General features: G+C 58.9%; 182 protein-coding genes, 3 tRNA genes, 4 rRNA genes and 2 pseudogenes (2 of these 191 cut by a window edge). 114 read left to right on the forward strand and 77 right to left on the reverse strand.

What is annotated here, in order from left to right:
• A protein-coding gene (gene katE / locus HU759_RS01285) for a catalase HPII (RefSeq protein WP_017139102.1) crosses the window boundary here: on the forward strand, positions 1-1,851 show its 3' portion. The gene continues 291 nt to the left of window position 1, outside the view; only the last 1,851 of its 2,142 coding nucleotides appear in the window; the start codon falls outside the window, past its left edge; it ends in the stop codon at positions 1,849-1,851.
• 101 nt (positions 1,852-1,952) lie between these two features.
• Here the strand turns inward: katE and HU759_RS01290 are convergent, their stop codons facing one another.
• Genes HU759_RS01290 through HU759_RS01305 form a run of 4 tightly spaced genes read right to left on the reverse strand, consistent with a single transcriptional unit; the run spans position 1,953 to position 4,770 of the window.
• Positions 1,953-2,672, reverse strand: coding sequence for a PA5502 family lipoprotein (locus HU759_RS01290; RefSeq protein ID WP_017139101.1), 720 nt, complete (start codon positions 2,670-2,672; stop codon positions 1,953-1,955).
• 37 nt (positions 2,673-2,709) lie between these two features.
• Entirely contained in the window at positions 2,710-3,498 is a 789-nt protein-coding gene (znuB, locus tag HU759_RS01295; RefSeq protein ID WP_176992436.1) for a zinc ABC transporter permease subunit ZnuB, read from the reverse strand.
• The gene (gene znuC, locus HU759_RS01300; RefSeq protein WP_017139099.1) at positions 3,491-4,276 is read right to left on the reverse strand and encodes a zinc ABC transporter ATP-binding protein ZnuC; all 786 of its coding nucleotides are present in this window, start codon (positions 4,274-4,276) and stop codon (positions 3,491-3,493) included. The genes znuB and znuC overlap by 8 nt, the downstream gene beginning before the upstream one ends.
• Entirely contained in the window at positions 4,276-4,770 is a 495-nt protein-coding gene (locus tag HU759_RS01305) for a Fur family transcriptional regulator (protein WP_169987986.1), read from the reverse strand. The genes znuC and HU759_RS01305 overlap by 1 nt, the downstream gene beginning before the upstream one ends.
• Before the next feature lie 46 nt (positions 4,771-4,816).
• On the opposite strand from HU759_RS01305, the gene HU759_RS01310 reads away from it, so the two are divergent.
• Entirely contained in the window at positions 4,817-5,746 is a 930-nt protein-coding gene (locus tag HU759_RS01310) for a zinc ABC transporter substrate-binding protein (protein ID WP_186618277.1), read from the forward strand.
• A gap of 109 nt (positions 5,747-5,855) precedes the next feature.
• Here the strand turns inward: HU759_RS01310 and HU759_RS01315 are convergent, their stop codons facing one another.
• A complete protein-coding gene (locus tag HU759_RS01315; protein WP_017139094.1) occupies positions 5,856-6,809 on the reverse strand; it encodes a homoserine kinase in 954 nt (317 codons plus the stop codon).
• A gap of 55 nt (positions 6,810-6,864) precedes the next feature.
• On the reverse strand, positions 6,865-7,155 hold the full coding sequence (locus HU759_RS01320) for a DUF2782 domain-containing protein (RefSeq protein ID WP_017139093.1): 291 nt from the start codon (positions 7,153-7,155) through the stop codon (positions 6,865-6,867).
• Positions 7,156-7,229: 74 nt separating this feature from the next.
• Here HU759_RS01320 and polA point away from each other — a divergent pair, with 74 nt between their 5' ends.
• Positions 7,230-10,007 (forward strand): DNA polymerase I, encoded by a 2,778-nt coding sequence (gene polA, locus HU759_RS01325; RefSeq protein WP_099550161.1) that lies wholly within the window; start codon positions 7,230-7,232, stop codon positions 10,005-10,007.
• 269 nt (positions 10,008-10,276) lie between these two features.
• Here polA and yihA read toward each other — a convergent pair whose 3' ends face one another.
• A complete protein-coding gene (gene yihA / locus HU759_RS01330; RefSeq protein ID WP_042943980.1) occupies positions 10,277-10,918 on the reverse strand; it encodes a ribosome biogenesis GTP-binding protein YihA/YsxC in 642 nt (213 codons plus the stop codon).
• 192 nt (positions 10,919-11,110) lie between these two features.
• Here yihA and HU759_RS29770 point away from each other — a divergent pair, with 192 nt between their 5' ends.
• The 6 genes from HU759_RS29770 to HU759_RS01355 all read left to right on the forward strand — a co-directional run bounded on the left by HU759_RS29770 (position 11,111) and on the right by HU759_RS01355 (position 16,633).
• Positions 11,111-11,332, forward strand: coding sequence for a cytochrome (locus HU759_RS29770; RefSeq protein WP_017139090.1), 222 nt, complete (start codon positions 11,111-11,113; stop codon positions 11,330-11,332).
• A 33-nt stretch (positions 11,333-11,365) separates the two neighbouring features.
• On the forward strand, positions 11,366-12,007 hold the full coding sequence (locus tag HU759_RS01335) for a c-type cytochrome (protein WP_017139089.1): 642 nt from the start codon (positions 11,366-11,368) through the stop codon (positions 12,005-12,007).
• A 170-nt stretch (positions 12,008-12,177) separates the two neighbouring features.
• Positions 12,178-12,813 (forward strand): thiol:disulfide interchange protein DsbA, encoded by a 636-nt coding sequence (gene dsbA / locus HU759_RS01340; RefSeq protein WP_017139088.1) that lies wholly within the window; start codon positions 12,178-12,180, stop codon positions 12,811-12,813.
• Positions 12,814-12,823: 10 nt separating this feature from the next.
• Complete coding sequence (locus HU759_RS01345) at positions 12,824-13,702, forward strand: endonuclease/exonuclease/phosphatase family protein (protein WP_177034748.1); 879 nt, start codon at positions 12,824-12,826, stop codon at positions 13,700-13,702.
• Positions 13,699-15,768, forward strand: a complete 2,070-nt coding sequence (locus HU759_RS01350; protein ID WP_177034749.1) for a diguanylate cyclase — start codon at positions 13,699-13,701, stop codon at positions 15,766-15,768. The genes HU759_RS01345 and HU759_RS01350 overlap by 4 nt, the downstream gene beginning before the upstream one ends.
• Before the next feature lie 88 nt (positions 15,769-15,856).
• Complete coding sequence (locus HU759_RS01355) at positions 15,857-16,633, forward strand: N-acetylmuramoyl-L-alanine amidase (protein ID WP_017139085.1); 777 nt, start codon at positions 15,857-15,859, stop codon at positions 16,631-16,633.
• Positions 16,634-16,755: 122 nt separating this feature from the next.
• Here the strand turns inward: HU759_RS01355 and HU759_RS01360 are convergent, their stop codons facing one another.
• Entirely contained in the window at positions 16,756-18,543 is a 1,788-nt protein-coding gene (locus tag HU759_RS01360; RefSeq protein ID WP_017139084.1) for an ATP-binding protein, read from the reverse strand.
• A 10-nt stretch (positions 18,544-18,553) separates the two neighbouring features.
• Positions 18,554-19,900 carry a sigma-54-dependent response regulator transcription factor AlgB gene (gene algB, locus HU759_RS01365; RefSeq protein WP_017139083.1) on the reverse strand — a complete coding sequence of 449 codons (1,347 nt, stop codon included), beginning with the start codon at positions 19,898-19,900 and terminating at the stop codon, positions 18,554-18,556.
• 378 nt (positions 19,901-20,278) lie between these two features.
• On the opposite strand from algB, the gene HU759_RS01370 reads away from it, so the two are divergent.
• From HU759_RS01370 to HU759_RS01390, 5 genes are all read left to right on the forward strand, one after another.
• Complete coding sequence (locus HU759_RS01370; protein ID WP_017139082.1) at positions 20,279-20,569, forward strand: hypothetical protein; 291 nt, start codon at positions 20,279-20,281, stop codon at positions 20,567-20,569.
• A 78-nt stretch (positions 20,570-20,647) separates the two neighbouring features.
• Entirely contained in the window at positions 20,648-20,812 is a 165-nt protein-coding gene (locus HU759_RS01375; RefSeq protein WP_003170804.1) for a DUF1328 domain-containing protein, read from the forward strand.
• A gap of 2 nt (positions 20,813-20,814) precedes the next feature.
• Positions 20,815-21,282, forward strand: a complete 468-nt coding sequence (locus HU759_RS01380; protein WP_017139081.1) for an inhibitor of vertebrate lysozyme family protein — start codon at positions 20,815-20,817, stop codon at positions 21,280-21,282.
• 729 nt (positions 21,283-22,011) lie between these two features.
• A complete protein-coding gene (gene gltP / locus HU759_RS01385; protein WP_058421927.1) occupies positions 22,012-23,343 on the forward strand; it encodes a glutamate/aspartate:proton symporter GltP in 1,332 nt (443 codons plus the stop codon).
• Positions 23,344-23,441: 98 nt separating this feature from the next.
• On the forward strand, positions 23,442-24,671 hold the full coding sequence (locus tag HU759_RS01390; RefSeq protein ID WP_017139079.1) for a spore maturation protein: 1,230 nt from the start codon (positions 23,442-23,444) through the stop codon (positions 24,669-24,671).
• A gap of 86 nt (positions 24,672-24,757) precedes the next feature.
• Here HU759_RS01390 and HU759_RS01395 read toward each other — a convergent pair whose 3' ends face one another.
• From HU759_RS01395 to HU759_RS01490, 20 genes are all read right to left on the reverse strand, one after another.
• Positions 24,758-25,417, reverse strand: coding sequence for an ABC-type transport auxiliary lipoprotein family protein (locus HU759_RS01395; RefSeq protein ID WP_186618278.1), 660 nt, complete (start codon positions 25,415-25,417; stop codon positions 24,758-24,760).
• Complete coding sequence (locus tag HU759_RS01400; RefSeq protein WP_017139077.1) at positions 25,414-26,352, reverse strand: MlaD family protein; 939 nt, start codon at positions 26,350-26,352, stop codon at positions 25,414-25,416. The genes HU759_RS01395 and HU759_RS01400 overlap by 4 nt, the downstream gene beginning before the upstream one ends.
• A 1-nt stretch (position 26,353) precedes the next feature.
• Positions 26,354-27,157 (reverse strand): ABC transporter ATP-binding protein, encoded by an 804-nt coding sequence (locus tag HU759_RS01405; protein ID WP_017139076.1) that lies wholly within the window; start codon positions 27,155-27,157, stop codon positions 26,354-26,356.
• On the reverse strand, positions 27,154-28,302 hold the full coding sequence (locus tag HU759_RS01410; RefSeq protein WP_017139075.1) for an ABC transporter permease: 1,149 nt from the start codon (positions 28,300-28,302) through the stop codon (positions 27,154-27,156). Before HU759_RS01410 ends, HU759_RS01405 begins: the two co-directional genes overlap by 4 nt.
• Before the next feature lie 54 nt (positions 28,303-28,356).
• Positions 28,357-29,388: a DUF5924 family protein gene (locus HU759_RS01415; protein WP_017139074.1), complete on the reverse strand. Its 1,032-nt coding sequence runs from the start codon at positions 29,386-29,388 to the stop codon at positions 28,357-28,359.
• A gap of 70 nt (positions 29,389-29,458) precedes the next feature.
• Positions 29,459-30,841: a pitrilysin family protein gene (locus tag HU759_RS01420; protein ID WP_169987974.1), complete on the reverse strand. Its 1,383-nt coding sequence runs from the start codon at positions 30,839-30,841 to the stop codon at positions 29,459-29,461.
• Between the two features lie 58 nt (positions 30,842-30,899).
• Positions 30,900-32,558: a Na/Pi cotransporter family protein gene (locus HU759_RS01425; RefSeq protein WP_017139072.1), complete on the reverse strand. Its 1,659-nt coding sequence runs from the start codon at positions 32,556-32,558 to the stop codon at positions 30,900-30,902.
• Between the two features lie 289 nt (positions 32,559-32,847).
• Positions 32,848-33,615, reverse strand: coding sequence for a TerC family protein (locus tag HU759_RS01430; protein WP_017139071.1), 768 nt, complete (start codon positions 33,613-33,615; stop codon positions 32,848-32,850).
• 65 nt (positions 33,616-33,680) lie between these two features.
• A complete protein-coding gene (locus HU759_RS01435; RefSeq protein ID WP_017139070.1) occupies positions 33,681-34,988 on the reverse strand; it encodes a CitMHS family transporter in 1,308 nt (435 codons plus the stop codon).
• Positions 34,989-35,244: 256 nt separating this feature from the next.
• Positions 35,245-37,206 carry a DUF4105 domain-containing protein gene (locus HU759_RS01440; protein WP_170040723.1) on the reverse strand — a complete coding sequence of 654 codons (1,962 nt, stop codon included), beginning with the start codon at positions 37,204-37,206 and terminating at the stop codon, positions 35,245-35,247.
• A complete protein-coding gene (locus HU759_RS01445; RefSeq protein ID WP_060756468.1) occupies positions 37,203-37,523 on the reverse strand; it encodes a DUF2388 domain-containing protein in 321 nt (106 codons plus the stop codon). The genes HU759_RS01440 and HU759_RS01445 overlap by 4 nt, the downstream gene beginning before the upstream one ends.
• A 39-nt stretch (positions 37,524-37,562) precedes the next feature.
• A complete protein-coding gene (locus HU759_RS01450; protein WP_017139067.1) occupies positions 37,563-37,871 on the reverse strand; it encodes a DUF2388 domain-containing protein in 309 nt (102 codons plus the stop codon).
• A gap of 106 nt (positions 37,872-37,977) precedes the next feature.
• Positions 37,978-38,298, reverse strand: a complete 321-nt coding sequence (locus HU759_RS01455; RefSeq protein ID WP_017139066.1) for a DUF2388 domain-containing protein — start codon at positions 38,296-38,298, stop codon at positions 37,978-37,980.
• A gap of 160 nt (positions 38,299-38,458) precedes the next feature.
• Positions 38,459-38,644 carry a DUF1127 domain-containing protein gene (locus HU759_RS01460; RefSeq protein ID WP_017139065.1) on the reverse strand — a complete coding sequence of 62 codons (186 nt, stop codon included), beginning with the start codon at positions 38,642-38,644 and terminating at the stop codon, positions 38,459-38,461.
• Positions 38,645-38,907: 263 nt separating this feature from the next.
• The gene (locus tag HU759_RS01465; RefSeq protein WP_003214752.1) at positions 38,908-39,123 is read right to left on the reverse strand and encodes a DUF1127 domain-containing protein; all 216 of its coding nucleotides are present in this window, start codon (positions 39,121-39,123) and stop codon (positions 38,908-38,910) included.
• 318 nt (positions 39,124-39,441) lie between these two features.
• A complete protein-coding gene (locus HU759_RS01470; RefSeq protein ID WP_017139063.1) occupies positions 39,442-40,935 on the reverse strand; it encodes an acetyl-CoA hydrolase/transferase family protein in 1,494 nt (497 codons plus the stop codon).
• A gap of 235 nt (positions 40,936-41,170) precedes the next feature.
• Positions 41,171-42,607: an NAD(P)(+) transhydrogenase (Re/Si-specific) subunit beta gene (locus tag HU759_RS01475; protein WP_017139062.1), complete on the reverse strand. Its 1,437-nt coding sequence runs from the start codon at positions 42,605-42,607 to the stop codon at positions 41,171-41,173.
• Positions 42,607-42,927: an NAD(P) transhydrogenase subunit alpha gene (locus HU759_RS01480; protein WP_003220416.1), complete on the reverse strand. Its 321-nt coding sequence runs from the start codon at positions 42,925-42,927 to the stop codon at positions 42,607-42,609. The genes HU759_RS01475 and HU759_RS01480 overlap by 1 nt, the downstream gene beginning before the upstream one ends.
• Before the next feature lie 15 nt (positions 42,928-42,942).
• Positions 42,943-44,064, reverse strand: coding sequence for a Re/Si-specific NAD(P)(+) transhydrogenase subunit alpha (locus tag HU759_RS01485; RefSeq protein ID WP_186618279.1), 1,122 nt, complete (start codon positions 44,062-44,064; stop codon positions 42,943-42,945).
• Between the two features lie 462 nt (positions 44,065-44,526).
• Positions 44,527-45,426, reverse strand: a complete 900-nt coding sequence (locus HU759_RS01490; RefSeq protein WP_017139060.1) for a LysR family transcriptional regulator — start codon at positions 45,424-45,426, stop codon at positions 44,527-44,529.
• A 157-nt stretch (positions 45,427-45,583) separates the two neighbouring features.
• On the opposite strand from HU759_RS01490, the gene HU759_RS01495 reads away from it, so the two are divergent.
• The 8 genes from HU759_RS01495 to rrf (HU759_RS01530) all read left to right on the forward strand — a co-directional run bounded on the left by HU759_RS01495 (position 45,584) and on the right by rrf (HU759_RS01530) (position 54,023).
• Positions 45,584-46,765 carry an acyl-CoA dehydrogenase gene (locus tag HU759_RS01495; RefSeq protein ID WP_003187423.1) on the forward strand — a complete coding sequence of 394 codons (1,182 nt, stop codon included), beginning with the start codon at positions 45,584-45,586 and terminating at the stop codon, positions 46,763-46,765.
• Between the two features lie 12 nt (positions 46,766-46,777).
• The gene (locus HU759_RS01500) at positions 46,778-47,998 is read left to right on the forward strand and encodes a CaiB/BaiF CoA-transferase family protein (protein ID WP_186618281.1); all 1,221 of its coding nucleotides are present in this window, start codon (positions 46,778-46,780) and stop codon (positions 47,996-47,998) included.
• 576 nt (positions 47,999-48,574) lie between these two features.
• Positions 48,575-50,111: ribosomal RNA gene (locus HU759_RS01505) — 16S ribosomal RNA — on the forward strand.
• A gap of 122 nt (positions 50,112-50,233) precedes the next feature.
• Positions 50,234-50,310 (forward strand) — tRNA-Ile (locus HU759_RS01510).
• Positions 50,311-50,320: 10 nt separating this feature from the next.
• A tRNA-Ala gene (locus tag HU759_RS01515) sits at positions 50,321-50,396 on the forward strand.
• 237 nt (positions 50,397-50,633) lie between these two features.
• Positions 50,634-53,525 (forward strand): 23S ribosomal RNA (locus tag HU759_RS01520).
• A 157-nt stretch (positions 53,526-53,682) separates the two neighbouring features.
• A 5S ribosomal RNA gene (gene rrf, locus HU759_RS01525) occupies positions 53,683-53,798 on the forward strand.
• Between the two features lie 109 nt (positions 53,799-53,907).
• A 5S ribosomal RNA gene (gene rrf / locus HU759_RS01530) occupies positions 53,908-54,023 on the forward strand.
• Together the 16S, 23S and 5S rRNA genes with 2 tRNA genes alongside form the textbook arrangement of a ribosomal RNA operon.
• A 181-nt stretch (positions 54,024-54,204) precedes the next feature.
• Here the strand turns inward: rrf (HU759_RS01530) and HU759_RS01535 are convergent.
• Both HU759_RS01535 and HU759_RS01540 read right to left on the reverse strand, forming a co-directional pair.
• Positions 54,205-54,387, reverse strand: a pseudogene (locus tag HU759_RS01535) (hypothetical protein); the annotation flags it as partial.
• Positions 54,388-54,523: 136 nt separating this feature from the next.
• A pseudogene (locus HU759_RS01540) lies at positions 54,524-55,198 on the reverse strand (FecR domain-containing protein); the annotation flags it as partial.
• Positions 55,199-55,583: 385 nt separating this feature from the next.
• Here HU759_RS01540 and HU759_RS01545 point away from each other — a divergent pair.
• Positions 55,584-57,464, forward strand: a complete 1,881-nt coding sequence (locus HU759_RS01545; RefSeq protein ID WP_186618459.1) for a methyl-accepting chemotaxis protein — start codon at positions 55,584-55,586, stop codon at positions 57,462-57,464.
• A 38-nt stretch (positions 57,465-57,502) separates the two neighbouring features.
• Here the strand turns inward: HU759_RS01545 and HU759_RS01550 are convergent, their stop codons facing one another.
• The 5 genes from HU759_RS01550 to HU759_RS01570 all read right to left on the reverse strand — a co-directional run bounded on the left by HU759_RS01550 (position 57,503) and on the right by HU759_RS01570 (position 64,135).
• Positions 57,503-57,961 (reverse strand): SRPBCC family protein, encoded by a 459-nt coding sequence (locus HU759_RS01550; protein ID WP_017134437.1) that lies wholly within the window; start codon positions 57,959-57,961, stop codon positions 57,503-57,505.
• A gap of 11 nt (positions 57,962-57,972) precedes the next feature.
• Complete coding sequence (locus tag HU759_RS01555; RefSeq protein ID WP_186618457.1) at positions 57,973-61,347, reverse strand: amino acid adenylation domain-containing protein; 3,375 nt, start codon at positions 61,345-61,347, stop codon at positions 57,973-57,975.
• Positions 61,335-62,291, reverse strand: a complete 957-nt coding sequence (locus tag HU759_RS01560; protein ID WP_186618455.1) for a diiron oxygenase — start codon at positions 62,289-62,291, stop codon at positions 61,335-61,337. The genes HU759_RS01555 and HU759_RS01560 overlap by 13 nt, the downstream gene beginning before the upstream one ends.
• On the reverse strand, positions 62,288-63,046 hold the full coding sequence (locus tag HU759_RS01565; RefSeq protein WP_017134434.1) for a DUF3050 domain-containing protein: 759 nt from the start codon (positions 63,044-63,046) through the stop codon (positions 62,288-62,290). Before HU759_RS01565 ends, HU759_RS01560 begins: the two co-directional genes overlap by 4 nt.
• A 378-nt stretch (positions 63,047-63,424) precedes the next feature.
• The gene (locus HU759_RS01570; protein WP_017134433.1) at positions 63,425-64,135 is read right to left on the reverse strand and encodes a GntR family transcriptional regulator; all 711 of its coding nucleotides are present in this window, start codon (positions 64,133-64,135) and stop codon (positions 63,425-63,427) included.
• A gap of 249 nt (positions 64,136-64,384) precedes the next feature.
• Between HU759_RS01570 and lapG the strand changes: the two genes are divergently transcribed.
• Positions 64,385-65,077, forward strand: coding sequence for a cysteine protease LapG (gene lapG, locus HU759_RS01575; RefSeq protein WP_017134432.1), 693 nt, complete (start codon positions 64,385-64,387; stop codon positions 65,075-65,077).
• Positions 65,078-65,091: 14 nt separating this feature from the next.
• Positions 65,092-67,038 carry a cyclic di-GMP receptor LapD gene (gene lapD, locus HU759_RS01580; protein WP_017134431.1) on the forward strand — a complete coding sequence of 649 codons (1,947 nt, stop codon included), beginning with the start codon at positions 65,092-65,094 and terminating at the stop codon, positions 67,036-67,038.
• Positions 67,039-67,119: 81 nt separating this feature from the next.
• On the opposite strand, the gene HU759_RS01585 is transcribed toward lapD, so the two are convergent.
• A complete protein-coding gene (locus HU759_RS01585) occupies positions 67,120-67,458 on the reverse strand; it encodes a hypothetical protein (protein WP_017134430.1) in 339 nt (112 codons plus the stop codon).
• A 152-nt stretch (positions 67,459-67,610) separates the two neighbouring features.
• Positions 67,611-82,157 carry a retention module-containing protein gene (locus HU759_RS01590; RefSeq protein WP_217858135.1) on the reverse strand — a complete coding sequence of 4,849 codons (14,547 nt, stop codon included), beginning with the start codon at positions 82,155-82,157 and terminating at the stop codon, positions 67,611-67,613.
• A gap of 341 nt (positions 82,158-82,498) precedes the next feature.
• Here HU759_RS01590 and HU759_RS01595 point away from each other — a divergent pair, with 341 nt between their 5' ends.
• From HU759_RS01595 to HU759_RS01640, 10 genes are all read left to right on the forward strand, one after another.
• On the forward strand, positions 82,499-83,857 hold the full coding sequence (locus HU759_RS01595) for a TolC family outer membrane protein (RefSeq protein ID WP_017136621.1): 1,359 nt from the start codon (positions 82,499-82,501) through the stop codon (positions 83,855-83,857).
• Positions 83,858-83,898: 41 nt separating this feature from the next.
• Positions 83,899-86,055 (forward strand): type I secretion system permease/ATPase, encoded by a 2,157-nt coding sequence (locus tag HU759_RS01600; RefSeq protein WP_026013663.1) that lies wholly within the window; start codon positions 83,899-83,901, stop codon positions 86,053-86,055.
• Complete coding sequence (locus HU759_RS01605) at positions 86,045-87,409, forward strand: HlyD family type I secretion periplasmic adaptor subunit (protein ID WP_017136619.1); 1,365 nt, start codon at positions 86,045-86,047, stop codon at positions 87,407-87,409. The genes HU759_RS01600 and HU759_RS01605 overlap by 11 nt, the downstream gene beginning before the upstream one ends.
• Before the next feature lie 214 nt (positions 87,410-87,623).
• Positions 87,624-88,517, forward strand: coding sequence for a TauD/TfdA family dioxygenase (locus HU759_RS01610; protein ID WP_186617814.1), 894 nt, complete (start codon positions 87,624-87,626; stop codon positions 88,515-88,517).
• A 20-nt stretch (positions 88,518-88,537) separates the two neighbouring features.
• A complete protein-coding gene (locus tag HU759_RS01615) occupies positions 88,538-89,389 on the forward strand; it encodes an ABC transporter ATP-binding protein (protein ID WP_017136617.1) in 852 nt (283 codons plus the stop codon).
• Between the two features lie 11 nt (positions 89,390-89,400).
• Positions 89,401-90,249: an ABC transporter permease gene (locus HU759_RS01620; RefSeq protein WP_017136616.1), complete on the forward strand. Its 849-nt coding sequence runs from the start codon at positions 89,401-89,403 to the stop codon at positions 90,247-90,249.
• A 60-nt stretch (positions 90,250-90,309) separates the two neighbouring features.
• Complete coding sequence (locus tag HU759_RS01625; RefSeq protein WP_017136615.1) at positions 90,310-91,230, forward strand: LysR family transcriptional regulator; 921 nt, start codon at positions 90,310-90,312, stop codon at positions 91,228-91,230.
• Between the two features lie 392 nt (positions 91,231-91,622).
• Complete coding sequence (locus HU759_RS01630) at positions 91,623-93,158, forward strand: MFS transporter (protein ID WP_186617816.1); 1,536 nt, start codon at positions 91,623-91,625, stop codon at positions 93,156-93,158.
• Between the two features lie 15 nt (positions 93,159-93,173).
• Positions 93,174-94,232 carry an HlyD family secretion protein gene (locus HU759_RS01635; RefSeq protein ID WP_186617818.1) on the forward strand — a complete coding sequence of 353 codons (1,059 nt, stop codon included), beginning with the start codon at positions 93,174-93,176 and terminating at the stop codon, positions 94,230-94,232.
• Positions 94,229-95,680, forward strand: coding sequence for an efflux transporter outer membrane subunit (locus tag HU759_RS01640; RefSeq protein WP_186617819.1), 1,452 nt, complete (start codon positions 94,229-94,231; stop codon positions 95,678-95,680). The genes HU759_RS01635 and HU759_RS01640 overlap by 4 nt, the downstream gene beginning before the upstream one ends.
• Before the next feature lie 116 nt (positions 95,681-95,796).
• Here HU759_RS01640 and HU759_RS01645 read toward each other — a convergent pair whose 3' ends face one another.
• Positions 95,797-96,501, reverse strand: a complete 705-nt coding sequence (locus HU759_RS01645) for a DUF3142 domain-containing protein (protein ID WP_017136611.1) — start codon at positions 96,499-96,501, stop codon at positions 95,797-95,799.
• Positions 96,498-98,654 (reverse strand): outer membrane assembly lipoprotein YfiO, encoded by a 2,157-nt coding sequence (locus HU759_RS01650; protein ID WP_186617820.1) that lies wholly within the window; start codon positions 98,652-98,654, stop codon positions 96,498-96,500. The genes HU759_RS01645 and HU759_RS01650 overlap by 4 nt, the downstream gene beginning before the upstream one ends.
• 194 nt (positions 98,655-98,848) lie before the next feature.
• Here HU759_RS01650 and HU759_RS01655 point away from each other — a divergent pair, with 194 nt between their 5' ends.
• From HU759_RS01655 to HU759_RS01815, 31 genes are all read left to right on the forward strand, one after another.
• Positions 98,849-100,459 carry a glycosyltransferase family 39 protein gene (locus tag HU759_RS01655; protein WP_099549582.1) on the forward strand — a complete coding sequence of 537 codons (1,611 nt, stop codon included), beginning with the start codon at positions 98,849-98,851 and terminating at the stop codon, positions 100,457-100,459.
• 33 nt (positions 100,460-100,492) lie between these two features.
• Positions 100,493-100,738: a DUF2789 domain-containing protein gene (locus HU759_RS01660; RefSeq protein WP_170039356.1), complete on the forward strand. Its 246-nt coding sequence runs from the start codon at positions 100,493-100,495 to the stop codon at positions 100,736-100,738.
• 239 nt (positions 100,739-100,977) lie between these two features.
• Positions 100,978-101,631: a hypothetical protein gene (locus tag HU759_RS01665; protein WP_099549580.1), complete on the forward strand. Its 654-nt coding sequence runs from the start codon at positions 100,978-100,980 to the stop codon at positions 101,629-101,631.
• Positions 101,628-102,065, forward strand: a complete 438-nt coding sequence (locus HU759_RS01670) for a hypothetical protein (protein WP_099549579.1) — start codon at positions 101,628-101,630, stop codon at positions 102,063-102,065. The genes HU759_RS01665 and HU759_RS01670 overlap by 4 nt, the downstream gene beginning before the upstream one ends.
• A gap of 138 nt (positions 102,066-102,203) precedes the next feature.
• A complete protein-coding gene (locus tag HU759_RS01675) occupies positions 102,204-102,617 on the forward strand; it encodes a hypothetical protein (protein WP_143521893.1) in 414 nt (137 codons plus the stop codon).
• A gap of 292 nt (positions 102,618-102,909) precedes the next feature.
• Positions 102,910-103,326, forward strand: a complete 417-nt coding sequence (locus HU759_RS01680; RefSeq protein ID WP_017136599.1) for a MarR family transcriptional regulator — start codon at positions 102,910-102,912, stop codon at positions 103,324-103,326.
• Positions 103,323-105,401, forward strand: coding sequence for an FUSC family protein (locus HU759_RS01685; RefSeq protein WP_186617821.1), 2,079 nt, complete (start codon positions 103,323-103,325; stop codon positions 105,399-105,401). Before HU759_RS01680 ends, HU759_RS01685 begins: the two co-directional genes overlap by 4 nt.
• Positions 105,398-105,607 (forward strand): DUF1656 domain-containing protein, encoded by a 210-nt coding sequence (locus tag HU759_RS01690; RefSeq protein ID WP_016969155.1) that lies wholly within the window; start codon positions 105,398-105,400, stop codon positions 105,605-105,607. Before HU759_RS01685 ends, HU759_RS01690 begins: the two co-directional genes overlap by 4 nt.
• The gene (locus HU759_RS01695; protein ID WP_017136597.1) at positions 105,604-106,494 is read left to right on the forward strand and encodes an efflux RND transporter periplasmic adaptor subunit; all 891 of its coding nucleotides are present in this window, start codon (positions 105,604-105,606) and stop codon (positions 106,492-106,494) included. Before HU759_RS01690 ends, HU759_RS01695 begins: the two co-directional genes overlap by 4 nt.
• Positions 106,491-107,933 (forward strand): efflux transporter outer membrane subunit, encoded by a 1,443-nt coding sequence (locus HU759_RS01700; RefSeq protein WP_138449628.1) that lies wholly within the window; start codon positions 106,491-106,493, stop codon positions 107,931-107,933. The genes HU759_RS01695 and HU759_RS01700 overlap by 4 nt, the downstream gene beginning before the upstream one ends.
• Positions 107,934-108,013: 80 nt before the next feature.
• Complete coding sequence (locus HU759_RS01705) at positions 108,014-108,646, forward strand: hypothetical protein (protein ID WP_026013660.1); 633 nt, start codon at positions 108,014-108,016, stop codon at positions 108,644-108,646.
• Positions 108,647-108,793: 147 nt separating this feature from the next.
• On the forward strand, positions 108,794-110,290 hold the full coding sequence (locus HU759_RS01710) for a YdgA family protein (RefSeq protein ID WP_017136594.1): 1,497 nt from the start codon (positions 108,794-108,796) through the stop codon (positions 110,288-110,290).
• Positions 110,291-110,587: 297 nt separating this feature from the next.
• Entirely contained in the window at positions 110,588-113,068 is a 2,481-nt protein-coding gene (gene pgaA, locus HU759_RS01715; protein ID WP_186617822.1) for a poly-beta-1,6 N-acetyl-D-glucosamine export porin PgaA, read from the forward strand.
• Positions 113,069-113,080: 12 nt separating this feature from the next.
• Entirely contained in the window at positions 113,081-115,078 is a 1,998-nt protein-coding gene (gene pgaB / locus HU759_RS01720) for a poly-beta-1,6-N-acetyl-D-glucosamine N-deacetylase PgaB (RefSeq protein WP_138449396.1), read from the forward strand.
• A 2-nt stretch (positions 115,079-115,080) separates the two neighbouring features.
• Positions 115,081-116,421, forward strand: a complete 1,341-nt coding sequence (pgaC, locus tag HU759_RS01725; RefSeq protein WP_170039362.1) for a poly-beta-1,6-N-acetyl-D-glucosamine synthase — start codon at positions 115,081-115,083, stop codon at positions 116,419-116,421.
• 2 nt (positions 116,422-116,423) lie between these two features.
• Positions 116,424-116,906 carry a poly-beta-1,6-N-acetyl-D-glucosamine biosynthesis protein PgaD gene (gene pgaD / locus HU759_RS01730; RefSeq protein WP_099549572.1) on the forward strand — a complete coding sequence of 161 codons (483 nt, stop codon included), beginning with the start codon at positions 116,424-116,426 and terminating at the stop codon, positions 116,904-116,906.
• Between the two features lie 450 nt (positions 116,907-117,356).
• A complete protein-coding gene (locus tag HU759_RS01735; RefSeq protein ID WP_186617823.1) occupies positions 117,357-119,081 on the forward strand; it encodes a ShlB/FhaC/HecB family hemolysin secretion/activation protein in 1,725 nt (574 codons plus the stop codon).
• Positions 119,082-119,112: 31 nt separating this feature from the next.
• On the forward strand, positions 119,113-129,525 hold the full coding sequence (locus HU759_RS29775; protein ID WP_186617825.1) for a hemagglutinin repeat-containing protein: 10,413 nt from the start codon (positions 119,113-119,115) through the stop codon (positions 129,523-129,525).
• Position 129,526: 1 nt separating this feature from the next.
• Positions 129,527-130,123, forward strand: coding sequence for a DUF1629 domain-containing protein (locus HU759_RS01755; protein ID WP_186617827.1), 597 nt, complete (start codon positions 129,527-129,529; stop codon positions 130,121-130,123).
• 189 nt (positions 130,124-130,312) lie between these two features.
• The gene (locus HU759_RS01760; RefSeq protein ID WP_264082972.1) at positions 130,313-130,972 is read left to right on the forward strand and encodes a transposase; all 660 of its coding nucleotides are present in this window, start codon (positions 130,313-130,315) and stop codon (positions 130,970-130,972) included.
• Between the two features lie 138 nt (positions 130,973-131,110).
• Positions 131,111-131,662 carry a hypothetical protein gene (locus HU759_RS01765; protein WP_186617831.1) on the forward strand — a complete coding sequence of 184 codons (552 nt, stop codon included), beginning with the start codon at positions 131,111-131,113 and terminating at the stop codon, positions 131,660-131,662.
• A 151-nt stretch (positions 131,663-131,813) separates the two neighbouring features.
• Entirely contained in the window at positions 131,814-132,143 is a 330-nt protein-coding gene (locus HU759_RS01770; RefSeq protein WP_017135223.1) for a hypothetical protein, read from the forward strand.
• A 349-nt stretch (positions 132,144-132,492) separates the two neighbouring features.
• On the forward strand, positions 132,493-133,191 hold the full coding sequence (locus tag HU759_RS01775; RefSeq protein ID WP_186617833.1) for a transposase: 699 nt from the start codon (positions 132,493-132,495) through the stop codon (positions 133,189-133,191).
• A 133-nt stretch (positions 133,192-133,324) separates the two neighbouring features.
• Entirely contained in the window at positions 133,325-133,783 is a 459-nt protein-coding gene (locus tag HU759_RS01780) for an SMI1/KNR4 family protein (protein ID WP_186617835.1), read from the forward strand.
• 219 nt (positions 133,784-134,002) lie between these two features.
• The gene (locus HU759_RS01785) at positions 134,003-134,167 is read left to right on the forward strand and encodes a hypothetical protein (protein ID WP_186617837.1); all 165 of its coding nucleotides are present in this window, start codon (positions 134,003-134,005) and stop codon (positions 134,165-134,167) included.
• 73 nt (positions 134,168-134,240) lie between these two features.
• On the forward strand, positions 134,241-134,645 hold the full coding sequence (locus HU759_RS01790; RefSeq protein WP_186617839.1) for a hypothetical protein: 405 nt from the start codon (positions 134,241-134,243) through the stop codon (positions 134,643-134,645).
• 117 nt (positions 134,646-134,762) lie between these two features.
• Positions 134,763-135,182, forward strand: coding sequence for a hypothetical protein (locus HU759_RS01795; protein WP_186617841.1), 420 nt, complete (start codon positions 134,763-134,765; stop codon positions 135,180-135,182).
• 43 nt (positions 135,183-135,225) lie between these two features.
• A complete protein-coding gene (locus tag HU759_RS01800; protein WP_186617843.1) occupies positions 135,226-135,495 on the forward strand; it encodes a hypothetical protein in 270 nt (89 codons plus the stop codon).
• A gap of 177 nt (positions 135,496-135,672) precedes the next feature.
• Positions 135,673-135,957: a hypothetical protein gene (locus HU759_RS01805; RefSeq protein WP_099549568.1), complete on the forward strand. Its 285-nt coding sequence runs from the start codon at positions 135,673-135,675 to the stop codon at positions 135,955-135,957.
• 413 nt (positions 135,958-136,370) lie between these two features.
• The gene (locus HU759_RS01810; protein ID WP_186617845.1) at positions 136,371-136,820 is read left to right on the forward strand and encodes an SMI1/KNR4 family protein; all 450 of its coding nucleotides are present in this window, start codon (positions 136,371-136,373) and stop codon (positions 136,818-136,820) included.
• A gap of 427 nt (positions 136,821-137,247) precedes the next feature.
• A complete protein-coding gene (locus tag HU759_RS01815) occupies positions 137,248-137,784 on the forward strand; it encodes a hypothetical protein (RefSeq protein ID WP_186617847.1) in 537 nt (178 codons plus the stop codon).
• Between the two features lie 153 nt (positions 137,785-137,937).
• Here the strand turns inward: HU759_RS01815 and HU759_RS01820 are convergent, their stop codons facing one another.
• Positions 137,938-138,192 carry a hypothetical protein gene (locus HU759_RS01820; RefSeq protein WP_017136667.1) on the reverse strand — a complete coding sequence of 85 codons (255 nt, stop codon included), beginning with the start codon at positions 138,190-138,192 and terminating at the stop codon, positions 137,938-137,940.
• A 682-nt stretch (positions 138,193-138,874) separates the two neighbouring features.
• Between HU759_RS01820 and HU759_RS01825 the strand changes: the two genes are divergently transcribed.
• Entirely contained in the window at positions 138,875-141,439 is a 2,565-nt protein-coding gene (locus HU759_RS01825) for an autotransporter outer membrane beta-barrel domain-containing protein (RefSeq protein ID WP_186617849.1), read from the forward strand.
• A 249-nt stretch (positions 141,440-141,688) separates the two neighbouring features.
• On the opposite strand, the gene HU759_RS01830 is transcribed toward HU759_RS01825, so the two are convergent.
• Entirely contained in the window at positions 141,689-142,276 is a 588-nt protein-coding gene (locus HU759_RS01830) for a hypothetical protein (RefSeq protein WP_099549566.1), read from the reverse strand.
• A 16-nt stretch (positions 142,277-142,292) separates the two neighbouring features.
• A complete protein-coding gene (locus HU759_RS01835; RefSeq protein WP_169986733.1) occupies positions 142,293-142,904 on the reverse strand; it encodes a hypothetical protein in 612 nt (203 codons plus the stop codon).
• 429 nt (positions 142,905-143,333) lie between these two features.
• On the opposite strand from HU759_RS01835, the gene HU759_RS01840 reads away from it, so the two are divergent.
• Genes HU759_RS01840 through HU759_RS01850 form a run of 3 tightly spaced genes read left to right on the forward strand, consistent with a single transcriptional unit; the run spans position 143,334 to position 145,053 of the window.
• Positions 143,334-144,014: a CsgG/HfaB family protein gene (locus HU759_RS01840; RefSeq protein ID WP_017136672.1), complete on the forward strand. Its 681-nt coding sequence runs from the start codon at positions 143,334-143,336 to the stop codon at positions 144,012-144,014.
• A 29-nt stretch (positions 144,015-144,043) separates the two neighbouring features.
• Positions 144,044-144,406 (forward strand): DUF4810 domain-containing protein, encoded by a 363-nt coding sequence (locus tag HU759_RS01845; RefSeq protein ID WP_017136673.1) that lies wholly within the window; start codon positions 144,044-144,046, stop codon positions 144,404-144,406.
• Positions 144,403-145,053, forward strand: a complete 651-nt coding sequence (locus tag HU759_RS01850) for a DUF799 domain-containing protein (protein ID WP_017136674.1) — start codon at positions 144,403-144,405, stop codon at positions 145,051-145,053. Before HU759_RS01845 ends, HU759_RS01850 begins: the two co-directional genes overlap by 4 nt.
• 80 nt (positions 145,054-145,133) lie before the next feature.
• Here the strand turns inward: HU759_RS01850 and HU759_RS29955 are convergent, their stop codons facing one another.
• From HU759_RS29955 to HU759_RS01865, 3 genes are all read right to left on the reverse strand, one after another.
• Entirely contained in the window at positions 145,134-146,414 is a 1,281-nt protein-coding gene (locus HU759_RS29955; RefSeq protein ID WP_264082973.1) for a M10 family metallopeptidase C-terminal domain-containing protein, read from the reverse strand.
• 374 nt (positions 146,415-146,788) lie between these two features.
• Positions 146,789-148,174: a M10 family metallopeptidase C-terminal domain-containing protein gene (locus HU759_RS01860; protein WP_225933018.1), complete on the reverse strand. Its 1,386-nt coding sequence runs from the start codon at positions 148,172-148,174 to the stop codon at positions 146,789-146,791.
• 101 nt (positions 148,175-148,275) lie between these two features.
• Entirely contained in the window at positions 148,276-150,192 is a 1,917-nt protein-coding gene (locus HU759_RS01865; protein WP_225933019.1) for a M10 family metallopeptidase C-terminal domain-containing protein, read from the reverse strand.
• A 516-nt stretch (positions 150,193-150,708) separates the two neighbouring features.
• Between HU759_RS01865 and HU759_RS01870 the strand changes: the two genes are divergently transcribed.
• The 3 genes from HU759_RS01870 to HU759_RS01880 all read left to right on the forward strand — a co-directional run bounded on the left by HU759_RS01870 (position 150,709) and on the right by HU759_RS01880 (position 153,580).
• Positions 150,709-152,331 (forward strand): VWA domain-containing protein, encoded by a 1,623-nt coding sequence (locus tag HU759_RS01870; protein ID WP_186617851.1) that lies wholly within the window; start codon positions 150,709-150,711, stop codon positions 152,329-152,331.
• A gap of 92 nt (positions 152,332-152,423) precedes the next feature.
• On the forward strand, positions 152,424-152,996 hold the full coding sequence (locus HU759_RS01875; protein WP_170039386.1) for an RNA polymerase sigma factor: 573 nt from the start codon (positions 152,424-152,426) through the stop codon (positions 152,994-152,996).
• Positions 152,993-153,580 (forward strand): hypothetical protein, encoded by a 588-nt coding sequence (locus HU759_RS01880; RefSeq protein ID WP_186617853.1) that lies wholly within the window; start codon positions 152,993-152,995, stop codon positions 153,578-153,580. The genes HU759_RS01875 and HU759_RS01880 overlap by 4 nt, the downstream gene beginning before the upstream one ends.
• Positions 153,581-155,207: 1,627 nt before the next feature.
• Here the strand turns inward: HU759_RS01880 and HU759_RS01885 are convergent.
• The 4 genes from HU759_RS01885 to HU759_RS01900 form a co-directional block, all read right to left on the reverse strand.
• Positions 155,208-157,013: an HNH endonuclease gene (locus HU759_RS01885; RefSeq protein WP_186617855.1), complete on the reverse strand. Its 1,806-nt coding sequence runs from the start codon at positions 157,011-157,013 to the stop codon at positions 155,208-155,210.
• 702 nt (positions 157,014-157,715) lie between these two features.
• Complete coding sequence (locus tag HU759_RS01890; RefSeq protein WP_177034789.1) at positions 157,716-158,264, reverse strand: hypothetical protein; 549 nt, start codon at positions 158,262-158,264, stop codon at positions 157,716-157,718.
• 148 nt (positions 158,265-158,412) lie between these two features.
• On the reverse strand, positions 158,413-158,874 hold the full coding sequence (locus HU759_RS01895; RefSeq protein ID WP_177034790.1) for a hypothetical protein: 462 nt from the start codon (positions 158,872-158,874) through the stop codon (positions 158,413-158,415).
• 405 nt (positions 158,875-159,279) lie between these two features.
• Complete coding sequence (locus HU759_RS01900; protein ID WP_186617860.1) at positions 159,280-160,155, reverse strand: HNH endonuclease; 876 nt, start codon at positions 160,153-160,155, stop codon at positions 159,280-159,282.
• A gap of 1,245 nt (positions 160,156-161,400) precedes the next feature.
• Between HU759_RS01900 and HU759_RS01905 the strand changes: the two genes are divergently transcribed.
• Positions 161,401-161,832 carry a hypothetical protein gene (locus tag HU759_RS01905; RefSeq protein ID WP_186617862.1) on the forward strand — a complete coding sequence of 144 codons (432 nt, stop codon included), beginning with the start codon at positions 161,401-161,403 and terminating at the stop codon, positions 161,830-161,832.
• Positions 161,833-162,045: 213 nt separating this feature from the next.
• Positions 162,046-163,002 carry a DUF4917 family protein gene (locus tag HU759_RS01910; RefSeq protein ID WP_186617864.1) on the forward strand — a complete coding sequence of 319 codons (957 nt, stop codon included), beginning with the start codon at positions 162,046-162,048 and terminating at the stop codon, positions 163,000-163,002.
• 406 nt (positions 163,003-163,408) lie between these two features.
• On the opposite strand, the gene HU759_RS01915 is transcribed toward HU759_RS01910, so the two are convergent.
• Positions 163,409-163,485 (reverse strand) — tRNA-Arg (locus HU759_RS01915).
• Between the two features lie 195 nt (positions 163,486-163,680).
• Here HU759_RS01915 and HU759_RS01920 point away from each other — a divergent pair.
• The 11 genes from HU759_RS01920 to HU759_RS01970 all read left to right on the forward strand — a co-directional run bounded on the left by HU759_RS01920 (position 163,681) and on the right by HU759_RS01970 (position 172,324).
• Positions 163,681-164,397 (forward strand): Crp/Fnr family transcriptional regulator, encoded by a 717-nt coding sequence (locus tag HU759_RS01920; protein WP_099549558.1) that lies wholly within the window; start codon positions 163,681-163,683, stop codon positions 164,395-164,397.
• Positions 164,398-164,484: 87 nt separating this feature from the next.
• Positions 164,485-165,027, forward strand: a complete 543-nt coding sequence (locus HU759_RS01925) for an RNA polymerase sigma factor (RefSeq protein WP_017136685.1) — start codon at positions 164,485-164,487, stop codon at positions 165,025-165,027.
• A gap of 103 nt (positions 165,028-165,130) precedes the next feature.
• Positions 165,131-165,358 (forward strand): RebB family R body protein, encoded by a 228-nt coding sequence (locus HU759_RS01930; protein WP_003187543.1) that lies wholly within the window; start codon positions 165,131-165,133, stop codon positions 165,356-165,358.
• A gap of 18 nt (positions 165,359-165,376) precedes the next feature.
• Positions 165,377-165,949, forward strand: coding sequence for a hypothetical protein (locus HU759_RS01935; protein ID WP_099549556.1), 573 nt, complete (start codon positions 165,377-165,379; stop codon positions 165,947-165,949).
• An 82-nt stretch (positions 165,950-166,031) separates the two neighbouring features.
• A complete protein-coding gene (locus tag HU759_RS01940) occupies positions 166,032-166,658 on the forward strand; it encodes a hypothetical protein (RefSeq protein WP_186617866.1) in 627 nt (208 codons plus the stop codon).
• Positions 166,659-166,698: 40 nt separating this feature from the next.
• Positions 166,699-167,022, forward strand: coding sequence for a hypothetical protein (locus tag HU759_RS01945; RefSeq protein WP_138451229.1), 324 nt, complete (start codon positions 166,699-166,701; stop codon positions 167,020-167,022).
• An 83-nt stretch (positions 167,023-167,105) separates the two neighbouring features.
• On the forward strand, positions 167,106-167,420 hold the full coding sequence (locus HU759_RS01950; protein ID WP_005783676.1) for a RebB family R body protein: 315 nt from the start codon (positions 167,106-167,108) through the stop codon (positions 167,418-167,420).
• Between the two features lie 50 nt (positions 167,421-167,470).
• Entirely contained in the window at positions 167,471-167,785 is a 315-nt protein-coding gene (locus HU759_RS01955) for a RebB family R body protein (RefSeq protein WP_003187551.1), read from the forward strand.
• Positions 167,786-168,079: 294 nt separating this feature from the next.
• Positions 168,080-169,522: an NADP-dependent succinate-semialdehyde dehydrogenase gene (gene gabD, locus HU759_RS01960; RefSeq protein WP_056858131.1), complete on the forward strand. Its 1,443-nt coding sequence runs from the start codon at positions 168,080-168,082 to the stop codon at positions 169,520-169,522.
• 182 nt (positions 169,523-169,704) lie between these two features.
• Positions 169,705-170,982, forward strand: a complete 1,278-nt coding sequence (gabT, locus tag HU759_RS01965) for a 4-aminobutyrate--2-oxoglutarate transaminase (protein WP_012721619.1) — start codon at positions 169,705-169,707, stop codon at positions 170,980-170,982.
• Positions 170,983-171,121: 139 nt separating this feature from the next.
• Positions 171,122-172,324, forward strand: coding sequence for an HDOD domain-containing protein (locus HU759_RS01970; RefSeq protein WP_099549553.1), 1,203 nt, complete (start codon positions 171,122-171,124; stop codon positions 172,322-172,324).
• A 167-nt stretch (positions 172,325-172,491) separates the two neighbouring features.
• Here HU759_RS01970 and HU759_RS01975 read toward each other — a convergent pair whose 3' ends face one another.
• Both HU759_RS01975 and desA read right to left on the reverse strand, forming a co-directional pair.
• Positions 172,492-173,493 (reverse strand): sensor domain-containing diguanylate cyclase, encoded by a 1,002-nt coding sequence (locus HU759_RS01975; protein WP_186617868.1) that lies wholly within the window; start codon positions 173,491-173,493, stop codon positions 172,492-172,494.
• A gap of 323 nt (positions 173,494-173,816) precedes the next feature.
• Positions 173,817-175,001 (reverse strand): delta-9 fatty acid desaturase DesA, encoded by a 1,185-nt coding sequence (desA, locus tag HU759_RS01980; RefSeq protein WP_017136693.1) that lies wholly within the window; start codon positions 174,999-175,001, stop codon positions 173,817-173,819.
• 166 nt (positions 175,002-175,167) lie between these two features.
• Between desA and dibA the strand changes: the two genes are divergently transcribed.
• From dibA to HU759_RS02010, 6 genes are all read left to right on the forward strand, one after another.
• Positions 175,168-177,081 carry a phosphodiesterase DibA gene (dibA, locus tag HU759_RS01985; RefSeq protein WP_186617869.1) on the forward strand — a complete coding sequence of 638 codons (1,914 nt, stop codon included), beginning with the start codon at positions 175,168-175,170 and terminating at the stop codon, positions 177,079-177,081.
• Between the two features lie 299 nt (positions 177,082-177,380).
• Positions 177,381-177,563, forward strand: a complete 183-nt coding sequence (gene oscA / locus HU759_RS01990) for a sulfur starvation response protein OscA (RefSeq protein WP_186617870.1) — start codon at positions 177,381-177,383, stop codon at positions 177,561-177,563.
• 75 nt (positions 177,564-177,638) lie between these two features.
• Positions 177,639-178,649 carry a sulfate ABC transporter substrate-binding protein gene (locus HU759_RS01995; protein ID WP_003170959.1) on the forward strand — a complete coding sequence of 337 codons (1,011 nt, stop codon included), beginning with the start codon at positions 177,639-177,641 and terminating at the stop codon, positions 178,647-178,649.
• A gap of 170 nt (positions 178,650-178,819) precedes the next feature.
• Positions 178,820-179,638, forward strand: a complete 819-nt coding sequence (gene cysT / locus HU759_RS02000; RefSeq protein ID WP_138451204.1) for a sulfate ABC transporter permease subunit CysT — start codon at positions 178,820-178,822, stop codon at positions 179,636-179,638.
• A 13-nt stretch (positions 179,639-179,651) separates the two neighbouring features.
• Entirely contained in the window at positions 179,652-180,524 is an 873-nt protein-coding gene (cysW, locus tag HU759_RS02005) for a sulfate ABC transporter permease subunit CysW (RefSeq protein WP_138451201.1), read from the forward strand.
• A 3-nt stretch (positions 180,525-180,527) separates the two neighbouring features.
• Positions 180,528-181,508: a sulfate ABC transporter ATP-binding protein gene (locus HU759_RS02010; protein ID WP_017136697.1), complete on the forward strand. Its 981-nt coding sequence runs from the start codon at positions 180,528-180,530 to the stop codon at positions 181,506-181,508.
• A 122-nt stretch (positions 181,509-181,630) separates the two neighbouring features.
• Here HU759_RS02010 and HU759_RS02015 read toward each other — a convergent pair whose 3' ends face one another.
• On the reverse strand, positions 181,631-182,158 hold the full coding sequence (locus HU759_RS02015; protein WP_099549548.1) for an Mpo1-like protein: 528 nt from the start codon (positions 182,156-182,158) through the stop codon (positions 181,631-181,633).
• A gap of 83 nt (positions 182,159-182,241) precedes the next feature.
• Between HU759_RS02015 and HU759_RS02020 the strand changes: the two genes are divergently transcribed.
• The gene (locus HU759_RS02020) at positions 182,242-182,928 is read left to right on the forward strand and encodes a Crp/Fnr family transcriptional regulator (RefSeq protein ID WP_017136699.1); all 687 of its coding nucleotides are present in this window, start codon (positions 182,242-182,244) and stop codon (positions 182,926-182,928) included.
• 38 nt (positions 182,929-182,966) lie between these two features.
• The gene (locus HU759_RS02025; RefSeq protein ID WP_017136700.1) at positions 182,967-183,326 is read left to right on the forward strand and encodes a response regulator; all 360 of its coding nucleotides are present in this window, start codon (positions 182,967-182,969) and stop codon (positions 183,324-183,326) included.
• Between the two features lie 84 nt (positions 183,327-183,410).
• Here HU759_RS02025 and HU759_RS02030 read toward each other — a convergent pair whose 3' ends face one another.
• Positions 183,411-184,415, reverse strand: a complete 1,005-nt coding sequence (locus tag HU759_RS02030; RefSeq protein ID WP_099549546.1) for an AraC family transcriptional regulator — start codon at positions 184,413-184,415, stop codon at positions 183,411-183,413.
• Positions 184,416-184,516: 101 nt separating this feature from the next.
• On the opposite strand from HU759_RS02030, the gene HU759_RS02035 reads away from it, so the two are divergent.
• Positions 184,517-185,596 (forward strand): fatty acid desaturase, encoded by a 1,080-nt coding sequence (locus HU759_RS02035; RefSeq protein WP_186617871.1) that lies wholly within the window; start codon positions 184,517-184,519, stop codon positions 185,594-185,596.
• 38 nt (positions 185,597-185,634) lie between these two features.
• On the opposite strand, the gene HU759_RS02040 is transcribed toward HU759_RS02035, so the two are convergent.
• From HU759_RS02040 to HU759_RS02065, 6 genes are all read right to left on the reverse strand, one after another.
• Positions 185,635-185,946, reverse strand: a complete 312-nt coding sequence (locus tag HU759_RS02040) for an antibiotic biosynthesis monooxygenase family protein (protein ID WP_003218128.1) — start codon at positions 185,944-185,946, stop codon at positions 185,635-185,637.
• A gap of 121 nt (positions 185,947-186,067) precedes the next feature.
• Positions 186,068-186,925, reverse strand: coding sequence for a glycine betaine ABC transporter substrate-binding protein (locus HU759_RS02045; RefSeq protein WP_170039451.1), 858 nt, complete (start codon positions 186,923-186,925; stop codon positions 186,068-186,070).
• Positions 186,926-186,939: 14 nt separating this feature from the next.
• Positions 186,940-187,821 (reverse strand): LysR family transcriptional regulator, encoded by an 882-nt coding sequence (locus HU759_RS02050; RefSeq protein ID WP_170039453.1) that lies wholly within the window; start codon positions 187,819-187,821, stop codon positions 186,940-186,942.
• A 12-nt stretch (positions 187,822-187,833) separates the two neighbouring features.
• Positions 187,834-189,006 carry an L-dopachrome tautomerase-related protein gene (locus HU759_RS02055; RefSeq protein WP_186617872.1) on the reverse strand — a complete coding sequence of 391 codons (1,173 nt, stop codon included), beginning with the start codon at positions 189,004-189,006 and terminating at the stop codon, positions 187,834-187,836.
• 128 nt (positions 189,007-189,134) lie between these two features.
• Positions 189,135-190,067, reverse strand: a complete 933-nt coding sequence (locus HU759_RS02060; RefSeq protein ID WP_186617873.1) for a LysR family transcriptional regulator — start codon at positions 190,065-190,067, stop codon at positions 189,135-189,137.
• Positions 190,068-190,141: 74 nt separating this feature from the next.
• Positions 190,142-191,341 carry a CynX/NimT family MFS transporter gene (locus tag HU759_RS02065; protein WP_170039460.1) on the reverse strand — a complete coding sequence of 400 codons (1,200 nt, stop codon included), beginning with the start codon at positions 191,339-191,341 and terminating at the stop codon, positions 190,142-190,144.
• Positions 191,342-191,450: 109 nt separating this feature from the next.
• Here HU759_RS02065 and HU759_RS02070 point away from each other — a divergent pair, with 109 nt between their 5' ends.
• The 11 genes from HU759_RS02070 to HU759_RS02120 all read left to right on the forward strand — a co-directional run bounded on the left by HU759_RS02070 (position 191,451) and on the right by HU759_RS02120 (position 200,917).
• Positions 191,451-192,302, forward strand: coding sequence for a LysR family transcriptional regulator (locus HU759_RS02070; RefSeq protein ID WP_186617874.1), 852 nt, complete (start codon positions 191,451-191,453; stop codon positions 192,300-192,302).
• Positions 192,303-192,699: 397 nt separating this feature from the next.
• Positions 192,700-193,512 (forward strand): energy transducer TonB, encoded by an 813-nt coding sequence (locus HU759_RS02075; RefSeq protein ID WP_186617876.1) that lies wholly within the window; start codon positions 192,700-192,702, stop codon positions 193,510-193,512.
• 51 nt (positions 193,513-193,563) lie between these two features.
• Positions 193,564-194,286 carry a MotA/TolQ/ExbB proton channel family protein gene (locus tag HU759_RS02080; protein WP_085985974.1) on the forward strand — a complete coding sequence of 241 codons (723 nt, stop codon included), beginning with the start codon at positions 193,564-193,566 and terminating at the stop codon, positions 194,284-194,286.
• A 1-nt stretch (position 194,287) separates the two neighbouring features.
• Entirely contained in the window at positions 194,288-194,689 is a 402-nt protein-coding gene (locus HU759_RS02085) for a biopolymer transporter ExbD (RefSeq protein ID WP_017136714.1), read from the forward strand.
• 305 nt (positions 194,690-194,994) lie between these two features.
• Positions 194,995-195,576 carry an alpha/beta hydrolase gene (locus HU759_RS02090; RefSeq protein WP_058422586.1) on the forward strand — a complete coding sequence of 194 codons (582 nt, stop codon included), beginning with the start codon at positions 194,995-194,997 and terminating at the stop codon, positions 195,574-195,576.
• A gap of 49 nt (positions 195,577-195,625) precedes the next feature.
• Positions 195,626-196,564: a sigma 54-interacting transcriptional regulator gene (locus tag HU759_RS02095; protein ID WP_017135751.1), complete on the forward strand. Its 939-nt coding sequence runs from the start codon at positions 195,626-195,628 to the stop codon at positions 196,562-196,564.
• A gap of 125 nt (positions 196,565-196,689) precedes the next feature.
• Positions 196,690-197,472: a MetQ/NlpA family ABC transporter substrate-binding protein gene (locus tag HU759_RS02100; RefSeq protein WP_017135750.1), complete on the forward strand. Its 783-nt coding sequence runs from the start codon at positions 196,690-196,692 to the stop codon at positions 197,470-197,472.
• A 518-nt stretch (positions 197,473-197,990) separates the two neighbouring features.
• Positions 197,991-198,656, forward strand: coding sequence for an amino acid ABC transporter permease (locus tag HU759_RS02105; RefSeq protein WP_003187615.1), 666 nt, complete (start codon positions 197,991-197,993; stop codon positions 198,654-198,656).
• Entirely contained in the window at positions 198,637-199,296 is a 660-nt protein-coding gene (locus tag HU759_RS02110) for an amino acid ABC transporter permease (RefSeq protein ID WP_065930871.1), read from the forward strand. The genes HU759_RS02105 and HU759_RS02110 overlap by 20 nt, the downstream gene beginning before the upstream one ends.
• Positions 199,293-200,069 carry an amino acid ABC transporter ATP-binding protein gene (locus tag HU759_RS02115; protein ID WP_017135747.1) on the forward strand — a complete coding sequence of 259 codons (777 nt, stop codon included), beginning with the start codon at positions 199,293-199,295 and terminating at the stop codon, positions 200,067-200,069. The genes HU759_RS02110 and HU759_RS02115 overlap by 4 nt, the downstream gene beginning before the upstream one ends.
• Positions 200,066-200,917, forward strand: a complete 852-nt coding sequence (locus tag HU759_RS02120) for a transporter substrate-binding domain-containing protein (RefSeq protein ID WP_186617878.1) — start codon at positions 200,066-200,068, stop codon at positions 200,915-200,917. The genes HU759_RS02115 and HU759_RS02120 overlap by 4 nt, the downstream gene beginning before the upstream one ends.
• A 116-nt stretch (positions 200,918-201,033) precedes the next feature.
• Here HU759_RS02120 and HU759_RS02125 read toward each other — a convergent pair whose 3' ends face one another.
• Complete coding sequence (locus HU759_RS02125) at positions 201,034-202,194, reverse strand: AAA family ATPase (protein ID WP_186617880.1); 1,161 nt, start codon at positions 202,192-202,194, stop codon at positions 201,034-201,036.
• A gap of 120 nt (positions 202,195-202,314) precedes the next feature.
• Here HU759_RS02125 and HU759_RS02130 point away from each other — a divergent pair, with 120 nt between their 5' ends.
• The 4 genes from HU759_RS02130 to HU759_RS02145 all read left to right on the forward strand — a co-directional run bounded on the left by HU759_RS02130 (position 202,315) and on the right by HU759_RS02145 (position 209,813).
• The gene (locus HU759_RS02130; protein ID WP_186617882.1) at positions 202,315-203,397 is read left to right on the forward strand and encodes an efflux RND transporter periplasmic adaptor subunit; all 1,083 of its coding nucleotides are present in this window, start codon (positions 202,315-202,317) and stop codon (positions 203,395-203,397) included.
• Complete coding sequence (locus HU759_RS02135) at positions 203,394-204,464, forward strand: efflux RND transporter periplasmic adaptor subunit (RefSeq protein ID WP_186617883.1); 1,071 nt, start codon at positions 203,394-203,396, stop codon at positions 204,462-204,464. Before HU759_RS02130 ends, HU759_RS02135 begins: the two co-directional genes overlap by 4 nt.
• Positions 204,461-207,514, forward strand: coding sequence for an efflux RND transporter permease subunit (locus HU759_RS02140; RefSeq protein ID WP_176991681.1), 3,054 nt, complete (start codon positions 204,461-204,463; stop codon positions 207,512-207,514). The genes HU759_RS02135 and HU759_RS02140 overlap by 4 nt, the downstream gene beginning before the upstream one ends.
• Positions 207,515-207,629: 115 nt before the next feature.
• Positions 207,630-209,813, forward strand: coding sequence for a glycoside hydrolase (locus tag HU759_RS02145; protein ID WP_186617884.1), 2,184 nt, complete (start codon positions 207,630-207,632; stop codon positions 209,811-209,813).
• A 112-nt stretch (positions 209,814-209,925) separates the two neighbouring features.
• Here the strand turns inward: HU759_RS02145 and HU759_RS02150 are convergent, their stop codons facing one another.
• From HU759_RS02150 to HU759_RS02205, 12 genes are all read right to left on the reverse strand, one after another.
• Positions 209,926-210,552 (reverse strand): class I SAM-dependent methyltransferase, encoded by a 627-nt coding sequence (locus HU759_RS02150; RefSeq protein ID WP_017135740.1) that lies wholly within the window; start codon positions 210,550-210,552, stop codon positions 209,926-209,928.
• Between the two features lie 50 nt (positions 210,553-210,602).
• On the reverse strand, positions 210,603-211,247 hold the full coding sequence (locus tag HU759_RS02155; protein WP_170039483.1) for a methionine ABC transporter permease: 645 nt from the start codon (positions 211,245-211,247) through the stop codon (positions 210,603-210,605).
• Positions 211,237-212,349, reverse strand: a complete 1,113-nt coding sequence (locus HU759_RS02160) for an ATP-binding cassette domain-containing protein (protein WP_177032355.1) — start codon at positions 212,347-212,349, stop codon at positions 211,237-211,239. Before HU759_RS02160 ends, HU759_RS02155 begins: the two co-directional genes overlap by 11 nt.
• Positions 212,346-213,161 carry a MetQ/NlpA family ABC transporter substrate-binding protein gene (locus HU759_RS02165; protein WP_017135737.1) on the reverse strand — a complete coding sequence of 272 codons (816 nt, stop codon included), beginning with the start codon at positions 213,159-213,161 and terminating at the stop codon, positions 212,346-212,348. The genes HU759_RS02160 and HU759_RS02165 overlap by 4 nt, the downstream gene beginning before the upstream one ends.
• Before the next feature lie 143 nt (positions 213,162-213,304).
• Entirely contained in the window at positions 213,305-214,657 is a 1,353-nt protein-coding gene (locus HU759_RS02170) for an LLM class flavin-dependent oxidoreductase (protein ID WP_186617885.1), read from the reverse strand.
• Positions 214,658-215,851, reverse strand: a complete 1,194-nt coding sequence (locus HU759_RS02175; RefSeq protein WP_186617886.1) for an SfnB family sulfur acquisition oxidoreductase — start codon at positions 215,849-215,851, stop codon at positions 214,658-214,660.
• Between the two features lie 24 nt (positions 215,852-215,875).
• Positions 215,876-217,117, reverse strand: a complete 1,242-nt coding sequence (locus HU759_RS02180; protein ID WP_186617887.1) for an SfnB family sulfur acquisition oxidoreductase — start codon at positions 217,115-217,117, stop codon at positions 215,876-215,878.
• A gap of 187 nt (positions 217,118-217,304) precedes the next feature.
• Complete coding sequence (locus HU759_RS02185) at positions 217,305-218,090, reverse strand: hypothetical protein (RefSeq protein WP_026013583.1); 786 nt, start codon at positions 218,088-218,090, stop codon at positions 217,305-217,307.
• Positions 218,091-218,465: 375 nt separating this feature from the next.
• Positions 218,466-219,212, reverse strand: coding sequence for an L-cystine ABC transporter ATP-binding protein TcyN (gene tcyN / locus HU759_RS02190; RefSeq protein WP_170039521.1), 747 nt, complete (start codon positions 219,210-219,212; stop codon positions 218,466-218,468).
• A gap of 2 nt (positions 219,213-219,214) precedes the next feature.
• Positions 219,215-219,880 (reverse strand): cystine ABC transporter permease, encoded by a 666-nt coding sequence (gene tcyL / locus HU759_RS02195; protein WP_017135731.1) that lies wholly within the window; start codon positions 219,878-219,880, stop codon positions 219,215-219,217.
• Positions 219,880-220,674 (reverse strand): cystine ABC transporter substrate-binding protein, encoded by a 795-nt coding sequence (gene tcyJ / locus HU759_RS02200; protein WP_186617888.1) that lies wholly within the window; start codon positions 220,672-220,674, stop codon positions 219,880-219,882. The genes tcyL and tcyJ overlap by 1 nt, the downstream gene beginning before the upstream one ends.
• A gap of 280 nt (positions 220,675-220,954) precedes the next feature.
• Positions 220,955-221,950, reverse strand: coding sequence for a D-cysteine desulfhydrase (locus tag HU759_RS02205; RefSeq protein ID WP_186617889.1), 996 nt, complete (start codon positions 221,948-221,950; stop codon positions 220,955-220,957).
• Positions 221,951-222,116: 166 nt separating this feature from the next.
• On the opposite strand from HU759_RS02205, the gene epsC reads away from it, so the two are divergent.
• The 4 genes from epsC (at position 222,117) to mgrA (ending at position 228,093) form a co-directional block, all read left to right on the forward strand.
• Complete coding sequence (gene epsC / locus HU759_RS02210) at positions 222,117-223,043, forward strand: serine O-acetyltransferase EpsC (protein WP_138449702.1); 927 nt, start codon at positions 222,117-222,119, stop codon at positions 223,041-223,043.
• 402 nt (positions 223,044-223,445) lie between these two features.
• Positions 223,446-225,407 (forward strand): choline transporter BetT, encoded by a 1,962-nt coding sequence (gene betT, locus HU759_RS02215; protein ID WP_169986756.1) that lies wholly within the window; start codon positions 223,446-223,448, stop codon positions 225,405-225,407.
• 211 nt (positions 225,408-225,618) lie between these two features.
• Complete coding sequence (locus HU759_RS02220) at positions 225,619-226,947, forward strand: OprD family outer membrane porin (protein ID WP_017135726.1); 1,329 nt, start codon at positions 225,619-225,621, stop codon at positions 226,945-226,947.
• A gap of 108 nt (positions 226,948-227,055) precedes the next feature.
• The gene (gene mgrA, locus HU759_RS02225; RefSeq protein WP_017135725.1) at positions 227,056-228,093 is read left to right on the forward strand and encodes an L-glyceraldehyde 3-phosphate reductase; all 1,038 of its coding nucleotides are present in this window, start codon (positions 227,056-227,058) and stop codon (positions 228,091-228,093) included.
• Positions 228,094-228,918: 825 nt separating this feature from the next.
• Here mgrA and tauD read toward each other — a convergent pair.
• The 3 genes in view from tauD to tauB are tightly spaced (at most 11 nt apart) and all read right to left on the reverse strand, a layout consistent with a single transcriptional unit that may run on beyond the window.
• Entirely contained in the window at positions 228,919-229,755 is an 837-nt protein-coding gene (gene tauD, locus HU759_RS02230; protein WP_186617891.1) for a taurine dioxygenase, read from the reverse strand.
• Positions 229,756-229,766: 11 nt separating this feature from the next.
• Entirely contained in the window at positions 229,767-230,603 is an 837-nt protein-coding gene (tauC, locus tag HU759_RS02235) for a taurine ABC transporter permease TauC (protein ID WP_099549521.1), read from the reverse strand.
• Positions 230,600-230,686 carry the final stretch of a taurine ABC transporter ATP-binding subunit gene (gene tauB / locus HU759_RS02240; RefSeq protein ID WP_017135361.1) on the reverse strand. It continues 693 nt past the right edge of the window, so the window shows 87 of its 780 coding nt (coding positions 694-780); its start codon lies beyond the right edge, outside the window — the gene reads right to left on this strand; the stop codon is at positions 230,600-230,602. Before tauB ends, tauC begins: the two co-directional genes overlap by 4 nt.

Genomic DNA, 230,686 nt, shown 5'->3' on the forward strand with positions numbered 1-230,686 from the left:
GCCCATGGTTATTTCCAGACCTATAAGAACCATTCTGCGCTGAGCAAGGCCGGGTTCCTGCGTAACCCAGAGCATAAAACCCCGGTGTTCGTGCGCTTCTCCACCGTGCAAGGCCCGCGTGGTTCGGGCGATACCGTGCGTGACGTACGCGGCTTTGCCGTGAAGTTCTTCACCGACGAAGGCAACTTCGACCTGGTGGGCAACAACATGCCGATCTTCTTCATCCAGGATGCGATCAAGTTTCCGGACTTTGTGCATGCGGTAAAACCTGAGCCCCATAACGAAATTCCTACCGGCGGCTCGGCCCACGATACGTTCTGGGATTTCGTCTCGCTGCAGCCGGAATCGGCGCATATGGTGCTGTGGGCCATGTCTGACCGTGCCATTCCAAAAAGCCTGCGTTCCATGCAGGGTTTTGGTATTCACACCTTCCGGTTGATCAATACCGAAGGCAAGTCCAGCTTTGTGAAATTCCATTGGCACCCGAAAGTCGGCACCTGCTCGCTGGTGTGGGACGAAGCGCAAAAGCTTGCCGGTAAAGACACCGACCACCACCGTCGCGACCTGTGGGAAGCGATCGAGGGCGGCGACTACCCTGAGTGGGAGTTGGGCGTGCAAATCGTTGCCGAAGAGGACGAACACAAGTTCGACTTCGACCTGCTTGACCCGACCAAGATCATTCCCGAAGAGCTGGTGCCGATTACGCCGCTAGGCAAAATGGTGCTTAACCGCAACCCGGACAACTTCTTTGCCGAGGTCGAGCAGGTCGCCTTTTGCCCGGGCCATATCGTGCCGGGTATCGACTTCACCAACGACCCGCTGCTGCAAGGCCGTCTGTTTTCCTACACCGATACGCAGATCAGCCGACTCGGTGGCCCGAATTTTCATGAGCTGCCGATCAACCGGCCGGTCACGCCTTTCCATAACGGCCAGCGTGATGCCCAGCACCGCACCGTGATCGATAAGGGCCGTGCGTCCTACGAGCCGAACTCGATTGATGGCGGTTGGCCCAAAGAAACGCCAGCGGCGGCTCAGGATGGCGGGTTCGAGACTTATTACGAGCGCGTCGACGCCAACAAGGTACGTGAGCGCAGTGAGTCGTTTGGTGACCACTTCTCGCAAGCCACGCTGTTTTTCCACAGCATGAGCCACCACGAGAAAGAGCACATCATCGCGGCCTACAGCTTCGAGTTGGGCAAGGTGGAGCGTGAGTTTATCCGCGCGCGTCAGGTCAACGAGATTCTGGCCAATATCGACCTGGAGTTGGCCAAGCGCGTTGCGCAGAACCTCGGCCTGCCGGCGCCGACCAAAGGCACGGTACCGCCGCGCAAGACGTCGCTGAAAGAGTCGCCGGCGTTGAGCCAGGTGAACCTGCTGTCGGGCGACATCAAAACACGCAAAGTCGCAATTCTTGCGGCTAACGGTGTGGATGGCGCAGCGATTGCGGCGTTGAAGAAAGCGCTGGCCGCCGAAGGTGCGCACGCCAAGGTGCTGGGGCCGACGTCGGCACCGGTGAAGACTGCGGATGGCAAGAGCCTGCCGGTGGATGCGTCGATGGAAGGCATGCCGTCGGTGGCGTTTGATGCGGTGTTCGTGCCGGGCGGTAAAGAGTCGATCAAGGCCTTGAGTGGCGACGGCGTGGCGTTGCACTTCCTGTTGGAGGCGTACAAGCATCTGAAGGCGATTGCGCTTGCCAGTGATGCCAAGCCGTTGCTGGAGCAGCTTAAGCTGGAGGCGGATGCGGGGTTGATCGTGGGAGCGGATGCCAAGGCGTTCAAGGCATTCTTTGCGGCGATTGCGCAGCATCGGGTGTGGGCGCGGGAGCCTAAGGCCAAGGCGATTCCGGCTTAAGAAGTGGGTTGTTTGTTAGACCGCTATCGCAGGCAAGCCAGATCCCACATTTGACTGTATTCACAGTTCAAAAGGTGGGAGCTGGCTTGCCTGCGATGGCTTTACTCGGTTTTGCGCGGAATCAACACAACCTGCGCCGGGATGTGTTTCACAATCTGCCGGTGAATCTTCAGGTCATACGCCGAATCAATGCGCTTCACCCGTTTGGTCAGCAGTGTGGCCAGCCATGGGTAATCCTGGGTGCGCGGCGCCTGAATGGTCACGTCGCACTGGTAATTCACCACATCGGTGGCGATCGCATCCAACTGATGGCGAAGTTCTTCAATATCGGTGAGGTTCAACGCAACCGTGGTGCTTTGAGCCGCCGGGTCGATGACCTTGGCGGGTGGCTTGGCCTCGGCAGCTTTCAAGGCGGCTTCGGCTTTATCCAGCTCGGCTTTGCGGGCGTGGCTGATGGCGCTGTTGACGCCGCCAGTAAGCGCCGGAGCCTTGGGCATCAAGGCGCGTGCGCGGCTTAACGCCGTAGCGGCGGCATTTACATCACCTTTTTGCAATACGATCTGGCTGCGTTGCAAGTAGGCTTCGGCCAATTGGCGCTGGTAGGTTTCCAGGGCTGGGTCGTTGGGCGACTGGGCCTGTAATGCGGCCAGCTCGTCTTCGGCGGTGGCCAGTTCACTGCTGGCCAGGTTTTGCTCCAGCTGCGCGATGGCCGCAGCACGCGGGTCCTGCGCCTCGGGGGCGGCGGGCGGTGTGCTTTGGCAGGCGCCCAGCAGCAGGGAAAATGCGGCAAGGAGCAGATAACGGGAGTTGAACGGCTTCATTCCTGCGACTCTCTATTTGCGCAAAAAGCGAGCAAGTCTACACCCCTCGACGGGGCAGGACAAAACTCAGCAGAAACAGGGCGGCGGCCGTGACCACAATCGACGGCCCGGCCGGCGTGTCCTTGAACCAGGACAGCGCCAGGCCCCCGCACACGGCGAGCATGCCCAGCAGGCTGGCGCCGACCGCCATCTGCTCCGGTGAGCGGGCATGGCGCTGGGCGGCGGCTGCGGGAATGATCAGCAGCGACGTGATCAACAATACGCCGACAATCTTCATTGCGACAGCAATCACCACGGCGATCAACAGCATCAGGGTCATGCGCAGCGCCGGTACGGGCAAACCTTCGACGGTGGCCAGCTCTTCGTGCACGGTAATTGCCAGCAACGGGCGCCACAAGGCCACCAGCAGCACCAGCACAGCGGCGCTGCCACCGAGGATCCAGGCAAGGTCAGTGGGGCTGATCGCCAGCAAATCGCCGAACAGGTAGGCCATCAGGTCGATGCGTACTTCATGCATGAAGCTCAGCACCACCAGGCCCAGCGACAGCGTGCTTGGCGCCAGAATGCCCAGCAGCGTGTCCGAGGCCAGCGGCTGGCGCTGTTGCAGGGTTACCAGCAGCACCGCCAGTAATAGGCAGCCCACAGTGACGGCGATGGTCGGGCTCACATCCAGCAGAAAGCCCATGGCCACGCCCAGCAGCGCGGCATGCGACAACGTGTCGCCAAAGTAGGCCATGCGCCGCCAGACCACGAACGAGCCCAATGGGCCCGCCACCAGTGCCAAAGCCAAGCCTGCCAGCAGGGCGTAGAGCAGAAAATCAGCCATGCTTGCAGCTATCTCCATGAACGTGGGGTTGAGGCGTAGCGGGATCGTCGACCACAGCGCCATGCAAATCATGGGCGTGATCGTGATGGTGGTGATAGATCGCCAGGCTCTGCGCGTTTTTGCCGAACAGCTCGACGAATGCCGGGTCGCCGCTCACCTGTTCCGGGTGGCCGGAGCAGCATACGTGGCGGTTGAGGCACACCACTTGATCCGTGGTGCTCATCACCAGGTGCAAGTCGTGGGAGACCATCAGCACGCCGCAGCCATGGCGGTCACGCAGGCGGGTGATCAGGCTGTACAGCTCGGCCTGGCCGGCAACATCCACGCCTTGCACGGGTTCATCAAGTACCAGTAGCTCGGGTTCGCGCAACAAGGCGCGCGCCAGCAGTACGCGCTGCATCTCGCCGCCGGAGATGCTCTGCACCGGGCTGTCGATAACCTGTTCGGCACCGACTTCCTTAAGCGCCGCTTGTGCGCGTGCGCGGTCGACGCCAGGCACCAGGCGCAGGAAGCGCAGTACCGACAGCGGCAGCGTTGGATCGACGTGTAATTTTTGCGGCATGTAACCGACGCGCAGCTTGGGCTTGCGCCACACGCTGCCGCTGTCGGGCTTGAGCAGGCCAAGCACGGCGCGCACCAGCGTGGTCTTGCCGGCGCCATTGGGGCCGATCAGCGTCACGATCTGCCCTGGCTCCACGCTCAATGCGATGTTATCCAGTACGTTTTGCCCGGCGAACGTGACCCCAACCTGCTCCAGGCGGATTAACGCGTTGCTCATCAAGCCCCCTGGCAACCGGAGCAGAGCCCGACCACTTCGACCGTTTGCCCTTCGACCTTGAAGCCCACGTCGGCGGAGCTTTTGATGATGGCGTCGCTGATGCTTTTTTGTTCAAGCTCGATGGCGGCGTGGCATTCGCGGCAGATCAGGAATTGGCCCTGGTGCGCGTGTTCCGGGTGGCTGCAGCCGACAAAGGCGTTGAGCGATGCGATGCGATGCACCAGGCCGTTTTCCAGCAGGAAGTCCAGCGCGCGGTACACCGTCGGCGGCGCGGCGCGGCGGCCGTCCTGCTCGCTGAGCACGCCAAGAATGTCGTAGGCGCCCAGGGGCTTGTGACTTTGCCACACCAGCTCCAGCACCCGACGACGCAGGGCGGTCAGGCGCAAGCCTTTCTGCGCGCACAGGGTATCGGCCTCCGACAGCGCGGTGTGTACGCAGTGAGAGTGGTCGTGGGGACGGCTGGCAAGCGGTGTTTTAGGCATGAGCGGCGACAGACATTTGATAGAGACGTTATTATGTTACCTGTTCCTACGCCATTGAGTGGTCATCGTGTCCCGACTTTTTCCCGTTTTTGTCGTATTTGTCACCAGTTTGTTCATCACCGGGGCCGCTCAGGCTGAGGTCAAGGTGCTGACCAGCATCAAACCGTTGCAGTTGATCGCCGCCGCTGTGCAGGACGGCGTGGCGATTCCAGAGGTGCTGTTGCCGCCTGGCGCATCGCCGCATAACTATGCCTTGCGCCCATCCGACGTACGGCGCGTGCAGTCGGTAGACCTGCTGTATTGGATCGGCGCGGACATGGAAAGCTTCCTGCCACGCGTGCTCAAGGGGCGTAGCCTGCCGACCGTGGCAGTTCAAGACTTGCCTGGGATGAAGTTGCGTCGGTTCGCCGAAGATAGCCACTCGCATGCCGATGATGCCGACGAACACGACCACGATCACCGCCCTGGCAGCCTGGATGCGCACTTGTGGTTGTCGACGGTCAATGCCCGCGTGATCGCAGCGCGCATGGCGTCTGACCTCAGCACTGCCGACCCGGCCAACGCTGCGCGTTATCAGAGCAATGTGAAGGCGTTCGATGAGCGTCTGGATGCGTTGGATGCGCGATTGAAGGCGCGCCTGTCCAGCGTTGGCGACAAGCCGTACTTCGTATTCCACGAGGCATTTGACTACTTCGAAGACGCTTACGGGCTCAAGCACACTGGCGTGTTCAGCGTGGCCGCCGAAGTGCAGCCGGGCGCCCAGCATGTGGCGGCAATGCGTACGCGTTTGCAGGAAGTGGGTAAAACCTGTGTATTCAGCGAGCCGCCGTTGCGTCCGCGTTTGGCCGAAACACTGGTGGCGGGTTTGCCGGTGAAGTTGGCGGAGCTGGATGCGTTGGGCGGTTATACCCCGGCGACGGCGCAGGGTTACGAGCAGGTGCTGGAGAAGCTGGGGAATGACTTGGCCGGGTGCCTGGAGTCACTCTAACTGCAAATACATAACCCATGTGGGAGCGGGCTTGCTCGCGAATGCGGTGGATCAGTAATAGATGTATTTACTGACACTGCGCATTCGCGAGCAAGCCCGCTCCCACATTTTAAAGTGCGAACGGCAGGTGGACGGTAACCTGCTGGCGCTGCGCCAGCCGATGCTCGAACTCCGCCGGGTCATGGATCAACACATCCTGCCCGGCAAACGATTCCGCGGCGATCAGGCGTGACAGCCAGAAACGCACGCACGCAACGCGCAGCAGGGTCGGCCACAGCTCGGCCTCCTTGGCGGTAAACGGCCGCAGCCCCGCGTAGGCGCCCAGCAACGCGCGGGCGCGTTGCCCATCAATCACGCCATCGGCGTCGGAGCACCAGTCATTCAAGGCGATTGCCACGTCGTAGAGCATCGGGCCTGAGCAGGCGTTGTAGAAGTCGATCAAACCGGTGAGGTGGGTGCCTTCGAACATCGCGTTGTCGCGGAACAGGTCGGCGTGTACGTTGGCGCGCGGCAGGGCGAGGATGTCGGCCTTGTGGGCTTCGATTTCGCTCAAGGACGCTTGCAGCAGACGCTGCTGGGCTTCGTTCAGGTGTGAAATAAGCTGCGCGCCTTCAGTGAGCATCCACTCCAGGCCGCGATCGGTCTTGCGCTCCAGCACTTTGTCGCCTTGCGTCGCCAGGTGCAGGTGGCCGAGCAGGTCGCCGACCTGGGCGCAATGCTGCGCGTTGGCGTCCTTTATGTGCTTGCCGGCCAGGCGCGGCTGCAACAGCGCCGGTTTGCCTTTGAGTTCGCGAAGCGCCATGCCATCGGTGGTACGCAGTGCGTAAGGCACCGGCAGGTCGGCGTCGTGGAGCACGTCTAGCAGTTCGATGAAGAACGGCATTTCCGCCACTGGGCCGCGCTCAACCAGAGTCAGGACGAATTCGCCCTGTTCCAGGCTGATGAAAAAGTTGGTGTTTTCGCTACCGGCGGCAATCCCCTGGAAATCAAGCAGGCGGCCGAGCCCGTAAGGGGCGAGAAAGGTTTCCAGCTCGGGCCGAGCCAGGGGGGTGAACACAGACATGTTTAAGCTGCCAGTACGGGCGCCGCAGTGCGCGGCGCCAATTTAAGTTAAGAAATCATTTCCATTCGAAGATCTTCCATGACGGGATCAGCATATCCGGCTGGTCAGAGCGGATGAAGTTCGCATCGGTTCCGTCCGCGCGCACCAGGAAATACGGTGGAAAGCCTTTTTGCGTCACCTTAATTGCGTACAGGAAGCCATTCTGGCGGTATTCCTGAATGGTCTTGTCGCCTTCCGTGCGAATGGTAACTTCCGGGTCGCCCGACGGCGCAGTATCCGCCGCCATGGCCACTATCGGGGTGAGTGCAATCAAGCCGGTCAACAACAGGCGATTTACTGTACGCATGATAACCTTGTCCCTTTGTCGTCATTGGTCCGGCTATTCTAGCGCCTGACCCGCCGAAAAGGTTGATCCTGCTCATGAGCCAAGCCCCCCTCGTCCTGGTGGACGGTTCTTCTTATCTGTACCGCGCCTTCCACGCGCTGCCACCGCTGACCACCTCCAAAGGCCTGCCGACCGGTGCGGTCAAGGGCGTGTTGAACATGCTCAAAAGCCTGCGCAAGCAGTACCCAAACAGCCCGTTCGCGGTGGTGTTCGACGCCAAGGGTGGGACCTTTCGCGATGAGATGTACGCCGAATACAAGGCTAACCGCCCCAGCATGCCCGATGACATGCGCCTGCAAATCGAGCCACTGCACCAGAGTGTGATCGCCCTGGGCTTCCCTTTGCTGTGCGTTGAAGGCGTCGAGGCCGATGATGTGATCGGTACGCTGGCCCGCAGCAGCGCGGCGGCTGACCGTCCGGTAGTGATTTCTACCGGCGACAAGGACATGGCGCAGCTGGTGGACGGGCACATTACCTTGGTCAACACCATGACCGGTAGCTCGATGGACATCGAGGGCGTGAAGGAGAAATTCGGTGTCGCTCCGGAGCAGATCATCGATTATCTGGCGCTGATGGGCGATTCGTCCGACAACATCCCAGGCGTGCCGGGGATTGGTCCGAAGACGGCTTCCGGCTTGCTGGTGGGCGTGAATGGCGGCATCAAAGAGCTGTATGAGCAGTTGGATATCGTGCCGACCTTGCCGATCCGCGGGGCCAAGACCCTGCCGGCCAAGTTGGAAGAGCATAAGGAGATGGCATTCCTGTCCTATCAACTGGCGACGATCAAGGTCGACGTGCCGCTGGATGTGGGCCTGGATGATTTGCACCTGATCGAACCGGACCGCGAAAAGCTGCTGGAGCTGTACACGCTGCTGGAGTTCAAGAGCTGGTTTGATGAAATTCAGCGCGATGCCAAGCGCGTTGAGCTCAAGGCTGCCCCTGTTGTTGAGGAGGCCATCGAAGTGGTGGCACCCGCAGAAGCGTCTTACACCACCATCCTCGACCAGGCGACATTCGACGCCTGGCTGAAAAAACTCAACGCGGCAAAATTGTTCGCGTTCGACACCGAAACCACCGGGATCGATGCGCAACAGGCGCAATTGGTCGGGGTTTCCTTTGCCGTGCAGCCCCATGAAGCAGCTTACATCCCGCTGACCCATTCCTACATCGGCGCGCCGCAGCAACTGGACCGTGACACGGTACTGCTGGCCTTGAAGCCATTGCTGGAGGACGCGACCAAGCTCAAGGTCGGCCAGCACGCCAAGTTTGATATGAACATCCTGGCCAACTGTGCCATCGGCGGCGACCAGGCCAACGGTATTACCGTGCGCGGCATCGCTTTCGACACCATGCTCGAATCCTATGTGCTGAACTCCACCGCGACCCGGCACGACATGGACAGCCTGGCCAAGAAGTACCTGGACTACGACACTGTCAGCTTCCAGGACATCGCCGGCAAGGGCGCCAAGCAGCTGACGTTCGACCAGATCCCGCTTGAGCAAGCCGGCCCTTATGCGGCCGAAGATGCCGACGTGACGCTGCGCCTGCACCAGGCTTTGCATGCGCAGCTTGAAGCCATTCCAAGCCTTGCCAGTGTGCTGACGGACATTGAAATACCCTTGGTGCCGGTGCTGGCGCGTATCGAGCGTCAAGGCGCACTGGTGGATAAGGCGCTGCTGGGCATCCAGAGTATCGAGCTGGGCAACAAGATGGTTGAGCTGGAGCGCCAGGCGTTTGAGATCGCCGGTGAAGAGTTCAACCTGGGCTCGCCCAAGCAACTCGGGGCGATTCTTTACGAGAAGCTCGGTTTGCCGGTATTGAAAAAGACCGGCAAAGGCCAGGCGTCCACGGCTGAAGAAGTATTGGCCAAGCTGGCCGAAGATGACTTCCTGTTGCCCAAGGTACTGATGCAGTACCGCAGCATGAGCAAGCTCAAAAGCACCTACACCGACCGCCTGCCGGAGCAGATCAACCCGCGTACCGGGCGTATTCACACGTCTTATCATCAGGCGGTGGCGGCGACCGGGCGTTTGTCGTCCAGTGATCCGAACCTGCAGAACATCCCGGTGCGCACCGCCGAAGGGCGGCGCATTCGCCAGGCGTTTGTCGCGCCTAAAGGCTACAAGTTGCTGGCGGCGGACTATTCGCAGATCGAACTGCGGATCATGGCGCATTTGTCCAAGGACGAGGGGCTGATGAATGCCTTCCGTAATGACCTGGACGTGCACACCGCCACCGCCGCCGAAGTGTTCAAGGTTGAGCTGACAGAGGTCACGTCCAACCAGCGCCGCAGTGCCAAGGCGATCAACTTTGGCCTGATCTACGGCATGGGCGCGCAGAAGCTCGGCAAGGACATTGGCGTGGATACCAAGACCGCCAAGGCCTACATTGATGTGTACTTTGCGCGCTACCCAGGCGTGCGTGAATACATGGAGCGCACCCGCGCCCAGGCGGCCGACCAGGGTTATGTCGAAACCTTCTTTGGGCGTCGGCTGTATCTGCCGGACATCAACTCCAACAAGCCTCAGGAGCGCGCGGCCGCAGAGCGCACAGCGATTAACGCGCCGATGCAGGGTACGGCGGCGGACATCATCAAGAAAGCCATGGTGCTGGTGGACAACTGGCTGACCGAGTCGGGCCTGGATGCCAAGGTGATCCTGCAGGTGCACGATGAATTGGTGCTTGAGGTGCGAGAGGATCTGGTGGCGCAAGTCAGCGAGAAGATCCGCGAGCATATGAGCGCGGCGGCCAAGCTTGACGTGCCTTTGGTGGTAGACGTGGGCGTGGGCGATAACTGGGACGAAGCACACTGACAGCGCGGCTCTGCCATTGCCGAGGGTGATGGCAGAGCGCTTTAGATCAAAAGGCGTCGCAGGTTATTTCCAATAGTTTTTTTGACCTGCCGGAACTTAACCCGTGAACTGCTACTCAGAGTTACTGAATGGGTGGTGAAGCCCTTCAATGCTCCTATGTTGTGTTAAGTGTTGGCAGATATCTGGACCCCGCCCTAGCGGTCCGGAACTTGGACCCCGAACTTCCCCTCCCCATACGAAGTCCGGGGTTTTTTTTGCCTGCGCAAAAGTTATTCGGCGATTTCCGCGCCCTTGTCTGCTAATTCCATCCAGCCGGCCAGCACGGTGTAAGCGTCTTCCAGGCCCATGCGCTTGGGCGCCGAGAACAACTGGATGGTGATCGCGTCGCCCCAACCTTTACGGATTTCGGACTGCACTTTGAGCAAGGTGTTCTTGGCTGCGCCGTAGGTCAGCTTGTCGGCCTTGGTCAGCAGGATATGCATCGGCATGCCGCTGGCGACGGCCCAATCGAGCATCAGCAGGTCGAAATCGGTCATTGGATGACGGATGTCCATCATCAGAATCAAGCCCTTCAAACTCTCGCGGCCACCCAGGTAAGCCTCAAGGTGACGCTGCCAGTGCAGCTTCAACGGGATGGGTACTTTTGCATAACCGTAGCCCGGCAGGTCGACCAGACGCCGATCATCGTCTAGCTTGAAGAAATTGAGCAGCTGCGTGCGGCCCGGGGTTTTCGAGGTGCGCGCCAGGCTGGCGTGGGTCAGGGTGTTCAGCGCGCTGGACTTACCGGCGTTGGAACGGCCGGCAAAGGCGACTTCAAAGCCCTCGTCATCGGGGCATTGGTCCACTTTGGCGGCGCTGAGCATGAACGTGGACTGTTGGCACAGGCCGAGGATGGGATTCTTGAGTTGCATGAGATTTCCGATGTGGGCGGTGCCGAGAAAGGGTGCGGCAAGCGGTGTCGTTTCCGTTTCAGTAGCGCCAGTATATAATGCCGCAGATTTTGTGTGTGCTTTGTCCCAGCGAAGGATGAAGTTCACGGGAGCGAAAGACCTTCATTGCGCATTAGAACGCAAAACGCTCTCAAACCCTGAAAAGGTCGATGTATGACCCGATGGTTATGCGCTTTTGGTGTCCTGATCGCGCTTTTAGGCGCTCAGGCTACACAGGATCCAGAGGCGCTGTACAACCGAGTTTGCATGGCTACGCTGATGCAACACGTGACTCAGGGTTTCAAGGCAATGCCGCCGCGTGGTTTGTGCATGGACTGCAGTACTGAGGATTACCAGGCCATCAACGCGTTGATGGTGAGTAAACCCGGTAGATAACTCTTAAACCCTTAGCCGTAGTTGGATTAGCTGATGAACAAACTGATCGTGAGTCTGCTGTTGACCTTGGGCATCACTGGCGCTGCCGTCGCTGCAGAGGGCCCCCTTAAAGGTGATGCCACTGCCGGTCAAGCGAAAGCCGCCGTATGTGGTGCTTGCCATGGACCGGATGGCAACAGCCCGGCGCCGAACTTCCCCAAACTGGCAGGCCAGGGTGAGCGTTACCTGACCAAGCAGATGCACGACATCAAGGACGGCAAGCGCACGGTGCTGGAAATGACCGGCTTGCTGACTAATCTCAGCGATCAGGACCTGGCGGACATCGCGGCGTATTTTGCCAGCCAGAAAGGCAGTGTGGGAGCTGCTGATCCGAAGCTCGTTGATAAAGGCCAGGCGTTGTTTCAAGGCGGCAAACTCGCTGAAGACCAACCTATCGGTGGCATGCCTGCCTGTAAGGCTTGTCACATCGCAGGTGGCAGTGGGCTGGCCGAGGCGGGTTTTCCCCACCTGAGTGGTCAGCACGCCCAATACACAGCCAAGCAGTTGAAGGACTTCCGCGAGAAGGTTCGCTCCATCGATGGCGATGCCAGCAACAAAATGATGACTGACATTGCGGCGAAACTTTCGGATAAAGATATCGAAGCGCTGTCCAGCTATATTCAGGGCCTGCACTGATTGGACCTGCGACGTTAACGCTCGATTAATCCATCGATGCAAGCATAAAAAGGGTGGCTTAGGCCGCCCTTTTTTGTGGCCGGTGCCGTTACACTAACGAACTCATGCCCGCGTAGACCTGTCACAACTAAAGGTCGCGTGAGGCGACTTTATTTGTCCAGGAGTAAAGCATGCGTAATCTGATCCTCAGCGCCGCTCTCGTCACTGTCAGCCTTTTCGGCATGACCGCGCAAGCTGCCGACGTGCCGCTTGAAGCCGGTAAAACCTACGTTGAATTGGCCAACCCGGTTCCGGTCTCGGAGCCAGGCAAGATCGAAGTGGTGGAGCTGTTCTGGTATGGCTGCCCGCATTGCTACGCCTTTGAGCCGACTATCAATCCTTGGGCCGAAAAACTTCCGTCCGACGTTAACTTCCGACGCATCCCGGCCATGTTCGGCGGCCCATGGGATGCCCACGGCCAACTGTTCCTGACCCTGGAAGCCATGGGTGTCGAGCACAAGGTTCACAACGCTGTATTTAATGCGATTCAAAAAGAAGGCAAGCGCCTGACCAAGCCTGACGAAATGGCTGACTTTGTTGCCACCCAAGGCGTCGACAAGGACAAGTTCCTGGCCACCTTCAACTCCTTCGCTATCCAGGGCCAAATCAAACAGGCCAAGGAACTCGCCCAGAAGTACGGCGTACAAGGCGTACCGACCATGATCGTCAACGGCAAATACCGTTTCGACCTGGGCACTACCGGTGGTCCTGAGCAAACCCTCAATGTTGCCGACCAACTGATCGCTAAAGAGCGCGCAGCCAAGTAAGGGGGCCATCATGCGCGGCTGGGGTACTGAACGTAGCGTTGGCCTGCATGAACCGCGGGTCAACGAACACCACCTGGAGTCCACGGGCTTGCCGGCAGACAGTCGTCTGCGGCTGCTCAGCTTCAATATTCAGGTGGGCAACAGTACCGAGAAGTATCGGCACTACCTCACCCGTGGCTGGCAGCATCTGCTGCCGCACAAAGGGCGTACCGGTAATCTGCAGAAAATCGGCGACCTGCTCAACGACTTCGATCTGGTCGCCTTGCAGGAAGCCGACGGCGGCAGCATTCGCTCCGGTTATGTCAATCAGGTGGAGCATCTCGCCCATCTCGGTGCTTTCCCTTATTGGTATCAGCAACTCAACCGCAACCTCGGGCGCCTGGCACAGCACAGCAATGGCGTGCTCAGCCGCTTGAAGCCGACAGCCATCGAAGATCACCCGTTGCCCGGCCCAAAAGGGCGCGGCGCGATTCTTGTGCGTTTCGGCGAAGGCCCGGAAGCCTTGGTGGTGGTGATGATGCACCTGGCGCTTGGAGCGCGTACACGCAACCTCCAGTTGGCCTACGTGCGTGATCTGATCGGCAACTACAAACACCAGGTGCTGATGGGTGACATGAACACCCATGCCACCGACCTGTTGCAGAATTCCCCGTTGCGCGACCTCGGGTTACTGGCGCCGCAAGTCGAAGCCACGTTTCCCAGCTGGCGCCCGCAACGCTGTCTCGACCATATCCTGCTCAGCCCCAGCCTTACACTGGAAAGTGTGCAGGTGCTGGCGCAGCCCATTTCCGATCACCTGCCCGTCGCGGTAGAGATTCGTCTGCCGGGTTCGCTCACGGCTGATGCATTACCCGCGTTGAGCCCAGGCCCTCGCGGACCCCTTGCATGAGCGACGACGCCCAGCGCTGGAAAGAGAAATACCTTAAAAGCGTTGAGCAGCAAGATAAGCTCGAACGCCGCTGGGCTGCCCGCCTCGACCTGTTGCGCCGAGGCCTGGTGCGCAGCACGCTGGCGGCGGAAGGCACCGACCGTGCGGTTGATCAATGCATGAAAGAAATGCGCGATGTGGTGCGTACCGACGACATGGACGCTGCCCTCGCCGCCTTGCTGCCACGCCTGGAAAAAGCCGTGCTCGACTCGGAGCAGCGCCGCGAAACCCGGGTCGACCAGATCAGCACTGCGCTGACTGCCTTGGTTGCGCAGTTGCAGAAACTGCCTCTGCCGCGTGAAGTCGCCCGCCCGCTGAAAACCTTCGCCAAACAGCTTGATGGCCGAGTCGGCCAGGCGCGTGAGATCCCGCTGCTGCTCAGCGAATTGAGCAGCCTGCAAGGGCAGGCGCTAAATAACCTGGAGCCTGAAGGCGAAGCTGCGCGCCCTGGACCAGGCCTGCTGCAACGCCTGTTTGGTGCCAAGGATGTGTCGAATGAGGCGTCGGTGGTTGAATCTGCCCCGCTCTATGCACCGCAACCGCCGGCGTCGAAACCTGCTGCTGCCAAAGCCGCGCCCGAGCCACTGGAGCCCGTGCAATCCGAAGAGCTGACCCAAGCCTTGCGCGCTTTTGCGCCATTGCCGGTAACGCCGGCCGCCGCGCAGCCTGAACCCGCTGAGCCGGTCAAAGTGGCTGAAGTCGCCCGCGAAGCCTTTGCCTTTGAGGCGCCGGCGCCGGAGCAAGCCCCCGTCGGGCCTGACGAAGTCTCTGAGCCAGAGATACCCGAGCCAGCACTAGAGGAAGCCGCGCCCGAAAGCGCCCTTGCTGCATTTATCGAAGAGCCGCAGGTTGAGGTCGACACGCCAGATCAAACGCTCATAGGCAGCCTGTCGCTTCCGCCCGTGCTGGAACCCTGCGAGCCCGATCCCGATGCGCTGCAACCGGACGGCACTTACGCCCTGCCCGACTCCCCCGAGCCGTCCTACAGCTCGGTCGCCAAGCATATCGAAGACACCTTGCTTGGCTTGCTGGAGGATCTGTCCTTACCCGAGCGCCACCGGCCCCAGGCCGAAGCCATGCGCGAGCGCTTGGCCCACGGCTTGAACTGGTACGAATTGCTGCCGATCCTCGATGACCTGGCGGTGCTGATGCTGGCGATTACCGACAGTGGCCAGCATGAGTTCGAGGCCTACCTCAAGCAGCTTAATGAACGCCTCGAAGCCTTCCAGGGCCATCTGCAGGTGGCCAGTGAGGGGCACGCCGACAGCCGCTCGGCCGCACGGGAGCTGGATACGCAGATCCGTGAACAGGTCGACGGCCTGCAAAGCAGCGTGCAGGAAGCTGCTGACCTGGACAGCCTCAAGCATGTGCTGGAAAGCCACCTTGAAGGCTTGCTCGGCACCATGGACGAACACCGGCAGCAGCGTGACCAGCGCGAGCAGGAAGTCGCGGCGCGGCTCAAAAGCCTGGCCGAGCGGGTGGCGAACATGGAGCAGGAAGCCCAAGGTTATCGCGAGCATTTGGAAGTGCAGCGCCAGAAGGCCTTGATCGACCCGCTCACCGGCCTGCCCAACCGTGCGGCCTGGAGCGAGCGCCTGGATCATGAAGTGAATAGCTGGCATCAGCGCGGCAACAGCCTGTCACTGGCCATGCTCGACCTGGACCACTTTAAGCGCATCAACGATGGCTACGGCCACTTGGCCGGCGACAAGGTGCTGAAGATCATCGCCAATGTGTTGCGCAAGCGCCTGCGCTCCGGCGATTTTATCGCGCGATTTGGGGGTGAAGAGTTTGTATTGTTGATGCCTGACTCAGGTTTGGCAGATGCTTTGGACGTGGGTGAGGTGCTGCGTTCGGCCATCGAGGCATGCCCGTTCCACTTCAAAGGCGAGCCGGTGACCATCACGGTGTCCATGGGCGTGGCACAGTTCCTGCCGGGAGAACGCAGTGACCTGGCGCTAAAGCGTGCCGATGAGGCGTTGTATCGGGCCAAGGCCGCTGGACGAAACCGGGTGCAGGCGGCGTAAAAGATGTTCCATTTTGTGATTTGACCGTCGAGCCCCGAACCATCCGTTACACTGTTGCATTATCGTCTTCTGCGTACTGTCTTCCGCCATGAAATCCTTTTGCATTGCCTTTGTGCTTCTTTTGCTCGCCGGCTGCGCCAGCGGCCCGCGGCTGAACACCAGCCACCCTTCTTTGAACCACGACAACCGCGTGCAGTTCGTCATTGTCCATTACACCTCCGCCAGCCTTGAACGCTCCCTGGCGCTGCTCACGCACGGCCAGGTCAGCAGCCATTACCTCATTGGCGATGATGCTTCAGGCACCATCTACAAGCTGGTAGACGAGAGCCAGCGCGCCTGGCACGCCGGTGAAAGCGAATGGGCGGGCCGCACCTGGCTCAATTCCAGCTCCATTGGCATCGAGATCGTGAACCCAGGTTATACAGACGCGCCGACCGGCCGCCTGTGGTACCCGTACTCCGAGGCCCAGGTGCAGTCGTTGGTGGTGTTGCTCAAGGACATCAGCAAGCGCAACGGCATCGACCCCAAAAACATTATCGGCCATAGCGACATTGCGCCATTGCGCAAGCTCGACCCAGGCCCGTTGTTCCCGTGGAAGCGCCTGGCGGCTGAAGGTTTGGGCGTGTGGCCGGATGCACAGGCGGTGGCTCGGTTCCAGCAACAGTATGCCGTTAGCCTGCCGAGTATTACGTGGTTCCAGGAAGAACTGGCGCGCCTGGGCTACCAGACGCCGCAGACGGGTGAGCTGGATGTGGCCACGCGCCATGTGATCGCGGCGTTCCAGATGCACTTCCGGCCATCACGGTTCGACGGCACGCCGGATGCGGAAAGTGCAGCGATCCTGAGCGCATTGAACCGCCGCTAAAGGTGTAACCCCATTCAAATGTGGGAGCGGGTTTGCCCGCGATGACGGAGTGTCAGTCAATAAGGTTTTGGCTGAACCACCATCATCGCGGGCAAGCCCGCTCCCACATTTTTTTATCCAGGCTACAACGGCAGTGCCATATAGAACTGCGTACCCTGCCCCGGCCGCGAATACACGCCCATGCGACCGCCGTGCAACTGTACGATCTCCTTGCACAACGCCAGCCCCAGGCCAGCGCCGCCTTTCTTGCGGCCTACTTGTACGAAAGGTTCAAAGATGCGCCCCTGTTGGCCATAGGCAATACCCTCGCCGTTATCTTCAACGCTGATAATCACCCGTTCGCCGTGGCGACGCGCCTGCAAGCGAATCTGGCCACCGTTGGCGGTATGTCGCAAGGCGTTGCCTAGAAGGTTATCGAGTACACGTTCGAGCTGAACCTGGTCGGCGTACAGCCTGGGCAGTTCCGATTGGGCTTCCACCAGCAGTTCGATATGTTGTGCGTTCGCGGGCTCCGTGAACCGGGCTCGTGCGTGCTCGAGCAAATCAGTGACATCGCATGGCCCGAGCGTGAGTTTTTGCAGGCCGTTCTGGTAGCGCGAGAAGTTGAGCAGGTCGTTGATCAACTGCATCAGGCGCTGCATTTCTTCATTGACCGTATCCAGCAGGTCGGCCTCACGGGACTCGGCGGGAAACTTCGCCCGTTCGCGAAACAGCCCGAAGGCCATGTGCATGCCCGTCACCGGCGTGCGTAATTCGTGGGAGGCGCGCAATACGAACTCGCTGCGCACACGTTCGAACGCGCGTTGTTCGGTGACGTCATGCAGCACCATCACCGCACCTAGAATATGCCCTTGGGTATGGCTGACCGGCGTCAGGCTGTAGGTCAGCAGACGCAGTTCGCCCTCGACTTCCACTTCCAGATCGTCCGGCGCGCGCTCCAGGTTGCCGCCGCGCAGCACCAGTTGCAGCTGCTCATCCATTTCAGGGCGACCCAAGGCTTCACCCAAGCCCTGGCCGAGGCGCTCTTCGTCCCAGCCCAACTGGCGCTGTGCCACTGGGTTAAGGTGTTCCAGACGGCCTTGGCGGTCAATCATCAGCAAGCCGTCGTCGATGCTGTCGAGCACTGCTTGCAGGCGTTGCTGGCCGGCCAGCAATTCATCGATATTGGTCGCCTGATGCTGACGCAGTGCTTCGGCCATGATGCCGAAACGACGGGTCAGCTGATTCATTTCTGCCGCCGATGAGATCGGCAGCGTCACTTCGAAATCGCCTTGCCCGATCTTGTCGGCGGCCTTGGCCAAGGCTTCAATTGGCCCGCCAAAGCGCCGGGCGATGCCATGGGCGGTGACGAAGCCGATGATCAACACCGCCAGGCCGACCAGCCCCAGCAAGCCGGCGATTAACAAGGCGCGATTGCGCGACTTGTGCTCGCTGTCGTTGATATTTTCCAGGGCGCCTTTGTGTTCAGCGATCAGTCCGTTACGCAGTGCATTGAAGGTTTCGGTGAGTTTTTCGTTTTTATTGTTGGCCAGTGAGCTCTGCTGAGCCTCGTCAAACGCCTTGAGGAAATTCAGGTAGTCGATGCGTGCCTGGCTGAAGCCACTGGTTCTGCCGTCCTGCTGCTCATGGGCGATGCCTTGGTCCAGCAGGGCAAAATAGTTCTGCTTGGACGTCTGCAGGGCAGCGGGGTCGGGCTGCTCCTCCAGCATCAGGATCAACTGGTCGCCCAAGGTCTGGCGCAGCTTGAGGCCCAGGTCCAGGGTGATAAAGTTGCTGCGGATCAGCGACTCCTGGCTCTTGGCCATTTGCATGACGCTGACCAGTCCCAGGACCAGTCCCAACAGGGCGACGGTGATCAGCGCTGAGATACTCAGAAACAACCGAGTGCGCAGTTTCATCGCAAGCTTCATAAGGTACAGCTCACAGGTTGTACTGTTTACGTTTGCGGTACAGGGTCGACGCGTCGATGCCCAGCGTGCGGGCCGCTTGATCCAAGGTGTCGCTGGTAGCGAGAACGGCGCCGATATGGGCTTTCTCCAGTTCGTCCAGGCTCAGTGCTGCGCCAATACGCGGGGCATTGTTGGTCGGCTGTTCGGCCATCCCGAGGTGGCTGATTTCAACCTTTTCCTGCGGGCAAATGATGCTGGCCCGCTCCACCACGTTACGCAGTTCGCGGATATTGCCCGGCCAGCGGTAGTTAAGCAGCGCTTCACGGGCGGCATCGCTGAAACCGCGTGCAGGTCGGGCATACTCCTTGACGAAGCGCGCCAGGAAACGGTCGGCCAGGGTCAGGATGTCTTCACTGCGCTCGCGCAGGGGCGGCAGGTGCAGGGTGATGACGTTGAGGCGGTAGAGCAAGTCTTCCCGGAAACGGCCGTCGCGCACCATGTCTTCCAGGTTCAGGTTGGTGGCCGCGAGGATGCGCACATCAGCACGTCGAGTGACCGGGTCGCCTACGCGCTCATATTCCTTGTCTTGAATGAATCGCAGCAGTTTTGGCTGCAACGTCAGGGGAAAGTCGCCGATCTCGTCGAGAAACAGCGTGCCGCCGTCGGCTTGGTTAACGCGGCCCAGCGTGCTCTCACTGGCGCCGGTAAACGCGCCACGGCTATGGCCGAACAACTCGCTTTCCATTAGCTCGGCTGTCAGTGACGGACAGTTAATGGTCACGCAGGATTTTTTCGAGCGTTTGCTCCACCCGTGAATGGCCCGGGCCAGCTCGCCTTTACCGGTGCCGGACTCACCGAGGATCAAAATATTGGCATCGGTGCCAGCCACCTGACGCGCAGTTTCCAGTACCACCATCATCGCCGGGCTGTGGGAATCGAGGCCGTCCTTGGGTTGGCGCACTGCGCCTTCCAGTGCTTCCAGGCGTGCGGAGAGCTGGCGCACTTCCAACTGCTTGGCGGTGGCCAGGCGCAGTTGATCGGGGCTGCACGGCTTGACCAGGTAGTCGGCGGCGCCGGCCTGGATCGCGTCAACGGCGGTGTCTACAGCCGAATGCGCGGTCACAATCACCACGCGCATCCATGGCGCCTGGATGCGCATCTGGGCCAACACATCCAGGCCATTGTCTTCACCCAGGCGCAGGTCCAGGAAGCACAGGTCGAATACCTGACGCTGCATCAAGGCATCGGCTTGGGCGGCGCTGTTGGCAGTGGCTACGCTGTAGCCTTCATCTTCCAGGCAGTAACGGAAGGTGCGGAGGATCGCGGATTCGTCATCCACTAAAAGAATGCGGCCTTGAAGTTCCTTGGCTGATTCCATCTGTCCCGCGCTCCTTAACTATAAATGATGGTGTTTAGTCCCGGATTAATCGGGCAAGTTGCATGGTTTATTCTGATTCATAAAAGGCATCTTCGCGCAGGTATCTTCACGTTCCCCTACAAAGGCGCCGATTGATGGCGTTTTCTTGCCTTCTTGCCAATTCGGCAACGCCCGCGGTTGTTTCGATCCATTGACCCGACCACTGACCATCGTGCATTTCGCACGGCCTGCAAAGGGGCATCGTGCAGGATGCTGTTCGCTACTGTATTGGTGTATCTATAACTAATTGATTTTATTGAGTTTTATTTTGTAAAAAAACTGGCATGCACTCTGCAATAGCTCTCCCAACGAATAATCAAAATGCGGGAGAAATGCAGCATGACTCGCCAAAGCCTCAGCCAACTACGTGTATCGCCACTGCGCTTGCAGCAAGGTCTGTTCGCCAGCCTGGCTTTGATGGTCACGTTGATTGCCGGCCAGCAGATGCAGCATTGGCAGCAAAGTCAGCAGCAAACCGCGCAATTCGAACGTCCGTCGATGACCCAAACCCATTTCCGTTCCGTTGGCAGCGCCAGCGCTACTACTGAAGTAACCGCCCCGCAATTGAGAGTGGCAGGCCAGGATTCAACCCTGGGTGAATTGCCAACCCAAGAGCGCTGGGTGTTCTAAGCAAGAAAAGGTCGCTTGTGTTGAGCGGCTGCACGGCACTACCGCTGTTACCCCTATAAAAGCGTAAGGAGAATCACCATGTTGAGTTGGGCAATCACATTTCTGATCATCGCCATTGTGGCTGCAGTCCTGGGCTTCGGTGGTATCGCGGGCACCGCCACGGGTATCGCAAAAATTCTGTTTGTGGTCTTCCTGGTGATGTTCATCGCTTCGTTCTTCTTTGGTCGTCGCGGCCGAGGCTGAATATGACCATTTTGTCCTTTAAAACCATGGCTGCCGCCCTGCTCTTGGGCGGCAGCGGGCTGGTGATGGCCGCCAATGACGGCCAATCCCGAGCCAACGAATTGCTTAGTGCGGATAAGCAGTACCGCGAAACCTGGCAAAGCGTGGTGAAGAAAGAACAGCGCTTGCCGGAATGGGTGATGAACCTGTCCGGTACGGCCGAGCAAATGAATGCCGTTGAAGAAGATGGCGACAAGTATTTGGTGGGGCCGCTCTGTGAGACTGCAGATACGTGCCTGAACAAGCGCCTGATCGTTGCCTTTAGCCTCGACAAGGAAGATGCCTACGCCATGTTGGTGGAAGTCCCGGCCGGTTTGCCGGCAGACAAATCCCCGACACGGCACGCCGATTACCGTTTTATCGGTAAGCCGAACGAAGGCATGCAAAAGCTGCTGATGGAGCAGCTTAAGAAAGATCCGAATTGGTACTAGGTTCCGTCTGATGCGTCTGTCGTCTGCGGAGCCGGCGTCCATAGAAAGAAGCCCCTCGCTTCTTTCTGTCTGCATCGCCCGCCAAGGGTGATGCATGACCAGGGGGCCGGGTTGCTCTGATCAATCGAGATCGGCGTGACCTACGGGTACAGGGAGTGCCTGCGCAAGGGCCGGGTCAGGTGAAAAGCTGCGACGCAAGTTCACAAGCCCTCACGCTTGCTGAACTTGCGACGGGCTTGTCACTCTCATGCTCCGCTTCTTATACGGCTCATAGCCGACAATTTCTCTTTTGCGCGCGCCTAACCATTACTTGGTGTTTCGTGGCGACCATCTATCGAGAAAATTTTGGCTGCGCCATAGGACATTTCTGGCGCCAGGTCAGTGAATTACCAGGCATTTTCGCCAACCTGTATAAGTCGTCCAACATCTCTGAGCGAGCCGGTATTGGCCGGTTAACGGCATATTCACGGGCTTTAATGGCGGATTTGAACTGACCGTTCGGACAGCTAATTTCAAAAAAAGTCATGCCGATTCGGCATAGGGTAGGCGTTTACGGCATTAGACGTCGAACCCTTGCATGGGAATAGTTGCGCCTTTTTTCGCCTGCCAGTAAGCCATTTCGGCCATGCTGCGGTGACCTTCCATGGAGGCAAATGCGCACACTTTTTCGCTTCCGAGCGTTGCGAGTGGCGCATTTGCCTTAAGTCCACTTGAAGTAAGGGTAATGACATGAAGAAGGCAAAGCTAAGCCTCGCCTGGCAGATCCTCATCGGTTTGGTACTGGGGATCGCAATCGGTGCAGTGCTCAACCATTTCAGTGCTGAAAAAGCCTGGTGGATCAGCAATGTGTTGCAGCCAGCGGGCGATATCTTTATCCGCCTGATCAAGATGATCGTGATCCCGATTGTGATTTCCTCGCTGATTGTTGGCATCGCCGGCGTAGGGGATGCGAAGAAGCTGGGGCGGATCGGCGTCAAAACCATTCTTTACTTCGAAGTGGTCACCACCATCGCCATTGTGGTCGGCCTGTTGCTTGCCAACCTGTTCCACCCGGGCGCCGGCATCGACATGAGTACCCTGGGTACCGTCGACATTTCCAAATACACCGCCACCGCCGCCGAAGTGCAGCATGAGCATGCGTTCATCGAAACCATCCTCAACCTGATCCCATCGAATATTTTCGCTGCCGTTGCCCGTGGTGACATGCTGCCGATCATCTTCTTCTCGGTGCTGTTCGGCCTGGGCTTGTCGAGCCTCAAGCCTGAGCTGCGCGAACCGCTGGTGACCATGTTCCAGGGCGTGTCCGAGAGCATGTTCAAAGTGACCCACATGATCATGAAGTACGCCCCAATCGGTGTATTTGCCTTGATCGCGGTAACCGTCGCCAACTTCGGTTTCGCCTCCTTGCTGCCGCTGGCCAAGCTGGTGATCCTGGTTTACGTCGCCATCCTGTTCTTCGCCTTTGCGGTACTGGGCCTGATCGCCCGCCTGTTCGGCTTCTCGATTCTCAAGCTGATGCGCATCTTCAAGGATGAGTTGGTACTGGCCTACTCCACCGCCAGCTCCGAAACCGTGTTGCCGCGTGTGATCGAGAAGATGGAAGCCTACGGTGCGCCGAAGGCCATCTGCAGCTTCGTAGTGCCAACCGGCTACTCGTTCAACCTTGACGGTTCGACCCTGTACCAGAGTATCGCGGCCATCTTTATCGCCCAGCTGTATGGCATCGACCTGTCGATCGGCCAGCAACTGATGCTGGTGCTGACCCTGATGGTCACCTCCAAAGGTATCGCCGGCGTGCCGGGTGTGTCCTTCGTGGTGCTGCTGGCGACTCTGGGCAGCGTGGGCATTCCGCTGGAAGGCCTGGCCTTCATCGCCGGCGTCGACCGAGTGATGGACATGGCGCGTACCGCACTTAATGTGATCGGCAACGCCCTGGCTGTTCTGGTCATCTCCCGCTGGGAAGGCATGTACGACGATGCCAAGGGCGAGCGCTACTGGAACTCGCTGCCGCACTGGCGCAGCAAAGAAGCCGTGCCGACCGCACAAGCTACCCGCGGCTGATCGCACCGCTGCTTTGAAACAAACCCCGGAAAATTCCGGGGTTTGTCGTTTCTGCCAGCCCCGCTATCATTCGCCCCATCTTTCGGGGGATTCAACTGATGCTCAATGGCCTGTGGCTTGGCTTCTTTGTCGTGGCAATGGTGTCAGCACTGGCGCAATGGCTGGTTGGCGGTAATGCCGGGATTTTTGCGGCGATGGTCGAAAGCATTTTCGCCATGGCCAAACTGTCGGTGGACGTGATGGTGCTGCTGTTCGGCACCCTGACCTTATGGCTGGGCTTTTTGCGCATCGCCGAAAAAGCGGGCATCGTCGATTGGCTGGCCAAGGCGCTCGGCCCGCTGTTTCGCCGTTTGATGCCGGAAGTGCCCGCTGGCCACCCGGCCATCGGCTTGATCACCCTCAACTTCGCCGCCAATGGCCTGGGCCTGGACAACGCCGCCACACCGATTGGCCTGAAAGCCATGAAGGCGTTGCAGGAACTCAACCCCATCCCCAACACCGCGAGCAACGCGCAGATTTTGTTCCTGGTGCTTAACGCGTCCTCGCTGACGCTGTTGCCGGTGACGATCTTCATGTACCGCGCCCAGCAAGGCGCCGCCGACCCGACGCTGGTGTTCCTGCCGATCCTGCTGGCCACCAGCGCCTCAACGCTGGTGGGCCTGTTGTCGGTGGCTGTCATGCAGCGCCTGCGCTTGTGGGACCCGGTGGTGCTGGCGTATCTGATTCCCGGCGCGCTGATGCTGGGCGGCTTTATGGCGTTGCTGGCGACACTGTCCGCCACGGCGCTGGCGGGCCTGTCGTCGATCCTCGGCAACCTGACGCTGTTTGGCTTGATCATGCTGTTTCTGGTGATCGGTGCGTTGCGCAAGGTGAAGGTGTATGAGGCATTTGTCGAAGGTGCCAAAGAGGGCTTCGATGTTGCCAAGAACCTGCTGCCGTATCTGGTGGCGATGCTCTGCGCCGTGGGCGTATTGCGCGCCTCCGGGGCGTTGGACTTTGGCCTGGAGGGGATTCGCCATGTGGTGGCCTGGACGGGCATGGACACGCGCTTTGTCGATGCATTGCCGACGGCGATGGTCAAGCCGTTCTCCGGCAGCGCGGCGCGGGCGCTGTTGATCGAGACCATGCAGGCCAAGGGCGTGGACAGCTTCCCGGCGTTGGTCGCGGCGACGATTCAGGGCAGTACCGAGACCACCTTTTATGTGTTGGCGGTGTACTTTGGTTCGGTGGGCATCCAGCGCGCGCGGCATGCGGTTGGATGTGCGCTGCTGGCGGAGTTCGCCGGTGTGGTGGCGGCAATTTCGGTGTGCTACTGGTTTTTTGGTTAAGGCTTAGTTACCTGTGGCGAGGGAGCTTGCTCCCGCTGGGCCGCGAAGCGGCCCCAACAGGGTTTGGCAGGTGTGTCAGTTAAAATTCATGGGCGGGTTTTGGGGCTGCTGCGCAGCCCAGCGGGAGCAAGCTCCCTCGCCACAAGTGCAGCATTGCCCTGCTGCACCACCCAATCCACCACCTGCTTATTCAACTGATCCCCCGCCTGCCCAAACGCCGCCACTACCGCGGGCACTTTTGTATCGCCGACCGGCTGCTTCACCTCAAACCGCCGACTGGCAATAATCCGCTGATCACTGCCACGCACCAGACGCGCATCCAGGCGGATCACCACCTCCACCGCACTGCCATGGTACTCACTCTGAAACGCCTGCAACTGCCCGCCCAGCTCGTAATCGGCCTGCAGGTTGGTCTCGTCGGTACTCAGCAGCGTCACCCGCCCATCGCGCTGGAAACCGTCCATAAACCGATTTCGCAGCAACACCGGCGTCGGGTCGCTCCAGCGTGAGTTCGCGTAGCTGCTGATCAGGTCGCCGTTTGGCACTACGGCGATGCGCGGGCTGTCGAGAAACTCGCTGCTCTGCGGCTTGGACACCCGCAGCGACCAGCTCACCGGCGCGCCTTGGGTGCTGGTTGGCGCCGACGCCAGGCGGTAAACGTCAGACGGATCCGGCTTGGGCAGGATCGAGCAGGCGCTGATCAGCACCAAGGCCAGCGGGGCGATTATTTGGTAAGCACGCTTCATGGCGTGAACTCCTTGTTCTTGTCGCTGCCCAGCAGGTAACCGCTGGGGTTGGCTTCGAGGCGGCGGGAGATGGCGCGCAGCGAACCGAGGGTTTCGCGCAGTTCGCGCACGGCCGGTGCCAGTTCGTTGAGGCCCTGCATGCCGCTGTTCACCGAGTCTTTGTTGTTGGTCAGCAAGGTGTTGATGGTCGTGGTGCTTTGTTCCAGCGACTTCATGGCCTGCTCGGCACTGCCGAAGGCTTGCTTGCCTTGGTCATTGAGCAAGCCGTTGGCATTGCGCATCAGCGTAGTGGTCTGTTCCAGCGCGGCGCTCGCCTGCTTGCTCACCTGCATCAACTGTTGCATCACCACCTTGATATCACCGCGTTGGTCGGCAATGGCGCCGGTGGTTTGTTGCAGGTTATCCAGGGTGTTGCTCAGGCGTTCGACGTTCTCCCGCGAGAACATGTGGTTGGCGTTGTGCAGCAGCAGGTTGATGCTGGTCATCAGGTCGTTGCTGTTATTGAGCAGGCGCGCAATGGGGGACGGCGAGGCGATAATTTCCGGCAGGTTGCCGTCCTTGCCCTTGAGTTCCGGGCTTTGCGGCGTACCACCGCTGAGCTGGATGATCGAGGTGCCAGTGATGCCGGTCAGTGCCAGCTTGGCCTGGGTGTCTTCCTTGATCGGTGTCTGCCCGGCCAAACGGATGCGCGCCAGTACCCGGCGCGGGTCTTTCGGGTCCAGGCGCAGGCTGGTGACATCGCCCACCTTGATCCCGCTGTATTGCACCGAACTGCCCTGGGACAGGCCGCTGACGGCCTCGTTGAACACCACCTCGTATTCCTGGAAGGCGCTATCGACGCTGGACTTGGCCAGCCACAGGCCGAACAGCATGGCGCCGACCACCACGATCACGCTGAACAGACCGATCATCACATGATGGGCTCGGGTTTCCATGTCATACCTCGTTAAGCGATTGAGCGGCATCCAATGCCGCGCGGCCACGGGGGCCGTGGAAATATTCGTGAATCCAGGCGTCGTCCGTTTCCGAGACGACATCGATGGCATCGGCCACCAGCACTTTCTTCTGCGCCAGCACCGCCACACGGTCGGTGATGGTGTAGAGCGTGTCGAGGTCGTGGGTGACCAGGAACACGCTCAAGCCCAGCGCATCGCGCAGGGTGAGGATCAGTTGGTCGAATTGCGCCGCGCCAATCGGGTCGAGGCCGGCGGTGGGTTCGTCCAGGAACAGAATGTCCGGGTCCAGGGCCAGGGCGCGTGCCAGGGCCGCGCGCTTGATCATGCCGCCGGACAGTGACGCCGGGTATTTATCCGCCGCCGACAAAGGCAGCCCCGCCAGGGCTAGCTTGACTGCCGCCAAGTGTTCGGCGTCGCGACGGCTGAGGCCGGCGTGTTCGATCAACGGCAGGGCGACGTTTTCGGTGACCGTCAGCGAGGAAAACAGCGCACCCTTCTGGAACAGCACGCCAAAGCGCCGTTCCACCAGCGAGCGTTCATGTTCCGACAAATTGGGCAGGTTCTTGCCGAATACCCGCACCTCACCTTCGCTGGGCCGCCGCAGGCCGACGATGCTGCGAAGCAGTACCGACTTGCCGCTGCCGGAGCCGCCGACCACCGCGAGGATCTCGCCTTTGTACAAATCCAGATCGAGGTTCTCGTGCACGCTCTGGCTGCCAAAGCGATTGCACAGGCCGCGCACTTCGATCACCGCCTCAGTGGGCGCACGGTGTAGACGACTCACCAGCCCATCTCCATAAAGAACATCGCGGCGACTGCATCCAGCACAATCACCACGAAAATAGACTGCACCACGCTGGAGGTGGTGTGCGCGCCGACCGATTCGGCGCTGCCGCTGACCTTGAAGCCTTCGAGGCAGCCAATCGCCGCGATCAGGAAGGCGAAAATCGGCGCTTTCACCATCCCCACCAAAAAGTGCTGCACGCCAATGTCCGATTGCAGCAGCGAGAGAAACATCGCCGGTGAAATATCCAGGGCGACGGCACACACCACGCCGCCGCCGACAATCCCCGAGAGCATCGCCAAAAATGTCAGCATCGGCAGCGACACCAGCAGCGCCATTACCCGTGGCAGCACCAACAGTTCCATCGGGTCCAGGCCCAGGGTGCGGATCGCGTCGATTTCTTCGTTAGCCTTCATCGAGCCGATTTGCGCGGTAAAGGCGCTGGCCGTTCGGCCTGCGATCAGGATGGCGGTAAGCAATACGCCGAATTCTCGCAGGAAAGAAAACGCCACCAGGTCCACGGTAAAAATCGTCGCACCGAAGCTTTTGAGCACGGTGGCGCCGAGGAACGCCACCACGGCGCCCACCAGAAAGGTCAGCAACGCGACGATGGGCGCAGCGTCGAGGCCGGTTTGTTCGATATGCGCGACCATCGGTGTGATGCGCCAGCGCTTGGGGCGTAAAACGCCACGGGCGAAGGTTTCGAGGATCAGGCCGATAAAGCCCAGCAGTTTCATGCCGTCCTGCCATACCGTGTCGACAGCTCGACCGATACGCGCCAGCACTTGGATACCGGCGGCTTCTTCCGGCTCTTTGTCGGGTACGCAGAAATCGTTCAGGGAGCGGTAGACGGTTTTGAGCAGTGCCCGGTCGGCGGTAGACAAGCTGCAATCGGTCTGCTCGGCGGAATGCTCGATGCGCTCCGGGCCCAGCAACTCGACCAGCAGCGAGGCACCCGCGGTATCCAGGGCGCCGAGGCCATTGAGGTCGATGCGTGCACCGGCGTCGTATTGGCCGTCGAGCTTGTCGCTCAGCTTTTTAAGATTGGCGTAGTGGGCAAGCGTCCAGTCCCCCGTAATCCTGAGCAACGGGGGAACGCTGGAGGTGTCGAGGTGGGCTGCGCCGGCCGTGGTACGAGTGGTCATAAGCTCCGAGCTTGTTTGGCTATCCACAATTGCTACGTAATAGCACGATACGGCCTACTTTGGGTTGTCCGTTTGTGCTGGGTCAGTGACTTTAAAACGCAGCACGCCGATGACTTGCCCATCCTCCGTCAACACCTGCACCTGCCAGCGCCCGACCGCGTCGGCCGGGAAGTTCTGCTTGTGGGTCCAGGCGCGATAGCCTTCCTTGCGTCCGCCATGGATATCCAGGGCGATGCGGTCGACCTCTTGGCCGTTGAATTTCCACACATGGTAAATCCGCTCATCCAGCCCGCGTGGCGCGTTGATCGCGGTGTAAGCGTACAGCCCGCCGCTGCGCAGTTGCGCGGCGGTGACTTCCTTGAGGTCATCGCCCGGTGTGCGGTCTTGCAGCTGGGTGCTGATCGCCACTTCGGTCATCCACAATGTGGCCGGCGGCACCCAGCTGCGCAGGAACCAACCGGCGCAGCCGATGGCGGCCGTCACCCCGAGCAGCATCGCCCAGCCTTTGACGCTGCGCAGCGGCAGACTCGCGGCCAGGCTCGGGATCGACAGCGCCATGGCCACGCCGAGCGCCAATTTGTAACTCTCGGCGGTAGTCAGGTGCATGATGATGGGCAGTGCGGTGAGCAGTGCCGCGAACAAGGTCAGGGTGTGCAGCGCCAGGAACAGCGAGCGCTTGGGTGCCAGCCACTTGTAGTACAGCGGGTCGGTGATCGACACCAGCGCCGCCGCGCCGAGCAGGCCAGTGAATACGGATTGGCCGCTGTTCCAGGCGGTGGTGACGAAAAAGAACGGCAATACGAAGAACAGGCTTTCCTGGTGGATCATCTGGGTCGCGTAGCGCAGCAGCGGCTCGGGGATTTCGCGCTTGAAGACTTTGGCGAACAGCTGGGTAAAGCTGTTTTCCAGCATCAGCCACAGCCAGCTCACCAGCATGATCACCGCGATCCAGCTGGCCATGCCCTGCTGGCGGTCCACCAGGATGAAGCTGCACACACCGGATATGAAACCGCCGAGTGCGATCACCCCTGGATAGCGCTTGATCAGTTCGATAATGCGCTGGATAAGGGGCGGTAGATTTGGCATTGGCGATTCACAATTGGTGTAGGAAAAATCCCAGACAGAATAACGTCTTAGCCCTGTGTTCGGTGCCTCATTACGTGATCCGTTTGCGATAAAGGCGCACGCCGATCAACACACTGGCGATCAGCACGAGTACACCGGCACCGATCCAGCTCAGGGCGTCATAGCTCAGCAAGGGTTTTTCGATGCGCCAGTAGCCCTTCTGGTTAAACACCTCGCGCATGGCCTGGTTGGTTTGCGCCAGGTTGACGGCCTTGATGCGCTTGGCCGGGTCGCTGATATGGCCATCGGCATAGTCGCCGGCAGCGCTCCAGTAATAGTCGGCCAGCGCGCTGTTACCCTGCACCGCCCAGGCTTGGCGCGCGATGGCAGCTTGCTGCAGGCGGGCGAATACCGCTGGGTCGAGGCCGTCCTTGAGCAGTTGTGCCGTGAGGTTCTGCAACACCTGTTCAGCCTCAGGGAGTTTGTCGCGCTCAAGGTCGGCATTCAGGCTGAGGAAGCCGACGCCGCCGAGCACTTCGCGCTCACTCCATGGGCCGTAGGACAAACCGTGCTTGAGGCGCAGCTGACGGTACAGCGCCCAGTCGAGGTAGTCCTTGAGCAAATCGTAGGTTTCATCGTGTTGGTCGTCCAAAACCGGTTCGGGGAACAGCCAGTGCAGTTTGGCGCTGTCACCAACCCAGCCGTGGATAAGGTCGCGATGGCTGGCGGCGGTGTGCTGGATTTCCGGCAGCGGCCGGTGCTCGGTGGGTTCGACCGGATCAAGTTGACCGTAAGTGCGCTCCAGGTACGCCGGAAGCAGTTTGTCGAGGTCGCCGACGATAATCAGGGTCATGTTGTTGGGCGCGTACCAATGTGTGCGCAGGGTTTGCAATTGATCACGGGTCAGTTGGCTGACTTCGGCACGTTCGGCGCATTTGAGCCCCAGTTCGACGGCCAATTGGTTGCTGGCGGTGTGACCCAGGTCCTGGCGGTCGAGCAAGCGTTGCAGGTGCGAGTAATGGCCGCCGTCTTCGCGCTCGACCACTTTTTTGGCGGCATTGATGTTCGCGTCGGTCAGTTCGGTGCGGGTGAGGATCGCCAGTAACAGGTCCAGCACCTTGCGCTGGTTTTGCGCGGGTGCCTCGATCACAAAGGTGGTATCGGCATTGCTGGTGTAGGCGTTCCATTCGCCGCCGAGGGCTTGCATGCGGTCCTCAAGGTCGCCTTCACCACCGCCGTCGATGCCGCTGAACAGCAAGTGTTCGAGCAGGTGCGGCAGTTCTTTTTCGTCGCAGGGAAAGTCATCCAGGCCTACGCCGACCACCAGGCGGATCGCCACGTGCCCACGCTCGGTGCCTGGCTTGAGCAGCAATTGCAGGCCGTTGGGCAAGCTGTAGCCTTCGACTTGCAGGCGGTCGAAGGCAAAGGTGTGTGCCGAGCCCATGAGCAGGCAGGCAAGTAACAGGCGACGCATAACAAGCTTCCTGGCGGGTGAGGTCCATTGTTAACTGACTTCACGGGCCATCGTATGTTCAGGGCGAATGAGTGATGTCGGCAATATCTTCGGCAGAGAGTGCGCCGGTGTCTGAGGTTTCCAACACTACATAAGCACTGCTGCAAAACAACGAGTTCAGGCGTTTCATGTCGGCAATCAGCTCCAGGTGCAGGGAACTGGTCTCCATGCTCTGTACGATTTTACGCTGCAGACGGCTGACGTGGGCGTGGGCCAGGCGGCGCTCCTGGGCGCGGAAACGGCGCTTTTCACGCAGCAGTTGGCGGGCGCTTTCGGGGTCGGCGCTGAGAAACACCGACAGGCCCAAGCGCAGGTTGGCAATCAACTGGCTGTGCAGGCCGGTGAGTTCTTCCAGGCCGACTTCGGAGAACTGTCGGCGCTGTGAGGTTTTCTGCTGCTGGACTTTGCGCAGCATACGTTCGATCAGGTCGCCGGCCAGCTTGAGGTTGATCGACAGCTCGATGATCTCCGCCCAGCGGCGGCTGTCCTGTTCACTGAGGTCTTCGCGGGGCATTTGCGCCAGGTAAAGCTTGATCGCGCTGTAGAGGGCCTCGACGTCATCGCTGAGGCTGCGCATTTCCTGGGTAATGGCGGTTTGCTTGCCACGCAGTACTTCGAGCATGGCGGTGAGCATGTTGTCGATCAGGTCGCCCAGGCGCAGGGTCTCGCGGGCGGCGTTGGCCAGCGCCAGGCTTGGGGTGGCGAGCGAGGCCAGGTCCAGGTGACGTGGCCTGGCTTTGCCGTTGGTCTCCTGTTGTTCCGGCAGCAACCAGGCGCACAGGCGCGCCATTGGCCCGATGGTGGGCAGCAGGATCAGGCAGCGCGTGGTGTTGTAGAGCACATGGAAGGTGATGACCATGCCTTGGGCGCTGTAGTCCAAACCATCCATCCAGCGTACGAGCGGGTCGAGCACCGGAATAATCAGCAACAGGCCGATCAGTTTGTACAACAAGCTGCCCAGCGCGACCTGGCGGCCGGCAGCGTTCTGCATGTTGGTGCTGAGGAAGGCCAGCACGCCGCTGCCGATGTTGGCGCCGATCACCAGGCCGATGGCCACGTGCAAGCCGATCACACCGGCACCGGCGAGGGTGGCGGTCAGCAGTACGGCGGCCAGGCTGGAGTAGGAAATCATCGCAAACAGCGCGCCGACCAAGGCATCCAGCAGAATATCGCCGGTCAGCGAGGCAAAGATAACTTTGACGCCTTGGGCATGGGTAATCGGCCCGGCGGCTTCGACGATCAGTTGCAGGGCCAGAATGATCAGGCCCAGGCCGATACCGACGCGGCCCATCTGCCCCGCCCGCGTCTGTTTACGCGAGAGGAAGAAAATCACCCCAAGAAAAATCAGCAGTGGCGACAGCCAGGACAGGTCGAAAGTCAGTACCCGCGCCATCAACGCCGTGCCGACGTCGGCACCGAGCATGGTCGCCAGCGCCGGCATAAGGCCCATCAAGCCCTGGCCGACAAACGACGTCACCAGCATCGCCGTGGCGTTGCTGCTCTGCACCATGGCCGTCACCAGGATACCGGCGATAAACGCCAGCCAGCGCTTGGACATGTTCTGCCCGATGACTTGGCGCAAGTTGGAACCGTAGACCCGCAAGATGCCGGTACGGACGATGTGCGTGCCCCAGATAAGCAGGGTCACGGCGGAAAGCAGATTGAGCAAGGTCAGCATGCTCGGCCCCCCGTGTGGGTGTGCTCCAGAAAGAGCAAATGAGAATTGCCGCGTGCCGTTCTACGTCTTGTACTTAAGCTGTAGTTGGCGAATGGGCTCTGCGCCAGCATCGCATAGCTAAAGTGGGGATTGAAACAAAACTGTCATGAAGATCGTTCCCACGCTCTGCGTGGGAATGCATCCCGTGACGCTCTGCGTCGCTTTGAGGGCGGACGCGGAGCGTCCTGAGGCGGCATTCCCACGCGGAGCGTGGGAACGATCAACAACGATCAACAGCAGCGGGTCAGGTTTATTGACCCGGAATGTCCTTGCGCAGTTTCACAGGATCCTGCTGTTTCTTCTTTTTCGCGATAGCGGTACGCATCTTGATGTTTACCGCTTCTACTGCCAGCGAGAACGCCATGGCGAAGTAGACGTAGCCTTTTGGCACATGCACGTCGAAGGATTCGGCAATCAGCACCGTACCCACCACCAGCAGGAACGACAGCGCCAGCATCTTCAGCGACGGGTGCTTGTCGATGAATTCGCTGATGGTGCCCGCAGCCAGCATCATCACCAGTACGGCTACCACGATCGCAGCGACCATGACCGGCACATGGGAAACCATGCCGACCGCAGTGATCACCGAGTCCAGGGAGAACACGATGTCGATGATCGCGATCTGGATGATGGTGTAGATGAACTTGCCACCCTTGCCGCCCGGCTCGTCGTGGGTTTCGTCTTCACCTTCGAGGGCGTGGTACATCTCTTGGGAGCTTTTCCACAGCAGGAACAGGCCACCGAAGAACAGGATCAGGTCGCGACCGGAGATGCCCTGGCCGAAGACCACGAACAGGTCGGCGGTGAGTTGCATGACCCAGGTGATCGACAGCAGCAACAGGATTCGCGTGACCATGGCCAGGGCCAGGCCGAAGATCCGGGTGCGCGCCTGCATATGCTTGGGCATGCGGCTGACCAGGATCGAAATCATGATGATGTTATCGATACCCAGGACGATCTCGAGGGCCGTCAGGGTGAAGAAGGCAATCCAGATTTCCGGATTGGTCAGCCATTCCATGTGTATTCCTTTGAGCAAATGTGAAGCCGCGCAAGCTGCAGCGCCGCGCGGTCAGGTCGTTACGATTATAGAGTGCTGAACAGCGGAAAAATCCCCATCAGCAAAGCGGCGAACATTATGCACAGGCACACCAGCACTGCCCACTTGAGGGTAAAGCGTTGGTGATCGCCAAACTCGATCCCGGCCAGGGCCACCAGCAGGTAAGTCGATGGTACCAGCGGGCTGAGCAAATGTACGGGTTGGCCAACGATGGACGCACGGGCCATTTCCACGGCGGTGATACCGTAATGGCTGGCCGCTTCGGCGAGCACAGGCAGTACGCCGTAGTAGAACGCGTCGTTGGACATGAAGAACGTGAACGGCATGCTTACCAGCGCGGTGATCACTGCGAGGTACGGGCCCAGCGCTTCCGGGATAACCGCCAGCAAGCTCTTGGACATGGCATCAACCATGCCGGTACCGGACAGAATGCCGGTGAAGATGCCCGCGGCGAAGATGAGCCCGACGACTGCCAGCACGCTGCCGGCGTGGGCGGCGACGCGGTCTTTCTGCTGTTGCAGGCACGGGTAGTTGACGATCATCGCGATACTGAACGCCACCATGAACAGCACTGGCAGCGGCAACAGGCCGGCAATCAGGGTGCACATCAGCGCGAAGGTCAGTGCGCCGTTGAACCAGATCAGCTTGGGGCGACGGGCGTCCGGGAATTGCGACACGCTGATCTCGCTGTGATCGATCTCGTCGCCCTGCAGGTGCAGTTCACCCAGGCGGGCACGTTCGCGTTTGCCGTACATGTAGGCAATCACCAGGATCGCCACGACGCCGACAGCCATGGCCGGGATCATCGGTACGAAGATGTCCGACGGGTCTACATGCAAAGCACTCGCGGCGCGGGCAGTCGGGCCGCCCCACGGCGTCATGTTCATCACGCCGCCGGCGAGGATGATCAAGCCGGCCATGATCCGCGGGCTCATGCCGATGCGCTGGTACAGCGGCAGCATGGCGGCCACGCAGATCATGTAAGTGGTGGCGCCGTCACCGTCCAGGGACACCACCAGGGCAAGCACGGCGGTACCGACCGAAACTTTCAGCGGGTCGCCCTTGACCATCTTGAGGATCTTGCGCACGGCCGGGTCGAACAGGCCGGAGTCGATCATCAGGGCAAAGTAGAGAATGGCGAACATCAGCATTACGCCGGTCGGCGCAAGCTTGGTGATGCCCGCAAGCATCATCGGGCCGATCTCGGGGGCAAAACCACCAAACAGGGCGAACAGGATTGGCACAATGATCAAGGCAATCAGCGCGGACAGGCGCTTGGTCATGATCAGGTACATGAACGTGATGACCATGGCGAAGCCAAGGAAAGTCAGCATAGGAATACTCCGGGCGTAGCGCGGCTAGGGAATGGCGAACCGGGTTGGGGTCAGCGCAGTACGAAAGGCACGTAGCGTACGAGTGGAGTTGGAGCGAACAGGCGGGTAGTAGCGGACATCAGGAATCACCATTGTTGTTGTTTACAGCCGGTCTGTTGCCGGCAGTGGGGGCGATCCTAGACGGGGAAGCTTTCAGCCAGCTTTCGCTGTGTAAGTCAGATGATGGAAGGTTTGTAGGAATTTTCTTTAAGGTGACTCAGGGCAGCTCCAAACCGCCTGAGGCTTTGTGCAAGGCGCGCAGGTGCTCGCCCATCTGCTTGAGGTTGGCTTCGCAGGCGGCAATCTCGTCGGCGCGTGAGGGGTCCAGCAGCGCCCTCACCTCTTTATCCAGATCGCCGGTCAACGATTGCAGTTGCTTCTGGCGCTCGGCGCTTTCCGATTCCAGGCGTTTGGCTTCCGAAGGTTGCGGCAGGCCGTAGCCGCCGCTGTCGAGCAATTCCGCCGGGCGGCTTAGAAAACCGCTGTTGGCGAGGATCTGTTGCAGTGTGTTGTTGGCTTTTTCCATGCCGCCGTTTTTCAGCTCACGGGCATTGAGGTAGCGCTGCTTGACTTCGTCCTGGGCCAGCATCAGTTGTTTGCGATAGCTGGCTTGTTCCAGCAGCAGCAGCGCGGCGCTGGTGCGCAGGTCGGCCTGGATGAACCACTGGCGGCGTTCTGCGGCACTGAGGGCGAGCCAGTCTTCGACTTGGGTCTGCTTGATCGGCAGGTGTTTGCGCAGCACGTCGAACATCGCCTGGTAGCGCTCGCGGAACGAGTCGAAGTGATAACCCAGGCGCAAGGCTTCGCGCTTGTCGTCTAGCACACTGGTATCAGCCAGGCCGCGGGCACTGAGCACCTCGAGCAAGCCGTTGGGGGTGATGTTGTCCAGGCCGGTCAGTTGCGGGTTGGCGCTGCCGCTGCGTAGCAGCTTGAGGCTCTCCACCGCGCAGTTGTTGGAGATAAAAAAGTAATTGCCGTCGTAGCTCCAGTGCATCTCGGCGGCATGTTCGACGGTGTCGTTGATCTCTTGGCGGGTGAGCTTGAGCGGCACCGAGGCCAGGCCGCGCAGTTCAGTCTTGGTGTATTCGTCGATCACCTGCGCCAACGGCAGCACAAACAGCCGTGACGGGTACTTGCCCACCAGCCCATCCCAGCTCGAGAGCTGTACGTCACCGACGAAAGCGCGGTAAGACAATACCAAGTGCTGGTCCAGGTCCAATCGGCAATCCGGGCCACGCGGGCGGCCGGGTGCGCAGATCACCAGGCGCAACATGCTGTGGCCCCAGCGGCTCACCAGATTTTGGTTGGCCTCGGCCAGCAAGTAGTCGATTTCATACACGCGCTCCGGGTCGATCTGGCCCAACGGCGTTTTGGCGAAGTCGTTACCGGCGTTCAGGAACGCGTAGGTCTTGGCGCAGGTGTCTTGTTCGGGCGGTGCCCAGCCGAAGTGTTCCTTGTAATAGCGAAACAGCGCGGGGCGACGGCAGGCATAGCTCGGGTCAAGTAGGAAATACTCCATATTGACCGCCACGAACTCCAGCGGGCTGGTGGTTTCGTAGATATCGGGGCTGCGGGCGACCTGGTGGTTGTGTTGCTCGCGCTCGCCGCGACGGCCCACGTATTGGGGCCAGCCGGCAATGTCCAGCAGGCGCGGGTCGTCACTCAGGGTGAAACGACGGTCGTTCTGGCCACGGCATTGATCGGGCAGGCCGATCAGGCCGGTGATGTTGTTCTGGCGGCTGCAGCGCTGGATCAGGCGGCGCTCGTCTGTGGACCACAAGCGCGCACGGTCATAGATGTGGGTCAGCTCATGCAGCACGGTGGCGAGCATTTCGCGGCGCACAGTGCCATGGGGGCGATTGGTCTTCTGGGTGGCGGCGCTGCCGTCGGTGAGGCTGGCGAGCAGGTTGCTGTTGAGGTCCAGTTCGGACACCAGAGAAGCCTGGCCATAGGCGTTTTCAGGCATCTTGTCGGTCCAGCCGACATCAATACGCCGGTCCAACTGCTCGATAAAGCGCGGCGGCAGAGCGCGCATCGCTTCGTCGAGCAACGCCTGGCTTGCCTGCTGTTCGGCCGGGCTCAAGCCATCGGTCTTGAGCCGCAGTTGCAGGCTGGCCTGGGCTGTGCCTGCACAGAGCAGCACAGTCCCGGCCAGTAGCCAGGCGAACAGGCGCCTCACAGAGCGAGGATAGCTTCGGCGAGGGTCTGGTCACTGGCGTCGCGGGCTTCCGGTACGCGGGTGCGCAGGGTATCGAAGGCTGCTTCCAATTGTGCGCCGCGGATTTCGCCGTTGGAGGCGACGAAGCTGGCAGCGTCATCGTGGGCTTCGCGCACGATTTTGGAGTCGCGGATGGAAGTGGTGGTGTCCGAAGTGAAATCAATGGTGCGCGCCGAGGCACGCACGATGATGTTACTGGTGGCTTTCAGGGTTTGCGCGTGGGCGACATCGGCCAACAACAGCAGGCCCAGAGCGGCGGCGATCAGCGGGCTACGCATGGAATGACTCCGAAATACAAAGATAGAAATATACGATGATTATTGGACGAGAATTGCCTGCGCCAGTTCAAGGTCGCTGACATGAAGTTTTGGCTGGGTTCGGCGCAGATACTCCAGCGCAGATTCCAGACGAGCTCCCCGCCATTGGCCGTCAGTGGCGATAAAAGCGGCAGCGTCATCCTGGGCGGCCAGTATCAATTTTCTGTCAAAGGGCGCTGACGTCACCTTGCTGGTGGCGTAGGCACTGATGACGGTGCTCTGGGTGGACACATCAAAGGCCGAAGCCAAGGGTGGCCAGCAGGCAGAAAACAACACGGGAACAATCAACAGGCGGTATGAAAAAGCCATGGGACTCGACAACTGAAAGCGAGCGCCAAGGCTAGCGCAACGCCCGGGCGAGAGCCAGCGCTGACACATTTGGTAGCGGCTGGCATGCCCTGGCGTTACCGGATCATCAAATGGCCAGAATCGCCTGGGCCAGTTGTGCGTCGGTCGCTGTGTTCAGTTGTGGGGCCTGTTGGCGAATCTGGGCCAGGGCGCTTTCCAGCTTCACACCACGAATGGCGCCTTCGCTGGCAACAAAGCTGGCAGCGTCGTCACGGGCGGCTTGCACGACTTTGTTGTCACGCAGGGACGACGTGGCATCGGAGCTGGCATCGGAAGTGGCTTTGAGGGCGCCGACGATCGAGTCGGTGGTCACGATAAGGCTGCTCGCGTTGGCGTTGGCGGCCAGGGCCAACAGGGTGGCAGCACTCAGCAGGCGAAGACGGGACATGGAAAAACTCCTGTAGAAGATCAAATAAAAGCGGCGCAAAGCGGCCACTGTGAAACGGACATTGCTGCGGATTAAGCATCAGACGTCCGCTCTACAAGGTTCGCCACGTAATAACGGGATCTTAAGCTGCCGCTTATCCGTTCGGAAAGCCTCTATCTGCCTAGTCACGCCAGAAAGGTTTGGACAGCTCGGCAGTACGGTCGCCCTGGCTGATGCCGGCGTCGGCTAATTCACGTGGGTCAAGTTGCGCAAGTTGGCGGCGTTCATGGGCCTGCCGCGCCCATCTGCCCAGGGCGCAAGCCATTCGAATGATCAACTGTTTGTAACGCGAGGTCTGTGTGTTCATGACGGCGGCCTTCCATGAGGTCTTGGAACACCATCTTGGGCGGCCAGCTTTTACCAATACAGATACACCAAAGTTAAATTGTACCGTCTAATTGTTATGTTATTTAAACTGTACTGGTCCTTATCTCTGGGGTCTGTTTTAGCCGTGTAAAGTTTGAAACCCGGAAACAACAAAGCCCGCCTCCGGTTTCCCGGGGCGGGCTTTGTTTTGTTAAATCAGGGTGCTGGCGGTGGACCCGGCGGGTCAGGGCCAGCGGGCGCCAATTAGCGCCAGAACGGCTTGCTCAGCTCTTCGTAGCGTTGAGCTTCGCTGATACCGGCGTCAGCCAGCAGACGCGAATCCAGACGAGCCAGTTGATGGCGGCTGGAGATGCGGCGCTGCCACAACATCAGGTTGGCGAGAACGCGCAAAGGCAGGGAAGCCTGGGTGTTTACAGCTTTTTCTTCGAAGAACAGATCGGAACTGAGTGTACGTTCCATGATGACATCCTTCCGCTTGTGGCGGGATTAGGTAGTGGTTTAACTGATGCCAATGATCCTCCTCCGACGCAAGACTCTCTAGATACAGTTCACCTGTATTGTGAGGGGCCAGTTAACTGTTTATAGCGGCTGTACTGTACGGAAATGAGGCAACTGTACCTGTCTGCACTTTATCGGTGCGAAATTGGCATTTGCGGTGGGGTTCGTAGGAGAATTCAGTAGGAAATGACCGGTACAGCAGTACAGTTTTTTCAAAATGTACGGCTGTGGTCACCGAGCTGAACAAACTGTGTTTGCATCAGCTCGGATCTGTATCAATCAAGCCTTGAGCATATGCCCGGTTTCTTCCAGATTGATGTGCCAACTCAGTGCTTCGCGCAGGATGTGCGGAGTATGCCCACCGATCGCGCAGGCAGCGTTGAAGTAACTGTTCAGCGCATCGCGGTAAGCCGGGTGCACGCAATTGTCGATGATCACCCGTGCGCGCTCGCGTGGCGCCAGGCCACGCAGGTCAGCGAGGCCAACCTCGGTCACCAGTATGTCCACGTCATGCTCGGTATGGTCCACATGGCTGACCATCGGCACCACGCTGGAAATCGCGCCGCCCTTGGCAATCGACTTGGTGACGAAAATCGCCAGGTGCGCGTTACGCGCGAAGTCTCCGGAGCCGCCAATCCCATTCATCATCCGCGTGCCGCAGACGTGGGTGGAGTTGACGTTGCCGTAGATGTCGAACTCAAGCGCCGTGTTGATACCGATAATGCCCAGGCGCCGAACCACTTCAGGGTGGTTGGAGATTTCCTGAGGGCGCAGTACCAGCTTGTCCTTGTAGTGTTCCAGGTTGCCGAACACGTCAGCGTTGCGTCGCTCCGACAAGGTGATCGAGCTGCCCGAAGCAAAGCTCAGCTTGCCCGCGTCGATCAGGTCGAAGGTCGAGTCCTGCAACACTTCCGAATACATGGTCAGGTCTTCGAATGGCGATTCGATCAGGCCGCACATCACCGCGTTGGCGATGTTGCCGATCCCGGCCTGCAGCGGGCCGAGCTTGTTGGTCATGCGCCCGGCGTCGACTTCCTGCTTGAGGAAGTTGATCAGATGGTTAGCGATGCCTTGGGTGTCGGCGTCCGGTGGTGTCACGGTTGAGGCGGAGTCGGCCTGATTGGTGATCACGATGGCGACGATTTTTTCCGGCGGGATCGGAATCGCGGTACTGCCGATGCGGTCGTCGACCTTGACCAGTGGGATTGGCGTGCGCGTCGGCCGGTAGGTCGGGATATAGATGTCGTGCAGCCCTTCCAGGTTCGGGTTGTGCGCCAGGTTGATCTCGACAATCACTTGTTTGGCGAAAATCGCAAAGCTGGCCGAGTTGCCCACGGAGGTGGTGGGCACGATGTGTCCTTGTTCGGTGATCGCGACGGCTTCGATCACGGCGATGTCCGGCAACTTGAGCTGGTTGTTGCGCAGTTGCTCGACGGTTTCCGACAGGTGCTGGTCGATAAACATCACTTGGCCTGCGTTGATCGCCTTGCGCAGTGTGCTGTCGACTTGAAACGGCATGCGGCGCGACAAAACGCCGGCCTCGGTCAGTTGCTTGTCCAAGTCATTGCCCAGGCTGGCACCGGTCATCAGGGTGATTTTCAGCGGCGAAGTCTTGGCGCGTTCGGCCAGGGCGTGGGGGACGGCCTTGGCTTCACCGGCACGGGTGAAGCCGCTCATGCCGACGGTCATGCCGTCCTCGATCAGTGCGGCGGCATCTGCCGCGCTCATGACCTTGTTCAACAACGAAGGCAAGCGGATACGATCACGGTACATGAATTGTTATCTCAGGCTACGGAAGCAAGGTGGGCAGTGTAGTGATTTCAAAAAAATTCGGCCCGCTACCATGGTCGAATGCCAGGCAGCGATTTAGAGCCTTTGGTCGGGTTTCACGTGAGTACAAAGCGGAACGCCGAGCATTCCCGGATGCATTCCCACGCAGAGCTTGGGAACAATAAAAAAACCCCAGCCTACTGGAGGCCAGGGTTTCGTGTATTGCGCTGGCGCAGTGTTATTCGACGGCTTTGACCATATCTTCGATGACTTTCTTGGCATCACCGAAGACCATCATGGTCTTGTCCAGGTAGAACAGCTCGTTATCCAGACCGGCGTAGCCGCTGGCCATCGAGCGCTTGTTGACGATGATGGTCTTGGCCTTGAATGCCTCAAGGATCGGCATACCGGCAATCGGTGAGTTAGGGTCGTTCTTGGCGGCCGGGTTGACCACGTCGTTGGCGCCCAACACCAGCACCACGTCGGCCTGGCCGAACTCGGAGTTGATGTCTTCCATCTCGAACACTTGGTCGTAAGGCACTTCCGCCTCGGCCAGCAACACGTTCATGTGCCCAGGCATACGGCCCGCTACCGGGTGGATCGCGTACTTCACGGTCACGCCACGGTGTGTCAGCTTTTCGGTCAGCTCTTTAAGGGCGTGTTGCGCCCGAGCGACTGCCAGGCCGTAGCCGGGAACGATGATCACGGTGTCGGCGTTGGTCAGCAGGAACGTGGCGTCGTCCGCCGAACCGGATTTCACCGGACGCGCTTCTTTGGAGCCTGCCGCTGCGCCGGCATCTGCTGTGTTGCCGAAGCCACCGAGCAGCACATTAAAGAAGGAGCGGTTCATTGCCTTGCACATGATGTACGACAGAATCGCGCCGCTGGAGCCCACCAGGGAGCCGGCGATGATCAGCATCGAGTTGTTCAGCGAGAAGCCGATGCCCGCCGCTGCCCAACCGGAGTAGCTGTTGAGCATCGAGACAACCACCGGCATGTCGGCGCCGCCGATCGGGATGATGATCAGCACGCCCAGCACGAAAGCCAGGGCCAGCATCAACGCGAACGCAGTGAGGTTGCCGGTGAACATGAACGCCAGGCCCAGGCCCAGGGTTGCCAGGCCGAGCACCAGGTTCAGTTTGTGCTGGCCACCGAACTGTACCGGTGCGCCCTGGAACAGGCGGAACTTGTACTTGCCCGAGAGTTTGCCGAATGCGATCACCGAACCGGAGAAGGTAATTGCACCAATGGCTGCGCCGAGGAACAGTTCCAGGCGGTTGCCCGCAGGAATCGAGTCGCCCAGGTGTTTGACGATGCCCAAGGATTGCGGCTCGACCACGGCGGCAATCGCGATGAATACCGCCGCCAGGCCGATCATGCTGTGCATGAAGGCAACCAGCTCTGGCATCTTGGTCATTTCTACGCGCTTGGCCATGATCGAACCGGCGGTGCCGCCGATCAGCAGGCCGACGATCACGTAACCGATACCGGCTGTTGCAAGCTCAGCGCCGAGCTTGTAGATGAGGCCCACGGTCGTCAGCACCGCCAGCGCCATGCCGAGCATGCCGAACAGGTTGCCGCGTCGCGATGTGGTTGGGTGCGACAGGCCTTTGAGGGCCTGGATAAAGCAGATCGACGCGATCAAGTAGAGCGTCGTAACCAAATTCATGCTCATTACTTTGGCGCCTCTTCTTTTGCTTTCGGGGCTTTCTTCTTGAACATCTCCAGCATCCTGCGCGTGACCAGGAACCCGCCGAATACGTTAACCGCCGCCAAGGCCACGGCCAGGGTGCCCATGGTTTTACCCAGTGGTGTCACGGTGAGGGCTGCGGCGAGCATGGCGCCGACGATTACGATCGCAGAGATCGCGTTGGTCACCGCCATCAGTGGTGTGTGCAGCGCGGGTGTGACGTTCCAGACCACGTGGTAACCGACATAAATCGCCAGCACAAAGATGATCAGGTTGTAGATACCGGGGGAGATAAGCTCTTCCATCGTCTGAATCCCTGCTTAGGCGTTTTTGCGGATGACTTGGCCGTCGCGGCACATCAGGCACGCGGCGACGATGTCGTCTTCGAGGTTGATTTCAAACTGCCCTTCCTTGGTGAAGACCAGCTTCAGGAAGTCCAGCAGGTTGCGCGCATATAAAGCAGAAGCATCGGCGGCGACGGCACCGGCCAGGTTGGTCGGGCCGCAAATGGTCACGCCGTTTTTCACCACGACTTGGTCGGCGACGGTCAGTGGGCAGTTGCCACCCTGGGCGGCGGCGAGGTCGATGACCACCGACCCCGGCTTCATTTGTGCGACGGTTTCGGCACTGAGCAAGGTCGGGGCTTTGCGGCCCGGGATCAGCGCAGTAGTGATGACGATGTCCGCTTGTTTGGCGCGTTCATGCACGGCCAGGGCCTGGCGCTGCATCCAGCTCGATGGCATCGGGCGCGCGTAGCCGCCGACACCGACCGCGCATTCACGCTCTTCATCGGTTTCGTAGGGCACGTCGACGAACTTGGCGCCGAGGGACTCGATCTGCTCTTTTACGGCAGGGCGCACGTCAGACGCTTCGATCACGGCGCCCAGGCGTTTCGCCGTGGCGATCGCCTGCAGGCCGGCGACACCCGCGCCGAGGATCAGCACGCGCGCGGCTTTGACGGTGCCGGCGGCAGTCATCAGCATCGGCATGAAGCGTGGGTAGTGATGGGCTGCCAGCAATACGGCTTTATAGCCGGCAATGTTGGCCTGTGACGACAGCACGTCGAGGCTTTGGGCTCGCGAGGTACGTGGCGCAGCTTCGAGCGCGAAGGCGGTAATGCCTCGCTCTGCCAGCTTGGCGATGGTTTCGTTGCTGAACGGGTTGAGCATGCCCACCAACACGGTGCCGCTTTTGATCAGCGTCAGTTCGCTGTCGCTGGGGGCAACCACCTTGAGAATCAGCTCGGCGCCAAACGCGTCGCTGGCGCTGCCAATGGTTGCGCCTGCCGTTTCATAGGCACTGTCGACGATGCTGGCGGTAATGCCTGCGCCGCTTTGTACAGTGACCTTATGGCCCTGGCCGATCAGCTTCTTGATGGTTTCCGGGGTGGCAGCCACCCGCGTTTCACCGGTCTGGGTTTCGAGAGGAACACCAATGTGCACGTCAAATCTCCTGCATGATCTTTTTGCTTTTGATCTTTTTGTAAAAAGGCCAGTGCACCGTGAGGGGCGCAGCTGGGGCGGCCGATCAGCACGATCCCGCTGAAATGACAGCGGGGCGCGGCATTTTGCAGGCGAACTTTACGGCCTTCAAGGGATTATGACGGGTGACGAAAAATTAACTACAAGTCACCCTGTGACTGATTGTCGCAACATGGCAAAATAACCTCTTTAAATACAGGTGTTTAAAGGGTTTTAGAGGGTTGTAGAGGGTTGTAGACGGTTTTCCTATCTTTGCCGTGAATGGTCGGGCATTGGCAGCTGATAGTCGCTACAAGCCTTGTCAGTCATGGCGTTAAGCTCATTTTTACGCTGAGAGGTACAGTCTTCCAAAACACGACATATAGTTACATCTGTAGGCGCTTAATTTATTTGACTACAAGGTCAATAAAATGACCTTACCCTTTAAATGCTGGGGTTATAGCGCTGTGACTGGTCGATCAGCCAATCTCTAAACGCGTGCAGCGACGCAGATTCGACTTTTCTTTCGGGAATCATCAGGTAGTAAGCCTTTGTGCTGCTCAGCGCTTCGAGGCTTGCGATCACCAGATGCTTCTCCTCCAGCTCGCGCTGGATGAGGAAAGGCGGAATCAGCGCGATCCCCATGTCATGCATGGCTGCCTGCGACAACATCGAGAATAGCTCGTAACGCGGGCCTGTCATGTCGCGAGGTATGTTCAGTTGTTGCGCGCTGAACCACTGGCGCCAGGCATATGGCCGAGTGGTTTGTTGCAGCAGTGGCAGTTGGGCGATCTCTTCCGGGCTGAAGTGGGCACGGCTGCCCAGTAAGCGCGGACTGCACACGGGAACGGGGTTTTCGCCCATCAGTCGGTGGGATTCGGTGCCTGACCAATCGGCATCGCCAAAGTAGATGGCGGCGTCGAACTCGGTGTCGGCAAACAGAAAAGGGCGCGTGCGGTTGGTGAGGTTGACCGTGACTTCCGGGTGTTGGTGCTGGAAGTCCTTGAGCCGTGGGATCAGCCATTGGGTGCCGAACGTTGGCACCACTGCCAGCTCGATGACATTCGCACCTTGCTGCCCCATGACCGACAAGGTATCGCGCTCTACGGCGTCCAGTTGCATGGCAACGCGACGGCTATACGACAGCCCCGCTTCCGTCAGCTTGACGCCCCGCCGTGAGCGTCGAAATAGCTCGACACTCAAAAACTCCTCCAGACTGGCGATCTGTCGACAGATGGCGCCTTGAGTGAGTGAAAGCTCGTGCGCCGCCTTGGTAAAGCTCTCGTGGCGGGCCGCTGCTTCAAAGCTGACCAGGGCGGTGGTGCTGGGAATTTTTCTGCGCATATACGTTGTACTCACTCATAAAGCGCATTTGTGCGCTTCTAGCTCATTACGAAGTGAGAAATTAGCACAACCCTATGCATAAACCTCGTTTGCCCTCTGCGGTTGCTAGGCCTAGGCTGCATCCACGACTTCTGTTTTCTTCCCCGAGGACTTATTCATGGCTGGCAAGGCAAGCTTCAACTGGATCGATCCGCTGTTGCTGGATCAACAGCTCACCGAAGAAGAGCGCATGGTGCGCGACAGTGCTGAGCAATTCGCCCAGGACAAGCTGGCGCCGCGTGTGCTCGAAGCCTTTCGCCATGAAAAGACCGACCCTGCGATTTTTCGCGAGATGGGTGAAACCGGCCTGCTGGGCGCGATGATCCCTGAGCAGTACGGCGGCAGTGGCCTGAACTACGTGAGCTACGGGCTGATTGCCCGTGAGGTGGAGCGTGTCGACTCCGGTTATCGCTCAATGATGAGTGTGCAGTCGTCATTGGTGATGGTGCCGATCAACGAATTTGGCACCGAGGCGCAAAAGCAGAAGTACCTGCCAAAGCTGGCATCGGGCGAGTGGATCGGCTGTTTCGGCCTGACCGAGCCTAACCACGGTTCTGACCCGGGTGCGATGATTACCCGTGCACGTAAGGTCGATGGCGGCTACAGCCTGACCGGCGCCAAGATGTGGATCACCAACAGCCCGATCGCCGATGTGTTTGTGGTGTGGGGTAAGGACGATGCGGGTGATATCCGTGGTTTTGTCCTGGAGAAGGGGTGGAAGGGGCTGAGCGCTCCGGCGATTCACGGCAAGGTCGGCCTGCGGGCTTCGATTACCGGTGAGATCGTCATGGATAACGTGTTTGTACCCGAGGAGAACATCTTCCCGGATGTGCGCGGCCTGAAGGGGCCTTTCACTTGTCTTAACTCGGCACGCTATGGCATTTCCTGGGGGGCGCTGGGGGCTGCCGAGTTTTGCTGGCATACCGCTCGTCAGTACACCCTGGACCGTCAGCAGTTTGGGCGGCCCTTGGCGGCTACCCAACTGATCCAGAAGAAGCTGGCAGATATGCAGACCGAAATCACCCTGGCCTTGCAAGGCTGCCTGCGTTTGGGGCGCATGAAGGATGAAGGGACGGCGGCGGTTGAGATCACGTCGATCATGAAGCGCAACTCGTGTGGCAAGTCCCTGGATATCGCGCGCATGGCGCGGGACATGTTGGGCGGCAACGGTATTTCGGATGAGTTCGGGGTGGCGCGTCACCTGGTCAACCTGGAGGTGGTCAATACCTATGAGGGCACCCATGACGTGCACGCCTTGATTCTTGGGCGCGCGCAGACCGGTCTTCAAGCGTTCTATTAATAGGAGAACGGCATGGGTGCGCTTTCACATCTGCGGGTATTGGATTTGTCACGAGTGCTGGCCGGCCCGTGGTCCGGACAGATCCTTGCAGACCTTGGGGCCGAGGTGATCAAGGTTGAGCGGCCGGGCAGTGGCGATGATACGCGGGCATGGGGGCCGCCCTTCCTTAAAGACGCCTATGGCGAGAACACCAGTGAGGCGGCGTATTACCTGTCGGCCAACCGTAACAAGGAGTCGGTGACCATCGACTTCACGCGCCCGGAGGGGCAGAAGTTGGTGCGCGACCTGGCGGCCAAGTCCGATATCCTGATCGAGAACTTCAAGGTGGGTGGTCTGGCGGCGTATGGGCTGGACTATGAATCGCTCAAGGAAATCAATCCAGAGTTGATCTATTGCTCGATCACAGGCTTCGGCCAGACGGGGCCTTATGCGACGCGTGCAGGCTACGACTTTATGATCCAGGGGCTGGGTGGGCTTATGAGCCTGACCGGTCGGCCCGAGGGTGATGAGGGAGCTGGGCCGGTAAAGGTGGGCGTGGCGTTGACGGATATCCTGACGGGGCTGTACTCGACCGTGGCGATCCTGGCGGCGCTGGCTCATCGGGATCATGACGGCGGTGGGCAGCATATCGACATGGCGTTGCTGGATGTGCAGGTGGCGTGCCTGGCCAATCAGGCGATGAATTACCTGACGACGGGTACTGCGCCCAAGCGCCTGGGCAATGCTCACCCCAATATTGTGCCTTACCAGGACTTTCCCACGGCTGATGGCGACTTCATTCTGACGGTGGGTAATGACGGACAGTTTCGCAAGTTTGCTGAGGTGGCCGGGCAGCCGCAGTGGGCGGATGATCCGCGCTTCGCGACTAACAAGGTGCGGGTGGCTAACCGTGCGGAGCTGATTCCGCTGATTCGCCAGGCCACAGTGTTCAAGACGACGGCTGAGTGGGTGTCGCAGTTGGAGCAAGTAGGCGTGCCGTGTGGGCCGATCAATGATCTGGCGCAAGTGTTTGCCGACCCGCAGGTCAAGGCGCGTGGGTTGGCGATGGCGTTGCCGCATGCATTGGCGGGGATGGTGCCTCAGGTCGCCAGTCCGATGCGGTTGTCCAAGACACCGGTGGAATATCGTAATGCGCCTCCTCTATTGGGCGAGCATACGGTGCAGGTGCTGCAGGGGGTGTTGGGTCTGGATTCGGCGAATGTGGCTGCGCTGAAGGCTGCGGGCGTTATCTGAAGCTGCTCTTCTATATAAGTAGTTTGATCAAAGAGCGTTGGCCTGGTTGTTTTTTGATCAATTCTAACTTATTGATAGAGGCGCTAAATTAAGTGTTGACGGCAGATTCTAGAAGTCTATAATTCGCCCCACTTCCGGCGCGGTCGAAACGGAAAACTCCTTGGTAAACAATGAGTTACGAAGTTTTCGGCAGCAAGTTGCTTCAGTTCATCGAAGCCAAAAGGAAGTTGAAAAAGAGGTGTTGACAGCAGCGTGTAACGCTGTAGAATTCGCCTCCCGCTAACGAGAGATCGTAAGCGCAAGTGGTTGAAGTTGTTGAAGAATTCTTCGAAAGCTTCTGAAAATAATCACTTGACAGCAAATGAGGCTGCTGTAGAATGCGCGCCTCGGTTGAGACGAAAGATCTTAACCAACCGCTCTTTAACAACTGAATCAAGCAATTCGTGTGGGTGCTTGTGGAGTCAGACTGATAGTCAACAAGATTATCAGCATCACAAGTTACTCCGCGAGAAATCAAAGATGTAACCAACGATTGCTGAGCCAAGTTTAGGGTTTCTTAAAAACCCAAAGATGTTTGAACTGAAGAGTTTGATCATGGCTCAGATTGAACGCTGGCGGCAGGCCTAACACATGCAAGTCGAGCGGTAGAGAGAAGCTTGCTTCTCTTGAGAGCGGCGGACGGGTGAGTAATGCCTAGGAATCTGCCTGGTAGTGGGGGATAACGTTCGGAAACGGACGCTAATACCGCATACGTCCTACGGGAGAAAGCAGGGGACCTTCGGGCCTTGCGCTATCAGATGAGCCTAGGTCGGATTAGCTAGTTGGTGAGGTAATGGCTCACCAAGGCGACGATCCGTAACTGGTCTGAGAGGATGATCAGTCACACTGGAACTGAGACACGGTCCAGACTCCTACGGGAGGCAGCAGTGGGGAATATTGGACAATGGGCGAAAGCCTGATCCAGCCATGCCGCGTGTGTGAAGAAGGTCTTCGGATTGTAAAGCACTTTAAGTTGGGAGGAAGGGCAGTAAATTAATACTTTGCTGTTTTGACGTTACCGACAGAATAAGCACCGGCTAACTCTGTGCCAGCAGCCGCGGTAATACAGAGGGTGCAAGCGTTAATCGGAATTACTGGGCGTAAAGCGCGCGTAGGTGGTTTGTTAAGTTGGATGTGAAATCCCCGGGCTCAACCTGGGAACTGCATTCAAAACTGACTGACTAGAGTATGGTAGAGGGTGGTGGAATTTCCTGTGTAGCGGTGAAATGCGTAGATATAGGAAGGAACACCAGTGGCGAAGGCGACCACCTGGACTAATACTGACACTGAGGTGCGAAAGCGTGGGGAGCAAACAGGATTAGATACCCTGGTAGTCCACGCCGTAAACGATGTCAACTAGCCGTTGGAAGCCTTGAGCTTTTAGTGGCGCAGCTAACGCATTAAGTTGACCGCCTGGGGAGTACGGCCGCAAGGTTAAAACTCAAATGAATTGACGGGGGCCCGCACAAGCGGTGGAGCATGTGGTTTAATTCGAAGCAACGCGAAGAACCTTACCAGGCCTTGACATCCAATGAACTTTCTAGAGATAGATTGGTGCCTTCGGGAACATTGAGACAGGTGCTGCATGGCTGTCGTCAGCTCGTGTCGTGAGATGTTGGGTTAAGTCCCGTAACGAGCGCAACCCTTGTCCTTAGTTACCAGCACGTCATGGTGGGCACTCTAAGGAGACTGCCGGTGACAAACCGGAGGAAGGTGGGGATGACGTCAAGTCATCATGGCCCTTACGGCCTGGGCTACACACGTGCTACAATGGTCGGTACAGAGGGTTGCCAAGCCGCGAGGTGGAGCTAATCCCACAAAACCGATCGTAGTCCGGATCGCAGTCTGCAACTCGACTGCGTGAAGTCGGAATCGCTAGTAATCGCGAATCAGAATGTCGCGGTGAATACGTTCCCGGGCCTTGTACACACCGCCCGTCACACCATGGGAGTGGGTTGCACCAGAAGTAGCTAGTCTAACCTTCGGGAGGACGGTTACCACGGTGTGATTCATGACTGGGGTGAAGTCGTAACAAGGTAGCCGTAGGGGAACCTGCGGCTGGATCACCTCCTTAATCGACGACATCAGCTGCTCCATAAGTTCCCACACGAATTGCTTGATTCATTGAAGAAGACGATAGAAGCAGCTTTAAGCTCCAAGCTGATAGCTCTTAGCTAATCAGTGACGCTCGAAATTGGGTCTGTAGCTCAGTTGGTTAGAGCGCACCCCTGATAAGGGTGAGGTCGGCAGTTCGAATCTGCCCAGACCCACCAATTTTGTTATGGGGCCATAGCTCAGCTGGGAGAGCGCCTGCCTTGCACGCAGGAGGTCAACGGTTCGATCCCGTTTGGCTCCACCATTAACTGCTTCTGCTGTTAGAGTTTAGAAATGAATATTCTGAAGTGAATATTGATTTCTAGTCTTTGATTAGATCGTTCTTTAAAAATTTGGGTATGTGATAGAAAGATAGACTGAACGTTACTTTCACTGGTAACGGATCAGGCTAAGGTAAAATTTGTGAGTTCTCTTAGTTGAGAAATTCGAATTTTCGGCGAATGTTGTCTTCACAGTATAACCAGATTGCTTGGGGTTATATGGTCAAGTGAAGAAGCGCATACGGTGGATGCCTTGGCAGTCAGAGGCGATGAAAGACGTGGTAGCCTGCGAAAAGCTTCGGGGAGTCGGCAAACAGACTTTGATCCGGAGATGTCTGAATGGGGGAACCCAGCCATCATAAGATGGTTATCTTACGCTGAATACATAGGCGTAAGAGGCGAACCAGGGGAACTGAAACATCTAAGTACCCTGAGGAAAAGAAATCAACCGAGATTCCCTTAGTAGTGGCGAGCGAACGGGGACTAGCCCTTAAGTGGCTTTGAGATTAGCGGAACGCTCTGGAAAGTGCGGCCATAGTGGGTGATAGCCCTGTACGCGAAAATCTCTTAGTCATGAAATCGAGTAGGACGGAGCACGAGAAACTTTGTCTGAATATGGGGGGACCATCCTCCAAGGCTAAATACTACTGACTGACCGATAGTGAACTAGTACCGTGAGGGAAAGGCGAAAAGAACCCCGGAGAGGGGAGTGAAATAGATCCTGAAACCGTATGCGTACAAGCAGTGGGAGCAGACTTTGTTCTGTGACTGCGTACCTTTTGTATAATGGGTCAGCGACTTATTTTCAGTGGCGAGCTTAACCGAATAGGGGAGGCGTAGCGAAAGCGAGTCTTAATAGGGCGTCTAGTCGCTGGGAATAGACCCGAAACCGGGCGATCTATCCATGGGCAGGTTGAAGGTTGGGTAACACTAACTGGAGGACCGAACCGACTACCGTTGAAAAGTTAGCGGATGACCTGTGGATCGGAGTGAAAGGCTAATCAAGCTCGGAGATAGCTGGTTCTCCTCGAAAGCTATTTAGGTAGCGCCTCATGTATCACTGTAGGGGGTAGAGCACTGTTTCGGCTAGGGGGTCATCCCGACTTACCAAACCGATGCAAACTCCGAATACCTACAAGTGCCGAGCATGGGAGACACACGGCGGGTGCTAACGTCCGTCGTGAAAAGGGAAACAACCCAGACCGTCAGCTAAGGTCCCAAAGTTATGGTTAAGTGGGAAACGATGTGGGAAGGCTTAGACAGCTAGGAGGTTGGCTTAGAAGCAGCCACCCTTTAAAGAAAGCGTAATAGCTCACTAGTCGAGTCGGCCTGCGCGGAAGATGTAACGGGGCTCAAACCATACACCGAAGCTACGGGTATCACGTAAGTGATGCGGTAGAGGAGCGTTCTGTAAGCCTGTGAAGGTGAGTTGAGAAGCTTGCTGGAGGTATCAGAAGTGCGAATGCTGACATGAGTAACGACAATGGGTGTGAAAAACACCCACGCCGAAAGACCAAGGTTTCCTGCGCAACGTTAATCGACGCAGGGTTAGTCGGTCCCTAAGGCGAGGCTGAAAAGCGTAGTCGATGGAAAACAGGTTAATATTCCTGTACTTCTGGTTATTGCGATGGAGGGACGGAGAAGGCTAGGCCAGCTTGGCGTTGGTTGTCCAAGTTTAAGGTGGTAGGCTGGAATCTTAGGTAAATCCGGGATTCTAAGGCCGAGAGCTGATGACGAGTTAACTTTTAGTTAACGAAGTGGTTGATGCCATGCTTCCAAGAAAAGCTTCTAAGCTTCAGGTAACCAGGAACCGTACCCCAAACCGACACAGGTGGTTGGGTAGAGAATACCAAGGCGCTTGAGAGAACTCGGGTGAAGGAACTAGGCAAAATGGCACCGTAACTTCGGGAGAAGGTGCGCCGGTGAGGGTGAAGGACTTGCTCCGTAAGCTCATGCCGGTCGAAGATACCAGGCCGCTGCGACTGTTTATTAAAAACACAGCACTCTGCAAACACGAAAGTGGACGTATAGGGTGTGACGCCTGCCCGGTGCCGGAAGGTTAATTGATGGGGTTAGCTAACGCGAAGCTCTTGATCGAAGCCCCGGTAAACGGCGGCCGTAACTATAACGGTCCTAAGGTAGCGAAATTCCTTGTCGGGTAAGTTCCGACCTGCACGAATGGCGTAACGATGGCGGCGCTGTCTCCACCCGAGACTCAGTGAAATTGAAATCGCTGTGAAGATGCAGTGTATCCGCGGCTAGACGGAAAGACCCCGTGAACCTTTACTATAGCTTTGCACTGGACTTTGAATTTGCTTGTGTAGGATAGGTGGGAGGCTTTGAAGCGTGGACGCCAGTCTGCGTGGAGCCAACCTTGAAATACCACCCTGGCAACTTTGAGGTTCTAACTCAGGTCCGTTATCCGGATCGAGGACAGTGTATGGTGGGTAGTTTGACTGGGGCGGTCTCCTCCTAAAGAGTAACGGAGGAGTACGAAGGTGCGCTCAGACCGGTCGGAAATCGGTCGTAGAGTATAAAGGCAAAAGCGCGCTTGACTGCGAGACAGACACGTCGAGCAGGTACGAAAGTAGGTCTTAGTGATCCGGTGGTTCTGTATGGAAGGGCCATCGCTCAACGGATAAAAGGTACTCCGGGGATAACAGGCTGATACCGCCCAAGAGTTCATATCGACGGCGGTGTTTGGCACCTCGATGTCGGCTCATCACATCCTGGGGCTGAAGCCGGTCCCAAGGGTATGGCTGTTCGCCATTTAAAGTGGTACGCGAGCTGGGTTTAGAACGTCGTGAGACAGTTCGGTCCCTATCTGCCGTGGACGTTTGAGATTTGAGAGGGGCTGCTCCTAGTACGAGAGGACCGGAGTGGACGAACCTCTGGTGTTCCGGTTGTCACGCCAGTGGCATTGCCGGGTAGCTATGTTCGGAATAGATAACCGCTGAAAGCATCTAAGCGGGAAACTAGCCTCAAGATGAGATCTCACTGGGACCTTGAGTCCCCTGAAGGGCCGTCGAAGACTACGACGTTGATAGGTTGGGTGTGTAAGCGCTGTGAGGCGTTGAGCTAACCAATACTAATTGCCCGTGAGGCTTGACCATATAACACCCAAGCAATTTGACTACTCGAAAGAGCATCAGATTGCGGTGTGTGAAGACGAGATGAACCGAAAGTTCGACGCTCACAAAACACCGAAAGCTGTCACATACCCAATTTGCTGAAGCGAAGCCATTTGGCTACGACTCAGTACCCGAATTTCTTGACGACCATAGAGCATTGGAACCACCTGATCCCATCCCGAACTCAGTAGTGAAACGATGCATCGCCGATGGTAGTGTGGGGTTTCCCCATGTGAGAGTAGGTCATCGTCAAGATTAAATTCCGAAACCCCTGATTGCTAACGCAATCAGGGGTTTTGTTTATGTAGAAGTCCATGAATTTCACCGGCACGTTGCAAGCGCAACGGGCTGGTACACAGAATTTCTTGACGACCATAGAGCATTGGAACCACCTGATCCCATCCCGAACTCAGCAGTGAAACGATGCATCGCCGATGGTAGTGTGGGGTTTCCCCATGTGAGAGTAGGTCATCGTCAAGATTAAATTCCAAAACCCCTGTCTGCTAACGCAGACAGGGGTTTTGTCGTTTAGGGGGGATGATAATGCCCCGGCTGCAGATCGCCCACATATACGTCTGGGCCGGACAAAGGCAACCTGACGACACCCACAAAAAAGCCGGCACCAGGAATCAGGCGCCGGCTTGTTAGAAGCTTTAACGGATCAGAACTGATAGCTGACCGCCGCACTGACATTACGCTCTTCACCCAGATAGCAAAAGTTCAGGCTGGCACAGGACGCCACATAACTCTCATTGGTCAGGTTGTTGGCATTGAGCCTTACATCCACACCCATCAAGCCCACTTTGCCCAAGTCGTATCCTCCTGAAGCGTCAAACAACGTATGGTAGGAGGAGTCTGGTGAGTCGTTGAGAAAGCGCACAGTCATGATCAAGGTCCGTAGAGGCCGGTCAAGGCAGATAAAGAGGCTTACTGTCTAAGCCGTACTCACGGAAAAAAGCCGCCAACAAAAACTGAAAAAGTCAGGCCAGGCGTTCCAGGCTCACCCACCAACGTGTGCGATAGCGCACTTGAACTGGCAGTGTTTGCGCAACGATCGTCAGCAACTTGTCGGTGTCGTCCAAGCGGAAAACCCCTGATAGCCGCAAGTCGCCGATATCCGCCGCACAGCCCAGGTAACCCTGACGGTAGCGCTCCACATCCGACACCAAGTCAGCCTGGCGCATGTCTCGCGTCACAATCAGCCCATCGGCCGTCTGCGGTGAATGGATGGCCACATTGCCGCTGACCACGCTCAAGCGTGTGCACTCGCTGTCTTGGCTAACGGTAAAACGCCCATCGATGCCTTCGAGCAAGCCGTGGCGAGTGTGTACCAGCAAAGGTGCTGACGATAGCGAACCGCAGGTCACCTGGATTTCCCCGCGCACCAATGTGATCAGGCGCTGTTGCGGATTGAAGGTGAGGTACACCGTACTGTCGGAGTTGAGTTGCAGGCGTGTGCCGTCCGGTAATTGCACGCTGCGCCGCTCGCCGGTGGCGGTTGCGAAATCGGAGGTCCAGCGCTGCCAGCCGGTCATGTCCCGGCTTATCCACGCCGCGGACCCCACCAACACCACACTCGACAACACCTTCAGTGCCCGTCGTCGGCCCAAGCCTTGTGCGACGTTTTCCAGTGCCGCATGCGCCCCAGGAATCGCCGCCCTTGCCCAAGCGACTGCGCAGACAAGTGTTGAGCCAGTTGTGGTGGGTGCTGCAAAGCGTGTGTACAACCCTTTCGCGCGCAATGTAGTCAGTAGAGGGCACTCACACAGGCCTGGCCAAGTGTCACAAATGACAATTAGTCGCATTGTCGCGAGGGCAGAAAAAATTTGCAGCGCCGAACCCTGAGCGTCTACCGCTGGTCGGTTTCCTACTCAAAATCAGGATGCTTCTCACAAATCTCTAAGATTTCTCCTGAAGTGGCCGAAAGCCTGACGAGCCATGCGTGCACCGAAATAGAGCGGCCGAAGAGTCCGCCTATCCCGTTACATGGAATGTTCCACTCGGCACGCTCACCCCCCTTTGGCAAAAGAAGTCGATGAAATGAATCTCAAGTTCAGTCATAAAATTCTACTGGCCGCGTCAGGCGTCGTGGTTCTGGCCTTCGCGCTATTTACCCTCTACAACGATTACCTGCAGCGCAGCACCATCAAACAAAACCTTGAGTCGTCCATTCAACAATCGGGCGAACTCACGGCCAGCAGCGTGCAGAACTGGCTCAGTGGCCGCATCCTGGTCCTCGAAAGCCTGGCGCAAAACGTTGCTCACCAGGGCAGCGGTGCTGACCTGCCAGGGCTGGTCGACCAGCCCGCGCTCACCTCGAACTTCCAGTTCACCTATGTCGGCCAAACCAACGGCGTATTTACGCAGCGCCCTGACGCCAAGATGCCCGACGATTACGACCCTCGTCAGCGCCCTTGGTACAAGCAGGCGGTCGCGGCCGATAAAACCATGCTCACTCCGCCTTATATGGCGGCGGTTGGCGGGCAAATCGTGACCATCGCCCTGCCGGTCAAAAAGAACGGCGAGCTGCTCGGCGTAGTCGGCGGTGACCTGAGTCTGCAAACCCTGGTGAAGATCATCAATTCGGTGGACTTCGGGGGTATTGGCCATGCGTTCCTGGTCAGCGCCGATGGCCAGGTCATCGTCAGTCCTGACCAGGACCAGGTGATGAAGAACCTCAAGGATATCTACCCTGGCACCAGCCTGCGTATCGAGAAGGTCAGCCAGGACGTTGTACTCAACGGCCAGGACCGTATTCTGTCATTTACCCCGATCAGCAGTTTGCCGGGCGCGGATTGGTACATCGGCCTGTCGATCGACAAAGACAAAGCCTACGCACCACTGAGTAAATTCCGTACATCGGCACTGATCGCCATGTTGATCGCCGTGGTGGCGATCGCTGTACTGCTCAGCCTGCTGATTCAAGTGCTGTTGCGCCCGCTGACCACTATGGGCGTGGCCATGCAGGACATCGCCCAGGGCGAAGGCGATTTGACCCGCCGCCTGGACGTGACCAGCAAAGATGAGTTCGGCGAAGTGGGCAGTGCGTTCAACCAATTCGTCGAGCGCATCCATGCCTCGATTTCCGAAGTGTCTTCGGCTACGCGTCAGGTGCACGACCTGTCACAGCGCGTCATGGCATCCTCCAACGCTTCGATCATCGGCTCGGACGAGCAAAGCGCGCGCACCAACAGCGTGGCAGCCGCCATCAACGAGCTGGGCGCCGCCACCCAGGAAATCGCCCGCAACGCAGCCGACGCATCGCAACATGCCAGCGGTGCCAGCGAGCAAGCAGATGACGGGCGCAAGGTCGTGGAGCAAACCATCCTGGCCATGTCGGAACTGTCGCAAAAGATCAGCTTGTCCTGTACGCAGATCGAAACCCTCAACGCCAGCACCGATAACATTGGGCACATCCTGGATGTGATCAAAGGCATCTCCCAGCAAACCAACTTGCTGGCGCTCAACGCGGCGATCGAGGCTGCGCGTGCCGGTGAAGCCGGGCGCGGATTTGCCGTGGTTGCCGATGAAGTGCGCAACCTGGCGCACCGTACCCAGGAATCGGCCGAAGAGATCCACAAGATGATCACTTCGCTGCAAGTGGGCTCGCGTGAAGCCGTGACCACCATGAACGCCAGCCAGGTCTCCAGCGAAGAAAGCGTTGAAGTGGCCAACCAGGCGGGTGAGCGCCTGGTCAGCGTGACGCAGCGAATCGTCGAGATCGATGGCATGAACCAATCGGTTGCGGCGGCTACCGAAGAGCAGACCGCAGTGGTTGAAACCCTCAACGTTGATATCAACCAGATCAATCTGTTGAACCAGCAAGGTGTCGTCAACCTCAACGAAACGCTCAAGGACTGCGATGCGTTGTCGCAGCAGGCCAGTCGATTGAAGCAACTGGTCGACAGCTTCAAGATCTGACCCGGCTTGGCAGGAGCGAGGCCTCTCGCTCCTGCTGATCAGTCGAACATCCGGCGCACATTCTCCAAGGCGCTATCGGCAAAAGCCTGCGCAAACTGCTCGAACGCCGCCTGCGGTGTATCAACCGGTTCGCCAATCAGCGTCCAGGTCGCCCTGGCGTGTTTGGCGCCAAGTGCTTCCACACGCATGGCGGCCCATAGCCGCGCGACCCCCAAGGTGTTGTAGAGGGTGGTCCACGTCATGCACATCGCTTCGTCGTCACGGCTGTTGAGTTGCTCAACGACGCGATGCCCATCATGGAAAAATTTGGTGCGTAATGCGCCTACGCCGGTTCCCGTCATTTCGATGTGCGACAGGGCAGGAATGAAGGCATCAAAGCCTGCAAAATTTCCCACCACACTCCACAGGCTTGCGGCATCGCACGCGACGTCAACACACGCTATCAGCGGCGCGCCATTCGGGTTACGGATCAATGTATCGGGTTGCAGCGGTTCCATAAGGAGTCCTGTCAAAGAAAGCCAATGGCCTTGAGGTGGTCGCAGCCTTTGCGCAACAGCGCAGGGTCCTTTCGCGGGTACTGTTCGCCCATCGCTGCCACACCCTGGCGTGCGTTGTCGTGACAAATCATCGAGACGTCGCTGATATCTTCCGCGAGGTCATCCAGGTAAAAACCCAGTACGCCAAACAGCGCGTTATCAGGCCCCACCGTTGGCAGCATCTTTTGCCACTGCGCGACGCTCACCCGTTCGAAAAGATGGCCGGCCTGGCTGAATGCATCCAGGTAATGGTCCCAGCTCAAAGGCTGCGGGTTATGCAGGTTGAAGACGTTTCGCCGTGCCGCGAATTGACCGCAGTGAAACGCGACGAAACGTGCGAGAAAGTCCACCGGCATCAAGTCAAAATTCACTTCCAGGCTGGGCGCGAGGCCCAACTGCAGCGACCCCTTGAGCATCAGCATCAGGCGGTTGTTTTGCGGCTGGCAAACACCGTTGTGGCTGTTGAACGCAATATTCCCCGGTCGATGAATATTCACCCAGGCACCTTGTTCGACCGCACGCCCCAGCAGCCGCTCGGCAACCCACTTGGAAAGGTTGTAGCCATTCTTGAGGTAGAGCGGCAACGTGGCCACGGCCGGTGCTTCGAGGATGTGACCCTGAGCGTCGATGCTGCTGCAGGCTGACAGCGTCGAGATGAAGTTGAAGACTTTCTTGCTGTGGGTTTCACACAGGCGCAGGCACTCAAGCACGGGTTCGACGTTATCCCGGGCGAGTGAGGCATAGTCCAGCACATGGTTGACCCTGGCTGCGTTGTGCACCAACACACCATGGTTTCGGGCGAGGTGGTCATAGACATCGCAGGCCAGGCCCAGACGAGGCTGGCTCATGTCAGCGGCATAAACCTGCACACGGCTCAGGTCCAGATGCTCCAGGTGGTACTCGCGCAGTGCCTGTGCAAACCGCGCTGGCGCCGAGTGCCCCGGGCGTTCACGCACCAGGCATGCCACCTCCTGTGCTCCACCCGCCAACAACGCTTCGACCAGATGCACACCCACGAAGCTGTTTGCACCCGTGACGATCACCTTGCGCGGATCCCCAGCGGACCGCTCTGGCAGGATTTCTACATTCAGCGCCTGGCATGCGTCCTTTTCCATCTGGCATGACGGTGTGTAAGACGGTGCGGCGTCTTCCATCAGCAAGGCAAGCGAACGAATCGTCGGTGCTTCAAAAAAACGGTTCAAAGAAAGGCTGCGGCCAAACTGTTCGCGCAATCGCAGCAGCAAGGTCGACAGCAAGATGGAATGGCCGCCCAGATTGAAAAAACTCTCATCAATACAAAGATCAACGCCAGGCACGCCCAACAACTCGCTCCACAGGGTCACCAGTTGCGTTTGCAGCGGCGTTTGCGCCGAGGCGCGGGCGGTGCGCGGCATCGCGTGCCCGAGCACCGTCAGCAACGCCTGGCGGTCAATTTTGCCATTGCCGGTGCAGGGCATGCCCGGCAGCTCTGTCCAGCGCTCGGGTTGCATGTAAGCCGGCAACCACTGCTCTGCATGCTGCTTCAGATCCGTCACCGTTGTGTCGGCCTCGGGCTGGGCGGCAAAAGCTAAAATCCGTCGGTCAAGGTCGATCACCACCGCCACTTGGCGAAATAGCCGACTGCTGCGCAGGCACTGTTCGATCTCCTGGGGTTCGACGCGAAAGCCCCGGATTTTCACCTGATCGTCCCGTCGTCCGCCCAGCTCTATACCGTCCGCCGTCCATTTGGCCCGGTCACCGCTGCGGTAGGCCCTCAGCGCTTGGCCGCCCGGCAACGTAAGCTCAACGAACGGGTTGCCCCCGGGCGGCGGCGCGGTCACATACCCCAGCCCTACGCCAGGGCCTGTGATGTAAAGGTCGCCCATGACCTGCTCATCCACCGGTTGCAGCGCGTCATCGAGGATCAGCACCTGGCTGTTGGCAATGGGGCGCCCCACGTTGCGATTGCTGTCACCGGGGCGCAACGTCCGGTGGCTGACCAGCACCGTGGTCTCGGTAGGGCCGTAGAGGTTGTGCAACTGGCACTGGCCCGCCAGCCGTTCGATCACATAGGGCTCGCAGGCATCGCCGCCGGTCAACAGATGGGTCAGGCCCAGGGGCTCTTCCAACGGCAGGATGCTCAGTAGCGCCGGCGGCAAAAAACCATGGCTGATGCGCTGTTGGCGAATCAACTCGACCAGTTGCTGAGGGTCGCGCCGCTGCTCTTCGCTTGGGACGATCAACTCGGCACCGGCGATCAGGGCCGGGAAGATATCGATCAGTGATGAGTCGAAACTCAGTGGCGAAAACTGCAGGACACGGCTGTGTTCATCCAACGCCAGGCTGGCGCCGGTCCAGCTGGTGAAATGCGCAAGATTGCCCTGGCTCAGTAGTACGCCTTTGGGCTGGCCGGTGGTGCCCGAGGTGAACAGCACCATGCACGGAGCGTCGATGTCGGGGCGGCGTTGTATCAATGGCTGCGTGATGTCGGCGTGGTTGGAGTCAATATTGCCGACACTCAGTGTCGTGAACTGCTCGCGCAAAGGGTGTCGGCCGTCATCCAGCAATACCTTGGCGCCGCTGTGTTCCAGCATGGCCTGCTGGCGTTGCGGCGGATGATCCGGAGCCAGTGGCAGATACACCGCGCCGCAACCGAGTACAGCGAGAATACTGGCATACAACTCGACGGACTTTTCCAGGCACACGCCAACCACCGGCGTCTCAACGCCTTCCAGTAGAGGGTGCAGGCGTTGCTGGATCGACAAGGCGCGAAGCTGCAATTGGCGGTAGGTCAGCACGCTACCCGCGATGTTCAGCGCCGGGCGCTCGGCGAAGGCGTGCAGACCGGCCTGCAATCGCTCGATCATCGGCACCTGGGCAGCCAGCAACAATGCTGGCTGGTCGGTGCGATTGAACCGGTGCATAAACGCAAGGGCGTCCAGTCCGTGCAAGCTTTGTTCAGGCCAGAGGTTAATGGTGCTGCTGGCGGCAAAAAAGCCCGCATCCCTCGAGAAGCCGCTGACCAGCGAGGTGGCCCACTCCACGAGTGAGCTTGTCGCCTGCCGGCGCAATCGCTGGCCGTTGCCGCTGGGCTCCTCGGCAACGTTATGTACCGCCAGCACGCGTTGGTCACGGTCATAGCAGCGTAACTGCAGTGAGGGCAGGCCGCCTTCGTACACCGGGCCGATACCCAACCGCAGGCTTAACCATCGGGTTGCGGCACAGTATGCGAGCGGCGCTTGAGTGCCGTCCTCGATAAACAGGTCGAAGGCTTGTGTCACGCTGGCGTGTCCGTATTCTTCGAGCACTTGCTTCAGCGCAATCAGGGCGTGGCTGGTGCCGGCCCATCCGATACTCAGACGTCGCATGTCTGCCTCCCCGACTCGGGCAGGTAGTCGCTCAACGCGCGGGCGACGCTTGGTGTGTGCAGCACGCCGCTGTTATGCAGGAACCCCATGATATTGCCGAGCAGCGGGTGCTGGCGGGTGATGGGAAAGTGCAGGGCCGTGACTTCGTCGCGTAGTGCCTGGCGGATGTCGGTGCCTACGTCCAGGTGCTCGACAAGCTGAAGGTCGAAGCCTTTGTGCAGCGTGTTGGTCAGGTAGTGGGTCAAGAAGGTCGGCAGGACTGCGGCGATGTTGTCGCGGTCTGCCGGGCTAGCCGCCTGCCAGTAGAGACGCACCAGCTGCGTCCAGAACTGGGCGTGACGCCCCTCGTCAAACAAGTGGTCGGCCATCAAGCCGCGAATCGAAGGTTTGACGCTATCGTCCTTGGCAAACGCCGCTACATCGTGGGTGACGGTGTTCTCGGCGATGGCCACGCCAATCAACGCTACAGCGTCGTGCAGGTGTTGCGGGGCAAGCGCCTGGGCGGCCGGCAAGGCCCGGCTCAGTTCGATTTGCGTGGGCAGCTCGAGCGGTTGTATGCCGGTCAGTTCAATGGTCTGTTGCAGGAAGTCCAACGCGACCAGCGCGTGGTAATCCTCATCGACCACGACCGTCATCGCATCAATGCGACAGGCAAGGGGGAAGGGCAGTGTGAAGCGATTCTTGGCAATGCTGCGGGCGGTCCTGTCGACGATCTCGGTTTCGAAGATCACCACGTCATTAATGAATTTGTAGAAACTTTGCGTCAACACGAAGTCGCGCCACTGCGGGCAATGCTCGACAAAAGTTGCGTTTAGCACCAAGGGTTGGCGGCAGAGCGGAAAGATCAAGCGATCGTCGTTTTCCAGCAGGCGCCGGGGGCGCGTGCGGATGGTGGCGCGACGTTCCCAATCTTCGGCAAACGAGCGGTAGTCTGCGGAGTTCATGGTCGCACCTCGTGTAGGGAGGCATGTACGTCGTCCCAGAAACCGAGGCGGTTTTCTATGGCGCTGATGGCGGTTTCATCCGCTTCGCGTTGGCGCTTGGGGTCGGCACCGATCAAGCGCTGGAGTAACTGCTCTGCACCTGGGCCATGATCCTCGGTGTCCAGTTCGATGTGACGGCTGAGGTAGTGACAGAACAACGGTGCCTGACGCGCCATGAAGGCGTCGCCCTGCAGAATACGTTCGAACATCGATGGGATGACGCTCTCGCGGCCGTGCAGGAACGTCGCTGCCACACAGTGGGCGGGCGCGTTCAGCGCGATCTGCAAGGTGCTGCTGACGAAGCGCGTTACGCCAGGGCGTACATTGACCCTTTGCATCGCAGCATCTGCCTGGACGCCTTGGCGCTGCAGTTCAATGAAGCGTTGGATGGCTGAGGTGTCTGCGCCAGTCTCGGTCATCGCCTCCAGATATAGCTCGAAGTGGCTGCAGTGGCCACGCGTTGGATGTTCGTCTGACTCTTCGCCAAGCACTATTTCATTGATCAGCCGTGCGCTTTGCGGGTCAACGGGTGGCAGCCACGGCAATTGCATGCATGTCAGATCCTGCTGCAGGCGTTTAGCCAAGCTCATGAAGTCCCAAACAGCAAATACATGCTGCTCCATAAAAATTTGTAACTTGTTAAGTGAAGTTATTTCTGCAAATAACGGATGGCTGCATAGCTGTAGTTTTTTTTGTTCAAGCAAATGTTGATGCATGGTTGACGCCTATAAGTTGTTGCGACTGCTCTGGAAACAGTAATGGGGTTTTGTAATGAAAAGCGGATGGCCGGCGTTTAGGCAAGCCACGCGTACAGCGCTAACCTGACATAGGTTGGCACTGCCGAATGAAGTGTTCTTTTATGGGTGAAAGATAATAATCCGATTAAACGTTTGGATAAACTGATGAAAGTATTAAATGTTTTTGCGGGAAGCAACTAGTCGTGATCAAGTAGTGTGCAAGTGTGTGAGAAGTTTCTTTAACAAGCGTGGGCTTATTTGAATGTTAATCTCAGCGTGGCGCATAAACATGGGGCACTTCCTGATAGGATAGATACCCCATAGCGTTAACGTGGCAAGAAAGGGCGGTGTAGACCCTTACTGTGAAGTTTTTTTTGCGGTGCCCTCAAGGCTATCGAGGTAGGTATTGATCACTTCCATGCCGCGCATCAGGTGATTGCGTAGCGTCAGGATGCTTTCGTCGACTTTCTTGTGCACCACCAGGTTCAGCAATTCACGGTGATCTTCCTGGGATGTCTCGCCCAGGCCCATCGCTTCGAGGTTGAAGCGCAGAAAGCGTTCCTCCTCATTCAAGCCGTGCGCAACCAGATTGAGCAACCGCTGGTTGGGCGCCTTGCCATACAACGCCATGTGGAACAGCCGATTGAGCCGGCCAATCTCGGCATAGTCACGCTCTTGTTCCAACGCATTGATGCAGGCTTCAGCCTCGGCAATGTCTGCGTCGGTGAGCAACGGAATTGACAGGCGCAGCGCTTCGGATTCCAGCAACATGCGCAGGGCATAGGTCTCGGCCGAATTGTCTTGGATCAACGGCGCAACCACAGCACCTTTGTGGGTTACCACATGGAGCAAGGACTGGGCTTCCAGCTGGCGCAAGGCTTCGCGCACGGGCATGCGGCTGACGCCGAACAGGCTGGCCAATTCTTGCTGGCGCATCGCGGTACCACAGGGCAACCTGCCGTCGAGAATGGCATTGCGCAACGTTTCTTCAATAACGGCGCGTGCAAGATGGGCGGGAATAGGCCCGCTGATTTTGATGCTGCTTAATGGGTTCGGCTTCTGCGTCACGGTTACGCTATCCTCCCTTCTTGAATGGAGTGTGTTTAATTGGATCCAAAGCACACTAGAGATGGGTCGCGCGCTTGTCAAACAGCCAAAGTTTCAGTTTGTAAGGGCTTACAGGCGGAACTTTGTGAGTCCCACAAGCGGTGTTTATAAACTCGAACCCCTCATGAATGATTGCACTGTGCCATTGTTTTTTGTTGATCGAAGCTTCACCATCCCTGAAATTCCGTCTCCCTTCACGGACTGAACGCCTTGGCGGTAAGTTTTATTCCCTCTCGAATAGTCGGCTGGCTACTTTCAGCGACTTTGCTCGCTGGCCTGATGCCCGGCGGGCTGCATGCCGATTGGGATTTCTCGCAGATCAGCCGCAAAGCCACGGCTCTGTACGGGCCGCTCGGCGAGGGCCAACAGCGCATCGACGCCTGGCAGCGCCTGTTGGCGACTGAAAAGAAGGTCGATGAACAGGAGCAGCTCAAGGTCGTCAACCTGTTCTTCAACAAGCAAATGAGCTACGTAGAAGACATCGACCTCTGGCACGTGGTCGACTATTGGGAAACCCCCATCGAAGCGCTGTGGAAGGGTGCAGGAGATTGCGAGGACTACGCAATCGCCAAGTATTTCAGCCTGCGCCACCTGGGCGTCTCCAGCGACAAATTGCGCATTACTTACGTTAAGGCTTTGCGTCAGAATCGCGCGCACATGGTGCTGACGTATTACCCGACGCCCGATGCCATCCCGCTGGTGCTCGACAGCCTGATGGATGAGATCCTGCCGGCCACCCGCCGTACCGACCTGGTGCCGGTGTACTCATTCAACGCCGAGGGCTTGTACCTGCCCGGCGCCAAGGGCAACAAGAAAGTCGGTGATACCAAACGCTTGTCGCGTTGGCAGGATGTGTTGAAAAAAATGCGTGCGGAAGGCTTCCCGGCCGAGCCTGCCAACTAGGAGTAACTGATCGGATGTCACTGTTCAAACAACTATTGATCGCAATCTGTCTGTTCCTGGTGGTCGCCTTCAGCGGCAGCTTCATGGTCAGCCTGGAAAGCTCGCGCACCCAATACGTCAACCAATTGCGCTCCCATGCACAGGACGCGGCTACTGCGCTGGCATTGTCGCTGACGCCCAATATCGACGACCCGGCGATGGTGGAGTTGCTGGTCAGCTCGATTTTCGACAGTGGCTATTACGCCAGCATCCGCGTGGTGGATTTAGCCACCGACAAAACCATCGTCGAACGCAGCGGCATCCCGGACAACAACGGCGTGCCCAACTGGTTCGTCAAGCTGATCGGCCTTGAACCGGCCGGCGGCGATGCACTGGTCAACCGCGGCTGGGAGCAGGCGGCGCGCGTGGAGGTGGTCAGCCACCCGATGTTCGCCCTGGCCAAGCTCTGGCAAAGCGCCTTGGGCAGCCTGGGCTGGTTGCTGCTGTGCGGCGCGGTGAGTGCGGTGCTCGGTGCATTGCTGCTGCGTCGGCAGTTGAAGCCGTTGGACTACATGGTCAAACAGTCCCACGCCATCGCCCGCCGCGAGTTTCTCAGCCTGCCGGATCTGCCCCGCACGCCGGAACTGCGGCGCGTAGTGCAGGCCATGAACCAGATGGTCGAGAAACTCAAGGCGCTGTTCCAGGAGCAGGCCGAGCGCAGTGAAAAATTGCGCATCGAATCCTATCAAGACAACCTGACCGGCCTCGCCAACCGGCGTTATTTCGAGATGCAGCTCAACGCCCGCGTCAGTAACCCGGAAGACACCAATTCCGGTTACCTGCTGCTGCTACGAGTCAAGGACCTGGCCGGCCTTAACCAACGCCTGGGTGGCCAGCGCACCGACCAGTTGCTGCAAGCGGTTGGCGAACAATTGTTGCGCCAGTGTGAGCCTTACCCGGAAACCCACAACCTCGTCACCCGTATTCGTGGTGGTGAGTTCGCGGTGCTGGCGCCCGGGCTGGTGCGTGAAGAAGCGCTGCAATTGGCACAAAACCTTGAAAGCACCCTGCTCAGCCTGCAGGCCACCAGTGCCAGTGACGTCACGCCGGTGGCCTACATTGGCCTTGCGCCATTCAACCACGGTGATTCGCCCCAGGCATTGCTGACCCTGGCTGACCAGGCTCTGGCCCAGGCCGAAGGGCAGGGCGACAGCAGTTGGGTGTGCCTGGACCACAGCGCCGCCGCCAGTGTCGGTGACGATCACCATGCCTGGCACACGCTGTTGGACCAGGCCCTTACCCACCAGCGTTTTGAGCTGTACTTCCAGCCGGTTGTCGCCAGCCAGGACCCGCAATTGGTGCTGCACTACAAAGTGCTGTCGCGTTTGCAGGATGACGACGGCCACACCATCCCGGCCGGGCGTTTCCTGCCGTGGCTTGAGCGTTTCGGCTGGACTGCACGCCTGGACCGACTGATGCTCGAACACGTGCTCAAGCAGATGGCCAGCCATACGCACAGCCTGGCGCTGAACCTCTCGGCGGCCACCTTGCAGGACGCCCAGGCGTTGAACCGGATTGTCGAGTTGCTGCGCCAGCACAGCAACCTCGGCCCGCGCTTGACCCTGGAGATCGGCGAAGAACAATTACCCGAGCAGGCTCTGCTGGAGCAGTTGACCCAGCGCCTGCGCGAGTTGGGCTTCTCCCTCAGTCTGCAGCGTTTTGGTGGGCGCTTCAGCATGATCGGCAACCTGGCACGCCTGGGCCTGGCGTACCTGAAGATCGACGGCAGCTACATCCGCGCCATCGACCAGGAAAGCGACAAACGCCTGTTTATCGAAGCGATCCAGCGCGCGGCCCACAGCATCGACTTGCCGTTGATTGCCGAGCGCGTGGAGACCGAAGGTGAATTGAAGGTGATTCGCGAGATGGGGATTTTCGGTGTGCAGGGGCAGTTGATTGGTGAGCCTGCTCCCTGGAAGTGATGCAAATCCAATGTGTGTGCGGGCTTGTGTGGGAGCAGGCAAGCCAGCTCCCACATTTCGATCCGGTTCGACTTTAAGAAATCAGATCAACCCAGTCTCTTCATCATTGATCAGATGGCTCAACCCACCCAGCGCTTCCCGTGCATGGTTACGGTCCATCAGCTTGGCCTGGGCCGCCGGGGGCAGGTCGGTGACGCTGATCACGCCCTTGCGGGTCAGTACCTGAATCAAGTCGTCCAGTACCCGGATCATCTCCATGTCACTTTGTTTGAGCTGGGCCAGGCTGGTTTCCACCACTTCGTTGGCGTACCAGGCCTGGATCTCATGGTGATCGGCCGGCAGGGTTTCGGTCGAATCGGCAAAGGCGGCGGCCTCCACGCGACTCAGCACTCCCTGTGCATCACGTTGCACGTAAAACATAAGAATCCCTCGAAAATGAGCCACACGCGTTCACCAGCATAGGTCAATGCTGTGTTTATGGTCGCGAGTATGCGATGCAACCGGCCGCCAGGGCCAGCGACGTATCGCCCAAGCAAATCGACCGCCCTTGCGGGCGGCCGATAAATCACAGCTTAGGAGGTGTGGTCGATCTTGATGGTCGGGTCGGCGCCTGTAATCAGCGAGTTGATGCTGGTGTGCGACCAATCGTTGCCTTCCAGCTTGATGGTCACATCGGCATTGGCCAGGCCGCCGGCGGCGTTGAGCTTGCCTTCACTGCTGATTTGCAGGGTCGACACACCTTCTACCGTGGTGATCTTGAGGTAGTTGTCGATGGTGCTGTCCGTCTCACCTTTCAACAGATCCTTGAGATCGATCCGGTCACCTTCCGAGGCCTTGAAGTCCTTGATCACGTCGTTGCCGAAGTCGCCCGCCTTCCAGACGAAGGTGTCGGCACCCGAGCCGCCGATCAGGATGTCGTTGCCCGGCCCACCGATCAGGGTGTCGTTACCGGTGCCGCCCAACAGGATGTCATTGCCTTTGCCGCCGTCCAGCAGGTCGTTGCCGCCCTGGCCGAACAGGATGTCATCACCTGCGCCGCCCAACAGCGTGTCGTTGCCGTCCTTGGCGCCGGAGACGTCGAAGTCCGCGTAGTGCTCGGTGACGTACTGGTGCACGTTCGAGGTGGTCACCGCCGAGACAGCCACGCCGGTTTTCTGTGCCACAAAGGCCTGCAGTGCGTTGTAGCCCTCACCGGTAATCCCGCTGAAGCTCACCAGGTCGCCGAAGAGGATGTCGTTGCCGTCGCCACCGCTGATGGTGTCGGCGCCTGGCAGCGTGGCTTCGGTGTGGCCGAGGATCGCGTTGGCCAGGTCCTTCGGATCGATGTTGCTTTGCGGCTTGCCATCGGTGTCGTAAGGCTTGAGGTCGTTGAGGCTGACGTCGCCGTTGATACCGATCGCTTCCACTTGCGACAACCCACCCAGCAGGGCAAAGGCGCTTTTGGCATTGCTCAGCGTCGCCGAGTTAGTGCTGTTGCCCGTGCCGTCCAGGTTAGACAACTCAAAGGTACCGTCACCTTGGGCATGTACGGTGCCCAGGTCGGTGACGACCCATCGCCAGCCATTGTAGATCTGCAGCTGAGCGGCACCCGAATTGTCGATGGACAAATAGTGCGTATTGTCGATGTAGGTGGAGAACGTTGTGCCAGGCGTGTAGTTGGCAGTCGTGACCACGTTGTCGAACTTGACGGTGCCGTACAGCGTCGGGTTGGTCTGCTCGCCGCTCTGGTAGTACGTCGGCTGGCCGTCGGTGATGAAGTAAGTCAGGTTCGTGGCGCCGGTGTTGCTGGTGGCCAGGCCGCTCTGGAAGAAGTTGGCCGTGGTCTTGAACACGTCTTCGTAGTTGGTGCCGCCACCGGACTTCATCGAATCCAGCACCGTACTGAGCAAGGTCAGCGCGTTTGGATCGTTGAGGTTGATCGCAACCGACTTGTTCACCTGGGTATCGAAGTCCGCCACAAAGATGTTCACGGTGCCGGAGGTGTTGGCGCCCAGGCTGTCTTTGAGCGACTTGAACACTGAGGTCAGCGAAGCCTTCGCCGCGTTGATCGAGTCGACGCTCATACTGCCGGAACTGTCGACCATGAACGCGATGTTGTAGTTCTTGCCTTGCACCACGTTCAGGCCGCCGATATCGGCCACGACGATGTCATTGCCGTCAGTGCCGACAATGTTGTCGCTGCCCGAAGTACCCGTCACCGAGTTGTAGGTTGCCGGGTACACGGTGACTGGCAATTGCGCCGTGGTAGACGCCGAACCGCCGAGGCTTTCGGTGGAGGTCGACGTCACGGTCAGGTTGAACTGGCCGCTGTAATAGGTCGGTGGCTTGATGGACAGGGTGTTCAGGTCCCAGCCCGTGACGTTCACTTCGCCCACGCCTTTGGTCGCAGTGAAGGTGTGCCCGGACGCGTCGGTGAGGACCGAGCCTGCCGGTACGCCGCTGATCTTCACGCTCAGGGTTTCCGAACCGTCGGTATCAGTCAGCGCGGTGGTTACCTTGGACAGCTTCACAGTGCCGTTTTCCTGGGCCTCGTTAAGCTTGTAGCCCACGTAATAACCGTCACCGTTGCTGCCATGCAGGTCGGACACGGTCACGCCGGCGTTGGTCAGGTCAGTGATGCCGGTGTACAGCGGCACGGTGCTGGTGCTCAAGTTCTGAATCGCCCCGCCGTTGATCGACAGATTGACGTCAAAGCTGCCAGGCCCCGCTTGGTTGGCTTGGTAGATCTCGAGGCTGTAGTAACCGCTGACCGTTGGCGTAAACGAGCCGCTGAATTTGCCGCTGTTGGTCGCCCATAGCCCGCTGGCAATGTCTTTGCCGCCAACGTTGACCACCACACTGTCATCGGCGACGCCGCTGAAGGTGTAGCTCTTGCCAGCTTCCATGTACATCAGGCCGGAGATCTTGGAGCCAGAGCCGGCGTTGACATTGTCGACTGACTCGACATTGGTGACGACACTGGTGTTGTTCGGCGTACCTGCGTTGTCGATGGCTTTTTTCAGTACGTCTGGTGCCGCGCCGTTCCCGTTGGTGCCGAGGCCGGCAATGCTGTTCCAGCCCTGTTTGATCAGACCGGTCGAGGCGACATTGTTATCGGCCACGTTCAGCGTAGGTGCATCGGCCACGGGTGTGATATCGACTTTCACCGTGGCGCTGTTGCCCAGGTCCTTGCCGTCGGTAGGCTGGAACTTGAACTGCGCATAATCAGCCTGCTTGTTGCCAATGCCGGTGCCGCCATAACCGTCGGCGCCGGACTCGTTGGCGTTAGGCATAAAGCGCAACTGGCCGCCGTCGATCTGGGCCTTGGTGAAGGTCTGGTTAGCAGTCACGTTGGTCCAGGTGGTGCCATCCGCTGCCAGGTATTGCAGCTTGCCGGCCACCGGCAGGTCGGTGATTTTCACGCCCAGGCTGGCTTGTGGCGAATCCACATCGGTCACGCCGAAGTTGGCCCAGGTCAGCGCCAGCGGCGTGTCTTCGGTGCCGGTCACGGCGCTGCCGGTGGCGACTGGCGGATCGTTGACTGCCACCACGTTAACGGTGGTGGTGGCAACGTTGGAATAGTTGCCGCCATCGGTCACGGTCACGGTGATGGTCCGCGGCGTGGTGCTTGGGTCGTGACTGTTGTTGGTGAACGTGATGTTCTGGATACGCTGCATGTAATCAGCCAGCGTCGCGCTGCCCGACAACGTCAGGGTGATGGTGCCCGTCTGGTTGTTGGTGCTGACGATGATGCCGTTGACGCTGTTGCCCAGGTTCAGTGCATCACCGGCCTGTGCGTTGGTCAGGGTGACCGTCGCACCGGTCAGCATCGTGCTGTCCGGATCGGTGATCTTGATATCGGTGTCGGCAATCGACACACCCGGCCCGGCGGTGCCTTCGGTGAACGTGGTTCTGTAGTCGGCACCGGTCGCGCCGCTGGAGTTGTTGGCGTCCAGGTCGATGACCGGCGGCGCATCGTTATCGATGATATTGGTGCTGACGCTGCCGTTGCCGACCACCAGGTTCTCGAAGTTGCCGCCGGTGGTCTTGTCGATAGTGATGACAATCTGTTCGGTCGGCTCGGTGATCCTGTCGTCGATCGTGGCGATGTTAAACGGCACGCTGCTGGCGCCCGCCGGGATCTTCACGGTGTATACGCCGTTGAAGTCCGAACCATCGGTGGCGGTGCCGCTGTACTTGAGCGTCACGGTCACATCGGTTTGCGCCGGGTTGCTCAGGGTCAGCGTGTAATGCGCAGTGCCGCCTTCAGTCACCGAGGCGTCGCCGGTGATGCTGATGGTGGTGTTGTTGACCACATCCGTCACTTTGGTGGTGACGGTGCTGCCGTCGACGATCAGGTGTTCGTACTTGTCGCCGCCGCTGACTACGCCGGTAATCTTGTTGTTCACATCGTTGGCGCCGACATACGCGTCGTTAGGCGCAACAGCCGTGGTGGTGCTGCTGGACTTGCCGTTGCCGATGGTGATGGTCGAGCCGTTATCCAGCCTTACCACCAAGTCGGAACCGACGTTGGTCACTGCCGCGCCGTTCTTGTCGACCAGCGATGCGGTGTAGGTAATCTGACCGCCTTCAGCGACCGATCCGGTGGCTTTGAGCACCACGGTCACATCATCGATGGTGTCGTTGATGGTGGTGGTCGCGCCGCCCGGAGTGATGGCCACGCCTTCGAAGTTACCGCCGGTAGTGCCAGTGATCTTGACGGTTTGGGTGCTCTTGTCGATGAACACGTCATCGCCAGGCGCGGCAACGGTCACAGAGCCTACGGTCGCACCTTGCTTGATGGTGATGCTCGAACCGTTATCCAGCGTGACTACCATGTCGGTGCCAGCCTTGTTGCTCAAGGTGGCGGTGTAGGTGATGGTGCCGCCTTCGTTGACGGCACTTGGTGCGGTCAGCGTGACGCTGGTGAGATCGGTGGTGCCTGGGGTATCCGTCACTGTGGTGTTAACAGGCGTAGTGCCTGGCACCAGATTCTCGAAGTGCGCGCCGCCGGTCACGTTAGTGATGGCGGTGGTAACGGTTTGGTCGCCTTTGTACACGTCGTTGGGTGCTACGACGGTGACGGTGCCGCTGGACTGGTTCACACCGATGGTGATGGTTTTGCCGTTGTCCAGGGTCACGGTCAGCGGGCTGGTGATGTTAGTCACTGCCGCGCCGTTTTTATCCACAAGGCTGGCGGTGTAGATGATGTTGCCGCCTTCGCCAACAGTGGTAGTGGCGGTCAGGACCACATCGACTTTGTCGATGGTGTCGTTGATCGTGGTGGTCGCACCGTTACCAGCAACTTCCAGTTTCTCGAAGTTGCCGCCAGCGGTGTCGGTGATCTTGACGGTCTGGGTGCTCTTATCGATGAACACGTCATCGCTAGGCGCAGGGACGGTTACTGTGCCGACGGTGTCACCAGCTTTGATGGTGATAGTCGAGCCGTTATCCAACTTCAGCGTGACGTCAGTACCAGCCTTGTTGCTCAAGGTGGCGGTGTAAGTGATCTGGCCACCTTCGTTGACGGCACTTGGAGCGGTCAGCGTGACGGTTGTGGTGTCCGCAGTGCCAGGTGTGTCAGTCACTGTGGTGTTAACAGGCGTTGTGCCTGGCACCAGATTCTCGAAGTGCGCGCCGCCGGTCACGTTGGTGATGGCGGTGGTAACGGTCTGGTCGCCTTTGTACACGTCGTTTGGTGCTACAACGGTGACGCTGCCATTCGACTGATTCACACCGATGGTAATGGTCTGGCCATTGTCCAAAGTCACGGTCAGCGGGTTGGTGATGTTGGTCACTGCCGCGCCGTTTTTATCCACAAGGCTGGCGGTGTAGACGATATTGCCGCCTTCACCGACGGTGGTGGTGGCGGTCAGAACCACATCCACTTTGTCGATGGTGTCGTTGATGGTGGTGGTTGCGCCATCACCAGCCACTTCCAGTTTTTCGAAGTTACCGCCAGCGGTGTCGGTGATCTTGACGGTTTGGGTGCTCTTGTCGATGAACACGTCATCGCTAGGCGCAGGGACGGTTACGGTGCCGACGGTGTCACCAGCTTTGATGGTGATAGTCGAGCCGTTATCCAACTTCAGGGTTACGTCAGTACCGGCCTTGTTGCTCAAGGTCGCGGTGTACGTAATCTGACCACCTTCATTGACTGCGCTTGGCGCGGTCAACGTGACGGTAGTGGTGTTATCAGTACCCGGAGTATCGGTGACAGTGGTGCTGACAGGCGTAGTACCTGGCACCAGGTTTTCGAAGTGCTCACCGCCAGTCACGTTAGTAATAGCGGTAGTGACGGTCTGGTCGCCCTTGTACACGTCATCTGGAGCTACAACGGTCACGTTGCCGCTGGACTGATTAACGCCGATGGTGATGGTCTGGCCGTTATCCAGGGTCACGGTCAGCGGGCTGGTGATGTTGGTCACCGCATTGCCCGACTTATCGACCAGCGACGCGGTGTAAACGATGTTGCCGCCTTCGCCCACTGTGGTCGTTGCGGTCAGCACCACATCCACTTTGTCGATAGTGTCGTTAATGGTCGTAGTTGCACCATCACCAGCCACTTCCAGTTTTTCGAAGTTACCGCCAGTGGTGTCGGTGATCTTGACGGTCTGAGTGCTCTTGTCGATGAACACGTCATCGCTAGGCGCTGCAACAGTCACGGAGCCGACGGTATCGCCAGCTTTGATGGTGATAGTCGAGCCGTTATCCAACTTCAGGGTTACGTCAGTACCGGCCTTGTTGCTCAAGGTCGCGGTGTACGTAATCTGACCACCTTCATTGACTGCGCTTGGCGCGGTCAACGTGACGGTAGTGGTGTTATCAGTACCCGGAGTATCGGTGACGGTGGTGCTAACAGGCGTAGTGCCTGGCACCAGATTCTCGAAGTGCGCGCCGCCGGTCACGCCTTTAATAGCGGTAGTGACAGTCTGGTCGCCCTTGTACACGTCATCTGGAGCTACAACGGTCACGCTGCCGTTCGATTGGTTCACACCGATGGTAATGGTTTGGCCGTTATCCAAAGTCACAGTCAGTGGGTTGGTGATGTTGGTCACCGCATTACCCGACTTGTCGACCAGCGACGCGGTGTAAACGATGTTGCCGCCTTCACCAACGGTGGTGGTGGCGGTCAGAACGACATCGACTTTGTCGATGGTGTCGTTAATGGTGGTGGTTGCGCCGTCGCCTGCGACTTCCAGTTTTTCGAAGTTGCCACCAGCAGTGTCGGTGATCTTGACCGTCTGAGTGCTCTTGTCGATGAACACGTCATCGCTAGGCGCAGGGACAGTCACGGTGCCGACGGTGTCGCCAGCCTTGATGGTGATGGAAGAGCCGTTATCGAGTTTCAGGGTTACGTCAGTACCGGCCTTGTTGCTCAAGGTGGCGGTGTAAGTGATCTGGCCACCTTCGTTGACGGCACTTGGCGCGGTCAGCGTGACGGTCGTGGTGTCCGCAGTGCCAGGTGTGTCAGTCACTGTGGTGTTAACAGGCGTAGTGCCTGGCACCAGGTTTTCGAAGTGCTCGCCGCCAGTTACACCCTTAATTGCGGTGGTAACGGTCTGGTCGCCTTTGTATACGTCGTTAGGCGCAACAGTGGTGACGGTACCGCTGGACTGATTCACACCGATGGTAATGGTCTGGCCATTGTCCAAAGTCACGGTCAGCGGGTTGGTGATGTTGGTCACTGCCGCGCCGTTTTTATCCACAAGGCTGGCGGTGTAGACGATATTGCCGCCTTCACCAACGGTGGTGGTGGCGGTCAGGACCACATCGACTTTGTCGATGGTGTCGTTGATCGTGGTGGTTGCGCCGTTACCTGCAACTTCCAGTTTTTCGAAGTTGCCGCCAGCAGTGTCGGTGATCTTCACCGTCTGGGTGCTCTTGTCGATGAACACGTCATCGCTAGGCGCAGGGACGGTTACTGTGCCGACGGTGTCACCCGCTTTGATGGTGATGGTCGAGCCGTTATCCAGTTTCAGGGTTACGTCAGTACCGGCCTTGTTGCTCAAGGTGGCGGTGTAAGTGATCTGGCCACCTTCGTTGACGGCACTTGGCGCGGTCAGCGTGACGGTCGTGGTGTCCGCAGTGCCAGGTGTGTCCGTGACGGTGGTATTCACCGGCGTTGTGCCCGGCACCAGGTTTTCGAAGTGCTCGCCGCCAGTTACACCCTTAATTGCGGTGGTAACGGTCTGGTCGCCTTTGTATACGTCGTTAGGCGCAACGGTGGTGACAGTGCCGCTGGACTGATTCACACCGATGGTGATGGTTTTGCCGTTGTCCAGGGTGACGGTCAGCGGGCTGGTGATGTTGGTCACCGGATTGCCCGACTTGTCGACCAGCGACGCGGTGTAAACGATGTTGCCGCCTTCACCAACGGTGGTAGTGGCGGTCAGGACCACATCGACTTTGTCGATGGTGTCGTTGATCGTGGTGGTCGCACCGTTACCTGCAACTTCCAGTTTTTCGAAGTTGCCGCCAGCAGTGTCGGTGATCTTGACCGTCTGGGTGCTCTTGTCGATGAACACGTCATCGCTAGGCGCAGGGACGGTCACGGTGCCGACGGTGTCGCCCGCTTTGATGGTGATGGTCGAGCCGTTATCCAGTTTCAGGGTTACGTCAGTGCCAGCCTTGTTGCTCAAGGTCGCGGTGTACGTAATTTGACCGCCTTCATTGACTGCGCTTGGCGCGGTCAGTGTTACGGTCGTGGTGTTATCGGTACCCGGAGTATCGGTGACGGTGGTGCTAACCGGCGTGGTACCTGGGACCAGATTTTCGAAGTGCTCGCCGCCGGTGACGCCTTTAATAGCGGTAGTGACAGTCTGGTCGCCCTTGTACACGTCATCTGGAGCTACAACGGTCACGCTGCCGTTCGATTGGTTCACACCGATGGTAATGGTTTGGCCGTTATCCAAAGTCACAGTCAGTGGGTTGGTGATGTTGGTCACCGCATTACCCGACTTGTCGACCAGCGACGCGGTGTAAACGATGTTGCCGCCTTCACCAACGGTGGTGGTGGCGGTCAGGACCACATCGACCTTGTCGATGGTGTCGTTGATAGTCGTGGTTGCACCATCACCCGCCACTTCCAGCTTCTCGAAGTTGCCGCCAGCAGTGTCGGTGATCTTGACCGTCTGAGTGCTCTTATCGATGAACACGTCATCGCTTGGCGCAGGGACAGTCACGGTGCCGACGGTGTCGCCAGCCTTGATGGTGATGGTCGAACCGTTATCCAACTTCAGCGTGACGTCAGTGCCCGCTTTATTGGAGAGCGTAGCGGTGTAAGTGATCTGACCACCCTCGTTCACTTCAGACGGAGCCGTCAGTGTCACGGTGGTGGTGTTATCGGTACCCGGAGTATCGGTGACGGTGGTGCTAACAGGCGTAGTACCTGGCACCAAGTTTTCGAAGTGCTCACCGCCGGTCACATTAGTGATAGCGGTAGTAACGGTCTGGTCGCCCTTGTACACGTCATCTGGAGCGACAACGGTCACGCTGCCGTTCGACTGGTTCACACCGATGGTGATGGTCTGGCCGTTATCGAGAGTGACGGTCAACGGGTTGGTGATGTTAGTCACCGGCGCGCCGTTTTTATCCACAAGGCTGGCGGTGTAGACGATATTGCCGCCTTCGCCGACGGTGGTGGTGGCGGTCAGAACCACATCGACTTTGTCGATGGTGTCGTTAATGGTGGTGGTTGCGCCGTCGCCTGCGACTTCCAGTTTTTCGAAGTTGCCGCCAGTGGTGTCAGTGATCTTGACCGTCTGGGTGCTCTTATCGATGAACACGTCATCGCCAGGCGCCGCAACAGTCACGGAGCCAACGGTATCGCCAGCCTTGATGGTGATAGTCGAACCGTTATCCAACTTCAGCGTTACATCAGTACCCGCTTTATTGGAAAGCGTAGCGGTATACGTAATCTGACCGCCTTCGTTGACGGCACTTGGCGCGGTCAGCGTGACAGTAGTGGTGTTATCAGTACCCGGAGTGTCGGTGACGGTAGTGCTGACCGGCGTAGTACCTGGAACCAGATTTTCGAAGTGCTCACCGCCGGCCACATTAGTGATAGCGGTAGTGACGGTCTGGTCGCCCTTGTACACGTCATCTGGAGCTACAACAGTGACGTTGCCGCTGGACTGATTAACGCCGATGGTGATGGTCTGGCCGTTATCGAGAGTGACGGTCAACGGGTTGGTGATGTTAGTCACCGGCGCGCCGTTTTTATCCACAAGGCTGGCGGTGTAGACGATGTTGCCGCCTTCGCCAACGGTGGTTGTTGCGGTCAGCACCACATCGACTTTGTCGATGGTGTCGTTGATCGTGGTGGTTGCGCCGTCGCCGGCAACTTCCAGTTTTTCGAAGTTGCCGCCAGTGGTGTCAGTGATCTTGACGGTCTGGGTGCTCTTATCGATGAACACGTCATCGCTAGGCGCAGGGACAGTCACTGTGCCGACGGTGTCGCCAGCTTTGATGGTGATAGTCGAGCCGTTATCCAACTTCAGCGTTACGTCTGTGCCCGCTTTATTAGAGAGCGTAGCGGTGTACGTAATCTGACCGCCTTCATTGACTGCGCTTGGCGCGGTCAACGTGACGGTAGTGGTGTTGTCCGTACCCGGTGTATCGGTGACGGTGGTGCTGACCGGCGTAGTACCTGGTACCAAATTCTCGAAGTGCTCGCCGCCAGTCACGTTGGAGATAGCAGTAGTAACGGTCTGGTCGCCCTTGTACACGTCATCTGGAGCGACAACGGTCACGTTGCCGCTGGACTGATTCACACCGATGGTGATGGTCTGGCCATTATCGAGAGTGACGGTCAACGGGCTGGTGATGTTAGTCACCGGCGCGCCGTTTTTATCCACAAGGCTGGCGGTATAGACGATGTTGCCGCCTTCGCCGACTGTGGTGGTTGCAGTCAGGACCACATCCACTTTGTCGATGGTGTCGTTGATAGTCGTGGTTGCGCCGTCGCCTGCGACTTCCAACTTCTCGAAGTTGCCGCCAGCGGTGTCAGTGATCTTGACGGTCTGAGTGCTCTTATCGATGAACACGTCATCGCTAGGCGCAGGGACAGTCACTGTGCCGACGGTGTCGCCAGCTTTGATGGTGATAGTCGAGCCGTTATCCAACTTCAGCGTTACGTCTGTGCCCGCTTTATTAGAGAGCGTAGCGGTGTACGTAATCTGACCGCCTTCATTGACTGCGCTTGGCGCGGTCAACGTGACGGTAGTGGTGTTGTCCGTACCCGGTGTATCGGTGACGGTGGTGCTGACCGGCGTAGTACCTGGTACCAAATTCTCGAAGTGCTCGCCGCCAGTCACGTTGGAGATAGCAGTAGTAACGGTCTGGTCGCCCTTGTACACGTCATCTGGAGCTACAACGGTCACGCTGCCGTTCGACTGGTTCACACCGATGGTGATGGTTTGGCCATTGTCCAAAGTCACAGTCAGCGGATTGGTGATGTTGGTCACTGCCGCGCCGTTTTTATCCACAAGGCTGGCGGTGTAAACGATATTGCCGCCTTCACCAACGGTGGTGGTGGCGGTCAGAACCACATCGACCTTGTCGATGGTGTCGTTGATGGTCGTAGTTGCACCATCACCAGCCACTTCCAGCTTCTCGAAGTTGCCGCCAGCAGTGTCAGTGATCTTGACCGTCTGGGTGCTCTTATCGATGAACACGTCATCGCCAGGCGCCGCAACAGTCACGGAGCCAACGGTATCGCCAGCCTTGATGGTGATGGTCGAGCCGTTATCCAACTTCAGCGTGACGTCAGTGCCCGCTTTATTGGAAAGCGTAGCGGTGTACGTAATCTGACCACCTTCGTTTACTGCAGACGGAGCTGTCAGTGTCACGGTGGTGGTGTTATCGGTACCCGGAGTATCCGTGACGGTGGTGCTCACCGGCGTTGTACCTGGAACCAAATTCTCGAAGTGCTCACCGCCAGTCACATTAGTAATAGCGGTGGTGACGGTTTGGTCGCCCTTGTACACGTCATCTGGAGCGACAACTGTGACGTTGCCGCTGGACTGATTAACACCGATGGTGATGGTTTGGCCATTGTCCAAAGTCACAGTCAGCGGATTGGTGATGTTGGTCACTGCCGCGCCGTTTTTATCCACAAGGCTGGCGGTGTAGACGATGTTGCCGCCTTCGCCGACGGTGGTGGTGGCGGTCAGAACCACATCCACTTTGTCGATGGTGTCGTTGATCGTGGTGGTTGCGCCGTTACCTGCAACTTCCAGTTTCTCGAAGTTACCGCCAGCAGTGTCAGTGATCTTGACGGTTTGAGTGCTCTTATCGATGAACACGTCATCGCCAGGCGCCGCAACAGTCACGGAGCCAACGGTGTCGCCAGCCTTGATGGTGATAGTCGAACCGTTATCCAACTTCAGCGTTACATCAGTGCCCGCTTTATTGGAGAGCGTAGCGGTGTAAGTGATCTGACCACCCTCGTTCACTTCAGACGGAGCCGTCAGTGTCACGGTGGTGGTGTTATCGGTACCCGGAGTATCGGTGACGGTGGTGCTAACAGGCGTAGTACCTGGCACCAAGTTTTCGAAGTGCTCACCGCCGGTCACATTAGTGATAGCGGTAGTGACGGTCTGGTCGCCCTTGTACACGTCATCTGGAGCTACAACAGTGACGTTGCCGCTGGACTGATTAACGCCGATGGTGATGGTCTGGCCATTGTCCAGAGTCACGGTCAACGGATTGGTGATGTTAGTCACCGCATTACCCGACTTGTCGACCAGCGACGCGGTGTAAACGATGTTGCCGCCTTCACCAACGGTGGTGGTGGCGGTCAGAACCACATCGACCTTGTCGATGGTGTCGTTAATGGTGGTGGTTGCGCCGTCGCCTGCGACTTCCAACTTCTCGAAGTTGCCGCCAGCGGTGTCAGTGATCTTGACGGTCTGAGTGCTCTTATCGATGAACACGTCATCGCCAGGCGCCGCAACAGTCACGGAGCCAACGGTATCGCCAGCCTTGATGGTGATGGTCGAGCCGTTATCCAACTTCAGCGTTACATCAGTGCCCGCTTTATTGGAAAGCGTAGCGGTGTACGTAATCTGACCACCTTCGTTCGCCTCGGACGGAGCCGTCAAGGTGACCGTCGTGGTGTCAATCGAGTCGGTAATCGTGGTGACCGCAGGCGTAGTGTTCGGCACCAGGTTTTCAAAGTTGCCGCCGGTCGCGCCAGTAATGGTGGTGCTCACCGTACTGCCATTCACGTAAACGTCGTTCGGTGGAGTGTCGACCACCACACTGCCGACAGATTCGCCAGCTTTGATAGTGATCACCGAGCCATCGCTCAAGGTGACAGTTACCGGGGTTTGCGCCGGGTTGGTCAGGGTGGCGGTGTAGGTAATCTGCCCACCTTCGGTAACGGTATTGGTAGCCGTCAGCGAAACAGTGGTGGTGTCGATCGAATCGGTGATCGTGGTGACCGCAGGCGTAGTGCTCGGTACCAGGTTTTCAAAGTTGCCGCCGGTTGCCCCGGTGATGGTGGTGCTGACGGTCGAACCGTTGTTGTAAACGTCGTTCGCCGGGGTATCCACGACGACGGTGCCAACCGACTCCCCAGCCTTGATCGTAATCACCGAGCCATTGCTCAAGGTGACAGTCACCGGCGTCTGCGCCGGGTTGGTCAAGGTGGCGGTGTAGGTAATCTGGCCGCCTTCAGTCACGGTACTGCCCGCCGTCAGTGTGACGGTGGTGGTATCGATCGAATCAGTAATCGTAGTAACCGCAGGCGTCGTGCTCGGTACCAGATTTTCAAAGTTGCCGCCGGTCGCACCAGTAATAGTGGTGCTGACAGTCGAACCATTGTTGTAGACATCGTTCGCCGGAGTGTCCACGACGACGGTGCCAACCGACTCCCCAGCCTTGATCGTGATCACCGAGCCATTGCTCAAGGTGACAGTCACCGGCGTCTGCGCCGGATTGGTCAAGGTAGCGGTGTAAGTGATCTGACCGCCTTCGGTCACGGTGTTACCCGCCGTCAGCGTGACGGTGGTGGTGTCGATCGAATCAGTGATCGTAGTAACCGCAGGCGTAGTGCTCGGTACCAGGTTTTCGAAGTTGCCGCCGGTCGCACCGGTAATAGTAGTGCTGACAGTCGAGCCATTGTTGTAAACGTCGTTCGCCGGAGTATCGACAACAACAGTGCCAACCGACTCCCCAGCCTTGATCGTGATCACCGAGCCATTGCTCAAGGTGACAGTCACCGGGGTTTGCGCCGGGTTGGTCAGGGTGGCGGTATAGGTAATCTGACCGCCTTCAGTCACGGTATTGCCCGCCGTCAACGTGACGGTGGTGGTGTCGATGGTGTCGGTAATCTGCGTAACGGCCGGGTTCGGGTCAATCGTCAGCACCAGGTTGTTGCCGCCGGTGGTGCCGGTGACGTTCACGTTGATCTGGCTTGGGTCGATGTACGGGCTGTCATTCGGTGCCAGCGGCACGTTAACGGTGCCGGTCAGTTGGCCGGCGGTGATGGTGATCACGGCACCGTTGGACAGGGTGATGCTCAGGTCATTGATCGGCGGCTGCGTGACGGTGGCGGTGTAGGTCAGCACACCACCAGCTTCAGTGATGGTCGGCGTTGCGCTCAGCGTCAGGGTCGACGTCTGCAAGACCAGGTTGCCATTGCCACCGGCGCCCTGGGCGCCCGTGAGTTGGGTCGTTGTTGCGGCGCCCTGGCCCAGTGGGCCGGTCGGGAACCCGATCGTCGGGTCGACACGGCCAGCCGTCGCGTCCAGTACAACAAAGCTGTGGCCCCCGCCCGCAGCACCATTACCGGCAGCCGTCGCGCCGGCGGCGGTAGCATCCAGGTCGGTGGTCGGGTCGGCGCCCGCAACGATGGCTTGCTGCAGTTCAGCAACCGACGGCGCGGCGTTTTCGGCGGCAGCGGCCAGGTCGAGGCTGGAGTCCGGCAGGTCGGCGCTCCACTGGGTTTCACGGCCCAGGTCCAGGGTGCGGCCGTCGGCCAACTCAAGGCTCACAGCGCCGGACATGCCGGTGTCGATCTGGTCGCCTGCGAACAGACGGTCACCTTCTACTAAAACACGACGCGTCCCTTCCGGAGAAATAACGAAAACTTGACCAACAATGCTTTTGACGATGGCAACTACACTGCTCATTAAAGATTTCTCCGGCGATCCGTTACTGATGAATTCCATGTGACCGCTCGCGGGGGGGGAGGGCCAAACAGGAGGGGTGTAGTATAAGTAGTTACTGACGTCAAATAATTGGCTAGATTTATTCGTTATCTAGTTTATGCCAAAGTATTGACCTTATGGTCGCCATCCTAAACAATTGGCCCCGTAATGTCACATTGATATTTATGCGGCGAACCGTCCTACATGTGTGAAGCAGTTCCGCTTTTTGAACTTTCCGACGTACGGTCATTACGGTAGCCATTATCCGACGCAGCGGTACCAATCGCTGTGATTTGAGACAAGAAGTCCTGGGGAATTTTTAAATGCGTTTGAACCTGTTCAAGGCAATACCGTTCGTACTCGCCGCCGGTTTCGTACAAGCCCAAACATTGCCCCAGGCCATGCAGCAGGCGCTGGATGTGCACCCGGAAATCCAGGCCGGCGTGAACAGCCGTATCGCCGCCGATTACCAATTGCGCGCCGCTCAAGGTGGTTACTTGCCGCGCGTTGACCTGAACGCCGGTTACGGTCGCGAAGGCACCGATAACTCCACCACCCGCGCCGCCAACGGCCCAAACGGCAACCACTGGGACACGCTCAACCGCGGCGAGTCCAGCCTGCGTCTGCAACAGATGATTTTTGACGGTTTCGCCACGTCCAGCGAAGTTGGGCGTCAACAAGCCAACGTCAACTCCCGTGCTTATTCCTTGCTCGGCACCTCCGAGCGCACCGGTTTGACCGTGGCCCAGGTCTACCTGGACGTGTTGACCCGCCGCGAATTCGTGCGCCTGGCCGAAGAGAACCTGCGCAACCACGAACGCATCTACGACCAGATCAAATTGCGCACCCAGCGCGGTGTCGGCAACGGTGCCGACCAGGACCAGGCCGAAGCGCGTCTGGCCCAGGCTCGCAACAACCTGATCACCGAGCAGACCAACCTGGCCGACTCCCAGGTCAACTACCTCAGCGCCGTCGGCCAGATGCCCGACCAGCTTGAGCGCCCAGCGCCATTTATGGCCATGCTGCCGGCGGACCTGAATGAAGCCCGTCGCCAGATGCTCGATAACAGCCCGATCCTGCGCTCGGCCGAGTCGGATATCTCCGCCGCCGAGAGCCAGTACGAAGCTGCCAAGTCGACCTTCTACCCACGCTTTGATGCCGAGCTTGGCACCAACGCCGATAACAACGTAGCCGGCGACGCCAGCCATAACAACGGCTGGGAAGCCATGGTGCGCATGCGCTTCAACCTGTTCGCCGGTGGCAGCAACAAGGCCGACTTGCAGTCCAAGTCGTACCAGACCAGCCAAGCCCTGGATATCCGTAACAACGCCTTGCGCCAACTCAATGAAGAACTGGGCCTGGCCTGGAACGCCTTGAACAACGCCAATGCGCAGTTGCCGGTTGCCCAGCAATACGTCGACCACAGCACCCGCGTGCGTACTTCGTACCAGCAGCAGTTCAGCCTCGGCCAACGAACCCTGCTCGACTTGCTCGACAGCGAGAACGAATTGTTCACCGCTTCCCGTCGTCTGGAAGAGATCAAGAACATTCAGTTATTTACTCAGTATCGAATCAAGGCGACCATGGGTGAATTGCTCAAAAGCCAGGGAGTGGTCGCACCGATGGCGTCCGTCGTACAGAACGACGTGAAACCTAAAGTTCAACTGCCTGGGATGAATTGAGCCACCCCAATAGCCCCATCTGTTAGTCGAGAGTGCGCCGCGTGGAATCCGAAGTCAGTCGAGTTCATCTCAGTCATGATCCACGCACGCTCCACGACGACCCGTTACTGGACGGGTTGTTGGCGCTCTGTGCCCTGCATCAAAAACCTGCCAGCGCGGCCATGCTCACCACCGGTTTGCCGCTGCCGTCGCAGCGACTGAGTGCCGAGTTGCTGCCGCGTGCAGCCGCGCGTGCCGGGCTGCAAGGCCGGGTGTTGCAGCGCAAGCTGGAGCAGATCCCGACGATTGCACTGCCGGCGCTGCTGTTGCTCAAGGACGGCCGCAGTACCGTGCTGGTGGGTTGGCAAGGTGAAGACGAAGCACGCATCCTGCTCAGCGAAAGCGACGGCGGTGAAGTACTGATCAAGCGTGAGCTGCTGGCCAATGACTACATCGGCAAAGTCTTCTTCGCCCAGCCTCAGCACAAATTCGACGTCAACCACGGCACCCTGATCCCTCGGGCGCGTTCGTGGTTTCGCGACACGCTCAAACGTTCGCGCTGGCTCTACACCGACGCCATCGCCGCGAGCTTCCTGATCAACATCATCGCCATGGCCGCGCCGCTGTTTGTGATGAACGTGTACGACCGTGTCGTGCCAAACCAGGCCACCGCGACCCTCTGGGTGCTGGCCGTGGGTATCTGCGGCGCCTACCTGTTCGACTTGGTTCTCAAAAGCCTGCGCAGTTTGTGCCTGGACCTGGCGGGCAAGAAAACCGACCTGATCATCTCGGCCACGCTGTTCGAGCGCATTGTCGGCATGTCCATGAAGTACCGCCCGGCACGGGTTGGCAGCTTCGCGCAGAATATCCATGAGTTTCAGAGCCTGCGTGATTTCCTCGCATCCTTGACCCTCACCAGCCTGATCGACCTGCCGTTTACCCTGCTGATTTTCCTGGTGATCGCCATCCTGGGCGGGCACCTGGTGTGGATCCCGGTATTGGCCTTCCCGCTGGCCCTGGGCATCGGCTATGCCCTGCAAAAACCGCTGGTGGCGACTATGGAGCGGACCATGGCCCTGGCCGCCGAGCGCCAGTCCAGCCTGATCGAAACCCTCGCGGGGCTTGATGCGGTCAAGGTCAACAACGCCGAGAGCGAGCGCCAGTACGGCTGGGAACAGACCATCGGCACCCTCAGCCGCCTCGAGCTGCGTGTGAAGTTGCTGTCGGGCCTGTCGATGAACATGACTTTGCTCATACAGCAACTGGCCGGCGTGATCATGATCGTGTTCGGCGTTTACCAGATCATCGACGGCAACCTCAGCATGGGCGGCCTGATTGCCTGCTACATGCTCAGTGGCCGCGCCCTGAGCCCGCTGGCCTCGCTGTCGGGCCTGCTGACCCGTTACCAGCAAGCCAAGGTCACCATGACCTCGGTGGACCAGATGATGGAACTGCCCCAGGAGCGCAATTTCGAAGAGCGGCCCATGAGCCGCCGCACCCTGCAAGGTGCCATTGAGTGCCGTGGCCTGAACTTCACGTATCCGAACCAGCAGAACGCCGCGCTGAGAAATATCAACCTGGTGATCAAACCGGGCGAGAAAATCGGCATCATCGGCCGCAGTGGCTCGGGCAAAAGCTCCCTGGCCAAACTGATCGTCGGCCTGTACCAGCCCGACTCCGGCGCCTTGCTGGTGGACGGCGTGGACGTGCGCCAGATCGACGTGAGCGAGTTGCGCCACAACATCGGCTACGTCGCTCAGGACATTCAATTGCTGGCCGGCACCCTGCGCGACAACCTGGTTTCCGGTGCGCGCTATGTAGAAGACGAAATGGTCTTGCAAGCCGCAGAGCTGGCCGGCGTGCACGAATTCGCCCGCCTGCATCCACAAGGTTATGAACTGCAAGTGGGCGAGCGTGGGCAGAACCTGTCCGGCGGCCAGCGCCAGAACGTCGCCCTGGCACGCGCGCTGCTGCTCAACCCGCCCATCCTGCTGCTGGACGAACCCACCAGCGCCATGGACAACACCGGTGAAGAACGCTTGAAACAACGCCTGCAAGCTGTGGTGCAAAGCAAGACCGTGGTGCTGGTGACGCACCGTGCCTCACTGCTCTCGCTGGTGGACCGCCTGTTGGTGGTCGACCGTGGGCAGATCCTCGCAGACGGCCCGAAAGCCGTGGTTATGGAAGCGTTGAAAAAGGGGCAGATCAGTGTTGCTTAACTCCATCAAAAGCGCGGTCGGCCGCTACTTCAAAGGCACCGACTCGCTGCAGGGCCAGCCCCTGCCTGAAGTCAACAAAGCGCTGATCGAAGATGCGCCGAGGGTGATCCGCCTGACCATCTGGGCCATCATCGCGTTCTTCATATTCCTGGTGACCTGGGCCGGTTTTTCCAGCATCGACGAAGTCACCCGTGGCGACGGCAAGGCGATTCCGTCGTCCAAGCTGCAGAAAATCCAGAACCTGGAAGGTGGCATCGTCTCCGAACTGTATGTGAAGGAAGGCCAGATCGTCGAAGCCGGTGCGCCGTTGATTCGCCTCGACGACACCCGGTTTGTCTCCAATGCCGGCGAAACCGAAGCCTTGCGCCTGGCCATGCAACTGCGCGTCGAGCGCCTGAGTGCGCAGGTGGATGACCGTCCGCTGAACATCCCGGATGACGTGCTCAAGGCTGCGCCCAGCCAGGCCGCCAACGAGCGCTCGCTGTATGAAAGCCGCCGTCAGCAATTAAAAGACGAAGTCGGTGGTTTGCAGGAGCAACTGGTGCAGCGCCAGCAGGAACTGCGCGAATTCAGCTCCAAGCAAGGCCAGTACCGCAGCCAGTTGTCCCTGCAACGCCAGGAAATCAACATGTCGGAGCCGTTGGTGGCCCAGGGCGCGGTATCGCCGGTGGAAGTATTGCGCCTCAAGCGCGCCGAGATGGAAACCCGCGGTCAGTTGGACGCCACCACCCTGGCGATCCCTCGCGCCGAGTCGGCGATCAAGGAAGTGCAGCGCAAGATCGACGAAACCCGTGGCAAATTCCGCAGCGAAGCCCTGACCCAACTCAATGAAGCCCGCACCGAGCTGAACAAGGCCGAGTCCACCGGCCGTGCCCTCGAAGACCGCGTCAGCCGTACCTTGGTCACCTCGCCGGTGCGCGGCATCGTCAAGCAGCTGTTGGTCAACACCGTGGGCGGCGTGATCCAGCCGGGCAGCGACATGGTCGAAATCGTGCCGCTCAATGACACCCTGCTGGTGGAAGCCAAGATCCGCCCGCAAGACATCGCCTTCCTGCACCCTGGGCAAGAAGCGATCGTCAAATTCACCGCCTATGACTACACCATCTATGGCGGCCTCAAGGCCAAGCTTGAACGCATCGGTGCCGACACCATCACCGATGAAGACAAGAAAACCACCTACTACATGATCACCCTGCGCACTGATCGCAGCCACTTGGGCACCGACGAGAAGCCGTTGCTGATCATTCCTGGCATGGTGGCCTCGGTGGATATCATTACCGGCAAGAAAAGCATCCTCAGCTACCTGCTCAAGCCGATCATCAAGGCGCGGGCCGAGGCGTTGCACGAGCGCTGATCTTCGGCGCCTGTTGTGACCTCATCGCAGGCAAGCCAGCTCCCACATTTGAATGTGTTCACATATCAAAATGTGGGAGCTGGCTTGCCTGCGATAGCACCATCCAAATCACCGCAGATCCCAACCCTAAAGCATATCGATATTCGCTAACGGTATTTAAGCTTCCATTCTTATACCTATAAATTCACTCCCCTGTCCGACCGGGAGTGCCCTCATGTCCGCCACCTCTACTGTTCCAACAGCGACCCCAACCGCCCAATCCTTCGAGATTCGCCCACTGCCCGGCAGCGTCGGCGCCGAGATCGTTGGCCTGGACTTGTCCCGCCCGGTCAACGACACAGACTTCGCGCGCATCCACCGCGCGCATCTGGATCACCACGTCGTGGTGTTCCGCGACCAACGCATCACCCCCGAACAACAGATCGCCTTCAGCCGCCGCTTCGGCGTGCTGCAGATCCACGTGCTCAAACAGTTCCTGCTGGCCAACCACCCGGAAATCCTGATCGTCTCCAACATCATCGAGAACGGCCAATCCATCGGCCTGGGAGATGCGGGTAAATTCTGGCATTCGGACCTCTCCTATAAAGAGCTGCCCAGCCTGGGCTCGATGCTGCACGCTCAGGAGCTGCCCTCCGAAGGCGGCGACACCCTGTTCGCCGACATGCACAAAGCCTGGGACCAACTGCCCGAGCACCTGCGCAAAGCCGTGGAAGGCCGCAGCGCCGCGCACTCCTACACGGCGCGCTACAGCGAAACCAAATTCGAAGGTAATTGGCGCCCAACCCTCACGCCCGAACAGTTGGCTCAGGTGGCGCAAGTGGTCCACCCGATTGTGCGCACCCACCCGGAAAACGGCCGCAAAGCCCTGTTCGTCAGCGAAGGTTTCACCACCCGTATCGTCGACCTGCCGGAAGACGAAAGCCGCGACCTGCTGGCCCAGCTTTACGCTCACAGCGTGCTGCCGCAGAACATCTATCGCCACCAGTGGCAGCCCCACGACATGGTGTTCTGGGACAACCGCTCGCTGATCCACCTGGCTGCCGGTTGCCCGAGCCATCTGCGCCGCAAACTGTTTCGCACCACCATCCAGGGCGATGCGCCTTTCTGATTCCCGGCAAGAGAGTTGACATGAACGCGCCCCTGCAAGGCCACGCGGCCAGCACCCTGAGTACCGCCAAACCGCTGTTGGCGGTGGACAACGTCAGCCTCGAATACCGCACGCCCGAGCGCGTGGTGCGGGCCACACACCAAGTCAGTTTCGAGATCGACCCGGCTGACCGTTACGTGCTGCTTGGTCCTTCGGGGTGCGGCAAATCCACCTTGCTCAAGTCCATTGCCGGGTTTATCAAACCCTGCGAAGGCGAAATTCGCCTGTTGGGGCAAAAGGTCGACGAACCTGGGCCGGATCGCATCGTGGTGTTCCAGGAATTCGACCAGCTGCCACCGTGGAAAACCGTCAAACAGAACGTGATGTTCCCGCTGCTGGCCTCCAAGACCCTCAAGCGCCGCGAAGCCGAAGAACGCGCGCTGCACTACCTGGAAAAAGTCGGCCTCAGTGCCTTTGCCGACGCCTACCCGCACACCCTGTCCGGCGGCATGAAAGCCCGGGTGGCCATCGCCCGCGCGCTGGCCATGCAACCGAAAATCCTGCTGATGGACGAACCCTTCGCCGCCCTCGATGCCCTGACCCGGCGCAAGATGCAGGAAGAACTGCTGCTGCTGTGGGAAGAAGTGCGCTTCACCCTGTTGTTCGTCACCCATTCCATCGAAGAAGCGCTGGTGGTGGGCAACCGCATCCTGTTGTTGTCGCCGCATCCCGGGCGCGTGCGGGCAGAAATCCACAGCCATCAATACGACCTGCACAGCCTCGGCGGTGTGGAATTCCAGGCGTCGGCGCGGCGCATTCATCGCCTGCTGTTCGATGAAGCGCCCGAAGCCGAACGTGAGTTGGGTTTCGCCGATATCCGCATTGCTTACTAAGGGGCCGAACCATGCGCCAGGAATTTGAAGTCACCCTCGAACCACTGCTCAGCGTCCCTGTCGAGCGCGAACTGCCCCTGCGCCAACGCCTGTGGCAGCAAGGCTGGCTGCGCAAGGGCTTGATCCTGATCGTGCTTGCGATCCTCTGGGAGGCGGTCGCCCGCTACCAGAACAACGACCTGCTGCTGCCGAGCTTTTTGCAGACCTCCCAAGCACTGTTCGACGGCTTGCTCAGCGGTGAGCTGTTGAGCAAGGTCTGGATCTCGCTGGCGGTGCTGATCAAGGGCTACCTGATCGGCATTGTGCTGGCGTTTGCCTTGACCACGCTGGCGGTCTCGACCCAACTGGGCCGCGACCTGCTCAGTACCCTGACCTCAATGTTCAACCCGCTGCCGGCGATTGCCCTGCTGCCGCTGGCGCTGCTGTGGTTTGGCCTGGGGCAGAACAGCCTGATCTTTGTGCTGGTGCATTCGGTGCTGTGGGCCTTGGCGCTGAACACCTATTCGGGGTTTCTCGGCGTGTCCGAAACCCTGCGCATGGCCGGTCGCAACTACGGCCTCAAGGGCATGCGTTTTGTGTTGTTCATCCTGATTCCGGCGGCGCTGCCGTCGATCCTGGCCGGCCTGAAAATCGGCTGGGCCTTTGCCTGGCGCACACTGATCGCCGCTGAACTGGTGTTCGGCGCCACCAGCGGCAAAGGCGGGCTGGGTTGGTACATCTTCCAGAACCGCAACGAGCTGTACACCGACAAAGTGTTTGCCGGCTTGGCCGTGGTGATCCTGATCGGCCTGCTGGTGGAAAACCTGGTGTTTGATACCTTCGAGCGGCTCACCGTAAAGCGCTGGGGCATGCAGCGCTGAGCCACTGATCCCTGCTAGGATTGCGTGCAATTCACTCCCCACTGCTCACGAGTGCTTGGCATGCAACTACCGGACATGAACCTGCTGGTCGCCCTCGACGCCTTGCTCGACGAGGGCAGTGTGGTCGGCGCGGCGCGGCGGATGAACCTCAGCCCGGCGGCCATGAGCCGCACGCTCACGCGGATTCGCGAGGCGGTGGGCGACCCGATCCTGGTGCGGGCCGGTCGCGGCCTGGTGCCGACGCCCAAGGCTTTGCAGCTGCAAGGCCAGGTGCGCAACGTGGTGGAACAGGCGGCGTTGCTGTTTCGCTCCGCGGACCAGGTAGACCTCAGCACCTTGCGCCGCCGCTTCAGCGTGAGGGCCAATGACTTTTTTGTTGGCGTGTACGGCGGTCGGTTGTTCGACACCATGGAGCGCATGGCGCCGCTGTGCGAGCTGTGCTTTGTGCCCGAAGGTGATACCGACGACGACGCGCTGCGCGAAGGGCGCCTGGACCTGCGCGTGAGCAATACGTTGCCGGCCAGCCCAGAGGTGAAGGTACAGAATTTGTTTTCCACCACCTTTGTTGGCCTGGCGCGGCAAGATCACCCGCTGTTCGACGAAGAAATCACCGCCGCACGGTTTGCCAGCTATTCCCATATCAGCATTTCGCGACGCGGCATCGCCCGTGGCCCGATTGACACTGCGCTGAATGCCCAAGGCCTGGAGCGCCGCGTGGCAATGATCGCCCCAGGCTTTCACGGCGCGATGTTCATGCTGCCCGATTCTGATCTACTGCTGCCGGTGCCAAAGGAAGCCTTGCTGAGCGCCAACCGCCTGAACCTGCCATTGCGCGCCTTCCCGTTGCCTATCTCCTTGCCGACGTTGGTATTGGCCCAATCCTGGCACCCGCGCTTCGACAAAGACCCGGCCCATAAATGGCTGCGCGAAACCATGCGCGAGAGCTGCCATGCCACCTGGCTCGAAGCCCAGCCCAGCTGAAGTGCACTCGATCAATGTGGGAGCTGGCTTGCCTGCGATGTCGGTCTGACTGTGTAGGGATTCATTGCCTGACCCACCGCTTACACAACTTTTAAAGGCAGCCAATTACCCTTGTGGCGAGCAGGCTTGTCGAATCGTCGCACCGCCTGCGTTGGGCTGCGAAGCGGCCCCAAACCCAGACGCTGAGTAGTTTCAGGAAAAACTGCAGTGCCTTTACTGGGGCTGCTTCGCAGCCCAACGCAGGGCAAGCCTGCTCGCTACAACAGGGCAGTTGCCCCTAACCCCATGAGGATTGCGTCTGGCGCACTTATAAGCTTCCAACAAGTAACTTTTTTGTCATGTATGCGCCCCCTTAAACTGCTCGGGTATTTCTAATTCCGAGTTGCGCGTTCATGACATCCCTCGCTGCCCCCGCTCTCCAGGCTGCAGCCAAACCTACCGCCCTGAGCCCACCTGTGTTCGGCCCGCGCATCATCATCGGCTTGGTCGGTGTGTTGTTGGCGGTGCTGGTCTCTGGTCTCAATGAGATGGTCACCAAGGTAGCCCTCGCCGATATTCGCGGTGCGCTGTTCATCGGCTTTGACGAAGGCACCTGGCTGGTTGCGGCCTACACGGCCACCTCCGTGGCGGCCATGGCCTTTGCGCCGTGGTGTTCGGTGACGTTTTCGCTGCGCCGATTCACCCTGTGCGCCATCGGCCTGTTTACCCTGCTGGGCATCCTGTGCCCGTTTGCGCCGAACTACGAAAGCCTGCTGGTGCTGCGCACCGTGCAAGGCCTGGCCGGCGGTGCGCTGCCGCCCATGCTGATGACCGTGGCGCTGCGTTTCCTGCCGGCCCACGTCAAGCTCTACGGCCTGGCCGGTTACGCACTCACCGCCACCTTCGGCCCGAGCCTGGGCACGCCGCTGGCGGCGTTATGGACCGAATACGTCGGCTGGCAATGGGCGTTCTGGCAAATCGTCGGGCCGTGCCTGCTGGCGATGGTCGCGGTGGCCTACGGCTTGCCACAAGACCCGCTGCGCCTGGAGCGCTTCAAGCAGTTCAACTGGCGCGGCCTGCTGCTGGGTTTTCCGGCGATCTGCATGCTGGTGATCGGGCTGTTGCAGGGCAATCGCCTGGACTGGTTCGAGTCCGGCCTGATCACCTTTTTGCTGATCGGCGGCGGCGTGTTGCTGGTGCTGTTCATGCTCAATGAATGGTCGCACCCCGTGCCGTTTTTCAAGTTGCAGATGCTCGGCCTGCGCAACCTGGCGTTCGCCCTGATCGTACTGGCGGGTGTGCTGATGGTACTGACCTCGGTGATCATCATTCCGTCGAGTTTTCTCGCCCAGGTGCAGGGTTACCGACCACTGCAAACCGCGCCGGTGATGCTGTTGATGGCGTTGCCGCAATTGATCGCGCTGCCGCTGGTGGCGGCGCTGTGCAACCTGCGTTGGGTCGACTGCCGCTGGGTGCTGGGGATTGGTTTGAGCATGCTGGTGCTGTGCTGCATCGGCAGTTCGCACCTCACCTCGGCGTGGATACGCGACGATTTTTATGGCTGGTACCTGCTGCAGATTTTCGGGCAGCCCATGGCCGTATTGCCGCTGCTGATGCTCTCTACCGGCAGCATCCAGCCGATGGACGGGCCGTTCGCCTCGGCCTGGTTCAACACCGTCAAAGGCCTCGCGGCGGTCATCGCCACGGCCGTGCTGGACACGCTGACCACCCAGCGTGAGCACTTCCATTCGACCCTGTTGGTGGACCACCTGGGCAACTCGCCCCTGGCCGACGGCGACGCGCCGGGCCTGGCGCAGCGCCTGCACCAGCAGGCGGTAGTGCTGACTTCTTCGGACCTCTATTACGTCATGGCCGGTGTCGCGGTGGCGTTGATCCTGCTGATTTTCTGGATGCCCACGCGGATCTTTCCGCCTCGCGCACCGACCTAGCCCCAAGGACTTCTCATGAAACGCAAAGACAAAATTGCCGTCTCCGTTATTGCTGTGTTTGCCGTCGGCGTGCTGGTTTATCTGGTCGCGCCGGGCGTGCTGGGCAGCAAGCGCCAGACCACTAACGACGCCTTCGTCGCCGCCGACTTCACGCTGGTGGCGCCGCGCGTGGCGGGCTTCATCAAGGAAGTGCTGGTCGAAGACAACCAGCGCGTCAAGGCCGGCCAGCTGTTGGCGTTGATCGACGACCGCGATTTTCGCGCTGCCGCCCAGGCCGCCGACGCCGACACCTTGGTCGCCCAAGCCCAATTGAAGAACGCCACCGCAACCCTGGAGCGCCAAAGCTCGGTGATCGCCCAGGCTCAGGCCACTGTCGCGGCCGACCGTGCCGAAGTGGCATTCGCCGAGCACGAACTGAACCGCTACAACCACCTCGCCGGCGTGGGCGCAGGCACCGTGCAGAACGCCCAGCAAGCCAAGACGCGTATCGACCAGGCCACCGCAAACCTGGCCAAAGCCACGGCCGTACTGGCGGCCGAACGCAAGCAAGTGGAAATCCTCACCGCCCAGCGAGACGCAGCGGAAGGTGGGCTCAAACGCGCCCAGGCAGCGTTGGAAATGGCCAGCTACCAGTTGTCCTACACACGCATTGTCGCGCCGGTGGATGGCATGGTCGGTGAACGTGCGGTGCGCGTCGGCGCCTATGTGACGCCGGGCAGCAAGATCCTCGCGGTCGTGCCGTTGGCCCAGGCCTATGTGGTGGCCAATTACCAGGAGACGCAACTGTCGCATATGCATGCCGGCCAAGCCGTAGAACTCAGCGTCGACAGCCTCGACGGCGAGTTGCTCAAGGGCCATCTGGAGAGCCTGGCGCCTGCCACCGGCGTGACCTTTGCGTCGGTCAGGCCGGACAACGCCACCGGCAACTTCACCAAGGTGGTACAGCGCATTCCGGTGAAGATCATCCTGGAGCCGAACCAGCCCCATATTGAACGCCTGCGCGTGGGCATGTCGGTGCAAGCCACAGTCGACACCCGGCCCGTCGCGCAGTCGCGTGAGGTGGCCCAGCAATGAAGTCATTTGCCTGGCTCACCTTGAGCCTGATCAGCCTGAACGCCTGCACGGTCGGCCCGGATTTCCAGCGGCCCCAAGGCCAGCAAGTCACCCAATGGCGCGAACCCCAGGGCCGTCAGGCAGCCAGCCACGCGGTGACCGACCCTTTGCAGGAGCGTTGGTGGGACGTGTTTCACGATGCAGAGCTCTCGGCCCTCACGCGTCGTGCGCTCACTGATAACCTCGACCTGAAACTGGCCAGCAGCCGCCTGCAACAAAGCCGCGCCGTGCGTCAGGTAACCACCGCCGAGCGTTACCCCAACGTCAACGCCAGCGGGGATTACGTGCGCCAGCGCAACAGCGGCAAAGGCTTGAGCGACCCGTCCAAAAACAACGGTCAATCTGCTTACAACCAATGGGACATGGGCTTCTCCGCTGCCTGGGAGCTGGACTTCTGGGGCCGCGTCAAACGCGAAACCGAAGCCGCCGACGCCACCCTGCAAGTCGCCGAAGACGACCGCCGCGCCGTGTTGTTGTCGGTACTCGCCGAAACCGCCCAGGACTACATCCAGCTGCGCGGCGTGCAGAACACGCGCGCTGTCACCGAGCAAAACCTCGAGGTCGCTCGCCATAGCCTCAAACTCTCGCAACTGCGCCTGGCCGACGGCGTGGCCACCGACCTGGATGTGGCTGAAGCCGCCGCCCAGGTCGCCGCCATCGAAGCGCGTTTACCGGACTTGCAGCAGCGTCAGGATCAACTGATCAATGCCCTGAGCCTGTTGATGGGCGAGCCGCCGCAAGCGCTGCATGCGCAATTGTCCAAGGACGCCGCCGTGCCGCAAACCCCGCGCCAGGTCGCCATCGGCTTGCCCTCGGAGCTGGCCGAACGCCGGCCCGATATTCGCCAGGCGCAAGCGCGCCTGCATGCGGCCACCGCCAGTATCGGCGTGGCAAAAGGTGATTTTTACCCGCGTATCACCTTGTCCGGCAGCCTGGGCTCCCAGGCCCTGCAACTCTCTGATTTCGGCTCCTGGGGCTCGCGCGCGTTTGCCTTCGGCCCGCAGTTCAGCCTGCCGCTGTTCAATGGCGGGCGCCTGCAAGGCATGTTGAATTTGCGTGAAGCCCAGCAACAGGAAGCGGCGCTGGCGTACCAGCAAACCGTACTGCGTGCCTGGCATGAGATCGATGACCAACTGACCCGCTACAACGCCAGCCAACTGCGCCGCGACAGCCTCGCTGAAGCGGTGCGCCAGAACCAGATCGCGTTGAGCACCGCACAACAGCAGTACGTCGAAGGCGTGGTGGATTTCGTCAACGTGCTCACCGTGCAAAGCGCGCTGCTGGCCACGCAGGAGCAGTGGGTAGAAAGCTCCACCGGCGTGTCGCTGGCGATGGTGGGGCTGTACAAGGCGTTGGGCGGTGGCTGGGAGTCGGTCTACCCCGCGACAGCCTCCATTCCGGCAGGCTGAACATAACCCACTGTGGGAGCGGGCTTGCCCGCGATAGCGGTAGTTCAGCCAACGTTATGTTGACTGACGCACCCTCATCGCGGGCAAGCCCGCTCCCACATGGAATATTGCGTGATTTAAGGGTTCTGCAAAAACACCACATACCCCCTGAACCATTCACTCCCTTTCAAATACCCCGGCTCTTCCCATACGCCACCCTGAATCAGCCCCACCTTGAACGGCAGCCCCAGCCGGTTCATCCGTGGCAAATACGCCGCGTAATCCGGGATGCTGTGGCGCCCTTGGTAGGTCTGTACCACCACTTCATCGACCACGCCTTTGAGCTGGGCGATGGCGGCTGGGTCGGCGTTGCTGCTCCAGTCCATCAGGCCGGTAATGCTCAGCCGCAGGTCAGCAGGCAGGCGTTGGCGCAGGTCGCGCAGGAAGCCTGTGTATTCGTGCAGGTACTGGGTGCGGGCGTCGAAATCGATCTGGATGCCGACCACCGGGTTGCCCGCATCGCGCCAGCGTTGCACCTGGCCGAGCAGTTGGGTGTAGACGCGCTCGGGCCAGTGCAGGGTGTGGGCGCGGTACACCACCCAGACCTCGCCTTGGGTGATGCGCGGTACGCTGATGCCTTGGGCGATAAACTGCACACCCAATTGCGGCGCACGGCGCGTGGAGTTGATCTGGCCCTGGAGGATGTACAGGGTTTTCGCCTGTTTGAGCACCGGCTGCGGCGTGACCCCGCTCCACAGCCAGAAGGCATCGTAGTCGCGGGCGTCAACGCCGGCAAAGGCCGGGCTTGCCAGGAGCAGCAAGCCTAGCCACAGGTGCTTCACCAGTAGTACTTCAGCGACTGGGCCCACTCGGTGTCGGCAAACCCGGTTTTGAGCTGGCGGAACCAGCCTTTACGCACGGATTTATCCACGTCTACACCGCCGCAGCCGTTATAACCGGCCCGCGCATAGCAGTTGATCGCACGGAACAGCGCGTAGGCCTTGTCGTTGTGCGGCGCCTTGGGGTTGGCGATGACCTGGCGGTAACCGTCGAGCCGCGAGAAGGTCTCGCCCTTGAACAGCGAGGCGGTGCTGCCCAGGCTGGCGGCGGCGCGCACTTGGTCCAGTGGCATGCCATCGAGGTTATTGCGCAGGATGAACTCACCCAGGCAGTTCAAGCCCTTGGGGTTTTTACCATCGGCCTGCAGGGTGCTGGCGATTTGCGCAATGCTCGGGCAGGCGTAGCCGGACTCCGCCTTATCACCGTTCCACTGGAACAACTGCAGCGAGCGGCCATCGCCATAGACATAGCCCAGGCTGGTGCCGAGCTTGTCGGCGGGCGCCGATGCCGGCAGTTGCTTGAGGTCGTCGGCGAAGGTGGCGTACTGGCCGCGCATCAGGTCTTTGTACAGCAACACAAACTGGGCGGTGGCACGTTCCACCGGGTCGCTGGCCTGGGTGATCTGTTGGCGTAGCAGTTCCTGGCCTGCGATGTTGCGCAGCAAGATGTAGCGCACCTGTTTGGCGCTGATCGGCGAATCGCTGGCGAACACGTTGGCCAGTTGGTCGTTGCGCTCGTAGTTCATCGCCAGCGCCAGTTCCAACTGGTCGCGCTGCAAAGGTTGCTTGGCCAGGGGCAGCAGCTTCAGCCACAGCGCTTGCGCACCTTGCCAATCCTTCTTGGCTTCCAGGGCAAGGCCGCGCAGGGTTTGCTGGCTGAAGGCGAAGTAGTCGAGGCTGGCGGGCACGTCCTGAGGCAGCAACTTCAAAGTGTTATCGGGCTGATGTTCGACGTACAAGGCAAACGCCGCTTGTACGTAGTCGTACAGCGCCGGCTCCTGGGCAAACACCGGCTTTTGCGCGTCCAGGGCCGCGCGGCTCAGCTGCGGCGGGTTGCCGGCGCGCATCCACATCAAGTCGTTGACGGCCAGCATCAGTGGGTTGGCCGAAGGTTTTTGGGTGGCACTGAGCAGCTTGTTGTCGGCTTCCTGCACCAGGTCGTCCAGCGACACATTGCGCTGTTTGGCGCTCAACTGCGCGGCCAGGTCGTTGGCCAGCTTGTCGGTATCGCCCGCCAGCCAATGCACCCGGCGCAGCAGGCCCTGGGCAGAGATAGCGTATTTGCCCTGTGGATAGGTTTTCAGGTAGAGGTTGAAGCTGGTGTCGGCATTCGCCAACACCGACTTATCCACATGCTCCAATTGCGGCATGCCGTATTCGTCGAAGGCGTTTTCCTGGGCCTGGTTCAACTCGGTGCGGGCGATCATGTAGGACGCCGTTTCCTTGACCCACGGCAGGCTGCCGGTGGCGGCGGCAACAAAACCGCGCTGCGCATCAGCGAAACGGCCACTGTAGAAGTCACCGGCGGCTTGCAGGTAAGTGCGCAGTTCGCGGCCGGCGGTGGACTGGATCTGCTCCGGGTCGCCCAGGCTTGCGCCGTCCCAGGTGCAGGCGCCGAGCATCTGTACACGTCCCTTGGCCAGCAGCTGGCGCTCCGCGTCGGGCACGTCGGCTTTAACCACTTGGCTGATAAACGCCGTGGCACTGCTTTCATCATTGCTGCGGCAACGGCTGCCTTCGCCGGTCAGGAAGGCGTCACCCGCCGCCTTGTCGCCTTCACGCTGAATGCCCAACGGCGCAAGCAGCTCATCGAGTTTGCTGGGCGTAGGTGCCACGTCGGTTTTTTCATCGGCGGCGTCGGCTACCGGGGTCAGGCGGTACACCGGGAACGGCACCGGGCCGAAGCCCTCTTCAAGGTCCGTCTCGCCCAGTGCGTTGGGCGTCAGCGGTGCCACCTGTTTATCCGCCAGCAACAGGCGCAGGTTGACCCGGCTGTCATTGCCCGGGCTCAGGAAGGGCAGGTTGCTGCAGCCTTCAAGGCTGTCGCGTGAGACCCGCCAGTCGGGGTAGCACGAGTCATCGCCGCTGGCCTGGGCCTGGAAGGAAAGGCTGGCGAGCAATGCCAGGGTCAGTGGTGACAGAAAACCGATGCGCATGACGTGTCCTTGATCCTGAGTCCTTTGAAGGACGCAATAATAGCGTGATCTGACAAATGCTTCGGTGAAGGTCTACACAAATCGCTGATTTGTCCGATTCCAGCAGCGAATAAAGGGTTTTTGTCCTAGAGTGGCGGTCATTCACGCGCAGGGCTTTTTGGCCGGCCGGAAAAGGCGATGGTAGGGGAATCGAGGTGCGACGGTCTGTGGTGGAGCAAGATGAAAAGGTGGCGGCATTGTCCGCATTTGATCGCGTCGCGAGTAGCTGGCACGTTGCCGGCTGGATGAGCCGTCTGTGGTGGGTACCGATCCTGGTACTGGCCGTCGCTCTGCGTTTTTACAACCTGACGTCCGCCGCAATCTGGGGTGACGAAGGCTCCAGCCTGCTGCTCAGCGAATACGCTGCCGGTGACCTGTGGTTTCACGCCGCCCATGATGTGCACCCACCGTTGTACTTTTTCATGCTGCGTGGCTGGATCGAGCTGTTCGGTGACAGTATCTGGTCGATTCGCAGCATGAGTGCGATTCCCGGTGCGATTGCAGTGGGCCTGGGCATCTGGTTGACGCGGCAATTGGCTACCCGGCGTGCCGCCGTGCTCGCCGGGATCCTGCTTGCGCTGCTGCCCACGGCGGTGCGTTATAGCCAGGAAGTGCGCATGTATTCGCTGTTGGCCGTATGGCTGCTGGGCGCCACGCTGGCGCTGGTGTATTGGGTGCGCCAGCCCGAGCGCACGCGCTATCTGGCGGCGTATATCGTGCTGATGAGCGCCGGTTTCTACACCCATTATTTCACTGCTCTGTGTGTGCTGGTGCATTGGGCCTACCTGGCCTTGTTGAGCTCGGCCCAGGCGCCCGCCCAGTCTCTGCTCAGGCGCCCGGCGTGGTGGGTGGCCAACGCCGCGATCGTCGTGGCGTACCTGCCGTGGTTACCCAATGTGTTGGGCCTGGTGCAACACGTTGAGCAACTGAAGGTGGGCGGGGACATCGGCTGGGAAGACCCGGTCAACCTGTTTTCACTGCCGTCGATGATCTGGCAATTCATTGTCCAGGACGAGGGCACCGGCTTTTGGCCGCCGTTGTTCTGGTTGGTCCCATTGTTGCTGATTGCTGTGGTGAGCATCACCGCCTGGCAGGATCGCGAACGCCATCGCCCGGCCAGCCTGCTGGCGCTGTTTTTCCTGCTGCCGCTGCTGCTGGTGTACGCGGTTTCGTTCGTTTCGCCGGTGTTTATCGAGCGTTACCTTACGGTGTACGCCTTGGGTTTGCCCATCCTGTTGGCGCTGGCCATTGATCGCCTGCCGGCGCGCTGGTCATGGCTGGGCGTAGCGTTGTTCGCGCTGTTTGTCGGTGTCGAGTTGATGGGGCTCAAAAACAACTTCACCGTCGATGAACATGACCAGTTCAACGTGCCCGTGGAATTCGTCAATCGTAATTACCAGGAAGACGACCGCATCGTTCTCAGCGACATGCTGTGGTACCTCAGCTACGTGTATTACGACCAGACCGACGCCCAATTGCAGCTCTATACGCCGCCCAAACCCGACGGCACGCCGACCCGCCCGAACGCCTACGGTTTCGGCACATTGGTCGACCAGGACGGCGGGCGCATTTACCTCGACCGCCTGTCGGCATTGCCTGCCGATACCCACCGCGTCTGGCTGATCAGCAGCAACGAAGCGCCGGATGATTTCGCGCCCTTACCTGAAGGCTGGCGTGAGTTGAGCCGTCAGGATGGCGGTGGTGCGAGGGCGCGACTGTTCGTGCTGTGCAACGGGGCGCAGCCGCAACCTGAAGGTTGCCGCTAGACTCAGTTAAGTCTTCTTGACCTGGAGTTCGCCATGGAATCGCCTGTGCACAGCTTGCCATCACTGTTCAAACAGCTCGGGCTGCCGGATGACCCGGCCAGTATTGAGAAGTTTGTGGCAGTGCATTCGCCGCTAAAGCCGGAATTACATCTCGCGGATGCGTTCTTTTGGACGCCCGGCCAGAAGGCGTTTTTACGCGAAGAAATTCTCGACGATTCGGATTGGGCTGAAGTGGTGGATGAGCTGAATCTGTTACTGCGGGAAGGGCGCGGCGTGTAAAAAATGTGGGAGCTGGCTTGCCTGCGATGGCGGTGGTTCAGTCAACATCAACCTCGACTGATCCACCGCTATCGCAGGCAAGCCAACTCCCACAGGTGTTTTGTCTGATTGTTCCCATGCTCCTCGTGAGAAGTGGGACAGCTTGGGAAGTTTCCTATTGGTTAAACAGAAGCGGACGATAGTCGCCAGAATGAGGAGCCCGCTATTTACAGACGCTGATTTCCTTTTATGGCCACATCATGCAGCGTCTGATCCCTCACAAAGAAATTGAAAACTATGATCTCACCAAAATCGAAACCCCCTACTTTGCTGGTATCAAGGTAAGGGAGTTCTTTCGCGCGCCTTATGCATTGCAGGGGCTGTGCGAGCTGCTAGCCGAGTGCAATGTTTCTCCTGTTCGGTGTTCAGGGGATAACGATCAGCGCCGAGTTTTGGACAAGTTGGCGTCCGGTGATTGGCTGTTCGTAATGGACAGGCCTTTTCTTCCTTTAAGTCGAGAATGCCGTGTTAAGTATGGGCATTTGATGGGGCGCCGACTTTATGTCGGGCCTGGTAAATGGGAAAAGGTAAGTATCGATTACGATGGGGTTAAAAATACTGCAATCCTGGCCGCAAACCGGCTGGCATCTATGGGTGACGAAGGACGAATGTTCTTATCCGACGGGAAAGATCTTGCGAACACCACCAGGGTCATGACGCAGCGCTGGGTCCGCTTGGATAGTCGTGATGACCAGCTCACCCACAGATCGGTTGAGCGCCGATACGGGGAGCTGCGGCAAATCAAGCAACGCTATCTGGAGGGAGATGACAATTGGCAACAGGGTGGGAAATCCTGGCATTGGCAGCCTGTGACACCGGACACAGCGTATGAATACAAGGATGCCAAACAGTGACGCGCAAGCAGGTCTTTTGGTTTTGGGGAGCGATGGATGCCATCTATCTGGTTCGCTATTGGGTCACCAGTGCGGTGGAGGGGCGAGTTCCTTACTTGAGCGATATCGAGAGCGCATTATGGGTTTTGCGTGACCACAGCGTGCTGCAGATTTACACCTTTGGCTTTGTCATGTTGCTGCAGATCTCGATAGTAGCGTCCTGTTTTTTATTTCTTCTCAGTAGTCAAAAGGTCCGCTGGCTTGTTTACCTTCAAACCCCGTTACGGTTAGTTTTTTTCATCCCTTCAGTTGCTCTTCTGCTTATAGGCGCTCAGTTAGTCCCAGGCTACAGCGTGGTGGTGATGGCGGTGCTAGTCGTCGCGTCCGAGGCCATGAAGGTTTGGAGCGTCTGGCGATGGGGCAAGAAATCTGACGTTTCCAGCAGTCGGCGTTAGTCGATAAGCCAGTTGCACAGCTTCAACCATCCCCCCTATAGTTCGCCCCGTCGCCGCACATCGGCGATCGGATTTGGCGATCCGCATTCTATGACGCGTTACAGCGCTCTAACTCCGTGTTCTCCGCTTGGCGGATACATGAGTTCTATGGCGGCTGTGCGCGGGAGATCTTCGGATCTGCCGGGTTTCATAGATAACCGGTTCGCCAACCTGCGTACAGCTGCCACCCATACTCGTTTGGCGACGGGGACGGGTGGTCAAAATCTTATCTATGAGGCTTTATCGATGGACCAATACAAACCGCTTCAAACCAATCCCACCGGCGTTCCCGTTCTGGCATTCAACACGTTTGCGCCCTCGCACCTGCTCCATGAAACAGCCCGCAGCCGCGTGCGTATCGGCACCGAGCTGTTGGAAACGCTCAGCGCCAAAACGGACAGCAAGAACCTTCATCACCTCGTCACCGCAGCACTGGTTTCGTTGCGCGATGGCTTGGACATGATGGGCGAAATCCAGCGCCGCTTGGATGCTCAGGCCGAACAGCCAGTCTGAGGCCAACACGGGTCCAAAATGTGGGAGCTGGCTTGCCTGCGATGGCGGTGGTTCAGTCAACATCGACCTCGACTGATCTACCGCTATCGCAGGCAAGCCAGCTCCCCCAGGTGTTTTGTTCTGCCGGAAATCCAACGCTCGCTCTTAAACCCGCTTTACTTATCCACAACCCCACCACCCATCACAAAAGTGTTTCAAAACTTGACGGCTTTGGATCCATCCACCATATTGATAGTTAGCAAACTAACTGTATGCGAACAATCCAGTGTCCCAAACCCTCGAACAGCTCCATATGAACCTCAGCAGCAGCATGGTGGTGGGCGCCCGTAACTGGCGCAAAATCTGCCAGACCACGCTGGTGAGCTATGGTATTTCCGAAGCCTGCGCCGTGCCGCTGTTGATGATCGGCCGCTTGGGCGACGGTGTGCACCAGGTGAAAGTAGCCCAGGCATCCGGCATGGAAAGCCCGTCGTTGGTGCGCCTACTTGATCGTCTGTGCCATGACGGTTACGTGTGCCGTACCGAAGACGTCCATGACCGTCGCGCCAAGGCCTTGAGCCTCACCGAGCGCGGCCGCGAGTTGGTGCAGGCGGTGGAAGTGCAACTGGTGCGCCTGCGCCAGGAAGTGCTGGCGGACATCGCCCACGGCGACCTTGAAGCGGCGTTGCGTGTACTGCAGGCCTTCGAGGCGGCTGAGGCGACCTCTTGAACGGATTTTTTACCGGCATGCCGCCGGCCCGCGACTGGTTCTACGGCGTGCGCACCTTCGCCGCTTCGATGATCGCCCTGTACATCGCCATGCTTATGCAAATGCCGCGTCCGTATTGGGCGATGGCCACGGTGTATATCGTCTCCAGCCCGTTTGTCGGCCCTACCAGCTCCAAGGCGTTGTACCGCGCCATCGGCACCTTCATGGGCGCGGCGGCGGCGGTGTTTTTTGTGCCGATGTTTATTCAGACGCCGTACCTGCTGGTGGTGATCATTGCGCTGTGGACCGGCACCTTGTTGTTTTTGTCTTTGCACCTGCGTACCGCCAACAGCTACGCGCTGATGTTGGCCGGCTACACCTTGCCGCTGATCGCCTTGCCGGTAGTGGATAACCCGCTGGCGGTGTGGGATGTGGCCGAAGCGCGTACCGAAGAGATTTTCCTCGGCATTGCTGTGGCCGCCGTAGTAGGCGCAATGTTCTGGCCGCGGCGCCTGATGCCGGTGTTTGATGGCTCGGTGGCCAAGTGGTTTGCCGACGCCCAGGTCTATAGCCAGCGCTTTCTGACCCGTAACGTTGCGCCCGAAGAAATCAGCACCTTGCGCGGCGGCATGGTCGCCACCTTCAACACCCTGGAACTGATGATCGGCCAGTTGCCCCACGAAGGCGCTCGGCCACAGACGGTGCGCAACACCAAGGAACTGCGCGGGCGCATGATTCACCTGCTGCCGGTGATCGACGCGCTGGACGATGCGGTCTACGCGATCGAACACCGCGCCCCCGAGTTTCTCGACCGGTTCACGCCGTTGCTGCAAGACGCCAACGCCTGGCTGGAGAGCACCACCGAGCAAGCACCGCTGGAACGCTGGCGCGTGTTGCGCGACAAGATCGACGCCGCGCAGCCACAGGGCGAAGCACTGGACGACCGCCACACGCTGCTGTTCTCCAACGCCCTGTATCGCCTCGGCGAATGGGTCGACCTGTGGCAAGACTGCCGCAGCCTGCAGGCCGCCATCCAGTGCGAAAGCCAGGACACCTGGCGCGCCGTCTACCGCCATTGGCGCCTGGGCCGGCTCACGCCGTTCCTCGACCGTGGCCTGATGTTCTACTCGGCGTTTTCCACCGTTACCGCGATCATTGTCGCCTCGGTGCTGTGGATTCTCCTGGGCTGGACCGACGGCGGCAGCGCAGTGATTCTGGCTGCCGTGGCCTGCAGCTTTTTTGCCTCCATGGACGACCCGGCGCCGCAGATCTACCGGTTCTTTTTCTGGACCGCCATGTCGGTGCTGTTTGCCAGCCTGTACCTGTTTCTGGTGCTGCCCAACCTGCATGATTTCCCCATGCTGGTGTTGGCGTTTGCGGTGCCGTTTATCTGCATCGGCACGCTCACGGTGCAGCCGCGTTTTTACCTGGGCATGCTGCTGACGCTGGTGAACACCTCCTCGTTTATCAGCATCCAGGGCGCCTACGACGCGGACTTCCTCAACTTCGCCAACGTCAACCTGGCCGGGCCAGTGGGCTTGCTGTTCGCCTTTGTGTGGACGCTGGTCGCACGGCCGTTCGGCGCCGAACTGGCGGCCAAGCGCCTGACGCGTTTCAGCTGGCGCGACATCGTAACGCTCACCGAGCCTGCAACCCTGGCCGAACACCGCCACATGGCTGTGCAAATGCTCGACCGCCTGATGCAGCACCTGCCGCGCCTGGGCCTGATCGGCCAGGACACCGGCAGCGCCCTGCGCGATTTGCGCGTGGCGCTGAACCTGCTTGACCTGTTGGCCTACGCGCCACGCATCTACGGCGTGCCACGGGTGCTGCTCAACCAAGTGGTGGAAGGCGTGGGCGGTTACTTCAAGGCCTGCCTTAAAGCGGGTGAACGCTTGCCCGCGCCCAGCGGTCTGCTGATGACCCTCGACCGCACGCGCCGCGCCCTCAACGGGCATGGCCTGCAAGACGAAGATGACACCCGCCTGCATCTGCTGCACGCACTGGCCGGCCTGCGCCTGTCGTTGCTGCCCGGCGTGGAATTTATTGGCGGCACCGAAATGCAAGCGCCGCTGCCTGATGGAGCGCCTTTATGATCGGTGATCTGGATATCAGCGGGGTGTTCCTGCCCACGCTGCTGGTGCTGATGGGCATTACGTATGTGTTGTTTCTGGTGGTGCACGGGTTGTTGACGCGCATTCACTTCTATCGCCTGGTCTGGCACCGGGCATTGTTCAATGTGGGGCTCTACGCGCTGTTACTGGGCGCCGTGGACTCACTCAGTCGATACCTCATGACATGAAAAAACCTTTTTTGACCATCGGCCGTGTCGTCCTGACGTTATTGATAGTGACCTTCGCTGTCGTCGTTGTGTGGCGCATGGTCATGTACTACATGTTTGCGCCCTGGACCCGTGACGGGCATATCCGTGCCGACATCGTGCAGATCGCCCCGGACGTGTCCGGGCTGATCCAGCAAGTCGACGTGCGCGACAACCAGTTGGTGACCAAGGGCCAGGTGCTGTTCGCCGTCGACCAGGACCGCTTTAAGCTGGCCCTGCGCCAAGCCCAGGCCGCCGTGGCCGACCGCCAGGAAACCCTGGCCCAGGCCAACCGCGAGTACAAGCGCAACCGTGGTTTGGGCAACCTGGTGCCGAGCGAACAACTGGAAGAAAGTCAGTCGCGCGTGGCCCGTGCCCAATCGGCCCTGGCCGAGGCGCAAGTGGCCGTGGACGCCGCCCAGCTCAACCTTGACCGCTCGGTGATCCGCAGCCCCGTGGACGGTTACGTCAACGACCGTGCGCCGCGCAACCAGGAATTCGTCACCGCCGGGCGCCCGGTGCTGTCGGTGGTGGACAGCAACTCCTTCCACATCGACGGTTATTTCGAAGAGACCAAGCTCGACGGCATCCACGTCGGCATGGCCGTGGATATCCGCGTGATCGGCGACAACGCCCGTCTGCGTGGCCATGTGCAGAGCATCGTCGCCGGTATCGAAGACCGCGACCGCACCAGCGGCTCCAACCTGCTGCCTAACGTCAACCCGGCGTTCAGCTGGGTGCGCCTGGCCCAACGGATTCCGGTGCGTATTGCCTTTGATGATGTGCCGGCGGACTTTCGTATGATCGCCGGACGCACGGCCACGGTGTCGATCATCGGCGATAAGGTCAAAGACGGAGAAAAACCATGAAGCAGCTGCTGGCAACCGCTGCGCTGGGTTTGCTGCTGTCGGCCTGCCAAGTGGTAGGCCCGGATTACAAGCTGCCGGAAACGTCCGCCATCAACCGTGGCGACCTGCAAGGGCAGCTCGCGGGCGAGGGCAACAACGTGGTGTCGGCGCCGGTGCCAGCCGATTGGTGGAAGCTGTACAACGACCCGCGCCTGGATGAGCTGGTGCGCCAGGCCATGGCCTCCAACACCGATTTGCGCGTGGCTGCCGCCAACCTGCAACGCGCGCGTTTCCAGACCCAAGAGGCTGAATCCGCAGGCGGTTGGAGTGCTGGCGCCAAGGCGGAAGCCCAGCGCCTGCAGGAATCGGGCGAAGCGTTTTTGCTGACGGAAAAAGTCCCGGTGGCCAACATCGGCAGCGCCAGCATCAGCACGTCCTACCAGTTTGACCTGTTCGGCACCTTGCAGCGTGGCATCGAGAGTGCCCAGGCCAGCACCGATGCGGCCCAGGCCGCCGCCGATATTGCGCGCATCACCCTGGTGGCAGATGTGGTGCGCTCCTACACCCAGGTGTGTGCGGCCAATGAAGAGCTGGCGATTGCCAATGAGTCCCTCGACCTGCAAGGCCAGAGCACCAAGCTCACCCAGCGCCTGCGCGACGCCGGGCGCGGTGACGAAACCCAGGTGACCCGCTCGCAGACCCAATACAAATCCTTGCGCGCCGAGATCCCGCGCTATCAAGCATCGCGTCAGGCGGGTTTGTTCCGCTTGTCGATGCTGCTGGCCAAACCGGTGGACCAACTGCCCGCAGGCACCGGCACCTGCGCCGAGCTGCCGCATATCGCCCAATTGCTGCCTGTGGGCGACGGCGCAGCACTGCTCAAGCGCCGCCCCGACGTGCGCCAGGCCGAACGCCAACTGGCGGCTGCCACCGCCCGTATCGGCGTGGCCACCGGTGCGTTGTACCCGGACATCAGCATCGGCGCCACGGTGGGCACGGTCGGCATTCTTGACGACCTCGGCACACCAGCGACCAATCGCTGGGGCTTTGGCCCGCTGATCAGTTGGACAGTGCCGACCAACGGTGCCCGCGCACGTATCCACGAAGCCGAAGCCGCGACCCAGGGCGCCCTGGCGCACTTTGATGGCGTGGTGCTCAATGCCATCCGCGAAACCCAGACCGGCCTCGCGCAATACACCGCGCAACTGCAACGCCGCGACGCCCTGGCCGACGCCGGTGCGTCCGCAAAGGAAGCCTCGGAGCAGACGCACCGCTTCTTCCAGGCCGGCCGTGCCTCGTTCCTGGCCGACCTGCAGGCCACTCGCACCTACACCGATGTACGTGCACAGCTGGCAGCGGCCAACACGCAAGTTGCCATGAGCCAGATCGATCTGTTCCTGGCCTTGGGCGGCGGTTGGGAAAGCGGACGAACGCAGGCGTCACAACCCGGCAAACCCTGAGCGAAAAGCTATGCTTTGACAGGCGGGCCACCGTGAGGCCCGTCTGACAAAGTTCGCGTTTGCTCATGGGGATTCCAATAATGAAAAACCCTTATGCTCCCGCTTTCTGGTGCGTGCTTTTCGCACTGGTGTTGCTATCGGCTGCCTATTTCTACGGCGTCATGCTTGCCCACCAACTCGACAAGGCCATGGTGTTTCTCGATAGCGCCTGTCTGGTGATCGGCACGTTGTCCATCGGCGTGGTGGCCTGGGCGTCCTATCAAAATCAACGGGTGAAAAAAAAGCTGCTTCAACAAGGCAAGACCCGCGTGGCGATCTGGGACACCAAGGTTGCTCTGCGCCGCGTCGAAACCGTGTTCGACCGCTATTTCTGGGGCAGCTACTGGCAGCCCGGGCGTACTTTCCAGGAAGTCATGGGCGAGCTCACCGGCACGCCGCTGGAAAAAAGCCTCGAGGCCCTGAAAAAACAATGTGTGCTGCTCGACCAACAGGTCGCCGACGGTAGGCATTGGCTCAATAACGCCCGGGAATTGTCCGACGTGGCTACGCAAATGGCGCGGGAACGCTACCAGCTGGACTTCTGCGACCCCAAGGCCGATACCCCCAGCAACACAGTGATACACCGCGAGTTTGAGGTGTTGGTGTACACCTGGACCGCACGCTTGAAGAGTTTCGATCACCAACTCGATGAGGTTGAATTGGAATACTCGTGAACCAACCGCTGACCTGACCTCTCTGAAAAGCTGGGCCGTTATCGGCCGCCAGTGCTAATCTTCCCCCGTTTTCGGCGGGCTTGAGCCAACCCCTTCGGGGTTCAAGGAAGACAGCCCACTTCTCACAGGATTTGATCAGGTCACTTCATGAATAAGCCAGCAGTTGTTTTCTTGGGTTTCGTTGTCGCCGTCGGCGCCATTAGTGCAGGCGGCGCCTGGTACACCGGTAAGCAACTGGAGCCGGTGCTGCAAACTGCCATCCAGAACGCCAACAAAGAACTGCAGACCTCTATGGCCGGCGTCGATGGCACGGTGAACCTGGAGCTGGTGTCCCTGGATCGTGGCCTGTTCAGCAGCACCGCGCACTACCGCCTTAAAGGCCAAGGCAGCGTGTTCGGTGAAGAAAACCCGAACCCTGAACTGCTGTTCGTCGACCATATCGAACACGGCCCGCTGCCGTTCTCGCGCCTGGTGACGCTGAAGTGGCTGCCGGTCATGGCCACCAGTCACTATGCGCTGGAAAAGAACGCCACCACCGAAAAATGGTTCGCCGCCAGCAAAGACGTGTCGCCGCTCAAGGGCGTGGCCAATATCGGCTACAACCGCTCGGTCGACGGCAACGTCGAATTGCTGCCGCTGGACATCAAGGACGACAAGTCTTCGGTGAGCTTCTCGGGCGCCAACCTGGACTTCGACAGCAGCGCCGAAGGCCAGAAGGTCAAGGCCAGCGGCTACATGAACAGCCTCAAGGTTGCAGTGATCGACGCCAATGGCCAGCCGCTTGAAGCCGAACTGTCCGGCCTGACCGTGGCCAGCAACCTGGAAAAATCCACCTTCGGTTTCTACACCGGGCAAAACACCGTTGAGCTGACCGACACAAAAGTCACCTTCGGCCCGCAGAAAGCCGTGCTGACCCTCAAGGGCTTCGAGCAAAAAGACACCAGCGAAACCAAGGACAACAACCTGGCAGGCCGCGTCGACTACAAGATCGACGAAATCGGCTACCAGGGTAAACCTGTAGGTTCGGCCGCCATGGCCCTGAGCATGAAGAACATCGACATCCCGGCGATGCTGGTGCTGACCAAGCTCTACCAGGACAAGATGCAGCCGGTGCAAGCCGCCGCGGCTGCCGGCCAACCGGTGCCTGAGCTGCAACTGACCGAAGCCGAGCAGACCCTGGCCGAGGCCAACGTCAACCAGGTGCTGGCCGCCAAGCCGCAAGTGGCAGTGGAAAACCTGTCGCTGAAAACCACCCACGGTGAAAGCAAATTCAACCTGGTGGTAGACCTGACCAAGCCCACCTCGATGGAATTGCCACCGGTTGAGCTGGGCAAGCAGGTTATCGCGCTGCTGGATGCCAACCTGACCCTGTCCAAGCCGATGATCGGCGACGTCGCTGCCCTGCAAGCGGAAGTGGGCGGTGTGACCGACCCTAAAGCCATCGAACAGCAATCACAGATGGCGGCCGAGATGGTCAGTGGCATGGCCGTTGGTACTCAGTTGGCAACCCTGGTGGGTACTGACGTGGTTTCCAAGCTGCACTACGCCAACAACGAAGTGACGTTTAATGGCCAGAAGATGACCGTGGAGCAATTCATTGGCTTTGTGATGGCCAAAGCGGGTGCGGTCAGCGGCGCGCAGTAAGATTTCTTACATCGGTAAGAAATAAATATTGGAGGCGTGGGTTTACCTGAAGCGGCAGTCAAACAACCGGCATACAGGCCGGTTGTGGCTGCTTAGCTCAGGCAAGCCTTGGCCTCCATTGGTTTTTCTGCGGTTGGATAATTCTGAACAATTGTTCTGATTTGGGCATTTCTCTACTTTCCTAAGAGATAGTTCCTACAGGAAAGCTAGGCCGGGTCACGAGACGCCGGCACCCTGATGCGTTTTGCTCAGGACCACCTATCGTTATAGCTTTCCGTGTGTAAGGAAGCTCACGATATGCTGCGAACACTACCCACCAGTGCTTCAGGCCGGTTGCGCCTGCTCGTTGGGGCCGCCTTATGCAGCCAATTGCTGACGCCCAGCCTTGCCTTCGCCGACCCAGCCTATGACGCGCTGATTATCCAGGCGCGTAACGGCAACTTCACTCCCGCGCTGACCCAATTGCGCCAACTGCCGCCTGAACGCCAGACACCTGGCCAGATCAGCGATCACCTGGTGATTGCCGGTTGGGCAGGGCAAGACGCCGAAGTGTTGAAGGTCTACGAGGTCCAAGGCAAAAATCGTAACCTCACCACCCAGGCGCTGGCCACGGTGGCGCGCACTTATCGCAACCAAAAGCAGTGGCCGCAGGCTCTGGCGGTTTACCAGCAAGCGCTGGTGCGTGAGCCGGGCAATGTCGACCTGCAGCTGGGCCAGGCGCTGACCCAGGCCGACGGCGGCCAGGCCACGACGGCCGTGCAGCGCTTGCGCGCACTGGTGGCGGCGCAACCCAATGACCCCAACCGCCGCATGGCCTTGGGTTATGCGCTGACCCGCGCAGGCTTGAACTACGACGCCTTGTTCGAGTTCGACCAAGCCTTTACTCGCGCCGGTGACAAGCCTGAAGTGGTCCGCGAATACATCGTCGCCCTGCAAAAGGCCCGCCTGCCGGAGCCGGCGCTGCGCCTGTCGGCCAAACATCCGGGCCTGCTCGACGCGGTGACCCAGCGCCGCCTCGAAGGTGACCTCGCCGCCGAGCGCGTGCGCATGGCCGAGTTCGCCACCCGCACCGAAAAAGAACGCTACGTGGTTGCCGACCGCGCCCTCAATGACTACGACAAACTGCTCGCGCGCTGGACCCCGGACCCAAGTGCCCATGATGATGTGGTGCGCTGGCGCATCGACCGCCTGGGTGCCCTCAAGGCGCGGGCACGCACCGCCGATGTGATCCGCGACTACGAAACCCTCAAGGGCGAAGGCGTGCAATTGCCGACCTATGCCCTGCGTTGGGTCGCCGCGTCTTACCTCGACCAGCGCTTGCCGGAAAAAGCCGAGCCGTTGTACCGCGAGGTGATCAGTGCTGCCGATGCCGAACCCGATGATCGGGTCGAAGACACCACGGCCTTGTTCTACACCTTGCAGGAAAGCGACAAAGGCGCCGACGCGCGCGAAGTCGCCAACAGCCTCGCCACTAGCCAGAAACCTCGAGTCGAACTCAAGGGCTTGCCCATTGGTAACCCCAACGACGCCTGGATGGACGCGCAACAGCTGTCGGCCCAGGCCGGCGTCTACGGCGGTGACCTGCCGGGCAGCGAAGCCGGCCTGGACGCGTTGGTGGCCAAAGCTCCCGGCAATGTCGGCTTGCGCCTGGCCCAGGCCGACATGTACCGCGCCCGCGACCTGCCACGCCGCGCCGAGGGCATCCTCAAGGAAACCGAAGCCCAGACCCCGCGGGATATCGGCCTGGAAGTCAGCCAGGCCTACACTGCCATGGACCTGCAGGAATGGCGGCAAATGGACGTGCTCACCGATGACGTGCTGGCCCGCAACCCGGACAGCCGCCAAGTGCAGCGCCTGAGCCGTCTGCGGGATGTGCACGACATGGCCGAGCTGCGCGTGGAGGCCTACACCGGAAAAAGCTACGGCGGCGGCAATAACAACAACGCCGGCGCAGTGGCCGGCAGCCGTGACTGGGGCATCGAAAGCGTGCTCTACACGCCGCCTATCGATGAAGACTGGCGCCTGTTCGCCGGTGCCGGCTACGCCACCGCCGACTTCAGCGAAGGCACCGGCCAACACCGTTGGCAGCGCGTCGGTGTGGAGCGTCGCACCCGCGACATGACCCTGGAAGCCGAAGTGTCCAACCACTCCTACGGCTATGGCTCCAAGCAGGGTGCGGCCGTGTCGATTGCCCGCGACATCAACGACAACTGGCAGTACGGCGGCAGCCTCGGCTACCTGCTGACTACCACGCCGCTGCGAGCGTTGAATGCCGATGTCACCGCCAACGGCGGCAGTGGCTTTATTCGCTGGCGCGCGAATGAAAGCCGCGAGTGGAAACTGGCCCTGAGCCCGTCCCACTTCAGCGATGGCAACAACCGCTTCGAAGCCGTACTGACTGGCCGCGAGGGCATCTACAGCGCGCCCGGCGTGCAGGTAGACCTGGGCCTGGAAGTCGGCACTAGCCACAACACCAAAGAAGACACGGTGTACTTCAACCCCAAATCCGACTTCACCGTGTTGCCCACGGTCACGGTCAATCATGTGCTCTATCACCGCTACGAGACTCAGTGGAGTCAGCAGTTCCAGCTCGGTGCAGGTACGTACAGCCAACGGGATTATTCCACCGGTGGCGTCGGTTTGATCGGCTATGGCCAACGTTTTCGCTGGAACGATGTACTGGACGTGGGCGCCAACCTGAGCCTGATCAGCCGACCTTATGACGGTGATCGCGAACGCGATCTGCGCTTGCTCGTCGACCTCACTTACCGTTTCTAAAAGAGCCTGACCATGACCGTCCTTTGCCGTTGCTTGTTGGTCCTGGGTGTAATGCTGGCCAGTGCCTGTGCCCAGCAACCCGCGCCTTTCACTCCACCCGCCGAGCGGCCGATACTGGCCAACGAAGCGCCGTGGCCGAAAAACCATTTCCTGGGCATTGCCTACCACGATGTCGAGGATCGCGACCCCGACCAGGCGGTGGTGGCGGTGCGCACCGAGCGTTTGATCGAACAACTGGCGTGGTTGCGCGAGAACGGCTACCAGGCGGTCAGCGTCGACCAGATCCTGGCGGCACGCAACGGCGGCCCCGAGTTGCCGCCCAAAGCCATCATGCTCAGTTTCGATGACGGCTATTCCAGCTTCTACACCCGCGTGATGCCGATTCTGCGCGCCTATCATTGGCCAGCCTTGCTGGCGCCGGTGGGGTATTGGATCGATACGCCGCTCAATCAACCGGTGGACTTCGCCGGCTCGCCGCGCCCGCGTGGGGAATTCCTCACCTGGCAGCAGATTCGTGAAGTGTCGCAGTCGGGCCTGGTGGAAATCGCCGCGCACACCGACAACAACCACAAAGGGATTTTGGCCAACCCCCAGGGCAACCTGGAGCCGGCGGCGACCAGCCTGCGCTTTGACCCGGCCACCGGGCGTTATGAAGACCAAGCCAAATTCGATGCGCGCATGCGGGCTGATGTCGCGGCGATCACTAACAAGATCCGCAGCGTGACCGGCAAGGCGCCTCGGGTGTGGGTGTGGCCTTACGGCGCCGCCAAAGGCACCTCGCTGGCGATTGTCGGCGAGCAGGGCTACCAGATGGCGCTGACCCTGGAAGACGGCCTCGACAGCCTCGGCAACCTGATGAACAGCCCGCGCTTCCTGGTGGCTTCGGACCCGGACGGCGAGCATTTCGCCAATAGCATGGTGGCCGTGCAAACCCAGGCACCGCTGCGGGTGCTGCACGTGGACCTCGACAACGTTTACGACCCCGACCCGGCCCAACAAGCGCGCAACCTCGACCAGCTTGTACAACGTGTGGTGGACATGGGCGCGGGCACTGTATTCCTGCAAGCCTTCGCCGACCCCAAAGGCGACGGCCTGGTGCACTCGCTGTACTTCCCTAACCGCCACTTGCCGGTGCGCGCCGACCTGTTCAACCGCGTCTCCTGGCAGTTGCACACCCGTGCCCACGCGGCTGTGTATGCCTGGATGCCGGTGCTGAGTTTCGCCCTCGACCCCAAGCTGCCGCGTGTGACCCGCTGGGACCCGCAAACCGGCCAGGTCGGCACCGACCCGGACCAATACAAACGTTTGTCGCCGTTCGACCCGCAGGTGCGCAAGATCATCGGCGAGATCTATGAAGACCTGGCGCGCAACAATGCCATCGACGGTGTGCTGTACCACGACGACGCCGTGCTTTCCGACTTCGAAGACGCCAGCCCCGCTGCGCTCAAGGCTTATGCTGCCAACGGCCTGCCGGGCAGCATTGCCGCGCTGCGTGCAGACCCTGCAGTGATGCAACGCTGGACGCGCTTCAAGAGCCGCTACCTGATCGACTTCACCAACGAGCTGACCGCCAAGGTTCGCGCCATCGGTGGCCCGCAAGTGGCGACCGCACGCAATATCTTTGCCGAGCCGATGCTCAACCCGGCCAGCGAAGCCTGGTTCGCGCAGAACCTCGACGACTTCCTCCAGGCCTACGACTGGACTGCGCCCATGGCCATGCCATTGATGGAAGGCCAGGAGCTGAAAACCTCCAACGCCTGGCTGGAAAAACTCGTCGCCACGGTCAAGGCGCGCCCCGGCGCGCTGGAAAAAACCGTGTTCGAGCTGCAAGCCAAAGACTGGCGGACCAAAGAAGCGCCGGATATCAAGGGCGCGCAGATGGCCGAATGGATGGGCGTGCTCAAACGCCAGGGGGTCAAGAGCTTTGGCTACTACCCGGATAACTTCCTGGAAAATTCGCCGGACCTGAAGACAGTTCGTCCGGCCCTTTCCAACCAGTGGAACCCTTGATCATGTTCGACAGAATCCTGGCTTTATTCGTGTTGGCGTTGGTGTTGGGTGTGCCCCTGGGCCTGATCTTCCTGGTCACCGGGCAGTTCCTGATGGACTTCGTGTTTTTCTACCCGCTGTTCATGTCGGCGCTGTGGATCGCCGGCGGGCTGTACTTCTGGCTGCACTGGGAGCGGCATTGGCCGTGGAAGGAAGACACGCCGGCGCCGACCCTGGCCGGCAACCCGCTGATCTCGATCATCATCCCTTGCTACAACGAGGGCGATAACGCCGCCGACACCATTCATGCGGCCCTGAACCAGGTGTACCCGAATATCGAAGTCATCGCCGTCAACGACGGTTCCAAGGACAACACCGCTGCCGTGCTCGACGCCCTGGCCTTGCAACACCCACGCCTGCGTGTGCTGCACCTGGCGCAAAACCAGGGCAAGGCCGTGGCCTTGCGCATGGGCGCCGTGGCGGCGCGCAGTGAGTACCTGGTGTGCATCGACGGCGATGCCTTGCTCGACAAAAACGCAGCGGCCTACATGGTCGCGCCGATGCTCGACAACCCGCGCCTGGGCGCCGTGACCGGCAACCCACGCATCCGCACGCGTTCAACCTTGATCGGCCGGGTGCAGGTGGGCGAGTTCTCCTCGATTATCGGCTTGATCAAGCGCACCCAGCGCGTGTTCGGGCGGATCTTCACGGTGTCGGGTGTGGTGGTGGCGTTTCGCAAGAAGGCGCTGGACCGCATCGACTACTGGTCCACCGACATGATCACCGAAGACATCGACGTGAGTTGGAAGCTGCAACTGGACCACTGGGCGATCTTCTACGAGCCTCGTGCCCTGTGCTGGATCCTCATGCCCGAAACCGTAGGCGGCCTGTGGAAACAGCGCCTGCGTTGGGCCCAGGGCGGCGCCGAGGTGCTGTTCAAGAACATCCGAGGCATCTGGCAATGGCGCCATCGCTACCTGTGGCCACTGCTGTTCGAGTACTGCCTGTCCACCGGCTGGGCCTTCACCTTCCTGCTCTCGGTGATCTTCTGGGGCGTGGGCAAGTTCGTGGTACTGCCGCAGGCGATTGCCGTGGATTCCCTGGTGCCACCGGCCTTTACCGGGCTGGTGCTGGCGATGGTGTGCCTGCTGCAGTTCGCGGTGAGCATCCTGATCGACCGGCGCTATGAAAAGGACCTGTGGAAAACCCTGTTCTGGACCGTGTGGTACCCGATGGTGTTCTGGCTGGTCAGCCTGCTCACCACCCTGGTCAGCTTTCCCAAGGTGCTGTTCAACCAGCACCAGAAACGCGCGCGCTGGGTCAGCCCGGACCGCGGCATCAAACCCAGTGAAGAGGAGGCGTGACCATGAAGCTGGTCAGAACTCGCCAAAACACCGTGATGTGGATCATCGACGTGCTGCTGACGCTGCTGGCGTGGGGCGGCCTGATCTGGCTGCTCGCGCGTGGTATCGGCGCCATGTTGGAAACCCATGGCGGCCCACGTATTGAGGCGCCGATTTTCGCCGCGCTCAACACCTTGCAGATCTACCTGTGGATCGCCTTGTTCAACGCGGTGATCCTGATCAGTTGGGCGCGCTATCAGCAACGCCGTGGGCGCAAGTTCGCCCAGCGCCGCGCCGAAGCCAATGCGCTGAGCGACAAAAACCTGAGTGAGAGTTTCAATTTGGGCGACGGCCACCTGGAGCAGTTTCGCAAGCCGGGCGTGCTGGTGATCCACAACGACGAAGACGGCGGTGTCGAGGATGTGAAGTCCCACGTCTCCCGCGACGTGGAGCGCCCCGGCCTGACCTTGGTGCCCGGCGCGGAAAAAGGCAAAGACGCCGGCTAGAAATTCCGAAAGACACCAAAGACCCCTGTGGGAGCTGGCTTGCCTGCGATAGCGGTGGGCCAACAACCAATCAATACCTGACACGCCGCCATCGCAGGCAAGCCAGCTCCCACATTCCATCTGCGTCGCTTGGAATTCCGATAAATGGGATCCAATTCACAAAAACACCGCGAACTTTTCGCTATTCCCCTGCACTAACCTAACTCGGCAAGTAGTTGATGGCTAAATAATGGCATTTGCTAAATTGTTTGCCGAATTAATATCAAAAGAGTTGCCGCTGGTCGGAATAAAACTTCTAACGGCCACCATTATCTCTTTGTGATAACTCTTTATTGTTAACAATCAATGTGTTGCGGATGTAATAAGCACGAATGTGCAACTGTCCCGGTTTCTTGGGCCAGCGCTAGTTCGATGGTAGTTTGCCGCCCCTTGATTTTCGATGGATCGAACATGTCTTTTTTATCGCCACGGACTCGGTACTTGCTGTGCACTTTCATGCTCGCCTGCCTGAGCCTGAATACGGCCACCGCCGCCCCCACGCCTGGGGATCAAGACCTGATCCGCGATCGGCAGAACCGCCTGCTGGAAGAGCAAAGCCGGCGCCTGCAAGAGCTTCAGGACCTGCCCGGCAAAGAAGCCAAGCCACAGGCACCGGCTACGCCTGCCGACACCCGCTGCTTCCCGATCAAAGACATCGAACTGAAGGGCGCCGACAGCCTGCCTGCTGGCGACCGTGCGCTGCTGCTCAAACCCTATGTAGGCCAATGCCTGGGCGTCTCGCAGCTCAATGAGCTGCTCAAGGTCATCACCGACTATTACATCGCCAAAGGCCGCGTCACCAGCCGCGCCTACTTGCCGCAACAAGACCTCTCCAGTGGCCATCTGCAGGTGTTGGTGGTCGAAGGCAAACTCGAAGCGGTGCGCAGCGCCGAAGGCAGCAACGTCACCGAGCGTGAACTGGCCATGGCGTTTCCCGGCAAGGTCGGTGAGGCGCTGAACCTGCGCGAGGTCGAGCAACTGGTGGACCAGCTCAACCGGTTGCCGTCCAAACAGGCGCAAATGGAGCTGACGCCCGGCAAGCAAGTGGGCGGCAGCGACGTGGTGGTCAAGAACACCCCGCAAAAGCCCTGGCGCGCTAGCCTGTCGCGCAACAACGACGGGCAACGCAGCACCGGCGAGCAGCAATGGGGCGCGGGCCTGGAGTGGGACAGCCCGCTCGGCCTGGCTGACCAACTGGTGCTGCGCGGTGGCCACGACGCCATCAGCGACCACCAGAAAACCTCGAAAAACACCCTGCTCTATTACAACGTGCCGTGGGGCTGGTGGAACTTCACCTACACCTACAGCGAGAGCGATTACCGCGCGCTGGGTTACACCGACACCTTCAAGTTCAAGCAGTCGGGCGACAGCCAGAACCACCAACTGCGCGCAGAGCGCGTGATTCACCGCGATGACGTAAGCAAAACCTCGGTCAACGTGGGTGTGGCTCACCTGCGCACCAACAACTACGTCAACGACGCCCAGCTCGAAATCAGCAGCAACCGCCTCAGTGAGTTGCAGTTTGGTATCAACCACGGCCGGCGCATCGGCAATGCCTTCGTCAACATCGACCTCGGCGTACAGAACGGCATCGGCGCCTTTGACGCCCAGCGCGACGACCAGCACCGCGACCAGTTCGGCAACCTCACGCCCACCCCGGATTACCGTAAATACACTGCCACGGTCAGCTATTTGCAGCCGTTTCGCCTGTGGGGCGAGTCGTTCAGTTTCACCAGCCTGGCCACCGGTCAACGCAGTGAAGACGTGCTGTTCTCGCCGCAGCGCATCAGCCTCGGCGGCTCGTCGTCGGTGCGCGGTTTCAAGGATCAGCAACTGTCCGGCGACAGCGGCGGCTACTGGCGCAACGAAGTGCGCTGGGCGCGCCCGGTCACCCTGGAATGGCTGCGCCCGGCCTTCGCCGAATACGGCACCAGCCTCGGTTACGACCAGGGCGTGATCCGCAACGACCGTTACAACGGTGACAACCACGGCCGCGTTTCAAGCAACTCCGTGGAACTGTTCGCCCGTGGCAAATACGTCAGCACCAGCGTGACGTTTGCCCACTCGTTAGAAAGACCTGGAGTGGTGACGGAGCGTGAAGCGCCGATCTACTTCCGCATGGATTTCTTCCTGTAATTCAACGCCCCGCTGCAACGAGAATTTGACCATGGATGTTCGCCACTTTGCCTTTCTGGCCCGCCAACCTTCTGCTGCCCTGAAGCGCCGCGACGCGTTCTTCGGCCTGCCCAAGCGCGGCCTGGTGCTGATCCTGGTCAACGCGCTGTTCTGGCAGCCGTTGCTGGCCCAGGCCGAAGGCATTGTGGTGAGCAACCCGGCCACCAGCGTCGGCCAGGCCGGCAATGGCGTGCCGGTGGTGAACATCGCCACCCCCAATGGCAGTGGCTTGTCCCACAACCAGTTCAAGGACTACAACGTCGGCCCCAACGGCGTGATCCTCAACAACGCCACTGGCGCGCTGCAGAACACCCAGCTGGGCGGTTACATCGTCGGCAACCCCAACCTCAAGGGCGGCGCGGCCAACGTTATCCTCAACGAAGTCAACGGCGGCAGCCCGAGCCAGCTGCGCGGTTACACCGAAGTAGCGGGGCAGTCGGCCAAAGTCATCGTCGCCAACCCTTACGGCATCACGTGCAGCGGCTGCGGGTTTATCAACACGCCCAACGTGACCCTGACCACCGGCAAGCCGATGATGGACAACGTCGGTCGCCTGGACCACTACCAAGTGGACGGCGGCGCCGTGACCATCGACGGCGAAGGCCTGAACGCCAGCAACGTCGACCGCTTCGAAATCATTACCCGCTCGGCCAAGATCAACGCGCAGATCAACGCCCGTGAACTGGCCGTGGTCGCCGGGCGCAACGACGTCGACGCCAAAAGCCTGAAAGCCACCGCCCGTGCCGACGACGGCAGCACCAAACCCGAGCTGGCCATCGACTCCAGCGCCTTGGGCGGCATGTACGCCGGTGCGATCAAACTGGTGGGCACCGAAGCCGGTGTGGGCGTGAAGCTCGACGGCACGTTGGCGGCCAGTGGTGGTGATATCCAGCTCGATGCCAATGGGCATTTGAGCATGGCGCAAACCGCCGCCAGCGGCGCGGTCAACATCAACGCCGCAAGCCTGGACGCCAAAGGGCCGGTGTATGCCGGTACAGCCCTTAACGTGAACACCCAGGGCGACCTCACTAACCGCCAGAGCCTGGCCGCCCGTGACCGCATTGCGCTGTCCAGCGGCGGCACGCTGACCAATGGCGACATCATCGAAGCCGGCGTCAACGCCGACAACACTCGCAACGCCACAGGCGATGTGAGCCTGCGCGGCAAGGCCGTCACCAACACCGGCGCCAGTGTGATTGCCAGCCGCGCGTTGAGCGTGGATGCCCAAGCGTTGAACAACCAGGGCGGCACACTGGGTGCCAAACAACACACCCAAATTACCGCTGCCACAGTCGATAACCAGAACAAAGGCCGCATTCTCAGCAACGGCGGCCTGGCCATCACCGCTGATCGCCTGCAGAACACCCAAGGTGGGTTGGTCACCAGCAACGGGCCGCTGACCGTCGTCGTCGGTGAGCTGCATAACCAGGGCGGTGAACTCTCAAGCCTCGACACCGCAACGCTCACAGTCGCGACCCTCGATAACGTCGCAGGCCTTATCACAGCGGGCAATGCGCTCAGCCTCAACGTCGGCAGCCTCAACAACCAAGCCGGGTTGGTCACCAGCCAAGGCACGGTGAGCGTGGCCGGTAATAGCCTCGATAACCGCCAAAAAGGCTTGGTCGCAGGCGTGGGTGGTGTGCAGGTCAATGTCGCCAACATCGACAATCGCAACGGCGAGCTGTCCAGCCGTGCGGGCGTTGTGGTGACCGCTACGCAACTGGATAACAGCGACGGCGGGCTGCTGATTGCTGGCGCCGGTGCAGGTTTGAATGTCGACCAACTGCTTAACCGCAACCAGGGTTTGATCAGCAGTGAAGGGCTGCTGAGCATCACCGCGCGCACGCTGGCCAACGGCGGCGGCACGCTCTCCAGCGCAGGGCCGCTGACCCTCAGTGCACTCGGCGCGGTGGACAACCGAGGCGGGCGGCTGGTCACCGATGGCAGCCTGATACTCAACGCCGCAAGCGTCGACAACAGCCAGAACGGCACCCTGAGTGCGCGCCAGGCCCTGTCCCTTGGCACTGCCGACCTCAACAACCAGCAAGGCGGCCAGATCACCAGCGCCGAGGCGCTGACGCTGGACCTGCACCGTGGCGAGTTCAATAACCAGGGCGGGCTGATCAACGCGCCGCTGTTGATGCTCAACAACCTCAAGAACGTGCATAACCAGGGCGGCGAAATCTCCGGCAGCCAGGCGTTCACACTCACCGCCGACAACCTCGACAACAGCAGCGGCAAACTGCTGAGCAACGCCGCGCTGACCCTGCGCATCGGCCAGGCCCTGGCCAACGTCAAAGGCATGATTGCCGCCGCCTCGGTTGACGCCCACGCCACCGACCTCGACAACAGCGGCGGCACCCTCACCAGCCGTGGCGACACGCTGCTCAACGTGGCTGGCCGCCTCACCAACCGCGACCAGGGCCTGCTCAACGCGAGCAATACGCTGACGCTCAACAGCGCCGCGCTGGACAACCAGAACGGCTCGCTGCTGGGCAGCGCGATTGCCCTGGACTTCGGCACCGCCACCGGCGACCTGAACAACGCGGGTGGCCTGATCACCACCGCTGGCAACCTCTCCATCAACCACCTGCGTGACCTCAGCAACCAGGGAGGCGAACTCTCCAGCGCGCAAACTCTGAACCTCAGCGGCCGCACGTTGAACAACAGCAACGGCAAACTGATCAGCAATAACCTGCTGGTGCTCAATGCCGAAAACCTGATCAACCAGAATGGCCTGATGTCCGGCTGGCAGGGTTTGACGGTCAGCGGCGCGAACCTGGACAACCGCAACGGCGGCACCTTGTCCAGCCGTTACGGCGACCTTAATGCCACGCTGACCGCCAGCCTGCTCAACAGCGCAGGCGGGGCACTGGTGAGCCAGAAAGCGCTGACCGTTAATGCCGGCGAACTGGATAACAGCAACAAAGGCGTACTCTCCAGCGCGGCCGGGCAGACGCTTACCGTCGGCGGCTTGCTGAACAACGCCCAGGGCGGCGTGATCGACAGCGGCGCGGCCCTGAGCCTGACTACGCAAAACCTGGACAACAGCGCCGGCAGCATCAGTGGCGGCACCGCCACCACCCTTGACCTGCTCGCGACCCTGACCAACACCAGCGGCAAACTGGCCAGCGGCGGCCCGCTGCTGATCAGCCGCGCGGCGCAGATCAACAACCAGGGCGGCCAGATCGCCAGCCAAGGTTTGTTGACCCTGCTGACTGTCGGCCTGGATAACCGCAACCGTGGCACCCTGGCCGCCAACGACCGCTTGAGCCTCACCGCCAGCGGCCTGGTACAAAACGGCAACGACGGCTTGATCTACAGCCAGAACGCCGACCTCCTGCTCACCGCCAACCGCTTGGACAATGGCAAAGGCACCGTGCAAAGCCAGGGCGGCATGACCGCCAACGTGGCCGACACGCTGGATAACCAGAGCGGCAAACTGATCGCCCAGGCCGGTGACCTGAATATCAACGCGGCCAGCCTCGACAACCGTGGCGGCACCCTCGCCAGCCTCAAGGCCGCACTGCAAACCCAAGTGGTCGGCGTGCTGCGCAACGGTTACGACCTCAACAACAACCGCCAGGGCGGCGTGATGCAGGGGCAAAGCCTCAACCTGCAAGCCGGCAGCGTGGACAACTATGGCGGGCGCATCGCGGCGCAGGGCGGCAACGCACTGGTCACCACCGGCAATTTCGACAACCGCAACGGCGGGCTGTATGCCAAAGGCCTGATGCGCGTGGTCGGGCATGACTTCGATAACAGCGGCGACAACGACGGCCAGATCGCCGGCCAACAGATCGACCTGGACCTCAGCGGTGCACTCAACAACCGCCTGGGCATCATCGAAAGCGAAAGCAGCCTGAAGGTGCGCGCGGCCAGCCTCGATAACCAGACCGGGCGCCTGCGTGCGCTGGGCACGGCGGGTACCACCGAATTCGCCATCGGCGGTCTGTTCGACAACCGCAACGGCGTGCTGGAAACCGCCAACAACGACCTGACCCTCAACGCCGGCAGCTTCCAGAACCTGGGCGGCAACGTACTGCACGTGGGCACCGGCAAGTTCGGCATTGCCCCGGCCAACCTCAACGACGTGGGCGGCAGCCTGGTCACCCGTGGCGACCTGACCATCACCCAGGGCAACTGGACCAACAGCAGCGTGATCCAGGCCGGGCAACTCACGGTCAACGTCGACAACCTCGACCAGACCGCCACCGGCCAACTGCTCGGTGCCCGAGGCTTTGTCGGCAATGGCGCCAACTGGACCACCCACGGCCTGATCGCCAGCGACGGCGCGCTCGACCTGACCTTGAGCGGCGCGCTCAACAGCAGCGGGCGCATCAGCAGCCTGGGCAACCTCAACCTCAGCGCCGCACAGGCCAACTTGAGCGACACCGCCAGCATTGCCGGCGGCGGCGTCACCACCGCTACCATCGCCGGCACACTCAACAACCGTGGGCGCCTCACCGCCGCCACCGACCTGGTGGTCAACGCCGGCACACTCAACAACTACGCGACCCTGGGCAGCGGCCAACGACTGGTCGCCACCACCGGCGCCTTGCTCAATGACCACGGCCTGATCTTCAGCGGTGGCGACATGAGCCTGCGTGTGGACGCGCTGAACAACAGCTACGCCGACGTCTACAGCCTGGGCAACCTCAGCGTCGACCGCGACGGCAAGGGCGGCCTGGCCAGCAGCATCCTCAACAGCTCATCGACGATTCAGAGTGACGGCAACCTCAGCCTGTCCGCCAACTCGATCAAAAACGAGCGGGCGGTACTCGACGTCAACGACGCGGGTGTCTACACCGCCTCGGCCACCGAAGGCACGTGCATCAAGTACGTTAACGCCGGTGACTGCAAAGCCGGCGGCACCCCGCGCAACTACGTGTGGGAGTTGGTGACCCGCGACAAACTGGAAGTGACCGCTGCCAGTGCCGGTTCAAGCATCACCGCCGGCGGCAACATGACGTTGGCCGGCGGCGACTTGCTCAACAGCAGCAGCTCGATCGCGGCCGGCGGTAACTTCACCGCGCGCCTGAACAACTTGGTCAACACCGGCATCGAAACCGGCGAGACCGAGACCTATCGTCTTTTCACGTCAGAGCGCACCAAGCACCCTGAAGGCTGGTTCGGCGCCGCCGCCGCACTCACCAACAAATATTGGTACAAAAGCGCCGGTTACAACCCCAATGACCTCGGCGGCCTTGAAGCCACCGTGGCCAACTTCATCGGCATGATGGAGATCGAGCGCACCCAGTTCGGCAAAGTCACCAAAATCGCCAGCGATGACCAACGTTACGCCGCCGTGATTCAGGCGGGCGGCGCGGTAGACGTCAAGGCCCAAGCCGGTATCGACAACAGCGTGGTACGCCTGGGCTATAGCTACATCGGTGCGGGCGCCAAAACCACCACCGACGCCACCGGTGCCAGTGGCGCAGCCGGTTACTCCACCCGCGTGACCCTCAACCAGCAACTGCCGCCGGACCTGGCCCAACAGCAGATCAACCCGCTGAGCCTGCCCGGCTTTACCTTGCCTACCGGCCAAGGCGGGCTGTTCCGTCTCAGTGGCCAAAGCGCCAGCGCGCCAGCCAGCACCGGGCCGCAAGGCTGGACCTTGGGCGGCGGCAGCGTCGACCGCATGCCGGTTACCGGCCCCGTCGTACCCGGCAGCAGCACCTCGGCCGACGGCGTGGTGATCAACCGCGTGCAGGGCTTGCCAGACAGCCAGTTCGTTTCCAACCCACAGAAATACCTGATCGAAACCAACCCGCTGCTGACCAACCTCAGCCAGTTCTTAAGCTCCGACTACATGCTGTCCAAACTGGGCTACGACCCGGACCAGGCACAAAAGCGCCTGGGTGACGGCCTGTATGAACAGCGCCTGATCCAGCAAGCCGTGATCGCCCGTACCGGCCAGCGCTTCATCGATGGCCAGACCAGTGACACAGCGATGTTCAAGTACCTGATGGACAACGCCATCGGCACCAAACAGGCGCTAAACCTGGCCGTAGGCGTGAGCCTCACCGCCGAACAAGTCGCGGCCCTGACCCACGACATCGTGTGGATGGAAAACGCCACCGTCGCCGGCCAGCAAGTGCTGGTGCCCGTGCTCTACCTGGCCCAGGCCAACAACCGCCTGGCGCCCAACGGCGCACTCATCACCGGCAGCGACCTGAACCTGGTCAGCGGCACCGACCTCAACAACGTCGGCACCCTGCGCGCCACCAACAACCTCGCTGCCAGCGCCGGGCGCAACATGGTCAACGGCGGCCTCGTGCAAGCGGGCAACCGCCTCGACCTGCTCGCCGGCAACACCCTCACCAACCGCGCCGGCGGCATCATCGCCGGGCGCGACGTCAGCGTGCGCGCGGTAAATGGCGATGTGCTCAACGAACGCACCGTCACCAGCCACCAGAGCAGCAGCGGCTACCGCACCGAGCGCACCGACTTCGTTGACAACGCTGCGCGCATCGAGGCCGCCAACAGCCTGACCCTGCAAGCCGGCCGCGACGTCAACAGCACCGGCGGCGCCTTCAAAAGCGGCGCCGACCTGGGCGTTCAAGCCGGGCGCGATGTAAACCTGGCCACCGCCGAACAACGCAACGCCAATGCCGTCAGCACCTACATGCGCAGCAGCAGCGCAAACCAGTACGGCACCGTGATCGAGGCCGGTCGCGACTTCCAGGTGGTGGCTGCGCGGGACATCAGCGCCATTGGCAGCCAGTTGAATTCCACGCGTGATCTGGCGCTGGTAGCCAAGGGCAATGTGAACCTGGCGTCGGCGGCGAATGAACAGCATTCGGCGTTTAATTCCAAGAAGGTCACCAGCCAGGAAGACCACGTTCAGCAAGTGGGCACCTCGCTGGTTGCCGGTGAGAACCTCTCCCTCAGTGCCGGCAACGACCTCGTGGTCAGCGCCAGCCGTGCGAGTGCCGGCAAGGAAGCCTACCTGTACGCAGGCAATGACCTGGCGCTGAACGCCGCGCAAGACAGCGACTACAGCTATTACCGCAAAACCAAAACCAGCAAAGGGTTGCTGTCCAGCAGCCAGAAAACGCGCATCGACAGCAGTAACCAGATCAGCCAGCAGGGCTCTTCCATCAGCGCTGATACCGTGGTCGTGCGTGCTGGCCGTGACATCGGCACTACCGCCAGCGACGTGGTTTCCACCAACGCCACCAGCCTGATTGCCGGTCGCAATGTGGTGATTGATGGGGCAACGGAAACCTTTGAACAAAGCCATTCGTCCTCGACCAAAAAATCGGGCTTGATGAGCAGCGGCGGCATCGGCGTGACGTTGGGCTCAAGCAGCAACCAGAACACCTTCACCAGCAGCACCGAAACCACCCGGGCCAGCAACATCGGCAGTGTGCTGGGCAGCGTGGATATTCAGGCTGGCAAAGACCTGACCATTCGCGGCTCTGACGTGGTTGCTGGTAAGGACATCAGCCTGGTTGGGCAAAATGTCAGCATCCTGGCTTCCGAGAACAACAACCGCAGCGAGCAGACCTCCAAAAGCAAAACCAGTGGTTTGACCCTGGCGTTGTCCGGCACCGTGGGTAGCGCGGTGGACTCCGCTTATAAGACCGCCAAGCAAGCCAAGAACGAGGACGACGGCCGCCTCTCGGCGCTGCAGGGTGTGAAGGCGGGTTTGACTGGCGTGCAAGCGTGGCAAGCGGCGCAGCAGAATGGCGGCATGACCGGAGCTAACGCGTCGCAATTTGTGGGGATCAGCATCTCCCTGGGTTCGCAAAAATCCGATTCCAAACAGACCCAGGAGCAGACACTCAGCCAGGGCAGCAGCCTGACGGCCGGCAACAACCTCACCATCGTGGCGGACGGCAACGGTACGCCTGGGGCCGCAGGTGACATCCATGTTCAAGGCAGCAAGCTTCAGGCCGGTAATGAGATGCGGCTGGCGGCGGAGCGCGATATTCGCCTGGAAGCTGCGGCGAATAACCAAAAACTTGATGGCAAAAATAGCAGCAGTGGTGGTGCGGTAGGTATCAGCCTAGGCGTGGGTTCCGAAGGCGGCGGCCTGAGCATTTTCGCCAATGCCAACAAAGGCACCGGTAACGAGAAGGGCACCGGCACCACCTGGACGGAAACAACCCTGGATGCGGGCAAACAGGTCAGCCTGATCAGCGGCCGAGACACCGCCCTGAAGGGCGCGCAGGTCAGCGCAGACAAAATTACCGCTACTGTGGGGCGCGACCTTACGCTGCAAAGTCTGCAAGACACCGATAACTACAAGTCCAAGCAGACGGACGTGAGTGGGGGCGTCAGCTTCGCCATCATCGGCACCGGTGGCAGTGCAAACCTGAGCATCAGTAAAAGCAAGATCGACTCCAAATACCAGAGTGTGCAGGAGCAAACCGGCCTGTTCGGCGGTAAGGGCGGCTACCAGATTGACGTAGGCAACCACACGCAACTCGATGGCAGCGTAATCGGCAGCACCGCAACAGCGGACAAAAACCGCCTGAGCACCGGCACGCTGGGATGGAGCGTTTTAAAGAACGAGGCTGAGTATACAAGCCAGTTGCAGAGCGCCAGTGTGAGCAGTGGCGCAAGCGGAGCGAACGCCTTCATCAGCAATATGCCCTCCGGCAGCTTGATCGCGTTCAATCATGGCGACAGTGACAGCGGCACCACGTCATCGGCCATTTCCAACGGCACCCTCGACATCCGCGACCCTGCTAAACAGCAGCAGGACGTTGCAACGCTGAGCCACGATGTTGAACACGCCAACGGCAGCATCAGCCCGATCTTTGATAAGGAAAAAGAGCAGAAGCGCCTGCGCCAGGTGCAGTTGATTGCGGATATTGGTACTCAGGCAGTAGACATCGTTCGAACCCAAGGCCAGATCGATGCTGATAAAGAGGCGCGTGCTGAACTTGATAAGCGTGGCATCAAGGACCCTGGAAAAGATGCCAAAAAAGAGGACGTCGATGCCTACAAGAAACAACTGATTGCCACTGACGCTTATCAACGGATCATGGCGGACTACGGGGTCGGCGGCAATTACCCACGTGTAGCGCAGGCGGTGACAGCAGCGTTGCAAGGGTTGGTGGGCGGCGATATCGGTTCCGCCATTGCGGGCGCGTCGGCGCCGTACATGGCGCAAGTCATTAGGAAAACCACCGGAGACAACGCTGTACTCAACACCATGGCGCATGCCGTATTGGGTGCAGTGGTGGCGCAGGCGCAAGGCAACTCTGCGGGGGCGGGGGCTGCGGGAGCTGCGACGGGTGAATTCATCGCCCATCAGTTGTATCCGGGCAAGAATACAATCGAGTTGACGGAGGAGGAGAGAGAGACGGTTGTTGCACTTTCGGGTCTAGCAGCAGGGTTGGCTGGGGGGATTGCTGGTGGTGATCTGGGCGGTGCGGTTACTGGGGCAAAGGCGGGAAGCAATGCGGTGGAGAACAACTCCCTCAGTGATATTGCAGAAGCATTAGCCGCACATAAGACACTTGAGCAGCAGGCTGAAGACCGCGTCAAAGCAGAAAACCAACACTACAAGGAGCAAAACTGCGCTGGCATGAGTGAGCAAGCGTGCTCGGTCAAGATGTATACTCAGCGGCGTGAAGAGCTCAAAGGTGCCCTGTCAGAAGGCGCAAATTTTGTACCAGTTATCGGCACAGTTAAAAGCGTAGCGGAGGCTGAGAGTGCACTTGATTACCTTGAGGTAGCAGCATCTCTTATTCCAGGTGAACGGATTATTTCCGGCACCTTGAAAATGGCACGCAAAGCTCTGAACAGGGGCGATATCAGCGAAGCATCGAAGCTGATTAGCAGCGCCAGTAATGAGATTCAGGGTGCAAAAACGATAGGAGAAATATCGCCCACCAGACCGCTGGCTTTACCTTCACCTGAGTTTAAGGTACCAAGTGAATATCGCCTGACTCGAAACGCAGATGGCACTGCCACCGTCGAAGGGCCCCGAGGTGGTTTGTACAACTCAACTGGGCGTTATACTGCCGATGGTAAGCCCGTGTACCGAGATAATAGTGGGGGATATGTCACGTTAGAGGGCGGAAGAACCAACGTTAGTGCACCAGTTAACTATGAGTCGATTCCGATACATCATATTTGTACTAATAAATGTACTTCTGGTGCGAATGGGCAGATCGCCTGGACAAAGGAGTATCAGCGCTTCTTTGATGGGGCAGATCTTAATATTAATCGAGCAACTGAAAATTTAGTTGCGGTGCCAGGGCATAGAGGGCCGCACCCCATAGAGTATCACCAGTATGTATATGGGAGTTTGGAACAGGCTACTCAAGGCTTAGCGCCTGGAACACCAGCCTATAAATCGGCTGTTACAAAGACGTTGGATGGAATTAAAAAGGAAGCAGTGATAGTGGGTAGTGAAGTTAATAAGTGGCTGACTAGGGATTGATATGAAATATTATTTGCTGCGTCAGGATCTTTCTATTTCCGAAAAGTGGGTGCTCGGCGATGTGAGGCATGTGGATAATTGGAACTTTAGTAATCCACCCCTTAATTTCATGGAGCCTGGCAGATATACGCTCGATGTCAGGTTCGACGGCGTTGAAATTGATTATTCTCTAGCGGGCTATGCGAGTGTTCCTGTTCTGAGTGAGAGAGCTCGAAATTCACTCATAGGTTTGTCTGAAGTCGATCAACCTTATCAAAATGTGGTCTTCGAGCCCGTTGATATCGAAGGGAAACACGTTTCGCAAAATTATTTTCTAATGATCATAGAAACACAAATAGATTGTGTAGATGAAGAGTCTTCAAGGTTTACAAAGTTTTCAGTGAATGATCCTGTGCGCCCAGACATGGCTGGTCAATACCGCGCGTTTTATAATTTGGCCATAGATGAGTCAAAAGTAGGTGCTTTTCATATTTTTAGGATTAAAAAATATTTGGGTGCGATTGTAGTGAGCGAAGATGTGAAACTTCGATTTGAGGCAGCAGGAGTGGTGGGGGCGGTATTTGAGTCGGTTAATGGCGATAAGGTTACTGTTGCATAAAGGGGAAATAGGGGGCAGACCACGGTTTTATTTTTTAGAGTTCAGCAGAGTTGCTCTTTAAAAACATGATTTATTTTTTGTAATTATTCCACTGTGTTGGCCTGTTGAAGAGCGGCTAAGCTGTAAGCTCTTATCCAGTTAAGGGTTTATATGGCTCGCCGTCCTAGGGCTTTACTGCCGGATATCCCGTTGCATATTATTCAACGGGGAAACAATCGGCCTGCGTGGTTTCACTCAGATGAAGACTATATTTTTTACATTGATACATTAGCCGTGCTTGCTGAATTGTATGGCTGTAAAGTTCACGCATTGTGCTTGATGACAAACCATGTTCACTTGTTGTTGACTCCCACCTGCTGCGCGGGGGCTGGCCTACTTATGAAGGGGCTGGGGCAGCGCTACGTTCAATATGTCAATCGAACATATCAACGAACGGGTACGTTGTGGGAAGGCCGTTTCCGCTCCTGTTTGGTTCAACAAGACAACTATGTTTTAGCTTGCTATCGATATATTGAAATGAACACGGTCAGAGCGGGTATGGTTGCTCATCCGGGCGACAACCGTTGGACCAGCTATAGGGCAAACGCACAGGGCGAGCTATCAGGCTTTATAAGCCCTCATACAGTTTATAGCGACTTAGGTAGCGGCGCCGCGCAACGAGCCGAAGCTTACCGGTCAATATTCATGGATCGGCTTTCACCTGAGTTGATAGAACAAATTCGCTCTTCTACAAACGGCAATTATGTTTTGGGCGATCAGAAGTTTGCGTCAGAGATTGCGCAGATATTAGGTAAAAGAGTTTCACCGAGTGTGTCAGGACGCCCGAAAAGTTGGGTGTTAAAAATTTAAGAATAGTGGTCTGACCCCTATTTCCACTAGGGGTAAAGTGGCTGAAAGCTTTGGCCTGAAACCGGGTGTGCCGTTAAAGGAGCGAGGGTATCCTAATGGCATTCCTATTGAACTTATGAAGTTCCCTGGTGCTAAGTAATGAAAGAAAAAGATGTGGTTTCAATCTTGAAGGAACTGGGATGGACTTGTAGCAAAGATGAAGTTGGTGATTATTTTTGCGTCACTGACGTCGGAGAGGCTCAGCTTCAGGTCATCCCATCTGTTGGTAAGCGCTCGGACCATTTCCGGGTTTCGCTTATGCCCTCCATCTCCTCAAAGGAATTCTCGGAGGCCGCTTCTTTTATAATGGGTGATGGCGGTAGTAATGCTCCGATCATAGTTAGTAATGAAGCTCCGGAGAAATTGTCTAGTTTTTCTGAAGATGATGTTATTAGGCTGTCTGAGAAGGCGTTGTCTTGGGCTCGCTCTCAGAGTATTGACGAGGGGTTGAGCGCTTATAGAGTGCTACCAACAGATGCTAAAGGTGCAATGCCAGTTCGCCATTTGGCGGCTCTAGCACTGGCTGGTGATACGGTACGTCTGGATGAATATAAACAGAGCTTTGGGAAGGGCGACAGGCTCGGATTTGTGCCTTACATTACCTCCGATATGATTGATAGAGCACTGATGATAGCTAAAAAAAATAAATAGAGGAAATAGTGGTCTGACCCTGAGGGATTCTGAAGATTGAGCCTGTGTATTCTGGTAAAAGTGTTCGGCCAGATAGCTTTAATGTGGAGTATTCAATAGGCGGTGCTCGTCCAAAAGAGATTGTATTTAAAAACTCACCGGGTGGAAATTGATGCGTAGTGATGATGATATCTACAATGACATTGGGAGCATTTTATTTCAGATTGCTCCCGATGGAGCATGTAAAATTATAATGCGTGCACAGCTCTCCCAAGAGCTAGATAGCTGTGAGTATGAGTATGACTACATTGATAAACAAGGTAACGTTGCCTGGTTCACGGCAGGCGGGCGAGCCAATACAGATATTTTAGCTCTTTTAACAGAGCTGCGTAGTTGGTATGTTGAGAATAAACTTACAGGAGGGCTGCCAGCGTGGAGTGGCTGTGAGGTGACCTTGGATTTAGTTGAAGTTAAAATTAGTATAGACTTTGTTTATCCTTGATAATTAAGCGGCGAGTTTGAAGGGAAATAGGGGGCAGACCCTGAGGGATCCCACGGCATTTGGACGCGCATATGCCAGGAGGATTTAGATATAATCCGGGCGGTCCTAGGTCAGCTCTCCCGGCATACCCTTCGAAAAAAGGAGCTGAGTAATGCATTCCATACCGCTAGAGCTTGCGAAGCAAAAGTTAATTTTTTACGCATGAAATAGGGGTCAGACCACGGTTTTGTTTTTTAGAGTTGAGCAGAGTTGCTCTTTAAAAACATGATTTATTTTTTGTAATTATTCCACTCTGTTGGCCTGTTGAAGGGCGGCTAAGCTGTAAGCTCTTATCCAGTTAGGGGTTTATATGGCTCGCCGTCCTAGGGTTTTACTGCCGGATATCCCGTTGCATATTATTCAACGGGGAAACAATCGGTCTGCGTGTTTTTACTCAGATGAAGACTATATTTTTTACATTGATACATTAGCCATGCTTGCTGAATTTTATGGCTGTAAAGTTCACGCATTGTGCTTGATGACAAATCATGTTCATTTGTTGTTGACTCCCACCTGCTGCGCAGGGGCTGGGCTGCTTATGAAGGGGCTTGGGCAGCGCTACGTTCAATATGTCAATCGAACATATCAACGAACGGGTACGTTGTGGGAAGGCCGTTTCCGTTCATGTTTGGTTCAACAAGAAAACTATGTTTTAGCTTGCTATCGATATATCGAAATGAACCCGGTTAGAGCCGGTATGGTTATTCATCCGGGCGACTATCGCTGGACCAGCTATAGGGCAAACGCACAGGGCGAGCTGTCAGGCTTTATAAGCCCGCATGCGGCTTATAGCGAATTAGGTAGCGGCAGCGCGCAACGAGCCGAAGCTTACCGGTCTTTATTCAATGATCGACTTTCACCTGGGCTGATAGAACAAATCCGATCTTCTACAAACGGTAATTATGTTTTGGGCGATCAGAAGTTTGCGTCCGAGATCGCGCACGCATTAGGTAAAAGAGTTTCGCAGGGTGTGTCAGGACGCCCAAAAAAGTATGAGTTAAGAGAATAGAAGAATAGTGGTCTGACCCCTATTTTCCTCTACGGATTTGAATGCAAAAACATTGACAAAGCAGGCTAAAGAGTTTAATTCTTATCAGTCGGAGTATTGGAAGTTGCGGGCTCGGAGCGGGGAGTAATTAGGCGTGGATTATTCGAGAATCATTAATCTTATTAAAGAGTCGGATTTCGTTGAGTTTGCTGATTATGGTGACGGGATTGCTGATGAGTGGATTTATAAAGCTGAAGCTCGTATTGGGTTGAAGTTGCCTGATAGCTATAAATGGTGGCTGAAGTGTTATTCTGGCGGGGAAATATCTGGGGAGGAGATTTATAGTATCTACGAAATGGATTTTGATAGTGTAAGGGGGGGTGATATCGTTTATATGTCAATCGTTAACGGTCGAAATGGGTTGTGTGGGAAGGAGAGGCTATTTATCTGCGAACCGCCGGGTGCAGGGGAATCATTTTATTTTGCCACGGACGATGGTCTTAATGATGGGGAGTATCCTGTTTATAGGCTTGAACTTTCTGATAAAACTTCTAGTTTGTATGCGAAGAACTTTATCGATTTCTTAGAAAAAAGAATAATTTCTTTCAGTTGAATAATGATTCTGCGTTTAAAAAAAGGTTGAGAAAGGCTAGGTCCAAAAGCTACTGCTCCGAAAGTAACGGCGGAAGGTAAGATTGGTGGTCAGGCGTTCACTGATGTTAACCAGACGGCGAGGCCCGGCTCTCAAGCAAAAGCTGATCAGCCGACACTCATAGCTGATCGTGTAAATACAAAAATAGAGTCATCTAGTAAACCTTTGCCAAATGCAAATATGGCAACTGCACATGCTGAAGTTGGAGTTATACAGCAAGCTTATATTGCTGGAAAAAACCAAGGGGCGGCTATGACTCTCAAAGTTGAGGGGCAGGCTGTTTGCGGTTATTGGAAAAAGGGGACAGATTTATTTACTTTTTCGAGTGCTTTTTTACTTAAATAAATCTGTCCACTTTTCCGCCCTTTTCATTCGCGTCGAAGAGTTATTCGAGTATGGAACCAAAAAAAGCGGGGTTATGGTTGTGAGCAACTCAGCATCAATTATATCGGATGTGGCAATTGACGAAGACACTTTCGCTGATTTTCTCCACGCTGTAGGTGGAATCGTCAGCGCGGGTAAACGTAGTCGTGGAGTATTGAGCTGGGATGAGGCCACTTTGTATGTGTCATTACTTACCTCCGAAAAGCTCATAGGTTTTTATGATGCGCAAGATATTCTCGATTGGGAATCTTTGTTGGGTGCCACGCCGAGGACAATGATTGAAATACAGTTGGGACACTCAAAAGGGTCGATAGAGATGTATTTATGGTTGGCGTACGAGTTTGGTAAAAAATGGAATTGTGTTGTTGATGATGTTAATTCTATGACCATTAAGTACTCTGAAATCTGTGACAGGTATATAAGATCGAGCGTGAAATAGGGGCAGGCCATTTTCGGTTTGATGGTGTAAAGGAGTAGTGACAAGCCACCTTTAAGAAAGATATTGGGGTCAGACCACGTTTTTTGAATGAGCCGGCGCATATCGGTACGAGTTCCCATGACACGTGAGGTTCAGATGGCAGATTTAGCGGTAGTCGGATGGCGGTTGGTACAGGGGTTGTGCCTGCTGCTGATGTTCGTCAGTGCCAGCGTTTGTATGTTGGCGTGGCGCTCCTTCGACAGCTCCACCGCCGGCGCTTTCGGAGCGGCGCTGGGTGGTTTCCTGATGTGTGGCATTGGGCTGCTGTTCGCGTTTGTGTTCGAGCGCTTGCGCACGCCTCGGGCCACTGCGCGCTACATGGCGACGCGCGTGGGCGTGGTTCTGCTGCTGGCAGCGGGCGCGGTGTACTTGGCCGACACGGTATGGCTTGCGCCTGAGCGCGACGCGCTCGACGCGAATTTGGAAGGGGCGACCTGTGGCAAGTACACCGGCACCATCGTGAAAGGCTGGGAGCAGATTTGCGCCGGGAGGAAATAGGGGGCGATTGAAGGAGTAAAGGTTTTGGACGCGAGGCCGTAAAATGAATAACTATGAGAGTGCTGTACTGGTTCTTGAGGAGATGGCTACCTTGCTCGATATGGCGGGAATTCGGGGCTGGGCCGAAGGCCTGCGGCGAGTCGGTAGCTATAGTGAGTCTGAAGCGACTGTTTTATATAGTGCGGTACTAAGGATGTATGGTGGTTGTGGTTCTTTAAGCGATATTGTGCTTTATCACGATGGTAAACTTCTAAAGGCAAAGAATGACAGATTTGATGAGTTGCGCTCTAAGCTGTATCTAATTTGCCGTTGAGTAGAGAAAAGATAAAATAGGGGTCATTCATTTTTTAGAGTTTAGCTGAGTTATTCCTTAAAAATGTAATTTATTTTTTGAGAAGAATAGTGGTCTGACCCCTATTTTCAAGAGTTCACCTATTTATAACGTTAAGATTAATGTGCCTGATGGCATAAAAATTCCAGGGGTGACACCATGAATTTTATTAATATTGTTGAATATGGGATCGTTATTCGTCGGCAAGCGTTGTTATCTAAATTTATAGATATTGATAGGCTGTCAGCGGTGCTTGAGTTTGATGCGCCACTTGATATGAGTGCTGATTTGGTTTCCTTTGGGCCCTGTTTTGGAGGAGAGGCGACGGATGAACTTACTCGGCGCTTAGAGGCGGTAGGCTTGCAATACGTTGATGATTTTTTTGTGTTTTCTGGCGAGTTTCCAATGTGGTGTAAATTTAAAGTAGCCATAAATACTGATTAGGTGCAAAAACAACTGGTGGCGCTGTCGGAAAAGTAGATGATCTAGCGACTGGTGGCTTAAGTTCAGCGCCAAACCTTCCAAGTGGAACAGGTCTTGGTGGTTTCAAGGTCGGCTTAAGTGTAGACGACATTACTGCTATAAATTCACAGTTTGGCGGTTCAGTTTCATTCAGAGAAGTCGATACGGCCATTGCAAATGCTGCCAATTATGATGGTTTTTATAATAAGGCTGGATCAATGATCAGGGATATTGCAGGCGGGCATCTGTTTGATAATGGGAACAAGCGGACTGCTGTTGAGGTGGTTGAGCAGTTGATTATAAAAAAACGGCCGGAATAAGGGGACAGATTTATTTGATTTTCCGAGTCCGTTGTTAAGGAAATAAATCTGTCCCCTTTTCAAGGGTAAGTGACTATGAAAAATTCAGTAGAAATTCGAAAGTTTATAGACGAAATAACATCCGCTGAGCTTTTTGAGGGGGATTATGGTGACTGTATTTCTAATGTTGATGCCATACTAAGTGGTGTTGAAGAATCGGATCGAAACAGTGTGCCTGCGGATTATCTTGAATTTCTTGCGGATTTTGGATTCGGTGAGCTAGACGCTGCATTTTATGTTGATGATGGTCCGGAAAAATATTCAACTATATGCGGTCGGGAAATTGAAGGTTATGAAGGGATTTACATAATTGGCGGGAATTCGAGTGATGTGCTATATGGTTTTGACGCAAAGAATAATTGGCAGGTCGTAGAGGTTAGTTCGGAGCTGGATGGGTTCGAGGTGTTAGCATCAAGCTTTTCTGACTTTATCTTAGAACAGCTTAAATATATAAAATCTATGGTTGAGCGACGTGCGGAACGCTAATGTTATTTAGCGGTTTAAGAGGTACAAAAGGCGGTCCTTCAGAAGCTGTCGCTTACTTCAGGGTTGAGGGGGGCGGATCTGGTACTAAGACCAGTCAGAACCGAGTGAAATAGGGGTCAGACCACGGTTTTGTTTTTTAGAGTTGAGCAGAGTTGCTCTTTAAAAACATGATTTATTTTTTGTAATTATTCCACTCTGTTGGCCTGTTGAAGGGCGGCTAAGCTGTAAGCTCTTATCCAGTTAGGGGTTTATATGGCTCGCCGTCCTAGGTTTTTACTGCCGGATATCCCGTTGCATATTATACAGTGGGGAAACAATCAGTAGAGAAATGGGAAGGATTTATTTAATTTTCAGAGCCCTTTGTTGCTTAAATAAATCTGCCCCCTTTTCGCCTATAACCGCTTGATGTGTAAGCCTAGGAGTCGTCTTGAAAATACTTTTGTTGACCCTTTTTTCAGCTCTATTGCTGAGTGGCTGCGGCTCTGCGCGCTATGAGAAGCCTATCCCCTACGACCAGGCCACCACCGCACGCATCCGTCTTTTTGGGAATAACGGCTTGCCTGTCGCCATCAACCCCGGACAAGACTGCGCGTCGAGTAAAGAACCTCTTTTTGCCTACGGTTATACGGTTGCGGATAAGGTCAATTCCACCTTGGGGCAACACACCAAGCGAAGTGTCGGAATGCCCGCTTCCTGGAGGAGCGAGCACCTGAGCTATGGCGAGTCTTATGCCGAGTTTGTGATCCCTGCGGGTGTGCCGTCCGTGGTTGTGATGAAGATGGTTGCCGCCGAGGCGTCTTGTGTGCCCGATGCCCGTGTATTTGTTCCTGAGGCGGGTAAAGAATATGAGGCGTACCTACAGAGGCAAGACTGGCAGTGCGGTGGCGTGATTCGACTGCTCTCTGGTCTGGAGACGCCGGGTGCTATCGCACACGTTCCGTCGAATAGTTGCGGGAGAAAATAAAGGTAACTGGCGGGCTGGGCCGGCAGCTGTTCATGCTTTTCGCGCAGCGCCAAGGCTGCATAGGCGACAGGCCACTTTTACTGCCCAAGCGTGGCCCGCACCTATTCACTGCCTCACCGTTAACAGGGCAACTCGTCAGCCGCCCTGTCGCGGTCAGTTGACGCTGTTAAGCCTGCGAATAATGACATCCAGCAAATCACACCCATCCCGCAGCGGTATAGCCAGTAGTTGGGCGAAGTCTTGAAGCACCACAGCATCGCTGCTGAGCTGTTCGCGGAAGGCCAGGTTTTCCAACAGTTGCGTGACGGCGCGAATCCGGTACGCGGCGGCGTCGTGGAGTACGTCGAGGGGTGCGCTGGTGTCGATAAGCAGAGCGGGGACGGTGCAGTCGTGGCCCGTTAGGGGCATGTATTGGTTCATTTTCAGTACTCTGTTGGTGGATTAAGCCACCACGCATTCGTCGCCAAACGAATGGGTGGCAGCTGTACGCAGGTTGGCGAACCGGAACAGAGTAACCGGCAGACCCGAGGGTCTCCCGCGCACAGCCGCCATAACATGCACAGCTTTGCGGGTGCAAAAACACCTGCATAGAAGCGGGTTGCTTTTGCACTCTGTTGTCAGGTCGCCAAACCTGATCGCCATATGGGCGACGGGCCGGACTATAAGCCCCCCACCCAAACCCACGCAAGGCACCAACGCCCTGACTCAACCCCCTTTCGCCGATCCCCAACCCCACCACCCCCAACGCATTCCGCCGTCCGCTCACGGATATCAGGCAAATCCTCGGTAGTTTGGGGAAGCGTCCTACCGCAAAAGGAACCATTTCCCTCAAGTCCGGGTCTTTACCCCGCCCACCCGCAACCGGTCGGGCTGCATGGACTGCAGCGTTTTTAAAACGACATTAAGGATTAATGTGAACTTCGCCTCCCCAATCCCTTGTCTGCCACCACCGGCTGCGGTGCGATTGCTCGCGCCTGGGGTTCAGCAGGGCGCCTTGGGGGAATACATTCGGATCATCTGATCCCTCGCTCAGCACACCTACAGCCGCCGGGCGTATTGGCGGCTTTGACTGTAGTTCATGGAGTTTGAAATGAAGCGCAAGCCGTTCCAGAAAACCCTGCTGGCCCTGATGGTCAGCGCAGGCGCCGCGCATGTTGCTGCGGTGGAATTCGACGTGAGCAGCGGCCAGAACAAGTGGAAAGGCCAGGTGTTCAACGAGCCTGTCACCTTGGTCGGGTCGCGCAATGTGGTGGCCACCCAGCGTAATGTCGATGGGGCCAGTGTTGCCGAGACCAATGTTCAGGGTTCGCTGATCAACCGCGCCGACTACAACATCGATGGCAGTGGCCTCAACATCCGTGGTTTTGTAGTGGATGGCGCGCTGGACTCTGATCTGCGGGCCCGTGGCGGCACGATCACCGGTGATGTCATCCAGGCCGGTACGATCAGGCTCACCAACCAGACCTGGGCCGAAGGTTTTGAGGTGGGCGCCGCGAACATCGGCGGCAGCGTGATCAACTCCGGAACTATCGTCACCGTTGACGTGCCGGGGTCGGACAGTGACGGCGAGGGCATGTACCTCAATGGCACGACCGTCGGTGGTGACGTGATCAACTCCGGCCTGATTGATGTCACTTCCATCTACGGCTACGGCCTGATCCTGGACACCCATAACAATATGCCGGTGACCGTCGGCGGCAAAATCCTCAACTCCGGCACCATCCGCGTCACGGGCGAAGAGGCGTTGGGCATTGAAGTTGAAACCGACACTAGTGACCTGCGTATAGAAAACAGCGGTGTGGTGACGGTCAACGGTGGTATGGCCAGGGCCGTACAGTTCAACTCCGGCACCTTCGATTACTTGCTCAACACCGGCACGATTGAAGCCAACGGCGCCAATGCGGTGGCTGTGCATCTGACTGGGGCAACCTTTACCCAGAACCCGCAGTCGGGCGCGCGCGGCGTTATCAACCGGGGTCTGATCAGTGCCGACAGCACCGCGATCCTGGTCAATGCCCGCGACCAGACTTCGCCCTTCGAGATCAACCAGCAAGCAGGCGAGATCCGCAGCAAATCCGGCACGGCCATCGACGCCGCCAACCTTGCCACGCTGAACTGGACGGGCGGCAAAATTACCGGCGACTTGCTCAACCTGAGTGCGGTGAATGTCGCCGGCCAAGCTGATTTTGCCGGCCAGCGCATCATCGCGCCGGTCTCGATTAATTCCGGCTCGTTGAACCTGGCCGCGCCCGGTACCACGATCAGCGGCAACCTTAACGTCGCCAGCGGTGCGGGCATTGATATGCACCTGGCCGACAGCGTGGTGCCCACCACGCCGTATCTGTCGGTCAACGGTACGGCTAATTTCGCCCAGGCGTCGAAGCTCACGGTGAGTGCGCAGCCAGGCGACTTTGCGCGCACCAATAACGGCACTCAATACACCCTGTTGCAGGCCACCAGTGTGCAGAACAACGGCCTGTCGGTTGCCAGTTCGTCATCGCTGCTCAACGTGCTGAGCTACTCGGCGGATGCGCAAACGGTCAAGGCTGTCGTCGCGGTTAAAGACAACCAGCAAGTGCAGCAGGAACTTGCCGGTGCAGGTGCCAGCGCCGCAGCGGCCACGGCGGTGAATACGTTCAAGAACGATGTGCTCGGCGGGCTCAACCAGGACGACCCAGTGTTCCAGTCCCTCGCCAACGCCGGGACTGCGCAACAGCTTGCTCAAGTGAGCGAGCAGCTCAAGCCGGACGTCAACCGTGGCGCGCTGGATGTGGCGTTGTCGGGGCAGACTGTTATCAATGGCGCAATCTTCAACCGCCTTACCGACCAGCGCGAAGGCCATCAAACCGGCGGCGTGTGGGTGCAGGGTTTGAGCAGCAACATGGACCAGGATGGGCGCGGCGGTAACAACGGTTACTCGGCCAACAGCAGCGGCATGGCCGTGGGTGTGGACGGGCGTTTGAACGACACCACCACCCTGGGCGTGGCTTACAGCTACCTTAATTCCAACATCCATTCGGACCTGGGCAACAAGACCGATGTGGAGGGCCACGCGCTGTCGCTGTATGGCAACTGGGCGCTGCAAAACTGGTTTGTGGATGGCAGCCTCAGCTACGGTCATAACGACAACGACAGCAAGCGCCATGTGGCGGGCACCACGGCCAAGGGCAGTTACGACAGCAACGTGTTGGCAGCCAGCGTAATCGGCGGCTACAGCTTTAAGCCATCGCAGGCGGTGGTGATCGAACCGCGTGTGGCGGCGCGTTATGCCAACGTGCGCATGGACGGCTACGACGAGAAGGGTTCTTCGGCGGCGCTGAGCACGCGTTCGCAGCGTTATGAAGTGGGTGAGTTGGGTGCCGGTGTGCGTTTGGCCGGCAACTTGCCGATGGGCGCAGGCAGCCTGCAACCGGAAGCGACCTTGATGGCGTATCACGACCTGATGGGTGATCGCGTCGCGCAAACCTCCAACTTTGTGGCGGGTGGTGCGGCGTTCACCACCACCGGCGCGTCGGTGGCGCGTGACAGCTACGAGGCGAGTGTGGGCGTGAACTACCAGGTGTCGGACTTCACCGTGGGCGCCAGCTACACCCGCCAAGCGCGCAGTGGCTTTGACGCCGATGGCGTGATGCTCAAAGCGCGTTACGCGTTCTAAGCCCCAGCGCTGATCGTTCCCACGCTCTGCGTGGGAATGCCGCCCTGGACGCTCTGCGTCTGCTTTTGAGGCCGTGACGCAGAGCGTCACCGGATGCATTCCCACGCGGAGCGTGGGAACGATCGGTAACACCACCAAACCCCTGTGGGAGCGGGCTTGCCCGCGATGGCGGTGGGTCAGTGAATAAATCCAGTGACTGACACACTGCTATCGCGGGCAAGCCCGCTCCCACATTTGGTGTTGTGTTTGTCAGAACAACTTGCGCTGCACAGCTTCATCCAGCGTGCTGCGGGTCAGTGCTTCAACCACTTCTCCAGTATTGGCCTGGAACGGGATGCCTACGATCAGCACCAGGTGCATCCACGTGCGCACCGATTCGCTTTTCTTGACCCGGCCCAACTCTTTGCCGTCCTTGTCCTTGAACACGGTTTCCAGGGTGAAGGTGTTCTTCGCGGTGGACGGGATGATGAAGAACGTAACGCCAGTGATGATCGCCGAGGCCATGCTGAACTGTTCGTTGTTGTACAGCGTGGCGTCGGCGTAGATGTCCGAGTCGACCTTGTCGGTGCTCACCCGTGCAAAGCGGTTGGACTGGCGGAACCCATCGGCCACGGTTTTTTCCCACAGCGCCGCCGGTGCGCCGGCCGTCGTATTGCCGGGGCCGCCGTTGACTTGGCTCAGCGCCGTGGTGCGCACGTAGGCGGTGGGTTTCTGTGCCGGTGTGCTGGCGGTCGGCGGCCAGGTTTGCACGGCCGGCAATTCGTGTTGCGAGTAGGACACGCAACCGGTCAACAAGACGGCGGCGAGGACCAGGCTGTGTTTGATCAACCCTTTCATGTGTTGCTCCCTGAAATTACGGTTTGGCCAGTTTGGCAGTGGCGGTATCGAGCAGTTGCGCGACCAGTTCGTTCAACTGTTTGGCGCCCATGGTCGGGGCCCAGTATTCGCGGCCGTAGAGGCCCACGTTGCGTTCAAACTTGACCTCTTGCTTGGCGCTCGCCAGTTCCTTGCCGTCGCGGTCGACAATCACCAGGTCGCCGGCCACGTCGAAGGTGTCGACGAAAATCGGGCCGTTGACCCAGATCCAGATCGTCAGCGTCAGCAGGGCACCAGGCACGTAGGCGGGGTGAACGCCACGGTGGCCTTTGAGGGAGGTCATGTTGAATTTCAGCGCGACATCGTTTTCGCCAAGGCGCACCGGGTACTCAGTGACCTGCTTGAAGTAACCCGCCGTGCGCACGTACTGGTTGAGTTGGGCCGTGAGCGAACGGCTGATCGCAGTTTTATTGGCGTCGTTGACGTCGGCGGCGCTCACTGTCACATCAGCGACTTGCGCACTGCGCGGGCTGCTGACGGGGGCCGGGTGGAGCGGGGCGCCAATGGGGCCGGTGACGGTGTAAGAGACGCAGCCGGTCATCGACAGCGTCGCGAGCAGGGCCGCAGCCCGAAGGAGGGTTTTCAACACGCAATATCCCTATTTAATGAACAAGCCAAGCCAATGTCTCGACCGATGGCTGTGTAACTTGAGGCGGGCGCGCAGCGTAACAGAATGCCGTTGAGCGGCGAACGCCCCCGCAGCAGCGAAACCGCTTGAGTACACAGGGCAACCCCGTAAAATGCCGCGCACTGGATACAAGGCATTTTTCAAGGATGAATCAAGCAATGCGCCTCTCTGCTTTTTTCCCTGCCACCCGCCTCACCGCGGGCCGCACGTTTCAACCGCACTGCTGCGAGGCAGTCACCCTTCCTGATACCGCTATTGGCGGGCTCGACACTTTCCATGTTGAGGCTGCGTGCAAACGCGCGCGCGTTTTCAGCAAAATCTGATTGCCGCGACTTCGTTGATAACTTACATAACAGCCCTTTGCGCTGGTTTCACCTCTAGGAGCACTCTGTGAAAACACTGTCCAAAATCCTGCTGTCGGGCCTCACCGCCGCAGCGCTGCTGAGCGTGGCCGGTTGCGCCACCGAGAGCAACCGTGCGATGCCGGTGGAGCAAGTTGCCAGCGCCAGCGTGGCCTATTCCGGCGTACGTGTACCGATTGCCGTAGGCAAGTTCGATAACCGCTCCAGCTACATGCGCGGGATCTTCTCCGATGGCGTTGACCGCCTTGGCGGCCAGGCCAAGACCATCCTGATCACCCACCTGCAGCAGACCAACCGCTTCAGCGTGCTGGACCGCGACAACATGGGCGAAATCTCCCAGGAAGCCGCGATCAAAGGCACCGTGCAAAAGCTTAAAGGTGCTGACTACGTGGTGACGGGCGACGTGACCGAGTTCGGCCGCAAAGAGACCGGCGACCGCCAGTTGTTCGGCATTCTCGGCCGTGGCAAAACCCAAGTGGCTTACGCCAAAGTCGCGTTGAATATCGTCAACATCAGCACCTCCGAAGTGGTGTATTCCACCCAGGGCGCCGGTGAGTACGCGCTCTCCAACCGTGAAGTCATCGGTTTTGGCGGCACTGCCAGCTACGACTCCACGCTCAATGGCAAGGTTCTGGACCTGGCCATGCGCGAAGCGATCAACCGCCTGGTAGACGGCATCAACGCCGGCGCCTGGAACCCGCGCAACTAATCACAACAACGCCAAGGAGCACTACACGGATGAGCAAGGCAGTTAAGTTGGCGCTGATGCTGACAGCAATCGCGACGGTCGCCGGGTGCCACACGGCGCCCCAACCCCTGTATCAGTGGGAAAGCTACCAGCCGCAGGTTTACGAGTACTTCAAGGGCGAGCCCAAGGAAGCGCAGGTGGAAGCCCTGGAACGCGATCTGCAAAAGATCAACGCCAGCGGCCGCAAGGCCCCGCCGGGTTACCACGCGCACCTGGGCATGCTGTACCTGAGCATGGGCAAGGATGACCAGATGGTGCAGGAGTTCCGCACCGAGAAGGCATTGTTCCCTGAGTCCGCTGCGTACATGGACTTTTTGCTGAAAAACGCCAAGGCTGGAGTTGCCACTAAATGAACCTGTTAAAACTCACCGGCGCCTTGCTGGCCCTGGCATTGCTCGGCGGCTGCGCGGCGCCCAAGACCATTGATTACACAGCGTTCAAACAGGCTCGGCCGAAGTCGATCCTGGTACTGCCACCCATCAATGAGTCGCCGGAAGTGCAGGCCTCCTACAGCCTGGTTTCGCAGGTCACCTACCCGTTGGCCGAAGCCGGTTACTACGTGTTGCCGATTGCCCTGGTGGACGAAACTTTCCGCCAGAACGGCCTGACCACCGCCAACGATATCCAGGGCGTGGCGCCGGGCAAGCTGCATGACATTTTTGGTGCGGACGCGGCGCTGTACATCACCATCAGCGACTACGGCACCAAGTACATGCTGATCTCCAGCGACACCTCCGTGACGGCCTCGGCCAAGCTGGTGGACCTGCGCACCGGCACCACGTTGTGGACCGGCTCGGCACGCGCTTCCAGCGAGGAAGGCAACAACAATGGCGGCGGCCTGGTGGGCATGCTGGTCTCGGCAGCGGTCAAGCAGGTGATCAACAGCTCCACCGATGCGGCGCACCCGATTGCCGGTATTGCCAGTGTCCGCCTGCTGTCGGCCGGGCAGCGCACCGGCATTTTGTATGGCCCGCGTAACCCGAAATACGGCACCGACTAAGTATCTGTTCAACCGTGAACAGCCTTTGCTGACCGCTCGGGTCTGCAAAGGCTTCGCGGGTTGGGTGTCACGCGTTGCCGTCAGTTTACAAGCACATCCGGTGGCCTGATCACTTGCGTACTGGTCACCACGAAGTCTGCTGTGCGGTTGCCGGTCAAGTCGATGGCGATGAAGTGGCGCTGGGTCTGCGGGTTGAAGCCCACGATCGCGTCGCCGATACGCCCGCTGAACGCCTGGACGGGCTTGAATCGCGTGTTGGACCTTCGCTCCAGCCCGCGCAGGTCAATCTTGTCGGTGCCGCTGGTGAAATCCATGATGACATCGGGGTTTGCAGGCGTGGAGTCGCTGGCGTGGTTATAGACGAAACTGTCGGCGCCGCCGCCGCCGCGCATGCGGTCCGCACCCGCCCCACCGGTGAGCCGGTTATCGGCGGCGTTGCCGATCAGCACATCGTGGCCTGAGCCACCGATAGCGTTTTCGATGAGGCAGTTGCGGGCGATAGAGACGTTGCCCTGATAACCACCTACGTCGGAAAACGAGCCATCTCTCAGATTGATCGTTTGGTTATTGCCGTAACCCGAGAAGTCCAGCGTGTCATTTCCGGCGCCATCCCATACGCAAAAAATAGCGGCGTCCTGATGGCTTCTCAGGGAGTAGTGGTCCCTGCCGGTGTTGGAGTTGAAACCGTAGATGTTGTTTTCTCGGCGGGTTTGATAGTTGGTGCCGTACTGGTGCTGGATAGCGCTGATGTCATCCATCATGGGAGCCAGCGGCCTGCCCTCGAAGTGTTTGCCACTGCTTTGGGCAGGGTAATAGCTCATGACGGTATGGGCTTTAGAGTCTTGGGCATAAAACCGTTTGGCGTCGTCTTTTTGGCCGTTGTAAGTACCGGGGTGATTCAGGCCGAGCGTGTGACCGATTTCGTGGGTTATGGTGGGGCGTGTCACAAAGCCCGGTTGATAGCGGGTATCGCCAGCGATGCCGTTTTTGTCGTTGCTATAGGGGTAGTAGCCGTCGGCAACTATCACATTATTGGAAATACGGAAGGCCAGCCGTCCTTCTGCCGGGCCGCCGTTTTCAGTGAACGTCAGGTTCGCCACATCGCCCCAGGACTGGATGGCGCGCCGTGCTTCTTGTTTCTCGTAGTCGTTGAATCCAAGACCCTGTTCATAAGTGAAGTTGTAGGAAATCTCGGTCCTGTTGTTTTGGTTTCGGTCCTGCCATTTCAACCTGCCACCCGTCAGTTGCTCAACGGCCTGACGCTGATTAAATGACGGCCTGTCGGCTCTACTTGTGTAGGGATCATCCGAGCGTTGAGTCGGGTCATAGTCACCCCCATTGCCGCTGAGAGAACGGGCCACCGGGGCGTCCCAGCGGCGGTGTGCAGGGCTTTGGGCTGACTGAGCGCTGCTCGAATAAGGCTTGTACATCGGCGTTACAGGATTAATTCTCAAGGTCGTTATTCTCACGGGGTATTGGCACTTTTCCTTCTTGGTGAGGCAGGCAGGTTCCCTTTTGCTAAGTGTGAAGTTGCCAGTGTTGGCGTCACTTTCCAAAGCCCGATGTGTGTCCGAGTAAGTCGTTTTTCTTGCAGGTAAAGTGTTCCTACACAGGGTTAAGCCAATGCCCAGTCCTGGGCTGAATTTTCGCCCTGCATCAGAAAAAACGGCCACCGCGAATGACCGTTTTTCACACGTGTTCAGGGTCGACTTTGAACCCTGGTGCGACAGTGCGTTTATCCGAATATAGGCCGTGAGGTCATCAGCCCACTGATATCCTGGGGCCTTATCAACCGCGTGCTTTTCAGCAGGAAGTCCGTCTGGCCGTTTCCGGTCAGGTCAATGGCGACAAAGTACCGATTACTGTAGGCGTTGAACCTCACCAGCGTGTCGCCCGCGCGGCCGGAGTAGGTGTGGACCAGTCGCAGCTGAGTGCGGGTGCTCTGGCTCAGCCCGGTAAGGTCGATCCTGTCTCGGCCGCTGACAAAATCGGTGATCAGGTCAGCACCCGCAGCGGTTGAATCGGTGGCCTTGTCGTAGACAAAAACATCCGCGCCGCCGCCGCCCCTCAACGTGTCTGCGCCGCCCCCGCCCTTGAGGCGGTTGTTGGCGTTGTTGCCGATCAACGTATCGTCATGGCTGCCGCCAATGGCATTTTCCACGGTCACGCCCTTGGCAATGGAAACGTTGCCTTTCATACCGCCCACATCAGAGAAGGCTTCGGCGTTCAAGTTGATGGTTTGTTTCTGATTGAAACCGGAACAGTCCAACGTATCGTTGCCACCACCATCCCATATGCAAAAAACCGGTGCGTCCCGCGCGGACTTCAGGCTGAAATAATCACGCTCGGTATTGGAGTTGAAACCGTAAACGGTATCGCCGCGACGGGTCTGGTAGTTGGCGCCGTAGGCGGCCTGTATAGCTGCAATGTCATGCATCAGGGGCGCCACCGAGTAATGGGTCCACTGTGCGTTTTTTGAGAAGTTCTGACCACTTCTGATCTCGGGGTTGTAGCTCATCACGCTGTAGGCTTGAGTGTCCTCCAAGTAGTCGCGCGTGGCGGGTTGCTGGGTATAGTCACCGGTATGGTCAAGGCCCAGGGTATGCCCAATTTCGTGAGCCATGACATGTTGGTCGTAACGGTCAGTCCTGGGTTGTGCATGCCCTGAGTCCAGCCATGCCTCGCCTCCTTTTTTGAAGCTCTTGGGAAAGGGCAGGGTCGCATAGGATTCCTCGTTACCCTCGTAAAGACCCAGGGTCAGTCGCCCCTCGGTACTCGCGCCTTTATATGAGAACTTTATACGGGTGACATCCGCCCAGGCTTGCATCGATATAAGCGCCCGTTTCTTTTGTTGTTCATTTAATTCATTGGCACCCTTGGGTACATGACTGACCCGGTGTGGCTCATCCGGCGTGAAGAACTCGTAGGCAATATCAATGACGCCGTCGCGGTTATGGTCTTGCCACTTCAATCCCATTTCCCGGCTGGTGCGCAGCAGGTGCCTGGCGGCGCGGTCGGTGGTGTAGGAGGCCAATGGCTGGTCCTTTACAGCACCCGGTTGTTGATGGGCAGGCTCAAATAATGCAAGCGCCGTATAAGGCTTGTTATCAACAGAGAGCATCTACTTGAATCCTTTTAATAGGCGAGCGGAGGTGTGAACGTTAACGCTCATGGGAAAACACGATGGTGTCAGGGGTTGATAGGGTTAAACCTTCGAGGTGACTACCTGCGCGAAAATACCCTGGCTTGGCTTTGGAAGTTTGCAGTCAAACCCATAATGTCCTCGGGTTTTATTAGTTGAGTGCTTTTGACCAGAAAGTCGGTCTGGCGATTACCCGTAAAGTCCACGCCCACAAAATATCGGCCACTGCGGGAGTTGAGCTTAACCACGGTATCGCCAATGCGGCCTGTATAGGCATCGACAAGCCGCAGCGGTGTGCCGGTGTTCTTTACCAGGTCGGTGAGGTTGATCTTGTCTTTGCCGCTGACAAAGTCTTCGATCAAGTCGGCGTTGTGATAGCTCGAATCACTGGCCTTTTCGTAAGTGTGTGTGACTGAACGATGGGATTGGCGGGGTGGCGTGATTGCGGATCGAGTGGTTGGGGCGTCAGGCTGTTGATGGTGGGATGGGGTGTTTTTGGAGGCGACAATGTCTTCTGCTGTGACGCGTCCATAGGTGCGGATCAGCAAGTCGGCTTTGCCGTCGCCCGTCAGGTCAATCGCCACGTTGCCCTTGCCGCTTTGTTCATCGTAGGTGAGCACCGTCTCACCTGCCTTGCCTGTCATCTCGCTGACGAAGGCCAGGGCGGCGACATTGGCGTTTTTCATGGCCACGGCTACATTGATTTTGTCGGTGCCGCTGACAAAATCCATAAGCGTGTCGGGGTTTTCGGGCGTGGAGTCACTGGCACTGTTGTAGTCAAACGTATCCGCGCCGCCGCCTCCGCGCAGCCGGTCGCCACCCGCGCCGCCGGTGAGCCGGTTATCGGCATCGTTGCCGATCAGCGCGTCATCGCCTGAGCCGCCGATGGCGTTTTCCATGACCACACCGCGAGCGATGGAAACATTGCCCCTGAGCCCGCCGACATCGGAGTACGAGCCGGCCTTGAGATTAATGGTCTGGTTGGAACGGTAGCCGGAAACGTCCAGGGTATCGTTGCCACCGCCGTCCCATATGCAGAACACGGCAGTGTCCCGGTTGGAGTTGAGGGTGTAGTAGTCGCGCTGGCTGTTGGAATTGAACCCGTAGGTGGTGTTGTCCTGACGGATTTGACGATTGACGCCATAAAGCGCCTGGATGGCGGAAATATCATCCATCATGGCTGATGCTGGTTGGGCGCCGCCATGACTTTTGCCGCTGAGTGCCGCCCCGAAATAGCTCATGACGCTATGAGCCTGGGAATCCTGTACGTGACTCCTTCGGTTCTCGTCATAGCCGCCATCGTAGTTGCCGGTATGCGACAACCCCAGGGCGTGACCCGTTTCATGAATCAAGTCGTGGCGCGTGACCCTGGTGGGGTTATACAGGGTGTTGCCTCCTTGGTAATGGTTGCTTGGGTAATAGCCTACGGCGGTGCCGACGGCGTTCGATATGCCAAATGACATTTTGCCCTCTGTGCGTGGCCCATTCTCTTCAAAGGAGAGATTGGACACATCGCTCCATGACTGCATGGCACGTCGTGCCATTTCTCTCTGGCGACCATCGAATTGCCAGGCGGCGCTGTTGAACGAGTAGGAAACAGAGACCTTGCCGTCGGCATTGTTGTCATGCCACTTAAGGTTTCCCCGAGTGAGATTGTTGGTTGCCTGGCGCTCATCGAAAGAGCGCACATTGAGGTTAGCCGCGTAGGGGTCGTTGGCGCGCAGAGTTGGATCTTTGCCGTCCCAGTAGCGTTTGGTGGCGGTGTCGAATGTCGTCGGGTTGGTTGTTGTGGTTGGATTAAATGGCCGCCGTGTGGGTGGCTGAGTAAAGGGCTGTACGAACTTACGCACGAAGGGGTGTTTGAGAAATGGCTGCACGAAAGGTCTGAAGACCGGGTGGTTGAGATAGGGTTGGGCAAAAGGCTGAATAAGCGGGCGCAGAAAATGTTGGCTGTAGTTGGGTTGCTGGAAAACAGACGGGCGCAAGTCGATTCTCATAAGAGTAATCCATGTTCTTGTTGTTGGCCTATTCCTTGTGTAGGGAAGTGCATGTCCGTGTGCTGGAAATACCTTCGCACCCTATAAGTTAATTTCCAATAGAGTATTTATTTCTAGTGTGTGTCAACAGGCCGGTGTGACATGGTTTGCAACGGCTGTTATGTTTATCCGAATTTTAAATTTCGTGTCAAAGAGTCGGGTTCCCCAAGCATTACTCGTCTTGTTGAAAGCTGATATGTCGTTTGTGTTTAACGTGTTTTTTTTGGAAATATAGAATTGCTTACAGTGTGAGTATTTTCGTTAAGAGCATTCTGGAGTTTCTCGGTAATCGTAAGTTGTTTCGGGCTCGGCATCGTTGAGTGACCTACAGGGCTCGATGCTTCCAGCTGACGCCCGATGGCTCGGTACTCTGTAGGGTAAGCGTGTTGTATGCGTAAATTCCGGGATTTAACCCGAACCCGAAGTGTTTTGCGTCTGAGCCTATGAACGGATTATTTACTGTTGAGGTTCTGCGCCATGTCACATGCTCGTTTAGTGCTGCGTCCCCTTGTCTGCAGCGTTGCGGTTGCCGTACTGGCTTCGCTGGCCGGCTGTGGGCTTTCATCGTCCAGAGAGGTGGCCAAGCCTCCCGCGCCCGCCGAGCCTCAGGCTGAGGGTGCCTTGAGCAAGCAGGCAGCGATGCCTGTGCTGATGGCCGCGCCAATGGCCATGCGCGACGCCGCGGCTTTGGCCTATCGGGCCGAGCCTCACGAACGCTACCAGAACCTGCCCGACAACCCGGTCTACAGCGTTGCACAAACCCCGGTCTCGACCTTCAGCGCCGACGTCGACACCGGCAGCTACGCCAATGTGAGACGTTTCCTCAACCAAGGGCGGCTGCCACCTGACGGCGCCGTTCGACTGGAGGAAATGCTCAATTATTTCCCCTATGACTACGCGCTGCCCACTGATGGCTCGCCCTTTGGCGTGACCACCGAAGTCGCCGCCACACCGTGGAACCCGCACACGCGATTGCTGCGCATCGGCATCAAAGCGTCCGACCGTGCGGTGGCAGACCTTGCGCCGGCCAACCTGGTGTTTCTGGTGGATGTGTCGGGCTCCATGGACCGCCGTGAAGGCTTGCCGCTGGTGAAAAGCACGCTGAAATTGCTGGTGGACCAGCTGCGTGATCAAGACCGTGTGTCGCTGGTGGTCTACGCCGGTGAGTCGCGTGTGGTGCTTGAACCCACCAGCGGGCGCGACAAAACCAGGATCCGCAACGCCATCGACCAACTCACCGCCGGCGGCTCAACGGCAGGCGCCTCCGGCATCGAGCTGGCTTACCAGATGGCCCGTGCCGGCTTTATAGAGAAGGGCATCAACCGCATCCTGCTGGCCACCGACGGTGACTTCAATGTGGGCGTCAGCGACTTCGACAGCCTCAAGCAGATGGCCGTCGACCAGCGCAAAAGCGGCGTGTCCTTGACCACCCTGGGTTTCGGTGTGGATAACTACAACGAGCACCTGATGGAGCAGCTTGCCGACGCCGGCGACGGCAACTACGCCTACATCGACAACCTGCGCGAAGCCCGCAAAGTGTTGGTAGACCAGCTCAGCTCGACCCTGGCGGTGGTGGCGCGGGATGTAAAGTTGCAGGTGGAATTCAACCCCGCCCAGGTCAGCGAATACCGCTTGCTGGGTTATGAAAACCGCGCACTCAAACGTGAGGATTTCAACAACGACAAGGTCGACGCCGGTGAAATTGGCGCCGGGCACACCGTGACCGCGCTGTACGAAATTGTGCCCAAGGGCGAGAAGGGCTGGTTGGAGCCGTTGCGTTACGCCACTGCACCTGTGGCTCAGAGCACATCCGCTGAGCTGGCCATGCTGCGCGTACGCTACAAACCGGCGGCGGGCGGTGCCAGCCAACTGATTGAACGGCCCATCCGCAACGAAACCACCCAGGCCAGCGCCGACCTGCGCTTCGCGGCGTCAGTGGCCGCCTTCGCCCAACAGCTCAAGGGCGATGGCCGCTACACTGGCAGCATGAGCTTAAAAGACACCGCCGCACTGGCGCGCTCGGCTCGCGGCGATGACCCGTTCGGGTTGCGCAACGAGTTCGTGCAACTGGTGGAAATGGCGCAGAGCCTCAAACACTGATCCCGAACATGGCAACAACCAACTGTGGGAACTGGCAAGCCAGCCCCCACAGTCAATGTGCATCGATCCATCAAAAGGAGTTCGCTACCTACATGGCCGTCCCCGATGACTCACCCAGCGACGAATCGCTGCTGGCCCGCTACCGAACCGGCGACGCTGCCGCGTTCGAGGTGTTGTACGCGCGGCACCGCCAGGGCCTTTACCGGTTCCTGGTGTCACTGAGCAACAAGGCCGAACTGGCTGAAGAGGTGTACCAGGAAACCTGGCTCAGCCTGATTCGCAGCGCCACGCAGCCACAGGGCCGGGCGAGTTTTCGTACATGGCTGTTCCAGATAGCCCGCAACCGCCTGATCGACCACTGGCGCAAGCACGGCATCCACAACCCGCTGCACGACAGCTACGACGAACAACTGCACGCCCAGGCCGACGACAGCGCCGGCCCTGAGCAGCAACTGAGCCTGAGCCGCGACCAGGCGCGCCTCGACGCTGCTTTGCAAGACCTGCCCGAAGACCAGCGCGAAGTCTTCCTGCTACGCCTGCACGGCGACCTCGAAGTGCCGCAAATCGCCGCCCTCACCGGCGCCCCGCTGGAAACCGTAAAAAGCCGCCTGCGTTACGCCCAGCAGAAACTGCGCCGCCTGCTGGCCGAGGAGATACTCGTATGAACCACTCCCCACACACACCTGACGACGAGCTGATCCAGCATTTTCGTCAACACAGCACCGGCGAACCGCCAGCGTCCCTCGACGCCTTCATCCTCGCCACCGCCCGCCGCGAAGCCCCGGCGCCGCAACCCAGCCTGTGGCAACGCTGGCTGCAAGCCTGCCGCCAACCGCGCTGGCAAATGGCATTCGCCACCGTCGCCGGTGTGGCACTGATGATCGGCGTAGTGATGCGCGTGCCCGTGTCGCAACCGGAGATATCCACCGCAACGTTTTCCTCGGCTGCGGCGCCACAGATGTATGCCGCACCTGCGCCCGCACCCATGGCGCGGATGGCAGCAGCGCCGAAAGTTGAGCATGCGCTGGTTCAGGCTGAAGCCATCGGTGCGTTTGCCGATCAGCCGGCAGAAAAACTCAGTAAGCGCGCACCGCTGGCTTTGCCGTCACTGGAGGAAGGGCTGCGGGAGATTGTGAGCCTGCGGTTGGCGGGGCAAGCCAAAGCGGCGGATGAAAAGCTGTTGACGCTGCATGAGCGCTTCCCCGAGGAAGACTTGCCGGCGCGTTTGGAGGCGTTGCAGAAACGATAAATGCCTTCAAAGAAAGCCCGCCACCGACTACTCGGTGGTGGGCTTTTTAATGGAATCTTGAAAGCAACTTGGCCAAAAATGTGGGAGCGGGCTTGCTCGCGAAAGCGGTGTATCAGTCATGCATCTATTGGGTGACACTCCGTCTTTGCGAGCAAGCCCGCTCCGACATTTTGAGCATCGTTTGCCTGGAAAGGCGCTGGGGGGAAATGGGCAGAGATTTATTTATACCCTAGGTCGACTATTTGGAAATTGCGGATACTTGAAACGCGAGGCATACAAAAAATCGCACACGAAAAAGGCCCAGGTCGAAAGACCTGGGGCTTTTTCATCTTTATCTAGTGCCCCGGCGTCGTTTGAACTGGAGGCTGTGATGCCCGGTTTATAAGGGTTCGGCTGGTAGTGTTTTGGTTAGGCATACAGGGGGCAACGCGCTGCTTCCTTTGACGATCTTTAGAAGGCTCGATCGTTAGTCACCGTGACGAATGATTGTGGGCACGTCCTGGTGATTCTCTAGCACGGCATATCCACCTCTCTTCATAACAAGAGAAATGGGCTGTGAGGAGTCTCCCCCGTCAATGGAAATGCGAACCTCCAGGCTCTGATCCTCGAAAGAACGAAGCTCTTGTATCAACTGTGCGACGGTTTTGCCGCGACCGATCCATTCTGGGTTCATACATATTCCAAGTAAGGGGATGCGCTGGTGGGGATCAAAGGCACCACATTGCCTAGCGATTGCCTGCCAACCGTCATCAGAGATTTTTCCTGAACAGATAAGCCGGACCGGGCATTTGCGATTAGCTTCTGTAGGTTACTCATCTGAGATCTCGGGCGGATTGCAGAAAAAGGTGCTGGGGACCCTGACGATATCCTGAGGACACGGGGTCGGAAACCCGCGAGATCTTGTTAGCAGTAGTTTCCCCAGCTTACTGAAATTTCAACGTTGAAATTGAAAGGATCTTGAAGAAAAAGGGGCATCGTTACCGTGTTGGTAAAGATGCCCCTTTGTGTTGCTGATAACGCACGCATGGCGTTCGTCAACCGAGTCAACTCCGTCAACCTGTCAACCAACTTCAAAAATCCAGCCGCTAACACAAGCGCGCGGGTTCTTTGCCCCGTGTCTATCCGAAATGCCCAGGGTCCCCAGCGGCTTTCCGATTCATTGGGCAAATGCACTGGTGAACAGGAGTTCACCCGGTTCACCTGTTCACTAAGCTGGGCACCTTTCCGCTGACACGATCACGCGTATTTCCTACACCGTGCCAAACCAACATGCGAAGGGTCGCCCGCGATTTAACCAAGGCCAAGAGCATGATCGATCTTCCTTCGCTGAAGGAGCAATACTAATGGGGCTAGGGGGACACCTTAATAAAACCGTGCCACGGGTGTTACGCGCGTCACATATTATTGTAATTGTTTGATTTTAAAGAGTTTATATGGCGTTACACAGACGTGTTTTGTTTGCCGATAGACGTGTTACATGGCAAATGGGTGTTACATCAATAACAGCTCTGCGAAGAGCGGTTTATGATAATTAAGGCGATTGTCATCAGACTAGATCCCTTCGCGTAGAAGGGCCGCTACCGGCCAGAAACGGACATCGCCCCCAATAAATAAATCTGCCTCTTTGTCACACCTCTATATTACGTGTTTGGGCAAGCGGTAGGAGACGATTGAAAACGTTCTCCCTATGGTACTGCAGATATAGCAAGCGACTCTTATTTTCGCTTACATAAGATACATGTTTGCCTTCAATTGCAGAGTACAAATGAGCAAGATCTTTCGTTACGGTTTTGTCTCGATTCACAGCCACCAATCCATTTGATTGGATAGTGATAAAGCCATTCTCAAAAAGTGCGTCGCAGGTTACACATTGCAACATTGCTACGTTATCTATATCAGCCCGCTCCTCATGCGTGCATTTAGCTCTAGGCTTTAGATGGGCGGCTATCAAAATCGCATGAGGCCATGACTTTCCGCAGATCTCACAAGTCCCTATAGCGCTTCCATATTCCTCAAACACATTTTTTTGTCGGAGTAGCAAGTACTCTCGAAGCATAGCCTGCTCCATGCGAGCCTTACCTAAACCTGTCTGTATATCAAGCGAATCTAGTTCAATCATGAGATCTGTGATTTTTCTTTTTATATAAGCAATCCGCTCCAGATTAGGGTTGCTGAGAATCGCTAAATCGTCATCAAGAATATATGAATCATCGAGCGGCTTATAATGATCATTTCGCCTACCGCCACCCTCCTTGTAATATAGGGTTGGGTAGCTAAATATAAATGGATTGAACGCTTTCGGTACCTTTCCCTTTATTTCTCTACCAATGCTCATGGAGTCTAGAGGGGCGCCGTTTAACCTGATTGAGTTAAGAGCAATTACTTGATACTTAATCGTGTCGCTGGGCTCAAGCAGTTGAAGTTCTGGAGTCAGCTTCGGCCCAGCAATCCTATAGCCGGGCGCAGACTCTTGAAGTAAACCCGTTATCAGACAGTAATCATCAAGAGCATCATCAGCGCTATCAAGCAATTCCAAGCAAGTGTTTTGACGCACATCCGCATTTCGACGAAAGTTATGCGTAAGTGCACGCTTAACAGCAGGTATAACTCTTTCCACCCGGAGTGGGTTCTGATAATGAAAAAAAATCGGCTTGAGAATTCGACTAATCCTCTCATCTCGAGAGGTAAACGCATAAAAGCGCCCATCTGAAACTGCTAAATAATCAAGCTCGCTGGAAATCAGGTCTGAAATATATTCGACTCTAAGCTCTTCAGGAATCTCACTAATAAAAGCCGGGGCGATTTGGCTCAATGATGGATCAATCAAGCTTTCCACTGAAAATAGGCCGCCAAAATAGGTAGATATCTTGCTGGCATACTGTATTAAATCTTTGGTGGCGGCACCAGGGTCATGATCAGTCCCTAGGATGATATGATGGCCATTGAATTCTTGAAATTTAAAATCTGCTCCCATTCCGAAAGACGTTGCTAACTGAACCGCTATGGGTAGATAGATGTTCTCATCAATTACCCCTGCCGTTATGAGATCTTCTTGAACGCGCCTAGCAAATACCGGCTTTTTAGCAGCATGTATCTTACCAGTTAAAATTTCGAGTAAGTCCTTCAGCTGAACAAGGTCAGCTTTCTCAATCAGAGTAACGGCATCTCCTGCGGCCAACCCCCGATCTAGGCGGCGGAGCTCTGCCGGAAGGTCCCTGTCCACAAATTTTGATATAATTTGTCTAGCCCTTTCCCGGCTTACCTCTCGGTCTAGCTCGGGCAGCTTTCCCAGCGCTTCTAAGGTTAACTTTCTTCGCGATGATTTCTGGGTGAAGTATTTTTTTAGGATAATCCTAGTAGTGTCAGATGTTCTTTTTTTCAGATAAACGCGATCAATCAGTTCGGTAACGATCTCCTGGTACGCTTTACTCATAATAATCCTTGCTCATGGCTGGCGGTCGCGTTTACTCGGTCCATATACGCCAATGTCTCCCATTGGTCAAAATTTGATGTCTAATTCATCATTTTCCAGAGACGTGAGCCTGCCACAGGTACAACCCACGTCACCGAAACATAAGTACCTGCCCGCGGGCGCCGAACGTCAGCTCTTGGCCGTTTTCTGCCTATCGAGACCGGCTGAAAACGACCCAGGCTGTGTAAAAACGCAGACGCCGTGTCGAAATCCTCGCTTCAACGTTAAATCTGCAAACGATCGGTTAGTCAGCAGACCTAGATTTTGCGTAGGAGTGTGATTTTCGCACCGATTTTGATTTCTGTATCTGCGCTAAATTGTTTTCAAACAGCCTGGACCAAAAGCGGACGGTGGCGAAAGTTAGAAATCCGCAACAAACCGACTTTTGATTCATTCGGTACAGTAATTGCTTCAGTTACCTGCCTTTGCCCATGCGCCCTTCAGCCGTAGGCGACAAGCGGTGCTGCTCCGGATCAATAAAAATTCTAGATTGGCCCCTAATATCAGGTAATGGCCTCCTGCTAACCACAGCGCATTTCTAGCAATCGTTGATATGGGCTTGCATGGAATAGGGCTGTGGGTATTTTGGAGTGCTTGGGCTCTGCAAGGAGAAAGCTCAGGAGCTGCCTATTGGAGGCAATTCATTAATGTTATTGATGAAAATCAAAAAGAGATCTCGATTTGGCTTCCGAAGCAGTCCGCGCGATCAATTTTTCCGGCGAATTCCTGCGCGACACGGATAAAAATCGGCTTCGCATCAAAACCTTGATCGATTAATGTGCTCGGGAGGGTGGTGTCATAAATAAGTATTTTACCATTTTCCTTTAAGTGCGATTTTGCTTGACGAATTACATGCATGACATGAGTTACCATGGTGTCGGTCGACACTGGCCGACCTCCATTTGCCGAAACTCCGATCACTTGACCGAATAAAATATAGTCAAATTTTAAGTTGAGGTTTGGCCATGGATCTGTGATGTCGAACTGGAAGCTATATGGGCCTTTCCATTTTTCATCTAAATTCAAGTCTGCACAATAAATTGATGATCTTGGCACGTTGAGCGCATTCATTAGATGCTCTTCGTAAGCTCCGCGGCCGACTCCAACGGAAAGTATTTTTGAGTTGCCTTTGAGGTTTTGTATGTCAACATCTTTTAGTAGATTGCAATTGAGATAGTCGCTGAGCGGGAACTGTAGATAATCGATGGTCATAAATTTCCGATATGGTTAGATTGGCAGTATCTACGATGATTGATACCGCTCTGCGAAGTGGAGGTGCCCGCCTCACTACTCATCTTGTTTGGCGCGGAAGTCCTGTTCGTTCGAGTAGAACAAACTATTATACGGTGATTTCACTATTTCATACTTTCTTAACCTTTGATCTGGCTTTGCGATTCCAGCGAAGAAGGTCGGTCGATGACGAGTTTCGGTTGATCAGTTCCTCCTCAACCGAGAGTCGCATTGAGTCCGGCTCAACTAAAATTGCAGTCACGCCAATTTTATCCCCCGCTCTAATCGCCGCATGTACTTCCTTTAACTTCGATTGAGTGCCCTGAGGTGTTGAAAAAAGGTGTTGTGCCACCCGAGACCATCCAAATTGGTGACTTCGTTGTCCGATGTACATCAATTCCCACTCGGCTTGGTCTCCGGTACGCTTCCATAGAGCATACAGATTAATGCGTGATTTCCCGAGCGCTGGGGGAAGTTTGTTTTGCTCTAGGGCCTCCATATCCACATAGTCGACGGGGGTGGGGGTAGCTGAAAGTAGCGACTCTTGGGCATCGGCGATCAGCGCGCCAATGTCAATGCGAAGGACGTCCATGCGGTCTCACCATCTGTGGTACATCAAGTTGCTTGTTTATTTATAATATTTTTAACCGCTGAGTCAAGCGTTAGGGACGCGACATGCTCAGCCAATAAAGGAATACGACAAGGTCTAATATGAGATTATGGATTCTAGGGTAGTATGTCTATGGTTTTTTATGGGTTCCACGTTCCTATCCGTGAACATCCGCTACGGGTTCGATTTCTGCCTGTCGTGACGGACAGAAATCGAACCCCAAATGGACACTAACGCCAAAGATAGCTGACGCCGGTGTTAAATGGAGCGTAGGTCACCAACAGGGGCTCTGAAACTGCCGAAGGCATGGCCCTATTTAGCGTCCACGTTAAACCAGTAGCTAGAGTGCGGCGCGAAGACAGAAAATTATGGATTTCCAATTATTGGCTAACATTTGAGTTCAGGGTGTCGTCCCTGCAGCGAGTGGTTAGCATCCAACAACTGGTTCAATTCATGCCTTTCTAGCCATGGTCTGCGCCGATGCAACATCCTATGGCAGTTGGAGCACACCATGGCTAGATCCTGAACCTGTATATTCTCACCATCTCTGTGTAGTGTGCTAACGGGTTTAGTGTGATGCGCCTCAATAAAGTTAGCGCCAATCTTCCCGTAAACACGTTGAAAGTCCATCCCGCAGCACTCGCATATCAAGCGACCGTACATCCTTAAGGCGAGCAGCTTTGCTTGTCGAACAAGTTCCGCATTTCGCTCTCTCACGAAGTGCAACTTTTGCTTCATCTTTCCCTCAGGGAAACCATCACGCGTGCTGGGCCTGTCTGGGTCGAGTGAGTCCGCCTTTTGCCTGCTATTAGCGAGGGTGAAAAGTTCGCTCATAAAGTCATCAACTTCGTCTGATCCAGATGGGATGGATATGGTGACGACATCTGACAGAAATGCTTCTATAAAGTACTGCTTTCTCTCCCAATTCATGCTATCTCGCTTGGTTGGGGAGTATTTCCAACTCAAGACAACCTCGTCGCCTTCCCCATGGGTCTTATGTATCTCCGCAATAGGACCAGCTCTAGACTGGGGAAAAATAACGACATAGAAATTCCCGTTTTCTTTCCAATCTATAAGCACTATCCATATCCCAACATTCTGTTGGTCTATAAATAGAAAAGCGCCTTCACACGGCTTACCGTCTGCCCACTGGTGGAAACCAGTCAAATCGCCTGAAGCATACGAGTGCTCAAGCTTGTATCTATTTCCACTTTCGACGACAGACAAAAGAGTAGAAATATTCTTCGCGATACTTTGCTCCACAAATCTCTCCCTGATAGTTAAATGCATAATGTGTTGAGGCCTGCGAACCACTCAGAAATATGGAGAAAACCAGGTAAAGGCGTGGATTGAATACACCTTCCTGTAGTCCCTTAGCTGGCTTGTGTTCCGCGCAAGACTAACCCCGGATAGATTCGCTCTCAACCCCGGTCCTACTAGCTATCGCGACTGACTGCCTCTGGCCGCTCACTGCCGGTCATGGTGCTAGAGGGGCAAATTCGTTGCAAACGGCTGGTTAGGTCGATTGCAAATGAATCGTCGAGTCAGTCCTAATACTGGGGTGTCCGCGGATAGGGAGAAATGGCTCCAATCAGCGGCGTGTGCAGTTAGTTTTCCCACACCAGTTGCTCAAGGACGATTCCCATGCCAGATAACTCTGAAGCCAATATAGCCACAGCGGACGCTCTCACACTGCTCCTGCACAACCAGCAAGCCCTAGCTGCGGCCCTTGAAAATGAATCGCCCCTAGTTTCGTAGACACGCCGAGTGACCGCTTCTGGCCGGTTGCTGTCTGTCACGAAGGGCAACTACCGACCCAAAGCGGCCGATCAGTGCCCGCGAAGATCAACCAACATTGGTCAATCGCTCTTGATAAGCGCCACGAGGATTGTGGGAAGCTCCCTTTGGGGTTAGCCTTCGCAAGCGTAAACACAGTAACTCTAGGCCAATTACAAGGACGGTACATTCAAGCCATGCGTATACACCTTCCCTCGACTAAGCAAAGTAAGTTGCAATCAATTCGCACTGTGATCTCACACGCGGCGCGTTTAAAAGCGCCATGTGTGCCTGCTGATAATTAATCGTCATGTCATATATATCTAAATACCATGGAACATCCACCATAATTGCGACTGACATACAATTGGGAAAAATTGACCATACGCTCGGAGGAGGTGAGTTGGGGCAAGGTTTCTATCTCGGTGAGTTGCTTTGGGTTGCAAAGGCTTGGGCTCATAATCGCCACGGCAAAAACTCAGCCGTTGTCAAAATTGAAATGCCAGATCCGGAATTTAACACTTTATCCATAGAACTACTCTCGCGCACAGATGCACTAGCTCTCCGGAAGGAGATCAAGGTGATGAATGCCACTAGAACTTATACCCATGGCTATGACGTGCTATGGTCGCCCATAGTTGGAACGACAAGGGTTGAAGCAGATCAGTATAAATATGAATCTAAATTTGGTGTAGATATTTTGAATGGAGTTTCGTGCGCTCGGAGCCTAGTATGAAGGTTCACTACCTGTGCCATCCGCCCGGTGATTCAGCAAATTTCGTGTATGCTGCCGAACTCCCTACCGATTATTACGCGCCAGGAATGTTCTGTGTCGAAGCTTCCAGTTTAAGCGGGACTGTTTCGGATTCATTTCAATTTCCTGCTCAATTAAAAAAGAACACTGTTATCCTTAAACTCGTCAGAGTTAGTGCTCGTACTTACTCTGTGGAGGTCAAGGAATTGGGCGTGAAGTTCTTTTTTAAACTCATAAGCTTCGACAGGACGTCGCGTTATGTCGGGCAAGCTCCAAGCCGATTTTCTGATTATCCACTGCTTCGGGTGCAACCGGCTAACTTCCTTCGATTAGAGCAAGCTTGCTTAGATTATGACTTTTACTTTGTCGGACTAGGTTATGAACCTCCACAATCGCAGCTCGAAGGCTAGCGTTAATTAGATCCGGCCCCTTAAAAGGGGCGGTTATGTGCCAAATACACGGTGAGGCTTTGACTCGCACGAAAATCTTAGCCTTATTGCTAGATACCTGTGGAGAATTTAAGATAATTACCTATTCCAGACTAAATACACGACTTTTTAGCCTGTTTAGTTGACTTGTATGGATGTGATGTTTCTAAGGAATTTAACTCGAGGGTATCCGGAATGATTGGGAAATGGTCAGATATAGAAGCGCTCGGGTGGAAGACCTTGCTTTTGGGTAACGGTTTTAGCATCGGTATTAGCGGTAAATTCAGATATGACTCCTTGCTGAGTCAGGTCGATGCTCTAGGCATTGCGATGTATCCCCACGCCAGATCGTTATTCAGTGAAACGAAGATTGGAACATCAAATTTCGAAGAGGTGCTTAAGGTTATTTATCACGCTTACTTAGTAAATTTCTATAACCTGGAAGCGATAAGGCAACTTTATTTCAATGTTCAAAGATCCCTGATTGAGGCGGTTCAGTCGTCTCATGTATCCTATTCGGAAGTACCAGTCACAAGAATTGCAAATATCTTGGGGGCTTATGAAGAGATATACACAACAAATTATGATCTCATTCCATACTGGTCTATGGTAGATGTTTCGTTCTCCGGATTTTGTGACTTCTTTTGGCATGTGGGTTGCGAGTTTAATCTGGCAAACGCTGAGGTGTGGGGTGGAAAGACCCCGATATATTATCTACATGGCGCGGTTCATTTGAAGTCAAGCCCTGAAGGTATCGTATACAAAGTAACTATGGGAGGCAGCAATACTTTGTCCGACGTGATAGGCTCACCTGGGATGGGTAATACTCCGCTTTTTATATCAGAAGGCAACTCAGATATCAAACTGAGAAAAATCAGAAGCAACTACTACCTTAATTTTTGCTATGAGAGTTTTCTTAAATGTAAAAGCAATATAGTGATTTTTGGTCATGGTCTTGATAGAGAATACGACGAGCATATCTTAAAAGCGCTTAAAGCTTCCCCCCTGAAAAAGATCGCAATTAGCGTTTATTCTGGATTGAGAGTTGAGGACAAGCTCTCCTTCGCTAGTTGCATCGTAGCGTATTTTGCTGGAACGGATAAAGATCTTTATTTTTTTGAGTCGAGAACTCATCCGCTGTCACTACTGTAGGTAGTGTCTATATTTAATTAGTAGTAATCTGGATATCATCAACTTGTGGCTGGCAATTCCACGGATTGCAGTTTAGAAAATCATCTCGCGAGGGCCTTAATTTATTTTTGTTTGATGAATGCCAGAAAGATGAAGCAGTCCAGGCAGACGTAACGAGTTCACTAGGATACGCCGAGCAAAAAAAGGGACAGATTTATTTATATTCACACGAGAGCCCAACTCATTGCCTGACTACCACCCCTCACACCGGATTTCTGGCTGCCACTAGAGCCCCCGTCGCTTTGAGGCCCAAGACCCCCACCCAGACGCAACCATCCCAAACCCCCGGATAACCAAACCATAACCTTAAAAAATCGCCCACAAAAAAGCCCCAGGTCTTTCGACCTGGGGCTTTTTTATCTGTATCTGGTGCACCCGGCGGGATTCGAACCCACGACCCCTGCCTTCGGAGGGCAGTACTCTATCCAGCTGAGCTACGGATGCTTGTGCGGGCGACATCATACCCATGTCGCCCTGATGCGTCCATTCCAGCGTTTTCGCCGGTAACTGTCGGCCGTTTCCCACCCAAAATGGCTAATCGCCACTCTCATTCACAACTCCCCGCGCCGCACGTCCCTTTGTTTGCTTTGCTCTTGTGGCTTTAAACCGCTTCCAAGCCGCAATTCCCCAGGTGAACGCATGCATTCCAAAGGAACCGTGATGCTCGATCTCCCGTTGAGACAAACCCTGTTGGCCCGCTCCGATTTGTTTCGAGGTATGCCGGAGCACCTCTTGCGCTACGTTGCCACCCATATGGTGGAGCGCCTGCTGGATGATCGTGAACTGCTGTATTTCAAGGACGACAGCCTCGAATTTATTGCTTTGGTGGTTGAGGGGCGGATTTATTCGGTGGTGCATGGGCCGGACGGCCGGGAGCAGATTATCGGCAGTACCGGGGCCGGGCAGGTGGTGGGGGAGACGGCGTTGATCAAGGATCATGGGCGCGAGTCTTCCACCTTTGCCAGTGGCCCCACGCGGCTGTTGCAACTGGGTAGCCGGCATTTTGGTGTGCTGTTTGAGGAGCCGGTGTTTTTGCGGCGCTTGTTGATGCTGATGATGCTGCGCTTGCTGCAGGCCATCGAGTTGCTGGAGTTGGTGTGCCTGCATCGGTTGGAGTCGCGGTTGGCGCGGTTTCTGTTGGCCAACCTGGGCGATATCGACCTGGCGCTGGCCATGCCGAGTGTCTCTTTGCCCGCCAGCCAGGGGGTGTTGGCGTCGATGCTTAACACCAGCCGTCCCAAGCTCAATGTGCAGCTGCAATTGTGGCGCCGCAGTGGGCTGATCAGCGGCAATCTGGAACGCATGGTGATCAACGATCTCGAGCATTTGCGGCGCAAGGCATTTGCCTTGAATTAGTCGTTGCAGTGTTCCGCAGGTAACAGCGCACCCCTGTCCCGCGCTTGCAGACTGGCCCTTCATCAAGGATGCACAGGAGTGCTGGCGATGGGGATGACTGTTCAGTTCAAGGATCAATGGGCCGCCGATGACCGTTTGTTCGAAGCGAGTTGGCGCGCCGTGCAGGGCGAACTCAAGCGGCGCGCGCTGCGGCGGGCCAAGGGCAATCTGGATCAGGGCCAGGAATGGTTGTCGGCCACGGCGATCAAGGCCCTGCTGTTCTTTCGGCGCTCGCCGGAGCGCATTCGCGACCCTCAGGGGTTTCTGTTTCTGGTACTCGACCACGTGTTTCTCGACAGCTTGCGACGCAGCAAGCGCGAGGAGCGGCTGCTCGATGATTCGGTGGACCTTGAGCACGATCACCTGGCCGCACTCGCCGCGCCCTGCGCTTCGGTGCTGGAGCGGGTGGAGTGTTACGAGCGCCTGGAGCTGATCGAGGCGCAGGTGGCGCGGTTGCCGGTGTTGCAGCAGCGCTTGTTTGAGATGCGCTTTGTGGATGACCTGCCGTATCCGCAGATCGCTGCCGCGTTGCAGGTCACGCTGCCGCTGGTGCGCAAGCGTGTGCAACTGCTGCGCAACGCCTTGCGCTGAATTTGATTCACACACGCGGGCTCGGGGCGTTCTAGTTGTATGAGCGCGTCCTGCCGCCACTACCCACGCCCAACCCTGGGTGAATGCCATCAAGGAGAGATGTATGACAGAGGTCAACAGCCAGATCACCGACGCGGTCACCCAAACCAACGTCAAAGTGGTGGCAGAAGCGCCGGCCCAGGCCATCGCGTCGCTGTATCAGGTGGCGAGCAGTGCGGCGGGCCTGTCGTTGCAGAACGCGGTCAACAGCCAACAGGCGATGAACCAGATTTCGAATGCGGTGATCTCCAAGGCCGTGGCGCTGATCATGCAGATTGGCGAGAAGGGCTAAGCCCTCGGGAGATCGATTATGTCGTGGTTCAGTAGAAAGAAACCCGCCGCCCCGCAAGCAACGCCCGCCGCCGACCCACCTGCGCCGGCGCCCGCCGCACCGGCCTCGCGCTCGATCATGGCGCGCATGAACGAGCACCTGCTCAACCAGGCGAGCACGCCGTCGCCCGACAGCACCGCGGCCCTCAACAGCCAGATCGTGCAGGCGGTGCAGTTCACCAACTCGCAGAACTTTGCCTATGCGCCGGCGCAGATTGCGGTGCCGGCCGACATGATGATCAGCCAGGCGGCCGGCCTGGTGGCGCAGGCGGCGGCGGGGTATTTCGACGGGGTCAGCAAGATCGCCCTGGCAGCCCAGGCCGTGCTGCTCCAGCAAATGACCGAGAACATCGTCAAGGACAACCTGCCGGCCGCTGCCGAAGACGCCTTGGGTGCCTTGGCCACCGACTTGCTGGTGGGCGCCGCTGCCGCCGTGGCCGCCGCCGCGGGTGCCATGGAAGCCGAAGCCGCCAGCGTGGCCATCGACAAGATCGACCAGAGCATCGCCAAGTACGCCGACACCTTGGCCAACCGGGCTGCGCCAGCGGCCTGAACCGAGCACAACGTTCCAGGGTTCTTCTGGAACGGTGCAACAGCAACTTGAAAGCAACTTTTCTTAAGTGAGGAGCGACATCATGCAGCCTGGAGATATTATTTTTTCGGTGAAGCAAGAAGATGACAGCGCGACGCGCGCGTTCATTCGCGCGGGCCAGTTGGTCAAGGCCAAGGTGTTTTCCCAGGACACGACGTTCCTGAATGTGGTTCATCCGGCGATTGCGGTGAGCGACACCCAGGTGATTGAAAGCGTGGGTGAGGGGCTGTCGCTGACTGACCTCAGCCTTGAAAAGCCCCCGCGTTCGGCGATGGTCTTCTCTTGCATGAGCAGTGAGTTGGGCGAGGCGGCAGTCGTGGCGGCCAAGCAGTTCTACTTCGACAAGATCAGCGGCGATATCCATGGCCGTTACAGCGTGTGGAACGCGATGATTTCTGCATTCCGGCGCTGGGCCTCCAACACCAGCCTGGTCGAGCGCATCAACGAGTCGGTGGCGATTGGCAGCAGCTCGTTCTGTTCCCAGTTCGCGGCCAACTGCTATGAAGTCGGCAACCTTTATAACTCGGCCAACCTGCTGCCGCCGCCACCGGCGATTTTCGGCAACCAACCCAGTGCCATTACCCCTGCGGAGTTGGCGACGTTCTGTGATGCCTCGGCGTATTTCTACTTCTCGGGCTTCTGGCAGGACAACGTCGAGGTGCGGCTTTAGCGGCCCTTCAGCCAGCAACGTAGTACCCAAGGAGGCCGTCATGGCTCACCCAGCCACACCCTCAGTGCTGTCCAGCGATGATCGCCTGCGGCTGGAAGCGATGCTGCGCAACCCGCAGATCTTCGCCGGAACGCCCCAGGCCATCGTCGACGAAACCCTCAAGCGCGCCAGCCAGGTGCTTGAGCAGTCCAAGGCCAATGAGCAAGCGCTCAAGGCTGCCGCCGAGCAGCGTGAGGCGGCGCTACGCCAAGTGTTGGACGGCGCGGCCCCGGACAAGGACGCGCAACGCAAGGAAGTGCAGGCCCTGATCCAGGGTTTGATTACGCAGATTGAAGCGGCGCTGGGCCCAACTGCGAAACCTTGAGCTCGCGCGTTTCACAGCGCCTGTTTGGCAACGTTCATTCATGAACACGGAATGCACCGTGTACCCCTATAAGGAAATTGATCATGGCATTTGTTAACGAGCAAATTACCGACGCGGTCACCCAGACCAACGTCAAAGTGGTGGCCGAATCGCCGGCGATGGCGATGAGCACTATCTATCAATCCATGGCGCAGGCCACGGCGATTCTGTTCCAGAACGCTGTGTCGGCCCAGCAGCAGCAAAACACCCTGGCCCAGGCGGCCACCAACCAGGGCGTCATGCAGATCTACAGCGTCGATACCACCGCCGGTGCGGCGGCCACCGAAAAAGTCGCCCAAGGCGGCGTCTCGGATAACCTCACCAGCCTGTTGACTGTGCTCAAGTCCTTCCAGCCTTAAGCACTCAGCGATAACGGATGTTGTTCTTTCTCACACCAGGAGTTTCAACCATGAGCACAGTCAGCCCGCAAATCACCGATGCCGTCACCCAGACCAACGTCAAGGTCGTTGCCGAATCGCCAGCGATGGCCATGAGCACGATCTATCAATCCATGGGCCAGGCCACGGCGATCCTGTTCCAGAACTCGGTCTCGGCCCAACAGCAACAAAACACCCTGGCCCAGGCCGCCACCAACCAAGGCGTGATGCAGATCTACAGCGTCGACACCACCGCTGGCGCTGCGGCCACCGAAAAAGTCGCCCAAGGTGGCGTGGCCGACAACTTGACCAGCCTGTTGGCCGTGCTCAAGTCGTTCCAACCGTAAGTTGCAAGGCCCAACAGCCCCGGCGCCCACAAGGCACCGGGGCTGTTGTCGTTTGTGCGCTTGATCTGAAAGATGCATCAAATGCGCCGTTTTCGTTCTTTTTTTCGAACAGACTATTGCCCTGTACCCCCATTGATCCTAGGATTCGTTTGAGATTTCAAACGCTCTGTCTCCCGTGCGCTATTTCACTTATCTCGCGTGCTGGGGCTGATTTCCCTGACGGCAGCCCACAAGGCGCCTTTCAACAACTCTAATTCGCTCCGCGTGCGCGCGGTGCTGTTAAGGAAAGCCGACATGCAGCTCAAAGATACCCAGTTGTTCCGCCAACAAGCCTTTATCGATGGCGCTTGGGTCGATGCGGACAACGGTCAAACCATCAAGGTCAACAACCCGGCCACGGGCGAAATTCTCGGCACCGTGCCGAAGATGGGCGCGGCTGAAACCCGCCGCGCCATCGAAGCCGCCGACAAGGCCCTGCCGGCCTGGCGTGCACTCACCGCCAAGGACCGCGCCAACAAGCTGCGTCGCTGGTTTGAGCTGATCATCGAGAACCAGGACGACCTGGCGCGCCTGATGACCCTGGAGCAGGGCAAGCCGCTGGCCGAAGCCAAAGGCGAAATCGTCTACGCCGCTTCCTTTATCGAGTGGTTCGCCGAAGAGGCCAAGCGCGTCTACGGTGATGTGATTCCTGGCCACCAGCCGGACAAGCGCCTGATCGTGATCAAACAACCGATCGGCGTTACCGCGGCCATCACGCCGTGGAACTTCCCGGCCGCGATGATCACCCGTAAAGCCGGCCCAGCGCTGGCCGCCGGTTGCACCATGGTGCTCAAGCCGGCTTCGCAAACCCCGTACTCGGCGTTCGCCCTGGCTGAACTGGCCCAGCGCGCGGGCATTCCAAAAGGCGTGTTCAGCGTGGTTTCCGGCAGCGCCGGTGATATCGGCAGCGAGCTGACCAGCAACCCGATCGTGCGTAAATTGTCCTTCACCGGCTCCACCGAAATCGGTCGCCAGCTGATGGCCGAATGCGCCAAGGACATCAAGAAAGTCTCGCTGGAACTGGGCGGCAACGCGCCGTTTATCGTGTTCGACGACGCCGACCTCGATAAGGCCGTCGAAGGCGCGATCATCTCCAAGTACCGCAACAACGGCCAGACCTGCGTGTGTGCCAACCGCCTGTACATCCAGGATTCGGTGTACGACGCGTTCGCCGAAAAACTCAAAGTGGCCGTGGCCAAACTCAAGATCGGCAACGGTCTGGAAGAAGGCACCACCACTGGCCCGCTGATCGACGAAAAAGCCGTGGCCAAGGTTCAGGAGCACATCGCCGATGCCCTGAGCAAAGGTGCCAAGCTGTTGGCCGGTGGCAAGGTGATGGAAGGCAACTTCTTTGAGCCGACCATTCTGGTCAACGTGCCCAAAGACGCTGCTGTTGCCAAGGAAGAAACCTTCGGCCCACTGGCGCCGCTGTTCCGCTTCAAAGACGAAGCCGAAGTGATCGCGATGTCCAATGACACCGAGTTCGGCCTGGCTTCCTACTTCTACGCGCGCGACCTGGGCCGTGTGTTCCGTGTGGCCGAAGCCCTGGAATACGGCATGGTTGGCGTGAACACCGGGTTGATCTCCAACGAAGTGGCGCCGTTCGGCGGCATCAAGGCTTCGGGCCTGGGCCGTGAAGGCTCCAAGTACGGGATCGAGGATTACCTGGAAATCAAATACCTCTGCCTGGGCATCTAAGCTCGGCACGGGATTGCAGTAAACGCAGAGGGCACGAGAGCGCTGACCCTTTGCGTGTTTGAAGACGTTATTCGTAGTGGCCGGGAAAGCTGTGGCAGTCGATCATCGCATGCTGCCGTAGTTGCCTCCCCGCCACGTATTCCTTGGACCACGCCACCCGATGAGTGGCGAATGAGGACTTTATGAGCAAGACCAACGCATCCCTGATGAAACGCCGCGAAGCCGCTGTACCGCGCGGTGTTGGCCAGATTCACCCGATCTTCGCCGAATCCGCGAAGAACGCCACCGTGACCGACGTTGAAGGTCGCGAGTTCATCGACTTCGCCGGCGGTATCGCCGTGCTGAACACCGGCCACGTGCACCCGAAAATCATCGCGGCCGTGACCGAGCAACTGAACAAGCTGACTCACACCTGCTTCCAGGTACTGGCCTACGAGCCGTACGTGGAGCTGTGCGAAAAGATCAACGCCAAGGTGCCAGGTGATTTCGCCAAGAAAACCCTGCTGGTCACCACCGGTTCCGAAGCGGTCGAAAACGCCGTGAAAATCGCCCGCGCCGCCACTGGCCGTGCTGGCGTAATCGCGTTTACCGGCGCTTACCACGGCCGCACCATGATGACCTTGGGCCTGACCGGTAAAGTCGTGCCGTACTCGGCTGGCATGGGCCTGATGCCAGGCGGCGTATTCCGCGCACTGTTCCCGAACGAACTGCACGGCGTGAGCGATGACGATGCCATCGCCAGCATCGAGCGCATCTTCAAGAACGATGCCGAGCCGCGTGATATCGCTGCCATCATCATCGAGCCAGTACAGGGCGAGGGCGGTTTCTACGTTGCGCCTAAATCCTTTATGAAGCGCCTGCGCGAACTGTGCGACAAGCACGGCATCCTGCTGATCGCCGACGAAGTGCAAACCGGTGCCGGCCGTACCGGTACGTTCTTCGCCATGGAACAGATGGGCGTGGCTGCCGACCTGACCACCTTCGCCAAGTCCATCGCTGGCGGCTTCCCGCTGGCCGGTGTGTGCGGCAAGGCTGAATACATGGACGCCATTGCGCCAGGCGGCCTGGGTGGCACTTATGCCGGTAGCCCGATTGCTTGCGCTGCTGCGCTGGCGGTGATGGAAGTGTTCGAAGAAGAGCACCTGCTGGACCGCTGCAAGGCGGTTGGCGAGCGCTTGGTGACGGGCCTCAAAGCCATTCAAGCCAAGTACCCGGTGATCGGCGAAGTGCGTGCCCTGGGCGCGATGATCGCGGTTGAGTTGTTCGAAGATGGCGACAGCCACAAGCCAAACGCCGCTGCCGTGGCTTCCGTGGTGGCCAAGGCGCGTGACAAGGGCCTGATCCTGCTGTCTTGCGGTACCTACGGCAACGTGTTGCGCGTACTGGTGCCGCTGACCTCGCCGGACGAGCAGTTGGACAAAGGCTTGGCGATCATCGAAGAGTGCTTCTCCGAGCTGTAAGCGGAGGCTGACTTGATCGACAGAAAAAACCCGCCTCGGCGGGTTTTTTTGTGCCCGCTGCAGCACATTCAGGCCATGTTCATTGTACGCAGGCGGCGTGATTGTCTAAGGTGCAAGTATTGCCGATGGAGCGTGCTGGATGACTGCTGTTGATTTACCCGCTGTACCCCGCGTGTTGATTGCCGAGGCGGACCCTTGGTCGCGGGACCTGCTCAAGCAAGTGTTGTTGAATGTGCGCTGCGACGCGCGGCTGGATGTGTGTGCCGATGGCCAGGAAGCGGCCACGCTGTTGCGAGACAAAACCTACGACTTGATCCTGGCGGATTGGGAGCTGCCGGGCGTCGATGGCCTGAGCCTGCTGCGCAGCGTGCGCCAGAAGCGCCGTTCGCTGCCGTTTATTCTGCTGAGCAGTCGCAATGACAGCGCCAGCGTGCGCGAAGCCTTGCCCCTGGCGCCCACGGCGTATCTGACCAAACCCCTGAACATGGAAGGCCTGACCCAGCGCCTGCAAGACCTGCTGCTCGATGAAGGCGAAAGTGTGTATTGCGAGATACCGCCGCTGGCGCCCGGTATGGCCTTGCCAGTGTTCCTGGAACGCCGCCGCGACGTCTGTGATGGTGCGCCGCTGCGGGTCGATGTGAAAGCCGCCGTGCAACACAGCCTGGCGCCGGACGGCCTGGACCTCAAGCAACTGGAAGATCAGGTAAAAACCGACCCGCAAATCACCGCTGTGCTGATCGCCGCCGCCAACAGCGCCGGCCATCACGGCACGCCGGTGCAGACCCTGGCCGCTGCACTGCAAAAGCTCGCCGCCGGGCAGAGCATGAATCTGATCCTGGGCCTGGCGCTCAAGCACAACGTGGTGCTGGGTGACCCGGCGTTGGTGGCCTACGCCGAGCGCCACTGGCAGCTGTCCCAGGACACCGCCGACTACGGCCGCCGCCTGGCGCGCATGCTCGAACTGGACCACGAACGTTGCTACTGCGCGGGCATTCTGCATCGGCTGGGTGACTTGGCGTTGTTACGCTGCCTGGAAGACTGGCGCCTGGGTGGCGGGGCGCTGGATGACGAGGCAATCGGTGAGTCCCTCGACACCTTTGGCGCCGCCTATGGCTCGGCGTTGCGCACGCGCTGGCGCTTGCCGCTGGAGTTGCGGCAGTTGATTGCCGCGACCTACTCACTTGAAGGCGGGGTGTATTCGCGCGACGCGCTGGTGGTGAACCTGGCGGCGCAAATGGCGCGTCTGACCGAGCATGAGGGGTTGGAAGCGCTGGCCAAGAGCAAGACGGCCAGGTTACTCAAGGTGGGCTTGTCGGAGCTGACGCGGGTGCGCAAAACCTAGCTGGCAACGAAGTTCAGGTCTGGGAGCGGGCTTGTGTGGGAGCCGGGCTTGCCCGCGATAGCATCAACTCGGTACCCCTGATAGACCGAGGTGCCGGCATCGCAGGCAAGCCAGCTCCCACACAAGCCAGCTCCCAACCAGGCCGGTTCCCATTGGTTGATCGAGTTCTAGCCCTCTATGACGCGGTTTTTGCCTTGGCGCTTGGCCTCGTACATGGCGGCATCGGCCCGTGCGAACAGGCTGTCCAGGGTTGAGTCGTCTTCACGCAGGTTGGCCAGGCCTTGGCTGACGGTCACGGTAAACTCCCGGCCTTCATAGCTGAAACTCAGGGCCTGGATTTCCTTGCCGAGCCGTTCGGCTACCTGCAACGCCATGTGCGGCGCACAGCCAGGCAGTACCGCAGCGAACTCTTCGCCGCCAACGCGCCCGAACAGGTCGCCACGGCGCAGCACGCCGCGACCGCTCTCGGCGATACGCCGCAGCACCTGGTCGCCTTCCAGGTGGCCGTAGCTGTCGTTGACGTCTTTGAAGTCATCGATGTCCAGCAGCAGGAACGCCAGCGGGGCGCCTTGGGCGCAGGCGCTGTCGAACGCCTGGTTGGCGCATTCGAAAAAGTGCCTGCGGTTGCTGCTTTGGGTCAGCACATCAGTGGTGGCGAGTCGGTGCAGCTCCAACTCCATGTGCTTTTTTTCGGTGATGTCTTCGGCCATGCCCACCACAATCAACGGCTTGCCGGGTTCGACTTGTTGGTTGATATAGCACTTGTCGCTCAGCCAGCGAATCTGCCCGTCGGCGGTGATGATGCGGTACTCGCGGTCCTCCACGGCGCCGTCTTCCAGCACCCGGGCCAGGCTGTGTTCGGCGTAATCGAGGTCTTCGGGGTGAATGCTGTTGCGCCATTCGCGGTGGTCGGCGAGCAGTAAACCTGCGGATCGGCCAAACACCCGCTCGTAGGCCGGGCTCACGTACAACACACGCCGGGTTTCCCAATCGATGGCCCACAGCACGGCATTCACGCTGACCAACAGCGAACTGAGCAGTTGTTCACGCTCACTCAGCCGTTCGACTTCACCTTGGGCATGCATCAGCGCCAGCAGGGTGGCCGCCGCAGCCGGGCGTGGGTGCTCAGCGACGGGCGCATCGGTTGAATAAGGCTTTTCGGGAACCATCGGCACAACTCTCTCTGGGCTCGCCGCAGGATGGAGCAGCGGTCAGTGCAAGGGCCACCATGATGGCGAAGTGTTCCTTGAGAGAGGGGATTTGCGGTGAAGTTCCGTGAACGGGCTGACTAAGAAATGGCGTCAGAAACCAGTATGCAGAGCGCGGGCTTACTGTGGCGAGCGGGCTTGCCCCGCGTTGGGGCGCGCAGCGGCCCCAATAAAAACACCGCGTTCTGCCAGGCAGGGCGCGGTGTTTGGTTTCAGGGCTGCTTTGCAACCCAACGCAGGGCAAGCCTGCTCGCCACAGCAAGCCCGCTCACCACTAGACCGTGTCAGACCGCTGCAGGGCGCAGCGAGTAGGTCTTCAACTGGTGGGCAAAATCGCGCAGGGACTGAATGCCGCTGGCCTCAGCCTCATGCACCCATTCCTTGATCGCGGCCAGCATGTCATGGCCATTGGTGCTGGTCTTCAGCCAGATCTGCTGCAGCGCCAGGCGCTTCTCGTAGATCACGGTCAGCGCGTGGCTGTGTTCGAGCATGCTCTGGATGCGCACGTGGTGGCGATCATCCAGCAGGCTGGTTTCACGCGACAGCAGGCGCTTGGCACGGTGGAACTGGTGGCGTACCGAATGATCGACCTTTTCCAGCTCCTGCTTGACCAGTGGGCCGATCACCAACTTGCGGTACTGGGCCATGATCTGGAAGCGGTTGTTGAGGATCGCCATGGCGGTGTCCATATCCAGGTGGCCTTTGCCTTCCACGCGGTGCGCGATCGGCGCGACGCGCTGCACCTTGGCCAGACGCAGGAAGCTGAACACTTTGATCCACGCCCAACCCAGGTCGAACTCCCACTTCTTCACCGACAGCTTGGCCGAGTTCGGGTAAGTGTGGTGGTTGTTGTGCAGCTCTTCGCCGCCAACAATGATGCCCCACGGCACCAGGTTGGTGGCGGCGTCACGGCACTCAAAGTTGCGATAACCGACCGCATGGCCAAGGCCGTTGATGACGCCGGCGGCCCAGAACGGGATCCACATCATCTGGATCGCCCAGATGGTGATGCCAATGGTGCCGAACAGCAGCAGGTCGATGACCCCCATGATCGCCACGCCCAGCAGCGGGTAAGGCGTATAGATTTTGCGTTCGATCCAGTCGTCCGGGCAGTTTTTGCCGTAGATGCGCAGGGTCTCGGGGTTCTCGGCCTCGGCGCGGTACAGCTCGGCGCCTTTGCGCAGTACGGTGGACAAACCCTTGATGACCGGGCTGTGCGGGTCGTCGACGGTTTCGCACTTGGCGTGGTGCTTGCGGTGGATGGCGGTCCACTCGCGGGTGTTCTGCGCCGTGGTCAGCCACAGCCAGAAGCGGAAGAAGTGTTTCAGGCCGGCATTGAGCTCCAGGGAGCGATGGGCTGAATAACGGTGCAGATAGACCGTGACCCCAACAATGGTCACGTGGGTCATCAACAGCGTGACTGCCACCAGTTGCCAGGCTGACAGGTCAAGAAAACCGTTGTACCACATAGGCTGTATGGCCCTCAGATAAAGAAAAAAACAGCTCACGCATTATCACTAAGCCTACAGAGAAAACCAGCCGCCCTTTCAGATAGGAGTGACTGGATGTTTCTTATTCTATAATCCGCAGCGTTTGTAGGGCGATTTTGTTTTTTGGGTAAGGATTACTGACCATATGCTGTTTTCGTACCGAGGTGCCCTGCGGGTGGGGCTGGTATACCTGCTGGTTTCCGTTGTGTGGCTCCAGCTCAGCAACCACCTATTGATCAACTTTCTCGATGACCCGAGGCAGTTAGGACGTTGGTTGCAGGCGCGCGGTTATGTGTGGGTGGCCCTCAGCGCGTGGGTCATTTACCTGATCTGTGCCCGTTTTGCCCGCACCCATCGATTGCAGCAACCCTTGAAAGAAAACCATGAACGCCTGCAACAGGCCGCCGCCGTGTTCGATTGCACCCGTGAAGGCGTACTGGTCACCGACGCCCATGGGCTGATCGTGCATGTGAACCGGGCCTTTATGGAGATCACCGGCTACAGCCGAGAGGACGTGATGGGCGAACGGCCGAGCCTGTTCAAGTCCGGACGCCATTCGTCGAATTTTTATCAACAGATGTTCCAGACCCTCGAACGCACCGGCGAGTGGAGCGGCGAAATCTGGAACCGGCGTAAAAGCGGTGAGATTTATCCACAGTGGCAAACCATCCGAGTTATCCACAATGACCAGGGCCAGGTCAGCCATTACGTCGCGGTGTTTTCCGACATCAGCGCCATCAAGGACTCCGAGCACGAACTGGCGCACCTGGCCCACCACGACCCGCTCACCGACTTGCCCAACCGCCTGCTGTTCACCGACCGCGCCGAGCAGGCGCTGGCCTCGGCGCAAGTGCACAAACGCGGCTGCGCGTTGCTGTTGATGGACCTGGACCACTTCAAGATCATCAACGACAGCCTCGGCCATAATGTCGGTGACCAGCTGCTCAAGGCCGTTGGCGAGCGGTTAAAGGGCCTGTTCGGCCCCGGCGTGACCCTGGCGCGCCTCGGTGGCGATGAGTTCGCCGTGCTGGCCGAAAGTTGTCCACAGGTGGTGCAGGCTGCCGCGCTGGCACAGCGCATGCTCGATGCGATGAAAGAGCCGTTTGTGTTCGACGGCAACCAGTTGTTTATCAGCGCCAGCATCGGCATCAGTCTGTTTCCCAGTGATGCCCTGAGCGCCGAACAACTGCTGCGCAATGCCGACTCCGCGCTGTTCAAAGCCAAGAGCGCCGGCCGCGAAGGTTATGCGCTGTACACCGAAGAACTGACGGCCCACGCCCAGCACCGCGTGGAAATCGCCAGCGAACTGCGCCGCGCCCTCGATCAGCAAGAGCTGCGTGTGTACTACCAGCCCGTGCACGACCTGCAAGACAGTCGTCTGGTCGGCGTCGAAGCCCTGGTGCGCTGGCAACACCCTGAGCGCGGCCTGGTGCCGCCGGGTGAATTTATCCCGATTGCCGAGCGCACCGGGCTGATTGCCGATATCGATGCCTGGGTGATGGACCAGGCCTGCCGCCAGATGGGCCAATGGCTGGCCGATGGCGCGCCGTTGAGCTTTATTGCGGTGAATGTCTCCAGCCGTTTGTTTGCCCGGCGTGAACTGTATGAGCAAGTCGCCCAGGTGCTGCACACCACCGGCCTTGACCCGGCTTATCTGGAGCTTGAGGTCACCGAAAGCGCCGTGATGGAAGACCCCGAAGTCGCCCTTGAGCAATTGCACCGCCTGCGCGAGCTGGGCCTGCGCCTGGCGATTGACGACTTTGGTACCGGTTATTCGTCATTGCTGCGCCTCAAGCGCCTGCCGGTGCAGAAGCTCAAGATCGACCAGGGTTTTGTCGCCGGCTTGCCGTGGGATGAAGACGACGCGGCGATTGTGCGCGTGGTGATCGCCTTGGCAAAAAGCATGGGCATGCAGGTGCATGCTGAAGGCATTGAGCAGGTGGAGCAGGCAAGGTTCTTGTTGGCGCAGGAATGTGATCTGGGCCAAGGGTACTGGTTTGGCCGGCCGGTGCCAGCGCAAGAAATGGATTGGGCCAGGGCACCCTCTATCCGCATGTGAAATGCAGGCCAATGTGGGAGCCGGGCTTGCCCGCGATGAGGCAGTATCAGTCGAAACATCAGTGCCTGACACACCGCGATCGCGGGCAAGCCCGGCTCCCACAGGGTTTAGCGGTGCTTGGGTAGCAGTATTTTCCAGGCCAAAACCTTCGCAACCCCACGTCCTGTCAGAAAATTCTTTCTGGTTATATAAACATTCTTAAATAGTATTTTTAAGAATATCCGCGCTTATCTACTATCGCCCTCACGCCGCAAGCAGTGCCGCCACTGCCAGGCACTATTTATTTCAGGAGCGAGACCATGAGCGCATCTCTACGTAGCGTCGACGGCCAGGACGAAGCAGCCATTTTGCGTGAGATCCAGAGCGCCTTGCGCGACCTGCGGTTTGGCGCGGTGGAAATCACTGTGCACAACGCCCAAGTGGTCCAGATCGAGCGCAAGGAAAAATTCCGTTTGCAGAACCCGGGTAGCAAACCGAGCTAAGCAACAACGGCGATTCGCATGCTAGACCCGCAACTATAAGAAAAAGCCAACACCCAAGAATTATCAGGAGCTTCTATGTCGTCGATTCGCCGTTACGCCCTGGCCGCACTGGCCAGCGCCGTGTTTGCCGGTTCCGCCGTTGCCAAGGACTACGAGTTGCTCAACGTCTCGTATGACCCGACCCGTGAGCTGTACCAGGACTACAACGCTGAGTTCACCAGCTACTGGAAACAGTCCCACCCTGGCGACAACGTGAAGATCCAGCAATCCCACGGTGGCTCGGGCAAGCAAGGCCGTGCGGTGATCGACGGCTTGCGCGCCGACGTAGTGACCCTGGCCCTGGCCGGCGACATCGATGAAATCGCCAAACTGGGCAAGACCCTGCCGGAAAACTGGCAAACCCGCCTGCCGGATGCGAGCACTCCGTACACCTCGACCATCGTGTTCCTGGTGCGCAAGGGCAACCCTAAAGGCATCAAGGACTGGGGCGACCTGATCAAGAAAGACGTTTCCGTTATCACGCCTAACCCGAAAACCTCCGGCGGTGCGCGCTGGAACTTCCTCGCCGCGTGGGCCTACGGCCTTAAATCCGGCGGCAGCGAAGCCAAGGCCCAGGAATACGTAAAAGAGCTGTTCAAGCACGTGCCGATCCTCGACACCGGCGCTCGCGGTTCGACCATCACCTTCGTCAACAACGGTCAGGGTGACGTGTTGCTGGCGTGGGAAAACGAGGCGTTCCTGGCACTCAAAGAAGACGGCGGCGCCGACAAGTTCGATATCGTCGTGCCGTCCCTGTCGATCCTCGCGGAGCCGCCAGTGGCCGTGGTCGACAAAAACGCCGAGAAAAAGGGCAATACCGAGATCGCCACCGAATACCTCAAGCACCTGTACAGCCCGGCTGGCCAGGAGATTGCGGCGAAGAACTTCTACCGCCCACGCGATGCAAAAGTGGCCGCCAAATACGCCCAGCAGTTCCCGAAACTGGACCTGGTGACTATCGACAAAGACTTCGGCGGCTGGAAAACTGCCCAACCGAAATTCTTTAACGACGGTGGCGTGTTCGACCAGATCTACACGGCGCAGTAAGCCAAATTACCTGTAGGAGCCCGCCTTTCGGCGGGGGCCGGCTTGTGTGGGAGCTGGCTTGCCTGCGATAGCATCACCAAGGTGTGACTGACACACCGAGGTGCCTGCATCGCAGGCAAGCCAGCTCCCACAGAAAGGCAGTGGTGTTTACCCTTTAACCAAGGACTCTTATGTCGCGTCGTATTTCCCCCGTCATACCCGGCTTCGGGCTGACGCTGGGCTACACCGTGGTGTACCTCAGCCTGATCGTACTCATCCCCCTGGCGGCGATGTTTGTACATGCCGCTCAACTCACTTGGGATCAGTTCTGGGCCATCATTACCGCACCGCGTGTGCTGGCGGCGTTAAAACTGAGCTTCAGCACCGCGCTTTACGCCGCGTTGATCAATGGCGTGATCGGCACGTTGCTGGCCTGGGTGTTGGTGCGCTACACCTTCCCGGGCCGCAAGATCATCGATGCGATGATCGACTTGCCGTTTGCCCTGCCCACGGCCGTTGCCGGTATTGCGCTGACCGCCTTGTACACGCCGACCGGCCTGGTTGGCCAGTTCGCCGCCGACCTGGGCTTCAAGATCGCCTACAGCCCCTTGGGCATCACCCTGGCGCTGACCTTCGTCACGCTGCCGTTCGTGGTGCGCACGGTGCAGCCGGTGCTGGCCGACATCCCCCGGGAAATCGAAGAAGCCGCCGCCTGCCTGGGCGCCAAACCGTTGCAGGTGTTCCGCTACATCCTCGTGCCGGCCTTGCTGCCCGCCTGGCTGACCGGCTTTGCGCTGGCCTTTGCCCGTGGCGTGGGTGAGTACGGTTCGGTGATTTTCATCGCCGGCAACATGCCGATGAAAACCGAGATCCTGCCGCTGCTGATCATGGTCAAGCTCGACCAATACGACTACCGCGGTGCCACCTCCATTGGCGTGTTGATGCTGGTGGTTTCCTTTGTCTTGCTGCTGCTGATCAACTTGTTGCAGCGGCGCATCGAACGTCCATAAGGAGGCGCGGAGCATGTCCCAATCGTCTATTTCCGCTGCAGCCTCGGCCAATGCTGCCCGGCGTGGCAGCGCGGTGTCGCGACGCATCCTGATCGGCCTGGGCTGGCTGGTGTTCTTCCTGTTCCTGCTGCTGCCGCTGTTTATCGTGGTGTCCCAGGGTTTGAAGAATGGCCTCGGCGCGTTCTTCACGGCGATCCTTGAGCCGGACGCGCTGTCGGCGCTCAAGCTCACGGTGATCGCCGTGGTGATTTCGGTGCCGCTCAACCTGGTGTTCGGCGTCAGTGCCGCGTGGTGTGTGAGCAAGTACTCGTTCCGTGGCAAGAGCATTCTGGTCACGCTGATCGACCTGCCGTTCTCGGTGTCGCCGGTGATCGCGGGCCTGGTCTACGTGCTGATGTTCGGCGCCCAGGGCTTCTTCGGCCCGTGGCTGCAAGACCATGACATCCAGATCGTGTTCGCCTTGCCGGGCATTGTGCTGGCGACCATCTTCGTGACGGTGCCGTTCGTGGCCCGTGAACTGATCCCGTTGATGCAGGAGCAGGGCACCCAGGAAGAAGAAGCCGCACGCCTGTTGGGCGCCAATGGCTGGCAGATGTTCTGGCATGTGACCGTGCCGAACATCAAGTGGGGCCTGATCTACGGCGTGGTGCTGTGTACCGCGCGGGCGATGGGTGAGTTCGGCGCGGTGTCGGTGGTGTCCGGTCACATTCGCGGCGTCACCAACACCCTGCCGCTGCACGTCGAGATCCTCTACAACGAATACAACCATGTCGCCGCGTTTGCCGTCGCGAGCCTGTTGCTGATCCTGGCGCTCTTCATCCTGCTGCTCAAGCAGTGGAGCGAGAACCGTATCAACCGCCTGCGCAACAGCGCCGGTGAGGAATAAGTCATGTCGATCGAAGTCCGTAATGTCAGCAAGAACTTCAACGCCTTCAAGGCCCTGAACAGCATCAATCTGGACATCCAGAGTGGCGAGCTGGTGGCGTTGCTGGGCCCGTCCGGCTGCGGCAAGACCACCTTGCTGCGCATCATTGCAGGCCTGGAAACCCCGGACGCCGGCAGCATCGTGTTCCACGGCGAAGACGTGTCCGGCCACGACGTGCGTGATCGCAACGTCGGCTTTGTGTTCCAGCACTACGCGCTGTTCCGCCACATGACCGTGTTCGACAACGTTGCCTTCGGCCTGCGCATGAAGCCGAAAAACCAGCGCCCGAGCGAAAGCCAGATTGCGGTCAAAGTGCATGAACTGCTGAATATGGTGCAGCTTGATTGGCTGTCGGATCGCTACCCGGAACAACTCTCCGGTGGCCAGCGTCAGCGTATCGCCCTGGCGCGCGCCCTGGCGGTAGAACCCAAGGTGCTGCTGCTGGATGAACCCTTCGGTGCCCTCGACGCCAAGGTGCGTAAAGAGCTGCGCCGCTGGCTGGCGCGCCTGCACGAAGATATCAACCTCACCTCGGTGTTCGTGACCCACGACCAGGAAGAGGCCATGGAAGTCGCCGACCGTATCGTGGTGATGAACAAGGGCGTGATCGAGCAGATCGGCTCACCGGGCGAAGTCTACGAAAACCCGGCCAGCGATTTTGTGTATCACTTCCTCGGTGATTCCAACCGTCTGCACTTGGGCGAAGACAAGCACGTGCTGTTCCGCCCGCATGAAGTGTCGCTGTCGCGCCATGAGCTGGAAGATCACCACGCCGCGCAAGTGCGCGATATTCGCCCGCTCGGCGCCACCACACGGGTGACGCTCAAGGTCGAAGGCCAAAGCGAGCTGATCGAGGCCGAAGTGGTCAAAGACCACGACAGCCTGACCGGATTGGCGCGTGGCGAGACCTTGTTCTTCAAGCCCAAGGTCTGGCAAAAAGCCTGACCCTCAGATCGTTCACTCTGCGTGGGAACGATCATGTGGGAGCTGGCTTGCCTGCGATAGCATCACTACGGTGTGACTGATACACCGAGGTGCCTGTATCGCAGGCAAGCCAGCTCCCACATTCAGACCTTGCTTGGCTTCAGATCGCGGCGTTCTACCGGGCCGGACCGCGCCTCAATCTGCTCTTTAAGTTCCTGCCGCAACCCCAGCACAAACGCCAGCTCCGCCACCACAAACAACGGCCCCACAATCAATCCCGACACATCATCCACAAACGCCGGCTTCCTGCCTTCGTAATAGTGCCCGACAAACTGAATCACCCAGCCCACCACAAACATACCGATGCCGCTGCTCAGCCATACCAGCGTGCTCTGTGCCGCCAGCGCATGCCCGGCCCATACCGACAAACCCATCAACAGCGTCATCAGCAGGCCCAGCGCCAGTTCCAGGCGCAAGTAGAACCATGCCGAAAACAGCGCGAGTAGCACTGCCGGAGATATCCACAGGCTGCCGATTGCCCATTCAGGGCGCGACAGCAGCACCGCCACGGCGACCACAATCAACGGGATGCCGATAAAGTGGCTGGCGATATTGCGCGGGTCGCGGTGGTAGGCGGCGTATTGGCTGAGGTGGTCGACGAGGCTTTTCATTGTTGTTCCTCCTGTAGGATGCTTGATCATGCCCTGTCCGCCTGTGACTGACTGTCAGCTGGGCGACAATCTTCGGAGTGCTCATGGACACAGAGAAATGGCGTACTCGCTTGGCCTCTGGCCACTGGTTCAGCCACCTGCCTGAGCCTTTTCAGCATAGCCTGCTGGCCCACGCCCGGCAGCGGCAGCTGGCGGCGGGGCAAACCCTGTTCAAGCGTGGCGACCCACCCTGTGGCCTGTACGCGGTGCTCGACGGCGCCTTGCGCATCAGTGCGGTGAATGAACACGGCAAGGAAGCACTGTTGAGCCTGGTGGAATCACCCTTCTGGCTGGGTGAGATTTGCCTGTTCGACGGCCTGCCACGCACCCACGACGCCTGCGCCGTCGGGCCGTGCACGCTGCTGCAGGTGCCACAGCAGGCGTTGCTCAGTATCCTCAATGAAAGCCCGCAGTACTGGCGCGACCTGGCGTTGTTGATGAGCCAGAAGCTGCGCCTGAGTTTTATCAATATCGAGCAATTGAGCCTGATGCCGGCGTCGGTGCGCCTGGCCCATCGTCTGTTGATGATCGTCGAGGGTTATGGCGAGGCCGAGTCTTTAAAAAGCATGCTGCAACTGCCCCAGGAAGACCTGGCCGCCATGCTGAGCCTGTCACGCCAGACCACCAACGCCTTGCTCAAGGACCTGCAGGCCCAAGGCATCGTGCGCCTGGGCTACGGCGAGATCGAAATCCTTGATGCCCGGCGACTGCGTGAGGCGGCGCACACCTGAGGGTGTTAGCCTGCAAGCCTGATTAATCGAGGTGTGTTATGCGCGTGCTGTTAGTGGAACATGAATCCGAAGAGGCGCAGCGGATGGCCCAGGGCTTGAACGAGGCCAGTTACAGCGTCGAAGTCGCGGCCAATGGCATGGCGGCGTTGCGTTTCGTGGAAAGCACCGAGTACGACCTGGTGATTCTGGATGTGATGCTGCCGGGCCTGAATGCCTGGAAGTTGCAGCAGGCGATTCGGTTAAAGGGTGAGACACCCGTGCTGTTCCTGACCACGCCCGGTGGCATTGAAGACCGCTTGCGTGGGTTGGAACTGCATGAGGATGATTATTTGCTCAAGCCGTTTGATGCCAAGGTGCTGGTGGCGCGGGTGAAAAAACTCTTGCGGCGTGGTCGCTGAGCCACCGCTATCGCAGGCAAGCCAGCTCCCACAGTTGAAATGCATTGCCCTGTGGGAGCTGGCTTGCCTGCGATGAGGCCCGACCTAGCGCAACCCATCGCGAAACTGCCCCGGCGTCATCCCCGTCCAGCGCTTGAACGCTCGGCTGAAACTGCTGGTATCGGCAAACCCAAGCAAATAACTGATCTCGGCCAATGAGCAGTGCGGATCGCGCAGGTGCAGCAGCGCCAGGTTCTCGCGGCACTCATTGAGCAACGCATCAAACCGACAGCCTTCATCCGCCAAATGCCGCTGCAAGCTGCGCAAGCTCAGGTGCAACGCCTGGGCGATGCGCTCGGCACTCGGCTCGCCCTCCGGCAATTGTTCCTCGATCGCCCTGCGCACCTTGCGTTCCCAGGTCAGCGGTTGCAGCTGGGCCAGGGTGCGCTTGAGCACGGTTTCATTGTGCTCGGCCAACTCGGGGTTGGCGTCGTCCAGGTGGCTGTCGAAGTCCTGGGCGGAAAATTCAAGTCGGTCTTCCTCGGCATCGAAGAACACCGGTGCGCGAAACACCGTGTGCCAGGGTTTTGGATCCACCGGTTCCGGCCGCCGCAGGTACACTGCCAACGGCGCGTAGTCACGGCCCAGGCGATTACGGCAGGTGCGCACATAGATCGCTGCAAACGCATCAATCGCTTCCGGCGCCGGTGCCGGACTGTCCGCAGGTTGCAGCAGACGAAAGCGGTAACGCTCACCCTCTCGGCTAAGCTCCAGCGTCAGGGCATCGCTGACCACTTGGTGATACCGCACGATGCGCTCGAACACCTCACGCAAGCTGCCGCTGGCCACCAGCGCATAACCCAGCGCATGAAAGGTGGTCGGGCTCACAAACCGCGACACGCGCAAGCCGATCGCCGGGTCGCCACTGGCCTGCACTGCCAGCGCCCACAGGCGTGTGGTGGCCGACAGCGGGTAGCGTGCGTTGGGGTCGTCCATCTGCTGCGGGTCGAGCCCGGCCTCGATGCACAGCGCGGCGCTGTCCAGGTTGAGGGCGTCGAGCTGCTTGCGCAGGGCGCGGGTCCAACTGGCGAGAGACGTGGGTTCAGTCATGGTGATTGGCGCTTGCGGTCAACAGGTTGGCGTCCGGGGCTAGCGTCCCGCCCGATCGCTTGGGGCAGGATGGACGTATCACTTAACAAGAGGATGGGAGCATGGACGGTACTTCTGCAAGTCCCCAACAGATGAATGCGCAACAGCGCTCGGCAAAAATCCGCGAAGTGGTGCTCGCCGAGGGCGTGCGGTTGCGCCAACAGCACCCCTGGCTGCTGCATCAGGACGCGTTGGGCGCGGGCATCCTGGCCTTTGCCTTGCTCGGCATGCTCGGTTCGGCGGCGCTCTATATCACCGGTCATATGGCCTGGTGGGCATGTTTGCTGCTCAACGCTTTCCTCGCTTCGCTGACCCACGAGCTGGAACACGACCTGATCCACAGCATGTACTTTCGCAAGCAACGTGTGCCACACAACCTGATGATGGGCCTGGTGTGGCTGGCGCGGCCGAGCACCATCAACCCGTGGATACGCCGGCATTTGCACCTTAACCACCACAAGGTGTCCGGCACCGAAACCGATATGGAAGAGCGCGCCATTACCAATGGCGAGCCGTGGGGGTTCGCGCGGTTGCTGATGGTGGGCGATAACGTGATGTCGGCGTTTATCCGCATGCTGCGGGCCAAGACCTGGAGTCACAAACTCAAGATCCTCAAACGCTCGCTGCTGGTGTACGCACCGCTGGCGCTGCTGCATTGGGGCGCGTGGTATGTGTTCCTGGGCTTTCATGCCGCCAATGGCATCGCCAGCCTGATGGGCGCGCCAATCCAGTGGTCCGCCGGTACCTTGCAGATGATGCAGGTGATTGATATCGCCGCCGTGGTGCTCATCGGTCCTAACGTGCTGCGCACCTTTTGCCTGCACTTTGTCAGCTCCAACATGCACTATTACGGCGATGTGGAACTGGGCAACGTGATCCAGCAAACCCAGGTGCTCAACCCGTGGTGGATGTGGCCGTTGCAGGCGTTTTGCTTCAACTTCGGCAGCACTCACGGCATCCACCATTTTGTGGTGAAGGAGCCGTTCTACATCCGTCAGATGACCGCCAAGGTGGCGCATAAGGTGATGCGCGAGATGGGTGTGCGCTTCAATGATATCGGCACGTTTACCCGCGCCAATCGGCTTGAGCGCCAGGAGGGACGGCTGAGCGAACTCAACCCGATGGAAACGACCACGCGCTGAGCAAGCGTCCCGGTCACCCTGGGGTGACCGGGTACGGTTTACTGAATGGCCTGGTAGAAGTTCACCTGTGCTTCATCGAGGTACGCGAGGATTTTCGCCGGCAGGCGCTCGGTGGGTTTCGCCGGGCCGAAGGCTTTGTAGAGCGTTTCGAAATGCGCGTGCAGGTCCGCGACGCTTTCCCACTGTTCGTTGAGAAAGAACCGGTTGGGGTTCTCTTCATCCTTATGCCATTGATAGACCACGGCCTTGTCGTGCTGATGGGTGAGTTTCTGTGAGACGGCCGCTACATCACGATAGAACTCGGCCTGCTTGCCTTCTTTGATGGTGCCGCTGAAAACCAGGTAGAGCATGTTGGAGTCCTCGGTTTGGGGAGATTGCAGAACATCTGCATCGCCAAACTAGCCTCAGTGAGCAGGCCCTTGTAGCCAGTCCGCCGCGAATTCAGAATTCGTAAAAGGCCTCGTTGCCCAGTCAGGCCAGGGGGGCGAGCCAGGCGCGCAAGGTGTCGGGATGCCTTGCCAGCCAATCGCTCGCGGCGGCATCTGCGGATTGCCCGCCACGGTTGAGCGCATCATCGAGTTCGGCAACGATGAGGTTGGAGAGGCGAATATTGTCCAGCACCTGGATTTCGGCAGCCGTGAGTAACACCAAGCGATCCTCGCGGGCCAGCAGCACTGCTCTGTCGACACTGCCGAGTAATCCCTTGGGGTCTTTCAGGTCGCGAATTCGATAACGGTGGTGCAGGAACTGAGGGTGCCACAGTGGCACGATGCCCCAGCGCCGCTGCTGATACAGCGCCTCGAACGCCTTAATACAATCGTCCTGGCTGCCCGTGCGGAACTGATATCCGGCGTTGTTCAACCCGTATTCGTCCATGATTTTCAGCGAGAAACGAGTAATGCCTGCACCCGGGCCGATCCCCTGGATCAGCGGGTTCATCCGGGCCCGGACGTCGGGCTTGAGCAGGTCCTCGATGGATTCCACGTCCTGCTCGCTGACGTAGTCCGGCACTCCCCACAAGGCATAAGGCTGGTAGTGCAAGCCCAGTTCGCGAGTGGGCGTCACTGCCTCCACCGCTTGCTTGTACAGCCCGTGGCTGAACGGAATCCAGGCGGAGACCAGCATGTCGACCGAGCCTTTGCGCAACTGCTCGAAGTTTTCCTCGTGCAGGGCATAGTGGCGCTCGACGGTCAGGCCCATGCGTTGCAAAACCAGCGCTACCACCGCAGCGGTAACCCGATGGAAAGACAGGTCCGTCACCCCTAGTCGAACGACGCGTGGGCCGCTCGCGAGATTTGTTTTGCCTGCAGCCTGGTGAGTTACCGTCATGATTTATTCCTATGCTAAAAATCGCCCTGGAACTCGGCGATCATGAACTCGACGAACGCCCGAGCCTTGGATGAGATCAACCGCGCGCTGGGATAGATCGCCCAGATATCCCGGGTTTGCTCCAACACACACCCCGGCATGATTTCCACCAACGCGCCGCTTTCCAGTGAGGCCCTGACGTTCCACTGTGAAACAGAGACAATGCCGAGCCCACCCTCGGCGGCAAGCCGCGCGCTTTCGCCGCAATTGACTCTGAGCGAACCACTGATTGCCGTTACTTCGTGTGACTGGGCGCCCACGAAACGCCAATGGTCCTCGTCGCCCAGCAGGATGCAGGAATGGTTGACCAGCTCCGCCGGTGAAGTCGGTTCGCCATGCGCCTGGAGGTAGGCGGGTGCCGCACACAGGATGCGCCGGTCGCAGCCGAGCTTGCGCGCCACCAGAGATGAGTCCTTCAGGGAGGCGATGCGGATTGCCACATCAATCCCGATCTCGGTCAGGTCCTGCATTTGATCCGACAGTATCAGGTCGATCTTCAGCTTCGGGTTGGCGTGCAAGAACCGGGTAATGGCCGGCATCAGGCACATCCGCGCGAAGGATCCGGGGGCGGACACTCTTAACACCCGCTTGGCCACGTCCTTGCCTTTCACCGCGACCAGATAGGCCTCATCCACGGCTGCCAGCACCCTGATTGCATGGGGCAGAAACAGCGCACCGTCTTCGGTCAGGCTGACCTGGCGGGTAGTGCGATGCAGCAGGCGCATGCCCAGGTATTCTTCAAGCTTCGCCAGCTTGTGGCTGGCCACCGAGGGCGCGAGTCCCAGCTCCCTGCCGGCTGCGGTGATATTGCCCAGTTCCGTTGATCGCATGAAAAGGTTCAACGCATCGATATTCATGCTTGTGCGCCGCTAGTGGGTGGGCGCCGGTGCGGCATCGATCTTCACTCGCAGCAGGCTGTAGGGTTTCTGGCGCAAGTCTTTGCCTGCGTGAAAGATGCCTTGGCGGTGCAACTGATTGGCGATGAAGTACAGGTAGCCGTCAGGACCGATTGACAGTGTGTCGGGCCAGAGCACGCGAGGATCATGGACGATGGTCTGCCATTGCCCGTTCGCCAGCCGTTTGCGCACGCTGTTGTTTTCGTAGTCACCGGCATAGACGGCCCCCGAGGCGTCGGCTTCAAGCCCGTCCGAGGCGCCTTTTTCCCCGAGGTCTTTGACCGCCATCTCTAGGCGCGCTTCGCTGACTGTCGTGTCTCGCAGCAGCGCCGTGGGGATGGAATACAGGTGCCGGCTCGACAGCGGGCAGAAGTACAAGGTCTGACCATCCGCCGACAGGGCGATGCCGTCCGAAGCCACGGCAAACGGTTGGGTGCCGCCTTTGGCATCCCGCACTTTCAGGACCTGGCCTTCGACCATGGGCACGAAGTTCGGGTCGACCGAGGTCGAGGGTGCACCACTGAGCCGGCGTATGGCCGTGCCACTGGCGATGTCCATGACGATGATCGCGCCCGGGCCGGTAAGGGAGGAGTCGGTGATATAGATCACGCCTTGGTCACCTACGCGAAAATCAAAGCGCATGTCGTTGACGTAGGTGCCGGGCAGCATGACGTTTTTCGGGAATACGAGGGTCTTGACCACTTTGTTGGTGGCGAGATCAACCGCGACGAGCTTGGCACCCCCCGGCTGTGGAGACGAGAAGCCAGGCGCTGCGGTGTCCAGTATCCAGAGGTGCCCGCGCCCGTCGGCCACCACGCTTTGTACGCTGATAAATCCTTTGGCCGGGTCTTTGGGGTTGGCCTGATTTATCGCCTGGTCAGGGTAGGGTACGACGTTGCCATCGCGCAGTTCTGCGACGGTAAACGGCACCTCGTCGCCCCAGCGAGGAAAGTTGACAAAGATGCGTCCGGTCTCGGTAACGCTCACGCCGGTGGGCATGGCATCGTGGAAGGCGTGCACCTGCTCGATGGCGCCAACGCTCTGATCGGCGGGCAGGTTCGCCGGCATGGAAGCCTGGGCGGCAGTGCCGGTGAGGGCCACTGCCAAGGCGAGGGCAGTCCAGCTGAGTGGGTATTTCAAGTACATGGCGGGGCTCCAGGTTTTTCTGTTCTGGAGCCAATGGTGTCGGTTCCCTGCAGACGAAAAAACCCGCTGATTGCCGATAACAGTTTCATTGAAATCAAGAGAATGGGTTGCCGCGCACGCCCGGTTTTTTAGCTGCGGGCGAGCAAGCTTGCTTCAGCAGAGGGGCTGTCCACGGTGACCAGGGTTTCGATCATCGCCTTCGCCGCCGGCGACAAGCGAAACCCGGTACGGCTGATGATCCCGCAGCGGTTGTTCAAACTGTCGAGGCTGTGAGGCACATTGCGCCAGTGCAGTACCGTCAGTGCGCCACGGGCAACGTCTTCGGCAAACGCATCCTCGGCGCCCAGGCCGATCGCATTGGACTGGTGCACGATGGCTGCCAGCGCCGCAAACTGCTCCAGCTCGATTGCGGGAGAAAAGTCGATACGCCCGCTCAGGTTGGCCAGCAGCTTGCGTACTCCGGGAGCGATCAGCGGTGTGGCCAGTGGGTAGTCAAACAAATCGTTGGTTGAGAGGCTGTCCTTGGCCAGTAACGGGTGCCCGGCGCGGCAGAAAAACACATTGCGCCTGGGTGTCAGGGCCTGGGTCTGAAAGTTCGGATCGGCCTCGAAGTGGCGCACATCGGCGATGAAGAATTCGATCTCCTCGCGGCTCAAGCTACGCCCGAGTTTTTCCCAGTTATCCACCTGCAAACCGCTGCGTACTCGGGGATGGGCGCCGACAAACCGCGCGATCGCCTCGGGCACCAGGTTCACTGCCGCCACGGCATCGCAGCCGAAGCGCAATTCGCCGGCGTCGAGCTTGGTCATGCGGGTGACTTCGTGGCTCAGCCGCGCCGCCCCCTGAACCAGCGACAAGGCATGTTGCAACACCACCTGGCCCTCGGGGGTGGGGCGCAGGTCTTTGTGGGCGCGGTCCACCAGCACACAGCCGAACTCCTGTTCCAGGCTCTGGATACTGCGGCTGAACGCCGGCTGGGTAATGCCCATGGCGTCGGCGGCGCGCACAAAACTGCGGTACTCGTTCAGAGCGATGAAGTAGCGCAGTTGGCGAAGGTCCATGGAGTTTTCCGGCGTCCTGAAGGAAGCCGGGATTTTAATCGCCTCGCTTATTCCTCCAAAGAAGCTTTATTTTTTTATCTAGACTCAAATTGCATATTCATAGAGCCGGCGCGGTAGGTGGCCGGGCTGAACACGCGGGTCACGATCAGCATCGCCACCACCGTCACCGTCAGCACCATCCAGGCGCTGACGAAACTACCGGTCAGTTCCCGCAGCCAGCCGGTCAGCCACGGCGAAATGGCGTTGATCAAAAAACCTACGCCTTGTACGAAAGCCGCCAGTTGCCCGGCTTGGCGCGGGTCGCGGTGGTGGTCGAGGGTCAGCAGCAGGCTGAGGGCGAAACACGCGCCCAGGCCAAACCCGCACAAGGCGACCCACAGGTGCGGGTACTCCAGCGGTGCGAGGATCAGGCCGAGGTAGCCGACTGTCTGTGCCAACAGGCTGATGCCGAGCAGCGGGCGACGGTCGATACCGCGCTGAGCCAGCACCGGCATCAACAGTGCAGCGATCACCTGGAAGATGGTCATGAACGCCAGCAACGAACCGCTCGGCAACACGCCCCAGCCCAGTTGCTGATAGTAGGCCGGCAGCCACGCCACCATGCTCATGTAGCCGCAATTCACCAGCCCGAAATACAGCGCCAGCAGCCAGGCCCGACGATTGCGCAGCCCCTTGAATGCCGGCGCGATTTGCAGGTTTCTCGCCGCGCCCAACGGCAGCCAGGCCCACAGCAGCAACGCCCCCAGCGCCGGCAACAGCCACACACCCAACCCCGCCTGCCATTGCTGAAAATGCGTGGCCACCAGCGGGCTGAGCAACGCTGCCAGCCCGCCGCCAGCCATCAACGAGGCTGAGTACACACCCATCGCCACCGGCACGCGGTGATGAAATTCGCGCTTGATCATTGCCGGCACCAATGCCTGGATCAGCGCCACACCGGCGCCGCCCAGCAACGCCGTAACGAGCAGCGCCGACGCCTGGCCCATCAACCAACGTGCCAGGCAGGCCAGCAGAATCATCATTAAGCCGAGCGCGATGCCGCGCCGCTCGCCCAGGCGCGCTTCCACGCGCACACCGACCAGCGCCACCAGGCCCATGCACACCACTGGCAGGCTGGTGAGCAGGGCGCTGCTTTGGAAGCTCAGCCCGGTGGCCTGACGAATCTCGCCGAGCAAGGGGCTGATGGAGCTGAGAATGGGGCGCAGGTTCAGGCCCAGTACGACCAAAAGGCCCCAGCCGGCCAATTTTCCTGCGAATGAATGGTTGAGCGTCATGCACGGCCTATCGTCTGCGCAAAAGAGGCGTGAAGTATGGCGAGCCGCCAGAGTATTCTGAAATTAAATATAACCATGCCAACCAGTGGCAAACGCAATGGTGAAAAACATGTTCGATCCCATGTTGCTGCGTAGTTTTATCGCCGTGGTGGATTGCGGCAATTTCACTCGCGCTGCCGAGCGCTTGCACCTGACCCAATCCACCGTGAGCCAGCAGATTCGTCGCCTGGAAGACGCCGTGGCATGCCAGTTGCTCGACCGCGATCAACGCCACGTGGTGCCCACCGCCGAGGGCGAGCGTTTGCTGGCCTACGCGCGGCGCATCCTCGCGCTGCATGAGGAGGCCGCCGATGTGTTGATCAACCAGCAAAGCGACGGCGTGTTGCGCCTCGGCGTGCCGGAGGACTTTGCCGCCGAGCGCCTGATGCCGTTGCTGTCGGCTTTTGTGGTGGCCTATCCGCGAGTGCGGCTGGAAGTCACCAGCGGTCTCAGTCCGGAACTGCAGCGGCAATACCGCGCCGGTGAGTTCGACGTGTTGCTGGTCAAGCAGATGGGCGACAGCGATGACTGCGTGGCCTCGTGGCCGGAACCGCTGTGTTGGGTAGACAGCCGCAGCATGCCGTCGATTGGGCGCGACCCGCTGCCCTTGGTAGCGTTTCCGGTAGGCGGTTTGTACCGCAATGAAATGCTCCACCACCTGGAAGTTGGCGGTTGGCGTTGGCGCATCGGCTATTCCAGCGCCAGCCTGGCCAGTGTGTGCTCGGCGGTGGCGGCGGGGTTGGGTATCAGCCTGTTGCCGCGACGGGTGGTGCAGCCAGGGCATGTGGTACTGGGTGACGACAGTGGTTTACCCATGGTCCAGGGCGTGCGCCTGGCGCTGTATGGCCGCAGTGGGTTGGGCGCGGCCGGGCAGACTTTGCAGCAGCAATTGTTCGCTCTATGCGCCAATAACCCATCTTGAAGCGTTCGACGAGCGTTTTTTTGTGGCGAGCGGGCTTGCCCCGCGTTGGGCTGCGCAGCGGCCCCTCTAAGGCAAGACGCGGCGCGCCAGGCATAGCGTGTTGGCAGGTTTTGGGTCTGCTACGCAGCCCAACGCGGGGCAAGCCCGCTCGCCACAATCCATGCGTTTACTGAATATTTTTTATGCCTTTAAAGCATTCAAAAACAACCCCTTCGCCACAGGCCACGGCCAACGTGGCTTTGGCGTTTCAGGATGTTTCGTTTATTCAATTTAGATCTATGTATAACTTTAAAGATTACTTTAAGGGATAAGCGTCTAGCCCCGATGATTCAGCCCTCGACGGCCGCTTTGGCAGGCCTGTCGGTTTTTTGGTGTGAAAACCGTAGGGAGTGAATCAATGGGCAATGTCCAGACCGCCGCCAGTGCACCCGAGGCGAAGTGGCGCCAGGCACCGGGTGGTGAGTTGGTCGACCTTGGCCGGCCGCACCGCGCGCCGTTGGGGCAATTGCGTTTGCAGAAAACCCCGAAGCGTTTTTCGAGTCGTCGTGAAGGGATTCTGCTGGGGTTGCTGGTGTTGGCCTTGCACGGTGCGGTGATTTATTGGGTGAGCCAGAAGCCCACGCCGGTGTTGCCGATTGTGCCGCCGGAAATCCCGCCGATGACGATCGAATTTTCCCAACCCGCGCCGCCGGTGGTGGAGCCGCCTGTGCCTGTACCGCCGCCACCGCCTGTGGTCGAGCCACCACCGCCGGTAGTCGATGAGTTGGCCGCCAAACCAGCGCCGCCCAAACCTGTTCCAAAACCCAAGCCGAAGCCGGTGCCAAAACCTGAACCCAAACCTGTGCCAAAAGCGGTCGAGCAACCGCCTGTGCCACCGAAGCCTGCGCCTCCAGCGCCAGCAGCGCCACCGGCACCTTCACCTGCGCCGGTGACACCTGCTTCGGCCAACGCCGCGTACTTGAAGAAACCGGCGCCGGAGTACCCGTCACTGGCCCAGCGCCGTGGTTGGGAAGGCACCGTGCTGTTGCGCGTGCATGTGTTGGCCAGCGGTAAGCCGGGTGAGGTCCAGGTCCAGAAAAGCAGCGGTCGCCAGCAACTCGACGACGCCGCATTGACCGCCGTGAAGCGTTGGAGCTTCGTGCCGGCCAAGCAGGGCGATGTGGCCCAGGACGGCTGGGTCAGCGTCCCGATCGATTTCAAGATTCACTAACGATTCGGCAGCGGTGTGTTGGACACGCCGCCACCTGCACAGAGGGAAAACATCATGGCATTAGCATCTCCACTTGAATCCATCGAAAGCGCGGTAATCTGGCTGCTGGTGGTCTTTTCGGTCGCCACCTGGGGCCTGGCGTTGTTGAAGGGCGTGCAGTTCGGGCGCCTCAAAGCGCAGGATCGCAAGTTTCACAAACAGTTCTGGGCGGCGTCGAGTCTCGATTCCGCCGCTGAGCTGACCGAGACCCAGCCCGGCGCCGCAGCCCGTGTAGCCCAGGCCGGTTATGCCGCGATCCAGGTCGGCGATGCCCCGCACGCAGCAGACTTGAGCCAGGCCATCAATCACCAGGACCGCCTTGAACGTGCCCTGCGCCAGCAGATCGTGCGTGAGCGCCGCTCTCTGGAAACCGGCCTGGCCGTGGTCGCCAGTATTGGCAGCACCTCGCCGTTTATCGGCCTGTTCGGCACCGTGTGGGGCATCATGGAAGCCCTCAAAGGCATCAGCGCTGCCGGCTCGGCCAGCCTGGAAACCGTCGCAGGTCCAATTGGTGCGGCATTGGTCGCCACCGGTGTGGGTATCGCGGTCGCAGTGCCGGCGGTACTGGTCTACAACTACTTCCTGCGTCGCCTCAAGCTCACGGCAGCGGACCTGGATGACTTCGCCCACGACTTCTACAGCCTGGCGCAGAAGAATTCCTTCCGCGTGCTGCTGCACCCTACGCTGACCAAAAGCGCGGCAGGCACCGCGCAAAAAGTGAAGGAGGCGTCCTGAAATGGCCTTCTCCACGCAAGACAGTGATGAGGTGCTGAGCGAGATCAACGTCACGCCGCTGGTGGACGTGATGCTGGTGCTGCTGGTGGTGTTTATCGTCACCGCGCCGTTATTGACCAATTCGATCCCGATCAACCTGCCCAAGACCCAGGCCGTAGCCCCGGTGGAGCAGAAAGACCCGCTGGTGGTAAGCATCGACGGCGCCGGCAAATTGTTTATCAACAAGGATGAAATCCAGCCTGACCTGCTGGAATTCAATCTGCAGGCGGCCAAGGCCAAGGACCCGGAGGTGCGGGTGCAGCTGCAGGCCGATGATGGTGTGAATTACGGCGAAGTGGCGCGAGCCATGGCGTCTATCGAGCGCGCAGGCATCACCAAGCTGTCGGTGATTACTGCACGTTAAGTTTCAAAAGCCTCGACAATTTTTTGGCCGTCTCCTTGGCAGGGTGCGGCCTTTTTTTTGCCTGGTATTTACCTGATTTCCACTGTGCAACCCGGTCCATGTGGGAGCTGGCCTGCGATAGCGGTGGGTCAGTCGATGCATCTGTAACTGACCCACCGCTATCGCAGGCAAGCCAGCTCCCACATTTTTGATTATCCGTGTGATTGATATTTTGGTTATTAATAAATAGCTTCTTATTCCTTAACGAATATAACCCTCGTCCCTATACTGACCAGCAACGTTAAACGCTGCAGGAGGGCACACCCATGCACAGCGAGTCGATTCGTTATCTGATCGTGCCGGGCTGGCAAGGATCGCCAGAAGATCATTGGCAAAGTCATTGGCAGAACAGCCTGCCCAACAGTGCGCGTGTGGAGCAGGCCGATTGGCTTACCCCGCGTCGCGAAGACTGGGTGGCGGCACTGGCGGAGGCCATCGCCGCCGACAGCACGCCGGTGATTCTCATTGCCCATAGCCTGGGTTGCATCACGGTCGCCCATTGGGCGGCCACGGCGCCGGTGCATTTTCTACGCCAAGTGCGCGGCGCTTTGCTGGTGGCGCCGGCGGATGTCGAACGCCCAGCCTGTGCCCCCGCCCTGCGCAACTTTGCACCGATTCCCACGCACCTGTTGCCGTTTCCCAGCCAAGTGGTCAGCTCCGACAATGACAGCGCCGTCAGCGCCACCCGCGCCTTGGAGCTGGCCCGCAACTGGGGCGCCGAGGCCGGCATTTTGTCCGGTGCCGGGCATATCAATGTGAAGTCCGGCCACCAACGCTGGGAACAGGGTTTCGCCTACCTCTATCGCCTGCAAAACCGCCTTGAGCATCACGCCCGGCGCCGTGCATAAATTTTTTTCAACGCCCCGTCCCTGAGCGGATTTGGGGCGGGAGCCTGCCATGAGTCATGACACCTTTGGCCAGCCGTTGCTGACCTTTCCCGATGCTGAAAAAAGCCCGCTGAGCATCCGCGCCAAGGCGTTGGTGTTTGTCGACCCGCGTTCACGCCAGCTGCGTGAAGAGCTGGAAAGCCTCGCACCGCGTGCGTTGCCGGTATTGATTCGCGGTGAGACCGGCAGTGGTAAAGAGCTGCTGGCGCGGCATATTCACCGGGGCAGCGACCGCACGGGTTTGTTTGTGTCGGTCAATTGCGGCGCCATCAGCCCTACCTACGCGGATGCCGAATTGTTCGGCTATGCCGCCGGCAGCCATAGCGGAGCAGCCAGCAGCCGCGCCGGCTGGTTTGGCTCGGCCAATGGCGGCACCTTGTACCTGGACGAGATCGGCGATTTGCCGCTGCCGATCCAGGTGAAATTGCTCGCCGCCCTGGAAAACCACGAAGTCACCCGTGTCGGCGCTCATCAGCCAAGCCCGGTGGATGTGCGGCTGGTCGCCGCCACCAGTATCGACCTGGCCCAGGCCGTGGCCGCCGGAAAGTTTCATGAACGCCTGTTCCATTACCTGAGCGAAGGCCAGTTGGACCTGCCGGCTCTGCGTGAGCGGGTGGGCGACATTTTGTCCCTGGCTGAATATTTCCTCGGCATTTACAGCCAGCGCCTCGACCTGCCGGTGCCGCTGATCAGTGATGCCGCCCAGCGTGTGCTGGAGCATCACAGCTGGCCGGGTAATACCCGTGAGCTGGAAAACGTTATTCACTTTGCGCTCTTGGTAAGCAGTGGCGATGAGATTTTACCCGAGCATTTGAACCTGCCCGCCGCCGGTTCGCCGTTGGAACAACTGCAGCGCATCTTCGCGAGTGCCAGCGCCGCCGAACAGCAAAGCTTGCTCAGCTTTCTAAATGAACAGCCGCTACATGAACAAAATGGAATATCAACGTGAATAAAAGATATTGTTCGGGAATAAAAAATCTAGGTATTGTCCATCCCACGCCGCGATAGCACTTCGCTGGCACACCATAAAAAACGGTCGTCAGAGACGCCCCGGAATTTCGATAAGGACACTGCATGAAAAAGGTTCTGTTGTTTACCGCACTGGCGGCTGCCCTGACTGCAAGCTTCGCCCAGGCCAACGAGAAACTGGTGGTAGCGGCTACCCCGATCCCGCACGCGGAGATCCTTGAGCTGGTCAAGCCGACCCTGGCTAAAGAAGGCGTGGACCTGGAAATCAAAGTCTTCACTGACTATGTGCAACCCAATACCCAGGTTGCCGAGAAGCGTCTGGACGCCAACTACTTCCAGACCCTGCCGTACCTGGAAAACTTCAACAAGGGCAAGGGCACCAACCTGGTCACCGTGATTGGTGTGCACGTTGAGCCCATCGGCGGTTACTCGAAAAAGATCAAGAATATTTCTGAACTCAAAGATGGCGCCACCGTGGCCATCCCTAACGAAGGCTCCAACGCTGGCCGTGCCCTGTTGCTGCTGCAAAAGAACGGCCTGATTACGCTGAAAGACCCGACCAATGCACTGGCTACGCCGAAAGACATCGCCAGCAACCCGAAAAACCTGAAATTCAAAGAGCTGGAATCGGCGCTGCTGCCACGTGTGCTGGACCAGGTTGACCTGGATGTGATCAACACCAACTACGCCCTGGAAGCCGGCCTGAACCCAGCCAAAGACGCGCTGATCATCGAAGACGCCAAGTCGCCGTACGTGAACTTCCTGGTGGCGCGCCCGGACAACAAGGACAGCGACGCCATCCAGAAACTGGCCAAGGCCCTGACCAGCCCGCAAGTCAAAGCCTTCATCGAGAAGAAGTACAACGGCGCGGTAGTGCCTGCGTTCTGATGTAAACCAAACCCCCTTCAAGGTTTGAACGCCGACGGCTACTGCAGCGTCGGCGTTTTTTTATGCCTGAAACAAAATCAAACCCTGTGGGAGCTGGCTTGCCTGCGATTGATCGTTCCCACGCTCCGCGTGGGAATGCCTCCTGTGACGCTCCGCGTCACGAGCGGACGCAGAGCGTCCTGTGCTGCATTCCCACGCAGAGCGTGGGAACGATCAGCGTTTCAGATATCGCGGCTATTGATCGCCCGACGCAGCGCCACCAGCCACTTCACCAGTTCCTGCGGATCAATCGGTTTCGCTTCGTTCATTATTCATTCCCTCGAAACACAGACCCATCAACCATAGCCGCAGCCCGCCAAACCCGCGAATCCGCGGGTTATCTTTTTGGGTGATATCAATATTCTATTTGGGTATTTAAATTTTACTTTTTATGCCTTTAAAGTTCGCGCTACCCGGCGTTACCCATGCCGGAACGGACAGCGCCCGCCGCATTACCCCTGCGGCGTCATGGACTCAAGATGACCTTCGATTTTGCTTTTATCCTCAGCACCTTGCCGGCGTTTCTCAAAGCCGTGGGGGTCACGCTGCAAGTGGGTTTGATCGCCATTGCCACCTCCCTGCTGGTGGCGCTGATCAACGCCGCACTGCTGGTGTTTCGCACGCCCTACCTGTCGCGCCTGGTGGCGCTGTATGTGGAGCTGGCGCGTAATACACCGCTGCTGATCCAACTGTTTTTCGTGTACTTCGCACTGCCGGCCCTGGGCTTCAATATCTCCGGGTTCTGGGCGGCGATCATCACCATGACCTTCCTCGGCGGCGCCTACCTCACCGAAGTGCTGCGCGCCGGCGTGGAAGCGGTGCCGCTGGCGCAGATCGAGTCGGGCAAGTCCATCGGCCTGTCGGACTGGCAATTGCTGCGTCATGTGATCCTGCCCCAGGCCGGTATCCTCAGCCTGCCGGCGCTGTTTGCCAATTTCATCTTTTTGCTCAAAGAGACCACCGTAGTGTCCGCCGTGGCGGTGCCGGAGATTCTCTACACCACCAAGAGCTACATCGCGCTCTACTACAAGACCTACGAAATGCTCGCCGTGCTGACGCTGATTTGCGTGCTGCTGTTCTTGCCGCTGTCGCTGCTGCTCAGCCGTCTGGAAAGGAGGCTCCAGCATGGCCAGTTCGGGTCTTGAGTTGTTGTGGGTGTCGTTGCCGCAATTGGGCAAGGGCGCGGCGCAAACCCTGTCGATTTCATTTTTGAGCATCGCCTTCAGCACTGTCGGCGGCGTGTTGTATGGCGTATTGCGCACCTTGAATAACAAGGTGATTAACGCGGTGCTGCGGGTTTACCTCGAGCTGTTCCGGGCGATCCCGGTGCTGGTGTGGTTGTACCTGCTGTTTTTCGGGCTGCCGATTTTCTTTGGCCTGAGCATTCCAAGCTTCTGGTGCGCGGTGCTGGTGCTGTCGCTCTGGGGCGCCAGCGAGGTCGGCGAAGTGGTGCGTGGCGCGCTGCATTCGCTGCCACGTGGCCAGCGTGAGGCGGGGTTGTCGATTGGTTTATCCGACCCGCAACTGTACGGCTACGTACTGCTGCCCCAAGCCCTCAAACGCATGACGCCGCCGACCATCAACGTCTATACGCGCATCATCAAGACCAGCTCGCTGGCGGTGCTGATCGGCGTGGTGGATGTGATCAAGGTCGGCCAGCAAATCATCGAGCGCACCTACGAGTCGGTATTGATCTACGGCGTGCTGTTCCTGTTTTTCTTCTTTATCTGCTACCCGTTGTCGGCCGCCTCCAAGGTGCTGGAACGGCGCTGGGGCCAGGCATGAGCGCATTGATCGAGTTCCAGGGTTTCAACAAATTTTTCGGCGAGGCGCAGGTGCTCAAGGGCATCGACCTGAGCGTGCAGAGTGGCGAAGTGGTGGTGATCCTCGGCCCCAGCGGCTGCGGCAAAAGCACATTGCTGCGCTGCCTTAACGGCTTGGAAGTCGCCCACAGCGGCAGCCTGCGTTTTGCCGGCAAGGAGTTACTGGACAAACACACCGACTGGCGCCAGGTGCGTCAGGACGTGGGCATGGTGTTCCAGAGCTACCACCTGTTCCCGCACATGAGCGTGCTCGACAATATCCTGCTCGGCCCGCTGAAGGTGCAAAAGCGCGACCCGCGTGAAGCCCGTGAGCAAGCAGAGAACCTGCTGGAGCGTGTGGGACTTGCCGACAAGCGCGACGCCTTCCCGCGACAGCTCTCCGGCGGCCAGCAGCAACGCATCGCCATCGTCCGTTCGCTGTGCATGAACCCGCAGGTCATGCTGTTTGATGAAGTCACCGCCGCCCTCGACCCGGAGATGGTCAAGGAAGTGCTGGAAGTGATTCAAGGCCTGGCCCGCGATGGCATGACCCTGTTGATTGTCACCCATGAAATGGCCTTCGCCCGAGCCGTCGCTGACCGCGTGGTGTTCATGGAGGCCGGTCGCATCCTCGAGCACAACACCCCCGAGGCATTCTTTACGAACCCGCAAACCGCACGCGCGCAGCAGTTCCTGGAGAAGTTCTCCTTTGTTTCAACACTGCCCAAAAAGACCAAGGAATTGGAGCTGATATGAAAAAACTACTGCTGCCACTGTTTGCCGTTGCCTTGCTGGCCGGCTGCGATAAAAAGGCCGAAGAGCCTGCCAAACCCGTCGCTGCTGCCAGCTACATCGACAAGATCAAAGCACGCGACAAGCTGATCGTCGGCGTGTTTACCGACAAACCACCGTTTGGTTTCGTCAACGAAGCGGGCCGCTATGTGGGGTTTGATACCGACATTGGCCGCCAATTCGCCAAGGACCTGTTGGGCGATGAAAACAAGGTTGAGTTCGTAGCCGTCGAGCCGGCCAGCCGTATTCCGTTCCTGCAAAGCGACAAGGTCGACCTGATCCTCGCCAACATGACCGTGACGCCGGAGCGCAAGGAAGCGGTGGACTTTACCAACCCCAACTTGAAGGTCGCTGTGCAGGCGCTGGTGCCGAATGACAGCGCGGTGAAAAGCCTGGATGACCTGGCGACCCGCACCATCATCGTCACCACCGGCACCACCGCCGATATCTGGCTGACCAAGAACCACCCGGACTGGAAACTGCTCAATTTCGAGAAAAACTCCGAGTCACTGCAAGCCCTGTCCGCCGGGCGTGGCGATGCCTACGCGCAAGACAACCTGGTGCTGTTCAGCTGGGCCAAGCAGAACCCTGGCTACCGCGTGCTGGAAGAGAAACTCGGTGATGAAGCGCCGATTGCACCGGCGGTGAAGAAGGGCAATATCGAACTGCGCGACTGGGTGAACGCGGAGCTGGCGAAGTTGGGTGAGGAGAAGTTCTTGCTCAAGCTGTATGACCAGTATGTGCGTAAAGAACTGAGCGATGACACCAAGCCTGAGAGTGTGATTGTTGAAGGCGGTAAGTGGCAGGGCTGATTATGTGCTGACTGCTCTACCGCTATCGCAGGCAAGCCAGCTCCCACCTTTGAATGTGTTCGCAAATCAAAATGTGGGAGCGGGCTTGCCCGCGATGAGGCCGGCCCAGTCATCTCTTATTCCGGCCAATGCCAGGCCGGTGCATCCAGAATTCCCTGGCCGACAATCTGAGTCTGCCCCAGCACCTTCTCCAGCACGATCGAATTGCAGTCTTCATCCTGCTGCAACGCCGCAATCAAGCGGCTGGCATGCGACACCACCCACACCTGGCACTGCGTCGAGGCCTGGATAATCAAGCGCGCCAGCGCCGGCAGTAAATCCGGGTGCAGGCTGGTTTCCGGCTCGTTCAGCACCATCATGGTCGGTGGCCGTGGCGTCAGCAGCGCCGCGATCAGCAGCAGGTAGCGCAAGGTGCCGTCTGACAATTCCGCTGCCGACAATGGCCGCAGCAAACCTTCCTGATAAAACTCAATTGCAAAACGCCCACCTTGCAACGGCTCGATATTCAGCCGTGCGCCGGGGAAGGCATCACTGACTGCGCGCTGCAACGCCTCGGGGTCGCCGATTTCGCGGATGGTCTGCAATGCCGCAGCCAAGTCGCGCCCATCGTGATGCAGTACCGGTGTGCGCGTGCCCAGTTGCGGCTGGCGCACGGGGGCATCCACATCACTGCGAAAATGATCATAAAAGCGCCAGCCACGAATGCTTTCGCGTAGCAGCAACACTTCCGGCGAGCCGCGCAGGCTGCCGACCTGATCAAACAGGCTGTGGTAGTTGGGTGTGTGCTGGGCCAATACGTCCCAGGCACGGCCATCGCGGGCGCGCACCATCGGCCCGGACCGCTGCACCAGCAGGCTGGCCGGGCGGTAGATGTGACCGGCCCAGATGCATTCTTTCTTTACCTCCGGGTCCAGTTGGAACGCGGACAGGGTCTTTTCCGGCAACCCAAGGGAGATTGCGTAGCTGAAGTCCTCAGCGGCAAACCCCAGGCGCAGGCGTTTGACGCCCTGGCGCACGGTCGGCTCAACCGCCACCTCGCCATTGCGCATGCGTCGGCTGACGTTCTCAGGCCCGGCCCAGAAGGTCGAATCCAGCCCACCCTCACGCGCCAGTGCATTGATCACTCCGCCCTGGGCCGTCTCCGCCAGCAAGCGCAGGGCACGGTACAGGTTGGACTTGCCGCTGCCATTGGGGCCGGTGACCAGGTTCAGCCGGGCCAGCGGCACCACCAGTTTATTGATCGAGCGGTAGTTGGCCACCGCGAGGGTTTTGAGCATGTGTATTTAGCCGGCGTGGGAACCCTTGGAGTATGGGATGCTCAATGCAGATAAGGAACCCTGATCTAAGCTCACAGTCGCATACTCACTGTCACATCGCGTCACGCAAAAGGAGCCTGCATGGGCGGTCGTATTTACACCTGTATTTTCGGATTTTGCCTGCTGACGCTGCTGAGCGGTTGCGGCCAGGAAAAGTCCGAACCCAAGGAACATTCGCGGGTGTTTGTGCAGGCCGTGCAACCCGCGGATTTTGCCGCCGCAGTGACCCTGACCGGCGATATCCAGGCCCGCGTGCAAACCGATTTGTCCTTTCGTGTGGGCGGCAAGATCATCCAGCGCATGGTCGACGTGGGCGACCGCGTGACCGCCAAGCAAGTGCTGGCCAAACTTGACCCCAAAGACTTGCAGACCAACGTCGATTCCGCCCAGGCCCAGGTCGTGGCCGAGCAGGCGCGGGTCAAGCAAACCGCCGCCGCCTTCGTACGCCAGGAAAAGCTCCTGCCCAAGGGCTACACCAGCCGCAGCGAATACGACGCTGCCCAAGCCGCGCTGCGTAGCAGCCAGAGCGCTCTGGCTGCCGCCCAAGCCCAATTGGCCAATGCCCGCGAACAACTCGGCTATACCGCGCTGGTCGCCGATGCACCTGGCGTGATCACTGCACGCCAGGCCGAAGTCGGCCAGGTGGTGCAGGCCACCGTGCCGATTTTCAGCCTGGCCACCGATGGCGAGCGCGATGCGGTGTTCAATGTCTATGAATCCTTGCTGGTGGAGCCACCGCCCGATGCGCCGATCACCGTGAGCCTGCTGGATAACCCGAGCATCAAGGCCGTGGGTAAAGTGCGCGAAGTCACGCCCGCCGTGGCGGCCAATACCGGCACCGTGCAAGTGAAGATCGCCCTGCAATCGCTGCCTAAAGGCATGCAACTGGGCTCAGTGGTCAGCGCCACGGCCAATGGCCCGGCCAAGGCCAGTGTGGAGTTGCCGTGGTCGGCGCTGACCAAAGACCTCAACGAACCCGCTGTGTGGCTGATTGACGGCGACGGCAAGGCGCAACTGCACAAAGTCACGGTAGCGCGCTATCTGACCGGCAAAGTGATTATTGGCGACGGCCTTAAAGGCGGTGAAAAAGTCGTGGTGGCCGGCGGGCAATTGCTGCACCCGGGCATGATCGTCGAGATCGCCCAGCAAGGAGTCCAGCCATGAAGCGCCTGACGGCATTGCTTGCCGCCAGCCTGTTGCTGGTCGCTTGTTCCAAAGAGGAAACGCCGCCCGAGCCCGTGCGCCCGGTGCTGTCCATGCAAGTGAAGTCCGAAGATCAGGAAAACCTCGGCCGCTTCGCCGGCACCATCCAGGCCCGCTACGAAAGCAACCTGGGTTTCCGCGTGCCTGGCCGTATCGCCCGCCGCGCCGTGGATGTCGGCGCCGAAGTGGAGAAGGGCGCCTTGCTCGCGGTGCTCGACCCCACCGACCAGCAAAACCAGTTGCGCGCCGCCCAAGGCGACCTGGCCCGCGTGCAGGCGCAGTTCATCAATGCCCAGGCCAACGCCCGGCGCCAGCAGGAACTGTTCAATCGCGGCGTCGGTGCCCAGGCCCAGCTGGATGTGGCGCAGACCGACTTGAAAACCACCCAGGCGACCCTTGATCAAGCCAAAGCCTCGGTCAACCAGGCTAAAGACCAACTCAACTACGCCGAACTGCGCACCGACCACGCCGGGATCGTCACCGCCTGGAATGCCGAGGCCGGACAAGTGGTCAGCGCCGGCCAGCAAGTGGTGACCCTGGCGCGCCCGGACATCAAGGAAGCGGTAATCGACCTGCCCGCCGGGCTTGCCGAGCGCCTGCCGCCGGACGTGGTATTCCTGGTCGCCGGGCAGCTCGACCCCAGCGTCAACACCACCGCCATCGTGCGCGAGATCGAACCCCTGGCCCAAAGCGCCACGCGCACCCGCCGCGCGCGCCTGACCCTGGCCGAGACGCCACCTGCGTTCCGCCTCGGCACCGCCATCAGCGTGACCCTGAGCACGGCCATTGCACCGCGTATCGAAGTACCGCTGACCGCCTTGCAGGAAGCCGACGGCAAAACCCGTATCTGGTTGCTCGACACCCAGAGCCAGACCGTGCAGCCGCGTGACGTCACGGTGATCAGCCGTGATGCCAACAGCGCCTTGCTCAACGGCGGCGTCAAACCCGGCGAACGCATCGTCACCGCTGGCGTGAACAGCCTGAAACCCGGGCAAAAAGTCAAAATCGACGAGGACAGCCCGCGATGAAAGGGAGCTTCAACTTATCCGACTGGGCCCTTAAGCATCAGTCCTTCGTCTGGTACTTGATGTTCGTCGCGCTGCTGATGGGCGTGTTCTCCTACATGAACCTGGGCCGCGAGGAAGACCCGTCGTTCACCATCAAGACCATGGTGATCCAGACCCGGTGGCCGGGCGCGACCCAGGAAGAAACCCTCAAGCAGGTCACCGACCGCATCGAGAAAAAACTCGAAGAACTTGACTCCCTTGACTACGTGAAGAGCTACACGCGGCCGGGTGAATCCACGGTATTCGTCTTCCTCAAGGACACCACCAGCGCCAAGGCCATCCCGGAGATCTGGTACCAGGTGCGCAAGAAGATCGACGATATTCGCGGCACCTTCCCCCAGGGTTTGCAGGGGCCGTCGTTCAACGATGAGTTCGGTGATGTGTTCGGCTCGGTCTACGCCTTTACCGGCGACGGCCTGTCGATGCGCCAACTGCGCGACTATGTAGAGCAGGTGCGTGCCGAAATTCGTTCGGTGCCGGGGCTGGGCAAGGTCGAGATGATCGGCCAGCAGGACGAAGTGATTTACCTGAACTTCTCCACGCGCAAACTCGCCGCGTTGGGCATTGATCAACGCCAAGTGGTGCAAAGCCTGCAATCACAGAACGCCGTGACGCCTGCCGGGGTGATCGAGGCCGGGCCGGAACGGATTTCGGTGCGCACGTCCGGGCAATTCGCCTCGGAGAAAGACCTGGCCAACGTCAACCTGCGGCTCAATGACCGTTTCTACCGGTTGGCGGACATTGCCGATATCAGCCGTGGCTACGTCGACCCGGCGCGGCCGATGTTCCGTTTCAACGGCAAACAGGCGATTGGCTTGGCCATCGCCATGCAGAAGGGCGGCAATATCCAATCCTTCGGCAAGGCGCTGCACACGCGCATGGACGAACTGACCGCCGACCTGCCAGTGGGCGTCGGCGTGCATAAGGTTTCCGACCAGGCCGAAGTGGTGGAAGAAGCCGTCGGCGGCTTTACCAGCGCCTTGTTTGAAGCGGTGATCATCGTGTTGGTGGTGAGCTTTATCAGCCTCGGCATGCGTGCCGGCCTGGTGGTGGCGTGCTCGATTCCACTGGTGCTGGCGCTGGTGTTCGTGTTCATGGAATACAGCGGCATCACCATGCAGCGGGTGTCGCTGGGCGCGTTGATCATCGCCCTCGGCCTGTTGGTGGACGACGCGATGATCACCGTCGAGATGATGATCACGCGCCTGGAAAAAGGCGAAACCAAGGAGCAGGCGGCGACCTACGCCTACACCTCCACAGCCTTCCCGATGCTCACCGGTACGCTGGTGACCGTCGCCGGCTTTGTGCCGATTGGCCTCAACGCCAGTTCGGCGGGTGAGTACACCTTCACCCTGTTTGCGGTGATTGCCGTGGCCATGCTGGTGTCGTGGGTGGTGGCGGTGCTGTTTGCGCCGGTGATCGGCGTGCATATCCTCAGCGCCAAGGTAAAACCGCATGACGCTGAGCCTGGGCGCATCGGCCGCGCCTTCAACGGCGGCATGCTCTGGGCCATGCGCAACCGCTGGTGGGCCATCGGCATCACCGTGGGCCTGTTTGTAGCCTCGGTGTTTTCGATGCAATTTGTGCAGAACCAGTTCTTCCCGTCCTCGGACCGCCCGGAAATCCTGGTCGACCTCAACCTGCCGCAAAACGCCTCGATCAATGAGACGCGCAAGGCCGTCGACCGCCTTGAAGCAATCATCAAGGACGACCCGGACATTGCGCGTTGGAGCACCTATATCGGCCAGGGTGCGATTCGTTTCTACCTGCCCCTGGACCAGCAACTGGAAAACCCTTACTACGCGCAGCTGGTCATCGTGAGCAAAGGCCTGGAAGAGCGCGGTGCGTTAATTGCACGCCTGCAAAAGCGCCTGCGCGATGATTTTGTCGGCATCGGCAGTTATGTGCAGCCGCTGGAAATGGGCCCGCCGGTGGGGCGGCCGATCCAGTATCGGGTGTCGGGCAAAGACATTGATCAGGTGCGCAAACACGCCATCGAACTGGCGACCTTGCTGGATAAAAACAGCCACCTGGGCGAGATCATCTACGACTGGAACGAGCCGGGCAAAGTGCTGCGCGTGGACATCGCCCAGGACAAGGCGCGCCAACTCGGGCTGTCGTCGGAAGACGTGGCGCAGTTGATGAACAGCGTGGTCAGCGGCGCTTCGGTGACCCAGGTACACGACGATATCTACCTGATCAACGTGGTTGGCCGCGCCGAAGATGCCGAGCGCGGTACGCCGGAAACCTTGCAGAACCTGCAGATCGTCACACCCAACGGCACCTCGATTCCGCTGCTGGCCTTCGCCACCGTTCGTTATGAGTTGGAGCAGCCGCTGGTATGGCGTCGCGACCGCAAGCCGACGATCACCATCAAGGCCTCGGTGCGCGATGAGATGCAGCCCACGGACCTGGTGAAACAGCTGGCGCCGACCATCGAGAAATTCAGCGCGGGGCTGCCGGTGGGTTACAAGGTGGCCACCGGCGGCACCGTTGAAGAAAGCGGCAAGGCCCAAGGCCCGATTGCCAAGGTGGTGCCGCTGATGCTGTTCCTGATGGCGACGTTCCTGATGATCCAGCTGCACAGCGTGCAGAAGATGTTCCTGGTGGCCAGTGTCGCGCCGCTGGGCCTTATCGGCGTGGTGCTGGCGCTGATTCCCACCGGCACGCCCATGGGCTTTGTGGCGATCCTCGGCATTCTGGCGCTGATCGGCATCATCATCCGCAACTCGGTGATTCTGGTGACGCAGATCCACGAATATGAAGTGGCCGGCTACACAGCGTGGGACGCGGTGGTGGAAGCCACCGAGCACCGGCGCCGACCGATCCTGCTCACCGCAGCGGCGGCCAGCCTGGGCATGATCCCGATTGCGCGGGAAGTGTTCTGGGGGCCGATGGCCTACGCGATGATTGGCGGGATCATCATTGCGACCTTGCTGACGCTGCTGTTTTTGCCGGCGTTGTATGTGGCTTGGTACAAGATTCGCGAGCCGAAAAAAGAACAGGCCTGACCATCGGAGCCTTCCTGAAAGGATGTGGGAAGGTTCTTTGAAACACTTTTCGAACACTTGCTGAGGCTTATGTGCATTACCCTCCGGGCCTGATCTTGTCTGGAAGGCCCGTGCCATGCGTCATTTTTTGCTGGTTGTCAGCCTGTTGTTATCTCCACTGGCATTAGCCGGCACCGTATTGGAAAACGCCCTGTGGCGTGTCGAACTCGACCCCGCCACGCTCGCGCTGCGCGTTACGCCCGCAGGCGAGACCTCGGTGCAGGCGTCCAGCGGTGTGGCTGCCCATGCTGTCAGTGATTTGCAAGCGGGTGCCGAGCAGGCTGCCTGGCAGTGGGACAACGGCGCCTATCGCCTGACGGCTCGCCTTGAGCAGCGCGACCTGTCCCTGACCCTCAGCGCCCGCGAGCCGGGTGAACTGCCGCTGCTGCGCCAACCCGCTGCGGCCATGGGCAAGGGGTTGATCTGGCCCTTGGCCGAAGGTCATTACGTACCGGCCGGTAACGCCGTGTGGAAAGCGTTTTTGCTGGAGCAGGGCGAACTCAATACTACCCAGGACCTCAGCCTGCCGTTATGGGGCATGGATCACGGCCGCTTCACGTTGAGCTGGTTGCTGACCAACCCCTACAACAACCACTTGCAATGGCAGGCCGACGGCAAGGGCCTGGCACTTTCGGTGGCTCACGAATTTACCCGTCTTGACCCCACGGCGCCGATGACCTTGCGCTTGCACCTGGGTGACGCCGACCCATTGGCCGGTGCCAAGCGCTATCGCCAATGGCTGGTAGAGCAGGGCCGCTACGAGCCGCTGGCGGACAAGCTGCAACAAACCCCCGAGGCCAAAAAACTGCTGGGCGCCAGCCATGTCTACCTGTGGGGCAACAGCCTGCTGGCCCCCGCTGATGTGCGTGATTGGCCGCTGCTGGTCAAACGCTTGCGCGGCCATGCACTCAAGGGGTTGATGGACAAAGAGGCGACTCAGGTTCTGGCGCAGGCCAAGGCTTTGAACCGTTATGAGCAAGGCGTTTTGTTGCGGGGCCTGAATGCGGCGATCAATCAGCAAGCGCGGCAGGCTTGGCAAGTCGAAGACCCGGACATGACCCGACTCGCCGCCCGCTATGGTGAACTGCGCAGCGAGCTGGCCAAGGACTTTGCCGGGGCCTTGACCGGCACCCCCGAGACCTGGGGCAGCCAGACGATTCAATCCCTGCGCGACGCCGGGCTGCCGCGCCTGTTGCTGACCCTGGGCGAAGGCTGGGAAGGTGGCCTGTGGCATCCCGAAGCAATTCGCGCCGGTGTCGCAGCCGGTTACCTGGTGGCGCCCTACGACTCCTATGAAACCGCCTTGTCCGCCAGCGAAAACCCGGACTGGACCACCGCGCACCTGGGCGCCAAGGCCTACCGTGACTGCGCGATTGTGCTCAAGGACGGCAAGCTGAAAACCGGCTTCCAGCAATCGGGCCACTACATCGACCCGCGCTGTATACGGCCTTTGCTGGAAGCACGGGTGAAGGCGGTGCAGGCCAGGGCCGGTTTTAACGCCTGGTTCCTGGATGCCTACGCCACCGGCATGGTGTTCGACAGCTACCGTGACAGTGCGCCCATGACTCAGGCGCAGAACGCCGAAGGCAATATCGACGCCTCCCGTTGGATCAACACGGTACTCAAGCTGCCGGCGGGTTCCGAAGATGGCAATGCCAGCACCGCCCAAGGCACTCTGTTCGCCCACGGCATGCAGACGCCGGTGATCGGCTGGGGCGATCGACAGATGACCCAGGACAAGCAATCGCCCTATTACGTCGGCAACTGGTACCCGCCGGAGCAGCCGGCGGTGTTCTTCAAGCCCGTGCCATTGAAAGAGCCGTTTCGCACACTGTACTTCGACCCGACCATGCGCCTGCCGCTGTACCAGGCGGTGTTCCACGGTTCGGTCATCACCACCCACCATTGGCTGTTCGACAACCTGAAGCTGAGCAATGTGCGGGCCGAGAACGAGCTGACCCAACTGCTCTACAACGTGCCGCCTTTGTATCACCTCACGGATGCGATGCTTAAGCAGCGGCTGCCGGTGATCCAGCGTCAGGACCGTTTCTTCAGGCCGTTGCATCAGCGTTTGGCGGCTCAGGCGATGACCGATTTCCGTTGGCTGACGGCGGACAAACAGGTGCAGCAGACTACCTTTGCCGATGGCACAAGGTTGGTGGCGAATTTTTCTGTGCAGGAGCAAGCGGGGTATGTGGGGCGCAGTGTGACGGCGTTGGTGGTGGGTGAAAAACCGGTGGTGTATCAGGTGGATCCGTAGCGCCGGTTAAATCGCTATCGCAGGCAAGCCAGCTCCCACATTTTGATGTGTGAATACCTTCGAATGTGGGAGCTGGCTTGCCTGCGATAGCGTCAGATCAAACAACGAACCTCTATGCCTTGCGCCACACACTCGCCAACCAAGGCTGCTGCTCCCGCGGCAACCCGGCCGGTCGGTAGTAATGCTCCAACTCCACAAACCCAGCCTCTGTCAGCAAACCCCGCCACGCCTCCAGGTCGTGATAAGACCCGTACCGAGGCCCATTCCAGCCTTCCTGATTCTCACCCCGAGGGTTGGAACTGAACAACACACCACCCGGCTTCAGCGCCCCATGCAGCTGCTTGAGCACCCGAGGCAGCTCCTGTTTGGGAATATGAAACAGCACCGCATTGGCAAATACCCCATCAAAGCGCGCGGCGGGTAAAGCCAGCTTCAGGAAGTCCTGCTGCAACACTTCACAACCACTGTCTTCACGCGCCATTTGCGCAAAGCGCTCAGAGCCATCCAGCCCGACGGCGATATGCCCCATGCGCGTAAACGTCTGCAAATCCCGCCCAGGGCCGCAGCCGAAATCCAGCACGGTGAACGGGGGCGTGCCCTGGATATGCCGCAGCAGGGCGTCGATGTTCTGGCTCACATCGTGATCGCGGGTGCCTTCGCGGAAGTCTTCGGCGACTTTGTTGTAGTGGCCGAGGGTGGTGGTGGTGATCTGGTTGAGGTCGTCGGGCTTTAGGGTCATGACGGGTAATACCGGGCGCTGAGATTGCCCGACTATACCTCACCTCTCCCTCACCTCTTATTAAGCACCCGCGCCAACCGATCCCCACCCAACTGAATCACCGCCACCAACGCCACCAGCAGCACAATTACCGTGAGCATGATCTGCGAATCAAAGCGCTGATAACCATAGCGGTAGGCAATATCTCCGAGGCCACCCGCCCCAATCGCCCCGGCCATGGCCGACGAGTTGATCATCGTCACCAGGGTAATCGTAAACCCGCCGACAATCCCCGGCAGCGCCTCGGGAAGCAGCACATGCCAGATAATGTGCCAGCGCCGGCAGCCCATGGCCTGTGCGGCCTCGATCAAACCATGATCGACCTCGCGTAAGCTCACCTCGGCGATCCGTGCAAAGAACGGCGTGGCGGCGATGGTCAGTGGTACAACGGCGGCCCACACGCCATAGGTGGTGCCGACGATCAGCCGGGTGAACGGGATCAGCGCCACCATCAGGATCAAAAACGGAATGGAGCGGAACAAATTGACGAACGCCCCCAGCACGCGGTTCAGCGCCGGTGCCTGATAGATGCCGCCCTTGTCGCTGGTGACGAGGAACACCGCCAGCGGAATACCTGCCAGCAACGCGATCAGTGATGACACGCCAACCATCAACAAGGTGTCGATGGCGCCCTGCAATAAACGATCAAACCACATAGCCCAGTACCTCTACCTGTTGCGCCCAATTCCCCGCGCGGCTGCGCAACTCTTCGGCGTTGTGGGGCGAGCCATTTACCGCCAACAGCAATTGCCCCAGGGCATGCCCCTGAATCCGTTCCACACCGCCTTGCAATAAGCGCACGCGCCCGCCGAGGGCAGCGAACAGCGCGGCCAGGTCCGGTTCGTCTGCGACGCTGCCGGTGAACTGCAACCGCAACACCACCGCCGCCGTCGACGAAGGTTCAGCCTGCAAGCGACTTTGCAGTTCGTCCGGCAGCCCGTGTTGCAACGGTGCCAGCAGGGTTTGGCTGACCTCGTGCTGCGGGTTGCCGAACACTTGCCACACCGGGCCTTGCTCGACGATGCGCCCGTGTTCCAATACCACCACGCGGTCGCAGATATCGCGAATCACCGCCATCTCGTGGGTGATCAACACGATGGTCAGGCCCAGGCGCTGGTTGATCTCGCGCAACAGGCCGAGGATCGATTGGGTAGTTTCCGGGTCGAGGGCCGAAGTGGCTTCGTCGCACAGCAAAATCTGCGGGTCATGCACCAGCGAGCGGGCGATGCCCACGCGCTGCTTCTGCCCGCCGGAGAGTTGCGCCGGATAGGCTTTGTGCTTGTCTTTGAGGCCGACCAACTCCAGCAACTCGCGCACTTTTTGCTCACGCTGCAGCTTGGGCACACCGGCGACTTTCAGCGGCAGTTCGACGTTCTGCCACACGGTCTTGGCCGACATCAGGTTGAAGTGCTGGAAGATCATGCCGATGCGCCGCCGCAGCGCCACCAGGCGGTCTTCGTCGAACTCACCGATGTCCACCTGATCAATCAATACGCGCCCGCTGCTGGGTTGCTCCAGGCGGTTGATGGTGCGGATCAGCGACGACTTGCCGGCGCCGCTGCGGCCGATGATGCCGAACACTTCACCGTGCTGGATCGCCAGATCAATGCCTTGCAGGGCATGCACGGCGCCGTCATAGGTTTTGCCCAGGTTGATAAAACGCACATGGGCGCGGTTCAGGTCCGGGTGCAGCTCTGTCTGCTCGGCGTCCCGGGGCGGCGTGCCCAGGTCGCGCAGTTGGGCGTTGGCGGCGGTCATTTTTTATCTTCCCAGCCGACCTGGTAGAGCTTGCCGAGGGATTTATCCAGCGCCGCACGTACCACTGGTGAGTGCTGGTAAATGTCGACGAACTTGATCACGCGCGGGTCGGTTTTGCTCTTGGGCTGGATCACAAACTGAATCACGTATTCCGGGTGGTCGAGGCCGTCGAACAGCAGCGCCGACTCGGCATCGAAGGTCTTGGACAGGCGGATATACGCCGGGTAGCCCTGCACCAGATCGGCGTCGTCATAGGCGCGCACCAGTTGCACGGCCTCGACTTGCAGGATCTTGAGCTTTTTCGGGTTGGCGATGATGTCTTCTTCGGTGGCCTTGTAGCCCACGCCCGGCTTGAGGCTGATCAGCCCGGCCTTGGCCAGCAATTGCAGGCCGCGACCGCTGTTGATCGGGTCGTTGGCAATCGCCACGCTGGCGCCTTGGGGCAGGTCGTTGATGGTTGTGTACTTCTTGGAATACAGCCCGACGTTATTGATGATGCCCGGCGCATACGGCACCAGGTCAAAACCGGCGGCGGCCTTGGCGTTTTCCAGGAACGGAATGTGCTGGAAGTAGTTCACGTCGATATCGCCGGCGGCCAGGCTGACGTTGGGCGCGATCCAGTCGGTGAACTCCACCAGCTCGACCTTCAGGCCTTGCTTGCCGGCTTCGGCCACGGCGGCTTCGAGGGGAATCGCGAAGGCGGCGGTGGTACCGATTTTCAGCGGTGCGTCAGCGGCAAATACGGCCGAGCTGAACAAGCCGAAGGCCAGGGCCAGTGCTTTGACTGGGTGGGAGAGCCGTGTTTTTTTCATAATCGATTTCCAGTCATAAGGTATGGATAAGAACAATGCGGTTCTAAATGTGGGAGCTGGCTTGCCTGCGATGGCGGTGGGTCAGCAAAAAAATGTGGCTGACAGACCGCTATCGCAGGCAAGCCAGCTCCCACAGTTTTGGTTCAGTGTCGGTAAGTGGAACCGGTGTGTTGTTCGGGTAGACGAGCCCCGGCGTGAAAGACCTTTTCGCGCAGTGTTCCCTGCTCATAAGCGGTCTTGTACGACCCACGCTTCTGCAACTCCGGCACCACCAGGTCGATAAAGTCGACATAGCTTTCCGGCGTCACAATCCGCGTCAAATTGAAGCCGTCCAGGCCGGTCTCGCTGATCCAGGATTCCAGCTCATCAGCCACTTGCTCGGGCGAGCCAACCAAGGTGATGTAGCGCCCACCCAAGGCGTGCTGCTCCAGCAATTTGCGCCGGGTCCAGTCGTTGTTCTGCAGGTTCTTGGTGGCCGACTGAATCGCGTTGCTCTTCACGTACTGGATCGGTTCGTCGATCTCGTATTGAGAAAAATCAATCGCCGTGGACGCCGAAAAATGCGCCACGCCGGCCTCCGGGCTGGCGTAGCTCAAGTACTCGGCGTGCTTGACCCAGGCCAGCGCTTCGGTGGCGCCAACGATCACGTTAAGCCCCATGAACACCTTGATGTCATCCGGGTTGCGCCCGGCCTCGACGGCACTGGCGCGCACCTTGTCCACCTGGGTTTTGGTCGCGGCCTTGTTCTGGCCGCTGATGAACACGCACTCGGCATGTTGCCCGGCGAACAGCAGGCCACGGTCCGAACTACCCGCCTGGAACAATACCGGCGTGCGCTGCGGCGACGGTTCGCACAGGTGATAACCCTCGACCTGATAGAACTCACCGTGATGCTCGACCTTGTGCACCTTGCCCGGCTGCGCGTAGACCCGTTGCGTGGGGTCGTTGAGCACCGCGTCGTCTTCCCAGCTGCCTTCCCAGAGTTTGTACAGCACCTGCAGGTACTCATCGGCCTGGTCATAGCGGCGGTCATGCTCAACCTGCTCGGTCAGGCCCATGGCCTTGGCGGCGCTGTCGAGGTAGCCGGTGACGATGTTCCAGCCAACCCGGCCACGGCTCAGGTGATCGAGCGTGGACATGCGTCGGGCGAACAGGTACGGCGGCTCGTAGGTGAGGTTGGCGGTGAGGCCGAAACCGAGGTTTTTGGTCACGGCGGCCATGGCCGAGACCAACAGCAGCGGGTCATTGACCGGCAGTTGGATCGACTCTTTGAGCGGCACGTCGATAGCGTTCTGGTAGACGTCGTACACGCCGACGATATCCGCGATGAACAAACCGTCGAACAGCCCGCGTTCCAGGGTTTGCGCCAGGTCGGTCCAGTATTCGACGGTTTTGTATTGCGTCGAGGTGTCCCGTGGGTGGGTCCACAGGCCGTGGTTGATATGCCCGATGCAATTCATGTTGAAGGCATTGAGCAGGATTTTTTTCTTCGCCATTCAGATGGTCCCCCGCAGGGGTGGGTTTTCATCGTTGAGGTAGTAATTGCCCACCGCGTGGTACTTCCAGCGCACCGGGTCGTGCAGGGTGTGCACGCGGGCGTTGCGCCAGTGGCGGTCGAGGCCATGTTCGGCCAGGGTCGCCTGGCTGCCGGCCAACTCGAATAAGGTGCTGCTGGCAGCCAGGGAGATTTCCGTACTCAAGGCGCGCGCTTCAGCGACAGCAATAGAGGCTGCTGCGACGGTCTGGGCATTGCTATCGGCCTGGGCGCGGTCGAGGTATTCGCCCGCGCGCTCCAGCAAGGCTTCGGCTGCGTGCAGGCGGATGCTCAAGTGGCCGAAGCTCTTGAGCGTCAGCGGGTCTTCGCTGGCCTTGTCGGTGCCGGCGTCGATCCATGGGCGGGTTTTGGTGCGGACAAAGTGCAGCGCATCCTCAAAGGCGGCACGGGCGATGCCGGTGTCGATGGCGGCGTGAAGGATCTGCGCCAGCGGGCCGACGGTGGTCGGGCGCTCGAAGGCGCTCTGGAACGGGATCACGTCCTGGGCTGCCACCCACACGTTGTCGAACACCACTGAACCGCTGCCAGTGGTGCGCTGGCCGAAACCACTCCAGTCGTCGATCACGCTCAAGCCCTCGCTGTTGCGGGGCACAAACGCCAGTTGCTGCACGCCGTGTTCATCCACCACCGAAGTGGGGATGCGCTGGGCGTAGATCGCGCCGGTGGAGTAAAACTTGCGCCCGGTGATGCGAAAACCATCGCCATCGCGGCTGATGGAGGTGACGCGGTCGTGGGCGGTCTTGGTGCCGAGTTCCGCCAAGGCGTTGCCGAAACGTTGCCCGGCGAGTACTTCGGCGTACAGGCGTTGTTGCTGGGCCGGGCTGCCATTCACGCGCAGTACTTCCAGCGCATAAAAGTGGTTTTGCGGGATCTGGCCCAGGGAGGCATCGGCCTGGGCAATCAGGGCGATGACCTTGGCCAGGGTGACGTTGGAAACGCCAGCGCCGCCATACTCCTTGGGCACGCTGATACCCCACAGGCCGGAGCGCGAAAACACGTCCAGTTCAGGCAAGGGCAGGCGGCGTTCGCGGTCGCGCTGGGCGCTGTCACGGCGGAAGTCTTCGGCCAGATCGCTGGCGACAATAAGGGCGTGTTCGTCGCTGGTGATGACCGCGACGTTAGGGGAAAAAGTCATGGGTTTCTCCAGATGTCTGGTCGGTCAGATCCAGGAATGTCGAGCAGGCAAAGTGCCGTTCAGCCGATACGCGCCGATGGCGTGATACTTCCAGCGCACCGGGTCGTGCAGGGTGTGGACGCGAGCGTTGCGCCAGTGGCGGTCGAGGTTGAATTCGGCGAGGGTGGCGCGGCTGCCGGCCAGTTCGAAGAGCTTTTCGCTGACCAGCAACGACGCTTCGGTGGTCAGCACCTTGGCCTCGGCCACGGCAATCGAGGCGCGGGCGGCCGATTGCGCGGTGATCGGTGCGGCGCTGACCTCGTCCAGCAGCTTGCCGGCCTTGCGCAGCAGGGCTTCGGCGGCGTGCAGTTCGATTTTCAGTTTGCCGATATCGGCGATCACGTACAGATCATCGCTGGCGCGCTCGACCTTGGCGTCGATCCACGGGCGCGAACGTTCGCGCACGAAGGCGATGGTGTCATCCAGCGCCCCACGGGCGATGCCGGCATCGATGGCGGCCTGGATCAGTTGCGAAACGGCGCCCTGGATATTCGGGCTTTCGCCGAGGCGCCAGTTGTCGACGACCAACTCTGCGTCCACCGGCACCTGATCGAGCAATACCGTGCCGCTGGCGGTGGTGCGTTGGCCAAAGCCCGACCAATCGTCAACGATGCGCAGTCCTGGCGTGCCACGGCGCACGAACGCCATGACTTGCTTGCCGTCATCGTTGAGTGCTTTTACTGCGACCCAATGGGCGAACAAGGCGCCGGTGGAGTAGAACTTCTGGCCGCTGATCACATAGCCGTCATCCTTGGCCGTGAGGCGCGCCTTGAGTTCCAGGGTGTTTTTGGTGCCGCGCTCGGGGCCGCCATTGCCGATGCGCCAACCGTCGAGCACGCTTTGGAACAGCTGCTTTTTCTGGCGCGCGGTGGCGGTGCTTTGCAGCAGGTGCAGAATGCCGAAATGGTTCTGCGGGATTTGCCCGAGGGCCGGGTCCGCTGCGCTGATGATCGCGAACACTTCGGCCAGGGTCACGAATGACACCTGGGGGCCGCCGTATTCACGGGGAATGGAAATACTGCCCAGCCCGCTGCGGGTGAACTGTTCAAGCTGCGCCCAGGGCAGCTTGCGCTGCTGGTCGCGTTTGGCCGCTTGCAGGCGCGCGGCCTGAGCCAGCTCATGGGCTGCGCTCAACGCCTGGGCGTCGTTGCGCAGCACCGTGGCCGGCAACAGCAGTGGGGCTACGTCCAGATCACTCTGGGGGGGTGTTAGAGCCAAGTTAGACATCAGCGCCGCTCCTTGGCTGCACGTAATGCCCTGGCGTTATGCACCGGGGTAATTCTGACCATACCGACCTCGCATTCAATGAAATAGAAACAAAAAAATCAGAGATGTCCGGTGGTCCGGTGCATATACCCTAAGCGTGTTAAATCTTTAAATAAACTAACTTTTAGGAATATGCATAGAAGGGCTGTCACCCAGGTTCGCAGGGGGAACCGGGCTGACGCGGTTGATAGATCGTTGTGGCGCTGGCTGGCCGGGCTGGCGGCTGTGGCGCGCAGGTGGCGATATTCAAGGTGCGCACCGGCGCCCAGCGCGAATTATTGCCGACCCGATCGAGAATGCAGTACGTCACGTCCAGGCGGCTGTCGTCACCCGCTTCGATAATCATTGTGGACGGCACCCACACCTGCACCGGCAGGCCGACGCCTTTGGCCTGGATTCTTGGCAGGTCCAGGCGCACGTCGCCCCAGCGCAAGGTGATTGAATCGCCCGTGGCCATGTTCAGGTAGGGCTGGATGGTCAGCGGAATGCCGCGCCGCACCTGGCTGCCGTTGACACCGTAGCGGCGGATGGTTTCGGGCAGGCACACCGGGGCGAGGTTCTGGTTTTCATCGTCCAGCAGTGCAGAAGGGTGGCCACCGGGATAGCAGGTCTTCACAGGCACCTGAGTGAGGTCTGAACGTGCCGGGCCGTGGCCGACTTGCATGACCTGGTAGTGAACCCGTGCGGTGCCATCCTGAATAAAACTTTCGGGTACACGCAGGCGGGTCAGCGTGCCGACCTTGCACGCGGTAATCCGACGTGAGTCGGCAAAGCAGTTGTTCCAGAACAGTTCGATCAGGTCGCCCTCGTCCATGCCAGGGTAAGGCGCGATATCCACCTGCAATTGGGTGGCGGCGAGGGCATTGATGCCGTGTCGATTCGCCTGGGGCAGGGTCGGGGCGGTGAGCGTGGCCTGGGGTGCGGTGCGCGTCATAAGTAATCTCCTTGATGCAGCCAGCAGCAATCGTTCCGGCGCCCGTGGCGCGATTGCGCGCAGGGTGCCGAAAGGAACGATTCAGTGAGTAGCCGGGATAGGATCCAATCCTCTGAGCGCTAGATAAGAGGGTTGGCCAGCGGGCGTCAATGGCGGCAAAAGGCTAAACGGCGAGTTGGAGCAGATTCAGAAAAGGCTGACGCGGCGGGGGATTTTAAGGCAGGTTTGGCGGGGCGTTTTACCCATAGTTGCGAGGGTTTTGCGTAGGACTGTGGCGAGGGAGCTTGCTCCCGCTGGAGTGCGAAGCGCTCCCAGGATTTTGGGGCCGCTGCGCAGCCCAGCGGGAGCAAGCTCCCTCGCCACGCTGCAAGCCAGTCAGTGGGCCAAAAACTTGCTCAAAAACTGCTTGGTCCGTTCTTCCTTGGGGTTGGCGAACAGTGCCTTGGCTTCGCCTTGCTCCACGATCACGCCTTTGTCGAAGAAGATCACCCGGTTGGCAACATCGCGGGCGAAGCTCATTTCGTGGGTGACGATGACCATGGTGCGGTTTTCTTCGGCCAGGCTGCGGATGGTCGCCAGCACTTCGCCGACCAGCTCCGGGTCGAGCGCCGAGGTGGGCTCGTCAAACAGAATCACCTCCGGTTCCATGGCCAAGGCACGGGCAATCGCCACGCGCTGTTGCTGGCCGCCGGACAAACGCCGTGGGTAGGCGTCTTCCTTGCCGGCCAGGCCGACCCTGGCCAAGAGCTTGCGACCGAGCGCGGTCGCCGCCTCGCGCGGCATCTTCTTGACCACGATCGGGCCTTCGATGACGTTTTCCAGCGCGGTGCGGTGCGGGAACAGGTTGAAATTCTGGAACACAAAACCCACATGCTGGCGCAAGCGCCGCACCAGGCCTTGCTGCTGGCTGAGCGGTTTGCTGCTGTCGATCTCGATATCACCGACCTTGATGCGACCGCTGGTGGGTTCTTCGAGGAAGTTCAGGCAGCGCAGCAATGTGGTCTTGCCGGAACCGCTGGGGCCAATGATGGCGACCACTTCGCCTTCCTTGACCTCCAGGTCGATGCCGTTGAGTACTACCTGACCTTTGAATTGTTTGGTCAGTTTTTCAACCACGATCATGCTCAGGACTCCAGGTCATGCCGGTTGACCCGGTCTTCCAGGCGATTTTGAAAGTGCGCCAGGATGCTTGCCAGGATCCAGTAGATCAGGGCGGCGGACAGGTACATGGTGAAGATTTCGAAAGTACGCGCCGACACCAGCTGTGCCTGGCGGAACAACTCCGGCACCTGGATTGTGGCGGCCAGTGCCGTGTCCTTGACCAGCGAAATAAAGCTGTTGCCCAGCGGCGGCAAGGCCGTGCGCATGGCCTGCGGCAGAATGGCCCGGCGCAGGGTCTGCGCGCGTGTCATGCCGATGCTGGCGGCAGCTTCCCATTGGCCGCGCTCGATGGAGCTGATCGCGGCGCGCAGGATTTCACAGGCGTAAGCGGCCATGTTCAGCGAAAAGCCGATCATGGCCGCCGGGATCGGATCCAGCTCGATGCCCACTTGCGGCAAGCCGTAGTAGATCAAGAACAGCTGCACCAGCAAGGGCGTGCCGCGAAAGAACGACACGTAGACTCGGGCGGTCCAGCTTAGAAGCTTGAAGCGCGACAAACGCATCAAGGCCAGGCCGAAGCCCAGCAGCAAGCCGAAAAACATCCCGCCGAGGCTAAGAATCACCGTGTAGTATGCGCCCTTGAGCAGAAAGGGCGCGGAGTCCAGCGCGAGTTGGAAACCTGCTTCCATTATTCAGTGACGTCAGCGTTGAAGTACTTCTCGGACAGCTTCTTCAAGGTGCCATCGGCGCGCAGCTTGTCGAGGGCCTTGTTCACTGCGTCGAGCAGTTCTGGCTCACCTTTGCGCAGGGCAATACCGGCTTCCTGACGGGAGAAGGCATCACCGGCAGCGGCGGTGTCCGGGGCTTTCTTGGCGTATTCCAGAGCGGCCAGGCGGTCGATCAGGATGGCGTCGATACGGCCAATGCGCAGGTCCTGGAACTTGGTTGGGTCATCGTTGTAAGTCTTGATGATGGCTTTGGGTTGGTTGTCCTTGAGCCATTGCTCATAGTTGGTGCCCAGGCCCACACCGACTTTCTTGCCGGCCAGGTCGTCGGCGGTCTTGATGCTGTCGACGTTTTTCTTCAGCACCAGCGCCTGGATACCGGACACGGTGTAAGGCTTGGAGAAGTCATACTTCTTCTTGCGCTCCTCGGAGATGGTCACTTGGTTGACCACTGCATCCAAGCGCTTGGATTCCAGGGCGGCGAGGATGCCGTCCCATGGCGTGGCCTGCAGCTTGACCTTGACACCCAGCTCTTTGGCCAGCGCTTCGGACAGCTCGACTTCAAAGCCGCTGAGCTTGCCGCTTTCATCGACAAAGCTGAACGGCGGGTAGGTGCCTTCCAGGCCGATCTTGATCTCGCCCGCCTTCTTGATGGTGCTCAGCTGCTCGCCGGCGATGGCTTGGCCCATCAGACCAGCCCCGAGTGCCAAGCCCAAAGTGCCAACCAGCAACGTGCGACGCAATACAGAAATAGTCATGAACAGCCCCTGTGTTTTTTATGTTGAGCGAAGCAGGTGACGCAGTAGTCGTATCCTGCCTTAAAGCGCGGTGCGCGTCTTCGCCTTCGGCGCGACTATAAAGCGAGTTTTTAAGACTTGAAAATAATATAAAATTAATTTGATATTTCTTTTTTGAATATGGGGTTGATCTAATGTGGGAGCTGGCTTGCCTGCGATAACGGTGTATCAGCCAACACATTTGTAGCTGACGAACCGCTATCGCAGGCAAGCCAGCTCCCACATTTTGATCGGTGTTTATTCAGTTAAGCACCGAGTCATACGCAAACAACGCCGGTGCCCCGCCGGTGTGCAGGAAAATGATCGGGCCGTCCTCAAACCGCTGACGCCCGATGCCATCGAGCAAACCGGCCATGGCCTTGCCGGTGTAGACCGGGTCCAGCAGCAAGCCTTCCTGGCTGGCTAATAGCTTGACCGCCGCCAGGGTGCCGGCGTTCGGTTCGCCGTAGCGCGGGCCGAAATATTCGTCCCACAGGATCACTTTGAAGGCTTCGGGAATGTCCACGCCCAGCAACTCGGCGGTGCGTTCGGCCAGACCCTGTACTTTCGGGAACTGGGCTTCTTCGGTGCGCGACACGGTAATGCCCACCACCGGCAGGTTCGGCAGCACTTCACTCAACGCCAGCGCGAGGCCGCTATGGGTGCCCGCGCTGCCCGAGGCCAGCACCACGGCGGCGAACTCAATGCCGCTGTCTTCGATCTGCCCGGCCAGCTCCAGCCCGGCGCGCACGTAACCCAAGGCACCCAAGGCATTGGAGCCGCCGATGGGGACGAGGTAGGGCTTCTTGCCGTTGCTGCGCAGGCGGTCGGCAAGGGCGTTGAGTTGGTCGTCGACGTTATCGAGGTTCTCGACCAATTCGACTTTGGCGTCGAACAACTCCAGCAGCAGGCGGTTGCCGTTGCCGAGGTAGTTGGGGTCTTCGGTGCCGGTGGGGTTTTCCAGCAGCGCCACGCAGCCCAGGCCAAGCTTGGCGGCCAGCGCGGCGGTCTGGCGCACATGGTTGGATTGGATGGCGCCGGCGGTCACCAGGGTGTCGGCGCCCTGGGCGATGGCATCGGCGGCCAGGTATTCAAGCTTGCGCAGCTTGTTGCCGCCCATGGCCAGCGGCGTGGTGTCGTCGCGCTTGACGTAAATGTCCCTGCCCAGCCAGGCCGACAGCCGCTCGAGTTTTTCCAGGGCGGTGGCGCCGCCCAGCAGTTCCAGGCGGTTAAAACGGTCGAGCTGTTGTTTGATCATGGCGACATACAGTGGCTAAGTGATGGGGCGACTATAGGCAGGCACTTTTCAACCGGCAACCGCCAATCGCTTATTCCGGATAGTTCTTAGCATCACACCATTGGTTCTTAAGGGTGGCCAGGGTGCATACCGTAAAGTGATGGCCATTTCGTCAGGAGTGAATACCGTGAGTGAGCGTTCCAGTCATTGGCAATTACAGACCATCGTCAGCGAGCTGCGCAGCGCCCGGGACCAGTGGCGAACGCGCAATGGCCGCCTGAGTGGCGAACACGGTGGCCGCGAGTTGCCGTCCCGCGAGGCGGTGGCGCAGATTCTTGAAGCGCTGTGCGGCGCGCTGTTCCCGATGCGCCTGGGCCCGGTGGACCTGCGTGAAGAAAGTGAAGATTTTTACGTCGGGCATACCCTCGACGTCGCCCTGAATGCCTTGCTCGCTCAGGCCCGCCTGGAGCTGCGCTACGCCGCGCGCCAGGGTGCAAGGGATGACAGCGAGGTCGATGCCCTGGCCATCCGGCTGATCCAGGATTTCGCCCTGGCCTTGCCTTCACTGCGCAGCCTGTTGGACACCGACGTGCTCGCCGCCTACCACGGCGACCCGGCCGCGCGCAGTGTGGATGAAGTGCTGCTGTGCTATCCGGGGATTCTGGCGGTGATTCACCATCGCCTGGCGCACCATCTGTACCGCGCCGGGCTGCCGTTGCTGGCGCGGATCAGTGCAGAGATTGCTCACTCGGCCACCGGCATCGATATTCACCCTGGTGCGCAGATCGGTCCGAGTTTCTTTATCGACCACGGGACAGGTGTGGTGATCGGCGAAACCGCGATCATCGGCGAGCGCGTGCGCATCTACCAGGCCGTGACGTTGGGCGCCAAGCGCTTCCCGGCGGATGAGGACGGGCAGTTGCAGAAAGGCCATCCACGCCACCCGATCGTTGAGGACGATGTAGTGATTTACGCCGGTGCGACGATCCTGGGGCGCATCACCATCGGCAAGGGCTCGACCATCGGCGGCAATGTGTGGCTGACCCGCAGCGTGCCGGCGGGGGCGAACATCACGCAGGCGAATTTGCAACATGACGACGGCGCGCAGAAATAGTATTTGAGCCAAACACCGATCAACTGTGGGAGCTGGCTTGCCTGCGATAGCGGAGGACCAGTTGGCACATTTGTAGCTGACAGACCGCTATCGCAGGCAAGCCAGCTCCCACAGTAGTGTCCGCATTTCAATTCCGAGCCACTGAACGATTTGCCATCCCCGCCCGTCATACCAATCCTTGAGCTAGTGTAGGAATTGTCTACCACTCAGCCCTGCGATTAGTCCCAAACCGCCTACCTATGTTTAACTTGAATGCTCGTTCAAGTTAAACCCGGTGGTTCGCTGCCCGCTCACAACAGGAGGCTTACCTTTGCTGAGTCCGTTATTTACAGCCACATCACACACCTTCGGGGTGCATCGTTCATGAGTGCATCGTCCACCCCATCCAGCGGCCTGGTGCGCATGAATGCGCCGGTTTTCTACTTTGCCGCAACCTTCATTTTGCTGTTTGGCATCACTGTCATCGCTATTCCGCAACAGGCCGGTGCCTGGCTGCTGGCAGCGCAAAACTGGGCGGCCAACACGGTCGGCTGGTACTACATGCTCGCGATGACGCTGTATCTGGTCTTCGTGGTGGTCACCGCGCTATCGGGCTACGGCAAGATAAAACTCGGTGCCGACCACGACGAGCCCGAATTCAGTTACCTGTCCTGGGCCGGCATGCTGTTCGCCGCCGGGATCAGCATCACGCTGTTTTTCTTCTGCGTCTCCGAGCCGCTGACACACCTGGTGCAGCCGCCTCAGGGCGCGCCGATGAATGCCGATGCGGCTCGCCAGGCCATGCAGATCCTGTTTCTGCACTGGGGTCTGCATGGCTGGGGCGTGTTTGCCTTTGTCGGCATGGCCCTGGCGTACTTCGCCTACCGGCATAACCTGCCGCTGGCGCTGCGTTCGGCGCTGTACCCATTGATCGGCAAGCGCATCAACGGCCCCATCGGTTATGCGGTGGACGGCTTCGGCATCATCGCCACGGTGTTCGGCCTGGGCGCCGATATGGGTTTTGGCGTGTTGCACCTCAACTCCGGTCTCGACTACCTGTTTGGCATCGCGCATACGCAGTGGATCCAGGTTGGCCTGATCACCTTGATGATGGGCGCCGCGATCCTGGTTGCCGTCGCCGGCGTCGACAAGGGCGTGCGAGTGATGTCCGACATCAACATGCTGCTGGCCTGTGCGCTGCTGCTGTTTGTGTTGTTCGCAGGCCCCACCCAGCACTTGCTCAACACCTTGATCCAGAACATCGGTGACTACCTCGGCGCCTTGCCGACCAAGAGCTTCGATGTGTACGCCTACGACAAACCCAGCGACTGGCTGGGCGGTTGGACGGTGTTCTACTGGGCCTGGTGGATCGCATGGTCGCCGTTCGTGGGCCTGTTCATCGCGCGTATTTCCCGTGGCCGTACCATCCGCGAGTTCGTCTTCGGTGTGTTGCTGATCCCGCTGGGTTTCACCCTGGCCTGGATGTCGATCTTCGGCAACAGCGCCATCGACCAGGTACTCAACCACGGCATGACCGCGTTGGGCCAGTCGGCCATCGATGACCCTTCGATGAGCCTCTACTTGCTGCTGGAAACCTACCCGTGGAGCAAGACGGTGATCGCCGTCACGGTGTTTATCAGCTTCGTGTTCTTCGTCACTTCGGCGGATTCCGGCACTGTAGTGCTGTCGACGCTTTCGTCCAAAGGCGGCAACGCCGATGAAGACGGGCCGAAATGGCTGCGGGTGTTCTGGGGCGCGATGACGGCGCTGGTCACCAGTGCCCTGCTGTTTGCCGGCAGTATTGATTCGCTCAAGTCTGCGGTGGTGCTGACTTCGTTGCCGTTCTCGCTGATTTTGCTGCTGATGATGTGGGGGCTGCACAAGGCCTTCTACCTCGAATCGCAGAAGCAGATTGCCCAGCTGCATTCGCTGGCACCGGTGTCGGCGGCGCGCAAAGGCCGAGGCGGTTGGCGCCAGCGTTTGAGCCAGGCTGTGCACTTCCCGTCACGTGATGAGGTGTACCGTTTCCTCGAATCGACGGTGCGCCCGGCGATCGAAGAAGTGACGGCGGTGTTTGTCGAGAAAGGCCTGAATGTGGTGACTCAGCCGGACCCGTCCAACGACAGCGTCAGCCTGGAAATCGGGCATGGCGAGGAGCATCCATTCGTTTACCAGGTGCAGATGCGCGGCTATTTCACGCCGTCGTTCGCCCGTGGTGGCATGGGTTCCAAAGAGATCAACAACCGCCGCTATTACCGCGCGGAAGTGCACTTGAGTGAGGGCAGCCAGGACTACGATCTGGTCGGCTACACCAAGGAGCAGATCATCAACGACATCCTCGACCAGTACGAGCGCCACCTGCAGTTCCTGCACCTGGTGCGCTGACCCACCGATCGTTCCCACGCTCCGCGTGGGAACGATCAAATGCCCGCAAACCCGTGTAATTAAAGGCTTTCTTAAACTTAATTTCATTCGTGAACTAAGCGTTTTGACTCCGAACTGTCATCTGGCCACTGCGTAATTGTGTGAAGCGTTTGACGCTTTCATTTCAGAACAGTGACGGAGACCGGTAACAATGAAGACGTTAATAAGCCCCATGGTAGGTGCCGCCATGGCGAGCTTTATGCTGTCCGCCCATGCCGATTTTATCGACGACAGCCACGCCGACGTGACCCTGCTCAACCGCTATCTCAACCAGCAAGGTCGTGATGTGGTGGGCAGCAACGCCAAGGCGCATAGCGTGCGGGATTGGGGCCAGGGTTTCGAGTTCAACTTCAAGTCCGGCTACACCGAAGGCCCGGTAGGTTTTGGCCTGGACTTGCAGGCGTTTTACGGCTTGAAACTCGACTCCGGCGGCGACCTCAACGACAAGGATCACCAGGGCCGTTACCCAGGCAGCATGTTCCCGTTGGACAACGGCAAATCCGCCGACCAGTTCGGTGTACTCAGCCCGACCTTCAAGATGCGTTTCGCCAAAGATGAACTGCGGGTTGGCACGCTGTATGGCAACAACCCGGTACTGGCCAACACCGACGGCCGCCTGTACCAGCAGACCAACACCGGCGTGCAACTGGTCTCCAAGGACCTCAGCGACTTCACCTTCACCGGCGGCGATATCTTCAAGACCAAGATCCGCAACGAAACCGGCGACCAAGGCATGATCACCGCCGGCGGCACCCGAGAAAGCGATCGCTTCCTGTTCGGCGGTGCGGATTACACCGGCATCCAGAACACCACCGTGAGCCTGTGGTACTCCAACCTTGAGGATTACTACCAGCAGTTCTTCCTCGGCGCCAAGCGTCATGACGCGTTGTCCGTGGGCGCCATCGACACCGACGTGCGTGTGTTCCGCAGCCTTGGTGTAGGCGCCAACGCCGACGGCGATAAAGACTTTACCGGCGCCGGTCTGTATGGCGACGGCACCAGCAAAGGCCGCATCAACCAAACCACCGCCAGTTTGCTGGAGAGCTACAGCCTGGACGGTCACACCGTCGGCTTGGGCATCCAGAAAAACAGCGGTGACAGCGACTTTCCGTACCTCGATTCCGGCCTCAACAGCGGCGACAACCGCCAAGGGCCGGGCTCAGGCGCAGACACCCCGGCGCTCACAAATATGCAGTTGAATAAATTTCAACACGCCGGTGAGCGCACTTGGCTTGCGCAGTACAAGTATGACTTCGGTAAGCTGGGCCTTACCGGCCTGACGTTCTCGGCGGCCTATGCCCACGGTGATGACATCCGCACCGTGCAAGGCACCACCAGCGAGTGGGAACGCAACATTGCCGTGGCTTACCAAGTACCGACCGGCACCCTCAAGGGCCTGGGCGTGACCTGGAAAAATGCCCACGCCAGCCCGGATATTACCGGTGCCACCGTTCAAGATGAAAATCGCTTTTATGTCAGCTACGTCGTTCCACTCTGGTAGGAAATTGCTGTAGAACGGAACGGCAGGCTTAAGCGATTCAGCTGGTTAAAAGGCCTGGGAATAACCTTATTCCCAGGCCTTATTTGCCTACGTCCAAGAGAGGATTCGATGACTTACATTGCTGCCGAAAACCGCTATGAATCTATCCCGTACCGCCGCGTAGGTCGCAGTGGATTGGTGCTGCCAGCACTGTCCCTGGGGCTGTGGCACAACTTTGGCGACAGCACCCCGATCGACACCCAGCGCGCCCTGCTGCGCACTGCGTTTGACCTGGGGATCAACCACTTCGACCTGGCCAACAACTACGGCCCACCGTATGGCAGCGCCGAGATCAACTTCGGCCGTTTGCTGCGTGAAGACTTCAAGCACTACCGCGACGAGCTGATCATTTCCAGCAAAGCCGGCTGGGACATGTGGCCCGGCCCTTACGGCCAGGGTGGCGGTTCGCGCAAATACGTACTGGCGAGCCTGGACCAGAGCCTGCAACGCCTGGGCGTCGACTACGTGGATATTTTCTACTCTCACCGTTTTGACGCCGACACCCCGTTGGAAGAAACCGCCAGCGCCCTTGCCACTGCCGTGCAGCAGGGTAAGGCGTTGTACATCGGTATCTCTTCTTATTCCGGGGTGAAAACCCGCGAAATGGCGGCGCTGCTCAAAGAGTGGAAAGTGCCGTTGCTGATCCACCAGCCGGCCTACAACCTGCTCAACCGCTGGATTGAAAAAGACCTGCTGGATACCACCGACGAACTTGGCGCAGGGGTGATTGCTTTCACACCACTGGCCCAGGGTTTGCTCACCGACAAGTACCTCAACGGCGTGCCGGCCGATGCGCGGGTCAACCGCCCAGGTGGCGGCTCGTTGCAGGCCAAGCACTTGTCTGAAGCCAACATTGCCCATGTGCGTGGGTTGAATGAAATCGCCAAGCGCCGTGGCCAGAGCCTCGCGCAACTGGCCCTGGCCTGGACCCTGCGTGACCCACGGGTGACCAGTGCCTTGATTGGTGCGAGCCGACCGGAGCAGATCATTGAAAACGTTGGCGCGTTGAAGAACTTGAGCTTCAGCGCGGAAGAACTGGCGGAGATTGATCGGTTTGCGCAGGAAGGCGGGATTAACCTGTGGGAAAAACCGTCCACTGCTGAATAAGCCGGTACAAGCCGGTCAAAAATGTGGGAGCCGGGCTTGCCCGCGAAGGCGGTGTGTCAGTCGATGAATGCATGGGCTGGTACGCCGCTATCGCAGGCAAGCCAGCTCCCACACTTTGATCTTCAGTGTGGCAAATTCATTCGGCAGTACGCGGTCAATGTGGGAGCCGGGCTTGCCCGCGAAGGCGGTGTGTCAGTCGATGAATGCATGGGCTGGTCCACCGCTATCGCAGGCAAGCCAGCTCCCACATTTTGATCTTCGGTGTGGCAAATTCACTCGGTTGTACTCGGCCAATGTGGGAGCCGGGCTTGCCCGCGAAGGCGGTGTGTCAGTCGATGAAGTAGTGGCTGGTCCACCGCTATCGCAGGCAAGCCAGCTCCCACATTTTGATCTTCAGTGTGGCAAATTCATTCGGCAGTACGCGGTCAATGTGGGAGCCGGGCTTGCCCGCGATGGCGGTGTGTCAGTCGATGAAGTAGTGGCTGGTCCACCGCTATCGCAGGCAAGCCAGCTCCCACATTTTGATCTTCAGTGTGGCAAATTCATTCGGCAGTACGCGGTCAATGTGGGAGCCGGGCTTGCCCGCGATGGCGGTGTGTCAGTCGATGAAGTAGTGGCTGGTCCACCGCTATCGCAGGCAAGCCAGCTCCCACATTTTGATCTTCAGTGTGGCAAATTCATTCGGCAGTACGCGGTCAATGTGGGAGCCGGGCTTGCCCGCGATGGCTGTGTGTCAGTCGATGAATGTATGGGCTGGTCCGCCGCTATCGCAGGCAAGCCAGCTCCCACATTTTGACCTTCATTGATGCAGAGGCTGTGCCTGGTTTAGAAGGGGACGTCGCCCAGGATTGTGGCGCGATGCATCACGCGCCGGTGCGGACGGTAGTCATCCACGGCGTAGTGCTGGGTCACGCGGTTGTCCCAGAACGCCACGTCGTTCTCCTGCCAGCGCCAGCGAATGGTGAATTCCGGCCGTGTTGCGTGGGCAAACAGCAGCTTGAGTATGGCCTCGCTTTCCACCGGCTCCAGCTCGTTGATTTTGGTGGTGAAGCCGTCACTGACAAACAGCGACTTACGCCCGCTGACCGGATGCGTGCGCACCACCGGGTGTGACAGGGGTGGATTCTTCTTGCGGGTCTCTTCCCAGCGCGCCAGGTCTTCGGCGGTGTTGCCAAAGCGCTCCAGCGGGAAGGATTTGGTGAAATCATGAGTCGCCGTGAGGCCGTCGAGCAGGCGCTTGAAGGGTTCCGACAAGGCTTCATACGCCGCAATGCCACTGGCCCACAACGTGTCGCCACCAAAGGCCGGCAGCAGCTTGGCGCTGAGCACCGCGCCGAGCGCCGGCGTCGGCAGGAAGGTCACGTCGGTGTGCCATACGGCGTTGTCGCGCACGTCAGTCACGGCAGTGTCGAGGATCAGCACTTCGGGCTGCTCCGGCACGTTGGGGTAGATCGGGTGAATGTGCAGGTCGCCAAAATTTGCCGCAAACCGCGCCTGTTGCTGCGGGGTGACGGCTTGGCCACGGAAGAACAGCACCGAGTGGCTGAGCAGCGCCTGCTCAATGCCGTCACGTTCTTCAAAGCTCAACGGTTGGGTGATATCGACGCCACTGATCAGGGCGCCCAGGGCGGTGCTTATTGGCGTAACGGTCAGGCTGCTCATGCGGTTCTCACTCAATGTGCCTGGCCATGCCAAGGCACTAATTTGCGCTGCAGGGCACGCAGGCCCATTTCCATGGCGAAGGCAATCAGGGCGATCACCAGAATCCCCAGCACCACCACGTCGGTGACCAGGAACTGCGCCGCCGACTGCACCATAAAGCCCAGGCCGCTGGTGGCGGCGATCAGCTCGGCGGCAACCAGGGTCGACCAACCCACACCCAGGCCGATGCGCACGCCGGTAAGGATGTCGGGCAGCGCGCTCGGCAGGATCACATGGCGAATCAACTGGGCGCGGGTGGCGCCCAACGACTGCGCGGCACGCAGTTTGGCCGGGTCGACCGTGCGCACGCCGGTCGCGGTGGCGATGGCGATAGGCGCAAAGATCGCCAGGTAAATCAGCAATACCTTGGACAGCTCACCGATGCCGCACCAGATCACGATCAGCGGCAGGTAAGCCAGGGGCGGAATCGGCCGGTAGAACTCGATCAGCGGGTCGAGGATGCCACGGGCAATGCGGTTGGCACCGATGGCAATCCCCACCGGCACGGCGGTCAGTACCGCAAAGCCCAGGCCCAGGCCGATGCGCGTGAGGCTCGCGCCCAGGTGCTGCCACAAAGTGGAATCCATATAGCCGGTGGTCGCCAGCAGCCAGCCTTTTTGCAGCACGGCGGATGGTGGCGGCAGGAATAGCGGTTCGATCAGGCCAGTGGCGGTAACCGCCCACCAGATTGCCAGCAAGGCGACCAGGGTGAGTACGCTGATCCAGCGTGTGCTCAGGCGACGACGTACCGGAATAACCTTGTGCGCTACCGGCTTGGCGGCCGTGGCGGGAAGTTCGTAGCTGCTCATGCAGGCACCTGCCGTTGCGAGAACACTTTGCCCAGCACGTGTTCACGGGTTTCGATAAAGCGCGGGTCGGATTTGATCGCCCG

Source organism: Pseudomonas sp. OE 28.3 (genome assembly GCF_014268205.2).
Classification (GTDB): Bacteria; Pseudomonadota; Gammaproteobacteria; order Pseudomonadales; family Pseudomonadaceae; genus Aquipseudomonas; species Aquipseudomonas edaphica.

Bases quoted from the DNA above. Each gene is read 5' to 3' on its own strand.
- HU759_RS01290 (WP_017139101.1), bottom strand. From the start codon at position 2,672: ATGAAGCCGTTCAACTCCCGTTATCTGCTCCTTGCCGCATTTTCCCTG.
- znuB (WP_176992436.1), bottom strand. From the start codon at position 3,498: ATGGCTGATTTTCTGCTCTACGCCCTGCTGGCAGGCTTGGCTTTGGCA.
- znuC (WP_017139099.1), bottom strand. From the start codon at position 4,276: ATGAGCAACGCGTTAATCCGCCTGGAGCAGGTTGGGGTCACGTTCGCC.
- HU759_RS01315 (WP_017139094.1), bottom strand. From the start codon at position 6,809: ATGTCTGTGTTCACCCCCCTGGCTCGGCCCGAGCTGGAAACCTTTCTC.
- HU759_RS01320 (WP_017139093.1), bottom strand. From the start codon at position 7,155: ATGCGTACAGTAAATCGCCTGTTGTTGACCGGCTTGATTGCACTCACC.
- polA (WP_099550161.1), top strand. From the start codon at position 7,230: ATGAGCCAAGCCCCCCTCGTCCTGGTGGACGGTTCTTCTTATCTGTAC.
- yihA (WP_042943980.1), bottom strand. From the start codon at position 10,918: ATGCAACTCAAGAATCCCATCCTCGGCCTGTGCCAACAGTCCACGTTC.
- HU759_RS29770 (WP_017139090.1), top strand. From the start codon at position 11,111: ATGACCCGATGGTTATGCGCTTTTGGTGTCCTGATCGCGCTTTTAGGC.
- HU759_RS01335 (WP_017139089.1), top strand. From the start codon at position 11,366: ATGAACAAACTGATCGTGAGTCTGCTGTTGACCTTGGGCATCACTGGC.
- dsbA (WP_017139088.1), top strand. From the start codon at position 12,178: ATGCGTAATCTGATCCTCAGCGCCGCTCTCGTCACTGTCAGCCTTTTC.
- HU759_RS01345 (WP_177034748.1), top strand. From the start codon at position 12,824: ATGCGCGGCTGGGGTACTGAACGTAGCGTTGGCCTGCATGAACCGCGG.
- HU759_RS01350 (WP_177034749.1), top strand. From the start codon at position 13,699: ATGAGCGACGACGCCCAGCGCTGGAAAGAGAAATACCTTAAAAGCGTT.
- HU759_RS01355 (WP_017139085.1), top strand. From the start codon at position 15,857: ATGAAATCCTTTTGCATTGCCTTTGTGCTTCTTTTGCTCGCCGGCTGC.
- HU759_RS01360 (WP_017139084.1), bottom strand. From the start codon at position 18,543: ATGAAGCTTGCGATGAAACTGCGCACTCGGTTGTTTCTGAGTATCTCA.
- algB (WP_017139083.1), bottom strand. From the start codon at position 19,900: ATGGAATCAGCCAAGGAACTTCAAGGCCGCATTCTTTTAGTGGATGAC.
- HU759_RS01370 (WP_017139082.1), top strand. From the start codon at position 20,279: ATGACTCGCCAAAGCCTCAGCCAACTACGTGTATCGCCACTGCGCTTG.
- HU759_RS01375 (WP_003170804.1), top strand. From the start codon at position 20,648: ATGTTGAGTTGGGCAATCACATTTCTGATCATCGCCATTGTGGCTGCA.
- HU759_RS01380 (WP_017139081.1), top strand. From the start codon at position 20,815: ATGACCATTTTGTCCTTTAAAACCATGGCTGCCGCCCTGCTCTTGGGC.
- gltP (WP_058421927.1), top strand. From the start codon at position 22,012: ATGAAGAAGGCAAAGCTAAGCCTCGCCTGGCAGATCCTCATCGGTTTG.
- HU759_RS01390 (WP_017139079.1), top strand. From the start codon at position 23,442: ATGCTCAATGGCCTGTGGCTTGGCTTCTTTGTCGTGGCAATGGTGTCA.
- HU759_RS01395 (WP_186618278.1), bottom strand. From the start codon at position 25,417: ATGAAGCGTGCTTACCAAATAATCGCCCCGCTGGCCTTGGTGCTGATC.
- HU759_RS01400 (WP_017139077.1), bottom strand. From the start codon at position 26,352: ATGGAAACCCGAGCCCATCATGTGATGATCGGTCTGTTCAGCGTGATC.
- HU759_RS01410 (WP_017139075.1), bottom strand. From the start codon at position 28,302: ATGACCACTCGTACCACGGCCGGCGCAGCCCACCTCGACACCTCCAGC.
- HU759_RS01415 (WP_017139074.1), bottom strand. From the start codon at position 29,388: ATGCCAAATCTACCGCCCCTTATCCAGCGCATTATCGAACTGATCAAG.
- HU759_RS01420 (WP_169987974.1), bottom strand. From the start codon at position 30,841: ATGCGTCGCCTGTTACTTGCCTGCCTGCTCATGGGCTCGGCACACACC.
- HU759_RS01425 (WP_017139072.1), bottom strand. From the start codon at position 32,558: ATGCTGACCTTGCTCAATCTGCTTTCCGCCGTGACCCTGCTTATCTGG.
- HU759_RS01430 (WP_017139071.1), bottom strand. From the start codon at position 33,615: ATGGAATGGCTGACCAATCCGGAAATCTGGATTGCCTTCTTCACCCTG.
- HU759_RS01435 (WP_017139070.1), bottom strand. From the start codon at position 34,988: ATGCTGACTTTCCTTGGCTTCGCCATGGTCATCACGTTCATGTACCTG.
- HU759_RS01445 (WP_060756468.1), bottom strand. From the start codon at position 37,523: ATGCGTAGCCCGCTGATCGCCGCCGCTCTGGGCCTGCTGTTGTTGGCC.
- HU759_RS01450 (WP_017139067.1), bottom strand. From the start codon at position 37,871: ATGGCTTTTTCATACCGCCTGTTGATTGTTCCCGTGTTGTTTTCTGCC.
- HU759_RS01455 (WP_017139066.1), bottom strand. From the start codon at position 38,298: ATGTCCCGTCTTCGCCTGCTGAGTGCTGCCACCCTGTTGGCCCTGGCC.
- HU759_RS01460 (WP_017139065.1), bottom strand. From the start codon at position 38,644: ATGAACACACAGACCTCGCGTTACAAACAGTTGATCATTCGAATGGCT.
- HU759_RS01465 (WP_003214752.1), bottom strand. From the start codon at position 39,123: ATGGAACGTACACTCAGTTCCGATCTGTTCTTCGAAGAAAAAGCTGTA.
- HU759_RS01470 (WP_017139063.1), bottom strand. From the start codon at position 40,935: ATGTACCGTGATCGTATCCGCTTGCCTTCGTTGTTGAACAAGGTCATG.
- HU759_RS01475 (WP_017139062.1), bottom strand. From the start codon at position 42,607: ATGAGCATGAATTTGGTTACGACGCTCTACTTGATCGCGTCGATCTGC.
- HU759_RS01480 (WP_003220416.1), bottom strand. From the start codon at position 42,927: ATGGAAGAGCTTATCTCCCCCGGTATCTACAACCTGATCATCTTTGTG.
- HU759_RS01490 (WP_017139060.1), bottom strand. From the start codon at position 45,426: ATGCGCAGAAAAATTCCCAGCACCACCGCCCTGGTCAGCTTTGAAGCA.
- HU759_RS01495 (WP_003187423.1), top strand. From the start codon at position 45,584: ATGGCTGGCAAGGCAAGCTTCAACTGGATCGATCCGCTGTTGCTGGAT.
- HU759_RS01500 (WP_186618281.1), top strand. From the start codon at position 46,778: ATGGGTGCGCTTTCACATCTGCGGGTATTGGATTTGTCACGAGTGCTG.
- HU759_RS01545 (WP_186618459.1), top strand. From the start codon at position 55,584: ATGAATCTCAAGTTCAGTCATAAAATTCTACTGGCCGCGTCAGGCGTC.
- HU759_RS01550 (WP_017134437.1), bottom strand. From the start codon at position 57,961: ATGGAACCGCTGCAACCCGATACATTGATCCGTAACCCGAATGGCGCG.
- HU759_RS01555 (WP_186618457.1), bottom strand. From the start codon at position 61,347: ATGCGACGTCTGAGTATCGGATGGGCCGGCACCAGCCACGCCCTGATT.
- HU759_RS01560 (WP_186618455.1), bottom strand. From the start codon at position 62,291: ATGAACTCCGCAGACTACCGCTCGTTTGCCGAAGATTGGGAACGTCGC.
- HU759_RS01565 (WP_017134434.1), bottom strand. From the start codon at position 63,046: ATGCATCAACATTTGCTTGAACAAAAAAAACTACAGCTATGCAGCCAT.
- lapD (WP_017134431.1), top strand. From the start codon at position 65,092: ATGTCACTGTTCAAACAACTATTGATCGCAATCTGTCTGTTCCTGGTG.
- HU759_RS01585 (WP_017134430.1), bottom strand. From the start codon at position 67,458: ATGTTTTACGTGCAACGTGATGCACAGGGAGTGCTGAGTCGCGTGGAG.
- HU759_RS01590 (WP_217858135.1), bottom strand. From the start codon at position 82,157: ATGAGCAGTGTAGTTGCCATCGTCAAAAGCATTGTTGGTCAAGTTTTC.
- HU759_RS01595 (WP_017136621.1), top strand. From the start codon at position 82,499: ATGCGTTTGAACCTGTTCAAGGCAATACCGTTCGTACTCGCCGCCGGT.
- HU759_RS01610 (WP_186617814.1), top strand. From the start codon at position 87,624: ATGTCCGCCACCTCTACTGTTCCAACAGCGACCCCAACCGCCCAATCC.
- HU759_RS01615 (WP_017136617.1), top strand. From the start codon at position 88,538: ATGAACGCGCCCCTGCAAGGCCACGCGGCCAGCACCCTGAGTACCGCC.
- HU759_RS01620 (WP_017136616.1), top strand. From the start codon at position 89,401: ATGCGCCAGGAATTTGAAGTCACCCTCGAACCACTGCTCAGCGTCCCT.
- HU759_RS01625 (WP_017136615.1), top strand. From the start codon at position 90,310: ATGCAACTACCGGACATGAACCTGCTGGTCGCCCTCGACGCCTTGCTC.
- HU759_RS01630 (WP_186617816.1), top strand. From the start codon at position 91,623: ATGACATCCCTCGCTGCCCCCGCTCTCCAGGCTGCAGCCAAACCTACC.
- HU759_RS01635 (WP_186617818.1), top strand. From the start codon at position 93,174: ATGAAACGCAAAGACAAAATTGCCGTCTCCGTTATTGCTGTGTTTGCC.
- HU759_RS01640 (WP_186617819.1), top strand. From the start codon at position 94,229: ATGAAGTCATTTGCCTGGCTCACCTTGAGCCTGATCAGCCTGAACGCC.
- HU759_RS01650 (WP_186617820.1), bottom strand. From the start codon at position 98,654: ATGCGCATCGGTTTTCTGTCACCACTGACCCTGGCATTGCTCGCCAGC.
- HU759_RS01660 (WP_170039356.1), top strand. From the start codon at position 100,493: ATGGAATCGCCTGTGCACAGCTTGCCATCACTGTTCAAACAGCTCGGG.
- HU759_RS01665 (WP_099549580.1), top strand. From the start codon at position 100,978: ATGCAGCGTCTGATCCCTCACAAAGAAATTGAAAACTATGATCTCACC.
- HU759_RS01675 (WP_143521893.1), top strand. From the start codon at position 102,204: ATGAGTTCTATGGCGGCTGTGCGCGGGAGATCTTCGGATCTGCCGGGT.
- HU759_RS01680 (WP_017136599.1), top strand. From the start codon at position 102,910: ATGAACCTCAGCAGCAGCATGGTGGTGGGCGCCCGTAACTGGCGCAAA.
- HU759_RS01690 (WP_016969155.1), top strand. From the start codon at position 105,398: ATGATCGGTGATCTGGATATCAGCGGGGTGTTCCTGCCCACGCTGCTG.
- HU759_RS01695 (WP_017136597.1), top strand. From the start codon at position 105,604: ATGAAAAAACCTTTTTTGACCATCGGCCGTGTCGTCCTGACGTTATTG.
- HU759_RS01700 (WP_138449628.1), top strand. From the start codon at position 106,491: ATGAAGCAGCTGCTGGCAACCGCTGCGCTGGGTTTGCTGCTGTCGGCC.
- HU759_RS01705 (WP_026013660.1), top strand. From the start codon at position 108,014: ATGAAAAACCCTTATGCTCCCGCTTTCTGGTGCGTGCTTTTCGCACTG.
- HU759_RS01710 (WP_017136594.1), top strand. From the start codon at position 108,794: ATGAATAAGCCAGCAGTTGTTTTCTTGGGTTTCGTTGTCGCCGTCGGC.
- pgaA (WP_186617822.1), top strand. From the start codon at position 110,588: ATGCTGCGAACACTACCCACCAGTGCTTCAGGCCGGTTGCGCCTGCTC.
- pgaB (WP_138449396.1), top strand. From the start codon at position 113,081: ATGACCGTCCTTTGCCGTTGCTTGTTGGTCCTGGGTGTAATGCTGGCC.
- pgaC (WP_170039362.1), top strand. From the start codon at position 115,081: ATGTTCGACAGAATCCTGGCTTTATTCGTGTTGGCGTTGGTGTTGGGT.
- pgaD (WP_099549572.1), top strand. From the start codon at position 116,424: ATGAAGCTGGTCAGAACTCGCCAAAACACCGTGATGTGGATCATCGAC.
- HU759_RS01735 (WP_186617823.1), top strand. From the start codon at position 117,357: ATGTCTTTTTTATCGCCACGGACTCGGTACTTGCTGTGCACTTTCATG.
- HU759_RS29775 (WP_186617825.1), top strand. From the start codon at position 119,113: ATGGATGTTCGCCACTTTGCCTTTCTGGCCCGCCAACCTTCTGCTGCC.
- HU759_RS01755 (WP_186617827.1), top strand. From the start codon at position 129,527: ATGAAATATTATTTGCTGCGTCAGGATCTTTCTATTTCCGAAAAGTGG.
- HU759_RS01765 (WP_186617831.1), top strand. From the start codon at position 131,111: ATGAAAGAAAAAGATGTGGTTTCAATCTTGAAGGAACTGGGATGGACT.
- HU759_RS01770 (WP_017135223.1), top strand. From the start codon at position 131,814: ATGCGTAGTGATGATGATATCTACAATGACATTGGGAGCATTTTATTT.
- HU759_RS01775 (WP_186617833.1), top strand. From the start codon at position 132,493: ATGGCTCGCCGTCCTAGGGTTTTACTGCCGGATATCCCGTTGCATATT.
- HU759_RS01785 (WP_186617837.1), top strand. From the start codon at position 134,003: ATGGCAACTGCACATGCTGAAGTTGGAGTTATACAGCAAGCTTATATT.
- HU759_RS01790 (WP_186617839.1), top strand. From the start codon at position 134,241: ATGGTTGTGAGCAACTCAGCATCAATTATATCGGATGTGGCAATTGAC.
- HU759_RS01795 (WP_186617841.1), top strand. From the start codon at position 134,763: ATGACACGTGAGGTTCAGATGGCAGATTTAGCGGTAGTCGGATGGCGG.
- HU759_RS01800 (WP_186617843.1), top strand. From the start codon at position 135,226: ATGAATAACTATGAGAGTGCTGTACTGGTTCTTGAGGAGATGGCTACC.
- HU759_RS01805 (WP_099549568.1), top strand. From the start codon at position 135,673: ATGAATTTTATTAATATTGTTGAATATGGGATCGTTATTCGTCGGCAA.
- HU759_RS01810 (WP_186617845.1), top strand. From the start codon at position 136,371: ATGAAAAATTCAGTAGAAATTCGAAAGTTTATAGACGAAATAACATCC.
- HU759_RS01820 (WP_017136667.1), bottom strand. From the start codon at position 138,192: ATGCCCCTAACGGGCCACGACTGCACCGTCCCCGCTCTGCTTATCGAC.
- HU759_RS01825 (WP_186617849.1), top strand. From the start codon at position 138,875: ATGAAGCGCAAGCCGTTCCAGAAAACCCTGCTGGCCCTGATGGTCAGC.
- HU759_RS01830 (WP_099549566.1), bottom strand. From the start codon at position 142,276: ATGAAAGGGTTGATCAAACACAGCCTGGTCCTCGCCGCCGTCTTGTTG.
- HU759_RS01845 (WP_017136673.1), top strand. From the start codon at position 144,044: ATGAGCAAGGCAGTTAAGTTGGCGCTGATGCTGACAGCAATCGCGACG.
- HU759_RS01850 (WP_017136674.1), top strand. From the start codon at position 144,403: ATGAACCTGTTAAAACTCACCGGCGCCTTGCTGGCCCTGGCATTGCTC.
- HU759_RS01860 (WP_225933018.1), bottom strand. From the start codon at position 148,174: ATGCTCTCTGTTGATAACAAGCCTTATACGGCGCTTGCATTATTTGAG.
- HU759_RS01865 (WP_225933019.1), bottom strand. From the start codon at position 150,192: ATGAGAATCGACTTGCGCCCGTCTGTTTTCCAGCAACCCAACTACAGC.
- HU759_RS01870 (WP_186617851.1), top strand. From the start codon at position 150,709: ATGTCACATGCTCGTTTAGTGCTGCGTCCCCTTGTCTGCAGCGTTGCG.
- HU759_RS01875 (WP_170039386.1), top strand. From the start codon at position 152,424: ATGGCCGTCCCCGATGACTCACCCAGCGACGAATCGCTGCTGGCCCGC.
- HU759_RS01880 (WP_186617853.1), top strand. From the start codon at position 152,993: ATGAACCACTCCCCACACACACCTGACGACGAGCTGATCCAGCATTTT.
- HU759_RS01885 (WP_186617855.1), bottom strand. From the start codon at position 157,013: ATGAGTAAAGCGTACCAGGAGATCGTTACCGAACTGATTGATCGCGTT.
- HU759_RS01890 (WP_177034789.1), bottom strand. From the start codon at position 158,264: ATGACCATCGATTATCTACAGTTCCCGCTCAGCGACTATCTCAATTGC.
- HU759_RS01895 (WP_177034790.1), bottom strand. From the start codon at position 158,874: ATGGACGTCCTTCGCATTGACATTGGCGCGCTGATCGCCGATGCCCAA.
- HU759_RS01905 (WP_186617862.1), top strand. From the start codon at position 161,401: ATGAAGGTTCACTACCTGTGCCATCCGCCCGGTGATTCAGCAAATTTC.
- HU759_RS01910 (WP_186617864.1), top strand. From the start codon at position 162,046: ATGATTGGGAAATGGTCAGATATAGAAGCGCTCGGGTGGAAGACCTTG.
- HU759_RS01920 (WP_099549558.1), top strand. From the start codon at position 163,681: ATGCATTCCAAAGGAACCGTGATGCTCGATCTCCCGTTGAGACAAACC.
- HU759_RS01925 (WP_017136685.1), top strand. From the start codon at position 164,485: ATGGGGATGACTGTTCAGTTCAAGGATCAATGGGCCGCCGATGACCGT.
- HU759_RS01930 (WP_003187543.1), top strand. From the start codon at position 165,131: ATGACAGAGGTCAACAGCCAGATCACCGACGCGGTCACCCAAACCAAC.
- HU759_RS01935 (WP_099549556.1), top strand. From the start codon at position 165,377: ATGTCGTGGTTCAGTAGAAAGAAACCCGCCGCCCCGCAAGCAACGCCC.
- HU759_RS01940 (WP_186617866.1), top strand. From the start codon at position 166,032: ATGCAGCCTGGAGATATTATTTTTTCGGTGAAGCAAGAAGATGACAGC.
- HU759_RS01945 (WP_138451229.1), top strand. From the start codon at position 166,699: ATGGCTCACCCAGCCACACCCTCAGTGCTGTCCAGCGATGATCGCCTG.
- HU759_RS01950 (WP_005783676.1), top strand. From the start codon at position 167,106: ATGGCATTTGTTAACGAGCAAATTACCGACGCGGTCACCCAGACCAAC.
- HU759_RS01955 (WP_003187551.1), top strand. From the start codon at position 167,471: ATGAGCACAGTCAGCCCGCAAATCACCGATGCCGTCACCCAGACCAAC.
- gabD (WP_056858131.1), top strand. From the start codon at position 168,080: ATGCAGCTCAAAGATACCCAGTTGTTCCGCCAACAAGCCTTTATCGAT.
- gabT (WP_012721619.1), top strand. From the start codon at position 169,705: ATGAGCAAGACCAACGCATCCCTGATGAAACGCCGCGAAGCCGCTGTA.
- HU759_RS01970 (WP_099549553.1), top strand. From the start codon at position 171,122: ATGACTGCTGTTGATTTACCCGCTGTACCCCGCGTGTTGATTGCCGAG.
- HU759_RS01975 (WP_186617868.1), bottom strand. From the start codon at position 173,493: ATGGTTCCCGAAAAGCCTTATTCAACCGATGCGCCCGTCGCTGAGCAC.
- desA (WP_017136693.1), bottom strand. From the start codon at position 175,001: ATGTGGTACAACGGTTTTCTTGACCTGTCAGCCTGGCAACTGGTGGCA.
- dibA (WP_186617869.1), top strand. From the start codon at position 175,168: ATGCTGTTTTCGTACCGAGGTGCCCTGCGGGTGGGGCTGGTATACCTG.
- oscA (WP_186617870.1), top strand. From the start codon at position 177,381: ATGAGCGCATCTCTACGTAGCGTCGACGGCCAGGACGAAGCAGCCATT.
- HU759_RS01995 (WP_003170959.1), top strand. From the start codon at position 177,639: ATGTCGTCGATTCGCCGTTACGCCCTGGCCGCACTGGCCAGCGCCGTG.
- cysT (WP_138451204.1), top strand. From the start codon at position 178,820: ATGTCGCGTCGTATTTCCCCCGTCATACCCGGCTTCGGGCTGACGCTG.
- cysW (WP_138451201.1), top strand. From the start codon at position 179,652: ATGTCCCAATCGTCTATTTCCGCTGCAGCCTCGGCCAATGCTGCCCGG.
- HU759_RS02010 (WP_017136697.1), top strand. From the start codon at position 180,528: ATGTCGATCGAAGTCCGTAATGTCAGCAAGAACTTCAACGCCTTCAAG.
- HU759_RS02015 (WP_099549548.1), bottom strand. From the start codon at position 182,158: ATGAAAAGCCTCGTCGACCACCTCAGCCAATACGCCGCCTACCACCGC.
- HU759_RS02020 (WP_017136699.1), top strand. From the start codon at position 182,242: ATGGACACAGAGAAATGGCGTACTCGCTTGGCCTCTGGCCACTGGTTC.
- HU759_RS02025 (WP_017136700.1), top strand. From the start codon at position 182,967: ATGCGCGTGCTGTTAGTGGAACATGAATCCGAAGAGGCGCAGCGGATG.
- HU759_RS02030 (WP_099549546.1), bottom strand. From the start codon at position 184,415: ATGACTGAACCCACGTCTCTCGCCAGTTGGACCCGCGCCCTGCGCAAG.
- HU759_RS02035 (WP_186617871.1), top strand. From the start codon at position 184,517: ATGGACGGTACTTCTGCAAGTCCCCAACAGATGAATGCGCAACAGCGC.
- HU759_RS02040 (WP_003218128.1), bottom strand. From the start codon at position 185,946: ATGCTCTACCTGGTTTTCAGCGGCACCATCAAAGAAGGCAAGCAGGCC.
- HU759_RS02045 (WP_170039451.1), bottom strand. From the start codon at position 186,925: ATGACGGTAACTCACCAGGCTGCAGGCAAAACAAATCTCGCGAGCGGC.
- HU759_RS02050 (WP_170039453.1), bottom strand. From the start codon at position 187,821: ATGAATATCGATGCGTTGAACCTTTTCATGCGATCAACGGAACTGGGC.
- HU759_RS02055 (WP_186617872.1), bottom strand. From the start codon at position 189,006: ATGTACTTGAAATACCCACTCAGCTGGACTGCCCTCGCCTTGGCAGTG.
- HU759_RS02060 (WP_186617873.1), bottom strand. From the start codon at position 190,067: ATGGACCTTCGCCAACTGCGCTACTTCATCGCTCTGAACGAGTACCGC.
- HU759_RS02065 (WP_170039460.1), bottom strand. From the start codon at position 191,341: ATGACGCTCAACCATTCATTCGCAGGAAAATTGGCCGGCTGGGGCCTT.
- HU759_RS02070 (WP_186617874.1), top strand. From the start codon at position 191,451: ATGTTCGATCCCATGTTGCTGCGTAGTTTTATCGCCGTGGTGGATTGC.
- HU759_RS02075 (WP_186617876.1), top strand. From the start codon at position 192,700: ATGGGCAATGTCCAGACCGCCGCCAGTGCACCCGAGGCGAAGTGGCGC.
- HU759_RS02085 (WP_017136714.1), top strand. From the start codon at position 194,288: ATGGCCTTCTCCACGCAAGACAGTGATGAGGTGCTGAGCGAGATCAAC.
- HU759_RS02090 (WP_058422586.1), top strand. From the start codon at position 194,995: ATGCACAGCGAGTCGATTCGTTATCTGATCGTGCCGGGCTGGCAAGGA.
- HU759_RS02095 (WP_017135751.1), top strand. From the start codon at position 195,626: ATGAGTCATGACACCTTTGGCCAGCCGTTGCTGACCTTTCCCGATGCT.
- HU759_RS02100 (WP_017135750.1), top strand. From the start codon at position 196,690: ATGAAAAAGGTTCTGTTGTTTACCGCACTGGCGGCTGCCCTGACTGCA.
- HU759_RS02105 (WP_003187615.1), top strand. From the start codon at position 197,991: ATGACCTTCGATTTTGCTTTTATCCTCAGCACCTTGCCGGCGTTTCTC.
- HU759_RS02110 (WP_065930871.1), top strand. From the start codon at position 198,637: ATGGCCAGTTCGGGTCTTGAGTTGTTGTGGGTGTCGTTGCCGCAATTG.
- HU759_RS02115 (WP_017135747.1), top strand. From the start codon at position 199,293: ATGAGCGCATTGATCGAGTTCCAGGGTTTCAACAAATTTTTCGGCGAG.
- HU759_RS02120 (WP_186617878.1), top strand. From the start codon at position 200,066: ATGAAAAAACTACTGCTGCCACTGTTTGCCGTTGCCTTGCTGGCCGGC.
- HU759_RS02125 (WP_186617880.1), bottom strand. From the start codon at position 202,194: ATGCTCAAAACCCTCGCGGTGGCCAACTACCGCTCGATCAATAAACTG.
- HU759_RS02130 (WP_186617882.1), top strand. From the start codon at position 202,315: ATGGGCGGTCGTATTTACACCTGTATTTTCGGATTTTGCCTGCTGACG.
- HU759_RS02135 (WP_186617883.1), top strand. From the start codon at position 203,394: ATGAAGCGCCTGACGGCATTGCTTGCCGCCAGCCTGTTGCTGGTCGCT.
- HU759_RS02140 (WP_176991681.1), top strand. From the start codon at position 204,461: ATGAAAGGGAGCTTCAACTTATCCGACTGGGCCCTTAAGCATCAGTCC.
- HU759_RS02145 (WP_186617884.1), top strand. From the start codon at position 207,630: ATGCGTCATTTTTTGCTGGTTGTCAGCCTGTTGTTATCTCCACTGGCA.
- HU759_RS02150 (WP_017135740.1), bottom strand. From the start codon at position 210,552: ATGACCCTAAAGCCCGACGACCTCAACCAGATCACCACCACCACCCTC.
- HU759_RS02155 (WP_170039483.1), bottom strand. From the start codon at position 211,247: ATGTGGTTTGATCGTTTATTGCAGGGCGCCATCGACACCTTGTTGATG.
- HU759_RS02160 (WP_177032355.1), bottom strand. From the start codon at position 212,349: ATGACCGCCGCCAACGCCCAACTGCGCGACCTGGGCACGCCGCCCCGG.
- HU759_RS02165 (WP_017135737.1), bottom strand. From the start codon at position 213,161: ATGAAAAAAACACGGCTCTCCCACCCAGTCAAAGCACTGGCCCTGGCC.
- HU759_RS02170 (WP_186617885.1), bottom strand. From the start codon at position 214,657: ATGGCGAAGAAAAAAATCCTGCTCAATGCCTTCAACATGAATTGCATC.
- HU759_RS02175 (WP_186617886.1), bottom strand. From the start codon at position 215,851: ATGACTTTTTCCCCTAACGTCGCGGTCATCACCAGCGACGAACACGCC.
- HU759_RS02180 (WP_186617887.1), bottom strand. From the start codon at position 217,117: ATGTCTAACTTGGCTCTAACACCCCCCCAGAGTGATCTGGACGTAGCC.
- HU759_RS02185 (WP_026013583.1), bottom strand. From the start codon at position 218,090: ATGACGCGCACCGCACCCCAGGCCACGCTCACCGCCCCGACCCTGCCC.
- tcyN (WP_170039521.1), bottom strand. From the start codon at position 219,212: ATGATCGTGGTTGAAAAACTGACCAAACAATTCAAAGGTCAGGTAGTA.
- tcyL (WP_017135731.1), bottom strand. From the start codon at position 219,880: ATGGAAGCAGGTTTCCAACTCGCGCTGGACTCCGCGCCCTTTCTGCTC.
- tcyJ (WP_186617888.1), bottom strand. From the start codon at position 220,674: ATGACTATTTCTGTATTGCGTCGCACGTTGCTGGTTGGCACTTTGGGC.
- HU759_RS02205 (WP_186617889.1), bottom strand. From the start codon at position 221,950: ATGATCAAACAACAGCTCGACCGTTTTAACCGCCTGGAACTGCTGGGC.
- betT (WP_169986756.1), top strand. From the start codon at position 223,446: ATGAATGCGCCGGTTTTCTACTTTGCCGCAACCTTCATTTTGCTGTTT.
- HU759_RS02220 (WP_017135726.1), top strand. From the start codon at position 225,619: ATGGTAGGTGCCGCCATGGCGAGCTTTATGCTGTCCGCCCATGCCGAT.
- mgrA (WP_017135725.1), top strand. From the start codon at position 227,056: ATGACTTACATTGCTGCCGAAAACCGCTATGAATCTATCCCGTACCGC.
- tauD (WP_186617891.1), bottom strand. From the start codon at position 229,755: ATGAGCAGCCTGACCGTTACGCCAATAAGCACCGCCCTGGGCGCCCTG.
- tauC (WP_099549521.1), bottom strand. From the start codon at position 230,603: ATGAGCAGCTACGAACTTCCCGCCACGGCCGCCAAGCCGGTAGCGCAC.